The organism is Caulobacter sp. FW305-C-30-S16 (genome assembly GCF_058783025.1).
On record NZ_JBYSYH010000003.1, the window covers coordinates 273688 to 497871 of the forward strand.

Annotated in this window: 211 protein-coding genes and 3 tRNA genes (1 of these 214 only partly in view); 75 read left to right on the forward strand and 139 right to left on the reverse strand. The window is 68.2% G+C overall.

Annotated features, from left to right (window positions below; all coding sequences use genetic code 11):
• Together AC3WJT_RS13395 and AC3WJT_RS13400 are read right to left on the reverse strand one after the other, a co-directional pair.
• Nucleotides 1-375, reverse strand: partial view of an SRPBCC family protein gene (locus tag AC3WJT_RS13395; protein ID WP_492343623.1) — the 5' portion only. The gene continues 117 nt to the left of window position 1, outside the view; only the first 375 of its 492 coding nucleotides appear in the window; its start codon is at nt 373-375; its stop codon lies beyond the left edge, outside the window.
• A gap of 34 nt (nt 376-409) precedes the next feature.
• Nucleotides 410-1201, reverse strand: a complete 792-nt coding sequence (locus AC3WJT_RS13400) for an SDR family NAD(P)-dependent oxidoreductase (RefSeq protein ID WP_492343624.1) — start codon at nt 1199-1201, stop codon at nt 410-412.
• Between the two features lie 165 nt (nt 1202-1366).
• Between AC3WJT_RS13400 and acuI the strand changes: the two genes are divergently transcribed.
• Complete coding sequence (acuI, locus tag AC3WJT_RS13405; RefSeq protein ID WP_492343625.1) at nt 1367-2353, forward strand: acrylyl-CoA reductase (NADPH); 987 nt, start codon at nt 1367-1369, stop codon at nt 2351-2353.
• A gap of 126 nt (nt 2354-2479) precedes the next feature.
• Here the strand turns inward: acuI and AC3WJT_RS13410 are convergent, their stop codons facing one another.
• On the reverse strand, nt 2480-3253 hold the full coding sequence (locus AC3WJT_RS13410; protein WP_492343626.1) for an SDR family NAD(P)-dependent oxidoreductase: 774 nt from the start codon (nt 3251-3253) through the stop codon (nt 2480-2482).
• A gap of 23 nt (nt 3254-3276) precedes the next feature.
• The gene (locus tag AC3WJT_RS13415) at nt 3277-4332 is read right to left on the reverse strand and encodes a phosphotransferase (protein ID WP_492343627.1); all 1056 of its coding nucleotides are present in this window, start codon (nt 4330-4332) and stop codon (nt 3277-3279) included.
• A 115-nt stretch (nt 4333-4447) separates the two neighbouring features.
• Here AC3WJT_RS13415 and AC3WJT_RS13420 point away from each other — a divergent pair, with 115 nt between their 5' ends.
• Entirely contained in the window at nt 4448-4978 is a 531-nt protein-coding gene (locus AC3WJT_RS13420) for a VOC family protein (protein WP_492343628.1), read from the forward strand.
• Between the two features lie 76 nt (nt 4979-5054).
• Nucleotides 5055-5579: an ion channel gene (locus tag AC3WJT_RS13425; RefSeq protein ID WP_492343629.1), complete on the forward strand. Its 525-nt coding sequence runs from the start codon at nt 5055-5057 to the stop codon at nt 5577-5579.
• A 55-nt stretch (nt 5580-5634) separates the two neighbouring features.
• Here AC3WJT_RS13425 and AC3WJT_RS13430 read toward each other — a convergent pair whose 3' ends face one another.
• Nucleotides 5635-6468 carry an SDR family NAD(P)-dependent oxidoreductase gene (locus tag AC3WJT_RS13430; RefSeq protein WP_492343630.1) on the reverse strand — a complete coding sequence of 278 codons (834 nt, stop codon included), beginning with the start codon at nt 6466-6468 and terminating at the stop codon, nt 5635-5637.
• A gap of 19 nt (nt 6469-6487) precedes the next feature.
• Complete coding sequence (locus tag AC3WJT_RS13435) at nt 6488-7723, reverse strand: pyridoxal phosphate-dependent decarboxylase family protein (protein WP_492343631.1); 1236 nt, start codon at nt 7721-7723, stop codon at nt 6488-6490.
• A gap of 146 nt (nt 7724-7869) precedes the next feature.
• Between AC3WJT_RS13435 and AC3WJT_RS13440 the strand changes: the two genes are divergently transcribed.
• The 5 genes from AC3WJT_RS13440 (at nt 7870) to AC3WJT_RS13460 (ending at nt 11663) form a co-directional block, all read left to right on the forward strand.
• Nucleotides 7870-8391 carry a septal ring lytic transglycosylase RlpA family protein gene (locus tag AC3WJT_RS13440; protein WP_492343632.1) on the forward strand — a complete coding sequence of 174 codons (522 nt, stop codon included), beginning with the start codon at nt 7870-7872 and terminating at the stop codon, nt 8389-8391.
• Between the two features lie 61 nt (nt 8392-8452).
• Nucleotides 8453-9082 carry a dTMP kinase gene (gene tmk, locus AC3WJT_RS13445; RefSeq protein WP_492343633.1) on the forward strand — a complete coding sequence of 210 codons (630 nt, stop codon included), beginning with the start codon at nt 8453-8455 and terminating at the stop codon, nt 9080-9082.
• Entirely contained in the window at nt 9082-10083 is a 1002-nt protein-coding gene (locus tag AC3WJT_RS13450; protein ID WP_492343634.1) for a DNA polymerase III subunit delta', read from the forward strand. Before tmk ends, AC3WJT_RS13450 begins: the two co-directional genes overlap by 1 nt.
• Nucleotides 10084-10863, forward strand: a complete 780-nt coding sequence (locus AC3WJT_RS13455; RefSeq protein WP_492343635.1) for a TatD family hydrolase — start codon at nt 10084-10086, stop codon at nt 10861-10863.
• Nucleotides 10860-11663, forward strand: a complete 804-nt coding sequence (locus AC3WJT_RS13460) for an MBL fold metallo-hydrolase (protein ID WP_492343636.1) — start codon at nt 10860-10862, stop codon at nt 11661-11663. The genes AC3WJT_RS13455 and AC3WJT_RS13460 overlap by 4 nt, the downstream gene beginning before the upstream one ends.
• Before the next feature lie 39 nt (nt 11664-11702).
• Here the strand turns inward: AC3WJT_RS13460 and AC3WJT_RS13465 are convergent, their stop codons facing one another.
• Nucleotides 11703-13067 (reverse strand): APC family permease, encoded by a 1365-nt coding sequence (locus AC3WJT_RS13465; RefSeq protein ID WP_492343637.1) that lies wholly within the window; start codon nt 13065-13067, stop codon nt 11703-11705.
• 246 nt (nt 13068-13313) lie between these two features.
• Nucleotides 13314-13688 carry a YciI family protein gene (locus tag AC3WJT_RS13470; RefSeq protein ID WP_492343638.1) on the reverse strand — a complete coding sequence of 125 codons (375 nt, stop codon included), beginning with the start codon at nt 13686-13688 and terminating at the stop codon, nt 13314-13316.
• 189 nt (nt 13689-13877) lie between these two features.
• On the opposite strand from AC3WJT_RS13470, the gene AC3WJT_RS13475 reads away from it, so the two are divergent.
• The 3 genes from AC3WJT_RS13475 to mazG all read left to right on the forward strand — a co-directional run bounded on the left by AC3WJT_RS13475 (nt 13878) and on the right by mazG (nt 16703).
• On the forward strand, nt 13878-14387 hold the full coding sequence (locus AC3WJT_RS13475) for a hypothetical protein (RefSeq protein WP_492343639.1): 510 nt from the start codon (nt 13878-13880) through the stop codon (nt 14385-14387).
• A 95-nt stretch (nt 14388-14482) separates the two neighbouring features.
• Nucleotides 14483-15916, forward strand: a complete 1434-nt coding sequence (locus AC3WJT_RS13480; RefSeq protein WP_492343640.1) for an MFS transporter — start codon at nt 14483-14485, stop codon at nt 15914-15916.
• Nucleotides 15891-16703, forward strand: a complete 813-nt coding sequence (gene mazG, locus AC3WJT_RS13485) for a nucleoside triphosphate pyrophosphohydrolase (protein WP_492343641.1) — start codon at nt 15891-15893, stop codon at nt 16701-16703. The genes AC3WJT_RS13480 and mazG overlap by 26 nt, the downstream gene beginning before the upstream one ends.
• Nucleotides 16704-16826: 123 nt before the next feature.
• On the opposite strand, the gene AC3WJT_RS13490 is transcribed toward mazG, so the two are convergent.
• The 9 genes from AC3WJT_RS13490 to dusB all read right to left on the reverse strand — a co-directional run bounded on the left by AC3WJT_RS13490 (nt 16827) and on the right by dusB (nt 27451).
• Complete coding sequence (locus tag AC3WJT_RS13490; RefSeq protein ID WP_492343642.1) at nt 16827-17726, reverse strand: alpha/beta hydrolase family protein; 900 nt, start codon at nt 17724-17726, stop codon at nt 16827-16829.
• Complete coding sequence (gene hflX / locus AC3WJT_RS13495) at nt 17723-19027, reverse strand: GTPase HflX (protein WP_492343848.1); 1305 nt, start codon at nt 19025-19027, stop codon at nt 17723-17725. Before hflX ends, AC3WJT_RS13490 begins: the two co-directional genes overlap by 4 nt.
• Nucleotides 19028-19035: 8 nt before the next feature.
• On the reverse strand, nt 19036-19278 hold the full coding sequence (hfq, locus tag AC3WJT_RS13500) for an RNA chaperone Hfq (RefSeq protein WP_492343643.1): 243 nt from the start codon (nt 19276-19278) through the stop codon (nt 19036-19038).
• Between the two features lie 105 nt (nt 19279-19383).
• Nucleotides 19384-20247: a D-amino-acid transaminase gene (locus tag AC3WJT_RS13505; RefSeq protein WP_492343644.1), complete on the reverse strand. Its 864-nt coding sequence runs from the start codon at nt 20245-20247 to the stop codon at nt 19384-19386.
• Nucleotides 20247-21638: a nitrogen assimilation response regulator NtrX gene (gene ntrX / locus AC3WJT_RS13510; RefSeq protein WP_492343645.1), complete on the reverse strand. Its 1392-nt coding sequence runs from the start codon at nt 21636-21638 to the stop codon at nt 20247-20249. The genes AC3WJT_RS13505 and ntrX overlap by 1 nt, the downstream gene beginning before the upstream one ends.
• Entirely contained in the window at nt 21628-23850 is a 2223-nt protein-coding gene (locus AC3WJT_RS13515) for a sensor histidine kinase (RefSeq protein ID WP_492343646.1), read from the reverse strand. The genes ntrX and AC3WJT_RS13515 overlap by 11 nt, the downstream gene beginning before the upstream one ends.
• Before the next feature lie 72 nt (nt 23851-23922).
• Nucleotides 23923-25341 carry a sigma 54-interacting transcriptional regulator gene (locus AC3WJT_RS13520; RefSeq protein WP_492343647.1) on the reverse strand — a complete coding sequence of 473 codons (1419 nt, stop codon included), beginning with the start codon at nt 25339-25341 and terminating at the stop codon, nt 23923-23925.
• Nucleotides 25338-26447: a two-component system sensor histidine kinase NtrB gene (locus tag AC3WJT_RS13525; protein WP_492343648.1), complete on the reverse strand. Its 1110-nt coding sequence runs from the start codon at nt 26445-26447 to the stop codon at nt 25338-25340. Before AC3WJT_RS13525 ends, AC3WJT_RS13520 begins: the two co-directional genes overlap by 4 nt.
• Nucleotides 26444-27451: a tRNA dihydrouridine synthase DusB gene (gene dusB, locus AC3WJT_RS13530; protein WP_492343649.1), complete on the reverse strand. Its 1008-nt coding sequence runs from the start codon at nt 27449-27451 to the stop codon at nt 26444-26446. The genes AC3WJT_RS13525 and dusB overlap by 4 nt, the downstream gene beginning before the upstream one ends.
• A gap of 90 nt (nt 27452-27541) precedes the next feature.
• Here dusB and AC3WJT_RS13535 point away from each other — a divergent pair, with 90 nt between their 5' ends.
• Entirely contained in the window at nt 27542-28678 is a 1137-nt protein-coding gene (locus AC3WJT_RS13535) for a bifunctional 2-C-methyl-D-erythritol 4-phosphate cytidylyltransferase/2-C-methyl-D-erythritol 2,4-cyclodiphosphate synthase (protein ID WP_492343650.1), read from the forward strand.
• A gap of 93 nt (nt 28679-28771) precedes the next feature.
• Here the strand turns inward: AC3WJT_RS13535 and AC3WJT_RS13540 are convergent, their stop codons facing one another.
• Nucleotides 28772-31015 (reverse strand): spermidine synthase, encoded by a 2244-nt coding sequence (locus AC3WJT_RS13540; RefSeq protein WP_492343651.1) that lies wholly within the window; start codon nt 31013-31015, stop codon nt 28772-28774.
• A gap of 83 nt (nt 31016-31098) precedes the next feature.
• On the opposite strand from AC3WJT_RS13540, the gene AC3WJT_RS13545 reads away from it, so the two are divergent.
• A complete protein-coding gene (locus tag AC3WJT_RS13545; protein WP_492343652.1) occupies nt 31099-31587 on the forward strand; it encodes a CinA family protein in 489 nt (162 codons plus the stop codon).
• Nucleotides 31588-31713: 126 nt separating this feature from the next.
• On the opposite strand, the gene AC3WJT_RS13550 is transcribed toward AC3WJT_RS13545, so the two are convergent.
• Both AC3WJT_RS13550 and lipA read right to left on the reverse strand, forming a co-directional pair.
• Nucleotides 31714-32163: a type II toxin-antitoxin system RatA family toxin gene (locus AC3WJT_RS13550; protein WP_492343653.1), complete on the reverse strand. Its 450-nt coding sequence runs from the start codon at nt 32161-32163 to the stop codon at nt 31714-31716.
• Between the two features lie 16 nt (nt 32164-32179).
• Complete coding sequence (gene lipA, locus AC3WJT_RS13555; RefSeq protein WP_492343654.1) at nt 32180-33133, reverse strand: lipoyl synthase; 954 nt, start codon at nt 33131-33133, stop codon at nt 32180-32182.
• Between the two features lie 229 nt (nt 33134-33362).
• On the opposite strand from lipA, the gene AC3WJT_RS13560 reads away from it, so the two are divergent.
• From AC3WJT_RS13560 to AC3WJT_RS13570, 3 genes are all read left to right on the forward strand, one after another.
• Nucleotides 33363-34412 (forward strand): alpha/beta fold hydrolase, encoded by a 1050-nt coding sequence (locus AC3WJT_RS13560; RefSeq protein WP_492343655.1) that lies wholly within the window; start codon nt 33363-33365, stop codon nt 34410-34412.
• An 80-nt stretch (nt 34413-34492) separates the two neighbouring features.
• Nucleotides 34493-36052 carry an AMP-binding protein gene (locus AC3WJT_RS13565; RefSeq protein WP_492343656.1) on the forward strand — a complete coding sequence of 520 codons (1560 nt, stop codon included), beginning with the start codon at nt 34493-34495 and terminating at the stop codon, nt 36050-36052.
• Nucleotides 36053-36080: 28 nt separating this feature from the next.
• Nucleotides 36081-36464, forward strand: a complete 384-nt coding sequence (locus AC3WJT_RS13570; RefSeq protein ID WP_492343657.1) for a DoxX family protein — start codon at nt 36081-36083, stop codon at nt 36462-36464.
• A 93-nt stretch (nt 36465-36557) separates the two neighbouring features.
• Here the strand turns inward: AC3WJT_RS13570 and lpdA are convergent, their stop codons facing one another.
• The 7 genes from lpdA to eno form a co-directional block, all read right to left on the reverse strand.
• Nucleotides 36558-37964, reverse strand: a complete 1407-nt coding sequence (gene lpdA, locus AC3WJT_RS13575; RefSeq protein ID WP_492343658.1) for a dihydrolipoyl dehydrogenase — start codon at nt 37962-37964, stop codon at nt 36558-36560.
• A gap of 4 nt (nt 37965-37968) precedes the next feature.
• Entirely contained in the window at nt 37969-39324 is a 1356-nt protein-coding gene (locus AC3WJT_RS13580) for a pyruvate dehydrogenase complex dihydrolipoamide acetyltransferase (protein ID WP_492343659.1), read from the reverse strand.
• Nucleotides 39325-39726 (reverse strand): GFA family protein, encoded by a 402-nt coding sequence (locus tag AC3WJT_RS13585; protein WP_492343660.1) that lies wholly within the window; start codon nt 39724-39726, stop codon nt 39325-39327.
• Between the two features lie 151 nt (nt 39727-39877).
• Nucleotides 39878-41254 (reverse strand): pyruvate dehydrogenase complex E1 component subunit beta, encoded by a 1377-nt coding sequence (locus tag AC3WJT_RS13590; RefSeq protein WP_492343849.1) that lies wholly within the window; start codon nt 41252-41254, stop codon nt 39878-39880.
• 14 nt (nt 41255-41268) lie between these two features.
• Nucleotides 41269-42309: a pyruvate dehydrogenase (acetyl-transferring) E1 component subunit alpha gene (pdhA, locus tag AC3WJT_RS13595; protein WP_492343661.1), complete on the reverse strand. Its 1041-nt coding sequence runs from the start codon at nt 42307-42309 to the stop codon at nt 41269-41271.
• Between the two features lie 76 nt (nt 42310-42385).
• Nucleotides 42386-42682, reverse strand: a complete 297-nt coding sequence (locus AC3WJT_RS13600; RefSeq protein WP_492343662.1) for an FtsB family cell division protein — start codon at nt 42680-42682, stop codon at nt 42386-42388.
• A gap of 221 nt (nt 42683-42903) precedes the next feature.
• On the reverse strand, nt 42904-44184 hold the full coding sequence (gene eno / locus AC3WJT_RS13605; RefSeq protein WP_492343663.1) for a phosphopyruvate hydratase: 1281 nt from the start codon (nt 44182-44184) through the stop codon (nt 42904-42906).
• Between the two features lie 266 nt (nt 44185-44450).
• Here eno and AC3WJT_RS13610 point away from each other — a divergent pair, with 266 nt between their 5' ends.
• On the forward strand, nt 44451-45227 hold the full coding sequence (locus AC3WJT_RS13610) for an enoyl-CoA hydratase (protein WP_492343664.1): 777 nt from the start codon (nt 44451-44453) through the stop codon (nt 45225-45227).
• Between the two features lie 123 nt (nt 45228-45350).
• Here the strand turns inward: AC3WJT_RS13610 and AC3WJT_RS13615 are convergent, their stop codons facing one another.
• The 4 genes from AC3WJT_RS13615 to secG all read right to left on the reverse strand — a co-directional run bounded on the left by AC3WJT_RS13615 (nt 45351) and on the right by secG (nt 48909).
• Nucleotides 45351-46295 (reverse strand): retroviral-like aspartic protease family protein, encoded by a 945-nt coding sequence (locus tag AC3WJT_RS13615; RefSeq protein ID WP_492343665.1) that lies wholly within the window; start codon nt 46293-46295, stop codon nt 45351-45353.
• Between the two features lie 183 nt (nt 46296-46478).
• Nucleotides 46479-46661: a 50S ribosomal protein L32 gene (gene rpmF, locus AC3WJT_RS13620; protein ID WP_492343666.1), complete on the reverse strand. Its 183-nt coding sequence runs from the start codon at nt 46659-46661 to the stop codon at nt 46479-46481.
• A 103-nt stretch (nt 46662-46764) separates the two neighbouring features.
• A complete protein-coding gene (gene pyrG, locus AC3WJT_RS13625; protein ID WP_492343667.1) occupies nt 46765-48414 on the reverse strand; it encodes a CTP synthase in 1650 nt (549 codons plus the stop codon).
• A 60-nt stretch (nt 48415-48474) separates the two neighbouring features.
• Nucleotides 48475-48909 carry a preprotein translocase subunit SecG gene (secG, locus tag AC3WJT_RS13630; protein WP_492343668.1) on the reverse strand — a complete coding sequence of 145 codons (435 nt, stop codon included), beginning with the start codon at nt 48907-48909 and terminating at the stop codon, nt 48475-48477.
• Nucleotides 48910-49022: 113 nt separating this feature from the next.
• Here secG and AC3WJT_RS13635 point away from each other — a divergent pair, with 113 nt between their 5' ends.
• Nucleotides 49023-49538 carry a GNAT family N-acetyltransferase gene (locus AC3WJT_RS13635; protein WP_492343669.1) on the forward strand — a complete coding sequence of 172 codons (516 nt, stop codon included), beginning with the start codon at nt 49023-49025 and terminating at the stop codon, nt 49536-49538.
• A 34-nt stretch (nt 49539-49572) separates the two neighbouring features.
• Here AC3WJT_RS13635 and tpiA read toward each other — a convergent pair whose 3' ends face one another.
• Entirely contained in the window at nt 49573-50322 is a 750-nt protein-coding gene (gene tpiA, locus AC3WJT_RS13640) for a triose-phosphate isomerase (RefSeq protein WP_492343670.1), read from the reverse strand.
• 95 nt (nt 50323-50417) lie between these two features.
• Between tpiA and AC3WJT_RS13645 the strand changes: the two genes are divergently transcribed.
• The 3 genes from AC3WJT_RS13645 (at nt 50418) to AC3WJT_RS13655 (ending at nt 54414) form a co-directional block, all read left to right on the forward strand.
• On the forward strand, nt 50418-52415 hold the full coding sequence (locus AC3WJT_RS13645; protein ID WP_492343671.1) for a peptidylprolyl isomerase: 1998 nt from the start codon (nt 50418-50420) through the stop codon (nt 52413-52415).
• Nucleotides 52412-53947: an anthranilate synthase component I gene (trpE, locus tag AC3WJT_RS13650; protein WP_492343672.1), complete on the forward strand. Its 1536-nt coding sequence runs from the start codon at nt 52412-52414 to the stop codon at nt 53945-53947. The genes AC3WJT_RS13645 and trpE overlap by 4 nt, the downstream gene beginning before the upstream one ends.
• 62 nt (nt 53948-54009) lie before the next feature.
• The gene (locus AC3WJT_RS13655) at nt 54010-54414 is read left to right on the forward strand and encodes a TonB family protein (RefSeq protein ID WP_492343673.1); all 405 of its coding nucleotides are present in this window, start codon (nt 54010-54012) and stop codon (nt 54412-54414) included.
• On the opposite strand, the gene AC3WJT_RS13660 is transcribed toward AC3WJT_RS13655, so the two are convergent.
• Nucleotides 54411-54650, reverse strand: a complete 240-nt coding sequence (locus AC3WJT_RS13660; protein ID WP_492343674.1) for a hypothetical protein — start codon at nt 54648-54650, stop codon at nt 54411-54413. The genes AC3WJT_RS13655 and AC3WJT_RS13660 overlap by 4 nt on opposite strands.
• A gap of 65 nt (nt 54651-54715) precedes the next feature.
• On the opposite strand from AC3WJT_RS13660, the gene AC3WJT_RS13665 reads away from it, so the two are divergent.
• Genes AC3WJT_RS13665 through trpC form a run of 3 tightly spaced genes read left to right on the forward strand, consistent with a single transcriptional unit; the run spans nt 54716 to nt 57108 of the window.
• A complete protein-coding gene (locus AC3WJT_RS13665; RefSeq protein WP_492343675.1) occupies nt 54716-55306 on the forward strand; it encodes an anthranilate synthase component II in 591 nt (196 codons plus the stop codon).
• Between the two features lie 3 nt (nt 55307-55309).
• On the forward strand, nt 55310-56320 hold the full coding sequence (gene trpD / locus AC3WJT_RS13670) for an anthranilate phosphoribosyltransferase (RefSeq protein ID WP_492343676.1): 1011 nt from the start codon (nt 55310-55312) through the stop codon (nt 56318-56320).
• Nucleotides 56317-57108 carry an indole-3-glycerol phosphate synthase TrpC gene (gene trpC, locus AC3WJT_RS13675; RefSeq protein ID WP_492343677.1) on the forward strand — a complete coding sequence of 264 codons (792 nt, stop codon included), beginning with the start codon at nt 56317-56319 and terminating at the stop codon, nt 57106-57108. The genes trpD and trpC overlap by 4 nt, the downstream gene beginning before the upstream one ends.
• On the opposite strand, the gene AC3WJT_RS13680 is transcribed toward trpC, so the two are convergent.
• Nucleotides 57105-57353, reverse strand: a complete 249-nt coding sequence (locus AC3WJT_RS13680) for a hypothetical protein (RefSeq protein ID WP_492343678.1) — start codon at nt 57351-57353, stop codon at nt 57105-57107. The genes trpC and AC3WJT_RS13680 overlap by 4 nt on opposite strands.
• 181 nt (nt 57354-57534) lie before the next feature.
• Between AC3WJT_RS13680 and lexA the strand changes: the two genes are divergently transcribed.
• A complete protein-coding gene (gene lexA, locus AC3WJT_RS13685) occupies nt 57535-58236 on the forward strand; it encodes a transcriptional repressor LexA (RefSeq protein WP_492343679.1) in 702 nt (233 codons plus the stop codon).
• A 193-nt stretch (nt 58237-58429) separates the two neighbouring features.
• On the opposite strand, the gene AC3WJT_RS13690 is transcribed toward lexA, so the two are convergent.
• The gene (locus AC3WJT_RS13690) at nt 58430-60529 is read right to left on the reverse strand and encodes a ComEC/Rec2 family competence protein (RefSeq protein ID WP_492343680.1); all 2100 of its coding nucleotides are present in this window, start codon (nt 60527-60529) and stop codon (nt 58430-58432) included.
• A 37-nt stretch (nt 60530-60566) separates the two neighbouring features.
• Here AC3WJT_RS13690 and gltX point away from each other — a divergent pair, with 37 nt between their 5' ends.
• Together gltX and gltA are read left to right on the forward strand one after the other, a co-directional pair.
• The gene (gene gltX / locus AC3WJT_RS13695) at nt 60567-61979 is read left to right on the forward strand and encodes a glutamate--tRNA ligase (protein WP_492343681.1); all 1413 of its coding nucleotides are present in this window, start codon (nt 60567-60569) and stop codon (nt 61977-61979) included.
• Nucleotides 61980-62040: 61 nt separating this feature from the next.
• Nucleotides 62041-63321 (forward strand): citrate synthase, encoded by a 1281-nt coding sequence (gene gltA, locus AC3WJT_RS13700; RefSeq protein WP_492343682.1) that lies wholly within the window; start codon nt 62041-62043, stop codon nt 63319-63321.
• 93 nt (nt 63322-63414) lie between these two features.
• On the opposite strand, the gene AC3WJT_RS13705 is transcribed toward gltA, so the two are convergent.
• Nucleotides 63415-64368 (reverse strand): TraB/GumN family protein, encoded by a 954-nt coding sequence (locus AC3WJT_RS13705; protein ID WP_492343683.1) that lies wholly within the window; start codon nt 64366-64368, stop codon nt 63415-63417.
• 102 nt (nt 64369-64470) lie between these two features.
• Between AC3WJT_RS13705 and AC3WJT_RS13710 the strand changes: the two genes are divergently transcribed.
• On the forward strand, nt 64471-64776 hold the full coding sequence (locus tag AC3WJT_RS13710; protein ID WP_492343684.1) for a polyhydroxyalkanoic acid system family protein: 306 nt from the start codon (nt 64471-64473) through the stop codon (nt 64774-64776).
• A 96-nt stretch (nt 64777-64872) separates the two neighbouring features.
• Here the strand turns inward: AC3WJT_RS13710 and AC3WJT_RS13715 are convergent, their stop codons facing one another.
• From AC3WJT_RS13715 to sidA, 19 genes are all read right to left on the reverse strand, one after another.
• Nucleotides 64873-66054 carry a BaiN/RdsA family NAD(P)/FAD-dependent oxidoreductase gene (locus AC3WJT_RS13715; protein ID WP_492343685.1) on the reverse strand — a complete coding sequence of 394 codons (1182 nt, stop codon included), beginning with the start codon at nt 66052-66054 and terminating at the stop codon, nt 64873-64875.
• Nucleotides 66055-66056: 2 nt separating this feature from the next.
• Nucleotides 66057-66416, reverse strand: a complete 360-nt coding sequence (locus AC3WJT_RS13720) for a hypothetical protein (RefSeq protein WP_492343686.1) — start codon at nt 66414-66416, stop codon at nt 66057-66059.
• 9 nt (nt 66417-66425) lie between these two features.
• Nucleotides 66426-67601, reverse strand: coding sequence for a lipid-A-disaccharide synthase (gene lpxB / locus AC3WJT_RS13725; protein ID WP_492343687.1), 1176 nt, complete (start codon nt 67599-67601; stop codon nt 66426-66428).
• Nucleotides 67598-68437 carry a UDP-2,3-diacylglucosamine diphosphatase gene (gene lpxI / locus AC3WJT_RS13730; RefSeq protein ID WP_492343688.1) on the reverse strand — a complete coding sequence of 280 codons (840 nt, stop codon included), beginning with the start codon at nt 68435-68437 and terminating at the stop codon, nt 67598-67600. Before lpxI ends, lpxB begins: the two co-directional genes overlap by 4 nt.
• 2 nt (nt 68438-68439) lie before the next feature.
• On the reverse strand, nt 68440-69234 hold the full coding sequence (gene lpxA, locus AC3WJT_RS13735; protein WP_492343689.1) for an acyl-ACP--UDP-N-acetylglucosamine O-acyltransferase: 795 nt from the start codon (nt 69232-69234) through the stop codon (nt 68440-68442).
• The gene (gene fabZ / locus AC3WJT_RS13740) at nt 69231-69698 is read right to left on the reverse strand and encodes a 3-hydroxyacyl-ACP dehydratase FabZ (protein WP_492343690.1); all 468 of its coding nucleotides are present in this window, start codon (nt 69696-69698) and stop codon (nt 69231-69233) included. The genes lpxA and fabZ overlap by 4 nt, the downstream gene beginning before the upstream one ends.
• Entirely contained in the window at nt 69691-70716 is a 1026-nt protein-coding gene (gene lpxD, locus AC3WJT_RS13745) for a UDP-3-O-(3-hydroxymyristoyl)glucosamine N-acyltransferase (protein WP_492343691.1), read from the reverse strand. The genes fabZ and lpxD overlap by 8 nt, the downstream gene beginning before the upstream one ends.
• Before the next feature lie 36 nt (nt 70717-70752).
• Nucleotides 70753-71421: an OmpH/Skp family outer membrane protein gene (locus AC3WJT_RS13750; protein WP_492343692.1), complete on the reverse strand. Its 669-nt coding sequence runs from the start codon at nt 71419-71421 to the stop codon at nt 70753-70755.
• A gap of 5 nt (nt 71422-71426) precedes the next feature.
• Nucleotides 71427-73814 carry an outer membrane protein assembly factor BamA gene (gene bamA, locus AC3WJT_RS13755; RefSeq protein WP_492343693.1) on the reverse strand — a complete coding sequence of 796 codons (2388 nt, stop codon included), beginning with the start codon at nt 73812-73814 and terminating at the stop codon, nt 71427-71429.
• A 29-nt stretch (nt 73815-73843) separates the two neighbouring features.
• Nucleotides 73844-75049 (reverse strand): M50 family metallopeptidase, encoded by a 1206-nt coding sequence (locus tag AC3WJT_RS13760; protein ID WP_492343694.1) that lies wholly within the window; start codon nt 75047-75049, stop codon nt 73844-73846.
• A gap of 19 nt (nt 75050-75068) precedes the next feature.
• Nucleotides 75069-76271, reverse strand: coding sequence for a 1-deoxy-D-xylulose-5-phosphate reductoisomerase (locus AC3WJT_RS13765; RefSeq protein ID WP_492343695.1), 1203 nt, complete (start codon nt 76269-76271; stop codon nt 75069-75071).
• Nucleotides 76259-77113, reverse strand: coding sequence for a phosphatidate cytidylyltransferase (locus AC3WJT_RS13770; protein ID WP_492343696.1), 855 nt, complete (start codon nt 77111-77113; stop codon nt 76259-76261). The genes AC3WJT_RS13765 and AC3WJT_RS13770 overlap by 13 nt, the downstream gene beginning before the upstream one ends.
• Nucleotides 77091-77855, reverse strand: a complete 765-nt coding sequence (uppS, locus tag AC3WJT_RS13775; protein WP_492343697.1) for a polyprenyl diphosphate synthase — start codon at nt 77853-77855, stop codon at nt 77091-77093. The genes AC3WJT_RS13770 and uppS overlap by 23 nt, the downstream gene beginning before the upstream one ends.
• A gap of 19 nt (nt 77856-77874) precedes the next feature.
• Complete coding sequence (gene frr / locus AC3WJT_RS13780; RefSeq protein ID WP_492343698.1) at nt 77875-78441, reverse strand: ribosome recycling factor; 567 nt, start codon at nt 78439-78441, stop codon at nt 77875-77877.
• Nucleotides 78442-78461: 20 nt separating this feature from the next.
• Complete coding sequence (pyrH, locus tag AC3WJT_RS13785) at nt 78462-79184, reverse strand: UMP kinase (RefSeq protein ID WP_492343699.1); 723 nt, start codon at nt 79182-79184, stop codon at nt 78462-78464.
• Between the two features lie 100 nt (nt 79185-79284).
• The gene (gene tsf, locus AC3WJT_RS13790; RefSeq protein WP_492343700.1) at nt 79285-80220 is read right to left on the reverse strand and encodes a translation elongation factor Ts; all 936 of its coding nucleotides are present in this window, start codon (nt 80218-80220) and stop codon (nt 79285-79287) included.
• 99 nt (nt 80221-80319) lie between these two features.
• Complete coding sequence (rpsB, locus tag AC3WJT_RS13795) at nt 80320-81216, reverse strand: 30S ribosomal protein S2 (protein ID WP_492343701.1); 897 nt, start codon at nt 81214-81216, stop codon at nt 80320-80322.
• Nucleotides 81217-81888: 672 nt separating this feature from the next.
• Nucleotides 81889-85338 (reverse strand): DNA polymerase III subunit alpha, encoded by a 3450-nt coding sequence (gene dnaE / locus AC3WJT_RS13800; protein ID WP_492343702.1) that lies wholly within the window; start codon nt 85336-85338, stop codon nt 81889-81891.
• A gap of 103 nt (nt 85339-85441) precedes the next feature.
• Nucleotides 85442-85531: a cell division inhibitor SidA gene (gene sidA / locus AC3WJT_RS13805; RefSeq protein WP_492343703.1), complete on the reverse strand. Its 90-nt coding sequence runs from the start codon at nt 85529-85531 to the stop codon at nt 85442-85444.
• Nucleotides 85532-85612: 81 nt separating this feature from the next.
• On the opposite strand from sidA, the gene AC3WJT_RS13810 reads away from it, so the two are divergent.
• A complete protein-coding gene (locus tag AC3WJT_RS13810; protein WP_492343704.1) occupies nt 85613-85903 on the forward strand; it encodes a VOC family protein in 291 nt (96 codons plus the stop codon).
• Here the strand turns inward: AC3WJT_RS13810 and AC3WJT_RS13815 are convergent.
• From AC3WJT_RS13815 to AC3WJT_RS13950, 28 genes are all read right to left on the reverse strand, one after another.
• The gene (locus AC3WJT_RS13815) at nt 85860-86216 is read right to left on the reverse strand and encodes a hypothetical protein (protein WP_492343705.1); all 357 of its coding nucleotides are present in this window, start codon (nt 86214-86216) and stop codon (nt 85860-85862) included. The genes AC3WJT_RS13810 and AC3WJT_RS13815 overlap by 44 nt on opposite strands.
• A 92-nt stretch (nt 86217-86308) precedes the next feature.
• Nucleotides 86309-87001 (reverse strand): ABC transporter ATP-binding protein, encoded by a 693-nt coding sequence (locus AC3WJT_RS13820; protein ID WP_492343706.1) that lies wholly within the window; start codon nt 86999-87001, stop codon nt 86309-86311.
• Nucleotides 86994-88280 carry a lipoprotein-releasing ABC transporter permease subunit gene (locus AC3WJT_RS13825; RefSeq protein WP_492343707.1) on the reverse strand — a complete coding sequence of 429 codons (1287 nt, stop codon included), beginning with the start codon at nt 88278-88280 and terminating at the stop codon, nt 86994-86996. The genes AC3WJT_RS13820 and AC3WJT_RS13825 overlap by 8 nt, the downstream gene beginning before the upstream one ends.
• Nucleotides 88277-89605 carry a proline--tRNA ligase gene (gene proS, locus AC3WJT_RS13830; protein WP_492343708.1) on the reverse strand — a complete coding sequence of 443 codons (1329 nt, stop codon included), beginning with the start codon at nt 89603-89605 and terminating at the stop codon, nt 88277-88279. The genes AC3WJT_RS13825 and proS overlap by 4 nt, the downstream gene beginning before the upstream one ends.
• A gap of 298 nt (nt 89606-89903) precedes the next feature.
• Nucleotides 89904-90161, reverse strand: coding sequence for a DUF1467 family protein (locus AC3WJT_RS13835; protein ID WP_492343709.1), 258 nt, complete (start codon nt 90159-90161; stop codon nt 89904-89906).
• Nucleotides 90161-90580, reverse strand: coding sequence for a methylmalonyl-CoA epimerase (mce, locus tag AC3WJT_RS13840; protein ID WP_492343710.1), 420 nt, complete (start codon nt 90578-90580; stop codon nt 90161-90163). Before mce ends, AC3WJT_RS13835 begins: the two co-directional genes overlap by 1 nt.
• Before the next feature lie 10 nt (nt 90581-90590).
• Entirely contained in the window at nt 90591-92270 is a 1680-nt protein-coding gene (locus tag AC3WJT_RS13845; protein WP_492343711.1) for a ribonuclease J, read from the reverse strand.
• Nucleotides 92267-93052 carry a type III pantothenate kinase gene (locus AC3WJT_RS13850; protein ID WP_492343712.1) on the reverse strand — a complete coding sequence of 262 codons (786 nt, stop codon included), beginning with the start codon at nt 93050-93052 and terminating at the stop codon, nt 92267-92269. Before AC3WJT_RS13850 ends, AC3WJT_RS13845 begins: the two co-directional genes overlap by 4 nt.
• Before the next feature lie 81 nt (nt 93053-93133).
• Nucleotides 93134-93868: a biotin--[acetyl-CoA-carboxylase] ligase gene (locus AC3WJT_RS13855; protein WP_492343850.1), complete on the reverse strand. Its 735-nt coding sequence runs from the start codon at nt 93866-93868 to the stop codon at nt 93134-93136.
• 1 nt (nt 93869) lies between these two features.
• A complete protein-coding gene (gene nuoN / locus AC3WJT_RS13860; protein WP_492343713.1) occupies nt 93870-95294 on the reverse strand; it encodes an NADH-quinone oxidoreductase subunit NuoN in 1425 nt (474 codons plus the stop codon).
• A gap of 7 nt (nt 95295-95301) precedes the next feature.
• On the reverse strand, nt 95302-96786 hold the full coding sequence (locus tag AC3WJT_RS13865; protein WP_492343714.1) for an NADH-quinone oxidoreductase subunit M: 1485 nt from the start codon (nt 96784-96786) through the stop codon (nt 95302-95304).
• 3 nt (nt 96787-96789) lie between these two features.
• Entirely contained in the window at nt 96790-98844 is a 2055-nt protein-coding gene (gene nuoL / locus AC3WJT_RS13870; RefSeq protein ID WP_492343715.1) for an NADH-quinone oxidoreductase subunit L, read from the reverse strand.
• A gap of 3 nt (nt 98845-98847) precedes the next feature.
• Entirely contained in the window at nt 98848-99153 is a 306-nt protein-coding gene (gene nuoK / locus AC3WJT_RS13875; RefSeq protein ID WP_492343716.1) for an NADH-quinone oxidoreductase subunit NuoK, read from the reverse strand.
• The gene (locus AC3WJT_RS13880; protein ID WP_492343851.1) at nt 99150-99770 is read right to left on the reverse strand and encodes an NADH-quinone oxidoreductase subunit J; all 621 of its coding nucleotides are present in this window, start codon (nt 99768-99770) and stop codon (nt 99150-99152) included. Before AC3WJT_RS13880 ends, nuoK begins: the two co-directional genes overlap by 4 nt.
• Nucleotides 99770-100261 carry an NADH-quinone oxidoreductase subunit NuoI gene (gene nuoI, locus AC3WJT_RS13885; RefSeq protein ID WP_492343717.1) on the reverse strand — a complete coding sequence of 164 codons (492 nt, stop codon included), beginning with the start codon at nt 100259-100261 and terminating at the stop codon, nt 99770-99772. The genes AC3WJT_RS13880 and nuoI overlap by 1 nt, the downstream gene beginning before the upstream one ends.
• Nucleotides 100258-100500 (reverse strand): hypothetical protein, encoded by a 243-nt coding sequence (locus tag AC3WJT_RS13890; RefSeq protein ID WP_492343718.1) that lies wholly within the window; start codon nt 100498-100500, stop codon nt 100258-100260. The genes nuoI and AC3WJT_RS13890 overlap by 4 nt, the downstream gene beginning before the upstream one ends.
• Nucleotides 100497-101564: an NADH-quinone oxidoreductase subunit NuoH gene (nuoH, locus tag AC3WJT_RS13895; protein ID WP_492343719.1), complete on the reverse strand. Its 1068-nt coding sequence runs from the start codon at nt 101562-101564 to the stop codon at nt 100497-100499. The genes AC3WJT_RS13890 and nuoH overlap by 4 nt, the downstream gene beginning before the upstream one ends.
• 4 nt (nt 101565-101568) lie before the next feature.
• A complete protein-coding gene (gene nuoG / locus AC3WJT_RS13900) occupies nt 101569-103629 on the reverse strand; it encodes an NADH-quinone oxidoreductase subunit NuoG (protein WP_492343720.1) in 2061 nt (686 codons plus the stop codon).
• Nucleotides 103630-103719: 90 nt separating this feature from the next.
• Nucleotides 103720-104481 carry an N-acyl homoserine lactonase family protein gene (locus AC3WJT_RS13905; protein ID WP_492343721.1) on the reverse strand — a complete coding sequence of 254 codons (762 nt, stop codon included), beginning with the start codon at nt 104479-104481 and terminating at the stop codon, nt 103720-103722.
• A gap of 26 nt (nt 104482-104507) precedes the next feature.
• Entirely contained in the window at nt 104508-105044 is a 537-nt protein-coding gene (locus tag AC3WJT_RS13910; RefSeq protein ID WP_492343722.1) for a thioredoxin family protein, read from the reverse strand.
• A 4-nt stretch (nt 105045-105048) separates the two neighbouring features.
• Nucleotides 105049-106368, reverse strand: a complete 1320-nt coding sequence (gene nuoF, locus AC3WJT_RS13915; protein WP_492343723.1) for an NADH-quinone oxidoreductase subunit NuoF — start codon at nt 106366-106368, stop codon at nt 105049-105051.
• Between the two features lie 6 nt (nt 106369-106374).
• On the reverse strand, nt 106375-106647 hold the full coding sequence (locus AC3WJT_RS13920) for a hypothetical protein (RefSeq protein WP_492343724.1): 273 nt from the start codon (nt 106645-106647) through the stop codon (nt 106375-106377).
• A gap of 126 nt (nt 106648-106773) precedes the next feature.
• A complete protein-coding gene (gene nuoE, locus AC3WJT_RS13925) occupies nt 106774-107460 on the reverse strand; it encodes an NADH-quinone oxidoreductase subunit NuoE (protein ID WP_492343725.1) in 687 nt (228 codons plus the stop codon).
• A gap of 3 nt (nt 107461-107463) precedes the next feature.
• Nucleotides 107464-107799 carry a nuclear transport factor 2 family protein gene (locus AC3WJT_RS13930; RefSeq protein ID WP_492343726.1) on the reverse strand — a complete coding sequence of 112 codons (336 nt, stop codon included), beginning with the start codon at nt 107797-107799 and terminating at the stop codon, nt 107464-107466.
• Nucleotides 107796-109010 carry an NADH-quinone oxidoreductase subunit D gene (locus AC3WJT_RS13935; protein ID WP_492343727.1) on the reverse strand — a complete coding sequence of 405 codons (1215 nt, stop codon included), beginning with the start codon at nt 109008-109010 and terminating at the stop codon, nt 107796-107798. The genes AC3WJT_RS13930 and AC3WJT_RS13935 overlap by 4 nt, the downstream gene beginning before the upstream one ends.
• A gap of 2 nt (nt 109011-109012) precedes the next feature.
• A complete protein-coding gene (locus AC3WJT_RS13940; protein WP_492343728.1) occupies nt 109013-109612 on the reverse strand; it encodes an NADH-quinone oxidoreductase subunit C in 600 nt (199 codons plus the stop codon).
• Nucleotides 109609-110202, reverse strand: coding sequence for a NuoB/complex I 20 kDa subunit family protein (locus tag AC3WJT_RS13945; protein WP_492343729.1), 594 nt, complete (start codon nt 110200-110202; stop codon nt 109609-109611). The genes AC3WJT_RS13940 and AC3WJT_RS13945 overlap by 4 nt, the downstream gene beginning before the upstream one ends.
• Nucleotides 110172-110549 carry an NADH-quinone oxidoreductase subunit A gene (locus AC3WJT_RS13950; RefSeq protein ID WP_492343730.1) on the reverse strand — a complete coding sequence of 126 codons (378 nt, stop codon included), beginning with the start codon at nt 110547-110549 and terminating at the stop codon, nt 110172-110174. Before AC3WJT_RS13950 ends, AC3WJT_RS13945 begins: the two co-directional genes overlap by 31 nt.
• Nucleotides 110550-110771: 222 nt before the next feature.
• Here AC3WJT_RS13950 and AC3WJT_RS13955 point away from each other — a divergent pair, with 222 nt between their 5' ends.
• The 3 genes from AC3WJT_RS13955 to AC3WJT_RS13965 all read left to right on the forward strand — a co-directional run bounded on the left by AC3WJT_RS13955 (nt 110772) and on the right by AC3WJT_RS13965 (nt 113080).
• Nucleotides 110772-112322 carry an AbgT family transporter gene (locus tag AC3WJT_RS13955; RefSeq protein WP_492343731.1) on the forward strand — a complete coding sequence of 517 codons (1551 nt, stop codon included), beginning with the start codon at nt 110772-110774 and terminating at the stop codon, nt 112320-112322.
• A gap of 62 nt (nt 112323-112384) precedes the next feature.
• Nucleotides 112385-112461 (forward strand) — tRNA-Asp (locus AC3WJT_RS13960).
• A gap of 115 nt (nt 112462-112576) precedes the next feature.
• Entirely contained in the window at nt 112577-113080 is a 504-nt protein-coding gene (locus AC3WJT_RS13965; RefSeq protein WP_492343732.1) for an NUDIX hydrolase, read from the forward strand.
• On the opposite strand, the gene AC3WJT_RS13970 is transcribed toward AC3WJT_RS13965, so the two are convergent.
• Together AC3WJT_RS13970 and AC3WJT_RS13975 are read right to left on the reverse strand one after the other, a co-directional pair.
• Nucleotides 113077-113253 (reverse strand): type II toxin-antitoxin system antitoxin, encoded by a 177-nt coding sequence (locus AC3WJT_RS13970; RefSeq protein ID WP_492343733.1) that lies wholly within the window; start codon nt 113251-113253, stop codon nt 113077-113079. The genes AC3WJT_RS13965 and AC3WJT_RS13970 overlap by 4 nt on opposite strands.
• 3 nt (nt 113254-113256) lie before the next feature.
• Nucleotides 113257-114150 (reverse strand): SPFH domain-containing protein, encoded by an 894-nt coding sequence (locus tag AC3WJT_RS13975; RefSeq protein ID WP_492343734.1) that lies wholly within the window; start codon nt 114148-114150, stop codon nt 113257-113259.
• Nucleotides 114151-114255: 105 nt separating this feature from the next.
• Between AC3WJT_RS13975 and AC3WJT_RS13980 the strand changes: the two genes are divergently transcribed.
• A complete protein-coding gene (locus AC3WJT_RS13980; RefSeq protein ID WP_492343735.1) occupies nt 114256-115515 on the forward strand; it encodes a glycosyltransferase in 1260 nt (419 codons plus the stop codon).
• Here the strand turns inward: AC3WJT_RS13980 and AC3WJT_RS13985 are convergent.
• From AC3WJT_RS13985 to AC3WJT_RS14015, 7 genes are all read right to left on the reverse strand, one after another.
• Nucleotides 115512-116534 carry an SAM-dependent methyltransferase gene (locus AC3WJT_RS13985; RefSeq protein ID WP_492343736.1) on the reverse strand — a complete coding sequence of 341 codons (1023 nt, stop codon included), beginning with the start codon at nt 116532-116534 and terminating at the stop codon, nt 115512-115514. The two genes, AC3WJT_RS13980 and AC3WJT_RS13985, sit on opposite strands and share 4 nt — an antisense overlap.
• On the reverse strand, nt 116531-117328 hold the full coding sequence (locus AC3WJT_RS13990) for a DUF1295 domain-containing protein (protein ID WP_492343737.1): 798 nt from the start codon (nt 117326-117328) through the stop codon (nt 116531-116533). Before AC3WJT_RS13990 ends, AC3WJT_RS13985 begins: the two co-directional genes overlap by 4 nt.
• A 91-nt stretch (nt 117329-117419) precedes the next feature.
• Nucleotides 117420-117496 (reverse strand) — tRNA-Val (locus tag AC3WJT_RS13995).
• Nucleotides 117497-117570: 74 nt separating this feature from the next.
• Entirely contained in the window at nt 117571-119280 is a 1710-nt protein-coding gene (locus tag AC3WJT_RS14000) for a tetratricopeptide repeat protein (RefSeq protein ID WP_492343738.1), read from the reverse strand.
• Entirely contained in the window at nt 119277-120626 is a 1350-nt protein-coding gene (locus AC3WJT_RS14005) for a tetratricopeptide repeat protein (RefSeq protein ID WP_492343739.1), read from the reverse strand. Before AC3WJT_RS14005 ends, AC3WJT_RS14000 begins: the two co-directional genes overlap by 4 nt.
• Nucleotides 120623-122359: a tetratricopeptide repeat protein gene (locus AC3WJT_RS14010; protein ID WP_492343740.1), complete on the reverse strand. Its 1737-nt coding sequence runs from the start codon at nt 122357-122359 to the stop codon at nt 120623-120625. Before AC3WJT_RS14010 ends, AC3WJT_RS14005 begins: the two co-directional genes overlap by 4 nt.
• 44 nt (nt 122360-122403) lie before the next feature.
• On the reverse strand, nt 122404-123849 hold the full coding sequence (locus AC3WJT_RS14015) for a trypsin-like peptidase domain-containing protein (RefSeq protein WP_492343741.1): 1446 nt from the start codon (nt 123847-123849) through the stop codon (nt 122404-122406).
• A 177-nt stretch (nt 123850-124026) separates the two neighbouring features.
• On the opposite strand from AC3WJT_RS14015, the gene AC3WJT_RS14020 reads away from it, so the two are divergent.
• The 6 genes from AC3WJT_RS14020 (at nt 124027) to AC3WJT_RS14045 (ending at nt 132794) form a co-directional block, all read left to right on the forward strand.
• On the forward strand, nt 124027-125397 hold the full coding sequence (locus AC3WJT_RS14020) for a trypsin-like peptidase domain-containing protein (RefSeq protein WP_492343742.1): 1371 nt from the start codon (nt 124027-124029) through the stop codon (nt 125395-125397).
• A 20-nt stretch (nt 125398-125417) separates the two neighbouring features.
• Nucleotides 125418-126284, forward strand: a complete 867-nt coding sequence (locus AC3WJT_RS14025) for a response regulator transcription factor (RefSeq protein WP_492343743.1) — start codon at nt 125418-125420, stop codon at nt 126282-126284.
• The gene (locus tag AC3WJT_RS14030; protein ID WP_492343744.1) at nt 126284-127681 is read left to right on the forward strand and encodes a sensor histidine kinase; all 1398 of its coding nucleotides are present in this window, start codon (nt 126284-126286) and stop codon (nt 127679-127681) included. Before AC3WJT_RS14025 ends, AC3WJT_RS14030 begins: the two co-directional genes overlap by 1 nt.
• A 14-nt stretch (nt 127682-127695) precedes the next feature.
• Nucleotides 127696-130059: a caspase family protein gene (locus AC3WJT_RS14035; RefSeq protein ID WP_492343745.1), complete on the forward strand. Its 2364-nt coding sequence runs from the start codon at nt 127696-127698 to the stop codon at nt 130057-130059.
• A gap of 138 nt (nt 130060-130197) precedes the next feature.
• Nucleotides 130198-130908, forward strand: coding sequence for a hypothetical protein (locus tag AC3WJT_RS14040; protein ID WP_492343746.1), 711 nt, complete (start codon nt 130198-130200; stop codon nt 130906-130908).
• A gap of 122 nt (nt 130909-131030) precedes the next feature.
• Entirely contained in the window at nt 131031-132794 is a 1764-nt protein-coding gene (locus AC3WJT_RS14045) for a CHAT domain-containing protein (RefSeq protein ID WP_492343747.1), read from the forward strand.
• A gap of 21 nt (nt 132795-132815) precedes the next feature.
• Here AC3WJT_RS14045 and AC3WJT_RS14050 read toward each other — a convergent pair whose 3' ends face one another.
• The 6 genes from AC3WJT_RS14050 to AC3WJT_RS14075 all read right to left on the reverse strand — a co-directional run bounded on the left by AC3WJT_RS14050 (nt 132816) and on the right by AC3WJT_RS14075 (nt 141808).
• Nucleotides 132816-134561, reverse strand: coding sequence for an alpha/beta hydrolase (locus AC3WJT_RS14050; protein ID WP_492343748.1), 1746 nt, complete (start codon nt 134559-134561; stop codon nt 132816-132818).
• 68 nt (nt 134562-134629) lie between these two features.
• Nucleotides 134630-136537, reverse strand: coding sequence for a tetratricopeptide repeat protein (locus AC3WJT_RS14055; protein ID WP_492343749.1), 1908 nt, complete (start codon nt 136535-136537; stop codon nt 134630-134632).
• A gap of 93 nt (nt 136538-136630) precedes the next feature.
• Complete coding sequence (locus AC3WJT_RS14060) at nt 136631-138382, reverse strand: tetratricopeptide repeat protein (protein WP_492343750.1); 1752 nt, start codon at nt 138380-138382, stop codon at nt 136631-136633.
• Nucleotides 138383-138615: 233 nt separating this feature from the next.
• Nucleotides 138616-138891, reverse strand: coding sequence for an HU family DNA-binding protein (locus AC3WJT_RS14065; protein WP_492343751.1), 276 nt, complete (start codon nt 138889-138891; stop codon nt 138616-138618).
• A 154-nt stretch (nt 138892-139045) separates the two neighbouring features.
• The gene (lon, locus tag AC3WJT_RS14070; RefSeq protein WP_492343752.1) at nt 139046-141445 is read right to left on the reverse strand and encodes an endopeptidase La; all 2400 of its coding nucleotides are present in this window, start codon (nt 141443-141445) and stop codon (nt 139046-139048) included.
• A gap of 180 nt (nt 141446-141625) precedes the next feature.
• Nucleotides 141626-141808, reverse strand: a complete 183-nt coding sequence (locus AC3WJT_RS14075) for a DUF3606 domain-containing protein (protein WP_492343753.1) — start codon at nt 141806-141808, stop codon at nt 141626-141628.
• Nucleotides 141809-142022: 214 nt separating this feature from the next.
• Between AC3WJT_RS14075 and AC3WJT_RS14080 the strand changes: the two genes are divergently transcribed.
• The 8 genes from AC3WJT_RS14080 (at nt 142023) to AC3WJT_RS14115 (ending at nt 147715) form a co-directional block, all read left to right on the forward strand.
• A complete protein-coding gene (locus AC3WJT_RS14080; protein WP_492343754.1) occupies nt 142023-142445 on the forward strand; it encodes a hypothetical protein in 423 nt (140 codons plus the stop codon).
• A gap of 213 nt (nt 142446-142658) precedes the next feature.
• Nucleotides 142659-143690: a fatty acid desaturase gene (locus tag AC3WJT_RS14085; RefSeq protein WP_492343755.1), complete on the forward strand. Its 1032-nt coding sequence runs from the start codon at nt 142659-142661 to the stop codon at nt 143688-143690.
• Nucleotides 143691-143764: 74 nt separating this feature from the next.
• Nucleotides 143765-144130: a YciI family protein gene (locus AC3WJT_RS14090; RefSeq protein ID WP_492343756.1), complete on the forward strand. Its 366-nt coding sequence runs from the start codon at nt 143765-143767 to the stop codon at nt 144128-144130.
• Nucleotides 144127-145377, forward strand: a complete 1251-nt coding sequence (locus AC3WJT_RS14095; RefSeq protein WP_492343757.1) for an RNA polymerase sigma factor — start codon at nt 144127-144129, stop codon at nt 145375-145377. Before AC3WJT_RS14090 ends, AC3WJT_RS14095 begins: the two co-directional genes overlap by 4 nt.
• Nucleotides 145378-145458: 81 nt before the next feature.
• A complete protein-coding gene (locus AC3WJT_RS14100; RefSeq protein WP_492343758.1) occupies nt 145459-145917 on the forward strand; it encodes an SRPBCC family protein in 459 nt (152 codons plus the stop codon).
• 13 nt (nt 145918-145930) lie between these two features.
• Nucleotides 145931-146338: a VOC family protein gene (locus tag AC3WJT_RS14105; protein ID WP_492343759.1), complete on the forward strand. Its 408-nt coding sequence runs from the start codon at nt 145931-145933 to the stop codon at nt 146336-146338.
• A 12-nt stretch (nt 146339-146350) separates the two neighbouring features.
• Nucleotides 146351-146887, forward strand: coding sequence for an SRPBCC family protein (locus tag AC3WJT_RS14110; RefSeq protein ID WP_492343760.1), 537 nt, complete (start codon nt 146351-146353; stop codon nt 146885-146887).
• A gap of 66 nt (nt 146888-146953) precedes the next feature.
• Nucleotides 146954-147715 carry a pseudouridine synthase gene (locus AC3WJT_RS14115; protein WP_492343761.1) on the forward strand — a complete coding sequence of 254 codons (762 nt, stop codon included), beginning with the start codon at nt 146954-146956 and terminating at the stop codon, nt 147713-147715.
• Between the two features lie 74 nt (nt 147716-147789).
• Here AC3WJT_RS14115 and AC3WJT_RS14120 read toward each other — a convergent pair whose 3' ends face one another.
• The 3 genes from AC3WJT_RS14120 to AC3WJT_RS14130 all read right to left on the reverse strand — a co-directional run bounded on the left by AC3WJT_RS14120 (nt 147790) and on the right by AC3WJT_RS14130 (nt 151664).
• A complete protein-coding gene (locus AC3WJT_RS14120; RefSeq protein ID WP_492343762.1) occupies nt 147790-149178 on the reverse strand; it encodes an amidase family protein in 1389 nt (462 codons plus the stop codon).
• Between the two features lie 197 nt (nt 149179-149375).
• The gene (locus AC3WJT_RS14125; RefSeq protein ID WP_492343763.1) at nt 149376-150881 is read right to left on the reverse strand and encodes a malonate--CoA ligase; all 1506 of its coding nucleotides are present in this window, start codon (nt 150879-150881) and stop codon (nt 149376-149378) included.
• 114 nt (nt 150882-150995) lie between these two features.
• On the reverse strand, nt 150996-151664 hold the full coding sequence (locus AC3WJT_RS14130; protein ID WP_492343764.1) for a Crp/Fnr family transcriptional regulator: 669 nt from the start codon (nt 151662-151664) through the stop codon (nt 150996-150998).
• Nucleotides 151665-151745: 81 nt separating this feature from the next.
• Between AC3WJT_RS14130 and AC3WJT_RS14135 the strand changes: the two genes are divergently transcribed.
• Nucleotides 151746-152588, forward strand: a complete 843-nt coding sequence (locus tag AC3WJT_RS14135; RefSeq protein ID WP_492343765.1) for a TauD/TfdA dioxygenase family protein — start codon at nt 151746-151748, stop codon at nt 152586-152588.
• Between the two features lie 82 nt (nt 152589-152670).
• Here the strand turns inward: AC3WJT_RS14135 and AC3WJT_RS14140 are convergent, their stop codons facing one another.
• From AC3WJT_RS14140 to clpX, 5 genes are all read right to left on the reverse strand, one after another.
• On the reverse strand, nt 152671-153219 hold the full coding sequence (locus AC3WJT_RS14140) for a 3-keto-disaccharide hydrolase (protein WP_492343766.1): 549 nt from the start codon (nt 153217-153219) through the stop codon (nt 152671-152673).
• 79 nt (nt 153220-153298) lie between these two features.
• Nucleotides 153299-153847 (reverse strand): hypothetical protein, encoded by a 549-nt coding sequence (locus AC3WJT_RS14145; RefSeq protein WP_492343767.1) that lies wholly within the window; start codon nt 153845-153847, stop codon nt 153299-153301.
• 110 nt (nt 153848-153957) lie between these two features.
• Entirely contained in the window at nt 153958-154596 is a 639-nt protein-coding gene (locus tag AC3WJT_RS14150) for a hypothetical protein (protein WP_492343768.1), read from the reverse strand.
• Nucleotides 154597-154661: 65 nt separating this feature from the next.
• Nucleotides 154662-155351 carry a DUF4336 domain-containing protein gene (locus AC3WJT_RS14155; RefSeq protein WP_492343769.1) on the reverse strand — a complete coding sequence of 230 codons (690 nt, stop codon included), beginning with the start codon at nt 155349-155351 and terminating at the stop codon, nt 154662-154664.
• A gap of 129 nt (nt 155352-155480) precedes the next feature.
• Nucleotides 155481-156743, reverse strand: a complete 1263-nt coding sequence (clpX, locus tag AC3WJT_RS14160; RefSeq protein ID WP_488902329.1) for an ATP-dependent Clp protease ATP-binding subunit ClpX — start codon at nt 156741-156743, stop codon at nt 155481-155483.
• A gap of 353 nt (nt 156744-157096) precedes the next feature.
• On the opposite strand from clpX, the gene AC3WJT_RS14165 reads away from it, so the two are divergent.
• Together AC3WJT_RS14165 and AC3WJT_RS14170 are read left to right on the forward strand one after the other, a co-directional pair.
• On the forward strand, nt 157097-157765 hold the full coding sequence (locus tag AC3WJT_RS14165) for an HAD-IB family hydrolase (RefSeq protein ID WP_492343770.1): 669 nt from the start codon (nt 157097-157099) through the stop codon (nt 157763-157765).
• A gap of 86 nt (nt 157766-157851) precedes the next feature.
• Nucleotides 157852-158109, forward strand: a complete 258-nt coding sequence (locus tag AC3WJT_RS14170) for a hypothetical protein (RefSeq protein ID WP_492343771.1) — start codon at nt 157852-157854, stop codon at nt 158107-158109.
• 62 nt (nt 158110-158171) lie between these two features.
• Here the strand turns inward: AC3WJT_RS14170 and AC3WJT_RS14175 are convergent, their stop codons facing one another.
• The 6 genes from AC3WJT_RS14175 to AC3WJT_RS14200 all read right to left on the reverse strand — a co-directional run bounded on the left by AC3WJT_RS14175 (nt 158172) and on the right by AC3WJT_RS14200 (nt 166948).
• Complete coding sequence (locus tag AC3WJT_RS14175) at nt 158172-158804, reverse strand: ATP-dependent Clp protease proteolytic subunit (protein WP_492343852.1); 633 nt, start codon at nt 158802-158804, stop codon at nt 158172-158174.
• A 194-nt stretch (nt 158805-158998) separates the two neighbouring features.
• Nucleotides 158999-163318, reverse strand: coding sequence for a beta strand repeat-containing protein (locus tag AC3WJT_RS14180; RefSeq protein ID WP_492343772.1), 4320 nt, complete (start codon nt 163316-163318; stop codon nt 158999-159001).
• A gap of 266 nt (nt 163319-163584) precedes the next feature.
• On the reverse strand, nt 163585-164595 hold the full coding sequence (locus AC3WJT_RS14185; RefSeq protein WP_492343773.1) for a hypothetical protein: 1011 nt from the start codon (nt 164593-164595) through the stop codon (nt 163585-163587).
• 65 nt (nt 164596-164660) lie between these two features.
• On the reverse strand, nt 164661-166013 hold the full coding sequence (tig, locus tag AC3WJT_RS14190; protein ID WP_492343774.1) for a trigger factor: 1353 nt from the start codon (nt 166011-166013) through the stop codon (nt 164661-164663).
• Nucleotides 166014-166192: 179 nt separating this feature from the next.
• A tRNA-Leu gene (locus AC3WJT_RS14195) sits at nt 166193-166277 on the reverse strand.
• Nucleotides 166278-166336: 59 nt separating this feature from the next.
• The gene (locus AC3WJT_RS14200) at nt 166337-166948 is read right to left on the reverse strand and encodes a hypothetical protein (protein WP_492343775.1); all 612 of its coding nucleotides are present in this window, start codon (nt 166946-166948) and stop codon (nt 166337-166339) included.
• A 168-nt stretch (nt 166949-167116) separates the two neighbouring features.
• Here AC3WJT_RS14200 and AC3WJT_RS14205 point away from each other — a divergent pair, with 168 nt between their 5' ends.
• Together AC3WJT_RS14205 and AC3WJT_RS14210 are read left to right on the forward strand one after the other, a co-directional pair.
• A complete protein-coding gene (locus tag AC3WJT_RS14205) occupies nt 167117-168949 on the forward strand; it encodes a DUF885 domain-containing protein (RefSeq protein ID WP_492343776.1) in 1833 nt (610 codons plus the stop codon).
• A 28-nt stretch (nt 168950-168977) separates the two neighbouring features.
• Complete coding sequence (locus AC3WJT_RS14210; protein WP_492343777.1) at nt 168978-170024, forward strand: amidohydrolase family protein; 1047 nt, start codon at nt 168978-168980, stop codon at nt 170022-170024.
• Here the strand turns inward: AC3WJT_RS14210 and AC3WJT_RS14215 are convergent.
• From AC3WJT_RS14215 to AC3WJT_RS14225, 3 genes are all read right to left on the reverse strand, one after another.
• Nucleotides 170009-171427, reverse strand: a complete 1419-nt coding sequence (locus AC3WJT_RS14215; RefSeq protein ID WP_492343853.1) for an NAD(P)H-hydrate dehydratase — start codon at nt 171425-171427, stop codon at nt 170009-170011. The genes AC3WJT_RS14210 and AC3WJT_RS14215 overlap by 16 nt on opposite strands.
• A gap of 47 nt (nt 171428-171474) precedes the next feature.
• A complete protein-coding gene (locus AC3WJT_RS14220; protein ID WP_492343778.1) occupies nt 171475-172041 on the reverse strand; it encodes a histidine phosphatase family protein in 567 nt (188 codons plus the stop codon).
• Between the two features lie 103 nt (nt 172042-172144).
• Nucleotides 172145-173689 (reverse strand): acetyl-CoA acetyltransferase, encoded by a 1545-nt coding sequence (locus AC3WJT_RS14225; RefSeq protein ID WP_492343779.1) that lies wholly within the window; start codon nt 173687-173689, stop codon nt 172145-172147.
• Between the two features lie 217 nt (nt 173690-173906).
• Between AC3WJT_RS14225 and AC3WJT_RS14230 the strand changes: the two genes are divergently transcribed.
• The 3 genes from AC3WJT_RS14230 (at nt 173907) to AC3WJT_RS14240 (ending at nt 178228) form a co-directional block, all read left to right on the forward strand.
• On the forward strand, nt 173907-174245 hold the full coding sequence (locus AC3WJT_RS14230) for a P-II family nitrogen regulator (protein ID WP_492343780.1): 339 nt from the start codon (nt 173907-173909) through the stop codon (nt 174243-174245).
• Nucleotides 174246-174301: 56 nt separating this feature from the next.
• The gene (gene glnA / locus AC3WJT_RS14235) at nt 174302-175711 is read left to right on the forward strand and encodes a type I glutamate--ammonia ligase (protein ID WP_492343781.1); all 1410 of its coding nucleotides are present in this window, start codon (nt 174302-174304) and stop codon (nt 175709-175711) included.
• 327 nt (nt 175712-176038) lie between these two features.
• Nucleotides 176039-178228, forward strand: coding sequence for a TonB-dependent receptor (locus AC3WJT_RS14240; protein WP_492343782.1), 2190 nt, complete (start codon nt 176039-176041; stop codon nt 178226-178228).
• 44 nt (nt 178229-178272) lie between these two features.
• On the opposite strand, the gene AC3WJT_RS14245 is transcribed toward AC3WJT_RS14240, so the two are convergent.
• Together AC3WJT_RS14245 and AC3WJT_RS14250 are read right to left on the reverse strand one after the other, a co-directional pair.
• On the reverse strand, nt 178273-179376 hold the full coding sequence (locus AC3WJT_RS14245; protein ID WP_492343783.1) for a tetratricopeptide repeat protein: 1104 nt from the start codon (nt 179374-179376) through the stop codon (nt 178273-178275).
• 52 nt (nt 179377-179428) lie between these two features.
• Entirely contained in the window at nt 179429-179788 is a 360-nt protein-coding gene (locus tag AC3WJT_RS14250; RefSeq protein WP_492343784.1) for a Kazal-type serine protease inhibitor family protein, read from the reverse strand.
• Nucleotides 179789-179919: 131 nt separating this feature from the next.
• Here AC3WJT_RS14250 and AC3WJT_RS14255 point away from each other — a divergent pair, with 131 nt between their 5' ends.
• From AC3WJT_RS14255 to parE, 3 genes are all read left to right on the forward strand, one after another.
• Complete coding sequence (locus AC3WJT_RS14255; protein ID WP_492343785.1) at nt 179920-181383, forward strand: amidohydrolase; 1464 nt, start codon at nt 179920-179922, stop codon at nt 181381-181383.
• Nucleotides 181380-182726 (forward strand): amidohydrolase family protein, encoded by a 1347-nt coding sequence (locus AC3WJT_RS14260; protein WP_492343786.1) that lies wholly within the window; start codon nt 181380-181382, stop codon nt 182724-182726. Before AC3WJT_RS14255 ends, AC3WJT_RS14260 begins: the two co-directional genes overlap by 4 nt.
• 226 nt (nt 182727-182952) lie before the next feature.
• Complete coding sequence (gene parE / locus AC3WJT_RS14265) at nt 182953-185013, forward strand: DNA topoisomerase IV subunit B (protein WP_492343787.1); 2061 nt, start codon at nt 182953-182955, stop codon at nt 185011-185013.
• 171 nt (nt 185014-185184) lie between these two features.
• On the opposite strand, the gene AC3WJT_RS14270 is transcribed toward parE, so the two are convergent.
• On the reverse strand, nt 185185-185541 hold the full coding sequence (locus tag AC3WJT_RS14270) for a hypothetical protein (RefSeq protein WP_492343788.1): 357 nt from the start codon (nt 185539-185541) through the stop codon (nt 185185-185187).
• 83 nt (nt 185542-185624) lie between these two features.
• On the reverse strand, nt 185625-185996 hold the full coding sequence (locus AC3WJT_RS14275) for a hypothetical protein (protein WP_492343789.1): 372 nt from the start codon (nt 185994-185996) through the stop codon (nt 185625-185627).
• A 223-nt stretch (nt 185997-186219) separates the two neighbouring features.
• Between AC3WJT_RS14275 and AC3WJT_RS14280 the strand changes: the two genes are divergently transcribed.
• The gene (locus AC3WJT_RS14280) at nt 186220-188031 is read left to right on the forward strand and encodes a DEAD/DEAH box helicase (RefSeq protein WP_492343790.1); all 1812 of its coding nucleotides are present in this window, start codon (nt 186220-186222) and stop codon (nt 188029-188031) included.
• 66 nt (nt 188032-188097) lie between these two features.
• Here the strand turns inward: AC3WJT_RS14280 and AC3WJT_RS14285 are convergent, their stop codons facing one another.
• Nucleotides 188098-188463: a hypothetical protein gene (locus tag AC3WJT_RS14285; protein ID WP_492343791.1), complete on the reverse strand. Its 366-nt coding sequence runs from the start codon at nt 188461-188463 to the stop codon at nt 188098-188100.
• A gap of 101 nt (nt 188464-188564) precedes the next feature.
• Nucleotides 188565-190022: a coniferyl aldehyde dehydrogenase gene (locus tag AC3WJT_RS14290; protein WP_492343792.1), complete on the reverse strand. Its 1458-nt coding sequence runs from the start codon at nt 190020-190022 to the stop codon at nt 188565-188567.
• Nucleotides 190023-190211: 189 nt separating this feature from the next.
• Between AC3WJT_RS14290 and AC3WJT_RS14295 the strand changes: the two genes are divergently transcribed.
• From AC3WJT_RS14295 to AC3WJT_RS14305, 3 genes are all read left to right on the forward strand, one after another.
• A complete protein-coding gene (locus AC3WJT_RS14295) occupies nt 190212-191267 on the forward strand; it encodes a GGDEF domain-containing protein (RefSeq protein WP_492343793.1) in 1056 nt (351 codons plus the stop codon).
• Nucleotides 191268-191434: 167 nt separating this feature from the next.
• Nucleotides 191435-192577 (forward strand): MFS transporter, encoded by a 1143-nt coding sequence (locus AC3WJT_RS14300; protein WP_492343794.1) that lies wholly within the window; start codon nt 191435-191437, stop codon nt 192575-192577.
• Nucleotides 192578-192648: 71 nt separating this feature from the next.
• Entirely contained in the window at nt 192649-193452 is an 804-nt protein-coding gene (locus tag AC3WJT_RS14305; protein WP_492343795.1) for an enoyl-CoA hydratase/isomerase, read from the forward strand.
• A 113-nt stretch (nt 193453-193565) separates the two neighbouring features.
• On the opposite strand, the gene AC3WJT_RS14310 is transcribed toward AC3WJT_RS14305, so the two are convergent.
• Nucleotides 193566-193961: a TfoX/Sxy family protein gene (locus tag AC3WJT_RS14310; protein ID WP_492343796.1), complete on the reverse strand. Its 396-nt coding sequence runs from the start codon at nt 193959-193961 to the stop codon at nt 193566-193568.
• A 77-nt stretch (nt 193962-194038) separates the two neighbouring features.
• On the opposite strand from AC3WJT_RS14310, the gene AC3WJT_RS14315 reads away from it, so the two are divergent.
• From AC3WJT_RS14315 to AC3WJT_RS14325, 3 genes are read left to right on the forward strand one after another with little or no spacing between them, the layout of a single operon-like run.
• Nucleotides 194039-194599 (forward strand): TetR/AcrR family transcriptional regulator, encoded by a 561-nt coding sequence (locus tag AC3WJT_RS14315; protein ID WP_492343797.1) that lies wholly within the window; start codon nt 194039-194041, stop codon nt 194597-194599.
• 12 nt (nt 194600-194611) lie between these two features.
• Complete coding sequence (locus AC3WJT_RS14320; RefSeq protein ID WP_492343798.1) at nt 194612-195406, forward strand: lysophospholipid acyltransferase family protein; 795 nt, start codon at nt 194612-194614, stop codon at nt 195404-195406.
• Nucleotides 195407-195463: 57 nt separating this feature from the next.
• Nucleotides 195464-195946, forward strand: a complete 483-nt coding sequence (locus AC3WJT_RS14325) for a hypothetical protein (protein ID WP_492343799.1) — start codon at nt 195464-195466, stop codon at nt 195944-195946.
• Here the strand turns inward: AC3WJT_RS14325 and AC3WJT_RS14330 are convergent.
• The 9 genes from AC3WJT_RS14330 to AC3WJT_RS14370 all read right to left on the reverse strand — a co-directional run bounded on the left by AC3WJT_RS14330 (nt 195943) and on the right by AC3WJT_RS14370 (nt 203290).
• Nucleotides 195943-196335, reverse strand: coding sequence for a HesB/IscA family protein (locus tag AC3WJT_RS14330; RefSeq protein WP_492343800.1), 393 nt, complete (start codon nt 196333-196335; stop codon nt 195943-195945). The two genes, AC3WJT_RS14325 and AC3WJT_RS14330, sit on opposite strands and share 4 nt — an antisense overlap.
• Before the next feature lie 2 nt (nt 196336-196337).
• Nucleotides 196338-196700 (reverse strand): SUF system Fe-S cluster assembly protein, encoded by a 363-nt coding sequence (locus tag AC3WJT_RS14335; RefSeq protein ID WP_492343801.1) that lies wholly within the window; start codon nt 196698-196700, stop codon nt 196338-196340.
• Nucleotides 196701-196704: 4 nt separating this feature from the next.
• The gene (locus AC3WJT_RS14340) at nt 196705-197922 is read right to left on the reverse strand and encodes a cysteine desulfurase (protein ID WP_492343802.1); all 1218 of its coding nucleotides are present in this window, start codon (nt 197920-197922) and stop codon (nt 196705-196707) included.
• A gap of 34 nt (nt 197923-197956) precedes the next feature.
• Nucleotides 197957-198994: a Fe-S cluster assembly protein SufD gene (gene sufD, locus AC3WJT_RS14345; protein WP_492343803.1), complete on the reverse strand. Its 1038-nt coding sequence runs from the start codon at nt 198992-198994 to the stop codon at nt 197957-197959.
• A gap of 136 nt (nt 198995-199130) precedes the next feature.
• Nucleotides 199131-199880, reverse strand: coding sequence for a Fe-S cluster assembly ATPase SufC (gene sufC, locus AC3WJT_RS14350; protein ID WP_492343804.1), 750 nt, complete (start codon nt 199878-199880; stop codon nt 199131-199133).
• Nucleotides 199880-200251 (reverse strand): VOC family protein, encoded by a 372-nt coding sequence (locus AC3WJT_RS14355; RefSeq protein ID WP_492343805.1) that lies wholly within the window; start codon nt 200249-200251, stop codon nt 199880-199882. The genes sufC and AC3WJT_RS14355 overlap by 1 nt, the downstream gene beginning before the upstream one ends.
• Nucleotides 200251-201720, reverse strand: coding sequence for a Fe-S cluster assembly protein SufB (gene sufB / locus AC3WJT_RS14360; protein WP_492343806.1), 1470 nt, complete (start codon nt 201718-201720; stop codon nt 200251-200253). Before sufB ends, AC3WJT_RS14355 begins: the two co-directional genes overlap by 1 nt.
• Nucleotides 201720-202844, reverse strand: a complete 1125-nt coding sequence (locus AC3WJT_RS14365) for a cysteine desulfurase family protein (RefSeq protein ID WP_492343807.1) — start codon at nt 202842-202844, stop codon at nt 201720-201722. The genes sufB and AC3WJT_RS14365 overlap by 1 nt, the downstream gene beginning before the upstream one ends.
• Complete coding sequence (locus AC3WJT_RS14370; RefSeq protein ID WP_492343808.1) at nt 202841-203290, reverse strand: Rrf2 family transcriptional regulator; 450 nt, start codon at nt 203288-203290, stop codon at nt 202841-202843. Before AC3WJT_RS14370 ends, AC3WJT_RS14365 begins: the two co-directional genes overlap by 4 nt.
• 152 nt (nt 203291-203442) lie before the next feature.
• Here AC3WJT_RS14370 and AC3WJT_RS14375 point away from each other — a divergent pair, with 152 nt between their 5' ends.
• The 3 genes from AC3WJT_RS14375 to AC3WJT_RS14385 are packed head-to-tail and all read left to right on the forward strand — an operon-like array spanning nt 203443 to nt 204840.
• Nucleotides 203443-204093 carry an alpha/beta hydrolase gene (locus AC3WJT_RS14375; protein WP_492343809.1) on the forward strand — a complete coding sequence of 217 codons (651 nt, stop codon included), beginning with the start codon at nt 203443-203445 and terminating at the stop codon, nt 204091-204093.
• A gap of 5 nt (nt 204094-204098) precedes the next feature.
• Complete coding sequence (gene ppa, locus AC3WJT_RS14380; RefSeq protein WP_492343810.1) at nt 204099-204635, forward strand: inorganic diphosphatase; 537 nt, start codon at nt 204099-204101, stop codon at nt 204633-204635.
• A 4-nt stretch (nt 204636-204639) separates the two neighbouring features.
• A complete protein-coding gene (locus tag AC3WJT_RS14385; protein ID WP_492343811.1) occupies nt 204640-204840 on the forward strand; it encodes a hypothetical protein in 201 nt (66 codons plus the stop codon).
• Nucleotides 204841-204856: 16 nt separating this feature from the next.
• Here the strand turns inward: AC3WJT_RS14385 and AC3WJT_RS14390 are convergent, their stop codons facing one another.
• Genes AC3WJT_RS14390 through AC3WJT_RS14400 form a run of 3 tightly spaced genes read right to left on the reverse strand, consistent with a single transcriptional unit; the run spans nt 204857 to nt 207142 of the window.
• Nucleotides 204857-205399 carry a DUF1697 domain-containing protein gene (locus AC3WJT_RS14390; RefSeq protein WP_492343812.1) on the reverse strand — a complete coding sequence of 181 codons (543 nt, stop codon included), beginning with the start codon at nt 205397-205399 and terminating at the stop codon, nt 204857-204859.
• Between the two features lies 1 nt (nt 205400).
• Complete coding sequence (locus tag AC3WJT_RS14395; protein ID WP_492343813.1) at nt 205401-206603, reverse strand: exo-beta-N-acetylmuramidase NamZ family protein; 1203 nt, start codon at nt 206601-206603, stop codon at nt 205401-205403.
• Complete coding sequence (locus AC3WJT_RS14400) at nt 206600-207142, reverse strand: DOMON-like domain-containing protein (protein WP_492343814.1); 543 nt, start codon at nt 207140-207142, stop codon at nt 206600-206602. The genes AC3WJT_RS14395 and AC3WJT_RS14400 overlap by 4 nt, the downstream gene beginning before the upstream one ends.
• A gap of 387 nt (nt 207143-207529) precedes the next feature.
• On the opposite strand from AC3WJT_RS14400, the gene tyrS reads away from it, so the two are divergent.
• The 4 genes from tyrS to AC3WJT_RS14420 all read left to right on the forward strand — a co-directional run bounded on the left by tyrS (nt 207530) and on the right by AC3WJT_RS14420 (nt 211226).
• Nucleotides 207530-208786 carry a tyrosine--tRNA ligase gene (tyrS, locus tag AC3WJT_RS14405; protein ID WP_492343815.1) on the forward strand — a complete coding sequence of 419 codons (1257 nt, stop codon included), beginning with the start codon at nt 207530-207532 and terminating at the stop codon, nt 208784-208786.
• Nucleotides 208787-208844: 58 nt separating this feature from the next.
• A complete protein-coding gene (locus AC3WJT_RS14410) occupies nt 208845-209309 on the forward strand; it encodes a peroxiredoxin (RefSeq protein WP_492343816.1) in 465 nt (154 codons plus the stop codon).
• 278 nt (nt 209310-209587) lie between these two features.
• Nucleotides 209588-210745, forward strand: coding sequence for a M23 family metallopeptidase (locus AC3WJT_RS14415; RefSeq protein ID WP_492343817.1), 1158 nt, complete (start codon nt 209588-209590; stop codon nt 210743-210745).
• Complete coding sequence (locus tag AC3WJT_RS14420; RefSeq protein ID WP_492343818.1) at nt 210726-211226, forward strand: bactofilin family protein; 501 nt, start codon at nt 210726-210728, stop codon at nt 211224-211226. Before AC3WJT_RS14415 ends, AC3WJT_RS14420 begins: the two co-directional genes overlap by 20 nt.
• Before the next feature lie 39 nt (nt 211227-211265).
• Here the strand turns inward: AC3WJT_RS14420 and prfB are convergent.
• The 3 genes from prfB to AC3WJT_RS14435 all read right to left on the reverse strand — a co-directional run bounded on the left by prfB (nt 211266) and on the right by AC3WJT_RS14435 (nt 216134).
• Nucleotides 211266-212388, reverse strand: a protein-coding gene (prfB, locus tag AC3WJT_RS14425; RefSeq protein WP_492343819.1) for a peptide chain release factor 2 whose coding sequence is annotated in 2 segments (ribosomal slippage) — nt 211266-212318 and nt 212320-212388 — 1122 coding nt in all. Because the reading frame shifts where the segments join, the coding sequence is not laid out codon by codon here.
• Nucleotides 212389-212434: 46 nt separating this feature from the next.
• On the reverse strand, nt 212435-214867 hold the full coding sequence (locus AC3WJT_RS14430; protein ID WP_492343820.1) for a penicillin-binding protein 1A: 2433 nt from the start codon (nt 214865-214867) through the stop codon (nt 212435-212437).
• Between the two features lie 58 nt (nt 214868-214925).
• Nucleotides 214926-216134 carry an N-acetylmuramoyl-L-alanine amidase family protein gene (locus AC3WJT_RS14435; protein WP_492343821.1) on the reverse strand — a complete coding sequence of 403 codons (1209 nt, stop codon included), beginning with the start codon at nt 216132-216134 and terminating at the stop codon, nt 214926-214928.
• Nucleotides 216135-216556: 422 nt separating this feature from the next.
• Here AC3WJT_RS14435 and AC3WJT_RS14440 point away from each other — a divergent pair, with 422 nt between their 5' ends.
• The 3 genes from AC3WJT_RS14440 to AC3WJT_RS14450 are packed head-to-tail and all read left to right on the forward strand — an operon-like array spanning nt 216557 to nt 221509.
• Complete coding sequence (locus tag AC3WJT_RS14440; RefSeq protein ID WP_492343822.1) at nt 216557-219292, forward strand: Rne/Rng family ribonuclease; 2736 nt, start codon at nt 216557-216559, stop codon at nt 219290-219292.
• A gap of 50 nt (nt 219293-219342) precedes the next feature.
• A complete protein-coding gene (locus AC3WJT_RS14445; RefSeq protein WP_492343823.1) occupies nt 219343-220755 on the forward strand; it encodes a M48 family metalloprotease in 1413 nt (470 codons plus the stop codon).
• 49 nt (nt 220756-220804) lie between these two features.
• A complete protein-coding gene (locus AC3WJT_RS14450) occupies nt 220805-221509 on the forward strand; it encodes a DsbA family protein (RefSeq protein ID WP_492343824.1) in 705 nt (234 codons plus the stop codon).
• Here AC3WJT_RS14450 and AC3WJT_RS14455 read toward each other — a convergent pair.
• Both AC3WJT_RS14455 and AC3WJT_RS14460 read right to left on the reverse strand, forming a co-directional pair.
• Nucleotides 221506-223176, reverse strand: a complete 1671-nt coding sequence (locus tag AC3WJT_RS14455) for a tetratricopeptide repeat protein (protein ID WP_492343825.1) — start codon at nt 223174-223176, stop codon at nt 221506-221508. The genes AC3WJT_RS14450 and AC3WJT_RS14455 overlap by 4 nt on opposite strands.
• A gap of 92 nt (nt 223177-223268) precedes the next feature.
• Nucleotides 223269-224063, reverse strand: a complete 795-nt coding sequence (locus AC3WJT_RS14460; RefSeq protein WP_492343826.1) for a thiazole synthase — start codon at nt 224061-224063, stop codon at nt 223269-223271.
• Nucleotides 224064-224184: the final 121 nt, after the last annotated feature.

Genomic DNA, 224184 nt, shown 5'->3' on the forward strand with positions numbered 1-224184 from the left:
GCCGGCCTTGCCGGCCCAGCGCAGTTCGCAGCCGCCGGGCGTGGGCACGACGCGGTAGTCCTCGACGGCGGCCGAGAGCGGCAACGACGAGCGCTCGAAACGGAAGGCCATCCGGCTGCCTTCGTCCCAGGCGAAGAACGTCTCTTCGATCACTTGCGGGCCGACCTCGACGGTGCGGGTCGTCCCGACAGCGCCCGGCAAAGGACTGGTCCAGGTGACCTTCGTGATCGGCAGCCAGTGGGTCCAGGCGTCCGCATCCAGCAGCGCCGCCCAGACGGCCGAGGGCGGGAAGGGGAAGGCATGGGTCACCGGCGTGGCCCCGGCGGCGAGGAAATCCTCGCCCACCGGCTTGTGCGCGCGAAGGGGCTTCGACATTGGCAGGTCCTTTGTGATTGCGGAGAACGCGCGGCTAGCGCGGCGGCATCCGGATGGCGCCGTCGAGCCGGACGGTCTCGCCGTTGAAGTAGCCGTTGCGCAGCATCGTCACGGCCAGATCGGCATACTCGTGCGGATGGCCCAGACGGCGCGGGAAGGGCACCGACGCCGACAGGCTGTCGAAGATCGCCGGCGCGCGGGTCTTGACCCCCAGCATCGGCGGGGTGGCCATGATGCCCGGCAGGATGGTGTTGATGCGGATGCCCTCGTTGGCCAGGTCGCGGGCGATGACCAGGGTCATCCCCTTGATCGCCGCCTTGGAGGCCGCGTAGGCCACCTGGCCCACCTGACCGTCCTCGGCCGCCACCGAGCCGGTGTTGACGATGGCGCCGCGGCCGCCGTCCTCGTCCGGCTCGAGGGTCGCCATGCCCGCCGCGCTTTTGACGATGCAGCGGAAGGTGCCGACCGTGTTCAGACCCAGCACCCATTCGAAGTCCGCGGCGTTGAACTGCTTGATCTCGCCGGTCTGTTTGTCCCGGGCGATGGTCTTGCCGCCACGGCCGCCGCCCGCGCAGTTGACCAGCACCCGCTCCTGGCCGTGCGCGGCGCGGGCCTTGGCGAAGCCGGCGTCGACCGACTCCTCGCTCATGACATTGACCTCGCAGAACAGCGCGCCCAGCTCCTCGGCCTTCTTCGCGCCGGTCTCGGGATTCTGGTCGAAGATGGCCACCTTGACGCCAAGGTCGCGCAGCGCCTTGACCGTGGCGGCGCCCAGGCCGGATGCGCCACCGGTGACGATGGCCGAGACGGAACTGTCGAGCTTCATGGCGTTTCTCCCTGTTGTCCGCGGATCAGATCGCCGCGTCGCGGACGGTCTGCAGGACTTGCGGGGAGTTGAGCGCCGGCGCCCTTGGGTCACGCAAGCGGATGGTGGCGCGGACGGGAAATCTGTCTCATACCGACGGCGCCCACCTGCAGATCGGACCTGTTCATGACCTTCAAGGCTCTCCTCGCGACGCGGATCGAGCGCGCCGTCACCGTCGACCTGATCGACATGACCGACGAGCAGTTGATGGACGGGGACGTCAGCATCGACGTCGACTACTCGACGGTGAACTACAAGGACGGCCTGGCGCTGGCCGGACGCCCGGGTGTGATCCAGACCTATCCGCTCGTGCCGGGCATCGACCTGGCCGGCACGGTGACGCAATCGTCCCATGCGGGCTACATCGCGGGTGACAAGGTCGTGCTGAACGGCTGGGGCCTGAGCCAGACCCACCACGGCGGCTATTCCCAGAAGGCAAGGGTCAACGGCGACTGGCTGGTCAAGCTGCCGGGCAGCATCAGCACCCGCGACGCCATGGCCATCGGCACCGCCGGCTATACGGCGATGCTCAGCATCCTGGCGCTCGAGCACAACGGCATCACGCCGGACCGTGGTCCGGTGCTCGTCACCGGCGCCAACGGCGGGGTAGGGTCGGTGGCGATCCTGGTGTTGTCGCGTCTTGGCTATCGCGTGATCGCCTCGACCGGCCGGCCGGAGGAGAGCGACTATCTCACTGCCCTCGGCGCCGCGGAGATCATCGACCGCAAGACGCTGTCTGAGGCCGGCCCGCCGATCGCCGCGCCGAAGTGGGCCGGCGCGGTCGACTCGGTCGGCAGCACGACCCTGGCCAACGTGCTGGCCCAGACCGACTATCGCGGCGCAGTGGCCGCCTGCGGCTTGGCCCAGGGCGTCGATCTGCCGGGCTCGGTGTTCCCGTTCATTCTGCGCAACGTGACCCTCGCGGGCATCGACTCGGTCAATGCACCGTTTGAGGCCCGGGCGCGCGCCTGGGACCGGCTGGCGAAGGACCTCGACCTGTCGAAGCTGGCGACGACGGTGACCGAAGTCGGCCTGGCCGATGTTCCGGCCGTCGGCCGCGCGATCCTCGAAGGCAAGGTGCGCGGCCGGACGGTGGTCGACGTCAACCGCTGACGAGTCCTGATCCGTCTCCCCGGCGCAGGCCGGGGCCCAGATCTTAGGGCGCAAAAAATGGCGGGCCCACCAGAGACGCCGTAGCTGAATCTGGATCCCGGCCTTCGCCGGGAAAACGGAATATCGCTACCGCCCGCTCTGGCCGTCGTCGACGCGGATGCAGGAGCCGGTGACGAAGTCCGAGGCCGGCGAGACGAGGAACAGCAGGGTGCTGTCCAGCTGCGCCGGGTCGCCCAGCCGCTTGCGCGGGAAGTGCTGGCTGATGTCGCCGACCCGCGAGAGCATGCCGTCCATCATCTCCGAGGCGAAAGCGCCCGGCGCGATGGCGTTGACGTTGATGTTGGCGCTGGCCCATTCGACCGAAAGAGCCTGGGTCATCCGCACCACCGCAGACTTGGTGATCGAATAGAGCGCCGCACCGTTGCCGCTGTATTCGAAGGCCGCCACCGAGGCGATGTTGACGATGCGTCCCGGCGTGTTCGCCGCGATCAGGCGACGGGCGACCTCGCAGGACAGGATGTAGGGCGCGCGCAGGTTCACCCCGATGACCCGGTCGATCAGGTCGACGGACATCTTCACCGCCCGCTGGGCGTCGGGAATGCCGGCGTTGTTGACCAGGATCGTCACCGTCCCGAAGGCCTCCTCGGCCTTGCCGACGACGGCCAGCAGCTGGTCGGCGTCAGTGACGTCGAGTTCCAGCGCGATGGCCTCGCCGCCCTCGGCGCGGATCTCCGCGGCCAGGGCTTCAAGCCGGTCAAGTCTGCGCGCGGTCAGGGCGACCTTCGCGCCGCAGCGGGCGAGGGTCTTTGCGAAGCGGACGCCCAGGCCGGAGGAGGCGCCGGTGACCAGGGCCACCTGGCCGGTCAGGTCGGTGGAGACGTTGGGGATCGGATAGGTCATGAGCGGTCTTTCAACGGAGGGGATCAGTCGCGGCCTTCAAGAATATCGAGGGCCTGTCTGGCGAGATGGGGGGTGCCGTTTTCCGCCGGCCGGTCGCTCGCGGCGTTGCCGGCCAGCACGCGGCGGTAGACGCCCTGCGAGATCGAGGCGAGGCGGAAGATCGAGAAGGCCATGTAGAACGGCCAGTCCTCGATCGGACCCCGACCGACGCGCTTGCAGTAGGCTTCGACGTAGGCGGCCTCGGTCGGAATGCCGCTGGTTTCGAAGTCCACCCCCTGCAGCGTGCCCCAGGATGCGCCGTGCGAGCGCCACAGGAAGGCGTTGTAGGCGATGTCGGCCAGCGGATTGCCGATCGTCGACAGTTCCCAGTCGAGCACCGCGATCAGCCGCGGCTCGGTCGGGTGGAACATGACGTTCTCGAGCCGGTAGTCGCCGTGCGCGATGGAGATCGGGTCCTCGGCCGGAATCCGTCCCGGAAGCCTCTCGATCAGCGCCTCCATTTCCGGGATCAGCTCACTCTCCGCGCCCCGGTACTGTTTGGTCCAGCGATTGACCTGGCGTTCGAAATAGCCGCCCGCCTTGCCGAAGTCGCCGAGGCCCGCCGCGACGAAATCCACCTTGTGCAGCTTGGCCAGGGTGGCGTTGAGGTCGTCGTAGATCGCCGCGCGTTCGGCCGGCTCCATCCCCGGCAGCATGGCGTCCCGGAAAATGCGGCCCTCCAGATAGTCCATGACGTAGAAGGACGTGCCGATGACGGCGTCGTCAGTGCAGAGGGCGCGCATCTTCGGCACGGGGACGTGCCCGTCGAGCGCCTTCATCACCTTGAACTCGCGGTCGACCTGGTGGGCGCTGGCCAGCAGCACGCCCGGCGGCTTCTTGCGCAGGACGTAGCGACGCGGACCGTCCGCCGTCTGCGTCGTCAGGAGGAAGGTCGGGTTCGACGCCCCGCCCTGGAACTGCTGGACGACCATCGCGTCGCCGAAGCCGTCCACTTCCCGGCGAAGCCAGGCTTCGAGCGGGGCAGGGTCGAACCGGTGCGCGGGCGAGACGTCGCGAACGGGCGGGGCGGACGCAGTCATGGCGGTTTCCTCTTCTTGGGAGGAGCATGCCTGCTTTCCCTTCGGGCGCCACAAGGGCTCGATTGCATCGGCCGATTGGCTGCGTGAGAGTTCAGTTCCTTGAGGGAGACTCGCCATGAGCCGCTTCACCGGTCCGGTCCGCCAGAACGGCTATGTCGTGCGCGACGTCGAGGCGGCGATGCAGCACTGGATCGAGGTCCTCGGCGTGGGGCCCTGGTTCTACATCGAGAGGGTCCCCGTCGACTGGTTTCGCCACCGTGGCGTGGCCTACGACATCGACCTGTCCATCGCCCTGGCCAACAGCGGCGAGCTGCAGATTGAGCTGATCCAGCAGCGCAACGATGTCCCCTCGATGTACCGCGAGTTCCTTGCCGCGCACGGCGAGGGGCTGCAGCACATGTCGTGGTGGTCGATGAACTACCAGGCGGACTACGACGCCGCGCTGGCGCGGGGCCTGACGGTCGGCCACGAGGGCCAGATCAACGGGCCGAACGGGCGGTTCGCCTATTTCGACACCGATCTGACCCACGCCGGCACGGTGGTTGAACTGTCGGATGTCAGCGGGACGAAAATGCGGTTCTTCGATCACATTCGCCGGGCCGCCGACGGCTGGGACGGCGCAGACCCGATCCGGCCGGTCAAATAGGGCGACCTGGGCCGATGCCACGACATCCCGACAAAGCGGCTCTTCGACCCAGGTTGTGGTGTAGGGTGCGGCTATCATGAACCCCGTCCACGTCGGCCTCCTGCAGAACCTCCTCCTGGCCACCGCGATGGTCGGGGTGACGGTCCTGATCCACTTCTGGGGCCTGATCCTGTTGTTGCGGATCATGGGGCATACCGGACCCCGGCTCCGGGCCGACCGTAGCCATGCCGGCCAGGCGATGCTGGTGCTCGTGGTGGTGTTCGGCATCTTCGCCCTGCACACGCTGGAAATCTGGCTCTACGCCATGCTCTACTTGGCGCTGGGCGCGCTGCCGACGCTCGAGCCGGCGCTCTATTTTTCGACGGTGACCTTCGTCGCCCTCGGCTACGGGGATGTCGTCCTGCCGGTCACCTGGCGCATGCTCAGCGCGATCGAGGCGGCCAACGGCGTGATCCTGATCGCCTGGTCCACGGCCTTCCTGTTCTCGGTCACAGGACGGTTGCGCCTGCTCGAGCACAACTGGCTGGAACCCCGGAAGGCCCGGACCGCGCCCCCCGCCGAGGACGCGACCGCCGGCGGCCCGGGGGATGTTGAAACCTAGCTGCCGACAGCCCGAAGCCGGCCGGCGGCCGCGATCGGAACCATCTCCGCTGTGGTCAGACGCCGGGGTGGGCCTTTCGGGCGGCCGCGACCTGGTCAACGACCGCCTTCCAGCGCTCGCCCATGGCCACGACGATCTGCTTGCGCGACATGAGCCGCGGCAACCAGAGCAGGCGCTGGTTGCCCTTGCCGGTGATGACCACCGTCTTGCGGCGCAGGAAGGCCTTGAGACCCTCGGAAGCCACGAATTCAGCCGTGTCGAGGCCCGGGCGGCCCGTCCCGGCGCCTGGAAGATCGCTGGCGACGGCGGCGAAGTTCGAGGCCGTCCCGCCCGGACAAAGGGCCAGGACATGCACGCCGCTGTCGCGGGTTTCACCCCACAGGGCTTCGCTGAAATAGAGAACGAAGGTCTTGGCCGCGGAATAGACCGCCGCATAGGGCAGGGGCACGAAGGCGGCCGTCGAGGCGACGTTGATAACCCCGCCCTTGCGCCGCGCGATCATGCCCGGCAGGCAAATGCGGGTCAGTTCGACCAGCGCGGTGACGTTCAACTGGATCATCTCGGCGTTGGACGGCGGCTCGATGTCGAGGAAGGCGCCCCACTTGCCAAAGCCCGCGTTGTTGACCAGCAGGTCGACCGCCAGACCCTGGCTATGGACGGCCTCCATCAGACGGGCGGAGGCGCCGGGCTGGCCAAGGTCGAGCGGAATGACCACGACCTCCGACCTGAACCGCGCGCGCAAATCTGACGCTACGGCCTGAAGACCGCTCTCCGACCGCGCCGTGATGATCAGCTTCGCGCCACGCTCGGCCAGATCCTCGGCGAACGCCTTGCCGATGCCCGACGAGGCGCCCGTAACCAGCGCCGTGACGCCCTTGTAGTTCTTCATCGTGCCCCCCCCTGCGCGGTTAGCGCGCGTAGCCGACGTTGGCCGCCGCGCCGGTCTGGCCGCGCGCGGCCTGCGTCGCCCAGTCCAGATCATCGAGATACTGCTGCGCCACCGACAGGTGAACCGGCGACAGCATCAGGTGCAGTCCGCGCGGTTGGCTGGTGGCGCTGGTCACCCAGCCCCGCTCGTACAGCTTGCCCAGAATGGCCATGCAGTCGACGTCGTCGCGGGTGAAGGCGACGATTCCCAGCTGCGGCGAGCCGATGACGGTGAAGCCCCGCGCCTTCACGCCCGCTTCGATGATCTCGCGGGCCGCCGTGACCTGTCCGTGCTTGGCGCGGTAGCCGTCGACGCCCAGTGTGTTCATGATCGCCCAGGCCGCCGCGATGGCGCCGCCGGGCCGCGTGCCGGCCAGGGTCGGCGTGACCATCTTGCCCGCCGGCCAGTCGCCGACCTCGAAGATCATGTGCTTCTTCAGGTCCTCGGACCGGAAGAACACCGTCGAGGCGCCCTTGGCGCAGTAGCCGTACTTGTGCAGGTCCGCCGACATCGACCGCACGCCGGGCACCGCCAAGTCGAACGGCGGGATATCGCCGCCGTTCATCCGCACGAACGGGGCGATGTAGCCGCCGACGCAGGCGTCGACGTGCAGCCAGAGGTCCCGCCGCTCGGCCAGGTCGCCGAGCGCCGCGATGGGATCGATCAGTCCGAACGGGAAACAGGGAGCCGAGCCGACGATCATGATGGTGGCGTCGTCCACCGCCGCTTCCATGGCCACTGGATCAGCGAGAAAGTCCTTCAGCGGCGTGCGCCGCACCTCGATCTCCATCACCAGGCAGGCCTTGTCGAACGCCGGATGCGCCGACCTGGGCAGGACGAGATTCAGCGGTCCCTGAACGCCGCGCACCTTGCGGGCGTAGTCGCGGGCGGCCTTCACGGCCATCAGGATCGAGTCGGTGCCGCCGCTGGTCATGGCGCCCGCCGCGCCCTCCGGACCGTGCAGCAGTCCAAGACCGTTGGCCACGACCTCGCGCTCCATCCGGGCCAGGCTGGGAAAGGCGGCCGGGCCCAGCCCGTTCTCGGAGGCAAACATGGCGTAGGCCTCCTTCTGGACCTGCTCCACGTCCTCGCCGGCGTTGAACACATAGACGGCCGCCTTGCCGTCGCGCCATTTCACGTCGCCGGCGGCCATGGCGAGCATCTTTGCCCGGGTATCGGCCCAGGGCGCGCCCTGGTCGGGAAGTGTCTCGCTCATCGCCGTCTCCGCCCTGTTTTGCCGAGCAGCCTATCGCTCAACGCCGCTGCGTCGAGCGGTTCCCGCGTCAGATCAGGGTGTTTGTCGCCTTAACCACGCTGAAAACCCTTCGGAGGCATGCTGGAGCGTCTCGAAGGGGAGGGGCCATGTCCGGCTCGCGCCAATTGCCGTCATTCCGCGCCGCCACGGTGCTGCTGGCCTGCCTGGTTCTGGCGGCCTGCGCCACGCCGCGCTACGCCGTGAAGGGCCCGCAGCCGTCCGGTCCGCCGCAGACCTCGGCGCCGCCCGGCCGCGTCCCCGGGACCATGAAGCCCTACCAGGTGAAGGGGAAGTGGTACACGCCGCGCTACGACCCGGACTATGACGAAAAGGGCGTCGCCAGCTGGTACGGCGAGCAGTTTCACAACCGAAACACCGCCAACGGCGAGGTGTTCGACATGCATCTGCCGTCGGCGGCCCACAAGACCCTGCCCCTGCCATCCATCGTGGAAGTCACCGATCTGGACACGGGTCGAAAGATCCGCGTGCGGGTCAACGACCGCGGACCGTTCGTCGACGGTCGGATCATCGACCTGTCCAAGGCCGCCGCCGATCAGCTCGGTATCCGGGGCCGGGGCGTCGCCCGCGTTCGGGTCCGCTACCTGGGTCCGGCGCCCTCGGCGAGATAGTCCACAGCTCCGCGCGTCGCCATTCTGGACATCGGCCCCGTTCCGTCCGATTGAGGGCGTCGTGGCGCGCGGAAAATTCATCACCTTTGAGGGCGGCGAGGGGACCGGGAAATCGACCCAGTCGGTGACCCTGACCGAGCGCCTGGCGGCGTCTGGCCGCCCGGCGCTGCGCACCCGCGAACCCGGCGGCTCGGTCGGCGCGGACGAACTGCGCAAGCTGCTGCTGGACGGCGGGGTCGACCGGTGGTCGCCGCTCAGCGAGACCCTGATGATGAACGCCGCGCGACGGGACCATCTGGAGCGGACCATTGTCCCCGGTCTCGAGGCCGGTACCTGGGTCGTCTGCGACCGGTTCGCCGACTCGACCCGCGCCTATCAGGGCGCCGGCGGCGGCGTTTCGCCAGAATTCATCGCGGCGGTCGAGCGTGAGGTGGTCGGCGACAACCGGCCGGACCTGACGCTGGTGTTCGACCTGCCGCCGGAAACAGGCCTGGAACGCGCCTTCGGCCGCGACATGTTCTCGGAGGTCCGGTTCGAGTCCAAGGGCCTCGACTTCCACAACCGTCTGCGCGCCGCCTACCTGGCCATCGCCCGCGCCGAACCGGACCGGTGCGTGCTGATTGACGCGTCGGGCGACCGGGAGACCGTCGCCGCCCTTGTCTGGGCCGCGGTGATGGATCGGCTGGGCTGATGAGCGAGGAGCCCGTCCATCCACGCGACGCCTTCGCCCTCGAAGGGGCCGAGGTCCAGGAACAGGCGTTTCTCGACGCCCTCGGGCGCGGCAGGCTGCATCATGCCTGGCTGCTGACCGGACCGGAGGGCGTGGGCAAGGCGACGTTCGCGTTCCGCGCCGCGCGGCGGCTGCTGGGCGCCGCGCCCGATCCGGCCAATGGCCTGCTGGGGTCGCTGGGCTCGGACCCGGTCGTAAGACAGGTCTCGGCGCGCTCGCATCCTGACCTGATGGTCCTGGAACGGGTCGGCGAGGACGGCAAGCTGCGCAAGGTCATCCCGGTCGACGAGGCCCGTCGCCTGCCGGAGTTCTTCTCCCAGACCCCGGCCATCTCGCCCTATCGCGTGGCCATCATCGACGCCGCCGACGACCTGAACGTCAATTCGGCCAACGCCATTCTCAAGACGCTGGAGGAGCCGCCGCCGCGCGGGGTGATCTTCCTGGTCAGCCATGCCCCCGGACGCCTGCTTCCGACGATCCGGTCGCGGTGCCGTCGGCTGGCGTTTACCGCGCCCGGTGAAGCGCTGGCGGCCGACTTCCTGACCGGCCGCACCGATCTCACCCATGACCAGGCCGCTCGCCTGGCGAAGATGGCCGGCGGCGCGCCGGGCCTGGCCCTGCGGCTGGCGGCGGCTGACGCCCTGGGCGCGGACGACGCGGCCCACGAGATCCTGCGCAATCTTCCGCGTCTCGACGAAGGCGCGCTGATGATCCTCGCCGACAGCTTCCGCGGTCCCGAAGGGCAGGGGCGCTTCGACCTGCTGTTTGATCGCCTCGGCGCCCAGATCCGCACGATGGCCGTCGGCCAGGCGATGGCCGGCGTGGGGGAGGGGCTCGATCGCTGGGTCCAGGCCTGGGACCGTCTGCGCGTCCTTCCCGACCAGACCGAGGGTCTGAACCTCGACCGCGCAGACGCCTTCTGGACGGCGATGCGCGAGTTGCGCACGGCCGCGGCGGCCTGAATGCTGATCGACAGCCACGTCAACCTGCACGCCCCGCAGTTCGCCGACGACCGGCAGGCGGTGATCGACCGGGCCCGCGAGGCCGGCATCGGGCTGATGGTCAACATCAGCGACAAGGTCTCCACATTCGATGTGACCTACGCTGTCGCCGAGACCAACGCCGACATCTGGGCGACCGTTGGCACCCATCCCCACGAAGCGAAGGAAAATCCGCACCTTAAGGCCGCTGACCTCATGCGCCTGGCGGACCGTCCGCGCGTGGTCGGGATCGGCGAATGCGGCCTCGACTTCCACTACGACCTGAGCCCGCGCGACGTGCAGGCCGATGTGTTCCGCCAGCACGTCATCGCCGCGCGCGAAACGGGCCTGCCGCTGGTGGTGCACACCCGCGAGGCCGACGACGTCATGGCGACGATCCTCGAAGAGGAATACGCCGTCGGGCCGTTCCGCCTGCTGATGCACTGCTACACAAGCGGCCCGGAACTGGCGCGGCGGGCGGCGGCGCTCGGCGCCTGGTTCTCGGTCAGCGGCATCGCGACCTTCAAGGCCGCGCAGGATGTGCGGGACATCATCGCCGACATGCCGGCCGACCGGATCATCGTCGAGACCGACTGCCCCTACCTCGCGCCCGTGCCCATGCGGGGGCGTCGAAACGAGCCCGCCTTTCTGCCGCATGTGCTTGCAAAGCTTGCGGAAATCCGGGGCTGGACGCCGGCCGAGGCCGAGCAGCGGACGGAGGACGCCTTCTTCGCCCTGTTCGACCGGATTCCGCGCCCGTGAGCGGGGTCCTGGAGGTCACGATCCTCGGCAGCGGCTCGTCCGGCGGCGTTCCGCGCGCCGACGGCGACTGGGGCGTCTGTGATCCGGCCGAGCCAAAGAACCGTCGGCGGCGGTGTTCCCTGCTCGTCCGCCACAAAGGGGAGGGGTCGCAGACCACGGTGCTGGTCGACACCTCGCCCGACCTGCGAGAACAGGCGATCGCCGCCGAGATCCGCCGCATCGACGCGGTGCTGTTCACCCATGACCATGCGGACCAGGTGCACGGCATCGACGACCTGCGGGCCTTCTTCCTGCGCCAGCGGTCGCGAATTCCCGCCTGGATGGACGAAACCACGCGTGCGGTTCTGGAACAACGATTCCACTATATCTTTAAAAATACCGGTGGTTACCCCGCAATCCTGAGACCCGAGACCTTGCCGGGATACGGTCAGGCGTTCGCCATCGACGGTCCCTCAGGGGCGATTCCGGTGAACACCTTCGACCAGGAACATGGGCACATTCGCTGTGTCGGCTACCGGTTCGGGCCGGTGGCCTATTCGCCGGACGTCAACGGACTGCCGGACGAGGCCTTCGACGCACTGGCCGGCGTCGACACCTGGATCGTCGACGCGCTGCGCTACACGCCGCATCCGAGCCATGCGCACCTGGAACGCACGCTGGACTGGATCGCCCGCGTGAAACCGCGCCGCGCGATCCTGACCAACCTGCATATCGATATGGATTACAGGGTGTTGGCGGAGACACTTCCCGAAGGCGTGGAGCCCGCGTTTGACGGGATGACCCTGGACGTCGACCTGTAGCGCGCGGATCCGGACGGGGGAGGGGCCGGCCGGTCGCGCCTAGGCCTCGATATCCGGCTCGGGGCGGCGCCAATGCCGCGTCAGCCCGTAGAGCGCGAGGATCGCAACGATCATCCCGCCGGCGATGACCGGACTGCGCGCACCGCCTTCGATGAGCCGCCCGCCGATCATCAGCAGGCAGATCGCCGCGCCGAGCACCGGGATCACCACCGGGCAGTTGAACGCCCCCTCGATCCTTCCTTCGCGGCGCAGCAGCACGATCAGGGCGCCGTTCACCACCGCGAACACGATCAGCAGCAGCAGCACCGTCGCCCCGGCCAGTTCAGAGATGTCGCCGGCGAACTGGAGACCGATCACCGCGACGAGCAGGAGTCCGATGGCCACATAAGGCGTCTGGCGCTTGCGGTGGACCCTTCCCAGACTCGCGGGCAGCAGTCCTTGCCGCGACATGCCGTAGAGCAGGCGGGAGGCCATGACGAAGTTCACCAGCGCCGTATTGGCGACCGCGGCGATCGTGATCACCGTGAACCCGATCGCCGGAAACCAGGGCGCGGCCCGCTCGATGACCAGCTTCAGCGGACCGGGGGCGGCGGCGAGCTCCGGCCACGGCACGACGGACACGGCGGTCACCGACACCGCAATGTAGATCAGCGACGCCACGATCATCGCCGTGATCAGGGCCAGGGGGATGGTTCGATGCGGCCGCTCGACCTCTTCGGCCACATTGATCATGTCCTCGAAGCCGAGGAACGAGAAGAAAGTCAGGATCGAGCCCTGAAGGATGAGCCCCGCGGTGATGGCGCCGTAAGGATTGCCGGGACTTGCGGGGGCTTCGAAGAGGTCGGCCTGGCCCCAGAAGCGCATGCCGACCGCGATGATCAGGACCAGCCCGAGCGTCTCGACCACCGTGCAGACCGCGTTGGCCCACATCGACTCGGCGATCCCGCGATAGACGAGCGCGCTGACGAGAAGCAGAAAGCCCACTGAAATCAAAAGGATCCCGGCAGGTGCTCCCGCCATCGCGAATCCCAGGTCCAACCCGATGAGCGTGTTGAGGTTTTCGGCCACCACCTTGGCCTGGGTGGCGATCGAACCCAGGCCCGAACAGGCGATCGCCAGTCCGACCACGTAGCTCAGCCAAGGCAGCCGGTAGGCCCGCTGCGTAGCGTAGGCCGCGCCGCCGGCGCGCGGATACCGGGACGCAATCGAGGCGTAGCTGATCCCGGTCAGCAGGGCTGCGACCATCGCGACCAGAAACGCCATCCAGACAGCGCCGCCCATCACGCCTGCGGCCTTGCCGACAAGGCCGTAGATGCCGGCGCCCAGCATCGACCCGACGCCCATCAGCGTCAGGTTCAGCGGTCCGATGGCGCGCTTGAGCGGCGTCGCGGGGTCAGGACTCATGGGCAGCAACGATCAAGGCGGCGGTCTTCCACGGCGATGGTGCATCTGTCGTTCAACGGGGCTTCCTGGCTGCCGGCGCCGGACGTGGCGCTGCGGGCCGTTATCGTTATAGCGTTGGGCCCGTCCTCGGTAAGCCGTCGCAGCCGTCGCGGTTCCGCCTAGGATATTATTGCTGATAATATTCCTTAGGCGCATTACGCACGCCAGTCCGGCTGGCGACCCTGGGCAGCGCCTCAGCCCCCTCGGTCAGTGAAACGGCCGAATCTCAACCGGCGCCCGGCAGGCAACGACCGCCTTGCGTCCCCAGGCGACGGCCTCGTCCAGACTTCCGAGTTCCAGCACCCAGAAGCCGCCGATGTGCTCCCGGGTCTCCAGGTACGGTCCGTCGGTGACAGACACCTCGCCGTCTGGCTGCATCCGCAGCGCTCTGGCGTCGCCGACGGGCTTCAGGCCGCCCACGAACACCCGGACGCCGGCGGCGACCATCTCTTCGTTGAGCGCGTCTATGTCGCGGCGCATGGCGTCATCCTCGACGACGGCCGGCGCGTAGTCGTCGGGGTGATGAATGGCGACCAGATATCGTGTCATCCGCGGTCCCTCGATGGTCTCCGGGTCGGCCACGCGCCGCGCCCTCTCCTCTATGACGCATGACAACCATGACATCCGACAGCCCGCGGCAATCTTTCGAAGCGTCGCTTTCCGGGCGGACGCCGCGGACAACCCCGCGAAAGTGATCGGCGGGCAACTTCCCAGACGGGCCCGGCGGACCTATCTTCAATCACGAGGGGCAATCGAGTGCGGAGACTATCCATGCGACTGGCAACCTTTCTGACCACCACCCTTGCGGCGTCAGCGGCCGCGTTCGCGGTGAAGGCTGCGCCGCTGGGTCCCGTGGCCGACATCAACATCACGATCGGTCCCAAACTCCAGGAACAGGCCGACGAGTACGGTCAGCGCGACCTGGACTATCTCGTCGCGGACCTGCGGGACTCCGTCGAGACCGCCCTCGCCCGGACCGGCAGCCTGTCGCCCGCCGGCGGTACGCTGGACCTGGTGATCGAGGACGCGGTGCCCAACCGCCCGACGATGCGTCAGATGAGCATCAAACCGAGCCTGTCCTACGAGAGCTTCGGCATCGGCGGCGCCCGAATCGGCGGCGTGCTGACCACGGCGGACGGCCAGAAGATCCCGGTCGGCTATCGCTGGTACGAGACCGACATCCGCTGGTCCACGGCCGCCGGAACCTGGATGGACGCCCAAAACACCTTCGACCGGTTCGCGCGCCGGCTGGCCAACGGCGAGGCCGTCGCCGAACGCTAGAACTTACCCAGCTTTCACTTGCGTCGTCGCCGTTCGCGGGCTCTAGATCGTGCGAACGGCGACACCATAACGCCGACCCCGACTAGTGAGGCGACATGGCCGGCGGCCGACGATCCACCCTGACGCTCGCGGCGTTCGCCGCCCCCTGCCTGCCTCTGGCGGCGTTCGGTCTGCCGCTGACGATCAGCCTGCCGCACTACTATTCCGAGACGCTGGGGCTGCAGGTTTCGGCCGTTGGCCTGGCCTTCCTGCTCGTACGACTGGTCGATATCGGCTTCGATCCTATCTTCGGCACGATCCTCGATCGCACCCGCTGGTCGTTCGGCCGGTTCAAGGGCTGGATGGCGGTCAGCACGCCGATCCTGATGCTGGCCATCTACATGCTGTTCATGGCCAAGCCGGGGGTCACCACCGGCTACCTGTGGTTCTGGCTGATCGTGGTCTATTTCGGTTATTCGATCGCAGTGCTGTCCCACACTTCCTGGGCGGCGAAGCTGACCACGGACTACCACGAGCGGTCGCGCATCTACGCCTTCTGGCAGACCGGAAACGTGATCGGGATGATCATGATCCTGGCCATGCCGCTGATCCTGAGCCTCGTCACCAAAGGCATCGGACAACAGGGCATCCTGCACGGCCAGGGCTGGTTCATCGTCGTGCTGCTTCCGGCGATGGTCGCGGTGAACCTGATCCGGGTGCCGGAGCCGAAACCGATTGAGAGCGTGGCGCGGGACGAGGCCGGCGCGCTAGTTTCGAGCAACGCCACTCTCGCCGACTACTTCCGGCTGCTGAAGCGCCCGACCGTGGTGCGCATTCTGGCGGCGGACCTGCTGACGGGCCTGGCCCCCGGCGTGGCCGGCACGCTGTTCTTCTTCTACTTCATGCGCGTGAAGCAGTTCAGCTTCCTGGAGTCGTCGGCCCTGCTGCTGATCTACTTCGTCGCCGCCATCTTCGGCGCGATGATCTGGACCCGGCTGGCCAAGCGCCTGGGCAAGTCCAGGGCGCTGATCGTCGCCTGCGTCACCTACGCCGTGGTCCAGTTCGCGGTGGTCACACTGCCCGCGGGCAACTTCTGGCTGGCCGCGCCCTTCCTGATCGCGGCCGGTATCCCCTACTCCGCCGGCGCCCTGCTGCTGCGGTCGATGATGGCCGACTACGGCGACGAGGAGCGGCTGAACTCCGGCGTCGATCGCACCGGGCTGCTGTTCGCCATCCTGACGGGCACGGTGAAGATCGGCTCCGCGCTGGCCGTCACCAGCCTGATCCTGCTCGGAGCCTTGGGCTTCGACGCGGCGCACGCGGCCAACAGCACACCACTGTCGATGACCGGCCTGCAGGCGCTCTACGCCTTTGCGCCCGGCATCGTCGGCCTGCTCGCCGCGGCGGTGATGATCGGCTATCCCCTGACCGAAGAGAAGCACGCCGAGATTCTCCGCCAGCTCGGCGACCGGGACGGCGTGCTTCCGCCGGTTGTTCCGGAAGATGTCGCGGGGACTGATCCGAATGTCGCAAACCCCGCCGTCACCTGACGCAGACCACCCGATCTTCCGCCTTGTGGAGATCATGGACCGCCTGCGGGACCCCGCGGGCGGTTGCGCCTGGGATCTGGAACAGTCGTTCGCGACCATCGCCCCCTATACGGTCGAGGAAGCCTATGAGGTCGCCGACGCCATCGAGCGGAACGACCTGAAGGACCTGAAGGAGGAGCTGGGCGACCTGCTGTTCCAGGTCGTGTTCCACGCCCGCATGGCCAGCGAGCAGAAGGCGTTCGACTTCGCCGACGTCGCCGCAGCCATCTCCGACAAGATGATCCGCCGCCACCCGCACGTGTTCGGCGATGAGGCCTACCGGTCCTCTGGCGAGCAGACACTCGCCTGGGAGGTCATCAAGCAGCAGGAACGCAACGCCAAGGCCAAGGGTGGGGTGCTGGACGACGTGCCCGTCGGCCTGCCCGCCCTCACACGCGCGGTGAAGCTGTCGAAGCGCGCGGCGCGGGTCGGCTTCGTCTGGCCCTCGATCAACGAAGTGCTCGACAAGCTCGACGAGGAGGTCGCCGAGCTGAAGGCCGAGGTCGCCGGCGGCGACAAGGACCGGCTGCGGGCAGAACTGGGCGATGTGCTGTTCGTGCTCGCCAACATCGCCCGCACCCTGGACATCGAGCCCGAGGACGCCCTGCGCGCGACCAACGCCAAGTTCGTCCGCCGGTTCGGCTATGTCGAAGCGGTGCTGGCGGAACGCGGCAAGACGCCGGAGATGTCCGACCTGGCCGAGATGGACGCGCTCTGGGACGAGGCCAAGGCGGCGGAGAAGCGTTGACCCTCCCCTGTCATCCCGGACGTCCCGAAGGGGCGATCCGGGACCCAGATCAAATCGCCTCGAGTCTGGCTGAACCCGAATCCGGGTCCCGGCTCTGCGCTACGCTCCGGCCGGGATAACAAATCAGGGTTTGGTCTCGAGCAGCGTCTCGATTTCCGGCGCGATCACGCCCGTCCAGGCCGCGCTTGTCGGATCGATCAGTTCGAAATGGCCGGCCTCGGGGATCGTGATCTCCGTAGCGGCCCAGCCCTTCGCGAACGTCGGGCCGAACGACGGCGGGACGATGGGGTCCAGCGCACCCGAGATCACCACCACGGGCGCGGCCGGTTCGGGCAGACGGGCCGGCGAGGTGTCGGCATAGACGTCCTGCCCTGCCCGCGATGCCGCCGAGACCAGGTCATCAATGGTCTGAGGACCGCCGCACCGGTCCGGCCCGGTCGCGCGGAAGGCCTCGAGGTCGTTGATGCCGGCCAGACTGACGACGCCCTTCACCGGCAGCGGGTCCGCCGTCCAGAGGGGACTGGAGCGCGGCAGGTCGCTGCGCGCCGCGGCCCAGCTGACCAGATGGCCGCCCGCCGAATGGCCGACCAGCACCACGCGCGACAGATCCAGGCCGCGAGCACCGGCAAGCGTCCGCAGATGATCGAGGCCGGCCGCGACGTCGCTGAAGGTCCCCGGATACGCCCCGCCCGGATGGCCGATGCGCCGGTACTCGATGTTCCAGACCGCGTAGCCGCGCGCCTTCAGATCGGCGGCCAGATAGTCCATCAGCTCCGTGCCCGGCAGGTCCGCCTGCCAGCACCCGCCGTGGATCAGCACCGCGACCGGGAAGGGTCCCTGCCCCGCCGGCAGCCAGAGCTCGCCGAATTGCAGCGGATCGGCGCCATACGAGATGCGAGCGTCCGCCGGGGCGCACGGTCGCGCCAGCAGATCGCTGAAGCTGATCGGGTCAGCGGCCAGGGCGGAGGATGCTGTCGGCGCGGTCATCAACAGCAGGATAGCCGCCAGCGCCGCGCGTTTCACCCCACCGCCTCCGAGACCGTCGCGTCGGGGAACATCCGCTCAAAACGGCCGAGCGCCTGGCCGTCCAGCCGGACGCGAAGGTGCAGGTCGCCCTCCCCACCCTCGTGGCGGCCGACAACGCGGCCGTGCCGGTAGAGCCAGGCGAGCGCCTCGCCGGCGTTGACGCTGAGCTGGACGTCGATTTCTGGCGTCTCGTCCACCAGGCTGGCCAGGCGATTGAGCAGAGCCTCGCAGCCCTCGCCGGTGATCGAGGAGACCAGCATGCCGCCTGTTCGCCGGGCGGCGCCCTCGGCCTCGTCGCGCTCGTCGGGGGTGAGCAGGTCAGCCTTGTTCCAGATCTCGATGATCTTGCGATCGGAGTCCTTGGTCACGCCCAGCTCGGTCAGAACCGTCTCGACATCGCGCTTCTGAGCCTGGGTGTCAGGATTGGCGATATCACGAACATGCAGGATCACATCGGCCTCCTGCACCTCCTCGAGGGTGGCGCGGAACGACTCGATCAGTTCATGCGGCAGGTCGGAGATGAAGCCCACGGTGTCGGAGAGGATCGCCGGACGGCCACCGGGCAGCTTCACGTTGCGCAGGGTCGGGTCGAGCGTGGCGAACAGCATGTCCTTGGCCAGCACGCCGCCGGCGGTGATCTTGTTGAACAGCGTCGACTTGCCGGCGTTGGTGTAGCCGACCAGGGCGATGGTCGGGTACGGCACCTTCTTGCGCTGGGACCGGTGCAGAGCGCGCGTGCGGCGCACCTCGACCAGATCCTTCTTCATCTTGATGATGCGGTCGGCGATCTGGCGCCGGTCGAGTTCGATCTGGGTTTCGCCCGGGCCGCCGGTGTTGCCGGTGCCGCCGCGCTGCCGCTCCAGGTGGGTCCAGGTGCGGACGAGGCGGGATTTCTCGTACTCAAGCCGTGCCAACTCGACCTGCAGCACGCCTTCCTTGGTGCGCGCGCGCCGGCCGAAGATCTCCAGGATCACGCCGCTGCGGTCGACGACCTTGACGTTCCAGGCCTTCTCCAGATTCCGCTGCTGGACGGGCGACAGGGAGTCGTCGACCACCGCGACATCGATCTCCTCGACCTCGCAGAGCAGGCGCAGTTCCTCGACCTTGCCCTTGCCGAACAGGGTTGCAGGGGTGCGTTCGCGCAGCGGCACGATCCGCGACTCGACCACGTCGAGGTCCAGAGCCAGGGCAAGCCCGGTCGCCTCCTCAAGCCTGGCCTGGGGGTCGCGTGCGTTGGCCAACTGGGACCGGACGGGGTGAAGAACAAGCGCCCGGAGGACGGGGTCTTCGTGATCTATGTGCTGGGTCAATCGTCTTGGTCGGAGGGCTCGTACAGCTGGACCGGCTGCGCGGGCATGATCGTTGAGATGGCGTGCTTGTACACCAGTTGCGACTGGCCGTCGCGGCGGAGCAGCACGCAGAAATTATCGAACCAGCTGACCACGCCCTGCAGCTTCACGCCGTTCACGAGGAAGATGGTCAGCGGCGTCTTCGATTTGCGAACGCTGTTGAGGAAGGTGTCCTGCAGGTTCTGCTTTTTGTCGGTCACGGGGATTCCCCTCTTGTTGGCCGGAAGGCAGAAGGCCCTCCACACACATGAGTCGATCTAGGCGTAGCCCGGTTCCGACCGCAACCTCTCGCGGTAGCGCGGAGGTCAACTGGTCGAAGCTTGGGCGTTCTCGATATAGAGCGCCCGCAACCGTTGCGCTACCGGCCCCGGCTTGCCCGTTCCGATCTGCGCGCCGTCGATGGCCACCACCGGCAGGATCAGGGCCCCTGCCCCGGTGATGAAGGCCTCCCGCGCATTGCGGGCCTCCTCGGGCGTGAAGGCGCGCTCGTCGAGCCGGATATTCACCTCGCCCAGCAGGCCCATGACGCTCTTGCGGGTCACGCCGCGGAGGATGTTGGCGGTCGTGTCACGGGTGCGCAGAACGCCCTCGGCGTCGACGATCCAGGCGTTGCTGGACGCCCCCTCGGTCACCAGGCCGTCCGCATCGACGAACCAGGCCTCGGCCGCGCCCTGATCGCGGGCAGCCGTCTTGGCCATGGCGTTGGGCAGCAGGCCGATGGTCTTGATGTCGCAGCGACCCCAGCGGTTCTCCGGCGTGGTGATGACCGAGACACCCTTGGCGGCGCGCGCCTCGGCGGCCGCGGCGTCGGTGGACTTGGCGGTGATCACCACGGCCGGCGTCGGCGCGGGGATCGGGAAGGCGTGATCCCGCCGCGCCACGCCCCGCGTGACCTGCAGATAGAGCAGCCCGTGCTTGACCCGGTTGCGGCGCACCGCCTCGCGCAGCACCAGTTCCAGCGCCTTGCGGCTCATCGGGGCGGCGATGCCCATCTCGCCGAGGCTGCGTTCCAGACGCTCGAAATGCCCTTCGGAGTCGGCCAGCCGTCCGTTGAAGATCGCCCAGACCTCGTAGATGCCGTCAGCGAGCTGATAGCCGCGATCCTCGATATGGACCGCCGCCTCGCCGTGGCGAACAAACCGACCGTTCACATAAGCCCAGCGCGACATCAGTCCTCGACCTCTTCAACACCGCGGGCGCCGGCCAGGCCCAGGGACTTGAGCTTGCGGTGCAGGGCCGACCGCTCCATCCCGATGAAGGCGGCTGTCCGCGAGATATTGCCGCCGAACCGCAGAATCTGGGCGTTCAGATACTCGCGCTCGAACAGCTCCCGCGCCTCGCGCAGCGGCAGCGCGATGATCTTCTCGGTGCCGATCGCCCCGCTCTGCGAGGCGCTGGGCGTCTCGGCGGGCAGCATGGCCGCGGTGATCGGCTCGTTGGGATCGCCCGACGCCAGGATCATCATCCGCTCGACGTTGTTGCGCAGCTGGCGCACGTTGCCCGGCCAGTCATGCACCTGCAGCGTCGCGATCGCGTCCTCGCCGAGCGTGCGGCGTGGCAGGCCGGTGGCCTCTGCGATCCGCTCGATGAAGTAGTTGACCATCTCCGGCACGTCGTCCCGGCGTTCGGCCAGGCCGGGCACGCGAATAGGCACGACGTTCAGGCGGTGGAACAGATCCTCACGGAACCGGCCGGCGGAAATCTCCTCGCGCAGGTCGCGGGAACTCGAGGAGATGACCCGCACATCGACCTGCACATCGGCGTCGCCGCCGACCCGCCGGAAGCGCTGCTCAACCAGGACCCGCAGGATGCGGCTCTGGGTCTCGCGCGGCATGTCGGCCACTTCATCGAGATAGAGGGTGCCGCTGTGGGCCCGCTCGAACACGCCGATCTTGCCGGGCTTGCTGCCCTCGCCTTCAAGGCCGAACAGTTCCAGGTCCATCCGCTCGGGCGCCATGCCCGCCGCGCTGATGGCGACGAACTCGCCCTTGGACCGCGGACTGGCCGCATGGATCATCCGGGCGACCAGCTCCTTGCCGGACCCGGCGGGCCCGGCGATGAGCACGCGGCTGTTGGCCGGCGCGACCTTGGCGATCAACTGGCGCAGCTGCTGGGCGGCCAGCGAGCGGCCGATCAGCCCGTCCGGCGCCAGAGACTGGGTTCGCAGGCGGCGGTTCTCGCGGCGCAGGCTGGCGGACTCGATCGCCCGCTCGACCATCAGCAGCAGCCGGTCGGACTTGAACGGCTTTTCGAGGAATTCGTAGGCCCCGCGCTTGATCGCGCTGACCGCCGTTTCGATGTTGCCGTGCCCGCTGATCATGATGACCGGCAGGTCGGCGTCGAGGGCCTTGACCAGGTCGAGCAGTTCCAGCCCGTCCATTCCCCCGCCCTGCATCCAGATGTCGAGGACGACCAGGGTCGGCTTGCGGGCGCGGATCGCCAGCAAGGCCTGTTCCGAGTCGGCGGCCGTTCGCACGGCATAGCCTTCATCGGTGAGAATGCCGGACACGAGTTCGCGGATATCCGCCTCGTCGTCGACGACCAGAACATCAGCCGCCATGGGCCGCCTCCTTCTTTGCAGGCGCGGCCGTCAATCGCGCGTTCGGGAAATTCAGGGTCACAAGGGCTCCGGGCAGGGTGCTGGCGTCCCCCAGGGCCAGCTCCCCGCCATGATCCTCGAGAATGCGTTTGACGATGGCGAGGCCCAGGCCGGTGCCCTTCTCGCGCGTCGTCACATAAGGTTCGGTGAGGCGGTCGCGATCACGCGTCGGCAGGCCCACCCCGTTGTCCTCGATCCTGAAGCACAAGGCGCCGCTGTCCTCGACGAGCGCGGCGGTAATGCGGCCTTCCATCGGCGCGAGGCCGCGAGCAGACACGGCCTCGGCCGCGTTCTTGAGAATATTGGCCAGCGCCTGGCCGACCATCCGCTCATCGCAGAGCAGGCTCACGCCCTCCGGCGGGTCGGCCATATCAACGGTCAGCTCCGGGCTGGCGACGCGCTGGGCAAAGACCGCCTGACGCAGCAGCTCCGCAGGATCATGGCGGGCGAACCTGGGCGTCGGCATCCGGGCGAAGGCGGAGAACTCGTCGACCATCCGGCCAATGTCGCCGACCTGGCGGATGATCGTCTCGGTGCAGCGGTCAAAAGTCTCGACGTCGGACTTTATCTCCGCGCGGTACTTGCGCTTGATCCGTTCGGCCGAGAGCTGGATCGGGGTCAGGGGGTTCTTGATCTCATGGGCGATGCGCCGGGCGACATCCTTCCAGGCGGCGTTGCGCTGGGCGGTGATCAGGCGGGTGATGTCATCGAACGTCAGAACCACCCCGTCGGTTGCCCCGCTGGCCCGGACCCGGAGCCTGCGGGTGTCTCCCGACCGGACGATGTCGACCTCTTCCTCGGCCTCTCCGCCGATCTCGACCGCGCGCTGCGCCACGGGCGCCAGTTCCGGCGCGATGTCGGCGAGCGCCTGGCCGTTCATGCTGTCCGGATCGACCCCCAGCAGCTGCGCGGCCTGCCGGTTGGAGGCCGACAGCCTGCCCTCCGCGTCCAGCCCGATGACGCCGGCGCTCACGCCGAGCAGCACGGTCTCGATGAACTGGCGTCGCGACTCGGCATCGAGATTGGCCGCCCTGAGCGCTACTTGCTGGACCTGAAGATCATGCGTCATGCTGTTGAAGGCACGAGATAATACGGCCATCTCTTCAGGTTGGTCAGTGGTGTCCACCCGGGCATTGAGGTCGCCGGTGGCGACACGACCCGCAGCCTGCACCAGACGCGCGACCGGCGCGGCGATCGAGTTGGCGGCGGCAATGGCGAGCCAGGCCGCGCCGACCAGCACCAGCAGCGCCGTTTCAATGTAGGTCAGCAGGAAGGCGCCCTTGATCCGCTCGCGATTGTTGGCGGCTTCACGCAGCGCGACCAGGGCGCCTTCGGCGTCCCGAAGCTGGCTGATGATCCCCGCGCCGACCGGCCTCACAACGTAGAGGTAGGCGTCGGAATACGACGCCAGGCGCGACAGGCCCCTGATCACGTCTTCGGACTCGAAGTTCTCGGCCGAGATCAGCCCCTCGTCTGCAACCCGGAAGCTGGCGGCCGGCGGCGCGACGAACGCGGGCGCATTGGGCTTTTCGACCCGCGCCAGGATCCGTCCGTCGTGATCCAGCACATAGGCGGCGACGAAGGTGCTCGAGGATATCTGCGCCAGATAGTGGCTGTAGGCGACCGGCGCACTGCCCAGCGCCCGCGCGGCGTCGTTCAGGTCGACGGCGACCAGATTGACGTTCTCCTCGAGGATCCGGTTCTGCTCCTTGACCACCGAGCGCGCCGTCTCGGCGGAGTTCTCGACCAGGGTGCTGATCTTGTCGCCGAACCAGGTCTCGACCCCGGTCAGCACGAAGCCGCCGAAGAAGATGGCCACGATGATCGCCGGCGCCACGGCGGCGAGCCCGAACAGGCCCATGAACCGCAGATGCAGCCGCGCCCCGGCGTCGACATTGCGGTTCCGCAGCAGGCTGTAGACCCGCAGCCCCACAAGGAAAGCCAGTCCGAGGATCAGGATGAGGTTGAGGCCGAGGACGACCAGCATCACCTGGACCGCCGGCCCGATCGGTCCAACGGCAGGCGGGCTGGAGACGAGCAACGCCCCGGTGATGGTCAGAAGCGCGGCGACCGCGTAGCCGCCGCCGACAACGTAGCGGGACTCAATAGCCCGCCGCCAGGTCGGGAGCGGCGAGTCGCCGCTCACGGCAACGTCTGACGCGGACAAACTCATCCGCACAACCTAGGGCCAACTGCGCCTAAACTGCAACAGTCTTGTTGCCAGCGCGAGACAGACTGCCGAGGGTCACCGCTTGCCGCGGGCCATCTCGACACCGAGGTCCTGGATCTTCTTGCGCAGGGTGTTGCGGTTCAGGCCGAGGATCTCCGCCGCCCGCACCTGGTTGCCGCGCGTGGCCGCCAGGGTCAGCTGGATCAGCGGCCGCTCGACCTCTTCCAGCACACGGTCATAGAGACCGGCCGCAGGCACGCCGTCAGGCTGGTCGGCAAAGTGGCTGGCCAGGTGCCGCTCGACGAGTTGCGACAACGTCAGCGGGCCGCCCTCCCCGACCACCGGCGCCGGGTCCTGCAGCTCGCGCTCGATGATCCGGGCGGTGATCTGGTCCTCGCCGTAAAGCGCGCAGACGCGGCGCACGAGGTTTTCCAGCTCGCGGACGTTGCCCGGCCAGTCGTGGGTCTTCATCCGCTCGAGGGCGGTCTGGTCGATGGTCTTGGACGGCAGCCCCTCGCGGGCGGCGCGCAGCAGGAAGGAACGGGCCAGATCGGGGATGTCCTCGACCCGGTCCCGCAACGGCGGCAGACGGACCGGCGCCTCGTTGAGGCGGAAGAACAGGTCCTCGCGGAACAGGCCTTGCTGGATCAGGCCGCGCAGGTCGCGGTTGGTCGCCGCGATGATCCGCACGTTCGGCGCCCGCCCCGTGCGCGGATTGATCGCCGGCTCGGCGCCGTCGATCACGCGCAGCAACCGGCTCTGGGCGTCGAGCGGCATGTCGCCGATCTCGTCAAGGAACAGGGTGCCGCCGTCGGCCTCGACCAGCTTGCCCAGATCGCCCTCGCCGCGCCCGAACAGCTCGGTCTCGACGCGCTCACGCGGGACGGCGGCGAGGTTGATGACCACAAACTTGCCGTCGCGCCGGCGTCCCAGATCGTGCAGCGCCCGGGCGACAAGCTCCTTGCCGGTCCCGGACTCGCCGAGGATCAGAACCTTCAGGTCGGCGCCGACCAGACGGGCGACCGTGCGATAGACCTCCTGCATCGGGGCGGAGCGGCCGATCAGCGGCAACCGCTCGTCCTTCATCGCCCGGGCCTGGGCCTTGGCCGCCTCGCTGTCGCTGGGCCGCGACAGGGCGCGCCGGGCCGCAGCGGTGACGTCGTCGAGATCGAACGGCTTGGAGAGGTATTCGAACGCCCCGGCGTCGGCCGCGTTGACCGCCGTTAGCAGCGTGTTCTGCGCGCTCATCACGATGATCGGCAGCTTGGGCCGTTCCTTGCGGATCTTCGGCAGGACATTGAACACGTTCTCGTCGGGCATCATCACGTCGGTAAGGATCAGGTCGCCCTCGCCTTCCTGCACCCACTTCAGCAGCGTCGCCGCATTGCCTGTGGCCCGCACCTGGTAGCCGAGGCGGGTGAACGCCTGGCTCAGGACGAGGCGCACCGAGCTGTCGTCGTCGGCGATGAGGATCTTCTTGGTGGCGGGGTTCATTCTGGGGTCCCGGAGGGAGCCACGGGCAGCAGGACACGGAAGACCGTCCTGCCGGGCTCGGACTCGAAATCGATGAGGCCGCCGTGACCGGCGACCAGCTTGGCGACCAGCGCCAGGCCGAGGCCCGCGCCGAAACTCTTGGAGGTCACGAACGGCTGGAACAGGTGCTCGCGCATATGCGGCGGGACACCCGGACCATTGTCCTGGATCTTCACCTCCAGCGGCGCGCCCTGCTGCAGCTGACCGTCGGCGCCGCGGATGCGCACGCCCGGCCGCCAGGCGGTGGAAATGGTGATCTCGCCGCCGCCGTCGCTGCGCATGTTGGCCGCCTCGGCGGCGTTCTTGACGAGGTTGAGGAAGATCTGGATCAGTAGGTCCTCGTCGCCCCAGGTCGGCGGCAGGGACGGGTCGTAACGTTCCTTGAGCGCGAGGTTTTCGGCCACGCCGTTGGCCACCAGGGCGCGGACGCGGTCGAGCACGCTGTGGATGTTGATCGCCTCACGCTCCGGCGGCGCGTCGTCGGAGAAGGCCTCCATCCGGTCGACCAGCCGGCGGATCCGCTCGGTCTCGTCGACAATCAGCTGCGCCAGCGGCTGGTCTTCCGCCGCGGCGCCGGTCTTGAGCAGCTGCGCCGCGCCGCGGATGCCGGCGAGCGGGTTCTTGATCTCGTGCGCCAGCATGCGGCCGAGGCCCACGACCGAACGCAGTCCGGCCGGATCCGCCGACCGTTCCGCACCCAGGGCGCCACGCACATGCAGGGTCAGCAGCACCGCCCCGTCCGCCAGGGGCGAGGCCGCCACATCGGCTTCGAAGCCCGGATGGCCGAACAGGGCGATCTCCACGCCGTGCTCGCGCACCCGCACGCCCTCTTCGACGGCCCGGGTCAGCAGCGCCATCAGCGGCGAGGTGGCCGGCAACACGCCGCTGATCCGCCCGCGCGACAGCAGGCCGAGGCCCTGGCCGAACAGCGCCTCGGCGGCCTCGTTGGCCGCGGCCAGGGCGCCGTCGGCGCCGATCAGCAGGGCCGGCTCGGGGCTCAGGTCGAAGGCGGCGGCCTTCAGGGCGTCTCCGGACGCGCCGCTCCGGTGCGACAGACGGCTGTTCATGCCGCCATCCTCTCGGGCTCGCCGGACCACAGCGCGATCAACGCCGCCTCCACGGCGGCGGGGTCATCGAGGCGGCAAAGGCGGGCGCGCGCCTCGCGTCGGGCCTCCGCCGCGGCCGGCGCCGGCGCGTTCTCGACGTAGGCGGCCAGATGCTTGCGGAACATCCGCAGGCCCAGGCGCTCGCCGTAGAAGGCCAGGCTGTCGCGGAAGTGGTCGAGCACGATCTCCAGCCGTTCGGCCAGCGGCGGCTCGGCGTCGATCGCGCCCTGCAGCTGCGCCTCGATGGACCGGGCGATCCAGGGCCGGCCCAGCACGCCTCGACCGACCATCACGCCATCGGCGCCGGACTGCTCCAGCGCGCTGGCGGCGCTGACGCCGTCTGTGATGTCGCCGTTGACGATAACGGGCACGGAAACCGCCTCCTTGACCGCGCGGACGGCGGTCCAGTCGGCGGCGCCCTTGTAGAACTGGCAACGGGTGCGGCCGTGCACGGTCAGCGCCTTCGCCCCGACCGCCTCGGCGCGACGGGCGAACTCCGGTGCGTTGCGCGTGGCGTCGTCCCAGCCGAGACGCATCTTGACCGTAACCGGCACATCCACAGCCTGGACCGCCGCGGCGACGAGCGACTCGGCCAGGTCCAGATCCCGCATCAGGGCGGAACCGGACTGGATGCCGGTCACCTCGCGGGCCGGGCAGCCGAAGTTCAGATCGATGACGTGTGCGCCGGCGGCCTGCGCCAGCCGCGCGCCTTCGGCGATCCAGCGCGCTTCGCGGCCGACCAGCTGGACGACCATCAGCGGATGCCCGTCCCCGATCGCCGCACGACGCACGACGTCAGGCCGGGCGCGCGCGAATTCGGCGCAGGCGACCATCTCCGTCGCCGCATAGGCCGCACCCAGCCGCCCTGCGGCCTTGCGGAAGGGAAGGTCGGAAATCCCCGTCATCGGCGCGATCCACACGCGCCCAGGCACTTCCACGTCTCCGATTGTGAGCGTTTTGCTCATTCTGTAATCACCCCGAACGCTGCCTTTTTAGGCATATTGTGCGGTGCAGTAAAGGTTGGAACTGCAACGACCCGGCCCTAGACAGGGAGCATGAGCTTCTCAGTCGTCATCGTCGCCGCGGGCGGCGGAACCCGGGCCGGACCCGGCCTCGCCAAACAGTGGCGCGTCGTGGCCGGCAAGCCGGTGCTGCGCTGGTCCGTCGAGGCCCTGCTGGCGGCCGGCGCGCGCGAGATGGTGATCGTGGTCAGCGACGACGGCGAGCCGCTGGCGGCCGAGGCCCTGTCCGGGCTGACCGGCTGGCGGACCGTGCGCGGCGGCGCGACACGGGCCCTGTCGGTCCAGGCCGGTCTCGGAACGATCGATGGCCCGTCGGACGAGCCGGTGCTGGTGCACGACGCCGCCCGCCCCTTCGTCACGGCGGCGCACGTCGAGGCGCTGCTGACGGCCCTCGCCGACGCCGACGGCGCGATCCCGGCCCTGCCGGTCGCCGACACCCTCAAGCGTGAGGGGCCGAACGGGCTGACCACCACGCCCCGGGAGGGCCTCTGGCGCGCTCAGACGCCCCAGGCGTTCCGCCGCGACCGGCTGCTGGCCGCCTATACCGCCTGGTCCGGCGGCGAGCCCACGGACGACGCCCAGGTGGTCGAGGCGCACGGCGGCCGCGTGGCGCTGGCGCCCGGCGATCCCCGCCTGCTGAAACTGACCTTCCCCGAGGACTTCGAGATGGCCGAATTGCTGGCGGGCGGAACCCGCATGACCCGCATGGGCCAGGGCTTCGACGCCCACCGCTGGGGCGCCGGCGAGGCCGTCTGGCTCTGCGGCGTGCGCATTGACCATGATCAGACGCTGGTCGGCCACTCCGACGCCGACGCCGGCCTGCACGCCCTGACGGACGCCCTCCTCGGCGCCATCGGCGAAGGCGACATCGGCGACCACTTCCCGCCGACCGACCCGAAATGGAAGGGCGCCTCGTCGGACCTGTTCCTGCAGCACGCCGCCGCGCTGGTGACGGCGAAGGGCGGACGGATCATCAACATCGACGTGACGCTGATCTGTGAGCGGCCGAAGATCAAACCGCACCGTCAGGCCATGCGCGAGCGGCTCGCCGCGATCCTTGGCCTCTCGCTGGACCGGGTCAGCGTCAAGGCGACCACGACCGAAGGCATGGGCTTCACCGGTCGCGGCGAAGGGCTCGCGGCCCAGGCGGTGGCTGTGGTGGAAGTCTGACGGGGACATGTACCGCAGGTACGTGTCCCCTAATCCAGATTCAGCGATCGCTCGATTGGGGGACACGTACCTTCGGTACATGTCCCCTCCGCCCTATTCCGCCAGCCGTTCCTTCACCCGCCCGATCAGCGCGCCGACGAGGTTGGTGTAGTCGTCGGTCCAGGGCCGCGTGAGGGTCGGATCGGACTTTTGCCAGCGCTCATCCGCTTCCCAGGGCGCCAGCGCCGCGGCCGACCTGCCGATGATCAGGGCGTCTTCCGACGACTCCCACATGTTCGGCGTGTCCCAGTCCTTGTTGTGGCGTTGCAGCAGGGCGTACCCGCCGGCGGCCTGCGCCACCGCCATCGCCGGCGCGCGCAGCTCCAGGTTCCGGTTCGACAGGTGCAGGATCAGCACGCCGTTGGGCTTGAGCCGGGTCAGGTAGCCCTTCACCGCCTCGACGGTCAGCAGGTGCGCCGGCACCGAGTCCGACGAGAAGGCGTCGATCAGCAGGATGTCGAAAGCCTCCGCCGGCTGCTTCTCCAGCGTCAGCCGGGCGTCGCCGAGGACAAAGTCGACCGGGCCCTTGGCGCACTTCGTTGTGTAGTCAAAGTCGCCGGACGTATGGGCGATGCGCACGACGAGCGGATCGATCTCGAAGAAGGTCAGGTGGTCCCGGGGCCGCACATAGGCGGCCACAGAGCCGGTCCCAAGGCCCACGGCGCCGATCCGCAGGGCCGGCGACATGGCCTGCCAGGAGGTGAAGACCTGCCCGATCGGCGTCTCCGGCGCATAGTAGACCAGCGGTCGGCAGCGATAGCGCGGGTCCCTGGCCTGGGCGCCGTGCAGGGTCGTCCCGTGGGCCAGCATCCGCACCTCGCCGCCGAGGCCGGAAATCTCCGTGCGGGTCTGCCGCAGGACGCCGAAGAAGCTGCGATCGGTCTGGATCACGTCCGCGCGGTCGCCGACAGCGTTGGCGGTGAACAGCAGGGTGACCATCAGCGCCAGCATGAACAGCGCCCGGTCCCGCACGAGGAATACCGCCACCGTGGTCGTGGCCAGCGCCAGCTTGACCGAGAGGGTCGGCCCCAGCTGCTTGACCGCGATGGCGGCGGCGAGCGCGGCCAGCACGCCGACGGCGATAACGCTCATCTGCCAGTAGGTCAGCTTGCCCTTGCCCCAGGGCCGGGCGAGGCAGGACAGCGCCAGGATCAGGGGGTACTCGATCACCGTCCGGAAGATCACCGGCGCAAGGAAGGCGTTGAACGAGCCGCCGACCACGCCGCCCAGCGACATGCAGAGGTAGAACTCTGTCAGATGTTCCGGATCAGGCCGGCGCGCCACGAGCGCCGTGTGACAGACCAGCGCGGTCAGGAAGAAGCAGGCCAGGTGGACGAAAATCTGTAGCTCGATGGCGTTGGCCCCGAACTGCAGGGTCGCGGCGCAGGCGGCGACGGCCGCGGCCTGGAAGGTCAGGGCGCCCGCGGTCGGGATCAGCGGCTTGACCTGGAAGGCGATGATGAAGGTGATCAGGTAGAGCGCCAGCGGGGCGACCCACAGGAAGGGCGCTGACGCGACATCGGTGGCCAGGTGGGCGGTGACCCCCAGCATCAGGCTGGACGGGATCGCCGCCAGCGCCACCCAGATCGCCCGCTCGCGCCAGGTCGGCGTGGGCGTGGTCTTGGCGGGCGCGGCGGTCGACTCGCCCGCCGGAATTTCGGACCGCTTCCAGACCATGATGGCCAGCGAGGCGAGGATCAGCACGAACACCCAGTAGCCGCTGCTCCAGGTCCAGCGCTGGGTATGCAGCGTCAGCAGCGGCTCCATGACGATCGGATAGGCCAGCAGCGCCAGCAGGCTGCCGAGGTTGCTGGCGGCATACAGGCTGTAGGGCTCGCTCGCCCCCTGCCCCCGGAACACCCGCGCATGCCAGGCCTGAACCAGCGGCGCCGTGGCCGACAGGATCGCGAACGGCAGGCCGATGGACAGTGCCAGCACCGCCAGCAGCCAGAGGGCCGGATGGTCTGACGACGGCTCGCCCGCCAGGCGCGAGATGCTCAGCGGAAACAGCGTCAGGCCGGCGATGGCCAGGGCGGTGATGTGAACGGTGATCTGCCGCCGGACCTGCGGGATCTTCTGCAGGAAGTGCGCGTAGCCGTAGCCGGCCAGCAGGGCGATCTGGAAGAAGGCCATGCTGGTGTTCCACACCGCCGGCGAGCCGCCGAGCAGGGGCAGCACCAGTTTGGCCACCATCGGCTGGACCATGAACACCAGCGCCGCGCTGGTGAAGACACTCACCACAAAGATGGGCGGCGTGCGGACCGCGGGTGTCGCGGGGGCCTCGATCGTGTCTGTCATGGCTCGAATCGGCTTGTCAGTCGGAGGTGCAGGATGTTGGGCTGTATCGTTACGATTTGACCAGCCCTTCGGAGACCGCCGGTATGTTCCCCCTCGAAGTCGAGACCCTCGCCCGGCTGCTGATCGACGAGGTGCGGGAACGGCATCTGCGGGTGACGACGGCGGAAAGCTGCACGGGCGGGCTGGTCGCCGCCGCGATCTGCTCGATCCCCGGGGCGTCGGACATCTTCGACCGCGGCTTCGTCACCTACACCAACCGCGCCAAGGAAGAGATGCTGGGGGTCCAGGGCGACATGCTGGCCGACTTCGGCGCGGTGTCCGAGCCAGTGGCCCGGATGATGGCCGAGGGCGCCCTGGCCAACTCCCGCGCCCACATCGCCGTGGCGATCACCGGCGTGGCCGGCCCGGGCGGCGGGTCACCGATGAAGCCGGTCGGCACGGTGCATATCGCCACGGCGAGGAGCACGGGCGGCATTCGGCATCGTCACGAGGTGTTCGACGGCGAGACCCGGCTGGACGTGCAGATGGCGGCGGTCGCGGTGGCGCTGCAGATGATGCGGGACGCGATCTGAGTGCGTCCTTCGAGACGCGGACCTGAGGGTCCGCTCCTCAGGATGACGGGCGGGGTTTGATTGCACCCATCCTCGTCATGGTGAGGAGCGAGGCATCAGCCGTGCGTCTCGAACCACGCACCCTGCCTACGCCGCCCCGTAAAGCACCCTCGCCCGGTCATCGAAGCACTGGATCAACCGCTGCACCGCGTGGTCGAAGTTGGCGTTGAGCAGGCGGTCGAGGAAGGCCAGCTTGAACTCGAAGTCGATCTCGAATTCAACGCAGACGCCCTCGGGGTGATCGACGAACCGCCAGCGGTTCTGCAGTCGCCGGAAAGGCCCGCTGAGCAGGTTGACGTCGATGGTTCGCGCCGTCGCGTCGCGGCGCACGCGGGTCGAGAACCGTTCCTTCAGGAACGAGAACCCCACGGCCGCCTCGGCGTCGAGCATCGTCACGCCCTCGCCAGGATCCTGACGGTTCCAGACCCGCAGGGCCGTGATCCAGGGCACGAACTCCGGATACCGCTCCACGTCGCCGACGAGCTGGAACAGCTGGTCCGGCGTGTAGGGCAGGATGCGGGTCAGTCTGTGCTTCAAACCGCCCGGCCCTGTCCTAGCGGGCCTCGAGCGCTTCGCGCGCGGCCTTCAGCTGCGCGAAGTCCTCGCCGGCGTGGTGCGAGGAGCGGGTCAGGGGGCTGGCCGAGACCATCAGGAAGCCCTTGGCCCGGGCGATCGCCTCATAGGCGGCGAACTCGTCGGGATGAACGAACCGGTCGACGGCCGCGTGCCGGCGGGTCGGCTGCAGATACTGGCCGATGGTCAGGAAATCGACGCCGGCCGAACGCATGTCGTCCATCACCTGCATGACCTCCTCCTTGCTTTCGCCGAGGCCGACCATCAGGCCGGACTTGGTGAAGCGGCGGGGATCGCGATCCTTGACCCGCTCGAGCAGGCGGAGGGAGTTGTAGTAGCGGGCGCCGGGCCGGATGGTCAGATAGAGCCGCGGCACGGTTTCGAGGTTGTGGTTGAACACGTCCGGCGCCGAGTCGATGACGATCTCGGCCGCGCCATCCTTGCGCAGGAAGTCGGGCGTCAGGATCTCGATGGTCGTGTCCGGCGCCGCGGCGCGGATGGCGTAGACCACGGCCGCAAAGTGCGCCGCGCCGCCGTCTTCCAGGTCGTCGCGGTCGACCGAGGTGATGACCACGTGCTTGAGACCCATCTTCGCCACCGCCTCGGCCACGCGGGCGGGCTCGGTGGGGTCCAGGGCGTTCGGCTTGCCGGTGATGACATTGCAGAAAGAGCAGGCGCGCGTGCAGATCTCGCCCATGATCATCATGGTCGCGTGCTTCTGGGTCCAGCACTCGCCGATGTTCGGACAGGCCGCTTCCTCGCAGACCGTGGTCAGGCCGTGCGAACGGACGATGTCGCGGGTCTCGTTATAGCCGGCCGAGCCCGGCGCCCTCACCCGCAGCCAGTCGGGCTTGCGCAGCAGCGGCGTTTCGGGCCGGTTCGCCTTCTCGGGATGGCGCGGACGCGCCTTCAGGGTGTCGATCACCGTGGCCATGGGGCCTAGATCGTCCTTCCGGGGCGCGGGATCAAGCGTAGAGGGGCGGAAAGATGGTGCGTCCCTCGAGACGCCCCTTCGGGGCTCCTCAGGATAACGAAAAGGGGTTCGGTCGCCCAAGATTTCGTCATGGTGAGGCGCGAGCCTCAAGCGAGCGTCTTTAACCCCGCAACCTCCCGCCGCGTGCACGCTCTTGCGAGCGCCTTCCAAGGCCACGACACTCGCCGCAATGCGCGCCCGCCTTCTCCTAGCCGGCTTCCTGTTGCTCCTCACCGCCTGTGGCGGCGGGGATGGCGGCGGTGCATTCGTCGAGAGCCGCATTCCGCCCGCGCTCTCACCGCGCTTCTGGGCGCCGGAAGGCTGGGCCTGGGGGCTGCTGAAGATCGGCGACGCGCCCGCCCAGCGTTACGGCGTCTCCTCGACCCCGATCACGCCCCAGGCCCAGGTCCTGATTCTCACCGGCTATGGCGAATCCGCCGAGGTCTGGTTCGAGACCGCGCGCGACCTGAACGCCCGTGGCTACAGTGTCTGGGTGCTGGAGCGCGCGGGCCAGGGCGGGTCGGAGCGCTACGTCCTGCCCCGCGATCTCGGTCATGTTCCGGACTTCAAGGCCGATATCCGCGCGGTGAAGACCCTGTCACGGATGATGATCGCCAGCACGCCCGGCGCGCCGATCGTCTTCCTGGGTCATTCCGACGGCGGCCTGGTCGCGATCGCCGCGATCGAGCAGGGCGCGCCGGCCGAGGGGCTGATCCTGTCGGCGCCCGCCTTCGCCGGGCCAGACCCCGTCGACACCGGCAAGGCGGCGCTGGTGCGCGCGGGCCTTGGCCGCCTGCCCGCCGCCATGAACACCGGCTGGACCCGCGAAGCGCCGGACGCCCGGGCGCAGGGCCTGACCGGCGACATCTGGCGCGGCGCGGTCGGCAAGGCCTGGCAGACGGCCAACCCCGACCTGCGCATGGGCGGCCCGAGCCTGGGCTGGCTGGCCGGCTTCCGCGCGACGTCAAAGACCATCGAGCCCGGCCTCGCGACGCTCGAAACCCCGACCCTGATGCTCACCGGCGGCGCGGACCGTCAGGCTGACGCTGCCGCACAGACGCGAATCTGCAAGTCCATGACCAAATGCCGGGCCTACGGTCTGGCGTCCGGCCGACACGCCCTGCACCTCGAACGGGACGCCGTGCGCATCCCCTGGCTGGCCGCCGTCGACAGCTTCGTGCGCACCCGCGCCGGCTCCCGGCCGATCCTCATCCAGAGCCCGCCTGCTCACGGACTGTAACGGACCTTTTCAAGCGGGAACCCGGACGATAGGGTTCCGCCAACAATACTGGTGGGAAACATCCGGGGAGTTTCACCCATATGCCGCGTGCTTACGACGCGCGGGCCGGGGAGCGGTCTGTCTTTGACGCCCTTCTCGAAGCCCGCGACCGATACGGGGCCAAGAAGCCGATCCTTGAGGATCAGAACCGTACGCCGCTGACCTATACCGACCTGATCCGGGGCAGCTTCGCCCTGGGCCGGAAAATCGCGGGGATCACCGAAAAGGGCGAGAACGTCGGCGTGTTGCTGCCGTCCAGCGCCGGCGCGGTGGTCACCTTCTTCGGCCTGCACGCCTTCGCGCGCATCCCGACGATGCTGAACTTCACTGCCGGCCTGCGGAACCTGCGCGGCGCCTGCAAGCTGGCCGGGGTGAAGACGGTCCTTACCGCTCACGCCTTCATCGAACAGGGCAAGCTGCACGATCTGATCGACTCGCTGGAGAACGGCGGCTGCAAGATCGTCTACCTCGAAGACCTGCGCGAGCAGATCGGCCTGGCCGACAAGCTGTACGCCGCCGCGGCCGGGGCCTTCCCGCAGCGGTTCCGGGCGAAGCTCCGCCCTGACGAACCGGGCGTGATTCTGTTCACCTCGGGCAGCTTCGGCGCGCCGCGCGGCGTGGTGCTGAGCCACAAGAACCTGGTCAGCAACGTTCACCAGATCGAGGCGCATATCGACCTCGACCCCGACTGGGTGATGTTCAACCCGCTGCCGACCTTCCACTGCTTCGGCCTGACCGGCGGCGTGCTGCTGCCGATCCTGACCGGCATGAAGGCGTTCCAGTATCCCTCGCCGCTGCACATCAAGCAGATCCCGGCCCTGATCCGGGACGCCAAGGCCTCGATCCTGCTGGCCACCGACACGTTCGTGAACCAGTACGCGCGCTCGGCTGATCCCGGCGACCTGTCGGGCCTGAAGTTCATCGTCTGCGGCGCCGAGAAGGTCCGCGAGGAAACGCACAACCTGATCGCCGAGCGGTTCGGCAACGTGCCGGTGCTGGAAGGCTACGGCGCGACCGAAGCCTCGCCCGTGGTGGCGGTCAACAAGCCGACCGACAACCGTCGGGGCACCGTCGGCGGCATGCTGCCCGGCATGGAGACGCGGATCGAGACCGTCGAGGGCATCCCCGGCGGCGGTCGCCTGTTCCTGCGCGGCCCTAACGTCATGGCCGGCTATCTCAACGACAAGGGCGGGGTCGATCCCCTGCCCGACGGCTGGCACGACACCGGCGACGTGGTCTCGATCGAGGGCGACGATCGCTGGGTCACCATCAAGGGCCGGGTCAAGCGCTTCGCCAAGATCGGCGGCGAGATGGTCTCCCTGACGGCCGCCGAGGATCTGGCCGTCGCGGTCTGGCCGGACGGCCGTCATGCGGTGATCTCGATGCCCGACGCCAAGAAGGGCGAGCGGCTGATCCTGTTCACCGATCGCTCTGACGCCACCGTGGCGCCGCTGCTGGCGCACGCCCAGTCGCTGGGCGCGCCGGAGCTGTCGGTGCCGCGCAAGATCGTCAAGATTCCGGAGGTCCCTGTCCTGGGCACCGGCAAGACCGACTACGTCGCCATCCAGCGTATGGCCGAAACGGAAGCGCGGGCGGCGTAGCGAAATCCTTCTGGGGGAGGAAGACGCTATGGAACGACTGTTTGGTTACGCGCCGCAGGCGCAGGCCTTGTTGCGCATCGTCGCGGGGCTCGCCTTCCTGCAACACGGCCTGATGAAGATCTTTCAGTTCCCGGCCGCGGCCATGGACGGCCCGCTACCGCCGATCATGCTGGCCGCCGGCTGGCTGGAGATCGTCGGCGCGGCGCTGCTGATCCTGGGCCTGTTCACCCGCCCAACCGCCTTCGTCCTCTCGGGGATGATGGCCGTCGCCTACTGGATGGTCCACGGCTCCAAGGGCCTCTACCCGGCCCTCAACGGCGGCGAGCCGGCCCTGCTGTTCTGCTTCATCTTCCTGTTCCTCGCCTGCGCGGGACCGGGCGCGTGGAGCGTCGACGGCGCGCGGAAGAAGTAGCGCCGCCGGGGACATGTACCGCAGGTACGTGTCCCCTAAACCCCGTCGCCGCTCGATTGGGGGACACGTACCTGCGGTACATGTCCCCTTCGGTCAGATGTGCAGCGCTCTCCCATAAGCGTCCAGCACGCTCTCGTGCATGGCCTCGCTCATGGTCGGGTGGGCGAACACCGTGGCCATCAGGTCTTCCTCGGTGGCCTCCAGCGTCATGGCCACGGCGAAGCCCTGGATCATCTCGGTGACCTCGTGGCCGATCATGTGGGCGCCGAGCAGGGCGCCGGTCTTGCCGTCGAACACCGTCTTGACGAAGCCCTCGATCTCGCCGGCGGCGACCGCCTTGCCGTTCACCCGGAACGGAAAGCGGCCGACCTTCGGCTCATGACCGGCCGCCTTGGCGGCGGCTTCGGTCAGGCCGACGGAGGCGATCTGCGGATTGGAATAGGTGCAGCCGGGAATCGGCGCCGTCAGGTTGGCCGGCTTCAGCCCGGCGATATGCTCGATGCAGTGGACGCCCTCGTGGCTGGCCTTGTGCGCCAGCCATGGTGGGCCGGCGATGTCGCCGATGGCGTAGAGACCGGCGACATTGGTCTTGCCGTGGCTGTCGGTGACGATGTGGCCCCGGTCGACCGTGACGCCCAGCGCCTCGAGCCCCAGGTTCTCGACGTTGCCGGTGATGCCGACCGCGACGATGGCCACGTCCGCCTCCAGCGTCTCGGCCTTGCCGCCGGCCTCGAGCGCCACGGCGACGCCGGTCTTGCTCTTGCTCAGCTTCGTGACCTTGGCCGCCACGCGGAACTTCAGCCCGCGCTTCTCGAACGCCTTGTGGGCGGTCTTGGAGACCTCTTCGTCCTCGACGGGCAGGATGCGATCGAGCGCCTCGATCACGGTAACGTCTGCACCCAACGCCCTGTAGAAGCTGGCGAATTCGATGCCGATGGCGCCCGAGCCGATGACGATGAGGCTCTTTGGGCAGGCTTTCGGCACGAGCGCGTCCCGATAGGTCCAGACCCGGTCGCCGTCGCTCTCCAGACCGATGGCCGGGATGGTCCGCGCCCGGGCGCCGGTGGCCAGGATCACGTGCTTCGCTGTGATCGTCCGCTTGCCGCCGGCGTTGAGCGCAACGGTGACTTTGGGCGCGGGCGCGCCCTTTTCCAGGCTCGCGGCGCCGAACAGCACCTCGATCTTGTGCTTCTTCATCAGGAAGGCGACGCCGCCCTCCATCTTCTTCGCCACGCCGCGCGACCGCTCGATGATCTTGCCGAAGTCGAAACTCGCGCCGCTGGCCGACAGGCCGTAGTCACCCAGGTGCGACAGCTGCTCATAGACCTCGCCGCTCTTGAGCAGCGCCTTGGTCGGGATGCAGCCCCAGTTGAGGCAGATGCCGCCGAGCTCGGCCCGCTCGACGATGGCGGTCTTCAGTCCCAGCTGGCTGGCGCGGATGGCGGTCACATAGCCGCCTGGGCCGGAGCCGATGACGATGACGTCGAAATCCATGGTCACGGCCTCAAACGATCATCGTCAGGGGATCTTCGATCAGCGCCTTGAACACGCTGAGGAAACGGCCGCCGATAGCGCCGTCGACCGCGCGGTGGTCGCAGGTCAGGGTCACGGTCATCACCGTGGCGATGACCAGGGCTCCGTTCTTCACCACCGGCCGCTGTTCGCCCGCTCCGACGCTGAGGATACAGGCCTGCGGCTCGTTGATGATCGAGGCGAAGCTCTTGATGCCCATCATGCCCATGTTGGAGATCGAGAAGGTGCCGCCCTGGAACTCCTCGGGCTTGAGCTTCTTGTCGCGGGCCCGGGCGGCCAGATCCTTGGCCTCGACGGCGATCTGCGCCAGGCCCTTGGTCTCGGCGGCGCGGATGATCGGGGTGATCAGGCCGCCGTCGATGGCCACGGCCATGGCGATGTCGGCGTGGTGGTGCAGGGCGATGCCCTCGGGCGTGTAGCTGGAATTGGCTTCCGGCACGCGCTTGAGCGCGACGGCCGCGGCCTTGATCACCAGGTCGTTGACCGAGACCTTCACGCCGTCCTTCTCGAGCATGGCGTTGATCTTCGCCCGCGCCGCCAGCAGGCCGTCGATCTCCAGATCGATGGTCAGCGGGAAGTGCGGCACGTCGCGGAAGCTGTCGGTCATCCGCCGGGCGATGGTCTTGCGCATGCCGTCGAGCGGGACGAGGTCGTAGCTGCCGGCGGGGATGCCCTGCTGTTCCAACGACTGGACCTGACGGGTGGGCGCGGTGACGGGCGCGGCTCCGGTCGAGGCCGGAGCGCTGGTGGGGGATTTGCCGCGGGCGGCGTCGACGTCGGCCTTGATCACCCGCCCATGCGGGCCCGACCCCGCGATGGACTTCAGATCAATGCCGGCGGCCTGGGCCAGGCGGCGCGCCAGCGGCGAGGCGAACACGCGCTCGCCCGACGCGCCGTTGAGCTTGGGCTCGGGCGCCTTGGTCGTTGCGCCGGTCTCACCGGCGTCCTGCACGGGTGGCGCGGGCGGTGCGGCCTTCGAGACGGCCGCTGGCGCGGCCTCCTCAGGCTGACGAGAAGTCTTGGGCCCACCCTTTGCGTCATCCTGAGGAGCCGGCGCAGCCGGCGTCTCGAAGGACGCAACCTCCCCCTCCCCGGCCAACCGCGCGATCACGGCATTGACCTTGACGTTCTCGGTCCCGGCGACAACCAGCAGGGCCTCGACGACGCCCTCGTCGACGGCCTCGACCTCCATGGTCGCCTTGTCGGTCTCGATCTCGGCGATGACGTCGCCCGCCTTCACCGTGTCGCCGGCCTTCACGTGCCATTTCGCCAGCGTCCCCTCCTCCATGGTCGGGGACAGGGCGGGCATGAGGATCTCGATGGACATTCAGTCTTCCTTACTGAGATGCGCCAGGGCGGCCGCGTGGGCCTCCCAGTTCTGGCCGTCGAAGGCTTCGATGCGCAGATCGAGGCCCTCGGTGGTGTCGAGGCAGCGGGCGTTCACCGACCAGCCGTCCGGGTTGGACCTGGGCCGGTAGAAGCTCTTCACGCCGCAGACCTTGCAGAAGGTGTGTTTCGCGACGCCGGTGTTGAAGGTGTAGGTGGTGATCTGGTCGGCACCGGAGGTCAGGCGGAAGCGGCTTTCCGGCACGATGATGTGGATGAAGCCGACCTTCTCGCACATGGAGCAGTTGCAGGTCTGGGCCTCGACCACGGCCGGCAGGTCCGCCTCGAAGCGGACGGCGCCGCAGTGGCAGCCGCCGGTGTGGACGTGGGTTTCAGTAGTCATAACTGACATCCCGTGCGTGGTTCGAGACGCTCGGCTGGGGCCTCGCTCCTCACCATTACGAACTGGGGTGCCATCAAACCTTGCCCGTCATCCTGAGGAGCGGCGAAGCCGCGTCTCGAAGGACGCAGGGCCGGATGTGCCAGCGAAAGCATCACCGGTAGCAAACCGCCTTCACCGCCCGGACGATCTTGTCCGGACCGGGCAGCGACAGGGCTTCCAGGTTGGCGGCGTAGGGAAGCGGGACGTCTTCCTGGTGGACGCGCAACGGCGGGGCATCGAGGTAGTCGAAGGCGTGCTCGACCACCCGGGCGACGATCTCGGCGCCGACGCCCATGGGGCCCCAGCCTTCCTCGGCGCTGACCAGGCGGTTGGTCTTGCGCACGCTCTCCAGGATGGTCTCGTGGTCCAGCGGGCGCAGGGTGCGCAGGTCGATGACCTCGGCCTCGATGCCTTCCGCGGCCAGTTCCTCGGCGGCTTTCAGCGCCAGGCCGACCATGCGGCTGTGGGCGGTGATGGTCACGTCCTTGCCCTCGCGGCGGACCTTGGCCTTGCCGATCGGCACGACCCAGTCCTCGACATCGGGGATGTCGAACTCGATGCCGTACATCATCTCGTGTTCGAGGAAGACGATCGGGTTGGGGTCGCGGATGGCCGCCTTGAGCAGGCCCTTGGCGTCGGCCGCGTCGTAGGGCGCGATGACCTTAAGGCCCGGGATCTGGGCGTACCAGGCGCTGTAGTCCTGGCTGTGCTGGGCGCCGACGCGGCTTGCCGCGCCGTTGGGGCCGCGGAAGACAATCGAGGATTTGATCTGGCCGCCAGACATGTAGAGCGTCTTGGCGGCGGAGTTGATGATCTGGTCGATGGCCTGCATGCCGAAGTTCCAGGTCATGAACTCGACGATGGGCTTGAGGCCCGCCATCGCGGCGCCGACGCCCAGACCGGCGAAGCCGTGCTCGGTGATCGGCGTGTCGATCACCCGCTGGTCGCCGAACTCCTGCAGCAGCTCGCGGGAGACCTTGTAGGCGCCCTGGTACTGCGCGACCTCCTCGCCCATCAGGAAGACGTCGCCGTCGCGGCGCATCTCCTCGGCCATGGCGTCGCGCAGGGCGTCGCGGACGGTGATGCGGATCATCTTCGTGCCGGCGGGGATCTCGGGGTCGTTCAGGGGCTTGGGTGCGGCCTTCGAGACGGCCGCTGGCGCGGCCTCCTCAGGCTGACGAACAGTTTTGGCTTCAGGGACGAGGCTACCCGGTGCGTCATCCTGAGGAGCCGGCGCTGCCGGCGTCTCGAAGGACGCACTGGCCTCCCCTTCACCCAGCAGCGCGATCGGCGTGTTGACCTTCACGTTCTCGGTCCCGGCAGGCACGAGGATCGCGCCGACGACGCCCTCGTCGACCGCCTCGACCTCCATGGTCGCCTTGTCGGTCTCGATCTCGGCGATAACGTCGCCGGCCTTGACCGTATCGCCCTCTTTCACGTGCCACTTGGCGAGGGTGCCCTCCTCCATCGTCGGGGAGAGGGCCGGCATGAGGATCTCGACGCTCACTGCGCGGCCTCCAGATAGACGTCGGTGTACAGCTCGGACGGGTCCGGCTCGGGACTGGTGCGGGCGAACTCGGCGGAGGCGGCGACGATGGCCTTCACCTCGGCGTCGATGACCTTCAGCTCGTCCTCGGTCACCTTCACCGACGCCAGACGTTCGCGAAGGTGTTCAATGGGATCGCGGGTTTTCTTGACCTCGTCGACCTCTTCCTTGGTGCGGTATTTGGCCGGGTCGCTCATCGAGTGGCCGCGGTAGCGATAGGTCTTCATCTCGAGGATGTAGGGCCCCTTGCCGCTGCGGGCGTGCTCGGCGGCGCGGGCGCCGGCCTCGGCCACCGCCTCGACGTCCATGCCGTCCACTTCCTCGCCTGGAATGTTGAACGAAATCCCGCGCTTGTGCAGGCGGGTTTCAGAGCTCGAGCGCTCGATCGAGGTGCCCATGGCGTACTGGTTGTTCTCGACGACATAGACGACCGGCAGGCTCCACAGCTCGGCCATGTTGAAGCTCTCGTAGACCTGGCCCTGGTTGGCCGCGCCGTCCCCGAAGTAGGTGAAGCTGACGTTGCCGTTCTTCTTGTACTTGTCGGCCAGCGCCAGGCCGGTCCCGAGGCTCACCTGCGCCCCGACGATACCGTGGCCGCCGTAGAAGCCGGCCTGCGTCGAAAACATGTGCATCGACCCGCCCTTGCCCTTCGACGAGCCGCCCGCGCGGCCCGTGAGCTCGGCCATCACCTCGTTGGGATCCATGCCGGCGGCCAGCATGTGGCCGTGGTCGCGGTAGCCGGTGATGATCTGGTCGCCGGGCTTGCGGATGGCGTCCATCCCCACGGCGATGGCTTCCTGACCGATGTAGAGGTGGCAGAAGCCGCCGATCAGACCCATGCCGTACAGCTGGCCGGCCCGTTCCTCGAACCGGCGGATCAGCAGCATGTCGCGGTAGTATTTCAGCAGCAGCGCCTTGGAAGCGCCCTTCGCACCGGCCTTGACACCGGTGTCATCACCCTTGCCCGATGATGTTTCCGCTTTACGCGCCCGCGCCATTGAATGCTCCCCTGGATCGTCTCATTGCGGCCGGTTCGTCCCTCGCTGAGCGCCGGGACGGAAAATTCCACCCCGGTCAGGGCTTGGTGCGGATCACATAATCTTTCGGGTCCGCGAATCCCAGAAGAGAACGCGCACGTTCCTCAAGAAGGTCCGCCGACAGGCTGCCGTCACGTAATAGCCGGGCGCGGGCCTCCAGGTCCAGCCTGCGACTGTGCAGAACCTGCAGTTCGCTGGTTCGTTCCGCGAGCAGCGCCCGGCGCTGTGATCCGAGCAGCAGACCGCGCTCCCCGGTCAGGCCGTGGAACACGAAATAGACGATCAGCCCGAAGAGGGCGAAGGTCGGAAGAAGAGGCTGCAGGCGTTGGAACACGCTGGCGAATCCGGGCGGCGGTACCGGAGCACATTGCCGAGAGCGTGGTTAAGCCCACCCTAATGCTCCCCACCTGTAGGGAGCTGTCAGGCGGAGCCTGACTGAGGGGCATCGCCATCGTCAGGCAGGCGAGTCAGAACGCGGATATTCACCACGCCCCGCGCTGCCCCTCCACCGCGCTCCGCGCGGTCCCCCTCCCCGCTTCGCGGAGAGGAAGAGCTCTACCCCTGCTTGATCGCCTTGCGGCCGAGGTAGACCGCCTGGTCGTCCAGCTGCTCCTCGATGCGCAGCAGCTGGTTGTACTTGGCCGTACGGTCGGAGCGGGCCAGCGAGCCGGTCTTGATCTGCCCGCAGTTGGTCGCCACGGCGAGGTCGGCGATGGTCGCGTCCTCGGTCTCGCCCGAGCGGTGGCTCATCACGGCGGTGTAGCCGGCGCGGTGGGCCATATCGACGGCGTCGAGCGTCTCGCTGAGCGTGCCGATCTGGTTGACCTTGACCAGGATGGAGTTGGCCAGGCCCTTGTCGATGCCCATCGACAGGCGCTCGGGGTTGGTCACGAACAGATCGTCGCCGACCAGCTGGATCTTCTTGCCCAGGGCTGCCGTCAGCAGGCCCCAGCCCTCGAAGTCGTCTTCGGAGCAACCGTCCTCGATCGTGACGATCGGGAACTTGCTCACCAGCCCTTCGAGATAGGCGACCATGCCCGCCGGATCGACGGTTTTGCCTTCACCCTCAAGCACATACTTGCCGTTCTTGAAGAACTCGGTGGCCGCCACGTCGAGACCCAGGACGAAGTCCTCGCCCGCGCGGAAGCCGGCCGACTCGCCCGCCTTGACGATGAAGGCCAGCGCCTCTTCGGCCGAGCCGATGTTCGGGGCGAAGCCGCCCTCGTCGCCGACGTTTGTGTTGTGGCCGGCGTCCTTGAGCGCCTTCTTCAGGCCGTGGAAGATCTCCGCGCCCATGCGCAGGCCTTCGGAGAAGGTCGCAGCGCCGGTCGGCAGGATCATGAACTCCTGGATGTCGATCGGGTTGTCGGCGTGGGCGCCGCCGTTGATGATGTTCATCATCGGCACCGGCAGCACGCGGGCCGAGACGCCGCCGACGTACTTGTAGAGCGGCAGGTCGGCGCTGACGGCGGCCGCCTTGGCCGTGGCCAGCGAGACGCCGAGGATGGCGTTGGCGCCCAGGCGGGCCTTGTTCTTCGTGCCGTCCAGTTCGATCAGCAGGCTGTCGACCCGGCGCTGATCCTCGGCGTCGACGCCGCTGAGGGCGTCGTAGATCTCGCCGTTGACCGCGGCGACCGCGTCCAGCACGCCCTTGCCGCCGTAGCGGTTCTTGTCCCCGTCGCGCTTCTCGACCGCCTCGTGGGCGCCCGTGGAGGCCCCCGACGGCACCGCCGCGCGGCCGAACGAGCCGTCTTCCAGCACCACATCGACTTCCACCGTCGGATTGCCGCGGCTGTCGAGGATTTCGCGGGCGATGATGTCGACGATCTCGGTCATGGGAGCTCCGGCGGGCAAGGTCTTGAAAAGGCGCGCCCCGATTAGCCTTCCGACCGGGAAATCGCAACCGAGGGCCGCTGCGTCCTTCGAGACGCTCGCTTGAGGCTCGCTCCTCAGGATGACGACCTCAGCGGATCGCACCCCCCTTTCGTCATGGTGAGGAGCCGGCCATCAGGCCGGCGTCTCGAACCACGCACGAACACGCGCGCCGCTTGACTGCCCCTCCGTCGCCCGGCCATCCCTGACCGTAAACAGAGGAACGCCCCATGCTGCTGCTGGTCGAGAAACAGGACGGGATCGCCGTCGTCACCCTGAACCGCCCCGAGGCGATGAACGCGCTGTCCAAGGCGATGCGCAGCGAACTCTACAAGGCCATGACGGCGCTGGATGCCGATCCGGAGGTCAGCGTAGTGATCCTGACCGGCGCGGGCGAGCGGGCCTTCACGGCCGGCCTGGATCTGAAGGAGCTGGGCTCCGATCCCAAGGCGATGAGCGCGGCCAACGCCGACGGCGCCGACGAGAACCCGGTCAAGGCGATCGAGCTGTGCACCAAGCCGGTGATCGGCGCGATCAACGGCGTGGCCATCACCGGCGGCTTCGAGGTGGCCCTGGCCTGCGACGTGCTGATCGCGTCCGAGAACGCCCGCTTCGCCGACACCCACGCCCGCGTCGGGATCATGCCGGGCTGGGGCCTGTCGCAGAAGCTGTCGCGGCTGATCGGCATCTACCGGGCCAAGGAACTGAGCCTGACCGGAAACTTCCTCGATGCGAAAACCGCCTGCGAGTGGGGCCTGGTCAATCGCGTCGTGCCGGCGGCCGACCTGCTGACGGTGGCGAAGAAGCTGGCCGCGGACATGGCGACCATCCCGGTCGAGACGCTGACCACCTACAAGCGGACCATCGACGGCGGCTATGCGCTGTCGTTCGCCGAGGGCATGGCGTTCGAGAACAAGACGTCCACGGCCAACAACCGGCTCGTGACCCCGGAGGCCGTGGAAGCGCGGCGCGCGGGCATCCAGGCGCGGGCGCGCACGCAGGGCTGATTGTCAGATGCTCCCCATCGGGGGAGCTGTCAGGCCGCAGGCCTGACTGAGGGGGTCCGCTCAGATGCGGGGTGACCCCCTCCGGCTCGCCGAAGGCGAGCCACCTCCCCCGATGGGGAGGATTTACGCCAGCCAGATCTGCGGATCGGCGCCGACGCGGAACATCACCCGGCGGCGGCCGTAGTCCATCTCGACCCGCGAGAACAGCCGCAGGACGTTGACGCCCAGGAGGATGGTCGGCCGGTCGGCCATGCCCCATTGGGCGAACAGGTCGAGGTCGGCGATCAGCACGGGAATGTCAGAGAATCGCAGCCCGCCCAGCCGCACCGAGTCGAGCCGTCGGAGCTCGGCCGTCGCCTGGTGGCTGGTCACGCCGTAGAGCGGCACGGTCCGTCCCAGGCCACGCCAGCCGCCGCGATTGCTGATCGATTCGGCCAGGGCTGAGTTGGCGATGCTCATCCCGGCGCCCGAATCGATGAACGCGCTGACCGGCGCGCCGTTGGCGTTGGCGTCGATCACCACGAGGCGGCCGAATCGATCGCGGGCGCTGACGAAGGCGTCGCTCGCCGTCGAGCTGGGCTTCAGGGCCCCCGAGGCGGCCAGGATCTCGAGCTTGCGGGCGCGGAAATCCATCACCAGGCGGCGCTTCTGCAGCGCGTCCACGCCCAGCAGCCCGTCGACTCCCAGCCGCTCCCGCGACAGCACCGGCAGGTCGAGACCCTTGAGGCTGATCTTGCCGATGGTGATTTCGGGGGCCCGGACCGTGCGCGTCAGTTCCGAGCCGGTGATCCCCTGGACCATGACATCGCGGCCTGGCGGCAGGCCGAGCTGCTCGGCCACCTCCTGCGACAGCACGGTCCGGTCAGCGCCGGTGTCGACGACGAACTGGAACGGCCCCTGCCCGCCGATCAGCACCGGAATGGTCAGGCGGTCGAAGCGATCCTCGCCCGCACCGATGATCTCTTCGGCCTCAGGCGGCGTATCCGGGGCGTTTTCATGGGCGAAAGCGATGCCGGGCGCCAGGGCGGCGCCGGACAGGGCGAGAGCGATTTGACGTCGGCTCAGCATGGGGTCCTCCCCCCGGTATTTTCAGGGAGGATAGCACGTCGCCGGACAATGGTCGCTCAAATGCGAACGGCGCCCGGAGAAGCTCCCCGGGCGCCGTCAAATCGCGTCAGTCCAGTCTTTGCCTTGTCGCGCGACGGGCGCCGAAACCGGCGGCCGTTTTCGGCTGTCGCGCTCCTGGAAGGACTAGTCTTCCTTGGGCGTGATGACCTGACGGCCGCCGTACATGCCGGTCTTCAGATCGACATGGTGCGGGCGGCGCAGCTCGCCGGTGTCCTTGTCCTCGACATAGGAGTTCGCGCCGAGGGCGTGGTGCGAGCGACGCATGTTGCGACGCGAGGGCGAGACTTTGCGTTTGGGAACGGCCATCGGATAACTCTGCTCGCTGAGCATGAAAAACAGTGACGGCGGCCGTCGGGCCGCCGCGTGAGGGCGGGTGTATGCCGGAAACCGCCCGGGGATTCAAGAGGAACTAGACCAGCCGGCTCTGTTCCTTGGCCGCCGCGATGAAGCTGGCGAACAGGGGGTGCGGGGCGAAGGGCCGGCTCTTGAGTTCCGGGTGGAACTGGACGCCGACGAACCATGGATGATCGGTCCGCTCGACGATCTCGGGCAGCACCCCGTCAGGAGAACAGCCGGTCAGCTTCAGGCCCGCCGCCTCCATCTGGTCGCGGTAGCCGATGTTGACCTCGTACCGGTGCCGGTGACGCTCAAAGATGTCCGTCGAGCCATAGATCGCCGCGACCCGGGACCCCGGCGTCAGCACCGCTTCGTAGGCGCCCAGACGCATGGTGCCGCCCAGGTCGTCGCCTTCGCGGCGCTCGACCCGCTGGTTGCCCTGCGTCCACTCCGTCATCAGACCGACCACGGGCTCGGCGGACGGGCCGAACTCGGTGGACGACGCCTCCGTCAGCCCGGAGACGTTCCGCAGCGCCTCAATGACGGCCATCTGCATGCCGAAACAGATGCCGAAATAGGGGACGTTTCGCACCCTCGCGAACTCGGCGGCGAGGATCTTGCCCTCGCTGCCCCGCTCGCCGAAGCCGCCGGGCACCAGGATGCCGTGCACGCCCTCCAGCCGGCTGGCCGCAGCGCCGTCCTCGTTTTCGAACGTCTCGCTCTCGACCCAGTCGAGGTTGACCTTCACCCGGTTGGCGACGCCGCCGTGGCTCAGGGCCTCGATCAGGGATTTGTAGGCGTCCTTGAGCACCGTGTATTTGCCGACGACCGCGATGGTCACCTCGCCGTCGGGATTGGCCAGGGTGTCGCCGATGGTCTTCCAGCGCGACAGGTCCGGCTCCGGCGCATCGCCCATGCCGAACACGTCCAGCACTTCGCGGTCCAGGCCCTGCTCGTGATAGTCGAGCGGCACGGTGTAGATCGACGAGGAGTCCATCGCCTGGATCACGGCGCTGGAGCGGACGTTGCAGAACTGGCCGATCTTGCGCTTTTCCTCGGTCGGGATCGGCTGCTCGCAGCGGCACAGCAGGATGTCCGGCTGGATGCCGATGGAGCGCAGCTCCTTCACCGAGTGCTGGGTCGGCTTGGTCTTCATCTCCCCGGCCGTCTTGATGAACGGCAGCAGGGTCAGGTGGACGAAGCAGCTGCCGCCGCGCGGAAGCTCCTGGCCCAGCTGGCGGATGGCTTCGAAGAACGGCAGGCCCTCGATGTCGCCGACGGTGCCGCCGATCTCGACCAGTACGAAATCGGCCTCCGCGCCGTTCTCGTCCAGCGCGGGCGAAAGGACGAATTCCTTGATCTCGTTGGTGACGTGCGGAATCACCTGGACGGTCGCGCCCAGATAGTCGCCGCGCCGCTCCTTCTCGATGATCGTCTTGTAGATCTGGCCGGTGGTGATGTTGTCGGCGCGGGTCGCGCTGACGCCGGTGAACCGCTCGTAGTGACCCAGATCGAGGTCGGTCTCCGCCCCGTCGTCGGTCACGAAGACCTCGCCGTGCTGATAGGGACTCATCGTCCCCGGATCGACGTTCAGATAGGGGTCGAGCTTGCGAAGGCGGACCTTGTAGCCACGCGCCTGGAGGAGCGCGCCGAGAGCGGCGGACGCGAGACCCTTGCCAAGTGAGGAGACCACGCCGCCGGTGATGAAAATGTACCGGGCCATGGGAATCCAGAATAGCGCCGATTCGGCCTCGGCGCCTGCACCATCGACAGACGGCTGAACTTACTTGCTGGGCGGGGTCTCGACCGGGGCCATGCCGCCGAGCGCGCCGTCGACGGCGGAACCCGGAGCCGTCGTGGTCGGCGCGGGCAGGCCGCGCAGCTGCGGCGCGGGCGCCGAGCCCGTCGGCGCGGCCGGCGTGGTGGCCGGCGGCGTCACCGGCGCGCTGCGTTCAATCACGCCGCCACGGTTGGCGACCGACGATCCGGCGCGTTCACGGCCCTGAACGATGGTCAGGGCGACGCACAGCAACAGGAAGATCGAGAACAGGATCCAGGTCGAGCGGGTCAGCAGGTCGCCCTGGCCGCGCGCCGTCATGAAGCCCGACGGACCGCCGCCCATGCCCAGCGCTCCGCCTTCGGAGCGTTGCAGCAGCACCGCCACGCCCAGCAGGACGGCGACGATGATCTGGATCGTGAGCAGGATATTCAGCAGCATGGGAGTTGTACGGGTCCGTTCGGCGCACGCGCCCTGTCGAAACAAGCCGGCCCCTCTAGCACCACGCGGGCGGCCACGCCATAGCTGGGCATTGTTCGCAGCTGTGCAAGTCCATGATTCTGGAAACCGAACGCCTCAAACTGACCCCGGTGACTGAAGCCGACGGGCCGCTGATCCATCCGATCATGGCCGATCCGGAGGTCATGGCGCACATGGACAGCGTCGCCATCGACGATCCGGACGTGGTCGAGGCCTTCATCCACGGCCAGTTGATCGAGATGGCCAACGAGCAGGCCTTTTACTGGTCGGTGCGGCTGAACGACGACCAGCGCTATCTCGGCAGCGTCGACCTGTCCGACATCGACTGGCGACACCATCGCGCCGAGGTCGGCTTCATCCTGGGCAAGGACGCCTGGGGCAAGGGCTTCGGCTACGAGGCGATGCAGGCGGTCATGGGCCACGCCGCGACGCTCGGCTTCAAGCGCCTGTGGGCCCGCACCCATGTCGGCAACCTGGCGTCGGAAGCCCTGCTCCGGAAGCTCGGCTTCGAGGAAGAAGGCTACCTGCGCGGCCACGTGGACCGCGACGGGGAGCGCCGCGACTGCCGGCTCTGGGGGTTGTTGCTGTAGGCAGGGGAGATGTACCGAAGGTACGTGTCCCCGGTCAGGCCGCCTCGATGATTCCCAGGAAATCCGCGGCCTTGAGCGACGCGCCGCCGACCAGCGCCCCGCCGACGTCGCGCAGCTTGAGGATCTCCGCCGCGTTCGAGGGCTTCACCGAGCCGCCGTAGAGGATCGGCACGCTCGCCCCGTGGTTGCCGAACAGCTCCACCAGCACCGCGCGGATCGCAACATGGACTTCCTCGATCTGCTCGAGGGTCGGCGTCAGGCCGGTGCCGATCGCCCAGACAGGTTCATAGGCCACGGCGAACGCCTTGCCGGCGAGCACATCCGGCAGCGAGCCCCTCACCTGCCCGGTGACGACCGAAAGCGTCCGCCCGTCCTCGCGTTCGGCCAGGGTTTCGCCCACGCAGACGATCGGCTCGAGGCTCGCCCGATGCGCCGCGCCGGCCTTGGCCGCCACCAGGGCGTCGGTCTCGCCATAGCCCGAGCGACGTTCGGAGTGTCCGACGATCACCAGGCCGGCGCCGGCGTCCGCCAGCATTTCGGCGGCGACGTCGCCCGTGAACGCCCCGCCGCTCTCGGCGCGGCAGTCCTGTCCGCCGACCTCGACGCCCGTACCGGCCAGCGCGTCCGCCAGGCGATGAATCAGGGTCGCCGGCGGACAGATCGCCACACGGGCAGCCGGCGGGCGGGCTTCGAGCGCCGCCGCCACGGCGCGCGCCTCGGCCAGGCCGGCCTCAAGGCCGTTCATCTTCCAGTTTCCAGCAATCAGCGGCCGCAGAGCGGTCATGGACGGAGCCCTCGTGGTTCAGATTCACCGCCCAGCGCCCTACGCGAAGGCGGCCGGGCTGTCACGCCGCATCCGCGCCACGCTTGCGGGGTTGGATGCGCCTCCACTATACCGCCGGGGCGGCGCAGACGCCCCGCGCTCTGAAGGTTCTTGAATCCATGCTCGCCTTTATGCGGAAGTTCGCCCGGTCGTGGGTCGGGGTCCTGTTGTTCGTGCTCCTGCTGGCGGCGTTCGCCGTGTTCGGGATCAACCAGGACCTGCTGAGCGGCGGCGTCTCCAACTACGTCGTCAAGGCCGGCGGCCGGACGGTCAGCGCCTTCGACTTCAAGCGGGAGTTCGACAGCTACAAGGAGCGGCTCGAAGAACGCTTCCAGCAGCCGATCTCGCCGGAACTGGCCAAGGAACAGGGCGTCGATCGCCGCGTGCTCGAGGAGCTGGCGTTCCGCGAATCCCTCGACGAACTGCTGGCCCGGATGGGTCTGCGCGCCTCTGACAAGATGCTGCGTGATGAGCTGGGCAAGGCCCCGGTGTTCTTCGACTCGGTCACCGGCGCCTTTGACGAACAGAAATACGCTGACGCCCTCCGCGAGAAGGGTCTGACCCCGACGGTGTTCGAGGGCATCCTGACCGACGAGATGCGCCGCAACCAGTTTGTCGCCGCCGCCGTCTCCGGTCTGCGGGCGCCCCGCGCCTATTCCGCGATCGGGGGCCTGTTCGCGCTCGAGCAGCGTGACCTGGCCTACTTCACGGTGACGCCGGCCAGCATCGGTCCCGTGCCCGCGCCGACCGACGCCGACATCAATGCCTTCCTGAAGGAAAACGCCGCGCAGATGACCCTGCCGGAATTCCGCGGCTTCACCGTCGTTCGTTTCACCGCCAAGGACTTTGAGAGCACGGTCACGGTCAGCCAGGCCGAGGTCCAGAAGCAGTTCGACTTCATGAAGGACAGCCTGTCCAAGCCGGAACTGCGCACGGTGGTCCAGATCGCCGCCAACGACGCGGCCCAGGCCGCCGCGATTATCACCCGCCTGCAGAAGGGCGAGGATCCCGCCGCGATCGCCAAGGCCTACGGCAAGTCGGCGACGACGTTCCCCGACAAGCCGCGCTCGTCCTTCTTCGATCCGGCCGTCGCCGCCTCCGCCTTCTCGCTTCCGGAAGGCGGCGTCAGCGGACCGATCAAGGGCCAGTTCGGCCTGGCGGTGGTCAAGGTCCTGAAGGTCACGGCCGGCACGACCGCCACGCTCGAGGAGCACCGCGCGGCCATCGAGGCCAAGGTGCGCGGCGACCTGGCCGGCGCGAAGATCTCCGACATGTCCAAGGTCTACGAGGACGCCCACGAAGCCGGTGCGACCCTGCCCGAAGCCGCCGCCAAGGCCGGCGTGCCGACCACGGTCTACGCCCCGGTGACGGCCGACGGCCGCGGCATGGACGGCAACCCCGTCGCCGGTATCTCGCCGCAGATCCTCAAGGCCGCCTACGACCTGGCCCAGGGTGGCGAGAGCGACATCCAGGAAGCCGGCGAAGGCGAGTACTTCGCCGTCCGCGTCGACCGTATTGTGCCGCCGGCCCTGCCGCCGATGGCCACCATCCGGCCGCAACTGGTCCGGACGATCACTTTGAAGCGCCAGGCCGACCTGATGAAGGCCCGCGCCGAGGCCCTGACCGCCCGCATCCGCAAGGGTGAGTCGATCGAGGCGGTCGCCGCCTCGGCCGGCGCAACGGTCGTCCGCGTCCCGGGCATGAGCCGCGCCACGGTGCAGGCGCACCAGGCGCTCGGCCGCGAACTGGTCGGCGGCGCGCTCGGCTCCAAGAAGGGCGAGCCGTTCACCGCCAGCGCGCCGAACTTCAGCGTCGCCGTCGCGGTCGTCACGGCGATCCGCACGGGCGACCCGGCCCAGGTGGCCCAGGCCACCGAGCAGGGCCGTCAGCAGTTCACCCAGGACATCTTCGGCGACATCGGCGAAGCCGCCCGCGGTTACGCCCGGACGAAGCTGAAGACCCGCACCGACCTGACCCGCGCCCGCATGGCCATCGGCCTTGACCAGACCCAGGCGGCAGAGGGCGAGGACGCGCCCGCGGGCAAGGCGAAGTGACGACCGAGCCGTCCTTCGACAGCTTCCGGGCGGCATGGGAGGCGGGACGGCCCCAGGTCGTCTGGCGCCGGCTGATCGATGATCTGGAGACGCCGGTCTCGGCCTATCTGAAGATCGCCCGTGATCGGCCCTACGCCTTCCTGTTCGAGTCCGTCGAGGGCGGCGCCTGGCGTGGGCGCTACTCCATCGTGGCGATGAAGCCTGACCTGGTCTGGCGCTGTCGCGGCGACGCCGCCGAGGTCGCCGAGCACGAGGCCATCGCCGAGGGCCGGTTCACGCCGCAGTCCGGCGGAGCGCTGGACAGCCTGCGCGACCTGGTCGCCCGCTCGCGGATCGAGCTGCCGGCCGGTCTGCCGCCGCCCGCCGCCGGCATCTATGGCGCGCTGGGCTACGACATGGTCCGGCTGGCCGAGCGGCTGCCGAACATCAATCCCGATCCGCTCGACCTGCCCGACGCGGTGATGATCCGCCCGTCGATCGTGGCGGTGTTCGACGCCATCGCCCAGGAAATCGTGCTGGTGACCCCCGCGCGGCCGGTGAAGGGCGTCAGCGCTGAAGCCGCCCACGCCGAGGCCATTGCCCGGCTCGACGCGGTGATGGCCGACCTTCGCCAACCCCTGCCAGCCCCCGCGCCGGAAGGCGCGCCTGGCCCGGACGTCTTCGAGACGCCGGTCAGCCGCGAGGACTATGCGGTGATCGTCGAGAAGGCCAAGGACTACATCCGCGCCGGCGACATCTTCCAGGTGGTGCCGAGCCACCGCTTCCGCGCGCCGCTCAAGGCCGCGCCGTTCGCCCTCTACCGCTCGCTACGGCGAACCAACCCCTCGCCCTTCCTGTTCTATCTGAACTTCGGACCGTTCCAGCTGGTCGGCTCGAGCCCTGAAATCCTCGTGCGGCTGCGCGACGGCAAGGTGACCATCCGGCCGATCGCCGGCACCCGCCCGCGCGGCGCGACGCCGGAGCAGGACCTGGCGCTGGAGCAGGAGCTGCTCGCCGACCCCAAGGAACGGGCCGAGCACCTGATGCTGCTGGACCTCGGCCGCAACGACGTCGGCCGCGTCGCCCGGCTGCGCGAACCGGGGCGCAACGAACCGGCGAAAGCCCAGCGCGGCCCGGCCGTCCGGGTGACGCAGAGCTTCATCATCGAGCGCTACAGCCACGTGATGCACATCGTCTCGAACGTCGAGGGCGATGCGCCGGATGGCCTGGATCCCGTCGACGTGCTGATGGCCGCCCTGCCGGCCGGCACCCTGTCGGGCGCGCCGAAGGTGCGGGCGATGGAGATCATCGACGAACTGGAGATCGAGAAGCGCGGCCTGGGCTACGCCGGGGCGGTCGGCTACTTCGGCGCCGACGGCTCGGTCGACACCTGCATCGTGCTGCGCACAGCGCTGGTCAAGGACGGGACCATGTACGTCCAGGCCGGCGGCGGCGTCGTCGCCGACAGCGACCCGGACGCCGAGTACGACGAGACCCTGCACAAGTCGAACGCCCTGCGCCGAGCAGCGGCGGAGGCCTGGCGGTTCAGCTAGGCTGCTTGGCGACGCCTGGAGAGCATGCTAGCGCAACCGCTACCTTCGGGAGAGCGACCGCGATGAGCTTTCGTTTGAAGTCCGCGCTGCTAGTCATCGTGTTGACCGGAACCGTCGCGAGCGTCGCTGGCGCGGAGGACTCTGTTACGGCGTCTGCCACGCTCATCGCACACCCGGTCTGGCAGAGGATGCCGACCGGGCGCGACGTGGCCAGTCATTATCCGGAGAAAGCCCTGTCCGCCGGACTGAGCGGCGGGGCGATCGTCGAATGCAAGGTCACGCCGAAGGGCCGGTTGCAGTCGTGCACCCTGATCAGCGAGACGCCGGAAGGATATGATTTCGGCAAGGCTGTGCTGAAGCTCGCCTACTTTTTCAAGATGGCCGAAGTTGATGGAGACGGCGCTCCGACCACCGGGCGACTGGTCAGGCTGCCGCTTGAATTTCATCTGTCCGGCGGAACGCGCTAGTTGTTCTCACTGGCCGAGACGACCTCGGCGCTCGACGCTTCCGGCTCCAGCGCCAGCCGGCTGGTCGTGACCGGCGGGGCCATGACCATCGCCACCGCGAACGCCAGCGCCGACACGGCCGCGAACAGCGCCGCGGCCAGCGCCGCCAGCAGGCTGTCCTTCTCCAGCGGAGCCTTCAGCAGCCCCTTGGCATAGGCCATGGCCTCGTGGTCGAGAACGGAATCAGCGTGCGCCATGGCTGACAGGATGAAGCGCGCCGCCCCTTGGCGCAAACCCCGCCACCGCCTAGAACAGCGGGGCCATGATCCTCGTCATCGATAACTACGACAGCTTTACCTACAACCTCGTTCACTACCTGAACGAACTGGGGGCGGAGACGGCTGTCTGGCGCAACGATGCGCTGACGGTGCAGGAAGCGCTCGGGATGAAGCCCGAGGCCGTGCTGCTGTCGCCCGGACCCTGCGCGCCGGACCAGGCGGGGATCTGCCTGCCGCTGCTGCGCGGCGCGCCGGAAGACCTGCCGATCCTCGGCGTCTGTCTCGGCCACCAGGCCATCGGTCAGGCCTACGGCGGCGAGGTCGTGCGGGCCAAGTCGATCATGCACGGCAAGACGAGCCCGATCCATCACACCGACAAGGGCATGTTCAAGGGCATGCCCAACCCCTTCACGGCGGCCCGCTATCACAGCCTGTCGGTGCCCAAGGAAAGCCTGCCGGACGTTCTGGAGGTCACCGCCTGGACGGACGACGGCGAGATCATGGGCTTCCAGCACAGGACCCGCCCGGTGCACGGCGTGCAGTTCCATCCCGAGTCGATCGCCACTGAGGGCGGCCACATCCTGCTGGCCAATTTCCTCGACCTGGCGGGCGTGAAACGCGCAGAAGCCGTCTAGACCGTGTCCGACGCCTTCAAGCCCCTGCTGAGCCGTCTGGCTGACGGCGCGACGCTGTCGGAAGAGGACGCCGAGGCGTTCTTCGGCGCCTGCCTGCGCGGCGAACCCACCCCCGCCCAGGTGGCGGCGGCGGTCACCGCAATCCGGCTGCGCGGCGAGACCGTCGGCGAAATCGTCGCCTGCGCACGCGCCATGCGCCGCGCCGCGGTGCATCTGGATCTGCCCTACGAAACGGTCGACGTCTGCGGCACCGGCGGCGACGGCCTGCATACGCTGAACATCTCCACGGCCGTCGGGTTCGTGGCGGCGGGCGGCGGACTGAAGGTCGCCAAGCACGGCAATCGGGCGATCACCAGCAAGTCCGGCACCGCCGACGTGCTGGCGGCGCTGGGCGTCAATATCGACCCCGGTCTCGACAAGCAGCGCAAGGCGCTGGACGAGGCCGGCATCTGCTTCCTGTTCGCCCAGGCGCACCACGGGGCGATGAAGCACGTCTCGCCGATCCGGCAGCAGCTTGGTTTCCGTACGATTTTCAATCTGTTGGGCCCATTGACCAATCCAGCCGGCGCCAGGCGCCAGGTGGTCGGCGTCTCGGCGCCGCGCTTCGTTGAGCCGATCGCCCACGCGCTCGGCGCGCTCGGCGCGACCCGCGCCTGGTCAGTGCACGGCCAGGGCATGGACGAGCTGACCATCACCGGCGAGACCGAGGTCGCCGAATGGCGCGACGGCGGCGTCCGCCTGTTTCAGATTACGCCGGAAGCCGTTGGATTGCATCGCGGTTCGCTCGCGGACCTCACCGGCGGAGACCCCGAGTTCAACGCCGCGGCGCTGCGCGACCTGCTGAACGGCCAGACCGGCGCCTATCGCGACATCGTGCTGCTGAATACCGCCGCCGCCTTCCTCGTCGCCGACACGGTCGAAACCCTTCGCGAGGGCGTCGAGTTGGCTCGGAAGGTGATCGACGACGGCCGGGCGCTGAAGGCGCTGGAGACCCTGATCGCGGTGACCGCGTGACCGACATTCTGGCGAGGATCGCCGCCTACAAGCGCGATGAAGTGGCCGAACGGAAGCCCGCGCGGTCGCTCGCCGAGGTCGAGGCGGCTGCACGGGGCGCCGACGCTCCGCGCGGGTTCAAGGCCGCCCTCGAACGTCATCACGCGCCCGGCCGCCTGTCCCTGATCGCAGAGATCAAGAAGGCGAGCCCGTCCAAGGGCCTGATCCGGGCGGACTTCGATCCCCCCGCGCTGGCCCGCGCCTATGAAGCCGGGGGCGCGGCCTGCCTGTCGGTCCTGACCGACGGGCCGAGCTTCCAGGGCGCGGACGGCTATCTGGTCGTGGCCCGCGCCGCCACCGCCCTGCCCTGTATTCGCAAGGACTTCCTCGTCGACCCCTGGCAGGTCGCCGAGTCCCGCGCGCTCGGCGCCGACGCCATCCTCGTCATCCTGGCGATGATCGACGACGCGCTCGCCGCCGACCTGATGGCCGAGGCCGCCCGCTACGGCATGGACGCGCTGGTCGAGGTGCATGACGAGGCCGAGATGGACCGCGCCGGAGCACTCGGCGCGACGCTGGTAGGCGTGAACAACCGCGATCTGAAGACCTTCACGGTCGATCTGGCCATCACCGAACGCCTCGCCGACCGGGCGCCGGCCGGCGCGCTGCTGGTCACTGAAAGCGGCATCTTCACCGCCGCAGACGCCGCGCGACTGGAAGGCTCCGGAGCGAAGGCGATGCTGGTCGGCGAGAGCCTGATGCGCCAGGCGGATGTGGAAGCAGCGACAAGGGCGTTGCTGGGCGCTTAGCCCCTCACCGCCGCGGGCCGTAGCGATTCCACGTCCCCGCCAGGCCGCACCTTCCGGCCCATGGTCCAGTTGGACTGCATCCGCACCTTTGGATTGGGCGTGCTCCAGATCTCGCCGCTGTCGTCGAGGGCGACGACCCAGATCAGGTGATGCTCGGGCCCGTAGTCGATCACGGCGATCGCCTGCCCGGGGCCCTTGCCCTCGACAGTCATCGGAATCGGGGTCTGCAGTTCGGTGAACGACATGGTCTCTCGCGGGCTTGCTACGTCGTCGAAACGACCAGCAAGCGCCCGTGTTCCCTCGCTTTTTCGTGAGCTCCCTGAGCCTCCCAGGGCCGTTAACTTGACAGAAACCAAGAACGCCTAGAGAACATCGACAGTTGTTAGCGGTTTGTTCCGCGACAGATTCGGTGACGAGGCCCGGCAGATGCTCACTCGCAAACAGCACGAACTGCTCATGTTCATTCACGAGCGGATCAAGGAGAGCGGCGTTTCGCCTTCGTTTGACGAGATGAAGGAGGCGCTCGATCTGGCCTCCAAGTCAGGCATCCACCGCCTGATCACGGCGCTGGAGGAACGCGGCTTCCTGCGCCGCCTGCCGCACCGGGCGCGCGCGCTTGAAGTCACCAAGCTGCCGCAGCAGGCGACAACCTCCGCCCCGTCCGGCGGTCGGCAGGCCTTCAAGCCGCAAGTCGTGACCGGCGACAAGCCGAGCGCTTCGTCGGCGCCGATCATCGCCAACGATGTCCGCGAGATTCCCCTGCTCGGCCGCATCGCCGCCGGCTCGCCGATCGAGGCGCTGCAGGTCGAGCGCGAGAAGATGCTGGTCTCCGAGAGCATGCTCGGCGCCGGCGAACACTATGTGCTCGAGGTGCAGGGCGACTCGATGATCGAGGCCGGGATCCTCGACGGCGACTTCGTGCTGATCCGCAAGACCGACACGGCCCACAGCGGCGAGATCGTCGTGGCGCTGGTGATGGGCGAGGAAGCCACGCTCAAGCGCCTGCGCCGCAAGGGCGCCAGCATCGCGCTGGAAGCGGCCAACCCGAAGTACCAGACCCGCGTCTACGGCCCCGACCAGGTCGAGGTCCAGGGCAAGCTCGTCGGGCTGATCCGCAAGTATCACTAGACCCGTAGGCGATGCTCCCCACCCTTGTGGGAAGCTGTCACGCGTAGCGTGACTGAGGGGGAGTCGGTGCACGGAATCCCCTCCACCAGGCTCCGCGTGGTCCCCCTCCCCAGCGAAGCTCGGGAGGATTGTTGTGAAGGCGACCCAGTCACTGCCGCAATGCCGATTTCCGCGTCACGGCTAGTCGTGGGTTCTACCCCGTCCACGGCCGCCTTCCCCTCAAGTCGTTCGCCCACCTGACCCGCCATCCGCCCGGCGTCCGCCACAGCTCCGCCGAGCCGCCCTGGGCGAAGTCGCGCGCGGATAGCAGGAACGCATCCTCACAGCCGCGGCCGTGCGGATCCGAGCGCAGGATCACCAGTCGGCCGGGCGCGCAAAGCTGATCATAAACAGTCCGCCTCGGCGGCCTCTTGCCCGACCAGAAGGCCAGGTCGGCGCCCGTGCCCGGACGACAGGCGAAACGATCGCAGGCGAACAGGCCGTCCCGCGCCCTCTCCGGATCCGCGCTGATCGCAAGGCCACGCCTGCGCGCCCAGAGGTCGGCGGCGAAGCGGCGGGCCTCCGGCCGCAGCAGGATGGCGTCCCGTCCCTGCCGAACCGCCACGGCAGCCCCGTCAGAGGCGATCCAGACGTCCGGCGGCTCGGGCCGGGGCCAGATCAGCACCGCCATCGCCAGCGGCGCGCCGAGCCAGCGCAGACGGCCCTTCCACAGACACAGCAGCATGATGCCAAGGAACGCGGTCGGCAAAGCTGCGCCGGGCGCGCTGGCGATGACCATCTGGGCTCCGGGCTGCACAGCGGTCGCGTGGGCGACGCCGACCATCGCATCGATCCCCTGCCCCGCCACCCACAGGAACGGACCGCCGAGGCCGAGCGACTCCAGCGCGCCGCCGAGCGCGAGGAACGGCATGATGACGAAGCTCGACAGTGGCGAGACCAGCAGATTGGCGAACAGGCCATAGCTGGCCATACGGTTGAAGTGGTGCATCGCGAACGGCCCCGTCGCCAGACCCGCCACGAAGCTGGCCGCCAGCGCCGCAAGCACCCAGACCACGACCGCCTGCGGCCCGCGGATCCACCAGGGCGTCGAGATCTCCCGCACCGGTCTGGGCCAGGCCTCGGCCAGGGCCACCAGCGCCGTGGTCGCGGCGAACGACATCTGGAAGCCGGGCGCGGCGGCAGCTTCGGGCTGCAGCGCCAGGATGATCAACGCGGCCACCGCCAGCGTGCGCAGGCTGATCGCCTGGCGGTCGAACAGGATGGCGGCGAAGGCGACCGAGGCGGTGATCGCCGCGCGCTCGGCCGGCGGCGGAGCGCCCGACACCACCAGATAGGTCGCGACCGCCAGAAGGCCGGCCGAAGCCGCGACCTTCTTGCCCGACACTCTCAACGCCAGCCACGGCCAGAGCGCGACCAGCAACCGCACCGCCGCGAAGACGAAGCCTCCGACGATGGCCATATGCAGGCCCGAGATCGACAGGATATGCGCCAGGCCCGAGGCGCGCATGTCCTCTGTCTGCTGTGGCGTGATCCAGGCCTCGTGTCCGGTGACCATCGCCGCGCCGATGCCGCCGCTGGCCTCGCCCATCCGCGCGACGATCCGCTCCGCCAGCCGCCAGCGCGCCGCGTTGATGGCCATGGTCATCCTCAGACGCCAGGGCGGGCGCGACAGGGCGGCCGCCTCCGGCGCACCGAGCGAGAAGCCGACACCCCCGACGCGGTCGAACCAGGCATCGCGGGCGAAGTCGTAGGCGCCCGGACTGGCCGGGTCGGGCGGCGGCCCGATCATCGCCCGCAGGCGGATCGCCGAGCCCGGCGGCGACGGCGCTATTCCCTCGCGCAACGTGACCCGCACCCGCACCGGCGTCTCTTCCGGCGCGAGGCCCGAGACCCACTCCGGCGCGACCAGCACGCGCATGCCGCCGGCGCCCCGGCTGGGCACATCGACGACCCAGCCCTCAATCCAGCGTGGCGTGTCGGCCGGCGGCGCGATCGGCCCCGCGACCAGGTCCGACCGGAGCTTGGCCCCCAGCAGCCCGGTCGCGGCGAAGGCCGCCAGGACGGCGGCGACCACGATCAGGCCGTCTCCGCGCCAGCGTCGGGCCGCCCAGGCGGCGGCGACCGCCGCGACCGCCAGGAGCATCGCCAGCCACAGGGGCGGCTCGACCCTCAGGGTCATATATCCGGCCCCGCCCAGGCCGAACGCCACCGGCGTCCAGAGCGTCCAGCGGCTCGCCTGTGCGGCGAATTCAGCGTGCAGGCCGGCAAGGCTATGAGCGGCGCGAGCGACCATGCTAAGAGGCGCCCCCGACCTTCCAGACCCTCCCGAGATGTCCGACTCCAGGCCCGTCGTCACCCGAATCGCCCCCTCGCCGACCGGCTCCATGCACATCGGCACGGCGCGCACCGCCCTGTTCAACTACCTATACGCGAAACACACGGGTGGTCGCTTCCTTTTGCGTGTCGAGGACACCGATCGTGAGCGCTCGACCGAGGCGGCCGTGCAGGTGATCTTCGACGGACTTGCCTGGCTGGGCCTGCCGTTCGACGGCGAGCCGGTGTTCCAGGCCGCCCGCGCCGACCGGCACCGCGCCGTGGTCCTGGAGCTGCTCGAGGCCGGCAAGGCCTACCGCTGCTGGCTGTCCGGCGACGAGCTCACCGCCGCCCGCGAGAAGGCCCAGGCCGCCGGCCACGCCCTGCGCTCGCCCTGGCGCGACAAGGACCCCTCGCCTGAGGACCTGGCCCGGCCGCATGCCATCCGTTTCCGCGGCCCGAAGAACGGCGACACCGTGGTCAGCGACCTGGTCCAGGGCGCGGTCACGTTCCGCAACCGGGATCTGGACGATCTGGTCCTGCTGCGCTCGGACGGCGCGCCGACCTACAACCTCGCCGTGGTGGTCGATGACCACGACATGGACGTCACCCACATCATCCGCGGCGACGACCATCTGAACAACGCCGCCCGCCAGTGCCTGATCTACCAGGCGATGGGCTGGGTGGTTCCCGCCTTCGCCCATATCCCGCTGATCCATGGCGAGGACGGCGCCAAGCTGTCCAAGCGCCACGGCGCCACGGCGGTGACCGATTTCGCCAGCCTGGGCTATCTGCCCGAAGCGATGCGCAACTACCTGGCCCGCCTGGGCTGGAGCCACGGCGACGACGAACTGTTCAGCGACGCCGAGGCCATCGCCTGGTTCGACATCGCCGACGCCAACAAGGGCGCGTCGCGGCTCGACTGGGACAAGCTGAACTACGTCAACGCCCACTACATCCGGCTGGCCGATGACGCCCGGCTGGCCGATCTGGTCGCCGATGTCTTCGTCACACGGGGCGATCCGCTCGACGCCGCCCGCAAGGCGCACGCCCTGCGGGCCATCCCGCTGGTCAAGGAGCGGGCCAAGACCATCGTCGAGCTGGCCGATCAGCTGACCTTCCTGTTCCGCGCCCGGCCGATCGTGCTCGACGACAAGGCCCGCGGCCAATTGACCGACGAGACCCGCGCGCGCCTGTCGCGGCTGCGGGTCGTGCTGGCGGCCGCCAACGACTGGAGCGCCGGGGCGCTCGAGGCGCTGTTGAAGGCGTTCGCCGAATCCGAGGCCGTCGGCTTCGGCAAGTTCGGGCCCGCCCTGCGGGCGATCCTGACCGGTGGAGCGGCATCGCCCGACCTCGGCCGCACGCTTTCCGCGCTCGGTCGCGAGGAGAGTCTGGCGCGGCTTGACGATGCGCTTTCGCCTGACGCGTGAACCGTTATAACGACCTCAAACGCCCGTTCGGGCCTATGTGTGTTTTCAAGAGGACTCAGGCATGACCGATAAGGCGATGCTGACGATCGGGACCCAGAGCTTCGAGCTGCCGATCATCCGCGGAACGACGGGCCCCGACGTGGTCGACGTTCGCAAGTGGTACGCGGACTCCGACACCTTCACGTTTGATCCGGGTTTCACCTCGACGGCGTCCTGCGAGAGCAAGATCACCTTCATCGACGGTGACGCCGGTGTCCTGCTGCACCGCGGCTATCCGATCGACCAGCTGGCCGAGAAGTCGAGCTTCCTGGAAGTCAGCTACCTGCTCCTGCACGGCGAGCTCCCGTCGGCTGCCGAGCGTGAGAAGTTCGAGACGACGATCACGCGCCACACGATGCTGCACGCGCAGTTCGACCGCTTCTTCGAAGGCTTCCGTCGCGACGCCCACCCGATGGCGGTGATGACCGGCGCGGTCGGCGCCCTGTCGGCCTTCTATGCCGACAGCATCAACGTCGACGATCCCATCGAGCGCGAGATCTCGGCCCACCGTCTGATCGCCAAGATGCCGACCATCGCGGCGCGCGCGTTCAAATACACGATCGGCCAGCCGTTCATCAGCCCGCGCAACGACCTGACCTACGCGGAGAACTTCCTGCGCATGTGCTTCGCCGTGCCGGCGGAAGACTACAAGCCCAACCCGATCCTGACCCGGGCCATGGACCGGATCTTCATCCTGCATGCGGACCACGAGCAGAACGCTTCGACCTCGACGGTGCGTCTGGCCGGCTCGTCGGGCGCGCACCCGTTCGCCTGCATCGCCGCCGGCATCGCCTGCCTCTGGGGCCCGTCGCACGGCGGGGCCAACCAGGAAGCGCTGGAAATGCTCGAACAGATCGGGACGGTCGACAAGATCCCCGAGTTCATCCAGGGCGTGAAGGACCGCAAGTACAAGCTGATGGGCTTCGGCCACCGCGTGTACAAGAACTTCGATCCCCGGGCGAAGGTCATGCAGAAGACCTGCCACGAGGTGCTCGGCGAGCTGGGCGTCAACGACCCGCTGCTGGAAGTGGCCATGGAGCTGGAGAAGATCGCCCTCAGCGATCCCTACTTCATCGACCGCAAGCTCTACCCGAACATCGATTTCTATTCCGGCATCACCCTGCGGGCGATGGGCTTCCCGACCAACATGTTCACCGTGCTGTTCGCGCTGGCCCGCACCGTCGGCTGGATCAGCCAGTGGAAGGAAATGTTCGAGGATCCCGGCCGCAAGATCGGCCGTCCGCGCCAGCTCTACACCGGCGCGACGTTCCGCGACTACACGCCGATCGACAAGCGCGGCTGAGAACGCGGGGACATGTACCGAAGGTACGTGTCCCCCAATGGAGCCAGCGCTGAATCTTGATTAGGGGACACGTACCTTCGGTACATGTCCCCTCTACGGCAGCGCCTCACCCGGCCCCGCGACATCAAAGCCCTTGTCCCGCAGCTGTTCGAGGACGCCGTCTTCCGCCAGCAGGCGGCGCAGTCCGATGACCGCCACGGCCTTGCCCGGCTTCTTCAGCGCCGTCGCGATGGCGGCCGCGTCGTCGCGGGACTGACGCCGCCACAGCTCCGCGCCGCCCGACAGCAGGAGCAGACAGCCGTCGAAGTTGCGCGGCGCGGTCAGGGCCAGGGCGACATCGCCACGGGCCCATCCGGCAGCTGACGCGCGCACCCGCGCCTCGGACGTTTCGATGTCTTCCAGCGCACTCTCAAGGCATTGCTGATGGATCGCCGGCGTCAGACCGGCGATCGCCGCGCGGGCGAAAGGCACGGCCTTGTACTGCGCCGAATAGGTCACCTTCACCTTCCGCTTCTTCGCCGCCGCGGTCACGGCCGCGCGGGTATAGGTCCAGCCCTTCTTGCGGTCGCGGCTGTCGCCATAGACGAGCGCCCCGGCGACCAGCGGGGTCCAGCCGGCATAGCGGCTGGCCGGCTGGCCGAGACGGGTCCGCGCGGCCACGAACCGCGCGCGCAACGCCGGCGACAGGCCGGGCTCGAGCGGGGTTTTCGACTTCAACTGGGCGCGGATCTTCAGCAGGGCGGGCAGATCGCGCAGGCCCGCCGTCATCGATGTCCCCATCAACAGGCTGTTCGCCCCGGTCAGCCGGCGCTCGACCGTCCGCCTGTCCCAGGTCACGCCCGGCGGCATGGGGCTCTCCGGCGCGCCAAGAATGTAGACGATGGAATCGCCATCGGAGACCCGCCACCAGGCCGGTCCGGGCTCGACGGCCTGGACCACGAAAGCGTCGACAACCGTCCCTTCGGGATCCTCGATCGGCGCGGCGCGGGCCGATCCAATGCACAGGGCGAGGGCCGCGAACAGGCTGACGGTCTTTAACAGGCGCATGGTTGCCTCTATCTCCTGTCCGATCCTGTACCGGACTTTGGGGCCGAACAACGGCCCGCCGGGCGCTCAGGAGCAAATCCCGCTGATCTTCGTTGTAGAGCCATGGCCAAGCCCCTCACCGTCTCCATTCCCCATCAACTCGGCATCGCCGAGGCCCGCCGCCGGCTTGAGGCCGGGTTCGCCGAGATGACGTCAAAGCTGCCCGGCGGCGCGGCGAAGATCGATCAGCGCTGGGAGGGGGACCGGCTGCTCTTCGACGCGCAGATCAGCGGCCAGAGCATCACCGGCTCGCTGGACGTGCTGGCCGACGCTGTCCGGATGGAGGTCGTCCTGCCAGGCATCCTCGGCCTGCTGGCCGGCAAGATCGGCGGCCGCCTGAAGGACGAAGGCCAGAAGCTGCTGAAGTAGGCGAAGGGGACATGTACCGAAGGTACGTGTCCCCCAATCGGGATTCAGGGCCTGTTGGATTGGGGGACACGTACCTTCGGTACATGTCCCCGCTCTCTAAACCACCTGCCCCGCCGCCCAGCCGCTGGACCAGGCCCACTGGAAATTGTAGCCGCCGAGCCAGCCGGTCACGTCGACGCATTCGCCGATGAAAAAGAGTCCCGGCACGGCGTTGGCCGCCATGGTCGTCGAGTTCAGAGCGTGGGTGTCCACGCCGCCGAGCGTCACCTCGGCCGTGCGGTAGCCTTCCGACCCCACCGGCTTGACCCGCCAGCCGTTCACCGCCGTGTCCAGCGCCCGCAGGACGGCGTCCGGGGTGTCGGCGAGGTTGCCCCGCGCGCCGGCCTCCTCGGCCAGCTTCTGGGCCAGCCGGGCGGGCAGCACGGCGCCCAGCGCGGTATGCACGGCCTGGCGCGGATTGGTCTGTTTGGCGGCCTTGAGCGTGGCGAAGACGTCGACGCCCGGCGCCATGGTCACCGCGATCTCCTGGCCCTCCCGCCAGTAGGACGAGATCTGCAGGATCGAAGGCCCGCTGAGCCCCCGATGGGTGAACAGCATGGCCTCGGCGAACTTCGTCTTGCCACAGGCGACGACCGCATCGAGGGCGACGCCCGAGAGCGGCTTCCACTGCTCCAGCAGCCCGATCTCGAATGTCAGGGGCACGAGCGCGGGCCGGGTCTCGATGACGGCCACCCCGAACTGCCGGGCGACATCGTAGGCCCAGCCGGTCGCGCCCATCTTCGGGATCGACTTGCCGCCGGTCGCAACGACCAGCGAGGCGGCGCCGACGCGGCCGCCGTCCGACAGGGTCAGGGCGAAGCCCTCGCCCGCCCGGTCGACACGCTCCACGCCCACGCCGAGCCGCAACTCCACGCCGGCCTGCGCCATCGCGTCAGTGAGCATGGTGATGATCTGGACCGCGGAGCCGTCGCAGAAGAGCTGGCCGAGGGTCTTCTCATGCCAGGCGATGCCGCGCGCATCGACGGCGGCGATGAAGTCCTTCGGCGTATAGCGCCGCAGCGCCGAGAGGCAGAACCGCGGGTTGTTCGACAGGAAGGCCTGCGGCCCGGTGTGGATGTTGGTGAAGTTGCAGCGGCCGCCGCCGGAGATGCGGATCTTCTCCCCCGGCGCCTTGGCATGGTCGAGGATCAGCACCGAGCGTCCGCGACGACCGGCCTCGATCGCACACATCATGCCGGCCGCCCCGGCGCCGACAATAACGACGTCGAAGGTCTGCATGGTCAGTCCACGCAGATCGAGCTGGGAACGCCGCCGATGAGTTCGGTCGTGCAGCCGCAGGGGTCGCTGTCGGCCTCACAAACCCCGCCCTTTGATCCGTCGCCGGTCAGGACGACGCAGCGCCCCTCACACTGATCGCCATCGGTGCAGGCCTTGCCGGCGTCCTCATACGCGATGACACAGGCCGGGCGCTGCATGCGACAGACCGGCCGGACTGTCCCGCCCCGCGCCGCGCAGGCGACGTCATCGGGGCCGGCTGACGGTGGCGGAGGCATCGGCGGCGCGACCGGCGGCGACGAGGGTGCGGCGACCGGCGCGCAGGCGGTGAGCAGAAGGAAGGCAAGGAGCGGAAGAATACGCATGACGCAGTCCTACGCCTTCACGCCACGCTCGGCGAGCAGGGCCAGTAGGGTGTCGGCCGCCTTCTCCGAAGGATCGGGCCCGCCGCGGCCCATCAATTCAAGCGCAGCGTTCTGGGCGGCCGTCTGACGGGCCCGCAGGGCCGGGTCGTCGAGCCGCTCGGCGACGGCGGCGGCCAGCCGGTCGGGCGTGCACTCCGCCTGCAGAAACTCCGGCGCGACGAAGGCCTTCGCCGCGATGTTGAACATCGTCACCCAGGGGGATTTGAAGATCAGCTTGAGGATAGCGTAGCTGGCTGCGCCGATCCTGTAGGCGACCACCATGGGCGCGCCCGCCAGGGCCAGTTCGGTGGTCACCGTGCCGCTGCAGGCCAGGGCGACCGTGCCGGCGACGAAGGCGTCGTCCTTGAGCTGCTCGTCCTCGATTACATGGGCGCGGAACGGCCAGCCCGCGACCCTGGCCCTGACGGACTCCAGCACCGTCCCGGCCGCCGGAACGACGACATGCAGGTCGGGACGCTCGGCCTTGAGGCGTTTCACGGCCTCCTCAAAGACCGGCATCACCAGCTTGATCTCGGCCGGGCGGCTTCCCGGCAGCATGAGCAGAATGTCGTCGTCCGGCGCCGCGCCGATCGCCTTGCGCAGGCGCGCAGGATCGGCCCGCGAGAAATCCTTCGCCAGCGCGGGGTTGCCGACGAAGGTGGTCTTCAGCCCCTCCGCCTCGAACCAGGTGGCGTCGAAACTGTGGATCGACAGCAGATGATCCACCGAAGCGGCGAGCGTCTTCGCCCGGCCCGGCCGCGTCGCCCAGACCTGTGGCCCGACATACTTGATCAGCGGCAGGCCGGGGGACGCCTTGCGCAGCGCGTGGGCGACGCGGAGCGTGAACCCCCAACTGTCGATCAGCACCGCCACGTCCGGCGTCTCACGGGCGGCCAGGGCGGCGGTGTCGGCGACCCGCCGCATGACGGTGCGATAGGCCGCGACGGCCTCGAAGATGCCCAGGATCGACAGGCTGGCGATATCGAACGGGCTGTCGACGCCCTCGGCGGCCATGCGGCTGCCGCCGACGCCGACGAACCTGACCTTGTCGCCCAGCCGGGCTTTCAGCGCGCGGGCCAGACCTGCCCCCAGAGCGTCACCCGAGGCCTCTGCGGCCACCAGCATGACGGTCAGGGGCCGGCTCATTCGTCCTTCGCCTCGACGCCGAGGATGAACAGGCCGAGGTCATCGGCCAGGGCGACAGTGTCCTCGCGGTCGACGATCAGCAGACGCCCGGCTTCGCCGACGATGCCCGCCAGCCCCGCCTGGGCCGCGCCGCGCACGGTGGCGACACCGATAGTCGGCAGGTCGACATCGGTCGACTGGATCGGCTTGGGCGCCTTGGCCAGCACCCCGGCCATGCGGCCAGGGGCGCCTCGGATCGCCTCGGGCAGGCCGCGCACCCGGTGCAGCATGGCGTCGGTGCCCTCCTGGGCCTCCACTGCCAGCACCAGTCCGTGACAGACGACGGCGCCCTGGCCGATGTCCAGGCGTCCGATGGCGCGGGCCGCGACCAGCGCACGCTGGATATCCTCGCCATGGGTTTCGGCCGGGGAGACCTTTCCGAGAATGCCCAACGGCAGGGTCATGGACTCCGCGGCTTCGTGGGCGCCTTCGATGACGAACCCTTCCTTGCGGAACTCGTCGAGCACGGCGCGCAGCAGGCCGTCATCGCCCTTGCGCGCGGCGGCGATGATGGCGGGCAAGGCGGCCATACCGCGGATGTCGGGCTTCAGTTTGCCGAAGTCCGGCCGGGCGACCACGCCGGCGAAGCAGACGGCTTCGCAGTTTTGCGCCCGCAAGGTCTTGAAAACCTTGCCCAGTTCCGCGAGCCCAATGTCGGCTGACGGGTGTCCCTGCGTGGCCTCGTCGGCAAAACCGCGCAGGCGCACGACAAAATAGGGGCGCCCCGTCCGGGCGCAACGCGCCGCGATCTCGGCCGGCAGGCCACCGCCCCCGGCGACGATTCCGAGCTTGCGCACGGTCAGACCTCGCGCTCGGGCAGGCAAAGCGGCCGCGTGGCGTCGTCGCGGATGAAGGCCACGATTTCCATGATCTCGGGAACGTCCGGATAGGTCTCGGTCACGTCCTCGAGCCGCTCCTGGAATGTGCCCTCGTCGGCGAACAGCAGCCGGTAAGCGGCCCGCAGGGTGGCGATCTGCTCGCGGGTGAAGTTGCGCCGCTTCAGGCCGATCAGGTTCAGGCCTTCGAGATGGGCGTGGTTGCCCCACACCGAGCCATAGGGGATCACGTCCTTGGTCACGATCCCGCCGCCGCCGACGAAGGCGTAGCGGCCGATGCGGGTGAACTGGTGGATCGCCGCCAGGCCGCCGAGGAAGACGAAGTCGTTGACCGTCACATGGCCGCCGACCGCGACGCTGGGGGCCATGGTGACCTTGTCGCCGATGACGCAGTCATGGCCGACATGGACGCTGACCATGAACAGGCCGTCCGAGCCGATCGTCGTGACGCCGCGACCGCCCGCCGTGCCGGCGTGCACGGTCGCATGCTCGCGGAATACGTTGCGGGCGCCGACGACGACGCGGGTCGGCTCGCCCTTGTGCGCCGAATGCTGCGGCGGACCACCCAGACAGGCGAACGGGTGCAGGATGCAGTCCTCACCGACCTCGGTGACGCCCTCGACAATTGCATGCGACAGCAGCTTGACGCCCCGCGACAGGGTCGCGCCGGGACCGACCAGGCAATAGGGCCCGATCTCCACGCTGGAATCGATCTGCGCAGCCTTGTCGACGATGGCCGTGGGGTGGATCAGGGTCACGCGGGGTTGTCCGCCTTCATGGCCGAGAACTCGCATTCGGCGGCCAGCTTGCCGTTGACCAGGGCCCGGCCCTTGAACTTGACCACCGGCGCGCGGATTTTCACCACGTCCACATGCAGTTTCAGCACGTCGCCGGGCCGCACCGGCAGGCGGAAGCGCGCGCCGTCGACGGACATGAAAAAGATGGTCGTCTTGCTTATGTCGATGTCCCAGGTCTTGGACATCAGCAGCGCCCCGACCTGCGCCAGGGCCTCGACCACGAGCACGCCGGGCATGACCGGGTTGCCCGGGAAGTGGCCGGGGAAGAAGGGCTCGTTGATCGTCACACACTTGATGCCGACCAGCGACTCGCTGGGCCGGTACTCTTCCGCGCGATCGACCAGCAGGAAGGGATAGCGGTGCGGCAGCCGCGCGAGAATCTCCCCGATCTCGATGGTCGGAAGCGCTGTTTCGCCGTCACTCATGGCCAGTCCTTTTCTTTTCACGGGCCATACGCGCCAAAATGGCAGACTCGCGTAGCCAGTTCCTGATCGGCTGAGCCGGAACCCCGGCCCAGGTCTCGCCGGCCGGAATATCGCGGAACACCCCGGCGCCGGCGGCGATCTGGGCGCCGTCACCGATTGTGACGTGGTCGGCGATCCCGGCCCGTCCGCCGAAGGCGCAGCCATCACCGACGGTTACGCTGCCGGAAAGCCCCGTAAAGCCTGCCAGAACACAGTTGCGTCCAAGCCGCACGTTGTGAGCGATGTGCACCATATTGTCGAGTTTGGTGTTCTCGCCCAGCACCGTGTCTTCCCAGGCGCCCCGGTCGATGCAGCTGTTGGCGCCGACCGTCACCCCGTCCTGCAGGATGACCCGGCCAAGCTGCGGGACATCAACAACGCCGGTCGCGCCGCCGGTGGCCCCGAAGCCGGCCTCTCCGATCCGCGCGCCGGCGTAGATCCGCACCCGATCGCCCAGCAGGGCGAAGGAAACCGACGCGTTCGCGCCGATCTCGCAGTCGCGTCCGATGGCGACGCCCGGGCCGATCACCGCGCCCGGCGCGATACGCGTGCCGCGGCCGATTTTCGCGCCGGCGCCGATGGTGACATTCGGCGCAAGGTGCACGCCGTCCTCAAGCTCGGCATCCGGGTGGACGCTTACGACGCCCGCGCCGTGGAACCGCGCGACATGGAGCGCGTCCGCGGTCAGAACCCAGGCCGCCTGCGGTTTACCGACGACGATCGGGACGCAGCCCGCCGGAACGTCTCCCGCATGGGATTCATGGACGAAGCAGGCGCCGGCCGCCGTCTCCCGCAGGCTCGTCAGGTATTTCTTGTCGCCCAGGAACGCGATGTCGGCGGGGCCCGCCCGGTCCAGGGGAGCTACGCCGACGATGCGCAGGAGGGATTGATCCGCTCCGGCTATCACAGCGCCGGTGAGGCGGGCGATGTCCCCCAGCGACAGGGGGGCTCTGGTCTCGAAAAACCGCGGGTCCGGCATTTTATCCTCGCACAGACCCGCGATAGCGCGAGTCGCCTAGTTCGTGCGCGGGGGAGCCGCGGGGCCAGCCGGCGGCGTATCCATGCGCTCGCGATTGAAGGTGAACGTCTTGATCTTGGCGTTCAGGCCCGTGACGACCTGGGGCGTGATGTCCATCGCCGGATTTCCGAGCAGGACGCCGTCGCCGAGCAGGATCGAGCAGTTACGGGCCTGGTAAACGCCGACCGCGATCGGGTCGAGCTCCTGAAGCACCCGCATAAGCGCCTTGCGCTCGGTCTGCTGGACTTCGGTCTGTCGCAGTTGCTGCTTGCGCTTGAAGGCGTTGAAGCGGACCTGCAGGTTGGCCGCACGGGCTTCCAGAGCGTCGGTCGGGCCGGCCGCGCGCGCGGTGTCGATGGCCTTGGCTTCGTTCTTGATCGCCGTGTCTTCAGCCGTCAGCTCGGCGTTCACCTCGGCGATGATCTGCTTCATGCGCGCGGCGACGTACTTGCCGACCTCCGAGGCCTGCACGGCCTGGTCGCCATTGTAGGTGCAAACCCCTGCGATGGCCGGACCATGCCGGACCTGGGCAGGTGCAGGCGCCGCCACCGCCGCGACGGGCGGACCGGCCGGACGCGGCGGAGGCGTCTGGGCCGCGACGGCCGAGGCGAAGGCGAGAGCAGCAGCCGAACCGGCCGCGACCGCGAGGGTCTTGTTGAAGAACATGGAGTCTAGAACCTTGTGGAGGTGGAAAAACGGAATGTTTCCGTCTTGTCGTAGTCTTCTTTGGCCAGAATTTGGCTGAAGTCGAAACGAATTGGTCCCATCGGCGAGCGCCAGAAGATCGAGAGGCCGGCCGAAGCCCGCAGACCGAGGTCATCCTTGATGCAGGGCGTCACCGTCGTGGTCGAGGTGTCGCAGTCGATGATCTGGCCGAACCGGTCGCGCAGATCGGCATCGTCGAGCAGGCCGACGGTGCCGACATCGGTGAACAGCGACGCCTTGATACCGTACTGCTCGGGCAGGAACGTCGGCACAGACAGTTCGAGCGAACCGATCGCGTAGAGCTTGCCGCCCAGCGCATCCGTCCGGCCGAACGAGGTGTCGCGCGGACCGAGGCCGGCGACTTCGAAGCCGCGGAAGCTGTTGCCGCCCTTGTAGAAGCGGTCGTTGATCCGGACGTTGTCGCCCTGCCAGCCGTCGATGTAACCGAAGTTGCCGGTGGCGCTCAGCACGAAGTCCTTGTTGAAGCCGTAGTACCAGCCGCCGCTGGCCTCGGTCTTCAGGTAGTTCACGTCGCCGCCGACACCGGCCAGATCCTGGTTGAGCTCGACGAAGAAGCCGCGGGTCGGACGCAGGAGATCGTTACGCCGGTCAAGCCGCACGGTGTAGCCGAGCAACGAGGTCACATTGGAACCGCGCTGGGCGCAGAGCGCCGGAGAGACGACTTCCTGGCCGACGATGCAGAAGGAGTCGTCGACCACCACGTCGTCGGTGCGCAGCGTGTAGCGCAGGCCCATCGAGGCGTTGGTGGTCAGCGGGAAGCCGAGTCGGAAGCCCATGCCGGTCGAGGCGGTGTCGAACGCGGTCTGCTGGCTGAAGTCGTACTTGTAGGAATAGATATCGATGCCGGCGCGCAGGTCGCGGCCGAGGAAGCGCGGCTCGGTGAAGGAGAAGTCGATCTGCTGGCGCAGCGAGCCGACGGAAACCCGCGCCCGGACGTTCTGGCCGCGTCCGCGGAAGTTCCTCTCGCTGATGCCCAGATCCAGGATCAGCTGGTCAACCGAGCTGTAGCCGGCGCTGAACGACAGTTCCCCGGTCGGCTGTTCCTCAACCTGAACCCGCAGGGTCGTGCGATCAGGAACGCCGCTGGGGACTTCCTCGATCGTGACTTCCTTGAAGAAGCCCAGGCCGCGGATCTGTTGCCGCGAACGGTCAACCAGCACGCGGTTGTAGGCGTCACCTTCGGTGACGTTCATCTCGCGACGGATGACGGTGTCGAGCGTGCGGCTGTTCCCGACGATGTCGATCCGGTCAATGTAGACGCGCGGGCCTTCCTTGACCGCGAACACCACGTCGACGGTCTGGTTCTCGCGGTTGGGAATGTAGCGCGGCCGGACGTCCACGAAGGCGAAGCCGGCGGCGCCGGCCGCAAAGGTCAGCGAGTCCGTCGCCTGCTCGATCAGCTCGTCCTGATAGATCTGGCCGGTGCGGATCGGCAGCAACTGCTGCAGCACCGTGCCGTCGAGCTTCTTCAGCTCGGTCTCGACCGTCAGCTTGCCGAACTTGTACCGCTGGCCTTCCTCGATCGTGTAGGTGACGACGAAGCCGTTCCGTTCGGGCGAGAGCTCGGCCACCGCCGAGATGACCCGGAAGTCGTAGTAGCCCTTGTTGCGGTAGAACTTCCGCAGCTGTTCCTTGTCGTACTCGATCCTGTCCGGGTCGTAGTTGTCGTTGCTCGACAGGAATTTGTACCAGTGGGACTCCTCGGTGACGATCACGTCGGCCAGATCGCCGTCCGAGAAGGCCACGTTGCCCATGATGTTGATGTCGAGAACGCCGCTCTTGGGGCCCTCGTTGATCTCGAAGATCAGGTCGATGCGCTTCTGCGGCAGCTCGACCACCTTGGGCGTCACGGTCACGCCGATGCGGCCGGACTTGCGGTAGAGCTCGATCAGGCGCTGGACGTCCGACTGGACCTTGGCGCGGGTGAAGATACCGCGCGGCCGGATCGTCACTTCCTCACGAAGCTTGTCTTCCTTGAGGGCCGAGTTTCCCTCGAAGATCACCCGGTTGATGATCGGGTTTTCGACCACGCGAACGACCAGATCGCCGTTCTGCTGCAGGTCGATCTTCACGTCCGCGAACAGGTCGGTGCGGAACAGGGTCTTCAGCGCGACGTCGATGCGCGCTGAGTCTACCTGGTCGCCCGGTTGAATCGGCAGGTACGAGAGAACCGTTCCCGCCTCGATGCGTTCATTGCCCTGCACCAGGATGCGCTGAACCGCCCCCTGTTCGACCTGGGCGAGCGCCGTGGTCGGGAGGGTGAGCGCCGTCGTGCCCATAAGGAGCGCGGCAAGGGTAACGATTGCGGCGCTGTGCGCACGAGCATGCTTCATATGGTCTGCCATCGGCGGTCGGCGGGTGCTCACGAGAACAGACCACCAAGGAAATTGAACACGTTGTAGCGCTGCAGGTCGTTCCAGACCGCGAACAGCATGAATCCCAACAGCAAGGCAAGACCAAGGCGATAGCCTACAGCCTGGACATTTGCCGCCAGTGGCCTGCGGGCAACGGCTTCATACGCGTAAAACACCAGATGTCCGCCATCCAGAACAGGGATCGGCAGCAAATTCAGGAAGCCGACGCTGACGGAGAGAATCGCAGACAGCTGCAAAAGGGCCACGAAGGAGCCGAACACGCCCATCGCCGGGTTCGGCGCGCCCTCGGCGCCGGCCTTGGCCACGGCGTCAGACGCCGCTGCGATGCCGATGAAGCCGCCGAGCTGGTCGGCGGGCACCTGACCGCGCACCAGGCGGCCCAGATAGTAGAAGGTGGTCGACAGGACGTCCCAGGTCTTGCCTGCGCCCTCCCCGATGGCTTCGATCGGCCCGTAGCGCACCCGCTTGGTGTCCTCGGCAGTCGCCTGATGGCTCAGGCCGAGCACGCCGATCTTCTGGCGGGCCCCGGTCGGGTCAACGACCTCCTTGAGCGCCGGCGTTGCGACCAGCTGCAGCTCGCGTCCGCCCCGCTCGACCGTGAAGACGATCGGAACGTTGGCCCGCACGACGGTGTGGCGGACGATGTCCTGGAAGTCGTGGACCACCTGGCCGTCGGCCCGGGTGATGACGTCGCCGGCGACAAATCCGGCCTTCTCGGCCGCGCCGCCCGGCGCGACTTCGGTCACCCGCGGCGTGCTGCGCACCTCGCCGAAGACGCCGAGCAGCAACGCGAACAGGGCGATCGCCAGGATGAAATTGGCCACGGGACCGGCCACGGTGATGATCGCCCGCTGCCAGACCGGCTTGAAATGGAAGAACTTCTGCAGGGCCGCCGGATCATTGTGCTCGAGGATCCTGGCCTTCATTTCCGCCAGGTCGTCCTGGTCGGGCACGCTGGCGGCGTTGTCATCGCCGGCGAAGCGCACATAGCCGCCCAGCGGAATCCAGCCGATGCGCCATTCAACGTCGCGCTTGTCGCGCCATTTGAAGATCGCCCGGCCGAAGCCCACGGAGAAGCTGTCGATCACGGTGCCGAAGGACCGGGCCGCCCAGTAATGTCCCAGCTCGTGAATCGTGACCACGAGGGTCAGCACGAACAGAAACGGCAGGATCCAGGACACAAGGTCAGGCAAGCCGGCTACTCCCTTACAGTCAGTGGAAGACTGGACGCAGCGAAACCGCTTCCGCCGCAACCCGGCGCGCGCTCGCATCGACCATCATTGCGCCCTCGAGAGCGCCATCCCCCACGCCAGCGTCCAGATCCCCCACACCGTTCATGCGGGCGAGGGTATCGGAAACCAGCGGCGCAATATCGAGAAAGCCGATCCTGCGGTCAAGGAAGGCCGCCACCGCGACCTCATTGGCGGCGTTCATCGCGGCCGGCGCGCCGCCGCCGGCGTTGAGCGCGTCGCGCGCAATGCCGATCGCCGGGAACTTGTCCGAGTCGGGTGCCTCGAAGGTCAGCTGACCCATGGCGGCAAGGTCCAGCTTCGGCGCCGGCCATGGCAGCCGGTCGGGCCAGGCGAAGGCGCAGGCGATAGGCGCCCGCATGTCCGGCGGGCCGAGTTGCGCAAGTGTCGACCCGTCCTCGTACTCGACCATGCTGTGAATCACCGACTGGGGATGGATGAGCACGTCGATGCGCTCGGCGGGCGTGGAGAAGAGGTACGAGGCCTCGATCATCTCCAGGCCCTTGTTCATCATCGTCGCGGAATCGATCGAAATCTTGGCGCCCATGCTCCAGTTTGGGTGGGCGACCGCCTGTTCCGGCGTTGCGGTCTTCATCTGCTCGCGGGTCCAGGTGCGGAACGGGCCGCCCGAAGCCGTGAGGATCAGTCGCGCGACCCGCTGGATGCAATCCGGCTGCAGCACCTGGAAAATCGCCGAATGCTCGGAATCCACGGGGATCACCCGTCCGCCGGCCAGGCGAGAGGCTTCCAGCAGGGCCGGGCCGGCGCAGACGAGACTCTCCTTGTTCGCCAGCGCGATCACCGAGCCCTTACGCGCCGCCGCCAGGGTCGGGGCGAGACCCGCCGCGCCGACGATGGCCGACATCACCCAGTCGGCGCCCAGGGCCGCGGCATCCTCGATGGCCTTGGCGCCGCCGGCGGCCTGCAGGCCGCTGCCGCTGAGCCGCTCACGCAGCTCGCCGAGCTTCGACTCGTCCTCGATCACCACCAGCATCGGACGCCAGCGCAGCGCCTGCTGCGCCAGCAACGCGACATTCCGGCCGGCGGTCAGGGCGAGAATCTCGACCGCCGCGCCTGACTTGTCGAACAGATCCAGGGTCGAGACACCGATGGACCCGGTCGACCCCAGGACCACCACGGTGCGCGGGGCGGTCACGTCGCCCATCCCCAGTGAACGATGATGCGCGCGCCCGCGATGGCGATGCTGGCGAACAGCAGCCCGTCCACACGGTCGAGCAGACCGCCATGGCCAGGAATGAGATCGCCTGAGTCCTTCACGCCGAACCGCCGCTTCAACATCGACTCCCACAGATCACCGGCCATGGTCGCGAGCCCGCCGACAAGGCCGAACACGCCGGCGGTGAGCGAGGTCAGCTCCATTCCCGCGAAATAGGAAAAGGCGATCGCCGCGAGAACCGAGCCGGCAAGGCCGCCGATGAAGCCCGACCACGTCTTGTTCGGCGAGAACCGTGGCCAGAGTTTGGGCCCCTTGAGCGCGCTGCCGACCGCGAATGCGCAGATGTCCGCCGCCCAGGTGATGACGAACAGCAGCAGCATCCAGGTCACGCCGGGGGTCAATGACCAGCTGACGCTTTCGCCGGCGGGATTGCGCAGCCAGACCATCGCGATACAGGCCGGCGCGATGTAGATCACGCCATAGGCCGCATCCGCCGCGCGGTCGGCCTTGTGCCGGGTTATGAAGGCCGCGAGCAGCGCGCCGCCGATCATGAGAAGCCAGGCGCTGCGATACCAGCCGACATGGGCCGCGAACACGGCCGCCAAAACGGCCACAGTGATCGTGACGGCGACCTCGGCCGGCGCTTCCGGGGCGCACATCTTGCCCCATTCGACCGCCAGCAGGCCGATGGCGATGGCGATCATCAGCAGGAACGGCCCGCCGCCATACCAGATCGCGCCCAGCACCGTCGGCACCAGGACGGTGGCCGAAGCGATGCGGATCGCCAGGTTCTTCCAGTCGAAGTCTTTACCCGGCGGCGAGGACGTCATCGGACGCGGCTCCGCCATAACGCCGCTCACGGGCCCGGTACTCGGCGATCGCCGCGCTCAGATGGTCAGGCCCGTAGTCGGGCCAGTAGACGTCCTGGAACACCAGCTCGGCGTATGCGCACTCCCACAGCAGGAAGTTGGAAATGCGCTGCTCGCCGCTGGTGCGGACGATCAGGTCAGGCGCAGGCGAGTCGGCGGTCGAGAGCTTCTGTTCGAACAGGGCCTCGTCGAGATCCGCGGCGCGCGCCCTGCCCTGTTCGACGTCCTCGGCGAAACGGCGGGCGGCGTCGGTGATATCCGCCCGGCCGCCGTAGTTGAACGCGACCTGCAGCAGGAACTTGTTGTTTTCAGCGGTGCGCGCTTCGGCGCGGTCGATGATCGCCAGGATGTCGGGCTTCAGTCCCGAGCGACGGCCGATGACGCGAACCCGGACGCCTTCGCGCACCAGCCGCTCCAGATCGCTTTCGACGTAGGCCTTGAGCAGGCTCATCAGTTCGGAGACTTCGGCCATCGGCCGACGCCAGTTCTCGGTCGAAAAGCCGAACACAGTCAGGGTCGTAACGCCCAGGCCGGACGCGGCCTCGACAGTCCGTTTCAGCGCCTTGACGCCCTCCCGGTGACCGAAAGTGCGTGGCAGGCCGCGCTGTTTGGCCCAGCGCCCGTTGCCATCCATGATGATGGCGACATGCAGCGGCCCGTCCGTCGGCGTCATCGCCACTCCTTCCTGTCCGTCACGCGTCATCCCCCGCGAAACGTACAGCTCAAACCTGCATGATCTCTTGTTCTTTTGTTTTCAAGGTCTCGTCGATGCGCTTGACGCACTCGTCGGTCATCTTCTGGACCTCGCCGTCCATGCGGCGAAGCTCGTCCTCGGTGATGACGGAGTCTTTCTCCGCCTTCTTGAGATCGGCCATGGCGTCGCGTCGCACGTTGCGAACGGCGATCTTCTGCTGCTCGGAGTATTTCCCGGCCACCTTGACCAGGTCCTTGCGGCGCTCCTCGGTCAGGGGCGGCACCGGGATGCGCAGGTTCTGTCCCTCGACCACCGGGTTGAAGCCCAGGCCGGAGTTCCGGATGGCCTTTTCCACGGAGACGACCAGGGCGCGATCCCAGACGCTGACGCTGATCGAGCGGGGCTCGGGGACGCTCACCGAGCCCACCTGGTTCAGCGGAACGGTGTTGCCGTAGGCCTCGACCATCACCTGGTCGAGCAGGCCTGACGACGCGCGGCCGGTCCGCAGACTGGCGAACTCGTCTTTCAGGGCGGAAACGGCCTTTTCCATGCGGCTCTTGTAGGTGCTCAGCACGGGTTTTTCGGCGGCGGCCATATGCAGGCTCCCTCTTCTTCCTATGCAGCTTCGGAAATGACGGTGTGGACGCCCTCGGCGCGCAGCACCTTCATCAGATTGCCCCGTTCGCGGATCGAGAAGACCACGATGGGGATGCCGTTCTCGCGCATCAGACTGATCGCCGACGCGTCCATGACCTTGAGGTCACGGGACAGCACGTCGTGATAGGTCAGCCGGTCAAAGCGTTGCGCGGATTTGTCCTTCTTCGGATCGGCGGTGTAGACGCCGTCCACGCTGGTGCCCTTGAACAGGGCGTCGCAGTTCATCTCCGCCGCCCGCAGGGCTGCGCCGCTGTCGGTGGTGAAGAACGGATTGCCGGTGCCGGCGGCGAAGATAACCACCCGGCCCTTTTCCAGATGGCGCTCGGCGCGGCGGCGGATCAGCGGCTCGCAGACGGTCGGCATCGGAATGGCAGACTGCACCCGGGTGGAGACGCCGATGCGCTCAAGCGCGTCCTGCATCGCCAGGGCGTTCATCACGGTCGCCAGCATGCCCATGTAGTCGGCGCTGGCCCGTTCCATGCCCTTGGCCGCGCCGGCCAGGCCGCGGAAGATGTTGCCGCCGCCGATGACCAGGCACAATTCGATGCCGCTGTCGGCCACCTGCTTCAGGTCCTGGGCGACCGCCGCGACGGTCTCCATGTCGATGCCGAAGGCGGAATCGCCCATCAGCACCTCGCCGGACACCTTCACCAGGATTCGCTTGTAGGTCTTTGTCGGCATGGGTTTCCGGCGCTTGAGCGAGTCAGTCGGGCTCAACATAGACCAAGGGCGCCCCCAGCGTCAGCCGGGAGCGCCCCCAATCAGGTATTCGGTACGCGGATCAGGCGCCGCCGGTCATCGACGCCACTTCGGCGGCGAAGTCCGTGACTTCCTTTTCCACGCCTTCGCCGAGGGCCAGGCGGATGAAGCCCTGCACCTTCAGCGACGAACCCAGTTCCTTGCCGGTCGCTTCGACCAGCTGCTCGACGGTCTGGTCCGGGTTCATGACGAAGGCCTGCTTCAGCAGCACGACTTCCTCGTAGAACTTGCGGATCCGGCCCTCGACCATCTTCTCGACGACCGACTCGGGCTTGCCCGAGGCCAGCGCCTGTTCGGTGAAGACGGCGCGTTCGCGTTCGACGTTGGCCTGGTCGAGGTCATCGGTCGACAGCGACAGCGGGTTGGTCGCGGCCACGTGCATGGCGATCTTGCGGCCCAGTTCCATGATGGCCGCCTGGTCGCCGGCGCCCTCGATGGCCACCAGCACGCCGATCTTGCCGAGTTCCGGCGCGACGGCGTTGTGGATATAGGCGCCGATGGCGCCCTCGGCCACGACGAAGCGCTTCGAACGGCGCACCATCATGTTCTCGCCGATCGTGGCGATCAGCTGGGTGACCATCTCGCCGATGACTTCACCGTCAGCCGTCTTGGCCGCGGTGATCGCCTCGACGCCGTCGACGTCCAGACCAGCCTTGGCCGTGGCCCGGGCGGCGTTCTGGAACAGTTCGTTGCGCGCGACGAAGTCCGTCTCGGCGTTCAGCTCGATGACCGAGGCGGTCATGCCCTTGCCGTCGTTGCGCGTGGCGATGGCCACGAGACCTTCGGCGGCGGCGCGGTCAGCCTTCTTGGCGGCCTTGGACAGGCCCTTGGCGCGCAGCCAGTCGATCGACGCTTCCATGTCGCCGTCGTTTTCGACGAGCGCCTTCTTGCAGTCCATCATGCCGACGCCGGTCTTCTCGCGCAGGTCCTTGACCAGCGCAGCGGTGATTTCCGCCATATCGTGTCCTCCTGAGTTGGGACTTATAGGGTCGCGGCCCGGCCTTACGACCGGGCTGCGAAAACGGTGTGACGCCAAGGCTCTCCCGAAGGAGAACGATCAGCTGGCGGCGGGTTCTTCCGGAGCGGCTTCAACGGCCGCTTCGGCCGCCACAGGGGCTTCGGCCGGAGCCTCAACCGGGGCCGCGACGGCCTCCGGTTCAGCGGGGGCTTCAGCAGCAGCGGGAGCGGGCTCCGGCGTAAGCTCTCGGGCGAGCGTCGGCTCGACCGGGGCTTCCGAGGCGCCGATATCGACGCCGCTGGCCACCACGCCGGCGGCCATGCCGTCGAGCACCGAGTCAGCGATCAGATCGCAGTACAGCAGGATGGCGCGCGCGGCGTCATCGTTGCCCGGGATCGGATAGGTGATGCCGTCGGGGTCGCAGTTGGTGTCCAGGATCGCGATGACCGGGATGTTCAGCTTGCGGGCCTCGAGGATGGCGATCGCTTCCTTGTTGGTGTCGATCACGAACATCAGGTCGGGAATGCCGCCCATGTTCTTGATGCCGCCCAGGCTCAGCTCGAGCTTGTCGCGCTCGCGCGTCAGCTGCAGCAGCTCCTTCTTGGTGCGGCCGGCGCCGTCGCCGTCCAGCACGCCTTCCAGCTCGCGCAGACGCGAGATCGAACCGGAGATGGTGCGCCAGTTGGTCAGGGTGCCGCCGAGCCAGCGGTGGTTGACGTAGTACTGGGCGCAGCGCTTGGCGGCCGTGGCCACCGGGTCCGAGGCCTGACGCTTGGTGCCGACGAACAGCACGCGACCGCCGGCGGCCGCGACTTCGCGGACCTTCACGAGGGCCTGGTGCAGCAGCGGGATCGACTGCGACAGATCGATGATGTGGATGTTCGAGCGCGAGCCGAAGATGTAGCGGTCCATCTTCGGGTTCCAGCGGTGCGTCTGGTGGCCGAAGTGGGCGCCGGCTTCAAGCAGCTGGCGCATGGAGAACTCGGGGAGAGCCATGTGGTCTTGTCCTTTTTCCGGTTATCGCCTCCGCAGACAAACCCCTGGATTTCCAGGGACCGGAACGGACTGAGCAGGATTTCTCCCCACCCGGCCCGAACGTCCACGTGCGTGATGAGGCGCGCATGTAGGGGATGGAGGGCGGAAATGCAAGCGGGGGCGCGGCTGCAGCGTCTTTCCTCTCCCGTGAGGGAGAGGGGGACCATGCGGAGCATGGTGGAGAGGACGGAGCCGCTCTGACCAGCGAGTTCTGATTTCCGGGCGTGCCGGATCGCCTCGCGCCGCCCCTCCACCATGCTCCGCATGGTCCCCCTCCCCGCTTCGCGGAGAGGATTGATGCTGATACGCCCTGAAGGCCTTGATGGAATTCGAGCTCCGGGCGACGGCCTTCGTCAAGGACCGCTTCGCGGCCGCGCCGCGGCGGGCTCTTCCTTGACCAAGGTCGTCTCCGGAGCAAGCTGGCCGTCAAGACATCAGGGGGTGGTCTGCCTTTGAGCCCCCCCCAATAGCCGCTCATCCCGGCGAAGGCCGGGACCCAGGTGTTTTTGAAACAGCTGCCCGTCTATCGGGTTGGCCTCGAGCCATCCCTGAACCATGAGCCGAAACTCTGAAACAAGCCTGGGTCCCGGCCTCCGGCCGGATGAGCGGATCTAGAGGAAAGGCTCGGAAGCCCTACACATCCTCCAGGTACGCCACCCCCGGCGCGGTCTTCAGCGCCCCGCGCAATGAAGCGTCCAGCGTGTAGAACCCCGGCAGCTTGACCTCGACCTCGCGGCCCCCGCCGAGGCCAGCAACGAGGACCACCTCCCCGCCCCGCTGGGACGAGGCTACCTGGAGGCGTTTCTTCAGCGCCTCGATCTCCATCGAGTGCGGCGAGACATGCACCCGCAGGCTGGCGGCGACCGACTCGATGGCCTTGTCGATCGGTTCGGCGTCATCGCCGAAGAAGCGCACCTCGCCGTCGCGGGACTTGGCGCGGACCCTGATCGCGACGGCCTTGCCCGGCTCGAGGATGTCGCGGCACTTGCGCAGCGCCTCGGGCGGGAACAGCACCTCGTATTCGCCGGTCGGGTCGGACAGGGAGACGAAGGCGAACCGTTCGCCGCTCTGCTGGGTGCGTTCCTGCCGGCGGCGGACCATGCCGGCCATGCGGAAGGCCTCGGTCCCCGCCTCGGCCTGCACGATCGCGTCGCTGAGCATGGTGGTGCGGCGGCGGCGCAGCACCTCGACCATGTCCTCCAGCGGGTGACCGGTCAGGTAGAAGCCGACGGCCGCCAGTTCCTCGTCGAGCCGGCGGATCTGGTCCCAGGGCTCGGTGCGCGGCAGGCGCGGCCGCGAGGCGTCAGGCTGCTCGCCGCCGAACAGGCTGACCTGGGCCGAGGCGCGATCGGCCGCCAGGCTCTGGCCGTGCGCCACCAGCACATCGGCGGCCTCGACGATCTGGGCCCGGTTGGGGTGGATGCTGTCGAAGGCGCCGGCGCGGGCGAGGCTTTCCAGCGCCCGCTTGTTCACCTGGCGCGGATCGACGCGCTCGACGAAGTCGAACAGGTCGCGGAACGGCCCGCCCTCGGCCCGTACGGCGGCGACATGCTCCATGGCGGCGAAGCCGACATTGCGCACCGCCCCCAGGGCGTAGAGCACTTCGCCGTCCTCGACCTCGAAGTCGGCGCTCGAGCGGTTGATGTCCGGCGCGCGCACCTTGACCTGGAACTTGCGGGCGTCCTGGTAGAACACGGCCAGCTTGTCGGTGTTGCTCAGGTCGAGGCTCATCGAGGCCGCGAGGAACTCGACCGGCGTGTTGGCCTTCAGCCAGGCCGTCTGATAGGCGATCAGCGCGTAGGCGGCGGCGTGCGACTTGTTGAAGCCGTAGCCGGCGAACTTCTCGACGTGCTCGAAGATGGCCCCGGCCTTGTCGCCGTCGACGCCGCGCTCGATGGCGCCGGAGACGAACCGCGCCTTCTGCTGGTCCATCTCCTCCTTCTTCTTCTTGCCCATCGCCCGGCGCAGCATGTCGGCTTCACCGAGGCTGTAGCCGGCCAGAACCTGGGCGATCCGCATCACCTGTTCCTGGTAGACGATGACGCCGTAGGTCTCGCTGAGCACCGCCTCGAGGGACGGGTGCATGACGTCCATCGGCCGGCGGCCGAACTTGGTGTCGATGAACAGGTCGATGTTGTCCATCGGGCCCGGCCGGTAGAGCGAGATCAGCGCGGTGATCTCCTCGATCGTACCCGGCCGCATCTTGCGCAGGGTGTCGCGCATGCCCTGGCTTTCCAGCTGGAACACCCCGACCGTCTGGCCCGACGACATCAGCTCGTAGGAGGCCGTGTCATCCAGCGCCAGTTTGGCCAGATCGATCGCCGCGCCACGCTTGGCCAGGTATTTCACCGCCCGGTCGAGGACCGTCAGGGTCTTGAGGCCGAGGAAGTCGAACTTCACCAGGCCGGCGGACTCCACCCACTTCATGTTGAACTGGGTCGCCGGCAGCTCCGAGCGCGGATCCTTGTAGAGCGGCGTCAGCTCGATCAACGGCCGGTCGCCGATGACCACGCCGGCGGCGTGGGTCGAGGCGTTCCGGTAGAGCCCCTCCAGACGCAGCGCGACCTCGAGACACTGGGCGACCGACGGGTCGTCGTCGCGCGCCTGGCGCAGCCGCGGTTCGAGATTGATCGCCTGGGCCAGGGTCGTGGGATTGGCCGGATTGTTCGGCACCATCTTGCAGAGCCGGTCGACGAGCCCCAGCGGCAGCTGCATCACCCGGCCGACGTCGCGCAGCACGGCGCGCGCCTGCAGGGTGCCGAAGGTGATGATCTGGGCCACCCGGCCAATGCCGTACTTGTCCTGCACGTACTCGATCACCTCCTCCCGCCGCTCCTGGCAGAAGTCGATATCGAAGTCGGGCATCGAGACCCGCTCGGGATTGAGGAACCGCTCGAACAGCAGGCCGAACCGCAGCGGATCCAGACCGGTGATCGTCAGCGCCCAGGCGACCAGCGAACCGGCCCCGGAGCCACGGCCGGGCCCGACCGGAATGCCCTGGGCGTTGGCCCATTTGATGAAGTCCGAAACGATCAGGAAGTAGCCCGAGAAGCCCATCGTCTGGATGACGCCGATCTCGCGCTCCAGCCGCGCCCAGTAGTCCGCCTCCGGGGCGGCCAGTTCCAGACCTTCGAGCCGCATACGCAGCCCCTCGGCGGCCTGCCAGGCCAGTTCGGCGTTCTCGTCGCGCCCGGCGGCGGTCGGGAAGCTCGGCAGGATCGGATCGCGCTTGCTGACCATGAAGGCGCAGCGCCGCGCGATATCGATGCTGTTGTCGCAGGCCTCAGGCAGATCCGAGAACAGCGCGCGCATGTCGGCCGCCGGCTTGAACCAGTGCTCGGCCGTCACCCGGCGCCGTTCGTCCTGACCGATGAAGGCGCCGTCGGAGATGCACAGCAGCGCATCGTGCGCGTCATACATGTCGCGCTTGGCGAAATAGACGTCGTTGGTCGCCACCAGCGGAACATCGTGCTCGTAGGCCCAGTGAACCAGCCCGGCCTCGGCCGCCGCCTGCTCGGGCAGGCCATGCCGTTGGAGCTCAACGTAGAAGCGGTCACCGAACACCCGCGCCATCTCGGCGAGGGCCAGGGCGCCCTCTCCTGTCTTGCCGACCGCGAACAGCGGATCGACCGGGCCGTCGGTCCCGCCGCTGAGCAGGATCAGACCCTCGGCATGCTCAATGACCTTCGACCAGGCCACGCAGGGCTCGGCGACGCCGTCGTTTTCCAGATAGGCGGCCGACGACAGGGCCGAAAGGTTGAGATAGCCCGTCTCGCTCTGGGCGAGCAGCACGACGGTCGGCGTCCGCGCCCAGCGATGCGTCTGCCCCTCGCCGATCCCGGTCACCGGCAAGGCGCAGCCGATCAGCGGCTGGACGCCTGACTCCTTGGCCGTGACGGAGAATTCGAGGGCGCCGAACAGATTGGCCCGGTCGGTGACGGCCACGGCGGGCATGCCGGCGGCTTCCGCCATCTTGCCGACCGCCTCGGCCTTGATCGCCCCTTCGAGCAGGGAATAGGCCGACCGGACCCGCAGATGAACGAACCCGCCGTCGGCGCCGCTCCCTGCCTTGTCCCGCGCCATGGCGCCATCCCTTCAGGTTACCGCGCCGCGCCATTCGGGCCGGGCGTCAAACGAGTCACTTCACGGACAATCGCCCGCGCGGCGCTCGCATTCCAGCGGCAAGTCAGGCCACAACGTAGGCAACTGAACACATCATCCAGACAAAGCCGACGACGGAGGCCAAAGCGAGGGATTCACGAGCGATGCGGGCCATTCGGGCCTCCTCATTTCAAGTTGCCCGTTTGTTCTAATTCCTGTTTTGTTCTCACGTCAAGGCAATTCGGAGAACGCCGTCATGGACCAGCGCCTGAGCCTTATCACCCTTGGAGTCGGCGAGCCTCTCGCTGCGCCGGGCGGCGCCATCACCCTGGCGCTCAACGGGCGGTCCGTCGTCGAGGTTGATCAGGCTTACGCCCGGGCCATCGCCGCCGGCGGCCGAGCGGTAAAGGCGCCCGCGCCGGTCTTCTGGGGCGGCTATTCAGGCTACTTCGCTGATCCGGACGGCCATCTCTGGGAGCTCGCGCACAATCCGTTCTGCGAGATCACACCACGCGGGGAGACGCTTTTCGCCGGCTCGTCGGATTGACGTCGCCGCTGTTCATCGGCGGCTGATGCTGGCCCACGATGTCGGCGTGCTCTTCTCGCCGCACGACGCCGGTGATGTTCAGGCGCGCGAAGATCTCGGTGGCGCCGAAGCCGGACTGGGCTTCGTCCCAGGTCTCGAAAACGCTGCGGTGCAGGCTGTCGGTCTCACCGGCGTAGACGATCACCGGCGCGTCGCCGTTCCAGTGCACATAGATGAAGTTGGCGCCGCCCGGCGGAACCGGTCGCAGGTCTTCGAGCGCCTTGTAGCGGTAGAGGTTTCCGGACTGGCCGGCGATATCGAGGTGGCGGGTCAAGGTACGCTCCCAGCCGATGAAACAGGAACTGTCGTAAGACCCCGCGATCTGGGCGAAAGCGGGGCGCTGACGAAAGCGTGAGGGGTGACGGTCTAGAAGCCCGGCGTGCGCGCTTCGAGGTGCCCGTCCTTCAGGGCGAAGACCCGGTCCATATAACGGGCCAGCTCCATATTGTGCGTAGCGATCAGCGCCGCAACGCCGGTGTCCCGCGCCAGGTCGTACAACGCCTGGAAGACCGAGGCCGCCGTGTCGGGATCGAGGTTGCCGGTCGGCTCGTCGGCCAGCAGCAGGCGCGGCGCGTTGGTCAGGGCGCGGGCGATCGCGACCCGCTGCTGCTCGCCGCCGGACAGCTGGCCCGGCTGGTGATGCAGGCGTTCAGCCAGACCCAGCCGGCTCAGCAGCGCCTCGGCCCGCTCGCCGGCGACAGGGCGTGACTTTCCGGCGATCATCGCCGGCATGGCCACGTTCTCGATGGCCGAGAATTCCGGCAGCAGGTGGTGGAACTGGTAGACGAAGCCGATGGTGCCCAGCCGCATCCGCGTGCGCGGGCGATCGCCCAGCTTCGTGCAGTCCTGGCCGGCGACCGTCACCGTTCCGCCGTCCGGGCGTTCCAGCAGGCCGGCGGCATGCAGCAGTGACGACTTGCCCGAGCCCGACGGACCGATCAGCCCGACGATTTCGCCCGGCATCACGTCCAGATCGACGCCCTTGAGCACCGGCAGCCGGCCGGCGTCGGTGATGTAGGTGCGGGTGACCCCGCGCAGGGAGAGGACCGGTTCACTCATAACGCAGGGCCTCGACCGGATCGATGCGTGAGGCCCGCCAGGCCGGCGGCAGGGTGGCGACAAAGCTCATGAACAGCGACCAGCCGGTGATGATGCCGACCTCGCTCCATTCGATCTTCGCCGGGACGTGAGTCAGGAAATAGATGTCGGCGTTGAACACATTGGCGCCGGTGACCCACTCTACGGCCTTCTGGATCGCCTCGATGTTCATGCAGAAGATCACGCCCAGCAGCAGGCCCGCGACCGTGCCGGCGACGCCGACCGCCGCGCCGGACATGAAGAAGATGCGCATGATCGCGCCCTGCCCCGCGCCCATGGTGCGCAGGATGCCGATGTCGCGGCCCTTGTTCTTCACCAGCATGACCAGGCCCGAGATGATGTTCATGGCCGCGATGGCGACGATGAACATCAGGATCAGCCGCATCGCGGCCCGCTCGACCTGCAGGGCTTCGAAGAAGCTCTGGTTCTTCTGGGTCCAGTCGGTGACTGCCGAGCCGGGACCGGCCGCGCCGCTCAGCAGCGGCTTGATGTCTTCGACCGCATCGGGGTCGTCCAGCATGATCTCGATCGCGTCGACACTCGTGCCACGTCCGAAGAACAGCTGCGCCTGGGCGAGCGGCATGTAGATGAAGGCCTGGTCGTACTCGCTCATCCCGACCGAGAAGATGCCGCCGATCGTGTAGTCCTTCTGCGTCACGCTGGTGCCGAAGGCGGTCGACGACCCCGCGGGCGAGATCAGCGTGACGGAGTCGCCAGGCGCGACTCCGAGGCTGGCCGCCAGCCGGTCGCCCAGCAGGATCAGGTCGCCACCGTAGTCGCCCTGGCCGAAGCCCTCGCGGGAGCCGGCCTTGATGTTGCCCGAGACGATGGTCGTGGCCTTCAGGTCGGCGGGGGTCACGCCGCGCACGATGGCCCCGGCGATCTGGTTGGGGCCCAGCACCATGGCCTGGCCTTCGACGACCGGGATCACCTGCCTGACCCCGGGAACGGCGCGCAGGCGGGTGACGATCGCGCTCCGGTCCGGACTGTTCAGCGGTGCGCCGGTGACATAGGCGTGGCCGTTGAAGCCCAGGATCCGGTCAAGCAACTCGGTGCGGAAGCCGTTCATCACGCTCATCACGACGATGAGCACCATCACGGCCAGCATGATGCCGATGAAGGAGATCAGCGAGATCAGCGCCACGCCGCCGTGCTTGCGCTTGGCGCGCAGGTAACGGGCGGCGACGGCCCGTTCCCACAGGCCGAACGGCGGCGCGACGGAGCCGGCGGGCTGGGTCACGCAGCCGCCTTCGCCGACAGACCGGCGATCACATCGGCCAGCGGCGCCGTGGAGCGTTCGCCGCTCGCACGGTTCTTGATCTCGACATTGCCCTCGGCGAGGCCCTTGGGTCCGATAATCAACTGCCAGGGCAGGCCGATCAGGTCGGCGCGGGCGAACTTTCCGCCCGGCCGCTCGGCTGTGTCGTCGTAGAGAACGGCGCGGCCGGCGGCGGTCAGGGCCGCATAGGCCTGTTCACAGGCCGCGTCACAGGCCTCGTCGCCCGGACGCAGGTTGATCAGGGCCAGATCGAACGGCGCGACGGCCTCGGGCCAGATGATGCCGCCCTCGTCGTGGCTGGCCTCGATGATCGCGCCCAGCAGGCGCGAAACGCCGACGCCATAGCTGCCCATGTGGACATTGACGTCGACGCCGTCGGGACCGGTCACCCGGGCCTTCATCGGGTCGGAGTATTTCTCGCCGAAATAGAAGATGTGGCCGACCTCGATGCCGCGGGCCGACAGCTGCTTGTCGGCGGGCACGGCGGCGAAGGCGTCCGCGTCGTGCATCTCCTCGGTCGCCGCATAGAGCGCCGTGCGCTGGTCGACGAGCGGCTGCAGGTCGCCATACCAGTCGACGTCGGGACCGGGCGCGCCCATCTCGACCAGATCCTTGTGGCAGAACACCTGGCTTTCGCCGGTCTCGGCCAGCACGATGAACTCGTGGCTCAGGTCCCCGCCGATCGGGCCGGTGTCGGCCTTCATCGGCACGGCCTTCAGTCCCATGCGGGCGAAGGTGTTCAGATAGGCGATGAACATCCGGTTGTAGGCGGCTCGCGCGTCGGCCTCATTGAGATCGAAGCTGTAGGCGTCCTTCATCAGGAACTCGCGGCCGCGCATCACGCCGAAGCGCGGGCGGCGCTCGTCGCGGAACTTCCACTGGATGTTGTAGAGATTCAGCGGCAGGTCCTTGTAGCTCTTCACATAGGCCCGGAAGATGTCGGTCACGACCTCCTCGGCGGTGGGCCCGTAGAGCAGGTCGCGCTTGTGGCGGTCGGTGATGCGCAGCATCTCGTCGCCATAGGCCTCGTAGCGGCCGCTCTCGCGCCAAAGGTCGGCCAGCTGGATCGTCGGCATCAAAAGCTCGACGGCGCCGGCGCGGTCCATCTCCTCGCGAACGATCTGCTCGACCTTCTTCAGCACCCGCAGGCCCAGTGGCAGCCAGGCGTAGATTCCGGCCGCTTCCTGACGGATCAGGCCGGCGCGAAGCATCAGCTGGTGCGAAACGATCTGGGCGTCCGAAGGCGCCTCTTTGAGCGTAGGCAGGAAATAGCGCGACAGGCGCATTGGTAACCCCATGAAACGAGCGCCTGACTTACCCTCGCGGCCCCTTGATTGGCAACGCGGGCGGCAAAAAGAAGGCCGCCGGGATCGCCGGCGGCCTTGCAAGTCATCGTCGGGGAAAAACGCCACGGAGCAAGACCGGCGAACCGGCCTTCCATGGCCCGACGCTAGCGCTGACTCGCGTGGCGGGCAGCCGCCTGCAGCGCCCCACGTACGCGGGAGTGACAATCGCTCAAAGTTTGGGCGACGGGAGCGGTCTGTGACAGAGGGCGCCGAAACCCTGGGCGCTTACCGCAGATCGTCAGCTGTTCGGCATCGACGGCAGGCTGATCAGGCCGAAGCGGATGACCAGCCAGATCACGCACCAGATCAGGGCCGAGACCCAGGTCGTGGTGATGAACTTGCGCTTGAGGTTGGGATTGACCGGCGCGCCGGGGTCGCCGCCGTCCTTCACCTCGATGCCTTCCTCGGCATAGGTGCGGTTGCCCAGCGGCAGGACGGCGAACAGGGTGGTCCACCAGAGGGTCAGATAGATGGCGATGCCGGTCCCGATGCCCATCAGTGATGTCCGTCCTTCGGGGTTTCCATCAGCTCGACCAGCATGCCGCCCATATCCTTGGGGTGCACGAAGATGATCAGGGTGCCATGCGCGCCGATGCGCGGCTCGCCCAGCACCGTCGCGCCCTTGGCGACCAGGGCGTCGCGGGCTTCGTAGATGTTCTCCACCTCGAAACAGATGTGGTGCTGCCCGCCCTTGGGGTTCTTGGCCAGGAAGCCGTGGATGGGGCTTTTCTCGCCATAGGGCTCGATCAGCTCGATCTGGCTGTTGGGCAGGTTGACGAAACAGACCCAGACGCCCTGCTCCGGCATCGCCCATTTGTCCGTCCACGAGGTCGCGCCCAGCAGGTCGCGATACATGTTCAGGGCGTCGTCGATCGAGGGCGTGGCGACGCCGACGTGGTTGAGCTTGCCGATCATGGGTGGCCTCCTAGATGCGCAGAACGGTCGTCTCGACCACGGGCTTGCGTTCCCATATCCGGAAGGCGCCCTTTTTGACCACCCGGGACAGGGCGCTCTCGACGATCTCGTCGAAGGCGCGTTCCTCTGCAGGGACCTTCTTCACAGCCTGCTCGGCATCGCGGCACAGATCGTCGAGCGCCTCGTCCAGCGGGAAGTCGGCGTCGCCGGCCAGGCCGATGGCGCGGATCTGCGGACCGGAGACGATCCGTCCCTTCCCGTCGAGCGCGATGGTGACCATCAGCACGCCGTTGAAGGCCGCGTGACGACGCTCCTTGAGGGCGTCGCCGTTCTCGGGGGTGACCATGCCGCCGTCGATGTACAGGCGGCCGGCGGGGACCTCGTCGATGATCTCGGCGCGACCGGGGGCCAGGCGGACCATGTCGCCGTTGCGCGGGCTGACCGTCTGCGGAACCTGCAGATCGCGGGCGAAGGCGGCATGCTCGAGCAGGTGGCGACGCTCGCCATGGGTCGGCACCGCGATCTGCGGCCGGGCCCAGGCGTACATCTGGGCCAGTTCGTCCCGGCAGGGGTGGCCGGACACGTGGATCCCCGGATGGTCGCGCTCGGTGCAGAGGCGGACGCCGCGGTCGGCCAGACTGTTCTGCAGGTTGCGGATCGGCACCTCGTTGCCGGGGATCACCCGCGAGGAGAAGATCGCGTGGTCGCCCTTGCCCAGGTTGACGTGCGGGTGTGTCCCCGACGCGATCCGCGCCAGCGCCGCACGGGCCTCGCCCTGGCTGCCGGTGCAGAGGTAGAGGATCTTGTCCTGCGGGAAGTGCTTGGCTTCCTTCTCGTTGATGAACTCCTTGAGACCGCTCATCAGCCCGACGGACCGGGCCGCGGCGCTCATGCGGTGCATCGACCGGCCGACCAGACAGACACGGCGATCAGCGGCCTCTGCGGCGCGGATCACGCTGTCCATGCGTGCGACGTTCGAGGCGAAACAGGCCACCGCCACCCTGCCCGTCAGCGGCTTGATCAGATCGGCCAGCGCCTTGCGGACATCGGCCTCGGAGCCGGCGTGGCCGTCAACGAACACATTGGTGCTGTCGCAGACCATCGCCAGCACGCCCTCGTCGCCGAGCTTGCGGATCGCCTCGTCGTCGGTGACGCCGCCCAGCAGCGGGTCTGGGTCGATCTTCCAGTCGCCGGTGTGCAGCACCGTGCCCAGCGGGGTGCGGATCGCCAGGCCGTTCGGCTCCGGGATCGAGTGGGTCAGGGTGATCAGCTCGAGCTCGAACGGCCCCAGCGAAATCTTGCCGCTCAGTGGCACCTCGGTGATGTCGACCTCGTCGAGGAGGCCGGCGTCACGCAGCTTCTCCCGCAGCAGGAAGGCGGTGAACGGCGTGGCGTACACCGGCGCCTTCAGGCGCGGCCACAGCCAGGCCACCGCGCCGATGTGATCCTCATGGGCGTGGGTCAGCACGATGCCGAGGATGTCGTCGGCATAGTCCTCGATGTAGGTCGGGTCCGGCAGGATCACCTCGACCCCGGGCGTCGTCTGGTCGCCGAAGGTGATGCCCAGGTCGACGACAATCCACTTGCGATCGTCCTCCGGCCCGTAGCCGTAGAGATTGAAGTTCATGCCGATCTCGTTGGACCCGCCCAGGGGCAGGAAGACCAGCTCGTCGTTCTTGCGCGCTTTCATTGGCTGCGCAGATGGGCGTTGCGGCGATGGATTTCCAGCAGCCCGCGGATCGTCAGATCCGGGTCGTAGTGGTCGATCATGTCGGTAGCGCCTTCAAACAGGGAGACGACGCCTCCGGTCGCGACAACGGTCAGGTGTTCGCCCCGTTCCGCCTTGATGCGGGCGATCAGCCCTTCGATGAGTCCGATATAGCCCCAGAACACGCCCGACTGCATGGCGGTCACGGTGTCGGTGCCCACGACCCGGTTGCGTTCCGGGCGCTGGATAGCGATCCGCGGGAGCTTGGCCGCGGCCTCGTGCAGCGCCTGCATGGAGAGGTTCACGCCGGGCGCGATGATGCCGCCCTCGAACCCGCCGTCGGCCGCGACGATGTCGAACGTGGTGGCCGTGCCGCTGTCGATGACGATCAGGGGCCCCGGGTAGGCGATGTGGGCGCCGACAGCATTGACCAGCCGGTCAGCGCCCGCCTCGGACGGCTTGTCGATCCGCACCGCGACGCCGAGCTCCGCATTCTCGCCAATGATCAGCGGCTCGACGCCGAGATAGCGGCGCGACAGGTTGCGCAGGTTGAAGATCGACTGCGGCACGACGCTGGAGATGATGCAGCCGCTGAGGCTCTTCATCGTCAGGCCGTTCATCTCGAACAGCTGCGACAGCCAGACGGCGTATTCGTCAGCCGTGCGGGTGCTCTCGGTCGCCGAGCGCCATTGGGCGATCCAGGTCTCGCCGTCATGGACGGCGAACAGGGTGTTGGTATTGCCCTGCTCGATAGCCAGCAGCATCTAGGGCTCCCTCGGTTCGATTTCATCGAACCGCGATTCCAAAGTTGGGCGGATCGGACCACGAGCGACTGACATCGCTCGCTACGATCCGCCGAAGAAAACGTCGCCAGCGGTGATGCGCCGCAGCATTCCGTCTGGCAAGCGCAACCGAAGCGCGCCATCCGGATCGAGGCCTTCGGCTACGCCGGAGACCGTTTCATGGCCGAGCCGGGCCGTGCAGGCTTCACCGAGCCCATGCGCCCGACGCGTCCAGGCGTCAGCGATCACGGGGAAGCCGGAGGTCTGCCAGACCTGTCGCCAGCGCTCGAAAGACGCAGCCAGGACCGTGAGGGCTTCCAGAGGCTTTGGCGGCGGCGCCGTCATGTGTTCAGCGAAGGCGGTCGCGGGACGCTCAGGCGCTTCGGGGGGCGTGGAGAGGTTCACGCCGACACCGACCGCGACCCAGAGCCCGCGCGGGTGCTGGCCGGATTCCACGAGAATGCCACTGGTCTTGCGACCGTCGATCATCGGATCGTTGGGCCATTTCAGCGTGACCTGCGAGGCAGGGACGAAGGCGTCGGCCAGATCGGCGACCGCAAGGGCGGCGACAAAGCTGATCTGCGCGGCCTCGGCCGGCGGACGGTCGGTGACAAACAACAGGGTGGCCGCGAGGTTGCCCTGCCCCGTCTCCCAGGTACGGCCGCGACGACCGCGACCGGCGGTCTGGCGAGCGGCCGTGATCCACAGGGGCCCCACCTCTCCCGCTTCGGCGCGGCGACGCGCCTCGGCGTTCGTGGAATCGATCTCTTCGAGCGCCTCGATGCGCGGCGCGGTCACGTCAGCCGAAGGCGGCTGCGGCGGCCAGGGCCATCTGCTCAAGCCAGCCCAGGGCGAACAACGCCACCGGGAAGGAGAACAGCGCCGCGACGATGGCGACGGTCTTGGCCGACACCGGCGGCGTTTCCACCTCGCCCGTCGGCGAGTCGAACCACATGACCTTCAGCAGACGCAGGTAGTAGACCGCCGCCACCACGCTGCCGAGCAGGCCGAGCACGGCCGGCCAGACCAGACCCGCATCCAGCGCCGCCTTGAACACGAAGAACTTGGCGAAGAAGCCGCTGAACGGCGGCAGACCGAGGGCGGAGAGCGCGAAGGCGGTCATGGCCAGGGCGATGCCGGGCTGCGACTTGAACAGGCCTGCCATGTCCTGGATCGTCTCCATCGGCTTGCCGTTGCGCTGCAGCGCGCTGAGGCAGGCGAAGAAGCCGGTCACGTCGACCAGATAGAGCGTCAGGAACAGCAGCATGGCCTGAACGCCCGCTTCGCCCCCTGCGGCCAGGCCCAGCAGGGCGTAGCCGATGTTGGCGATCGAGCTGTAGGCCCACAGGCGCTTGAGATTGCGCTGGGCGAGACCGGCGAAAGCGCCGACGAACACCGACAGCAGCGCGACGATGACGATCACCTGCTGCCATTGTCCGAGCGCGGCGCCGAAACCTTCCGACAGCACACGGGCCAGCAGGACCATCGCCGCGATCTTCGGCGCGCCGGCGAAGAAGCCGACGACAGGCGTCGGAGCGCCTTCATAGACATCCGGCGTCCACATGTGGAACGGCGCAGCGGAGACCTTGAAGGCCAGGCCGCAGATCAGGAACACCAGGCCGAATAGCACGCCGGTGTGCGCCTGGCCGCCCTGGATCGAGGCGGCGATGACGTCGAAATGGGTCGAGCCGGCGAAGCCGTAGATCAGCGAGGCGCCGTACAGCAGCAGGCCGGAGGACAGCGCGCCGAGCACGAAGTACTTCAGACCCGCTTCGGAGGACTTGGCGTCATCGCGGCGGAAGGCGGCCAGCACATAGAGCGCCAGCGAATGCAGCTCGATCCCGACGTAGAGCGAGATCAGGTCGCCGGCCGAGGCCATCATGCCCATGCCGAGCGCGGCCAGCAGGATCAGGACCGGGAATTCGAACTTGTCGTCGCCGCGCTTGCGCAGCCAGACGCCGCCCAGCGGGATCGCGATCGCGCTCGCCGCGTAGATGGCCACCTTGGCGAAGGTCGACAGATTGTCGACCACCACGCCGCCGGCGAAGGCCCGGCCGTGTTCGCCGGTGACGGCCGCCGCGCCCGCGATCAGCAGGACCAGCATGGAAAGGCCGTCGAACACCGGCCCGCCCTTGCCGCGGAAGGCGCCGACGAGAAGCATCAGCAGGGCGCCGATCGCGAGGATCAGCTCCGGCCGGACGAGATTGAGATCGGCGAGGGTCATGAGCGGCTCACCCGGCGATCGCGGCGCGCCAGGCGCCGACCAGGGCGTCGACCGACGCTCCGGTGATGTTGAAGACGATGTCGGGCTGCACGCCGAGGTACAGGGTCGACAGGATCAGCGGCGTGAACACCACCATCTCGCGCCAGTTCAGATCAGTGATCTGGGCCAGCGCCGGATTGGTCATCTCGCCGAAGATCACGCGGCGATAGAGGCTCAGCGCATAGACCGCCGACAGGATCACCCCGGTCGCCGCGAACAGCGCCGTCCAGGTCGAGGCGCCGTAGGCCCCCGCCATGGTCAGGATTTCACCGACGAACCCGCTGGTGCCCGGCAGACCGACGTTGCCCATCGTGAACAGCATGAACACGGCCGCGTAGAATGGCATCCGGTGCACCAGGCCGCCGTAGAAGGCGATCTCGCGGGTGTGCATGCGGTCATAGACCACGCCGACGCAGAGGAAGAGCGCGCCGGAGATCACCCCGTGGCTCAGCATCTGGAAGATCGCGCCCTGTTCGCCCTGCACGTTGCCGCTGAAGATGCCCATGGTCACGAAGCCCATGTGGGCCACCGACGAGTAGGCGATCAGCTTCTTGATGTCGGTCTGACGGAAGGCGACCAGCGAGGTGTAGATGATCGCGATCACGCTCATGCCGAAGATCAGCGGCGTGAACAGCTCGCTGGCGTTGGGGAACATCGGCAGGCTGAAGCGCATGAAGCCGTAGCCGCCCATCTTCAGCAGGATGCCGGCCAGGATGACCGAACCCGCCGTGGGCGCCTCGACGTGGGCGTCAGGCAGCCAGGTGTGGACCGGCCACATCGGCATCTTGACCGCGAAGCTGGCGAAGAAGGCCAGCCACAGCCAGGTCTGCAGCCCCTCGTCGAACTTGTAGGTCATCAGTTCGGGGATCGAGCTGGTGCCCGAGATGCCGATCATGGCGAGGATCGCCGCCAGCATCAGGACGGACCCGAGCAGGGTGTAGAGGAAGAACTTGAAGGCCGCGTAGACCCGGTTCTTGCCGCCCCAGATGCCGATGATCAGGAACATCGGGACCAGGCCGGCCTCGAAGAACAGGTAGAACAGGACCAGGTCGAGCGCGCAGAACACGCCGATAACCAGGGCCTCCAGCACCAGGAAGGCGACCATGTATTCGAGGACGCGCTTCTCGATGGTCTTCCAGCTGGCGACCACGCAGAGCGGCAGCAGGAAGGCCGTCAGCAGGACGAACAGCACCGAGATGCCGTCAACGCCCATGCGATAGTGGAGCCCCGCGAACCACGGAATCTCCTCCAGAAACTGGAAGCCCGCGTTGGCCGGGTCGAAGTCGAGCACCAGCTTCAGCGAGAGGGCGAAGGTGACCAGGGTGGTCACCAGCGCGATCCACTTGGCAGCCGTGTCGCGGGCCTCGCCGGGCTGGCCGACGAACCGCAGCGCCAGGATGGCGGCGACGCCGACCAGCGGCAGGTAGGTGATCAGGGAGAGAATGCCGGGCATCGGTCAGCCTCCCCGCGAGAAGGCATAGAGGGCGAACGAGAGCAGACCGGCGACCCCCAGCAGCATGACAAAGGCGTAGTGGTAGACATAGCCGCTCTGCAGCCGGCCCGTCCGCTTGCCGACGGCCACGGACACCGCCGCGACGCCGTCGGGGCCGAAGCCGTCGATCAGCTTCTGGTCGCCGCCCTTCCAGAACAGGTCGCCCAGGAAGCGGGCGGCGCGCACGAAGGTGGCGTCGTAGAGCTCGTCGAAGAACCACTTGTTATAGAGGAAGGTCCAGGCCGGACCGCGGTTGGCCGCGATGCGGGCGCCCATGCCCTCCTTGGCGATATAGACCCACCAGGCGATGGCGAGGCCGGTCATGGATACGACCAGCGGCGCCCAGATGACCCACGGCGGCGCGTCGTGCATCTCGTGCAGGATGTGGTTGTGCGGACCGTTGACGATCGCGCCCTTCCAGAACTCTTCCTGGTCGTGGCCCACGAAGTACTCGACGAACACATAGCCGGCCGCGAGGGCGCCGACCGCCAGCACCAGCAGCGGAACCAGCATCACCAGCGGGCTTTCGTGCGGCGTATGGGCGTGGCCATGGCCATGCGCGTGGTCGTCATGCCCGTGGTCGTCGTGCGCGGCATGGGCGTCAGCGTGATGATCGTCATGGTGCGCCTCGGCGGCCCACTTCGGCGTGCCGTGGAAGGTCATGAAGGCCAGGCGCCAGCTGTAGAAGGCCGTCAGGCCGGCCGCGAGCAGACTGATCACGAACGCGAAGTAGGCGAAGCCGTTCTCGCGGCCCGCGGCCCAGGCCGCCTCGATGATGGTGTCCTTTGAGTAGAAGCCGGCGAAGCCCAGATCGATGCCCGGAATCCCGAAGCCGGTGATCGCCAGGGTGCCGATGGTCATCACCGCGTAGGTCACCGGCAGATACTTCCACAGCCCGCCCATGCGGCGCATGTCCTGCTCGTGGTGCATGCCGTGGATCACCGAGCCGGCGCCCAGGAACAGCAGGGCCTTGAAGAAGGCGTGGGTGAACAGGTGGAACATCGCCGCCTGATAGGCGCCGACCCCGGCCGCGAAGAACATGTAGCCGAGCTGCGAACAGGTCGAATAGGCGATGACCCGCTTGATGTCGTTCTGCGCCAGGCCGACCGTCGCGGCGAACAGGGCGGTGACCGCCCCAATCAGGGTCACGACGTTACGCGCCACCGGGGCGTATTCGAACATCGGCGACAGCAGGCAGACCATGTAGACGCCGGCGGTGACCATGGTGGCCGCGTGGATCAGCGCCGACACGGGGGTCGGGCCTTCCATCGCGTCCGGCAGCCAGGTGTGCAGGAAGAACTGCGCCGACTTGCCCATCGCGCCGATGAACAGCAGCACGCAGGCCAGATCGATCAGCGGGTAGCTCTGGCCGGCGAACTCCCAGGCCTTGCCGGCGCCGGCGGCGATCAGCGGGAACAGCTCGGCGAACTGGATGGTCCCGAAGGCCCAGAACACCGTCATGATGCCCAGGGCGAAACCGAAGTCGCCGACCCGGTTGACCACGAAGGCCTTGATCGAGGCGGCGTTGGCGGTGGGCTTCTTGAACCAGAAGCCGATCAGCAGATAGGACGCCAGTCCCACCCCTTCCCAGCCGAAGAACAGCTGCATGAAGTCGGCGGCGGTCACCAGCGCCAGCATGGCGAAGGTGAACAGCGACAGATAGGCGAAGAAACGCGGCTTGCTGTCGTCCTCGGCCATGTACCCCCAGCTGTAGAGGTGCACGAGGGCCGAGACGGTGGTCACGACCACCAGCATCACGGCGCTCAGGCCGTCGATGCGGATCGCCCAGCTGGACTGGAAGTCGGCGACGTTGATGAACGGCGCCAGCGCGACGGTGAACGGCTCAAGGCCGCCCCAGGTCCACTGGCTGAAGGTGTACCAGGACAGGCCGCAGGTCAGCAGCAGCAGGCCGGTGGTGACCGCCTGGGAGGCGACATCGCCGATGCGACGGCCGAACAGCCCCGCGATCAGGGCGCCCAGCAGCGGGGCGAAGAGGAGGATGGTGACGAGCTGTTGCAAGGGTCAGCCCTTCATCACAGAGGCGTCGTCCACGGCGATATCGCCGCGGTTACGGAAGAAGGTCACCAGGATCGCCAGGCCGACGGCGGCCTCTGCCGCGGCGACTGTCAGAACGAACATCGCGAAGATTTGCCCGACCACGTCGTGCAGGAAGACGCTGAAGGCGACGAGGTTGATGTTCACCGCCAGCAGGATCAGCTCGATCGACATCAGGATGATGATGACGTTCTTGCGGTTCACGAAGATGCCGAAGACCCCGATCGTGAACAGGATCGCCGCGACGGTCAGGTAGTTGGTCAGACCAATCATTCGGAGATCCCCTCGCCGGGCTTGATGTCGACGATCGTCATGCCGGTCGCCGGCGTGCGGGCGTTCTGGGCGGCGATGTTCTGACGCTTGACGCCCGGCTTGTGGCGCAGCGTCAGGACAATGGCCCCGATCATGGCAACCAGCAGCACCATGCCGGCCGCCTGGAAGAAGTAGACGTAGTCAGTGTAGAGCACCCGGCCGATGGCTTCGGCGTTGGTCACGTCGGTCCCGCCTGAGGCGTTGGGCGCAACGCCCGCCTTGGCCGCCCCCTGGGTGGCGACCGTCGTGGCGACGATGATCATCTCGATGGTCAGCAGACCGGCCACCGCCCCGCCGATCGGCAGGTAGCGCGAGAAGCCTTCCCGCAACTGGGTGAAGTCGACGTCGAGCATCATCACGACGAACAGGAACAGCACCGCCACCGCGCCGACGTAGACCACCACCAGCAGCATCGCCAGGAACTCCGCGCCCATCAGGACGAAGAGGCCCGCCGCGCTGAAGAAGGCGGTGATCAGGAACAGCACCGAGTGCACGGGGTTGCGCGCGAAGACCACGGCCAGAGCGGCCAGGATCGTCGTCGTCGCCATGAGATAGAAGGCTATGGCCTGAAGCGAGATCATCGGAACGCCGCATCCAGTTCGAGGTTCTTGGCGATCTCGCGCTCCCAGCGGTCGCCGTTATCCAGCAGCCGTTCCTTGTCGTAGTAGAGCTCTTCGCGGGTCTCGGTGGCGTATTCGGTGTTCGGCCCCTCGACGATGGCGTCGACCGGGCAGGCCTCCTGGCACAGGCCGCAGTAGATGCATTTCACCATGTCGATGTCGTAGCGGGTCGTGCGGCGGCTGCCGTCGCCACGCGGCTCGGCCTCGATGTAGATCGCCTGCGCCGGGCAGACCGCTTCGCAGAGCTTGCAGGCGATGCAGCGCTCTTCGCCATTGGGATAGCGACGCAGGGCGTGCTCGCCGCGGAAGCGCGGCGACTGCGGGCCGCGCTCGTTGGGATAGATGACCGTCTTCTTCGGCGCGACCATGTACTTCATGGCCAGCCCGAAGGCGCCCACGAAGTCCAGCAGGGCCGCCCCTTTGATGGCCTGTCCGATGCGCTGCATCATGAGTTGCCGGCCTTCCTGGGCTGGATTTCGCAGACGTAGTTGGACATCTGGGCCATGTCGCCGCCGCCGTCCTTGGGGCGCACGACGCCGCCCTCGGAGGCGCACTGTTCCTTGGCGCGGCGCATGTCGTCGTAGGTCACCACGCCGCGACCGAGGCTGTAGCTCTCGATCTTCGCCTGCACGCCAGCGCAGGCGCCGAGCAGGACGAGAAGGGCGACGGGCGCGATGGTCCGGATCATGCCGCGCCTCCGAACACCCGCCAGGCCGCGACGAGCACGACCGCCACGAGCGTGGTGGGCAGGAAGACCTTCCAGCCGAGACGCATCAGCTGGTCATAGCGGTAACGGGGCACGATGGCCTTGGCCATGGCGAACATGAAGAACCAGAAGACGATCTTCGCGAAGAAGATCAGGAACAGGAAGAAGCTCTGCGCGGTGTCCGGCCAGCTCTCGATGAACGGTGTCGGGAAGCCCGGATTCCAGCCGCCGAAGAACAGGATCGAGATCATCGCGCACATCAGGACGATGTTGGCGTACTCGCCGATCATGAACAGCAGGTAGGGCGTGGAGCTGTATTCGACCTGATAGCCGGCCACGAGTTCGGACTCGGCCTCGGGCAGGTCGAACGGCGGGCGGTTCGTCTCGGCCAGGGCCGAGATGTAGAAGATCACCATCATCGGGATCATCACCAGCGCGATCGGCAGATTGGCGAGGCCGCCGCCGAAGACGTTCCAGTTCCAGATCCAGCCCGCCTGCTTCTCCACCAGCTCGGTCAGGTTCATCGTCCCGGCGAGCAGGATCACGGTGATGATCACAAAGCCGATCGAAACCTCGTACGAGACCATCTGGGCCGCAGAGCGCAGGGCGCCGAGGAACGGGTACTTCGAGTTGGACGCCCAGCCGCCCATGATGATGCCGTAGACACCCAGCGAGCTGATCGCCAGCACGTAGAGGATGCCGACGTTGAGGTTGGCGATCACCCAGCCGGGCGCCAGCGGGACAACCGCCCAGGCGAGGAAGGCCAGGGTGAAGCTGAGCAGCGGCGCCAGGAGGAAGACCGTCTTGTCGGCCCCGGCCGGGATCACGACTTCCTTCAGGACGAACTTGAGGAAGTCGGCGAAGGACTGGAACAGGCCGAACGGCCCGACCACGTTGGGACCCTTGCGCATCTGCACGCCGGCCCAGATCTTCCGGTCGCCCCACAGCAGGAACGCCAGGCTGAGCAGAAGCCAGATGAGAACCAGCAGGATCTGACCGACGGCCAGACCGAACCAGAGCCAGGGGGAGACGGCTTGCTCGGGCACTCGCCTACTCCGCTGCCATTTTTGCCGTGCCGGCGGCCAGGGCCGCGCATTCGGCCATGGTCACGCTGGCGCGTGCGATCGGGTTGGTCAGGTGGAAGGCCGTCACCGCGGCCGCGAACGGCTCGTCCGACAGCTTGCCGCCGTCGCCCAGGCCCGACAGATCCGGCGCGGACGGGATCGAGCCCGGTGCGAAGTCGATCTGGCCGAAGGTCGGGTGGTCGGCGAACAGCTTGATGCGCAGTTGGTCGAGGCTGTCGTAGGGCAGCTTCGCGCCGAGGTGCTCGGACAGGGCCCGCAGGATCGACCAGTCTTCCTTGGCCTCCCCCTTCGGGAACACGGCCCGCTCGCCCATCTGAACGCGGCCCTCAGTGTTCACATAGAGGCCGTTCTTTTCGGTGTAGGCGGCGCCCGGCAGGATCACGTCGGCCTTGTGCGCGCCGCGGTCGCCGTGGCTGCCCAGATAGACCGTGAAGGCGCCGGAGGCCGAGGCCTCGATCTCGTCGGCGCCGAGCAGGAACAGCACGTCCAGCGCGCCCGGCTTGACCATCTGGCCCGCCGTCAGGCCGCCCTCGCCCGGCAGGAAGCCGAGGTCCAGGCCGCCGGTGCGAGCGGCGGCGGTATGCAGCACGTTCCAGCCGTTCCAGCCCTCGCGGACGATATTGAAGCTCCTGGCGAGGCTCGCCAGCGCCTTCAGCACCGCGCCGCCGTCAGCGCGGGCGAGCGCGCCCTGGCCGATGATGATAGCCGGGTTCTTCGCGGCCTTCAGCGCCTGCACGAACTCGGACTTGCTCTTCGCCAGGCCGGTGATCGAGGCCGGGCCGGCGCCGAGGTAGTCGTAGTCGAATGTCAGGTCGGCCTGCTGGCCGATCACGCCGAAGCGGGTCCTGCCGCTGAGCCACTGCTTGCGCAGGCGGGCGTTGAACACCGGCGCCTCGTGGCGCGGGTTGGTTCCGACCAGCAGCACCACGTCGGCCTGCTCGATGCCGGCCAGGGTGGTGTTGAACAGCCAGCTTTCACGCGGACCGGCGCCGAGCGCGGTTCCGTCCTGCCGGCAGTCGAGGTTCCTGACGCCAAGGCCGCTGAACAGGTCCAGCGCGGCCTTCATCGACTCGGCGTCCTGCAGGTCGCCGGCGATCACGCCGATCTTCTCAGGGCTGGCGGCCTTCACCTTCGCGGCGACGGCGGCGAACGCTTCGCCCCAGGTCGCGGGGCTGAGTTTGCCGTTCACCCGCACATACGGGCGGTCGAGGCGCTGGCGGCCGAGGCCGTCGACGGCGTAGCGGCTCTTGTCGCTGAGCCACTCCTCGTTGATGTCCTCGTTGATCCGCGGCAGGGCGCGCATCACCTGGGCGCCGCGGCTGTCGATGCGGATCGCGCTGCCGAGCGCATCCATCACGTCGACGCTCTGCGTCTTCTTCAGTTCCCAGGGCCGGTAGTTGAAGGTCCAGGGCTTGTGGGTCAGGGCGCCGACCGGGCACAGGTCGTTCACGTTGCCCGACAGCTCGCTGGTCACAGCCGCACCCAGATAGGTCGTGATTTCAACGTCTTCGCCGCGCGAGATCAGGCCGATCTCCGGGACGCCCGCCACTTCCGTGATGAACCGCACGCAGCGGGTGCACTGGATGCAGCGCGTCATCACGGTCTTGATGAGCGGGCCCATCTCCTTTTCTTCGACGGCGCGCTTGTTCTCGGCGTAGCGGCTGCCGTCGCGGCCATAGCCCATGGCCTGGTCCTGCAGGTCACACTCGCCGCCCTGGTCGCAGATCGGGCAATCCAGCGGGTGGTTGATCAGCAGGAATTCCATCACGCCTTCGCGGGCCTTCTTGACCATCGGCGTGTTGGTGAAGATCTCTTGGTTCTCGGCGGCGGGCAGCGCGCAGGACGCCTGCGGCTTGGGCGGCCCGGGCTTCACCTCGACAAGACACATGCGGCAGTTGCCGGCGATCGACAGGCGCTCGTGGTAGCAGAAACGCGGAATCTCTTCGCCCGCCAGCTCGGCCACCTGCAGGACCGTCATCCCGGGCTCGAACTCGACCTCGACGCCGTTGACCTTGGCTATGGGCATATGGGCTGCACTACCTGAGCATGGGCGCGCCGACCCCCGTTGGAACGGGAGCCGCGTTGGTGCGCTGTCTCTATCGCTTCACGCCCCGCGTCAACCATTCGGGGGCCTCGAAACGGGGGAAAACGTCGGGCTCATGGCGCTCTGCGCCGGGATCGAGGCCATGAACCCCAGATCGTGCCCCGGAACGACGAAATCCCCGCCGCGCGCCATCGCCCGTAATCGCGTCAGGGTGGCGAGATAGACCTCGCGATCCTGTGGATTCGGCTGCACGCCGAGCGGCTCGAGGGTCTCGCAGAAATAACAGGCGTCGCCGGCCAGAACGTCATACCCGCCGGCCCGTTTCACCCGCAGCGACTGGTGGCCGCAGGTGTGGCCCGGCGTATGGAACAGCTCGCAGGAGCCGTCGCCGAACAGGTCGTGGCTGTCGCCGGTCAGCACGCGTCGGTGGCCCATCTCCAGCGCGAGGCGGCCGTGGGCCTTCGGGTGATCGGCCAGCGACCGCTCCAGCTCGGACGTATGGATGTAGAGGTCAGCGTTGGGCAACAGATCGGCGGCGCCGAGATGGTCAAAATGGGCATGTGAGGCGACCAGCCGTTCGACCTTGTCCGGATCGACGTCGATGGCACGCAGGCGCGAGGCCAGGTCATGCCCGACGGGCAGGCTGCAGGCATAGGCGCCGAACAGCAGCTTGCCGTCCATGTCGGGCCGCAGGCCGGTGTCGAACACGGCATGGCCGCGGGTCGGGTGCTCTATCAGGAAGGCCATCACCGGCACGGTCCGCACGCCGGTCAGGTCTTCCTGGAAGACATTGGCCGGCGCGGTGATCGTGCCGCATTCGAGGGGGCGGATCATGAGACCTTCAGCGCGCCCCATCTCCACTAGCGAGCCCACTCGGCCAGCCAGTTCACCATCGCCTGCGGTGTCTGGTGACGATCGTCGGTGATTTCGTACGAACTGTGCAGGACGTCGCCATCGGCGGTCGCCACCACCACCCAGGGATACCCCTCGATGTCGCCGGGCCGGAGACCGAACCGCGCGAGGATCCTGAGATTCCGGTCTGTGCGGGCGCCGCCGGAGCTGGTGTAGACGTGCACCACTTCGTAGTGCTGCTCAACGAACGGCTTCACCTCGGGCAGGTCGATCACGGCTTCGAGGATCCGGCACCATCCGCACCAGTTGCCGCCGAAATCGACCAGGACCCTTGTTCCCCGGGAGCGCGCCCGCGCGAAGGCCGCGTCGACCTCGGCCATCGCGGCGGCCTCGGATTGTCTTTCGTTGAACGGATAGGGCAACGGAGTCGGCAGCCGGTCGAGCCTGCGAACCGACACCCACGGCGCGGCGACGTCGGCAGACGCCGTGGCGGAGGTGGTCACAGCAAGGATCAGCGCGGCGATCAGGACAGGGAGCCTGGTCACCCCCCTACTCCGCCGCGATCAGGCTCGCCCCTTGAACGTGAGGCTTGCCGGCGCGGTAGCTGGTGATGCGGTCCTCGACCTCATGCCGGAAGTGACGGAACAGGCCCTGGATCGGCCAGGCCGCCGCGTCGCCGAGGGCGCAGATCGTGTGGCCTTCGACCTGGGTGGTGACGTCGAGGAGCATGTCGATCTCCTTCATGTCCGCCTCGCCGGTGGCCATGCGCTCCATCACCCGCCACATCCAGCCGGTGCCTTCGCGGCACGGCGTGCACTGGCCGCAGCTCTCGTGCTTGTAGAAGTAGCTCAGGCGGGCGATGGCGCGGATCAGGTCGGTGGACTTGTCCATGACGATGACCGCCGCGGTGCCGAGGCCGGACTTCAGGGCCGAGAGGGAATCGAAGTCCATCAGCACGTCTTCGGCCTCGTGGGCCGGGATCATGCGGACCGACGAGCCGCCGGGGATCACGGCCTTGAGGTTGCCCCAGCCGCCCTTGATGCCGCCGCAGTGGTCCTCGATGAGCTGCTTGAACGGGATGCTCATCGCCTCTTCAACGTTGCAGGGCAGGTTCACGTGCCCGGAAACGCAGAACAGCTTGGTGCCGGTGTTGTTCGGCCGACCGAAGCCCGCGAACCAGCCTGCGCCGCGGCGCAGGATCGTGCCGGCGACGGCGATGCTCTCGACGTTGTTGACGGTGGTCGGGCAGCCGTAGAGGCCGGCCCCGGCCGGGAACGGGGGCTTGAGGCGCGGCTGGCCCTTCTTGCCTTCGAGGCTCTCCAGCAGCGCCGTTTCCTCGCCACAGATGTAGGCGCCGCCGCCGTGGTGGACGTAGAGGTCGAAGTCCCAGCCGTGGACGTTGTTCTTGCCGATCAGCTTCGCCTCATAGGCCTGTTTGATCGCCGCCTCGAGCACCTCGCGCTCACGCACGTATTCGCCGCGGATGTAGATGTAGCAGGCGTGCGCCTGCATCGCGAAGGAGGCGATCAGGCAGCCCTCGATCAGCAGATGCGGATCGTGGCGCATGATCTCCCGGTCCTTGCAGGTCCCGGGCTCGGACTCGTCGGCGTTGACCACCAGGTAGTGCGGACGGCCGTCCTTCACCTCCTTGGGCATGAAGGACCACTTCAGGCCGGTGCCGAAGCCGGCGCCGCCGCGGCCGCGCAGGCCGCTCTGCTTGATGTTGTCGATGATCCACGGACCGCCGGCGTCCAGCATGTCCTTGGTGCCGTTCCAGCAGCCGCGCTTCTTCGCCCCTTCGAGACCCCAGTCCTGGAGCCCGTAAAGGTTGGTGAAGATGCGGTCCTTGTCTTCGAGGATGCCGACCATGGTTCTCTAGGCTTTCGGATCGAAGGGATTGGCGCGGCGCCACGCGGTGCGGCGCCAGATGATGTAGATGTAGGCGACCCAGCCGAGCATGATCAGGCCGTAGCCGATCTGGATCGCCAGGCGGGACCAGTCGGGCGCCCACCAGGACGGGGCCACGAGCCCGAAGCCCGCAAGGATCAGGAAGAAGCCGACCAGCCGCTCGCGACGATAGAGGCCGCGCAGGGTGTCGATATAGGCGGTTTGTTTGGCCAGCAGTTCGGCTTCACCGGTGTCAGTCATTGCAGACACCGCTCATCCCGGCGAAGGCCGGGACCCAGGTTTGTTCGCCCATAGCTCCGCAACCCTGTCCGCTCAGGAAAAAGGCCTGGGTCCCGGCCTTCGCCGGGATGAGCGGACGTCGGGAGATCATGCGGGCGCGTCCGCCTTCCTGGCCTTCTTCGGCTTCTCGGGAAGGTTGGGGATCTTGATCTTCTTCGCCGCCGAGCCGTCGTAGAGCCTGGGATCGAGGAGGGTCTGGATCTTGCCGTGCGGTTCGGAGGCGCCACGGCCGATGCGCGAGCCGGGCTTGGGCTTCTTGCCCGCCGCGAACTCGTCGAGGATCTGGCCCAGGCTCTCCGGCGTCAGGTCCTCGTAGTAGTAGTCGTTGATCGCGGCCATCGGGGCGTTGGAACAGGCGCCCAGACACTCGACCTCTTCCCAGCTGAACTTGCCGTCAGCCGAGACGTGGTTCTTCGGGCCAATCCTGTCGTGCAGGACCTTTTTCAGGTCGTTCGCGCCGCACAGCATGCAGGGCGTCGTGCCGCAAAGCTGGACAAACGCAACCTTACCAACGGGTTCCAGCTGGAACATGGTGTAGAAGGTGGCCACCTCCAGAACGCGCATCACCGGCATGCCCAGCAGCTCGGCGGTCACGCGGATGGCGGGCTCGGAGACCCAGCCTTCCTGCTTCTGGATCAGCCAAAGGATCGGCAGCACCGCCGATTGCTTCCGCTCGGCGGGGTATTTGGCGATCCACCACTGGGCGGTCTTCAGCGTGTCCTTGCTGAAGGCGAAGCTTGCGGGTTGCTCTTTGGCGAGACGACGGACGGACATGCGTCAGGCTTTCACGAAATCGACGCGGGCGATCTTGTCGCCGGCGATGGTGTAGATGGCGGCGACTTCAAACACGGGGCCTTCGGGGCCGCGAGAAACGCGTTCGTGGTCGATGACGGTGTTGCCGATGGCGATCCGCGCGACAAGCTCGGCGCGGTTCTGCGGATATTGCGCAAAGACGCCTTCGTAGCGGGCGCGGTAAGCGTCGATGCCGTGCAGGTTGGGCTCGCCGTTCAGATCGCAGACAACGACGTCATCGGCGAAACAGGCGCAGTGCCCGTCCAGGTCCTGGACGTTGTAGGAGTCGAGCTGCGCCTGGGCGACGGCTTCAGGCGTCACCGGTCGATCTCCCCGAACACGATGTCCAGGCTGCCCAGGATGGCGCTCACGTCGGCCAGCATGTGGCCGCGGTTGAGGAAGTCCATGGCCGCCAGGTGCGGGAAGCCGGGCGCGCGGATCTTGCAGCGGTAGGGCTTGTTGGACCCGTCGCTGACCAGGAACACGCCGAACTCGCCCTTGGGCGCTTCGACGCAGGCATAGACCTCGCCTTCCGGCGTACGGAAGCCCTCGGTGTAGAGCTTGAAGTGATGGATCAGGGCTTCCATCGACGACTTCATCTCGGCGCGGCGCGGCGGAACAACCTTGTTGTCCAGGGTCATCACCGGGCCGGGCGTGCCGCGCAGCATGGCGCAGGCCTGGCGGATGATCTTCGTCGACTCGCGCATCTCCTGCATGCGGCAGAGGTAGCGGTCGTAGCAGTCGCCGTTGACGCCAAGCGGAACGTCAAACTCGAACTCGCTGTAGCCCTCGTACGGCTGGTTTCGGCGCAGGTCCCAGGCGATGCCAGAGCCGCGCACCATCACGCCGGAGAAGCCCCAGTCGATGGCTTCCTGACGGCTGACCACGCCGATGTCGACGTTGCGCTGCTTGAAGATGCGGTTGCCGGTGATCAGCGTCTCGATGTCATCGCAGATCTTCGGGAACGCGATCGCCCAGCGATCGATGTCCTCGATCAGCGCCTCGGGCAGGTCCTGGTGGACCCCGCCGGGGCGGAAGTAGTTGCTGTGCAGACGAGCGCCGCAGGCGCGCTCGTAGAAGATCATCAGCTTCTCGCGCTCCTCGAAGCCCCAGAGCGGCGGCGTCAGGGCGCCGACGTCCATGGCCTGGGTCGTCACGTTGAGCAGATGGTTCAGGATCCGGCCGATCTCGCTGTAGAGCACGCGGATGATCGAGCCGCGTTTCGGCACTTCCACACCCAGCAGCTTCTCGATGGCCAGGCAGAAGGCGTGCTCCTGGTTCATCGGCGCGACGTAGTCGAGGCGGTCGAAGTACGGGATGTTCTGGAGGTAGGTGCGGGCCTCCATCAGCTTTTCGGTGCCGCGATGCAGCAGGCCGATGTGCGGATCGACCCGCTCCACGACTTCGCCGTCCAGCTCCAGCACCAGGCGCAGCACGCCGTGCGCGGCCGGGTGTTGCGGGCCGAAGTTGATGTTGAATTTGCGGACCGGCGTTTCCGGGATGGCCGGAAGGGTCGAGGCGTCGTCGGCCATGATCAGCTCCCGGCCTTGTCGTCGCCCGGAAGGGCGTAGCTGGCGCCTTCCCACGGCGAGAGGAAATCGAACTGGCGGAACTCGGCGATCTTCACCGGCTCGTAGACCACCCGCTTCAGCTCGTCGTCGTAGCGAACCTCGACGTAGCCGGTCATCGGGAAGTCCTTGCGCAGCGGATGGCCGTGGAAGCCGTAGTCGGTCAGCAGCCGGCGCAGGTCCGGGTGGCCGCTGAAGAAGATGCCGTACATGTCGAACGCCTCGCGCTCGAACCAGTTGGCCGCCGGGAACAGGTCCGCGACGCTGGCCACGGCGGTGTCCTCGTCGGTCTGCACCTTGAGGCGGATGCGGTGGTTCTTCACCAGCGACAGCAGGTGGTAGACCACGTCGAACCGCAGCGGACGCTCGGGATAGTCGACGCCGCACAGGTCCACCAGCTGGTGGAACCGGCAATCAGGGTTGTCGCGCAGGAAGGTCAGGGCGTCGACGACCCGGCCGGCCGGGCCGGTCACGGTCAGTTCACCGAAGGCGACGCTGTAGGTGGTGATCGCGCCAGCGGCATTGGCGACGATGGCCTGGCCGAGGGCTTCGAGGTCCGTGCTCATCGCTCGATGGTCCCCGTCCGGCGGATCTTCTTCTGCAGCTGCAGGACACCGTAAACGAGCGCCTCGGCGGTCGGCGGGCAGCCGGGGATGTAGATGTCCACCGGCACCACGCGGTCGCAGCCGCGCACGACGCTGTAGCTGTAATAGTAGTAGCCGCCGCCGTTGGCGCAGCTGCCCATGCTGATGACGTAGCGGGGCTCGGGCATCTGGTCGTAGACCTTGCGCAGCGCCGGAGCCATCTTGTTGGTCAGGGTGCCGGCGACGATCATCACGTCGCTCTGGCGCGGGCTGGCGCGCGGCGCGAAGCCGTAGCGCTCCAGATCGTAGCGCGGCATCGAGGCCTGCATCATCTCGACCGCGCAGCAGGCGAGGCCGAACGTCATCCACATCAGCGAGCCGGTGCGCGCCCAGGTGATGAGGTCGTCGGCGGCGGCAGTGACAAAGCCCTTGTCGGCCAGTTGCTGGCTGACGCCGTCGAAATAGGGGTCATGGAGCCTGGCGTCGTAGCCCTCAACGACCGTGCGGCCGCCGGAGAGCGCCGGAACGCCGGCCGGAACGATCACTCCCATTCCAGGGCTCCCTTTTTCCATTCGTAGATGAAGCCCACCGTCAGCACCCCGAGGAAGCCCATCATCGACCAGAAGGCGAACACCGTCTGGTCGTGGGGAAGCTTCATCAGGCTCACGGCCCAGGGAAACAGGAACGCCACTTCCAGGTCGAAGATGATGAACAGGATCGAGACCAGGTAGAACCGGACGTCGAACTTCATTCGCGCGTCATCGAACGCGTTGAACCCGCACTCGTAGGCCGAGAGCTTTTCAGGGTCCGGCGCGGACGGCGCGGCGACAAGGGCGGCGACGATGAAGATCACGCCGAGGGCGGCCGCGATCCCGAGGAAGATCACGATCGGCAGATACTGGAGGAGAAAGGCGTTCATGGGGGTCCCGCAAAGGAGTCGCGGCCCTTCTAGCCCATGGCCGTGAGGGGTTCAAACGCCGTGTTGCGTGGTTCGGCGCGGACCCTCGGCCCTGCTCACCATGACGCCTGAATACGCGCCTCATCCCGAGCAGGCGCGCAGGGCCGTGCCGACGGACGCGCCAGGAGCCCGACCGCGTAACGCCGGTCTTGCCGACGCCTCCGCCGCGTGCAGACTTCCGCCATGACGGACACCGCCCCGCCGAAGAAATCCCTCGCCCTCAGGATCCTCGACGCCGTCGAGCGCTTCGGCGACCGTTTGCCCGATCCGGTGTTCATCTTCCTCTGGCTGATCGGCGGCGTCGTCCTCGCCAGCGTTATCTGCTCGGCCCTCGGCGTCAGCGCGACCAACCCCGTGACAAAGGAGGTTCTGGTCGCCCAGAGCCTGCTGGCGCCGGGCAACATCCGCACCCTGCTCACGGAGATGGCCAAGACCTTCACCAGCTTCGCGCCGCTGGGTCTGGTGCTGCTGGTCATGCTGGGCGCCGGGGTCGCCGAGCGGGTCGGTTTGCTGTCAGCCGCCATCGCAGGGCTGGTGAAGGCCAGCCCGAGGGCGATCCTGACCCCGATGGTGCTGTTGATCGGCCTGTTGTCGAACCACGCGGCTGATTCGGGCATCGTCGTGCTCCCGCCCCTCGCCGCGGTGGTGTTCGCCGCCGCCGGTCGCCATCCGATCGCCGGCCTGTGCTGCGCCTACGCCGCAACGATCGCCTCTTTCGCAGGCAACCCCCTGCCCGGCCAGTTCGATGCGCTGATTCTCGGCTTCACCGAGCCGGCCGCCCGCCTGCTTGACCCGAGCTGGACCGCCAACCTCGCCGGCAACTGGTACTTCACCGCCTCGGGCGCGGTGGTCTTCACCCTGGTCGGCTGGTGGGTCACTGAAAAGGTGGTCGAGCCCCGTCTCGGCCCGTGGAAGCCTGCCGCCGCGCCGACTCCGGCCAGCGAAGTCGGCCATCCACCCGCCGCGCCGAAAGGCGCGCTCATGCTGGCCGGCCTGGCCGCGCTGGCCGTGGTCGCTCTGTGGGCGGCCCTGGTCCTGGTCCCCGGCGGACCGCTGCGGGACGCCGACGCGACAGGGCCGGCGCAATGGACGCCGTTCTTCCGCTCACTCGTCTCCGGGTTCTTCCTGATCTTCCTGCTCAGCGGCTGCGTCTACGGCCTGCGCACAGGGGCGGTCCGCAAGGACGCCGACGTCGTGCGGCTGATGTCTGAGTCGATCGCGGCCATGGCGCCCTACATCGTGCTGGCCTTCGTAGCCTCGCACTTCATCGCCATGTTCAACTGGTCGAACCTCGGCGCCATCACGGCGATCAACGGCGCGGACGCGCTGCGCCAGTCAGGCCTGCCGCTGGCCTTCATCCTGCTCGGCGTGACCCTGCTCGGCGCCCTGCTCGACATGCTCATCTCGTCGGCCTCGGCCAAGTGGGCGGCGCTGGGTCCGGTGCTGGTGCCGATGCTGATGCTGCTGGGCGTCAGCCCGGAGATGACCACGGCAGCCTACCGGATGGGCGATTCGAGCCTCGTCATCGCCTCGCCCATGACCCCCTATTTCATCCTCGTCCTGGGCTTCGCCAGGCGCTGGGCGCCGACCATGGGGGTCGGCGGCCTGCTCTCGACCCTGCTACCATTTGCGCTCGCCTTTTTCGTTTCGGGCCTGGTGGTGACAGGTCTTTGGGCCGCCTTCGCGCTGGCGACGGGCCCGGCGGCGCCGTTTCACTACCTGATCCCCTCCTGACCGGTTGACAGGCCCAAGGGACACACCTATCAGACGCCCCTCGCCGCGAGGCGGGCGTCTTAGCGGATGTAGCTCAGTTGGTTAGAGCGCCGGCCTGTCACGCCGGAGGTCGCGGGTTCGAGTCCCGTCATTCGCGCCATTTCTCCTGAAAATCGCCAGACCGATCCCGTCGCTTGCGCGTTCCATCGCCTATGGACCCCGCCCAACGGGCCACCCATGCTCGTCGGCCAACATCGCGATTCGAGCCTGAACCCTTGCTCCAGAAGCTCAACATCCGCCTGCGCCGAGGCCGCTCCCTGTTCGGGCGGGTGCGCGAGCGGCTGCGGGGGATCGAGTGGGTCGCCCATCGACAGCAGTACGCCGCCCTGCCCTGGCGAGACACCAAGTCCGGCGTCGAGATCCTGCTGATCACTTCGCGGGAGACCCGGCGCTGGGTGATCCCCAAGGGCTGGCCGATGATCACCCTGGCCGCCCATGACGCCGCCGCTCAGGAAGCATGGGAGGAAGCGGGCGTCCGGGGCGAGATCGCCCCGGCGCCGATCGGCGCCTTCCGCTATCGCAAGCGGATGAAGTCAGGTTCGGCGCAGCGTTGCCGGGTTGATGTCTATCCGCTCGCCGTGGCGACGGAGGCGAAGGACTGGCCCGAACGACGACAGCGCCAGCGCCGCTGGGCGCCGGCGCTGGAAGCCGCCCGGATGGTCGAGGAGCCCGAGCTGCGGGCGATCATCGAGGCTTTCGCCGGCGCCAGGGGTGGCTAACGCTCCTCGCCGTCCTTGGGCTTGACCCCGCCGCGCCGCGACAACGCTTCCCGCAGCAGCACCTCAAGCTGCGCATTGACGCTGCGCAGCTCAGCGGCCGCGAGGCGCTCGACAGCGTCGAGCACCTCGGGCTTCACCCGTAGCAGGAAGGCGCGTTTTCCCGGACTGGCCACGCCTCACCCGTAGAGGGTGCCAGTGTTGAGCACGGGCTGGGCGTCGCGGTCGCCGCAGAGCACCACGAGCAGATTCGAGACCATGGTCGCCTTGCGCTCATCGTCGAGGTGCACCACGCCCCGCTCGCTGAGCTGGTTCAGCGCGCTCTCGACCATGCTGACGGCGCCGATGACGATGGTCCGGCGCGCGGCGAGCACCGCCTCGGCCTGCTGACGCCGCAGCATCGCGCCGGCGATCTCGGGGGCGTAGGCAAGGTGCATCAGGTGCGTCTCGTCGATGGCGATGCCGGCGACGGCGACCCGCGTCTGCAGGTCTTCCTTCAGCTTCTCGCCGACGATCTCGGCGTCCGCACGCAACGTCGGCTCCTCGTCCTCGGCATGGTCATAGGCATAGTGCCGCGCGGTTTCGCGCAGGGCCGTCTCGATCTGGATGTTGATGAAGGCCGCATAGTCGTCGACGTCGAACAGCGCCTGGGCCGAATCCTCGACCCGCCAGACGACGTTGGCGGCGATCTCGATCGGGTTGCCGCGCTTGTCGTTCACCTTGAGCATCTCGCTGGTGACGTTGCGCACCCGCAGGCTGATCTTCTTGCGGCCGTACCAGGGCAGCACCCAGCGCAGGCCGGTCGTGCGGTCGGTGCCCTTGTAGCTGCCGAACAGGGTGATCGCCGCGCCCTCGTTGGGCTGCAGCGAATAGAAGCCGGCAAGGCCGAACGAGGCGAGGACGATCAGGAAGATGCCGAAGATCCCCTGAACCGCGCCGCCGGGGCTTTCGATCTTCGTCACCAGCCAGATTCCGACCCCGAGCAGGGCCAGCATGGCCAGCAGGATCAGCCCGCCATTGCTGCCGCCGCCGGGCCGCTCGGCCGTGCGGTTGATGCTTCCATGTTCGGCCATCGGCCCCTCCGTAAAATGGTATCAAAGTGATATCACTCTTGATCAACCTGTCAACGGCCTTGCGGACACCGCGCCCGCCGGTCTAGGCCAGAGACAGGGGGACCCATGGCGCGATTTCTCTTCACTACCTGGGAAGGCGGCGGGCACGTCCAGCCGATGATGCTCGTCGCGCGCGGCCTGCTCGACCGGGGCCATCAGGTGCTGGTGATCAGCGACGCCTGCAACGGCCCGGAAGCCGGGGCCCTGGGCCTGCCATTCCGCCCCTGGCGGCACGCGCCGTCCCGCCCGGACAAGACCGCGGCCAGCGACATCCTGCGCGACTGGGAGGCCGACAACCCGGCCGAAGGCATCCAGAACCTCTGTGGCCGCCTGATCTCCGGCCCGGCTGCGCTCTATGCGCGCGACGTACTGGAGGCGCTCGACTCGGCGGCGTTCGACGTCGTGGTGAGCCAGGAACTCCTGTTCGGCGCGATGATGGCGGCCGAGGCGGCGAAGGTCCCGCTGGCGTTGTTCTGCGCCAACGTCTGGCCGTTCCCGACCCTGGCCGGAATGCCGCCGTTCGGCGCGGGCATGGCGCCGGCCGCGAGCGATCAGGATGTTATGCTGCATCAGATGGTCGGCGAGACCACGCGGATGCTGTTCCAGGGCGGCCTGCCGGACCTGAACGCCGCGCGCGAGGGCCTCGGCCTGCCGCCGCTGGCGGACTTGTTCGACCAGCTCGCCGTCGCCCGCCGCATTCTGCTGGCCACCAGCCGCAGCTTTGACTTCGCGCCCGAGCCACTGGCCGAGCCGTTCGTCTATGTCGGCCCCTATGTGGGTGACCCGGTCCAGACCGAGGCCTGGGACGCGCCCTGGTCGCCGCACGATGCGCGGCCGCTGGTGGTGGTCACATCATCCGGACTTTACGAAGCGCAGGAGGACCTGCTGCGCCGCTGTATCGAGGCGCTGGGCGACTTGCCCGTCCGCGCGCTCGTCACGCTCGGCCCGGCGCTCGATCCAGAGGCCTTCACGCCCGCGAGCAATGTGAAGGTCGTCGCCAGCGCGCCGCACGGCGCCCTGTTCGGAAGCGCGAGCGTGTTCGTCACCCATGGCGGTCACGGCTCGACGATCCGGCCGCTGATGGCGGGTCTGCCGTTGCTGATCCTGCCGGGCCTGCGTGACCAGCGCGACAACGCCATGCGCGTCACGGCCCGTGGCGCGGGCCTGATGCTGGAGCGGGACGCGACGCCGGCGAAGATCGCCGCTGCCGTGACGCAGTTGCTCGATGATCCCGCCCCCCGCGCAGCGGCGGGCGCCCTCGGCGCGGCCATCGCCACCGACATGGCCGCCCGCGACGCGGAGGATGTGCTCGAAGCGTTGCTCTAGGCCGGCGCCAGCCGATAGTGGCTGACGCCCCACTCCTCGCCGCCGCGATGGCCGAACAGGCCGGCAGTGGCCAGGAAGAACAGCCGCCAGCGGCGACGCCAGAGCTCCGCGTCCTTGCCGTAGACGTCCTGCATGATCCGCCGCACCGCCAGATCGTGCCGGTCCATGTTGGCCAGCCAGTCCAGCGCGGTCTTCTCGTAGTGCTTGCCGTTCCAGCGCCAGTCGGCCTCGACGGTGAACAGGTCGGAAAAGTCGCGGATCAGGTCGTGGCTTGGCATGAAACCGCCGGTGAAGAAGTACTTCCCGATCCAGTCCGCCGGGTCCTCATGCGTGAATCGATAGGGCGCGGTCCGGCTGGAAAAGACGTGCAGGAACAGCCGGCCATCGGGGTTCAGCCACGTGCGGGCGCGGCCGAGCAGTTGATCCCAGTTCGCCATGTGCTCGAACATCTCGACCGAGACGATCCGGTCGAAGCGGCCGGCCGGCTCGAAGAGGTTGGCGTCCTGGGTCACCACCTTGAGGTTGGCCAGACCGCGTTCGCGCGCCTGCGCCTCGATATGACGGCGTTGCCCGTGCGAGTTCGAGACGGCGGTGATCCGGGCGTTCGGATAGGTCTGGGCCATCCACAGACTGAGCGAACCCCAACCACAGCCCAGCTCGAGGATAGTCTGGCCATCAGCCAGCCCGGCATGCTCGCACGTCTGCGCCAGCGCCCGCACCTCGGCCAGACCGATCGTGTCGCCGGGCTCGTACAGGCAGCTCGAGTATTTCAGGCGAGGCCCCAGAACGAGGCGAAAGAACTCGGGCGGCAGTTCGTAGTGCTGGTCGTTGGCGGCGTCGACATGCTCGGCGATCGGCCGCTGGCGCATGTCGCGGGCGAAAGCGGCCGGCGCGTCCTTGGGCAGGGCCAGCAGCTCGCGGCGCTGACCTTCCACGAGCCAGGAAATGGCGGCGCGACGCAGGCTGTCGGGCGCCGGCAGCCCCTCGGCGGCGTGTATGGCGGCGGCGATCAGGCTCATGGACGGACCTTTCGGGGCGGCAAGGGAACGAAGGCGGACACGCGCTTCTGGTAGTCGCGCCAGGCGTCGCCGCGCGAGCGCAGCATGGCGGCCTCCAGCGGCGGCAGTCCCGAGACCTTGACCAGCAACAGCAGGATGAACGCCGGGCCGATCAAGGCGGCAAAGCCCCATGGATGCCCCGGCCCGATCGCGATCAGCGGCCAGGCCAGCCAGACCAGCCACTCGAAGAAATAGTTGGGGTGCCGCGACCAGCCCCACAGGCCATCCTCGCAGATGCCGCCATGGTTCGCCGGGTCACGCTTCCAGCGGGCAAGCTGGGCGTCGGCCAGAGCTTCCCCGAGGATTGCGCCGATCATCAGCGCCGCGCCGGCCAGGTCCTGCCAGCCGAGGCCTGGCGCGGGATTGCGCGCCGCCGCGAGCACCGCCAGCGCCAGCAATGCACCTGCGGCGGCCTGTGTCTGCAGGAAGCCGAACATGCGGCGCTGGAAGTGCGGCGCCCATTGGCGACGGAAGGCGGCGTAGCGGGCGTCCTCGCCCTTCGTCCCGCCCACGCGCCGCGCCAGATGGGTTCCAAGTCGCACCGACCAGAGGGCGATCAGGCCCGCGCAAAGCCACTGCCGCGCCGAGATTCCGTCGGGGCCGGGCCAAAGTGCGTAGGCCACGCCCGCCGCGCCCGTGACGAAGGTCCAGCCGACGTCCGTCCAGCCCCCGTTTGCGACCGCCCGCTGGTAGGCCCAGACAAGCATCATGGCCAGCGAAAGGCCGAGCGAAACGGACAGGATCAATGCGATCATGGAAGCAATACGCGCCGGGCGCCGATTTGGATCGGTCCGCCTTCGCAAAGGCCGACTCGCCACGCTGCGGCGCATCGCAGTGCGCGACGGGTGGTGGGCGGCGAGGGGTTCGAACCCCCGACCCCCTCGGTGTAAACGAGGTGCTCTGACCAGCTGAGCTAGCCGCCCGGTTCTTGCGAACGCCCTGCCCTACAGACGGTTTCGCTGCATGGCAATTGGAACGCCGGGCGGGACGCGCGGCGTCAGGGCTGGTGCGCCCACGACCAGCCCGCCGTGACCACCCCGACAAAGGCGCTGCGATCGCGCAGCTGGCCCGCCCGGGCGGACTGTGACGATCCGCTGGCGCCGCTGTCGGCGTAGCGGGCAAGCGAGGCGATCATGGCGAAACGGTAGGCCTCATAGGCCGCATCCGGTCTGTTCAGCCGCATGCGCACCAGACCGAGGGAGCTGGCATGCAGGATCAAGTTCGACGGCGGCGGTCCAGACCCCGCCAGAGCACGTCCCCTTCGGACAACGTCAGCATAGATGAGCTCGGCCTCGGCATCACGGCCCATGCTCATCAGCATGGACGCGAGATTCGCCGCCGCGTGCAGCGTCCCTGGCGAATCCGCCCCCCCGAGCCGCAGACGGGTCTGCCAGACCCGGCGCGCAAGAGCCTCGGCTTCGGCGGGTTGGCCAATATCGAGCAGCGTCGGCGCGAGGTTGCCGCCGGTCAGCAGAGTCATCGGGTGATCGGCGCCCAGGGTCGCGGCCTGCGCGGCCATCACCTCCCGCAACAGGGTGGCGGCCTCCGCCTTCCGGCCAAGGCCGCTGAGCGCGACGGCGAGGGTGTTCATCGTGCTCAGGGTCGCCGGATGGTCGGGGCCCTGCACTCGGATACGCACGGTCCAGGCGTCGCGCGCCAGCCGTTCGGCTTCGGCGAACTGGTCCAGATCCAGCAGGATTCCGGCGAGATTGGTGATGGCGTTGAGGGTCTGGACGGCTTCGGGCCCCTTCTGCGCCGTCCAGGCGGCGACGACCTGACGCTGCAGCCGTGCTGCTTCGCCACTGCGGCCCAGGTTTCCCAGGATCACCGCAAGATTGGCAGTCGACTGCAAGGTCGCAGGATCCCCGTCGCCGAGCGTCCGACGGAAGCCGTCAAGAACCCGACGCTGCAGGGCCTCGGCGTCCCGCAAGCGGCCGGCTGACCCCAGCGTGGTCGCCAGATTGCCGCCCGCCAGCAGGGTCGACCGGTCATCTGGCCCCTTCACCCGTGCGCGGGTTTCATACACCAGGGTCAGGAGCTCAAGCGCCTCCGTAGAGCGGCCAAGGTCGTCGAGGCTGATCGCCAGCTGGTTGGCGGCGGCGAGGGTTTGGTCATGGGTTTCGCCCAGCAGCGCCCGCCGCCCCGTCCAGGCTTCGCGGTAAAGGACCTCCGCGTCGCGGTGCCGCCCGGCATCGTTCAACGCGCCGGCCAGATTGAATGCGGCGTTGAGCGTCTCCCGATCAGCGTTGCCCAGCACCCGCCGACGAGCGGCCAACACGTCGCGAAACAGTACCTCGGCCTCTGCAACCCTGCCCATGCGTCGCAGCAGAACGCCGGTCCGGCTCGCCAGCGTCAGGGTCCGCAAGTCGTCCGGGCCATACAGAGTCCGGGCGCCATCGAGCAGCTGAATGACGAGCGCGGCGGCTTCCGCGTCCTTCTTTTGGGCGAGCAACGAGATGAAATAGAGGTCGCCGAACTGCAGGGTGACCTCACTGTTCCAGCCCATGGACCGGATCAGCGCCGGCCAGGCGCCGGCGAAGGCGGCCTCAGCCTCGACATATCGCCCGGCGTTGGCGTCGTGGGCAGCCTGTTCGATCTGCGCGGCTGCGGCCTCGCCGGCGGCTGCGCCCTGTGGCGGCGGCCGGGTCTGGGCGCTCGCCTGCGAGGCGGCCAGACTGCAGGCGAGGGCAAGCGCGGCGAGTCTCATGGCTGGTGCGCCCACGACCAGCCCGTGCGGACCTGACCCAGGAAGACGTCGCGCCCCGCGCGAAGGCCTTCTCGGGCTTCCTGTGAGCCGCCGGTCGCGCGGCGGTCGCGGAAGCGGCGCTGCAGGGCGCGCACGCCGGCGCCATAGGCTTCATACGCGCCCTGCGACCGCCCGAGGTCCATCCGCAGCTTGCCGAGATTGCCGTAGCCCGTGATCAGATTGAGAGGCGGCGGCGCGTTCGCGGTCATCCGCGCGGCGAAGCCCGCCGTGGACCGGCTTACCAGCGCTTCCGCCTCCTCGGTCCGGCCGGCAGCCCCCAGAGCCAGGCCGAGATTGTTGATCGACGACAGGGTGCCCGGATGGTCCTCGCCGAGGTCGCGACGGCGCACCTCGAGCACCTCACGCAGGATCTGTTCGCGTTGCGCCGCGTCCTGCACCGGATCGAGCATGCCGGCGTAGTTGTTGGCCGCCGTCAACGTCACCGGATGGGCGTCGCCGAGCACCTTGCGGAGCCGCTCCCAGACGTCGCGCTGGATGACTGCGGCTTCCTTCGAACGGCCCATCTGATCCATCGCGGCGGCCAGATTGATCGCCGCATGCAGGGTCTCTGGATGATCATCGCCGAGCGTCGCCTGGCGGGCCGCCCAGACCCGGCGCAGGATCGGCTCCGCTTCGGCCGGTCGGCCCCCTTCCATCACCGCCGTCCCGACGTTCGAAGCCGCGACCAGGGTCCTTGCGTCATTCTCCCCGCGCAAGCGCCCCAGTCCCGACCAGGCCTGACGGTACAGCCCCTCTGCCTCCGACGTGCGTCCCATGTCCGACAGCACAGCCGCCAGATTGTTGACTTCCTCCAGCGCGCTCTCTTCGCGACCGATCTGGCGGTATTGGACCAGCGTCCGCTCATGCAGGACACGCGCCTCCTCCAGCCGTCCGGCCAACCTGAGATTCTGGGCGTAGGCGCTGGCGGTCTGGAGGGTCGCGGGATCGCTCTCGCCGAGCACCCGGATCTCCGCCTCGAGGACGGACGACAGAACGGCGATAGCTTCGTTGTAGCGACCCTGGCGGCTCAGGATCGCACCGAGATTGATACCGGCGACCTGGGTCAGGGGCTTGTCGGCGCCAAGCGCGGCCAGCGAAGCCTCGTACAGCTTGCGCATCGGGGCCTCGGCCTCGACATAGCGGCCGGCAGCGTACAGCGCACGCCCCCGGTCCAGCAGACCCGACCAGTAAGCCTCCGTGTCCTCGGGGGCCACGGGCGCGGGCGCCGGGGGCTGGGCGCGCGCCATGCCGACCGCCGTCCCAAGGCTCAACAGCAGCGCCATCAACAGGGCGCGCCTGGCGTTCACGGCTGATGCGCCCAGGACCAGCCGACAGCGACCTGGTCGAGAAATATCCCCCTGTCCAGGCGACGTGCGGCCAGCGCCGTCTCTGTCGATCCGCTGGCGCGGCGGTCGCCATAGCGTCTCTGCAGCGCCGATGTCGCAGCCACATAAGGCGCCCAGGCCAGGTCCGGCCGCCCCAGCCGCTTCTGCGCCCAGGCCACGTTCACATACAGGTTCACCACATCGCGGGATGGCAGTTCCCGGGGCCTCAGGTCGCTCTCGGCGACGGCAAGCCCGTCTGCGTAGAGCTTGAGCGCCGCCGCATCGTCACCCGCCACCTGCAGGGCGACGCCGAGGTTGTTCATCACCCGCTGGGTGGCGGGATGGGCGGCGCCCTGCCTTGTCAGACGTATCGTCCAGACCCGCCGAAGGATCGGTACGGCGTCCGCCGCGCGGTTCATCTGCACCAGAAGCATCGCCCCCTTTTCCGCGGCCAGCAGCGTATCGGGATGCTGGTCGCCCAGGGTCGCGCGACGCCGGACAAGCACGTCAGAGACGATCTCCATCGCCTCCTTCGGTCGCCGCAGCTCGGCCAGCGCATCCGCCAGATTGGCCGCCGAGAGCAGGGTGTCCGGATGGGCTTCGCCACGGGTGCGTTTCCGGATCATCCAGACTTCGCGATACAGCGCCTCGGCCTCTTCACGACGGCCCAGTTTCGCAAGGGCGCCCGCAAGGCTGTTCATGGCATTCAGCGTATCGGGGTGCTCGGCGCCGTGGGTCGAGCGGTACCCGGCAAGCGCCTGACGCAGAAGGACCTCGGCCTCCGCCGGCCGGCCCATCTCGATCAGGCTGACGCCCAGACTGTTGGTCATGCCGAGGGTCTGAGGATGAGTCTCGCCACGGTCCCTTCTCAGTTGCGCCAAGGTCTCGCGTTGCAGGGCCTCGGCTTCGCGGCGACGGCCCAGCGCCGAAAGGGCGACCGACAGGCTTCCGGCGGCCTGAAGGGTGGCGACGTTGGTGTCGCCGGCGATCCGTCGCTGGATCTCCCAGTTCCGGCGCAACAGGACCTCGGCTTCCTTCGCCTGGCCACCGGCCAACAGTCGAAGGGCGAAGTTGTTGACCGCCGTCAGCGTGTCGCGGTGCTCGGGCCCCATAATCCGGGTCGTATCATCCATCACCGCCTTCATGAGGGTCAGCGCCTCGGCGGTCCGCCCCAGATCCTCGAGCGCGGACGCCAGATTGCTGCGCGCGACCAGCACGCCCCGTTCGTCCGGCCCTTCCAGCCTCGACCGCACCTCGACTAGGCGCCGCAGAATGGGCTCCGCTTCCGCAGGCCGGCCGAGCTGCAGGAGCATCCCGGCGAGGTTCGACTCGGCGTTCAACGTCTTCGGATCGTCCGGTCCGTTGACCCGAATACGAGCCATCCAGAGCGCCCGCTGCAGGACTTCGGCCTCGGCGGTGCGGCCAAGTTCATCGAGGCTCTTCACCAGGCCCGTCATCGCCGTGAGAGTGTCCGGATGATCGGCGCCCTTGACGTCCCGAAGGATCTCCATCGCCCTCCGGAACCGGGGTTCGGCAGCGGCGAAGCGGCCGGCGCGATGGTCTTCCAGCGCCTCCTTGTAGAGCTTGGTGGCCTCGAGCACGGCGGCTTGCGGAGCCGGCGCGGCGGCCGGCGCGGCCGCCTGCCCCCAGCATGTCACGGGCGCAGTCAGCGCGAGAACGCCGGTCAGGATCGCGATGGAGGTTCCGGTTCGCATCCTTGATTTCCCTTCCGGCGAAGTCGCGGCCCGCCGCGCTGCGATCAGGACCCTATGACGATGGGCACCAGCGAGTTGCCCCGTGCGACCACCAGCCGGAGCGGACCGGTCGTCGCGTCGATGGCCTGGCGCGCGGCAGCGGCGGATGCCACCGGCCGGTCGCCGACCGAGATCAGCAGGTCGCCGCGCTGCAGACCCTTCTGCCCCGCCGGCGAGCCGTCAACCACTTCGGCGATGAATGCGCCCCTGGCCTCTGCAGGGTAAGGATCGGTGGGGCGCAGGTCGCGGAACGTCAGGCCGACATTCACCCGTGGCGGAACGGGACGCGGCTGTACGGGGCGCTCCGGCGGCGGCGCGGGCGCCGGGGCTGGAGCCGGCCTCGGCCGGGTCGGCGACGGCGGACGCGGCGCGTTGCCCCCGTCGATCCTCGGGTTAGCCTTCGGCGCGGCCTCGGCGACGACGATCGCGACCTCGGCCAACGTGACCTCGACCTTGGCGCGGGAGCGGCCGCGCACATAGTCGAGGCGCACCCGGCTGCCGGCTTCGGCGACCCCGATCGCGGCGCGCAGGCTGGCGTCGTTGAGCACCGGGCGACCGTTCGCCGAGACGATGATGTCGCCGGGCCGCAGACCGGCCCGGTCGGCGGCCGAGCCCGCTTCGACGGCGTCGAGCACCGCGCCGCGCGCCTCTGCCAGCCCGGCCAGATCGGCCTGTTCCTGGGTCACGCGCCCGGCCCGGACGCCGAGCGTGCCGCGCTTGACGCGGCCATAGCGTTCGATCTGGCCGGCGACGGCCATGGCGATGCGGGTCGGAACCACGAAGCCGATGCCGACGTTGCCGCCGCCGCCGCGTGACAGGATCGCGGTGTTCACCCCGATCAGCCGTCCCCGGCTGTCGAGCAGCGGTCCGCCGGAGTTGCCGCTGTTGATGGGCGCGTCCGTCTGGATGTAGTCCTGAATGCCTTCACCGCTGGACCGGCCGACAGCCGAGACGATGCCCATGGTCACCGTCTGGTCGAGACCCAGCGGATAGCCGACGGCGAAGCTCAGATCGCCGACGCGGATCTCGTCGGAGTCGGCGACCTCGATGGCGCGCAGGCCTGGCGCCTTGACCCGCAGCACCGCGATGTCGGTTTCGGAGTCCGCGCCGACCAGCGTCGCCTCCGCGGACCGTCCGTTGAGGAATTCGATGCGATAGGCGACGGCGTCCTTGACCACGTGATGGTTGGTGAGGATCAGCCCTTCAGCCGCGTTGTAGATCACGCCCGAGCCGTTGCCCGTCACCTGACGGCGACCGCCCGAACCGTTGGCCAGCGTCACCACACGCACGACCGAGGCGAGTGAGGAACCGATCTGGGGCTGGAAGGTCAGCACGCCGCGTCGGGCGTCGAGAATGGCCCCGACAGAGGTCGGGACGCTCTGCGCCAGCGCGACGTTGGCGACCATGGCCAGGGTAACGCCTGCGATCACAACTGCCCTGATACCCGCCACGTCGCATCCCCTTGTTCGCCAAACACCGTATCGCCGACTAGCAGCCCGGCCAGACTACCGCCAGTCACGCCTTTGGCGACCTTTCGATTCCTTACGCGGCGAAACGTCAGAAATCGTCAGTGGCGAGCTGGCGGTGCGGCGAGCATCACCGGGGCCTGTCCAATCGGGGAAACACCTGTGTCGCTTAGCCTTCGTCTGTCCTTGCTCGCGCTCATCTTCAATCTTTTCGCCGCGCCCGCCATGGCGGGGTCCGCGCCGATGGCCCGACAGTTGGCCGTCACGGTGCAGATCGAGGTCGAGCGCGCGGCGTCCTCTGATGTGTTCTCCGAGGGACCGGCGGACCGCGGCGGCGGCTGGCGGCCGGGCCAGGTGTCCGGTCGCGGCGGCGGCAGCGGCTTTATCTTCGACCCCGCCGGCCTCGTCGCCACCAACGCCCACGTCGTCTCAGGGGCCCTGCGGGTCAGCGTCCGGCTTCGCGACGGCCGCGTGCTGCCGGCGAGGATCATCGGTGTCGATCAGGTCCTGGATCTGGCGGTGCTGAAGATCGACGCCGGCGCGCCCCTGCCCGCCGTCACGTTCGGCGACAGCCGTGAGGCGCGCGAGGGCGATCCGGTCTGGGCCGTCGGCGCGCCGATGGGCTACGGCTTCTCGGTCACCTCCGGGGTATTGTCCGGTCGCGACCGCTTCTATGACGAGACCTTCCCGGTCGCCCTCCTGCAGCACGACGCCGCCCTGAACCCCGGCAATTCGGGAGGCCCGTTGTTCGACCAGCGGGGCCAGGTCATCGGCGTCAACACGGCCACGCCGCCGGAAACCATCTTCGATATCGGCGTGGGCCTCGCCATCCCGGCGGAAGTCGCCGCCCCCGCCTTGCTGCGTCTGGCGCGCGAAGGCCGGCTCCAGCGCGGCCGGCTCGGCATCGCGGTCACGCGCGCCGACGCCGACATCGCCGCGGCGCTCGGTGTGGACCGCCCCGGCCTGATCATCGACAGCCTGGCCGACAGCGGCGCGGCGCGCCGGGCCGGCCTGGCCAGCGGCGACCTGATCGTGGCGGTCAACGGCACGCTGCTGACCAGCCCGCGCGACCTGACCCGCGCCCTGCTCGACAGCCGGCCGGGCGACGCCGTGCCGGTCTCCTACTTCAGGGATGGCCGCGAGGCCTCGGCCAGCGTCCAGCTGGAAGGCGAGAGCCCGGCCGGAGCGGCGCCCGCCGTCACCGCGTCGCAGGACACGCCCCTGGATCCGGCCTTCACTCTGGGACAATCCGACTGGGATGGCGGCGTGGCGATCGGTTCGGTTCGCGCGGACGGCCCGGCGGCGCTCTACGGCCTGCGCGCGGGCGATCGGTTGAAGGCGGTCAACGGTCGCGCGCCAGCCTCGGTCGAGGAAGCGCTCGCCCTTCTGGGTCTAGGCCGGGCGCGGGTCGCGCTGCTGCGGATCGAGCGTCCGGGAGAGCCGCCGCGGCACATCGTTCTGCCCCTCACCCGGGGCGCCGCCGCCGAGCGTCCGGTCGGCGGGGTGGTCGACGCCGTCGTCGGGCCGTTCTAATGGCGAAGCTGATCGATGTTATGCGAGTGCTTATGGACGAGGTCAATCCGGTGACGGAGCAAACGACGGGCGCGGACATTGGCGACGACGTCCTTCGGGCGTTCACCGCCCATTGCGCCGGCCGCGCCGTGCTCCTGCTGGAGGACGAGCCCGCCGTCGGCGAGCGGATCCGCGATGTCCTGACCGGCGCCGGCTGCGGCCGCGTGGTCTGGGTCAAGAACGGCCTGGAAGCGGTCGACGCCGCCGGACAGGGCGGCTTTGACCTGCTGATCCTCGACAGGAACACGCCCGGCATCGACGGTCGCGAGGCGCTGGAGCGCATCCGCGCGGCGGAGATCGCGACGGGCCGGGCGCCGGTGGCGGCGATGTTCCTCACCGCGCTCGGCGCTGACCGCCAGCGGCTGGAGGGTCTGGTCGCCGGCGCCGACGACTATCTGGTCAAGCCCGTGGCCGACCTGGAGCTTCTCGCGCGGTCCGTCGCCCTGCTGCGGCGTTCAGCCTGGGCTCCGGCGGGCGCTCGGGATGACGCGCCCGAGGTTATCACGAACGGCCCGCTGGTTCTGCGGCCGGCGGCCCTTGAGGCTTCGCTCGGCGACCAGGCGATCAAGTTCACCGGGCGCGAGTACGCGATCCTGCTCCTGCTGGCCCGCAATCTCGGGCTGCCCGTCACCCGGTCGATGATCTGGGATCGTTGCTGGCCCGAGTACAACTTCCAGCCAGACGAGTTCGAGAACCGCATCGATGTTCACGCCTCGCGCCTGCGCAAGCGGATGGAGGCCGCCGCCGACGCGGCCGGCGCCGAGATCGTGCCCGACAGCGCCAGACCGCTGGTGATCTCCATCCGCGGCCAGGGTCTGATGCTGCGCAATATGAGACCCGGCGACTGATGCGCGCGCCCGCCTTCATCGCGGTCTGGCTGGTGACCTTTGCGGTCATCGCCTCCGGCGCGGCCCTCGGGGGCGCGCTGCTGCTCGACCGCGACCTGCGGCGGGAGCGGGCGGCCGCGGGCGCCGAAGGCGAGCTGGCGGCCTTTCTCGAGAGCAAGGTGGCGGAACAGGCGCAGGGTTCCGAAGCCCTGACGATCATGAAGGGCTTCACGGGCAAGGCAGGCGACCATCGCGACGGCGCGGACCTCGCCGCGGACGTTGCCCGGTTCCGGTCCGAGGCGGGCGGCGGCGGCGCGACGGGGCGGGTGTTCCTCTACCGGCGCGGCCAGACGGTCAGTGGCGCAGCCGCCTGGCCGGCGGCGACCCAGCCGTTCCGACGCGGTCTCGTTCGCTATCAGGACGGTCCGGACGGCGATGAAATCATCGCCGCCCTGCACCGCTTCCCCAATGGCGACCAGCTGCTCGTGGGACGTCATGTGGAGCCCGTCGACCTGGTTTCGGGGCGCATCCTGCGCGTCAGCGGCCTGACCATACTGGGCCTGGCCCTGGCCGGCGGGGCCGTCGCCTGGCTGTTCGCCGTCGGCTACAACCGGCGCCTGCGCGCCATCACCGATGCCTGCGAGCGGGTCGAGGCGGGCGAAATGGACGCCCGGGCCCCGGCCGCCAATCGCACGGACGAGTTCGGCCTGCTGGCCCGCCGCGTGAACCACATGCTCGACAGGGTCGGGCGCTACGTCGAAGGCATGCGCGACGTCTCCGACGAGATCGCGCACGATCTGCGCACGCCGCTCAACCGCATCCAGGCGCGCCTCGGCTCCCTGAGGAAGGACCTGACGCCGGCCGCGGCGGCTGATCTCGATCTGGCCGCCGAGGATCTGCGCAATCTGTCGCGGACGATCGACGACTTCCTCTGGCTGCGCGAGGTCGAGGCGGGCCACGGCGGCCAGACCGCCTTCTTCGACCTGCGGGCCCTGGCCGACGAGGTGTCCGAGGATCATGCCCTGATCGCCGAGGATGACCGGGGCATCAGCCTGACCGTGCACGGCGATCCGGTCGAGATCATGGGCGTCCGGTCGCTGCTGGTCAGGGCGATCGACAACATCGTCGCCAACGCCGTGAAATTCACCCCGGCCGGCGGCGCGATCCGCGTGAGCACCGGTCGCGAGGCGGGTCATGCCCTTGTCATCGTCGAGGACACCGGCCCTGGCATGCCTGCCGACCTGCTGGGGCGCGCGACCCAGCCCGGCGTGCGCGGCGGCCATGACCAGCCCGGCCACGGCCTCGGCCTCGCCATCGCCGCCAGCGTCGCCCGCCGTCATGGCGGCGAACTGACCCTCGAGAACCTCACGGCCGGCGGATTTCGCGCCAGCCTGCGCCTGCCCCTTCCCCCCGCATGACCCGGAAGACCGCCATGTCCAGATTGCTTGTCGCGCTCGCCGCGCTCGCGGCCTCTGCTCTCGTCGCCGCTCCCGCCGCGGCGTCGGAGGTCTATTCGGTACTGGTCGGCGCCTCCGACTATGGACGCCTCGAGAAGGCGCTGCGCGACGCGGGCGACACCCAGGCTGATCGCGTGAACCTGAAGGGCGCCCGCAACGACGCCCTCCTGATGGCCCAGGCGCTGATCTCGCGCGGCGCCAAGGCCGGCAACATCACCCTGCTGATCGAGAACCCGGAACAGGCGGACTACCCCCTCCCCGCCGGCGTGAAGGTCGCCGGGACCCCGACCCGATCGCAGATCGTGGCGGCCATGGAGCGTCTGGCCGCGCGGGCCTCCACCGGCGACCAGGTGGTGATCCTGCTGTCCGGCCACGGCTCGCAGCAGCCCCAGCAGGGGACGCTCGAAGCCGATGGCCTGGACGAGATCTTCATCCCCGTCGACCACGGCCTCTGGACCGGCGGCAAGGACCGCGTCGAAAACGCCATCGTCGATGACGAGGTGGCAGACTGGATCGAAGCGATCCGCGCAAAGGGCGCCGACGTGATCTTCATCGGCGACTTCTGCCACAGCGGCGACTCGGTGCGCGGCGCGGCCAGCGGGCCGGCCGGCATCGACTTCCGCCGCCTGCTGGGCATCCCCAAGGCCGATGTCGACGCCGCCGCCACAACCGCCATGGAGACCTTCCGGGGCAAGCCCCGCCAGCGCGACAGCCGTGTGGAAGTCGCATCGAACAGCGCAGGCAAGGGCGGCTTCGTCGCCTTCATGGCCGCCGCCGCCGACACCCGCGCCGACCAGGTGCTGGGGCCGGTCTACCTGCCGAGAGCGGAGCGCAAGCCGAACGGCGTCCTGACCATGTACCTCGCCGCCGCGCTGGCCGACCCGTCCGTGCGGACCTATCGCGAGGCCGCCACCCGCGTGCAGGTCGGCTACAGCGCGCAGAACGTACCCTCGACGCCGGAGTTCGAGGGCGATCTTGACACGCCGGTCCTCGGCGACGCCGGAGACGCGGCCTCGACGGCATGGACCGTGTTCAAGCCCCAGGCGACGTCGCTGACCAGCCTGACCCTCAACGCCGGCGCCCTGCAGGGCGTGACGGAAGGCGCCATCGTCGGGCTTTCGGAGATCCAGTTGGCGCAGGCCGGCAAGGAGACGGTGCTCCTCTATGGCCGGGTCGAGAGCGTCAGCGCCGGGACCGCCAGGCTCGTGCCGGTCGCCTACGGCGATGTGCCTGCCGAGCGTTGGGGCGATATTCGCACCGCGAGCGGCGGCAAGTTCGGCTGGTCGGCCTACCTGGTGGCGCGGCTGGTGCAGAACGGGGCCCAGTTCGGCTTCGAGGTGGCCCGCCCCGCCGCGCCGACCGCGCCGACGACGCGGCAACGTGCGGCGACTGCCGCGATCGACGCACTCGGTCTTGAGGCCGCGGGCGCCAAATTGCGTCCCGCCGGCGATGCGGCGGACTTCATTCTGCGGTTCGAAGGCGATGCGCTGGTCATAAGCCAGTCTCCCGCGGCCGGCGTCGCGGGCTCCGAGATCGGCCGCATCGACCTGCGCGATTCCGACTCCGCGCGCGATCCCTCCGGCTTCTTGCGCCAGCGTATCGGCGACGCCCTGTCCCGCACTCTGCGCGCCGCCAAGCTTCGACGGCTGGTCGAGACCATGAACGCCGCGCCCGGTCAGGACGCCGGGACCGATCCCGCGGCCTCACTGACGGTGGAGACGCGGATCTGGTTCGCCCCCGCAGGCTCCGGTCAGGACGGCAAGGCCTGTCCGGCAGCGCCGCTGTTCCTCGCCGACCGCGCCTTTCCCGCCGGCACGTCCAGCCCCGCAGACCTCGGATGGACCAGCGCCGACGCACCAAAGCTCAGCCCCTGCGACACGGTCTATTTCAGGCTGCGCAACGGCGCGGCGGCCGGCGTGGACGTCACCGGCCTGGTGATCCAGCCGACGGCGGCGGTCGGCAGCATGACCGATCCCGTCTATGGCGTGAGGCTCGAGCCCGGCTCGACCGGCGTCTATGCGTGGCAATTCGATCCGATGACCGGCCGGTCGCCGGCCATCTCTGATATCGCCTTCATCGTCGTCCAGTCGGATCCCGCGGTGCGGATCCATGCCGACTACGCCTACCTGGCGCAATGCGCGGCCACCGACTTCAGCTGCGCCACCGGCGGCGGGACAACCCGTGGCGGGGACCAGCCCTTCGCCCAGGGCCGGGCGAGAGGCTTTGCCGACATGCTGGACGGCGTCCTGGAGGGCCGGACCCGTTCCGGCGCAGTGGGCCAGGCGGTGGGGTCGTCGGGCGTCCTGCTCTACAGCTGGGTGCTCGAGCCGCGCCCGTGAACGATGCCCCCAAAAAGGGGGGTGCGAGCATCGTCACCTTTCGTAAGTATCGTCGAACGCCGATACGGCTCAGAACCACGGTGTCAGCACGGCTCGACATGGGCCGGCGAAAAATTCTGCAACGAAAGGCGACCCTTTATGTCCGGCGTTAAAACCACTCTGGCGATCACCGCGTCCATCCTGGCCCTCGCGACCGCGGGCGGCGCGACGGCCCAGGCCTCCGGGCCGGCCGCAACCGCTCCGACGACCAAGGCCGAAGTCTCGGCCGGCGTGACCGGCGCCGCCAAGATCGAAACGGCTTACCGTCTCGCCGCCTACGGCCGTGAGAAGGCCGATCCGCAGGCCCTGATCCTGTCGGCGAAGATGCTCAACGAAGTCGGCGCCCAGGCCGGCGACCTGACCGGCGCGACCACCACGGGCGGCGTGGCGGACTCGGCCGCCAAGAAGGCCAAGCCGGAAATCACGCCGGCCCTGCTGCTCGACGAAGCCGAAGGCCTCGCCCGCGGCAATGAAGCCGTGCTGGCGCAGATCGCCGAAGTCCGCGCCTCGGCCCAGAAGGGCTTCATCGGCGGCGTCCGCCGTTCGGTGATCCGTCTGCAGGCCCGCTCGGTCTGGACCTGGACCGGCACCGCCGTCGCCGGCCAGCCCGCCATCGCCATCGCCCAGGGCGACGGCGACACCGACATCGACATGAAGGTCTATGACGGCAGCGGTAACCTGATCTGCCAGGACACGCTGAACGACTACACCCCGGCCTGCCGCTGGACCCCGGCCTGGACGGGTCGCTTCACGCTGCAGCTGATCAACAACGGCGGCGTCTACAGCGACACGGTCCTGGTGACCAACTAGGCGATGCGGGCGATCGCCCCGTCCCGATGACCTGGCTGCGGCCCGCCACCCGGCGGGTCGCAGCTGTCGTTTTGGCCGCCCGTCCGGATCCCCGGAGCGGCGACCGTATTTTGGGTAAACCGATGAAGCGTTCGACCCCCTTCCTGAAACTGTCGCTGAGCGTCGCGGTCGCCTTGACCCTGACCCTGTCCGCCACAAGTTCTCCCGCGGGGGTGTCGCCCGAACAGTATGCGAAGCTGCGTGAAGAGACCTACGAGGCCGCCCAGGGCGCCGTCGTGTCCGCCGCCGCCGACGCCATGACCAACATCAGCGCCCGGTTCGGCGAAGGCCAGGGCGAGCTCGCCGAACTGGTCCGCCGCCGCGAGGCGCTGCTCAACCAGATCAACGCCCTGCGCAAGCAGATCCAGCGCGCCACCGAAACCACCGGCACGAGCGTCGAGGCGATCGCCCAGCGCGCCCGCGCCCGGGCGCTGCGCGATCAGGAAGCGGCCCTGTCGCTGGAACTCGACACGCTCGAGAAGACCATCGATGAGCGGTTCCCCGCCTATGTCGAACTGACGCGGCCGATGCCGCTCAAGGCCGCCGAGACCCAGGCGCTGCTCGACAAGGACGAAGCGGTGCTGCTGATCGTGCCGGCGCCGGACGGGACCTATCTGTGGGTGGTCACCCGGGACAGCTTCGACTGGGCCCGATCGACCATGAAGGACGACGACATCACCGCCGCCGTTCAGTCGTTGCGCAAGGCGCTGGATCCCTCGACGGGCACGCGCGGCAATGTCGGCATGGCCGGTGCGACGCCCGCGCCTGCCCCGTCCGCGGCCAACGAGGCCCCGGCCTTCGACCGCAAGACCGCCTTCAAGCTCTATTCCGAACTGATCGCGCCGCTGGAGCCGAAGTTCCGCGACAAGAAGGTGGTCTTCATCGCCACCACCGGCGCGCTGCAGTCCCTGCCCTTCTCGGTGCTGGTCACGGCTGAACCCCAGGGCGCGGACACCGACCGGGCCTATGTGCGGGAAACCCAGTGGCTGATCGATCGCTATGCGCTGGTCACCCTGCCGGCGATCTCGTCGCTGCGGACCCTGCGCTGCCTGTCGGCGACCACCCCGCATCCCGGATGCGGCGGCGGCTCGCGTGGCACGGCCAAGGCGGCGGCCAAGCCGACCCTCGCCTATGCCGGTCTCGGCGGTCCCGCGCTCGGCGGCGATGTCGGGGAAAGCCGCGGCGCTGAAGGCTGGGAGCAATATTCCAACGGCGAACTGGCCGACACCGAGAAGCTGCGCGCCCTGTCCCCCCTGCCCGGCGCCGAGTCTGAAATCGGCGCCCTGGCGACGCTGTTCGGCCGTCGCGGCGCCTTTGTCCGCACGCGCGAGCAGTTCACCGAGACTCTGGTGAAGACCAGCCTGGACATCCGCAGGGCCGATGTTCTGCATTTCGCGACCCACGCCCTCATGGGCGGCGAAGGCGGTTCTCGCGGGGAGCCCGGCCTCGTCCTGACGCCGCCGCTGGCCAGCGCGGCCTCCGCCCAGGATGACGGGCTGCTGACGGCCTCCGAGGCCGCCGCCCTCGACATCCAGGCCAGCTTCGTCGTGCTGTCCGCCTGCAACACCGCGCGGGCGGACGGGACCCTGGGCGCGGACGGCCTGTCCGGCCTGGCCCGCAGCTTCTTCTACGCCGGCGCGCGGACGCTCCTGGTCTCCCACTGGCCGGTGGACGACAAGTCGACCAAGGAACTGATGGTCTCGATGTTCGACGGCCTGAACGACGCCAAGGGCAATCGCGCCGTCGCCCTGCAGCAGGCGATCCTCAAGGTGAAGGCCGAAACCGCCTTCGTCGAGCCGCGCTACTGGGCCCCCTTCGTCCTGGTCGGTGAAAGCCGCAGCAAGTAGCGGCCCGGACGACGCGGCTCGTCAGGGACGGTTGGCCGGCGACGTGGCTGCGTCCCGCACGCCGGCCGGGAAGGCCGACAGCAGGCGGTAGACGTTCCGCAACAGCGACAGGTCGAGCGCCGCCTCCGGGTTGTTGGCCAGCTCGGTGATCATGTTCTGGACCTGGGCGGCCGCAGCGCCTGGCGACCCGGCCTTGCGGGCCATGGACACGGCCTCGCGGAACTCGCTCTCGGGACAGGCGCCCGCGCCCGCGAACACCCAGAACGTCTGCCCGCCGACCTGGTCCGTCTGCAGGATGCACCGGCGGTCCGGCGCGAGGCTGTACCAGATCAGGCCGCGGAAATCGTCGAGCGCGGTGCCGGCGAAGTCGTTGTGACCCAGCATCCCGCCGCTGGCCGCGGTGGTCTCGACGGTTTGCAGCCCGTCGGTGATGACGATCCGCCGGGCGTCGCCGATCCGCTGCATGCCGTTGATCTGGCCGCTGATCAGCAGGGCCTTGTCGCGCTTGGACGCATAGAGGGTGAACCGCTCGCCCATCGACCGGATCTGCGGCCAGCGCTGGTTGAAGTCATCTACGCCGACGTCCGGCGCGGCGAGCACGATCTCGGCGAAGCGGGGACGGTCGGCTGCCGGCATCCCGCCCAGCCGGTTCAGCGCCTTGATCAGGAAGCGGTTGCCCATCGAATGGGCGATCAGATGCACCCGGTCAGCGCCGGTCCGTCGCGCCACGTCGTCGAGGAAGGCGGCCAGATCGGCGATCTGGCTGTCGATCTCGGCCTCTTCTTCGTCCTGGCGATAGGCCAGGACGCTGCCGCGCGAGGGCCAGGAATAGAGGATCGGCGCGCCGTCGATCGACAGGTCCGCCGCCAGCTGGGCGGCGCGCTCGGCGCCGGCCTGGAAGTCGGTGTTGAAGCCGTGAATAAAGACGAAGACTTCCTTGCGGCCGGAGGTGGCCACCCGCCCGCGAACTTCGCCGAAGAAGGCGTCGCGCGAGCTCAGCGGCTTGATGTCGGTCAAAATGATGTGGCGGTTGGGATCGGGCCGGAACTCCGCGCGCCAGAAGCTGGGCTTGGGCAGACTGCCGGCCGCCCGGTCGCGAGGCACGCTGATGTAGGCCTTGCCGTAGACCAGCGGACCGCGCTCGCCGCCGTAGAACCTGACCGGCTCAACCGCCCCGGTCGGCTTGCGATGGGTGGCGTAGAACAGCTCGACCACATCGTAGCGGTTCGACTCGCCGCCGCGGGGCTTGTAGGGCTCCGGCAGCGCAACGCCAGGGTTGGCCGAGACGAACGCGTCGCGGATCGCCTGATACTCGGCCCGCACTTCCGGCAAGGAGGGGTGTTTGGCGGCCGTCGCGATGCCAAACGCCCGGTCGATGTCCGTCACGGCGCCGCGCAGATCACCCAGCTGCATCCGAAGCGCCGCGATCCGGCGTAGCGGGTCGACCTGGGTCAGGTCGTCATGACCGTCATGGCTCGCCGCGATCGTCGCCACCGCGGCCTGGTAGGCGGAAATGGCGGCGGCCTTGTCGCCCGCGCCTTCCAGGGTGCTGGCGATGGACAGTTGCAGATCGATCGCCGCGGCCGGATCGATCGCCGCCAGCGACGCCAGCAGCTGTGGGTCGTTCACCGCCCGGCGCAGGGTCGGCAGGTCCTGGCGTGCCGAGGCTTCGGAAACCTGGGCGAGGGTCAGCTCCCGGGCAAGCGCCGGCGACAACGACGCGAAACCCCAGACAACGGCCGCCGCGACCAACGCACGCCAGTTCATCGACATTCCCTCACGCCTGTCATTTCAGGTTCCGACTAGCATAGTTCAAAAACCGACAGTCTTGCGTTTCATGACGAGCCTCGCCGCCTGGCCGCCGTCAGTTCGGCGATCTGGGCGGTTGTCAGGCTGAGTTTGCTCGCCGTGACCAGAAGTCTCTCGGCCTGTTCCTCACGCCCCTGCGCCTTCAGCATCTGGGCCTGACGCAGCAGCGGCAGACCCCAGCGCGGGCTCAGCACGGCGGCGGCGGCGAACCGCTGGGCGGCGGCGTTCCGGTCGCCCTTGCGCGCGAGGGCTTCGCCCCAGATGACCAGCGGGTCGCTCAGGGCCGGCGCCAGGGCTGCGGCCTTGCGGGCCTGGACGATGGCGCCATCGACATCGCCGGCGGCCAGGCGCATCCGGGCCCATTCGAGATATCCGGCCGGCAGGCTCGGCGCGAGCGCCACCGCCCTCCGGAAGGCGACTTCCGCACCGGCGCGGTCACCAGCCATTCCCGCAATCACCGCCCGCACCCGGGCGCAGAGGTAACAGTCGGCCGGCGACGCCGCGATCATCGTACGCGCACCCGCCAGGTCGCCGCGCATGGCCATGACATAGGCGAGGTTGGGCGCGATCTGCGTTCGCCGAACGACCAGCCCCGCGTCCCCGAACATCAGGGCCGTCATCTCGGCCTTGCGCAGCAACCGCTCCGCGGCCACCCAGTTTCCGGCCTGTATCTCGACCAGCCCCGGCGCCATGGCGGCGTCGATGATGGCGTCCTCGGGAAGATTGCCGCGCAGGTCTTCGAGCGCCTGACGCGCGCCGACGATGTCGTGGTCCAGGGCCAGCACCCGCGGCAGAGACGAGGCGGCCTGGGCCGCGCGGGAGAGGCCGCCGATCCGCATGGCGCGGGCGTAGCTTTCAGCCGCGGCCCCGAAGTCGCCGCGGGCTTCCTGGACCCTGCCCTCCGCGGTGGCGAGACGACTGGGGCCGCTGATCTTGTCCATGCTGCGTCGCTCGCGCCGCATGGCGGTCAGGGCGGCCTCGGACGCCGCCAGGGCCTGCTGATCGCGACCAAGCACCCGGTGCGCCGCCGCGAGATTGTCGTGCGTCGCGGCGATGTCGGGATCGAGCTCAAGGCTCCGCCGCGCCTTGGCCGCGGCGCCGGCGAAATCGCCGCGCGACGCCAGCAGGCGGCTCCACATCGCAAAGCCCCAGGCGCGATCGGTCGGCGATCCGTTGAGCGCCAGCCCCTCGGCGACGGTCAGCGCCTCGTCCTGCTTGTTCTGGGCCGAGAGGTAGACGGCGTAGCGATAGGGCTCTGTCTGGGCCAGAATCTGCTCGGCCGCGCGACGGATCAGTTGGTCCAGTTCGCCGGGTGCGCCGTAGAGCGTGGTTCCCGGCCGGTCACCGACGCGGACCGTCAGGCTGATCCGCGCCTCGTCCTGCACCAGCTCGCCCGAGACGATCGTCTCCCTGCCGAGCCAGCCGCGCAGCAACGCGTCGATGTCGCTCAGCGATATGGTCGTCTCAGGAATTTCGACCTTGATCTCCTGGTGCTGCGTCGCGCGGACCGCGCCGCCCGCCCGCACCGAGCTTGTGATCGACTCGATCTCGCCGAGGCTGTCGGAAAGGCGTCCCGCCAGCACCGGCCCCGTCATTCCGCGCGTGGCCATGCCCGGCGGCACGGCGAAGGCCTTGATGACCAGCCCCTCGGCCTGGCTCGCCCGCCAAAGGAATCCGGCGGCGATCACGACGAGCGCCAGAACGCCAAGGGCAATCGCCAGTTCGAAGGCGGCGTGCAGGCGTTCGCGGAGAAACTTGACGCTCTGCTCCCGGGTCTCCCGACGCAGGTGCTTCATCTGCAGGTCCAGCATCCGGACCTGCTTGCGCATCAGGGCCCTGGCGGAGGGATCAACCTCATCGCCATCGGTGTCGAGGGCTTCGTCCAGGGCGATGTCCAGCCCCATGTTGCCTGTGCCGCCCGCGTCCGATTTCATGCCCGTGTTCGCCCCCGCGGTCCGGCCGCCCTCGCGCGGACTTTACCCAAACCCGCCCTCAAGACCAGCATGGTCGCGCCCATCGTCGCGGCCTCATTTCTCGTGGGCGAGCGACCAGCCGGCGCTGACCTGTCCGGTGAAGACGTGGCGATAGCGCACCAGCACCGTCTTGGCCTGGATCGCGCTGCCGCTGGCCTCGCGACTGGCGTAGCGCTGCTGGACCGCCGCCGCGGCGCGGCTGAACGCGCGATAGGATTCATCATGGCTGCCCACGCTCCCCGCCGTGAAGCCGAGGTTGGCGTAGGCGCTGATCGTCGAGGCGGCGGGCGCAAGGGTTCCGCCGGATTGCCGATCCAGCGCGGCCGCCTGCTCCCGGAACAGCGGCAGCGCTTCGGCCAGGCGGTCGGTATTCGCCAGATGCACGGCCAGGGCGTTGATCGACGACAGGGTGTCGGGGTCGGTGTCGCCGAACGCGCGGCGGCGGATATCCAGCACCTGACGGAAGCGCGTCTCCGCCTCCTTGCGCCGGCCGAGGGCGTCGAGGATCGTCGCGTAGCTGGCGGCGGACGACAGCCGGGCCCGGTCCTCGGGCGGTTCGGTTTCCGTCAGACCCGCCAGGGCCTCGGCCTCCAGCTTTTCCGCCTCCTCGTATTTGCCCCGGCCATAGAGGATGGCGGCCATGATCCCGGCGGCGTTGATGACGTCGCCGCGCACGGCGGTCGGTGTGCGCCGCAAGCCCGCCAGCGCATCGCGCGCCAGCGCTTCCGCCTCTTCCAGCCGCCCCGTGACCAGCCAGCTGTTGGCCAGCTCGATGGCGGCGAGATGGACCGCCAGATGGTTCTCGCCCAGCGCCTGCCGTCGGCTCAGCCAGTATTGGCGCCGAATGGCCTCCTCTTCGCTGGTGGCGCCCATTTCGCCGAGCACTTCCGCAATCGAGCGCGCGGTCAGCTGGGTGATGCCGTTTGAAGGTCCCAGGGTCTTCTTCTGCGTCTCCCAGGTCGCGCGCAGGACCTCGGCGGCCTCCGCCGCGCGGCCCAGCTGGCGAAGGGTCGACACCAGCGCATCCGGCGAGATCATCACGTAGATGCCGGAGGGATCGGGCAGCGCCTGCTCGGCCTGCCAGACCTCGCGATAAATCACGACTGCCTCTTCCAGCTTGCCGAGCGACCGCAGGCACTCCGCCAGCCGCTTGCGCGCCCGTTGAAGATCGCGAGGATCGCCGCCGGCCGCCCGCCGGGCCTCGACAATCTGCAGCAGGATGGGCTCAGCCTCGGCGCCGCGCTTGAGCTCGACCAGAAGGTCAGCCTTCGCGGCCAGGGCCTTCAGTGTGTCGCCCGTGTCGCCAAATGCCGCCCGACGGGCCGCGATGACCACATCGTAGTCCGGCAAGCGCTCGGCCCCGCGCCCCAGGGCCGTCTGGGTGGTCGTCAGGTACCCGAGAATCCGGAACGCGGTTCCGTCGCGGGGCGGCTTGGCGACCTTCAGGATCGCCCAGGCTTGCGCCAGCGGCGCCTCGGCCTCGGCGAACCGCTCGTTGTCCATCAGGATCCAGCCGAGGTCCGCGGCGATCGTCCCCGTTTCCTTGCTGGTCGCGCCGGTCAGGCGACGGACACGATCCAGCGTATCGCTCATCAGGGCGATGGCCGGCGCCGCCCTGTCGTTGAACGCCATCTGGAAGGCGTATTCCCGCGCCGCGCTCAGCGTTCGGCCGTCGTCGTCGCCATGAGCGGCGCGCGCATCCAGCCAGGCCTTTCGGGCGGCGATTTCCTCGGGATCGGTGGGCGCGGGCTCGGCCGGCGCGGGCGATGTGGATGGCGCGGTCGCAGCCCTGGCTCCAGCCGCCAAAGCCCATTCCGGCGAAAGCGCCATGAGACCGGCGAGCACAAGCCCCGGCAGGCACCGGTCAACTCGCCTCATTCCGCCGACACACTTGATACGCATGGCCCCTCGACGATCAGCATAGCCGAAGGGGGCCAACCGGCTCCCCCCGGAAGGGGGGACAGCATCGGGCCCAAAGCAAAGAGGCGGCCGCCTTGTCGGCGACCGCCTCTCGCGATCTTCAAGCCTTGAAGCAGCGACTAGCTGTTCAGGGTGCTCTTGAGGCCTTCGCCGACCTGGAAGCGGGCGGTCTTGGAGGCCGGACGCTTCACGGTCTCGCCGGTGCGCGGGTTGCGCGCGGTGCCGGCGGCCCGATTGACGGCCTTGAAGGTGCCAAAGCCCACAAGGCGGACGTCGTTCCCGCTCTTGAGCGACGCGGTCACCGAGTCGACGAACGCTTGCAGCGCTGCAGCAGCCTGCGTTTTATTGAGACCCGCGCCATCGGCGATGGCGGCGACCAGTTCGGCCTTGGTCATTGAATTCTCCCAGCCAAGTGTTGTGCGGCGCGGCGTTCCCCCCAAGGGCGAGCCGTTCGCCTGCAAGGGATTATGGCGGATGGCGCCCCCGCGTCAAACGAAAGGCCGCCCGGGAATCACCCGGGCGGCCCACATTATCGTTGATAACTCAGGTTCAGTGGGTGATCACGGCGTCGTCGGAGGGTTCTTCGACCTTCGCAGTTGCAGCAATCGACTCAACCGGCTCGACCCACTCGATGGGCGTCAGAGGCCCGGTGAGGGCCAGCGCCAGCACCTGATCGATGGTCGAGACCGGGATAATCTCCAGATCACGCTTCACGTTCTCAGGCACGTCGGCCAGGTCCTTCTCGTTCTCCTGCGGGATCAGCACGGTCTTCACGCCGGACCGCAGGGCCGCCAGCAGCTTTTCCTTCAGACCGCCGATGGCCGTGACCCGGCCGCGCAGGGTGATCTCGCCGGTCATGGCGATTTCCTTGCGGATGGGGATGCCGGTCAGCACCGAGACCATGGCCGTGGCCATGGCGGCGCCGGCCGACGGGCCGTCCTTGGGGGTCGCGCCATCGGGCACGTGGACATGGATGTCGGTCTTGTCGAACACCGTCGGCTTGATGCCGAACGCCGGCGCCCGTGAGCGGACGTAGCTGTTCGCCGCCGAGATCGACTCCTTCATCACGTCCTTGAGGTTGCCGGTGATCGACATCCGGCCCTTGCCCGACATCCGGATGGCCTCGATGGTCAGGATGTCGCCGCCGAACTCGGTCCAGGCCAGGCCCGTCACGATGCCGACCTGGTCTTCCTCGTCCGTCTCTCCGTAGCGGTACTTCTTGACCCCGGCGTACTTGGCCAGGCGCTCGTCATCGATGGTGATCGTGGCGAGGCCCTCGCGGCCGAGATCGCGAACGACCTTGCGCGCCAGGTTGCCCAGTTCCCGCTCCAGCGACCGCACGCCGGCTTCCCGGGTGTAGTAGCGGATCAGGCCCCGGATCGCGTCCTCGGGCACCACGAATTCCTCGGGCTTGAGGCCGTGGTCCTTGGTCAGCTTGGGCAGGACGTGCCGGATCGCGATCTGGACCTTTTCATCCTCGGTGTACCCGGGGATGCGGATGATCTCCATCCGGTCCAGCAGCGGCTGGGGCATGTTCAGGCTGTTGGCCGTGGTGACAAACATCGTCTGGCTGAGGTCGTAGTCGACCTCCAGATAGTGGTCGGCGAAGGTCGAGTTCTGCGCCGGATCCAGCACCTCCAGGAGGGCCGAGGACGGATCGCCGCGATAGTCGCTGCCCATCTTGTCGATCTCGTCGAGCAGGAAGAACGGGTCGACGGCCTTGGCCTTCTTCATCGACTGGATGACCTTGCCGGGCATCGAGCCGATGTAGGTGCGGCGATGACCGCGGATTTCAGCCTCGTCACGCACGCCGCCGAGCGACAGACGCACGAATTCGCGGCTGGTCGCCTTGGCGATGGACTTGCCGAGCGAGGTCTTGCCGACGCCCGGAGGGCCGACGAGGCACAGGATCGGGCCCTTCAGCGAGTTGGTCCGCGCCTGAACGGCGAGATACTCGAGGATGCGCTCCTTCACCTTCTCCAGGCCGTAGTGATCCTCCTCGAGGATCGCCTCGGCGCGGGCGAGATCGATCTTCTTCGGCTTGGCCTTGCCCCACGGAATGGACAGCAGCCAGTCGAGGTAGTTGCGCACGACCGTGCTCTCGGCCGACATCGGGCTCATGTTGCGCAGCTTCTTCAGCTCGCCCTCGGCCTTGGTGCGGGCCTCCTTGGACAGGCGGGTCTTCTTGATGCGGCGCTCGAGCTCGATGAGTTCATCGCGGCCGTCGTCCTGGTCGCCCAGCTCGCGCTGGATCGCCTTCATCTGCTCGTTCAGATAGTACTCGCGCTGGGTCTTCTCCATCTGGCGCTTCACGCGCGAGCGGATCTTCTTCTCGACCTGGAGGACGGAAATCTCGCCTTCCATCAGGGCGAAGACCTTCTCCAGCCGCTTCACCACGGTAAAGATTTCCAGCAGCTGCTGCTTGTCGCCGATCTTCACCGACAGGTGGGCGGCGATGCTGTCGGCCAGCTTGCCCGGCTCGACGATCTGCGGGATCGACGCCAGGGCTTCCGGCGGGATCTTCTTGTTGAGCTTGACGTAATTCTCGAACTGCTCGGCCACGGCGCGGGACAGGGCCTCGGCCTCGTGCTCCTCGCCGCCGTCTTCCTCGATCGCGGCCGTCTCGGCCTCGTAGTAGTCCTCGCGGCCGGTGAACTTGATCACGGCGGCGCGGGCCTTGCCCTCGACCAGCACCTTGACCGTGCCGTCGGGCAGCTTGAGCAGCTGCAGCACGGTGGCGACCACGCCGACGTCATAGATGTCGTCGGTGGCGGGATCGTCGTCGGCGGAGTTCTTCTGGGTGGCCAGCAGGATCTGCTTGTCGCCGCGCATCACTTCTTCGAGCGCACGGACCGACTTGTCGCGTCCCACGAACAGGGGAACGACCATATGGGGAAACACCACGATGTCCCGAAGCGGCAACACCGGAAGCGTACGGATGTCGGTCATACCATTCTCCTCAGCGCGGCCCTGCAACGTCGGCGCCGCGCAGGCCGACCTACACTGGGCGACCTTTGTGAATGATATGTGGCCGCTTCGCCGGAGCATTCAAGCGCAGCGGTCGTCGCGCGGCGCAGGGGCGCAGTGGAATAGAGGGGTTTTCCCCAACTATCGGGCGTTGCGCCGGATCTACCGCTTCTTGCCCAGGTGCGCGGCGATGTCCTTGGTCATGCGGCCGGCGGCGCGGTGAGCAGCGGTCAGCTGCTCCTTCGTCACGCCCCAGCGCTTCATCCAGTATTCGACCGCCTGGCGCTCGGAGAGGTCCAGCCGGTCGCGGTCGATGAACCCGCGCTTGTCCTTCAGGCCGGCCATGCAGAGCTCCGCTTCGGTTGCGAGTTCTGAATACTGCCAAATCGCCTTGAGCAACAGGGTTGCGTCCTTCGAGACGCGATCCCGCAGGATCGCTCCTCAGGACGACGAAAAGGACGGGCTTGAAAGCCATACGTCAGGGTGAGGAGCGAGCCCCAAGCGAGCGTCTCGAACCCCGCACGTTGGCGCCACGCCCCCTGCCCGCTACCCTGCCCCGATGACCCAGCCCCTGCGCCGCCTGATCGATCTGCCCGGGATCGCCGACCTTGAAACCCGGGCGCTGATGAAGCCGTCGCTGGCGGAGCCGGACGCGCGGGCGGATGTCCCGGAGATCGATGAGGTCTGCCGCGCCTGTTTCGGCCTGACGCCGGACGAGGCCGAGGCCATCGACCCGCCGGCCGACTGGGACGGCGTCGACCGCAAGGCGCCGGCGCAGCAGGTGTTCGCCTTCGAGGACGCCGGCTGGGATGTCACCGACAAGCGCCGACCCTTGCGGATGCTGGGCCACTACGCCCTGCCGCTTTGGCTCGCCATCCGCGGCGTGGCGGGCGAACTGCCGTTTGAGGCCCCGCCGGCCGAGGAAAAGGACAGCTGGGCCACGAGCCTCGCCGCGGACGCCAAGGCCTACCGGAAGCGATAGCCATCGGGGACACGTTCCTTCGGTACGTGTCCCCTCCCGCCGCCAATAAGCCTCACTCCCGGCGCATATCACCGGCCACACGGTTCAGCTGCAGATACGAAGCGTCTCCACGGCGCCTCGCGCGACTCGTAGCGGGGGCTTAAACATCTCCGTCGCAATGTCGCGCCAGACTGTTCGCACAGGAAACGGTCAGCGCGAGTCGGGAAGAAACCAGTGACCTCAAACGCCTCCGAACCGCGCCGCTGGCGCAAGGTCCTCGCGGCCTACCAGGGCCCGAGCCATGCCCGCTCGATCCTCGAGATCATCCTCAGCGCCGCGCCGCTGGCCGCGATCTGGACGGCCGCCTGGGTGGCCGCGATCTTCGGGCTCTGGTGGCTGGCGCTGCTGCTTTCGATTCCGGCGGCGGCGTTCCTGGTGCGGCTGTTCATGGTGCAGCACGACTGCAGCCACCAGTCGTTCTTCCGCAGCCCGGCCGCCAATGACTGGACGGGCCGGCTGATCGGCGTCCTGACCATGACGCCCTACCACTGCTGGCGCCGGTCGCACGCGATCCACCACGCCACCTCCGGCGACCTCGACCGCCGGGGCCTTGGCGACATCGCCACCCTGACGGTCGCCGAATACCGCGCCTTGCCGCTGATGAAGCGGGTCGGCTACCGTCTCTATCGCAACCCCCTTATCCTGTTCGTCATCGGCCCGGCCTGGGTCTTCGTGCTCGAGCAGCGCCTGCCGATGGGGCTGATGAAGGAAGGCTGGAAGCCCTGGCTCAGCGCCATGGGCACCAACGCGGCCATCGCCGTCATCGTTGGCCTGGCCATCTGGGCCGGCGGCTGGAAGGGCCTGCTGCTGATCCATCTGCCGACCATCCTGATGGCCGCCTCGATCGGCGTCTGGCTGTTCTACGTCCAGCACCAGTTCGAGAACGCCTACTGGGCGCGCAAGGGCGAGTGGGATCACACCGAGGCCGCCCTGCACGGCAGCTCTCACTACGACCTGCCCGCGCCGCTGCGCTGGATGACCGCCAACATCGGCGTGCACCACGTCCATCACGTGAACAGCCGCATTCCCTACTACCGCCTGACCAGGGTGCTGAAGGACCATCCCGAGCTGCGCAACGTCAGCCGCCTGGGCCTGGTCGAGAGCTTCCGGACCGTGTCGCTGGCGCTGTGGGATGAAGGCAGCCGCCGGCTGATCTCCTTCCGCCAGTTGCAGCAGCTGCGCCGCATGGAACGCGCGGCGGCCTGACGGCGGAATTTTCCGCCCGCGCCTGTCGGTGCGCGGCATACTCGTTCGTCCTTTGGGGAAACGAGGCCGCGCCGATGCTCTACGCCATCCTTTGCTACAACGCCGAAGACGTCGTGATGTCCTGGTCACAGGAAGAAGACGACGCGGTCATGGCGCAACTGAACGTCACGCATGAACGGCTGGAGGCCGAGGGCAAGCTGGGCCCGTCCCTGCGGCTGATGCCGACCACGGCGGCGACGACCCTGTTCAAGAGCCAGGACCTGGTCGTCGACGGCCCCTACGCCGAGACCAAGGAACAACTGCTCGGCCTCTACATCCTCGACATTTCCGGGCTGGAGGAAGGGCTGGAAATCGCTCGCGAGCTGGGCAGGGCGAACCCGGGCGGCGCCTATGAGCTCCGGCCGCTGCGGCTGTATCTGCCGGGGGCCGCTGTCGGGTGACCGACCCCGTCTGGATCGACGCAGCCCTCTCAGGCGCCCGCCCCCGGGCCGTCGGCGCGCTGCTGCGATACTTCCGCGACCTCGATACGGCGGAGGAAGCCTTTCAGGACGCCTGCCTCCGCGCGCTCAGGACCTGGCCGGTCAACGGCCCGCCACGCGATCCTGCGGCCTGGCTGATCATGGTCGGCCGCAATGCCGGAATCGACAGCGCGCGGCGCCGGGCCAGGCAGACCGTCCTGCCTGATGAGGCCGAGCTCTCCGACACCGAGGACGCCGAAACGCCGCTGGCCGAGCGGCTCGACGGCGCGGACTACCGTGACGACGTGCTGCGGCTGCTGTTTATCTGCTGCCATCCAGACCTGCCGGCGACGCAGCAGATCGCGCTGGCGCTCAGGATCGTCTCCGGGCTGTCGGTCCGGCAGATCGCCCGCGCCTTCCTGGTCGGCGAAAGCGCCATGGAGCAGCGGATTACGCGCGCCAAGGCCAAGATTGCTGCGAGCGGCGTGCCGTTCGAAACCCCCGGGCCCGTGGAGCGCGCCGAGCGCGTCGCGGCCGTGGCGGCGATGATCTACCTGCTGTTCAACGAGGGCTATTCCGCCGGCGGCCGACAGGAGGACCGCGCGCAACTGGCCGACGAGGCGATCCGCCTGGCCCGCCTGCTGCTGCGACTCTACCAGACCGAGCCGGAGATCATGGGGCTGACCGCCCTGCTCCTGCTGCAGCACGCCCGAGCCGCCGCGCGGTTCGACGCCGCCGGCGAGATCATCCTGATGGACGATCAGGACCGGTCTCTGTGGAACGCGGCCCTGATCGGCGAAGGCCTGGCCCTCGTCGACAAGGCGATGCGGCACCGCCGGCCGGGCCCCTATCAGATCCAGGCCGCCATCGCCGCCCTGCACGGCCGCGCCGCGCGTGCGGAGGACACGGACTGGCGCGGGATCGTCGCTCTCTATGAAGCGCTGGAGCAGCACACCCCTTCCCCGGTGATCACCCTCAACCGGGCTGTCGCGGTCAGCAAGACCGAGGGGCCGCAGGCGGCGCTGGACCTGATCGCCCCGCTCGAAGGGCGGCTGGCCGGCTATTTCCATTTTCACGGCGTGCGCGGCGCGCTGCTGCTGCAACTGGGAATGGAGGCGGACGCCCGCACGGCCTTCAACCAGGCGATCGCCCTGGCCAACACGCCCGCGGAAGCGGCGCATATTCGGGGCCATCTCGACCGGCTGATGCAGGCGGACAGGACAGCCTGACGTTTTCAGGGCTGATTGTCGGAACGCAGCCGGCTCATCCGTCCTTGGGGAAACGCCGTCCAGACGAAGGATCGAACGTCGATGAGCCCCGAACATGAACTCGTCCTTGAACGCATCTTCGACGCCCCGCCAGAGAAGGTCTATCGCTGCTGGACCGACCCCACGTTGATCCCGCGGTGGTTCGTGCCGGCGCCCTGGACCATCGCGAAGGTCGAGCAGGATCTCCGCCCCGGCGGCTCGTCCTCGGTCACCATGATGGACCCGGACGGCAACGAGTTTCCCAACCCGGGCGTCTACCTGGAGGTGGTTCCGAACCGCCGCCTGGTGTTCACCGACGCCTTTGTCGGCGACTGGGTTCCCGCCGGGCCGTTCATGGTCGCCATCGTCGAGTTCCAGCCGCTGGAAGGCGGGCGCACCCGTTACACCGCCCGCGCCCGGCACTGGACGGCCGAGGCCAAGGCCCAGCACGAGCAGATGGGCTTCCTCGAAGGCTGGGGCCAGTGCGCCGATCAACTGGCCGAGCTCCTCAAGACGTTCTGACGAAAGGACCGCCATGACCGATCCGGCCAAACCGCCCCAGAAGGGCGTGATCCCCTACCTGAATGTCGTCGGCGCGGCCGATGCCGTGGACCTCTACCAGAGAGCCTTCGGCGTTGTGGAGGTGCGACGCATGCCGTCCGAAGACGGCGTACGCCTGATTCACAGCCATCTTGTGATCAACGAGGGTTCGCTGATGATCAGCGATTGCTGGCCGGAGTCCGGCTACGCGCACCAGCCTTCGCAAAGCTTCACGATGCAGCTGGTGGTCGACGACATCGACGCCTGGTTCAGACGCGCGGTCGACGCCGGGCTGGAGATCACCAACCCGGTGGCCCTGATGTTCTGGGGCGACCGCTGGGGTTCCCTGAAGGACCGCTTCGGGGTTCACTGGGCGATGAACCAGCCGGCTGAACAGGCCTGATCGGAGAATTCCATGAGTTTGCCCCTTATCATCATCCTGGTCCTCGGCTTCCTCGTCGTCGCTCTCCTCGGGTTCGTGGCGACCCGGCCCGACAGCTTCCGGCTGGAACGCAGCGCCGTCATCAATGCGCCGGCCGCGACCGTCTTCCCGCTGATCGCGGACTTCCACCGCTGGACCGTCTGGTCGCCGTTCGAAAAAATGGAAACCGAAGGCGCGCTCAAGCGCAGCTACGGCGGCGCGGCCAGCGGTCTGGGAGCCACCTACGGCTGGGAAGGCCCGAAGACCGGTGTCGGCGCCATGGAAATCGTCGAGGCTGAAGCCGATCGCCGGTTGCTGATCAAGCTCGACTTCTTCAAGCCGTTCGAGGCGCACAACATGGCCGAGTTCACCCTCGCGCCCGAGGCCGGCGGCACGCGGGTCACCTGGGCGATGTTCGGTCCCCAGCCTTTCGTCGCCAAGCTGATGAGCCTCGTCTTCAACAACGAGAAGATGATGGGCCCGGTGTTCCTGGACGGCCTCGCGGCCATGAAGGCGGCGGCGGAGGGCTGACCTCCCCCGCTTGGGAGTGTTCAGCCGATGCGTGACCTCGCTCGCGTCTGGCTCTAGACACACCCCATGGCCTGGACCCGCACCTACGACGAACCCGAACCCCAGCGCGTCAACCGCTGGCTGGCGCAGAGCGGCGTCTGCTCGCGGCGTGAAGCCGAGGCTCTGATCGGCAAGGGCCTGGTCAGCATCGACGGCGAGGTCGTCGAGGACGCCGGCCGCAAGATCCAGCCCGGCCAGACCCTGACGCTCGCCGACGCGGCCACCGGCGCCCTGTCGGCCAGTCTTACGCTGATGTTCCACAAGCCGGTCGGGATCGTCTCCTCGCAGCCCGAGGGCGAGCAGATCCCGGCCGTCCGGCTGATCAACCGCTCGACTCTCTGGGGGCCTGGCACCGTCATCCCCGGCCGCGACAGCCGGCTGGCGCCGATCGGACGGCTCGACATGGACAGCCGGGGCCTCCTCATCATGTCCGAGGACGGCGTGGTGGCGAAGGCCGTGATCGGCCCCGACTCCGATCTGGAGAAGGAGTACCGCGTCCAGGTCGCCGGTCAGATCACCACCGACAAGATGGAGCTTCTACGCTACGGCCTGATGCTCGACGGGCGGCAGCTGAAGCAGGCCCAGGTCAACCTGTCGGGCAAGCAGACCCTCAGCTTCGTCCTCAAGGAAGGACGCAACCGCCAGATCCGCCGGATGTGCGAACTCGTTGAGCTGGAGGTCGTCGACCTCCTGCGCACCCGCGTCGGCCCGATTACGCTCGGCGCCCTTCCGGAAGGCCGCTGGCGCCCCTTGGCGCCGGAAGAGCGGGCGGCGCTGATCAAGGGATAGGGGATGTGTACCGCAGGTACGTGTCCCCCAAGCGAGCCTCCGAATTAGGGGACACGTACCTGCGGTACGGGTCCCTAAAAGCCCGGCGGTTTCCTGAACCCGCCGAACTCGCGTTCCAGCAGGCCGGCGAAAGCGATCGGGGTGCGATCCTCGAGATACGGACCCATGATCTGGATGCCGATCGGCATCCCTGCCCGGCTGAGGCCGATCGGCGCGGCGGTGGCCGGCAGATGGGCCACGGTGGCCATGCCCGGCCAGGCCAGCTGGTCGAAATAGCGCGAGAGTTCATTGTTGATCAGCAGCTTGCGGGCGCCCATGTCCGGGCTGTCGTCGTGCGGGAAGGCCACCGAGCCGTGGGTCGGCGCCAGCACCACGTCATAGGCGCGGAACACCTGCGCCCACTGACGGCGGATCGCCAGTTGGGCGTCGTGCAAATCCATCCACTCATGCGCCGACGGCGATCGTGCGCCGGGCTGTCCACGGGTCATCGCCGCATTGAGGATCATGCCATAGACGCCGTGCGCCTCCGCCGGGTCCGGCGGCAGGTCGCTGTCGCGGTCCACGGCGACGCCGAGGTCCTCCAGCCGACCGGCCAGCCCGTCGAGCGCCGCGCGGATCTCCTCGTCCAGCGCGGCCATCGGATGACTGTCGATCACCAGAACCCGGAAATCCTCCAGCCTGCGATGCCGCGCCGGCGGGAGGGTCAGGCCATAGCCCGTCATCTCCAGTTCGTCCGGCCCGGCCATGGCGTCAAGCGCCAGCTCCAGGTCGGCCGCGGTGCGCGCCATCGGCCCGACGACCGCAAGCACGACGTTGTAGCCGTCGACCCCCGGCGGCGTATGCCCGCGCAGGGGCACGATGCCGTAGCTCGGCTTGTGACCGTAGACGCCGCAGAAGGCGGCCGGGACCCGGATTGAACCGCCGATGTCCGAGCCGAACTCGAGCGGCACATAGCCGGCCGCCAGGGCCGCGGCGCTGCCGCCCGAGGACCCGCCGGCCGTCCGCGCCAGATTCCACGGATTGTTGGTCCGGCCATAGACCGGGTTGTCGCTCTGCCAGTCGGCCAGCATCGGCGGCACGTTGGTCTTGCCGAGGATCACCGCACCCGCCGCCTTGACCCGCTGGATGCCGACGGCGTCGACCGGCGCCGTCCAGTCCTTCCACATCTCCATGCCCCAGGTGGTCGGCAGGCCGGCGACCCAGTGGGCCTCCTTGACCGTCATCGGGATGCCCAGCAGCGGCCGCCGCTCCCCGCGCGCCAGCGCTGCGTCCGCCGCCTTCGCCGCGTCACGGGCCCTGTCGAAATCACGCACCACGACGGCGTTGATCGCCCCGTCGCGCGCCTCGATGCGGGCGATGGCGGCGTCGGCGAGTTCAAGGGCGCTGACGCGGCGCTGCGCGAGCGCCTCTGTCAACTCGACGGCGAAGGCGTCGGCGAACTCGCGGGTGCTGGCTTCGGTCATGGCGTTCTCCCTGACCTGAGGCTCGCAAAACCGGCCGGGCGCTGTCCAGTGGCGCGTGTCACCATGCTGACAGCAGGCTGGCGGCATCACCGTTCAGGAAAGCCTGATCTCCGGATGTCGCGCCCGAGTAGCGCATCCGAAAACGACTGGGCAGACTGCGCCCAGGACGCCGCCAGCGAAACAGCGCGTGGCAGGCCTCAGGACTTGTAGAGCCCGGCGTGGCGCTCTCGCAGCAGCGCCTTCTGCACCTTGCCCATGGCGTTGCGCGGCAGGTCGTCGACGAACAGCACGCGCTTCGGCTGCTTGAACCGCGCCAGCCTGTCCTTGAGCGCTGCGATCACGGCTTCCTCGCTGAACGCGCCCTTGCCGCCGGTGGCGACCACGGCGGTGACGCCCTCGCCCAGATCCGGATGCGGCAGGCCGATGACCGCGCTTTCGACCACGCCGGGCAGCGCGTCGATCTCCTCCTCGACTTCCTTGGGATAGACGTTGAAGCCGCCGGAGATGATCAGGTCCTTGCCCCGCCCGACGATGTGGACGTAGCCGGCGGCGTCGATCTTCCCCAGGTCGCCGGTGATGAAGAAGCCGTCCGGGCGGAACTCGGCGGCGGTTTTTTCCGGCATGTTCCAGTAGCCGGCGAAGACGTTGGGGCCCTTCACCTCGATCATGCCGATCTCGCCGTCGGGCAGGATCGCGCCGGTTTCCGGATCGGCGATCCGCAGCGCCACGTCCGGCAGCGGCGGGCCGACGGTGCCTGCCACCCGGTCGCCGTCATAGGGGTTGGAGGTGTTCATCCCCGTCTCGGTCATGCCGTAGCGCTCGAGGATCGCCGTGCCGGTGCGCGCTGACCACTCGACATGGGTCTCGGCCAGCAGCGGCGCCGAACCGCTGATGAACAGCCGCATCCCGGCGACCGCCTCGCGGGTCAGGCCGCCCTGGGCCAGCAGGCGGGTATAGAAGGTCGGCACGCCCATCAGCGCGGTCGCGCGCGGGAACAGGGTCAGCGCCTCCGCGGCGTCGAACTTCGGCCGGAAGATCATCGAGGCCCCGGCCATCAGGGTGACGTTGGTCGCCACGAACAGCCCGTGCACATGGTAGATCGGCAGGGCATGGATCAGCACATCGGCGGCGGTGAACCGCCACAGGTCGACCAGCGTCGCGGCGTTGCTGGCCAGATTGCCGTGGGTCAGCATCGCGCCCTTCGACCGGCCGGTCGTCCCCGAGGTGTAGCAGATGGCGGCCAGGTCTGACGCTTCACGGGCCACGGTCGGGAAGGTCGCCGGCCGGGTCGCGGCGATGTCGGCCAGACTCCCCTCCCCGTTGGCGTCGAGGGTCACGACCCGGGCGTCCAGGGCGTCGACGAGGCCGCAGACCTCCTCTTCCACCAGCGGATCGCACACCACGAGCGAGGGGCCCGCGTCGCCGATGAAGTAGTCCAGCTCGCGGATGGTGTAGGCCGTGTTCAGCGGCAGGAACACCGCCCCGGCGCGGATCGTCGCAAGGTAGAGGTAGAGGTTCTCCGGCGATTTCTCGACCTGAACGGCGACCCGGTCGCCGGGCTTCACCCCGAGCGCGCGCAGGGCGTGGGCGTAGCGAGCGGTATGCGCCTGCAGGTCGGCATAGCTGTCGACGGCCCCGGAGGGGCGCTCGAGGAAGGCGGCGTTGGGGACGCCGCTGGCGGTGAGGTGCTCGAAGAGGTTCACGGCTGTCTCTCAAATCCGCTCATCCCGGCGAAGGCCGGGACCCAGATGTTTTAGCGTTCGGCGACGGGATGTCAGGAAAAAAGCCTGGGTCCCGACCTTCGTCGGGATGAGCGGCTATTGCTGTTCGAGCATCCGCTCCAGCCGCCCCGCATCGAGCACCCGGATCACCCCATACCCCCGCGCGACCAACCCGGCCGTCTCCAGCTCGCCCAGCCAGCCGTTCACCGCCTTGCGCGAGACCCCGATCATCTCGGCCAGGTCCGACTGGGACGCCGGGATCGGGCCGCCGGTCGCGGAGGCCAGTTGCACCAGTCGCGATACCAGCCGCTCGCGCGGCTTCAACGCGATCAGCTCGGCCACCGCCTGGGCGTTGGCCCGCAACTGCCCGTAGACCAGTGCGGTCAGCGCCTCCCAAAGACCGGGATGCACCGCCGCCACCCGGCGCAAGGCGCTGTCGGACAGGGTGAAGATCAGCGACGGCGACGCGGTGATCGCCGTGACGATCCGGGGCCCGCCGCCGAAGGCCGCGCTCTGGCCGATGACCGTGCCCGCCGGCAGCAGGCCGATCAGCGCCTCCCGCCCGCCCGGGGCCTGGCCGTAGACCTTCAGCGATCCGTCGACGACCGCCAGGACCCCGGTCTCCTCGTCGCCCTCGCCATGCATCCATTCGCCGGTCTGGCGCCGCGACAGCCGGCCGCCGCGCAGCAGCGCTTCCCGCCGGTCCGGCGGCTGGCGGGCGAACCAGGCGATGGCCGCGACGCGTTCAAGGGAGTCGGCGCTCATCCAACGACTGTAACCTGCGTGACATTCATGCCGCCAGAGTCATGCGCCAATGGCGCAACGAGACACTTCGGGAGCCCCGCCATGATCGACACCCAGCTTCGCATCGACCCCGTCACCGGCTGCGGCGCGACCGTGCGCGATGTTGATCTGGCCCGCCTGACCGACGCCGACGTCAGCCAGTTGCGACAGGCCCTGTTCGACCACGGCGTGCTGTTCTTCCGCAGCCAGTCCCTCACGCCGGAGCAGCACATCGCCCTGGCCGAACGGATCGCGCCGATCGACGTCAACCGCTTCTTCCCGGCCGCACCAGGCTATCCGGTGATCGCCAAGGTCGAGAAGACCGCCGAGCAGACGACCAACATCGGCGGCGGCTGGCACACCGACCACAGCTACGACATCGAACCGGCCATGGGCTCGGTGCTGGTCGCCCGCGACCTGCCGCCCGGCGGCGGCGACACCCTGTTCGCCGACATGTACGCCGCGTACGACACCCTCGACGCCGAGACCAAAGCCGAGATCGCCGGCCTTCGGGCCGTGCATGGGTCCGACCATGTGTTCGGCGAGAAGGGCGTCTACGCCAACACCGACCAGCCGGAACTGGCCAAGGGCGGCGTCGAGACCCCCGAGACCGTCCATCCGGTGGTCATCAAACATCCCGGCAGCGGCAAGCCCGTCCTCTATGTGAACCCCAGCTTCACCCTGCGCTTCGAGGGCCAGACCCGCGAGGAGAGCATGCCCCTGCTGATGAAGCTCTATGCCCACGCGATGAACCCGGCGCACGTCAGCACCCTGGTCTGGGAGCCCGGCACAGTGGCCATCTGGGACAACCGCGCGACCTGGCATTTCGCGAAGAACGACTACCACGGCCACTACCGGCTGATGCACCGCATCACCCTCGCGGGCTGCGCGCTGGAAGCGGCGTAAGCGCGGGGACATGTACCAAGGGTACGTGTCCCCCAATCGAGCGGCAGGTTTAGGGGACACGTACCTGCGGTACATGTCCCCGTCAGGCCGGCCGAACCTCGACCGCCCTGAACTTCACCACACCCGAGCCGTACTGGAGGGCGATCGGCCCTTCGGCATGTGCAGTATTGCGCACGGCATCCACGGTCTTCTGCCCGTTGAACACGACCGAGAGGACGTCGCCCTTCGCACTGACCTCCAGCAGGTTCCACCGACCGCCGGCCTTCGGCATCGGTGAGACAGGCGCGATGTCGACGATGCCCCCGGTGCCGTAGGTCGGGTCCGGACGCCGGTCGAAGACATTGACCTCATAGGCCGTCGCGGGCGTGATCCGCGTGCGGTCGGCGCACCGGATGAAGATGCCCGAGTTCGCGTCGTCGCTGACCCAGAGTTCTGCGCGCAGGTCAAAGTCCCGGAAGCTGTCCCGCGACACCAGGAAGCTCATGCCGCCCTGATCGGCGGCGAGCACGCCGCCCTCGACCGACCAGTTGGCGTCCCCGACGGGCGTCCAGCCGTCGAGATCGCGACCGTTGAACAACGGCCGGAAGGGGCCTTTGGCGTATGCCGGCGCCGCGAGTGACACGAGGGTCATACCCGCGAGGACTGAACGACGATCAATCATGGACACCCCGCTGCCGTGCGACCGCGACAGTTAGGGGCATGGACCGGCTTCACGCAACGGCCGCCGCCTGATCCCGCGCCGCGTCGCGGTACAGCCAGGCCGAGCCCAGCCAGAGCGCGACGAACACCGCCGTCAGCACCCAGGTGAAATGTCCGGCCGCCTGGGCGACGGCCGCGACCAGAACCTGGGCCGCCGCCATCGCGATCATCGCGCGGGCCATGCCGGCCGGGCGGAACCGCGCGATCGCGGCGCCCAGCAGGCCAGTGGCCAGCACGCCGCCGTACATCATGTTGAGGGGATTGTTCTCGTTGCCGATAATGCCCACGGCGAGGTTCATCCAGACCAGCAGGAAGCCGGCGACGAGGGCGACGCCCGAGGCTGCGCGATAGGCGTAGTGGCGCGACAGCCGCACGGCCAGTTCGACCCCGCCGACCACGATGGCCAGCATGATCCCGAAGATCAGGAAGTCGGAGCCGGTCCAGGCCACCTCGGTGGTGAACTGCATGGCGACCAGCGGCGCGAGCAACAGCAGCGCCGCCCCGCCCCACAGCGCGATCCGCCAGTGCGCCACGCGGCGTTCGGCTTTGGTGTTTTGCATGACAGATCGGCTCCCCTCGATCCGGTTGTATCGCGGCCCGCCCATGCAGGGCGATGGGGGCGAGCTGTGTGATTTTGATGCAGGCTGCCGCCCCGACGATCCAGGGCCCGTCAATCGGGTTCGCGGCTCCGCAGCAGGGCGTTGCAGATCGGTTCGACGTCGGTCACCTGGGACAGCACCTCGAAGGCCAGGGGCAGACGGGTCCTGACGATCGGCAGGTCTCTCTCCGAGCGGTCGGCCACCACGAAGAAGCCCACGGCGCCCAGCTGCGGCGCCAGCGAAGTGCCCATCGATGGCGCGCGCATGTAGCTGCCGATATAGGTCGCCTTGCCCGGCTGGATGCTGAACCGGATGGCGAACGGCTTCGCCGCCGACCAGTCGTAGGACGCGCCGAGCGGACTGGAGCCGTAGAAGGCGAAATTCTCGATCAGGTAGTCGCCCGGCGGCAGCCGGCGGACGACGATCTGGCCGGTCTCCCGCCCTGTGAAGTCCGGGTTCTTGATCTTGAGGTAGATCGCCCCGCCGAGCTTTGGCTCGATCGTTCCCGTCCAGTCGTTCACGGGCGCCCCGTCGGGCAGCGCGACGCGCCGATAGGGGAAGTCGAAGTGCATGCCCAGGGTGATCGTTCCGACGGCATAGGCGACATAGCCGCCGTCCGCGCCGGCGTACTCGACGGGCGCCTTGGCGGCCAGCGACGGGGTGGCGAGCGAACCGAGGGCCAGGGCGGCAAGGAGGGCGCGTCTATGCATGGCGCTTTCTAAAGGCAATCCGCCCGCCAAGAGGATACAGGCCTCTCATCCGTCGGCCAACGATGTCAGACGCCCAGCCACCGGAAGGCCCGGCGGATAAAGGCCTGGCCGTCCTGCGTCACCGGAGCCGCATGAGCCATCAGCACGCGCTCGGCCGGCCATTCCAGGATGCGGCGGACAGCGGCCCGGGCGGCGCGGCGATCGACGAAGGTCTTGCGGAATTTGCGGGGGACTTCCGGCTGCGGCGCGGTCATGAGGTCAAGCTTGGCGACTATGGCCCGCCAGCCTGAGAACCAGGTCGGACTGAAGTGCTGGATCAGATCGGTGAAGATCGCCGTCCGGCTCTGGCGGTGGAAGAACACCGCCTCGGTGGTGATCAGGTTGCCGTGGACCAGCACATGGTCGATCTCGCCGGACCAGTCATGGACCGAGCCGTCGGTCAGCTCGTCGTCGAACCGCAGGTCCGGCCGCTTCTTTCGCAGGCCTGGCGGCGCGGTGAAGCGAGCCGGTGCAAAGGCGTCCTGCCAGTCGTCCAGATGCAGGTGGTGCAGGGCGTTGGGCGCAACGACATGGCGCACCGGCCCCAGCGCCCTGACAGCCGCCATGAGCTCGGCGTCAAGCGCGGTCGGCGACCAGATGAACAGGCCGCCATCGGCCAGCCGGACCACGGCCATGCGCGTCGGATAGCGAAACCCGGCGACGTCCGCGATGGCGCCGTCCGCGATCCAGAGCGACTCGCCGAACGGCTGCAGCATGGTCTTCCCCGGGAAGCGTCACGGGCTTCAGAAAACCCTGATCCGCGCCCCTCGCCAAGGCGCGAAGAAGACAACGAAAAAGGGCGCGGCTTTCACCGCGCCCTTTCGCAATTCTGGTTGGCTTACGCGTCAGGCGCTCGCGCCGCCCGCCTTCTTCTCGGCGTAGATGACCAGCGGCTGGGCGCGGCCCTCGACGACCTCGGCGTTGACCACCACTTCCTCGACGCCCTCGTAGCTGGGCAGTTCGAACATGGTCTCCAGCAGGATGCCTTCCATGATCGAGCGCAGGCCCCGCGCGCCGGTGCGGCGCAGGATGGCCTTGCGGGCGACCGCGTTGAGCGCGTCGTCGGTGAACTTCAGGCCGACGTTCTCCATCTCGAACAGACGGGCGTACTGCTTGATCAGGGCGTTCTTCGGCTCGGTCAGGATCTTGACCAGGGCTTCCTCGTCGAGGTCCTCCAGGGTCGCGATCACCGGCAGACGGCCGATGAATTCCGGGATCAGGCCGAAGCGGAGCATGTCCTCAGGCTCGACCTGACGCAGGATCTCGCCCGTGCGGCGCTCATCCGGATCGGCCACCTTGGCGCCGAAGCCGATCGAGGTGCCCTGGCCGCGGCCGGAGATGATCTTCTCCAGCCCGGCGAAGGCGCCGCCGACGATGAACAGGATGTTGGTCGTGTCGACCTGCAGGAACTCCTGCTGGGGATGCTTGCGCCCGCCCTGCGGCGGCACGGAGGCGACGGTGCCTTCCATGATCTTCAGCAGCGCCTGCTGGACGCCCTCGCCCGAAACGTCGCGCGTGATCGAAGGGTTGTCGGACTTGCGGCTGATCTTGTCGATTTCGTCGATGTAGACGATCCCGCGCTGGGCGCGTTCGACGTTGTAGTCCGCCGCCTGGAGCAGTTTCAGGACGATGTTCTCGACGTCTTCACCGACATAACCGGCTTCGGTCAGGGTCGTGGCGTCGGCCATCGTGAACGGCACGTCGATGATTCGGGCCAGGGTCTGGGCCAACAGCGTCTTGCCCGAGCCCGTCGGGCCCACCAGCATGATGTTGGATTTGGACAGTTCGACGTCGTTGTTCTTCTGCGCGTGGTTCAACCGCTTGTAGTGGTTGTGCACCGCGACGGAGAGGACTTTCTTGGCGTGGCTCTGACCGATCACGTAATCGTCGAGCACTTCCCGGATTTCCTTCGGGGTCGGAACGCCGTCCTTGGACTTCACGAAGGCAATCTTGTGCTCTTCGCGAATGATATCCATGCAGAGTTCTACGCATTCATCACAGATGAACACGGTTGGTCCCGCGATGAGCTTGCGCACCTCATGCTGGCTCTTTCCGCAGAAAGAACAGTACAGGGTGCTCTTCGAGTCGCCACTGGCGGCCTTGGTCATTGCTCTTCTCACGCTCTGGCGATGTCGGCCGAGGCCGTTCGTCGCCCACCCCTGTGCGGTTCATCCCGCAATCGAACATGCAGGATACGCGCCGGGGGTTTTCCAATCCTTGACAATCCCCGATCCGGCGTTCCGGGACAAGCACTGTAACGCCACAGCCGCAGTGAAAGCGCCGGTCGCCCGGCACGCCGATTGCGTCGCATCCGGACGAACAGATGGGAATTGACCCGCTGTGGGACAAGCGAGACCGGACTTCACGCCGACGAGATGCCGCCACGGCGGCGTCACTTTGGTGTCATGAGTCCCGGAATCGTGATCGAAACGGCCCTCAAGAAGGCCGGGGCGGGTAGACTATGGGACGCAGATCACTCCTGGCGCAGGGACTTTCGTCCTCGCGACCGGTCATGCCTGATCCGCTCGACGAGCCGGCGCTGGTCGCCTTTGACTTCGACGGCACCCTGACGGTCGAGGACAGCTTCACCGCCTTCCTGAAATGGCGCGCCGGTCCGCTGCGCTGGGCGTTCGGCTGCCTGCGGCTGACGCCGTCGGGGATCGGCTATCTGTTTCACCGCAACCGCGGCCGCATCAAGTCGGCGGCGATCCGGGAATTCCTCAAGGGCGTAAAACGCGAAACACTCGAGGCGGAGGCGCGGACCTTCGCCGAGATCGCCGCGCCGCGCCTGTTCCGTCCGGATGCGATCATGGCCTGGCGGCGCTGGCGGGCGAGCGGCGCCAAGACGATCATCGTCACCGCCTCGCCGGACATGATCGTCGCCCCGTTCGCCCGGGGCCTCGGCTGCGACCGGCTGATCGGCAGCGCCATCGCCTTCGACAAGGATGACCGCGCGCTCGGCCTGCTGGCCGGCCCCAACTGCCGTGGCCCGGAAAAGGTCCGCCGGCTGCGGGAAGTCTACGGCGAGGACGTTCGGCTCACCGCCGCCTATGGCGACACCTCCGGCGACCGCGAAATGCTCCGCATCGCCGACGAAAAAGGCTACCGGGTGTTCAAGGGGCGCCCGTAGGGGACATGTACCGCAGGTACGTGTCCCCCAATTGAGCCACGCCTGAATCTGGATTAGGGGACACGTACCGTTGGTACATGTCCCCAATGAAACACGCCGGAACCGCTGCGCTTGATCAGCTGGAGCCGCTGCTGGCGGTGATCCGCACCCTGCCCGGCCTCAAGGAGAAGGGCCGCGGGGTGTTCTATCGCGGCGGCCGCGCCTTCCTGCATTTCCACGAGGACCCGGCCGGCCTGTTCGCCGATGTGCGGCTGGCCGGGGCGGACTTTGACCGGTTCAGGGTGGAGACGGCGGAGGAGCGGGAAGACTTTCGATCCAGAGTTGCGGATGGAATTACGCGATAGTCTCCCAAATAGAAAAAGGCCCGGCGCTAGCCGGGCCTTTTCCGTTCGGGTCTCTAAGGCCCTCAGGTCGCTGCGTCCGCCTCGGCGCTCTCGCGGGTCTCGTAGACGTGATCGACGATGCCCCAGGCCTTGGCCTCTTCCGAGCTCATGAAGTGGTCGCGGTCGAGGGTCTGTTCGACTTCCTCGTAGGTGCGGCCGGTGTGCTTCACGTAGATCTCGTTGAGGCGCTGCTTGGTTTTGATGATGTCCTCGGCGTGCCGCATGATGTCGGACGCCTGGCCGCGGAAGCCGCCGGAGGGCTGGTGCACCATGATGCGGGCGTTCGGCAGGGCGACCCGCTGGCCGGCGGCGCCGGCGCAGAGCAGCAGGCTGCCCATCGAGGCCGCCATGCCCATACACACCGTCGACACCGGGCTCTTGATGTACTGCATGGTGTCGTAGATCGCGAGACCGCTGGTCACCACGCCGCCGGGCGAGTTGATGTACATGCTGATCTCTTTCTTGGGGTTCTCGGACTCCAGGAAGAGCAGCTGCGAACAGATCAGGGCGCTCATGCCGTCCTCGACCGGACCGGTCAGGAAGATGATCCGCTCCTTCAGCAGGCGCGAGAAAATGTCGAACGCCCGCTCGCCGCGGCTGGTCTGCTCGACCACCATCGGCACGAGATTCATGGCGGTCTGGACCGGGTCAGACATCGACAGGGTACGGTAGTAATCGCTCATGGGCGCCTTTCTCTCTGTACTGGCCCGTCGCGAATCATGCCGCGCCATCGCCTCCCCCCGGATATCGGGCGGAGGTTAAGATGATGCAAGTGAGCCGTAGGGGCCGGGTCGCGGTTTGCGGCCGCGAAGCCACGCCGGGTTCGGGGACGGCCGTTCCGTCCCGCCCCCTACAGCACCCACCCGCCGTTCACGTCGCCGCCGCCGGTGTAGAGGTTCGCCGTGGTGGCGGCGTGGTTGCCGGTGATCTCGATGGCGAGGTCGGCGACGCCATCGCCATCGACGTCCAGCTGCAGCAGGGTCTTGCCGCCATTCGCCTTGATCGTCGCCTGACCGGCCACGCCGGTGAACTTCGCAACGAAGGTGAACGCCTGGTCGTCGGCGAGATTGACGTTCGCGTCGATGGCGCTGAGGTCGATGCGGTCGTTGAACAGGAACGCCAGGTCGGTGATCACGTCCCGGTCAGCGGTCTGGCCGAGGCCTGAGCGGCGGATATCGGCGTCGGTGAAGGCGAACGTGTCGCCGCCCGTGCCGCCGGTCAGCCGGTCGCCGCCCGCGCCGCCGTAGAGGACGTCGCCGTCCTGGCCGCCGTCGAGGCTGTCATTGCCGTTGCCGCCGTAGAGGCTGTCCGCGCCGGCCATGCCGGCGAGCACATCGGCCCCGTCGTTGCCGATGAGGGTGTTGCCGCCGGCGCTGCCCGTGATGGTGTTGGCCAGCGCGTTGCCTTCGCCGGTAACCCCGCCGTTCAGGGTCAGGCTCTCGATGTTGGCCGACAGGGTGTAGCTGACCGACGAGGTGACGCTGTCGGTCCCCTCGCCCACGCCCTCGGTGATCGCGTCGTCGGCGTCGTCGACGACATAGCTGTCGTTGCCCGCGCCGCCGGCCATGATGTCCGCGCCGGTCCCGCCATCCAGCGTGTCGTGCCCCGCCCCGCCGTTGAGCGTGTCGATCCCGGCGCCGCCACTGAGGACGTCATTCTGGGTGTCGCCGTTGAGCGTGTCGTTGTCATCGCCGCCGTTCAGGACATCATCCCCGCCGCCGCCATTGAGCGTGTCATTGCCCGCCAGACCGTTGATCGTGTTGGCGACGCTGTTGCCGGTGATGAGGTTGGCCAGGGCATTGCCGGTCCCGGTCAGGGTCCCGCCGTTGCCCAGCGTCAGGTTCTCCAGCCCCGACCCGAGGGTCCAACTGATCCGGGTGATCACGAGGTCGGTCCCGTCGCCGCCGGTCTCGTCGGTCGTATCGCCCGCGTCGTCAACGACATAGGTGTCGTTGCCCGTCCCGCCGGTCATGGCGTCGGCGCCGAGCCCGCCCTTGATGTAGTCATCGCCGTCGCCCGCATCGATGACGTCATCGCCCTCGCCGCCGTCGATCGTGTCGTTGCCGCCGCCGGCGTTGACCGTATCGGCCCCGTCCTGGGTGCTGATCGAGTCACTGCCGCCGCCGCCGAAAAGCAGATCGTCGCCGGCGGATCCCGTTTCGGACTGGGCGGTCACGGCGACGGTGAGCGAGAGGCCGCCTGCGGGCGTGTTCTCGAAATAGCTCAGCGTGCCGTTCTGCCGCCCGATCACCGCATCCATGACGCCGTTGTTGTCGATGTCGGCGAAGGTGAGGTTGCTGAAGTTGACCACGTCCACGCCGTTGAGCGGGTTGGCTGCGCCGGTGCGCTGGACGAAGACCGGAGCCGCGGCGGTTCCGGTGTTCTCGAAGTATCTCAGCGTGCCGTCATTCTCGCCGACCATGGCGTCGAGGTCGCCGTCGCCGTCCAGGTCGGTCAGGGCGATGGCGCTCTGGAAGCCCACATCGACGCCGTTGAACGGATTGAGCGCCCCGGTGCGCGCGGTGAAGGTCGCATTCCCCGCCGAGCCGGTGTTCTCGAAGTAGAGCAGCGCGCCATTGTCCTCGCCGACCAGCAGGTCCTGGTCGCCATCGTTGTCCAGGTCGGCGAAGGTCGGCGTGCTCATGACGCCAACGTCGATGGCGTTGAACGGATTGGACCCGCCCGTGATTTCGGTGAAGATCGCCCCTCCCGGCGTGCCGATGTTTTCGAAGTAGTTGAGGACGCCGTCCTGCTCGCCGATCACCGCGTCCAGGTCGCCGTCATTGTCGAGGTCGACCAGGGCTGGCGCGCTTCGGTCGGCGACATCGATGCCGTTGAACGGATTGGACGCGCCGGTCTGCTCCGTGAACACCGGGGCCAAGGCCGTGCCGGTGTTTTCGAAATAGAACAGGGCGCCGTTGAGCTCCCCGACCACCGCGTCCAGATCGCCGTCGTTATCGAGGTCGGCGAAGACGGGCGTGCTGACCACACCGACATCGACCCCGTTCAATGGATTGGCCGCGCCGGTGCGCTCGGTGAAGACCGCCGCGCCGGGCAGGTCGTCGCCCGCGGCGTCCGTGACATTGAGCGTCAACGTCCGCGACGCCGTCGGCGTGTCGCTGACGTTGGCGTAGGTCAGGTTCTGGATCAGGGCGTCGATGGCGGTGCCCGTTGCCGCCGCGTTGAACGTGATCGTCAGGGTCGCGCCGACGCCGCCCGCCAGGGTCCCGATGACCACGCCGCCGTAGGTGACGTCGGTTCCCGACAGGCCGATCTCGCCGGCGCCCGTTCCCTGGTTGCGGACCGAAGCGCGGTCTTCCGCCAGCAGGCCTGACAGGACCAGCGCGCCGCCGTCGAAGCTGTCCGGATCGGAGAAGACGACATTGATGTCGAGAAGCTGCGGCGCGTTGTTGACGAGGTTCTCGGCGAAGGTCGCCGAGGCCGCCAGGCCGGTCAGGCTCATCGCGTCGTTGGTTCCGGTGATGTCGACATTGACCGTGCCGAGCGTGACCGCGCCGGAGCCGTCGTTGGCCGTCACGGTGATGGTCGCGGCGTTGTTCCCGCTGGCGTTCGCCGCCCCCGTGTACTGGATCGCCGAGGCGGTGTTGAGGAACGTATCGATCGCCGAGGCCGTGCCGGTCAGGGTGATCGCGCCGGTTCCGGAGTTGCTGACGGTCACGCCGCCGCCGGTCGTCGCGGTCATCGTCCCGGCGGAGGCGGTCAGGACGACAGTCAGGCTGTCGCCGTCAAGGTCAGCCAGGGTTACGGCCGACAGGTTCAGGTCGCCCGCCACGTCCTCGGTCACCGTCACGTCGGTCGGCAGGCCGCTCGCGGACGGCGCGTCGTTCTGGGCCGTTACGTTGACGGTGATGGCGGCGCCATGAACCGTGGTGTTCTGGTAGTAGAGAATTTCACCGTTGCGGTTTCCGGACAGCAGGTCCATGTCGCCATCGCCGTCGATATCTCCGAACGTAGGCGACGCATAACTGCCAACAACAACAAAATCGAGCGGGTTTTCCACGCCGGTGCGGGCAATAAATAAAGGCGCGGACGTCGTTCCGGTGTTTTCGAAATAGACCACGACGCCGGCGCGCGTGCCAATCATCGCATCGAGATCGCCATCGCCATCTATATCGACGAAGGCGGGCGTGCTGTTGAGCCCAACATCAACGCCATCGAAGGGATTTGCGACGCCAGTCAGGGCTGTGAATACAGGCGCGGAGGTTGTGCCAGTATTCTCGTAGTAGTTCAGAAGACCGTCGTTTTCGCCGACCAGGGCGTCCAGATCGCCATCCCCGTCGAGGTCAGCAAAGGTCGGAACGCTCGAAAGGCCGACATCGACGCCATTGAAGGGATTGTCCGTACCGGTGCGGAGGGTGAACAACGGAGCCGCCGCCGAGCCGGTGTTTTCATAGTAGTTCAGAAGACCGTCGTATTCGCCGACCAGGGCGTCCAGATCGCCATCCCCGTCGAGGTCAGCGAAGGTCGGTGCGGCCCGAAACCCGACATTGACACCATCGAAAGGACTGGCCGTGCCAGTACGCTCGGTGAACGCGGGCGAGGCACCCGAACCGGTATTCTCGAAATAAAGAAGTGTGCCGAACAGCTCGCCGACCACAACGTCGAGGTCGCCATCGTCATCAAGGTCAGCGAACGTCGGCATGCTGACAAAGCCGACGTCAACACCAAAGGGGAGGGAATTGAAGACAACGACCTGTTGTTCGAAGCTTGTCGCGCCCCCAAAATCCGCGCCACTCGCGTCGGTGAGGTTGATGGTGAGCGTCCGGCTGGCCGTCGGCGTATCGCTGCTGTTGGCGTAGGAGAGGTTCTGGATCAGGGCGTCGATCGCCGCCGCGGTCGCCGCCGCGTTGAAGGTCACCGTGAAGGTCGCCCCCACGCCACCGGATGCCGTGCCGATCTCAACCGGATCGGCTCCGCCCGCGCCGTCCGCGTCGTAATAAACGACCCCGGCGGCCAGGCTGATAATCGCGCCACTCAGGATCGAGACCGTGTCCCCGGCCAGCAATCCGCTGACCGTCAGCGTCCCGCCATCAAAGTCACCATCGGCGTCCGTGAAGGTGACGTCACTGTCGATGAGTTGAGGCGCCGCATTGACGGTGTTTTCGTTGAACGTCGGGGCGTCAAGACCGGAGAGCGTGGGCGCAGCCATCGAGCACAACTTTCAGCATGCCACCCGGACGCCTTTTCGTCGGGCGGTCGTTAGAACATGTGGGTCTGAATGTGATGCGCCCGCGCCCCCGCGCGGGCGGTCGCCCTGCCCCGCCTGAAAGAAACCTCAGGCCGGTCGCCCTTTTCAAGCGCACACCTCCCCCATTTTGGGCATCTGGGGAGATAAAAGTACCGAGTGGTAACCGCCACAGGAGACGTATGCCTCTTGAGGGGGCGACAGCGACCGGCCGCAGCCGATTCTGCGCCCTACTCCGCCGGTTCGGTGCTGGTGACCGGCGCGCCGAGCTGCTGGAGCATGCGGCGGGCGATGTCGCGTTCCTGACGGCTGCCGCGGACGACGTCGCGGTTGGCGCTGTAGAGGCCCAGCAGGTAGGCCGCGTCCCACTCGGTCAGGCCCCTGGCGGGTTCCGCGCCGCTGTCGCGGTCGGCGAACAGGCCGATGACCGACTTCACGCCGGTCAGGTCCACATCCGGTTCGATCTGAGCCAGGCCGATCATGGTGATGTAGTCGGCGAGGGCCTCGAAACGGATGACGCCCACGCGCTTCACGTCGATCAGGATGATCACGTGATCAAAGTCGTCGCGGGTGGTCGCGCGCAGGCGGCTGGCCGAGCGCACGCGCACGGCGGCGCCCTGGGTGTAGCTCTGGCCGTCGGCGGTCTTGGTGCGGGTGACATGCCACCAGCGCACGGGGGTCGGCGTCTCGACGAACGCGCCCAGCGCCTTGTCGCCGCGGCTCATGCCGCGCTCCCAGCGGGCGAAGGCGGCCGGATTGCGGTCGACGATCGATTTGGCCAGCGTCTGGGAGTCGTCGGTGGCGATGATGACCATGTTGGGCCTGCAGCCCGGCGCGCCGGTCTCGAGGCCGACGGCGGCGGAGACGGCGGCGATCCGGTCGATCAGGGCCTGGCCGTAGGGGGCTTTGAGGCCGACCACGCCCGGGCAGATCTTGCGGTCCCAGCGGGCAAGCCGGCCATTGGCCGTCGGCGCGGAGACCTCGGCCACGAAGGCCGACACGGTGTCGATCGGCGGGGCGGCCGGGCGGGCGGTGATCACCAGGCCCTCGACCGTCGTCGGCTGGGGCGGAGGCGGCGGCGGCGCCGGCCGTGCGGGAGCAGGCGCGGCGGCCGCCGGCGCGGGCGCGCCGGGACCGACCGGATTGCCCTCAGGCGAGGTCGCGGGTCCGCGCGGGGCAGCGCCCGCGGGCTGGGCCATCAGCACCAGCCCTGTCATCGCCGCGGCGATCCATCTGGACATCACGCCCCCTCAATCAAGCCTGTCAGCCGGCGCCCGAACGCCGGCCGGCGTTACTACCGGCGTTACTAGTAGCCTTCCGGCAGATCGTCGTCGGCCTCGATCTCCTTTTTGGAGACCTTCTTGTCCGTCACGGTCGCCTGGCTGAAGATCAGCTCGACCACCTTGTCCTCATAGAGGGGCGCGCGAAGCTGGGCTTGCGCCTGGGGGTTGGTGCGGAAGAACTCGAACACCTGCTGCGCCTGCTGGCCGTACTGCATGGCCTCGCGCTGCATCGCCTGGTTCAGCTCCTGGTCGGTGACCTGGACGTTGTTCTTGCGGCCGATCTCGGCCAGCACCAGACCCAGGCGCACGCGGCGCTCGGCGATCTTGCGGTACTCGACCTTCAGCTCGTCCTCGGACTTGCCGGCGTCTTCCGGCGGCAGGTTGCCGGCGGTCTTGTCGCCTTCGACCTGTTGCCAGATGCCCTCGAACTCGGCGTCGACCATGCGCTGCGGCAGGGCGAAGTCATGGCCCTTGTCCAGCTCGTCGAGCAGGGCGCGCTTCAGCTTGAAGCGCGACTGGTTGTCGTAGCCCTGCTGGAGGTTCTTGGTCAGGGTCTCGCGCAGGGTGGCCAGGTCCGACAGACCGAGGCGCTGGGCCAGGGCGTCATCGGCGGCGCCTTCGACCGGCGCGCGGACCTCATGCACCGTGACGGCGAACTCGGCGTCCTTGCCGGCCAGCTCGGCCGATTGGTACGGCTCGGGGAAGGTCACCTTCACGGTGACGGCGTCGCCCGGCTTGGCGCCGACCAGCTGGGCCTCGAAGCCAGGAATGAACTGGCCCGAACCGAGCGTCAGTTCGAAGCCCTCGCCCTTGCCGCCGTCGAACGGAACGCCGCCGACGCTGCCGAGGAAGTCGATCAGCACCTGGTCGCCGTCCTTGGCCTTGACCGACTTGCCGGTGCGCGGCTCGAACGTGCCGGCCTGCTTGGCCAGATCGGCCAGCGCCTCGTCCACTTCCTTGTCGGTCGGGGCGTAGACCGGGCGCTTCAGCTTCAGCTTGCTGGTGTCGATCGGCTCGAAGTCCGGCATCAGCTCGACGGCCAGTTCGTAGGCCAGGTCGGCGCCGCCGGCGAGCACGGCGTTCATGTCGGATTCGGGCTTCAGATCCGGCTGCGAGGCGGGACGCAGCTTGTTGTCGTCGAGGACCTTCTGGGTCGTCTCGTTGAGCGCTTCCTGCACGACTTCCTGCATCAGGGCCTTGCCGTGCACGCGACGCACGTGGGCCGCGGGCACCTTGCCCTTGCGGAAGCCCTTCAGGTTCATCTGCGGGGCCAGTTCGGCGATCCGGGCTTCAAGGCGCGCGGCGAGCTCGCCCGCCGGAACAGTGACGCCGTAAACGCGGCTGAGGCCTTCACCAGACTTTTCAACGATTTGCATCGACATTCTCAAAGAAGCCGGACGAGCGGCGCGGGGCCGTTGTCATCCGCCGGATGTGGAAATGGATCCGCCGCCCGGATCAGGGCGGCGCAAAGCGGTGGCCCTTATGTCATGCGGGCGTTTGGGGGCCAAGTGCGAGTTTTCGCGGCGGGCCCGGTCGTCCCGGACGCGGACCCGAATGGTGCGGATGAGAGGACTCGAACCTCCACGCCTCGCGGCGCTGGAACCTAAATCCAGTGCGTCTACCAGTTCCGCCACATCCGCAGGTTCGGACGCTTCCCTACGGGATCAGCGGCGGCGGCGCCAGTGGCAGGGGCGCGGGGTCAGGCCTTGTGCTTGGGCGCCGCGTCGGTCTCGGCCCGCAGGCGGGCCCGGGCCTGCCTCAGGTAGTCGAGGTACCCGTCGCCGTCGCCATAGTCGGCGAAGGTCGAGTAGCGCTCGTGCGCCCCGAGCACCCGCCGGGCGTGCTTGATCGGACACCAGTACTGCTCGGTCCGTGCGGCGACTTCCCGGGCGTAGGCGACGACGCCGTTGGCATAGGAGCAGTAGGCGCAGTTGAACCGCTCGATAAGGTTCAGATAGGCCAGCCCTGACCGGTCGAAGACCAGGTAGCGGGACCGCTTGACCCTGGGGATGCCGTAAACCCGGAAGCAGATCGCCTGATAGGCCGAAACCCACAGGTCGAGGATCGCGAACGGCACGATCAGCGAATAGATCACCGGCGCCGTCAGGACCACCAGCGGGTTGGCGCGGCCGAGGTAGCGCGCCAGTCCGGTCTTCAGCTCGCGGTGTCGACGAACGACCTCCGCCTCGAACCGGGCCCTGCCGTGTTCCAGTCCGTACCGCAGGCCGGCGCGGGCCTTGGCGAACTCCTCCTCCAGCTCCTGTTCGAGGTCGCGCATGGTCTCAAGGAGGGTATCGATGCGCTCGGTCATGGCCGCTCCGCCGGTCGGCCGGCCCGGATCGGGCGTCGCCAGACCGACAGTCTGGCCCGGAGCGGGCCGGCCCGCTTTGATCTGTTCGACCTTCCTGCCGGGGCCGCGGCGCTTGAAGTCGCCGACCGGGTCGATAACGTGCCCCCCTTGTTTCCGGAGGACCCGCCCATGCTTCGTCGTCAGTTCCTGCAGGGCGGCGTCGCGCTCGCCGCCGTGCTTGCCGCCTCGGAGGGTCGGGCCCAGCCCGCGCCGGGCTCCGAGGATGCGAAGCTGCGGGCGCTGCTGGACGCCTTCTTCCAGGAAGACCTCGACGGCGCCCCGGAGTTTGCCACGGCCCTGGGTCTCGACGTCGGCGACAAGGCCGGCCTGCGGTCGAAACTGTCGGATATGTCCTCCGCCGGCCGCAAGGACTGGGTCGCGGATCACCGCGCGCGCCTGACGCGGCTGGCCGGCATCAACGCCGCGAAGCTGACTCCCGCCGGCAAGACCGACCGCGACGTGGTCGCCTATGCCTATACCCGGGTCGCCGAGGGCGGTGAGCGGTTCGCCTTCGGCGAAAGCGCGGCGGGCTTCAGCTACGCGCCCTACTCGCCCTATGTCGTCAGCCAGCTCAGCGGCGCCTACCAGAGCGTGCCCGACTTCCTCGACTCGCAGCACCCGGTGAAGACGGCGTCCGACGCCGAGGCCTATCTCGCGCGGCTCGACGCCTTCCCGGCCGCGCTGGACGCCAACACCGCCGGCCTGCAAGCCGACGCCGCACGCGGCGTCCTGGCGCCGGACTTCGCGCTCGACGCCACCCTGGCGCAGCTGACGAAGCTGCGGGCTCCGGCCGGGGCGCAGAGCGGGCTGGCGATGTCGCTCGCCGGCCGCGCCACCGCCGCCGGGATCGCCGGCGACTGGAACGCCCGGGCCGCCGCCATCGTCGACAGCCGCGTCTACCCCGCGCTCGACCGGCAGATCGCGGCGCTCAAGGCCCTGCGGCCGACTGCAACCGGCGACGCCGGCATCTGGAAAATCCCGGACGGCGAGGCCTTCTACGCCGGCGCGCTGGCCTTCCAGACCACCACGCGCAAGTCGCCAGACGAGGTCCACCGATTGGGACTGGAGCAGGTCGCCGATCTGTCCGCCCGCCTCGACGTGCTGCTCAAGGCGCAGGGCCTGACGACCGGTTCGGTGGGTGAGCGGCTCACGACCCTGTCGAAACGGCCTGACCAGCTCTATCCGAACACCGACGCCGGCCGGGCCGACCTGATCGCGGCGCTGAACGCCCAGACCGAGGACATGCGCGCCCGGATGCCGCGCGCCTTCAGGACCCTGCCGAAGTCGCCCGTCGAGATCGTCCGCGTGCCGCCCGACATCCAGGACGGCGCGCCGAACGGCTACGCGACCTCGCCGACGCTCGATGGATCGCGACCGGGCCGCTTCTACATCAACCTGAAGGACACGGCCGAGTGGCCGAAGTTCGCCCTGCCCACCCTCACCTATCACGAGGCCCTGCCCGGCCATCAGTGGGAGGGAGCCATCGCCCTCGAGGCCAAGGACTCCTCGATCCTGCGCCGCGCCGGCCTGGGCTTCGCGGCCTACGGCGAGGGCTGGGCGCTCTATGCCGAGCAACTGGCGCTGGAGCTCGGCGCCTATGAGAACGACCCGCTCGGCGAGATCGGCTTCCTGCAGTCGATGCAGTTCCGCGCGGTGCGGATGGTCGTCGACACCGGCATGCACGCCAAGCGCTGGAGCCGGGCAAAGGCCACCGACTACATGGTCGAGACCACCGGCATGCCCCGGCCGCGCGTGCAGCGGGAGATCGACCGCTACTGCATCTGGCCGGGCCAGGCCTGCAGCTACAAGATCGGTCACACCGAATGGGTGCGTCTGCGCGAGGAGGCGAAGACCAGGGCCGGCGCGCGGTTCGACCTCAAGACCTTCCACGACGTCCTGCGCCAGGGCGGCATGCCGCTGGTGGTGCTGGAGTCGGTGGTCCAGGGGCTGTTCCCGGCCTGACGGCCGGGCCGGATAGGGAGTGAGTCATATGTCGGATCAAATCCCGGGCGCCGAGCCCATCCTCGAGCCCGACCTGCCGATCGTCGATCCGCACCATCACCTCTGGGACCGGCCCGTCATGCCGTCCCGCCGCGAGGGCGCCCATCCGTTCGAGGACGTCATCCAGCTGACGCCCCGCTATCTGCTCGACGAGCTGCGGGCGGACGCGGGCAGCGGCCACAACGTCACCGCCACGGTCTATGTCCAGTGCGGGGCCTTTTACCGGGCGGGGGGCGCGCCGGCGATGGCGCCGGTCGGCGAGGTCGAGTTCGTCAACGGCGTGGCGGCGATGAGCGCCAGCGGGATCTACGGCCCGTTCCGCGCCTGCGACGGGATCGTCGGCCACGCGGACCTGCTGCTGGGGGATGGCGCGGCGGCGGTGCTGGAGGCGGAGGTTCGGGCCGGCGGCGACCGGTTCAAGGGCATCCGGCACGTCAACGCCAGCGACCCTGATCCCGATGTGCTCGGCCCGATGAGTCATACGCCGGGCGGCCTGCTTGGCGAGACCGCCTTCCGCGCCGGCTTCGCCCGGCTGGCGCCGCTGGGCCTGTCGTTCGACGCCTGGATGCTGGAGCCGCAGCTGCCGGAGCTGATCGACCTGGCCCGCGCCTTCCCGGACACCGACATCGTCCTCGACCACGTCGGCACCCCGCTGGGCATCGGCGCCTACGCGGGCAGGCTGGACGAGCGGTTCGACGTCTGGCGGGACCAGATGCGCGAACTGGCGCAATCGCCGAACGTGGCGGTCAAGGTCGGCGGCCTCGCAATGCCCTTCCCCGGCTTCCCGGGCCTGGACGGCAAGGCGCGCCCCTCCTCCCGGGTCCTCGCCGACCTGTGGCGGCCCTATGTGGAGACCACGATCGAGCTCTTCGGCGCCGACCGCTGCATGTTCGAAAGCAACTTCCCGGTCGACCGCTGGGGCTGCGACTACGCCACCCTGTGGAACGCCTTCAAGCGCATCGCGGCGGGCGCGTCCGACGCGGAGAAGGCCGACCTGTTCTCGGTGACTGCGAAGCGCGTCTACCGGCTGGCGTAGAGCTCGCCCAGCACCGCCGGCGCCAGGCCCGGCAGGTCCTCGGCGATCAGGCCGGGGCCGAACCGGCGTGCGCAGGCGGCGTGGATCCAGGCGCCGGCGCAGGCGGCCTCGAAACTGTCCATGCCTTGGGCGACCAGGCCGCCGATGAACCCGGCCAGCACGTCGCCTGACCCGGCCGTCGCCAGCCAGGGCGCGTCCTCGACACAGACCGCCGCCCGTCCGTCCGGCGCGGCGATAACGGTGTCCGCACCCTTCAGCAGCACGACGGCGCCGGCCAGCCGGGCGGCCTCCATCGCGGCCGAGATCCTGTGAGGCGCCGCCTTCAACAGGCCTGGAAACAGGCGCTCAAACTCTCCGACATGCGGCGTCAGGACGTCATCGCGGTCCAGGGCGCTGAAAAGATCGGATGGCTTGTCGCGGAACACGGTCAGCGCGTCGGCGTCGACCACCAGCGCCGCGCCCGTGCGGGCCAGAGCAAACAGGTGCGCGCGCGTGGCGGGCGTGACCCCGGCGGCCGGGCCGATGATCACGGCGTCGGCCTTGTCGGCGGCCTCGGTCAGGGCCTGTTCGGTCTCGAATGCGCGAACCATGATCGCTTCGAGATGCGCGGCGTTCACGGCGGCGGCGGCGGGCGAGGCGAGCACGGTCACCACGCCGGCCCCGATCCTCAGACCTCCCCGCGCCGAAAGACGCGCGGCGCCGGTGTTGAGCGCATCCCCGCTGACCACGGCCAGTCGCCCACGAGCATGCTTGTGCGAGGCCGCGCCGGGCCATGGAAAGTGCTGCTGCCAGACGGCCGGACGGTTCTCGACCAGGGTCGAGGGCGTCGGGCCCAGCCCGATGTCGGCGACGACGATCTCGCCGCAGGCCGAGCGTCCCGGCTCAAGGGCGTGGGCGATCTTGCGGCGATGGAAGGTGACGGTGAGAGCCGCCTTGAACGCCGCCTCGCCCCGGACCTTGCCGCTGTCGCCGTCCAGGCCGCTGGGTACGTCGATGGCCACGACCGGCGTGGACGTGCGGTGCGAGGCCTGGGCCCGGCTGAGCGCCGCGCCTTCGAGCGGGCGGCTCAGGCCCGCCCCGAACAGGGCGTCGACGACCAGGTCGGCTGACCTGACCGCGGCGGACAGCGGAAGCGTCTCGCCTCGCCAGCGCGCAGCGGCCGCCCGGGCGTCCGCCGTCGCGGGCGTGGCCAGGGTCTCGACCCACACAGACCACCCGCGCCGTTTCAGCTGCCGCGCGACGACATAGCCGTCGCCGCCGTTGTTGCCGGGGCCGCACAACACCGCGACGCGGCAGGGCTGGAAGCGCGCACGGATCGCGTCGGCGACAGCCCTGCCCGCCCGGTCCATGAGGAGAGGGCCCGGCGTTCCCGCGGCGATGGCGGCCTGGTCGGCCGCCGTCATCTGCTCGACGGTCAGGATATCCGGCGCGGCGCCCACGGCGTCTCCCTTCAGAGGACCTGGGTCGAAGCTTCGCGCCCCTTTGCGATCAGGATCAAGGCGTCATCGGTAACCTCGAACACCTGCATCGAGCAGTGGTCAGGCCGAAAGCCCATGACCAGGTCGCCGCCGCCCACGAGCGTGACCGCCCCGTTGATGGCGACGAAATGGCTGAAGATCGCCGCCCCGGCATGGTCGGCCACCGCCTGGGCGACGTCGCGCCGCCAGACCTCATAGTCCAGGTCGCCCTTGATATCGCTCCAGCGCCCGCCGAACGCCTCGCGGAGCCAGGCGCCCCGGTCGGCCGCCGACACGCCCTTCGGCGTCGGTATCTCGCCGACGCGCGGATCGATGGTCAGCTCGACGCCGAGGGCGTCTGCGAATGGCTGGGCCGTCTCGCGGCACCGTCGCAGGGGCGAACTGACCACACGCGTCGGCCGCGCCTGCGCCGGCAGCGCGAGCAGGATCTCGGCAACCGCCCGCGCCTGGGCCTGGCCGGTCTCGTCCAGGCCAGGATCGTCGTCGTCATCGCCCCAGGTCGCCGAGGGTTTGCCGTGGCGGATCATGTAGGTGCGCATCTCAGACCAACTCCGTTATGGCCGGGCCCACGGGGACATGTACTTCAGTACGTGTCCCCTACCGCAAGCAAGGGACACGCACTGAAGTGCGTGGCCCTGCGCGTCAATCCGGCGTGAACAGGTTCCGCTTGCCGTCCGGATGCCGGCCCACGGTCCCCGTCCGGCCCACGCCCTCGCGACCCTCGAGATCCCGCAGGGTCGCCTCGTCGTCCGGCGTCACGGCGATGAAACGGCGGTCGTGGCTGTCGCGGCCGAAGACGATGCCCATGTGATAGCCGTCACGGGTGTGAACCACGGTGTAGGCCTCGATGGTCGCGGGCCCCTCGGGATGCTCGACGAGCGCCGGATGCGGCAGGGCGTCGATCTGGCGCTGGATCACCGCCGGGTCTTCACGCTCCCAGGTCCCCTGAAGCGGCGTGGTCGAATAGATGCCGGTGGACTGCTTGGTCAGATACCAGCCGTTGGCCGTGCACAGGCCCCAGCTGCCGGGCCGGTCGCGCAGCTTGCCCATCATCGTGGCGATCGAGTGCATGGCGTAGTTGTTGCCGGGCCCGCCCATGTAGGGCAGCCCGCCGGTGACGGTCAGGCCGCGCGGATCGTCCAGCGACAGGCCCAGCTCCTCCGCCCCGACCTCCACGGCGATCGGGAAGCAGGAATAGAGGTCGATGAAGTCGAGGTCGTCGAGACCGATGCGTGCCATCTCGAAGGCGCGCTTGCCGGTCAGGCGCATGGCCGGGCTGGAATGGAAGTCCTGACGGTCCGACGGGTACCAGAGGTCGCTGGCGTCGGCGCAGCCGTGCAGGAACACCCACTTGTCTTCCGGCACGCCCAGCTCGCGCGCCTTGCGGACGCTGGCGATGATCACTCCGGCGGACTGGTCCACCTCCATGATCGCGTTGAGGTACTTCGGATAGGGGAAGCTGATCATCCGGTTCTGGTCGGTGACCGTGACCAGTTCGGCCTCGCTGCGCTCGGTCGGGAACCAGGCGTGCGGGTTCATCGACGCAACCTTGCTGAACGGCGCGAACAGCTTGCCCAGTCGCTTCTGGTGGTCATCGATCGACCGGCCGTCGCGCGCCCGCAGCGCGTTCTCGAACATCGGATAGACGTTGATCGGCCGGTTCAGGCCGTGGGCGTTTTCCTGCGGCGTGGTGCCCGGACGCGGATCGCCCATCCGCTTGGGCTCATCCTCAATAGCGTAGGGATCTTCCCAGCCGGCGAAGCCCGCCCCGCCCTTCAGCCGCTTCATCAGCGAGCCGAGAAACTCGGCGCCGACGGCGATGGTCAGCTCGTTTTCACCGCGGGCGATCCGCTCGCACAGGGTGTTGATCACCTGCTGCGGGCTATTGCCGCCCATGTGGGTGTAGATTTCGAAGGTCGTGTCGGCCCCGACCGCTTTCGCGAAAGCTGCCGGCGGGTTCTTCAGGCGCGGGAACGGCAACTGCGACAGAGCACCGGGCGCGTCGATGGTGAAGCCGACCACGGCGACCCCGTCGAGACCGGCCAGGGCTTCGCTCCCCAGACCGGCGTCCGTCACGGCGCGTTCCGCCGCGATCTTGAGCAACTCCAGCGGAGACGGCGAGGTGTTCGCCGGACCCCGATACGTGAATTGACCCGCTCCGATGATCACCGGTGTGTCGTCGCGCATCGTTCCACTCCCTTCAGCCTGCATTTCCGTCTCGGTATCGCCCTGCCCCGGCGGCAACCAAGGCCTTTGACGACATGCTCTTGTCTTGGGCGCCGGGCGCCTGTTTGATGGGCGCCCCATCCCTTACGCTGCGCTGCAACGCGCGTCCGGGGCGTCAGGCCTTGAAGCGCTGCGAAGGCCCGTGCTCCGTCCCGCCAATTGCGCCACAGAGGCTCGCATGAAGAAGATTGAAGCGATCATCAAGCCGTTCAAGCTCGATGAAGTGAAGGAAGCGCTGCAGGACCTCGGGGTCCAGGGCATGACCGTGCTCGAGGCGAAGGGCTACGGCCGCCAGAAGGGCCACACCGAGCTCTATCGCGGCGCCGAGTACGTCGTGGACTTCCTGCCCAAGATCAAGGTGGAGGTGGTTGTCGACGACGGCCAGCTGGAGGGCGCCCTGGAGGCGATCCAGACCGCCGCCCGCACAGGCCGCATCGGCGACGGCAAGATCTTCGTCTCCGAAGTCACCGACGTTATCCGCATCCGCACCGGCGAGGCCGGCGCGGCGGCGATCTAGTTCTACAAACGACCAACCATACCGTTTCGCACCATCAAGCTCAGGGGATAGGGCACATGGCCAAGGCAAAAGACATTCTGGCGATGATCAAGGAGAAGGACGTCAAATACGTCGACGTCCGCTTCACCGACATTCGCGGGAAGATGCAGCACGTCACCTTCGACATCGACCTCGTCGACGATGACTTCCTGGAAGACGGCACGATGTTCGACGGCTCGTCGATCGCCGGCTGGAAGGCCATCAACGAGTCGGACATGAAGCTGCGTCCCGACCTGTCGACCGCCTACATCGACCCCTTCTATCAGCAGACCACCCTCTGCCTGTTCTGCGACGTGGTGAACCCGGACACGGGCACCCCCTACAACCGCGACCCGCGCTCCATGGCCAAGACGGCCCTGGCCTATGTGAAGGCCTCGGGCATCGGCGACACGGTCTACTTCGGCCCGGAAGCCGAGTTCTTCATCTTCGACGACGTGAAGTGGTCCACCGACCCGCACAACACCGGCTACAGCTACGACTCCACCGAGCTGCCCGTGAACACCGGCAAGGCCTACCCTGAAGGCAACATGGGCCACCGCCCGGGCCCCAAGGGCGGCTACTTCCCGCTGAACCCGGTCGACAGCGCCCAGGACCTGCGCGGCGAGATGCTGGCCGTCATGGGCGAGCTCGGCATGAAGCCGGAAAAGCACCACCACGAAGTGGCGCCCGCCCAGCACGAACTCGGCCTGAAGTTCGACACCATGGTCGTGATGGCTGACCGCCTGCAGCTCTACAAGTACGTGATCCACAACGTGGCTCACGCCTACGGCAAGACGGCGACCTTCATGGCCAAGCCGATGTTCGCCGACAACGGCTCGGGCATGCACGTGCACCAGTCGATCTGGGGCGACGGCAAGCCGCTGTTCGCCGGCGACCAGTACGCCGGTCTGTCGCAGATGTGCCTGTGGTACATCGGCGGCATTATCAAGCACGCCAAGGCGATCAACGCGTTCTCCAACTCGACGACCAACAGCTACAAGCGCCTGGTCCCGGGCTACGAAGCGCCGGTGAAGCTGGCCTACTCCAGCCGCAACCGCTCCGCCTCGATCCGCATCCCGCACGTCGACAGCCCCAAGGCCAAGCGTCTGGAGTGCCGGTTCCCCGATCCCATGGGCAACCCGTACCTGACCTTCACCGCGCTGCTGATGGCCGGCCTCGACGGCATCGAGAACCGCATCGATCCGGGCGCGCCCGCCGACAAGAACCTCTACGACCTGCCGCCCCGCGAGCAGAAGAAGATCCCGGAAGTCTGCGGCTCGCTGCGTGAAGCCCTCGAGAACCTCGACAAGGACCGCGCCTTCCTCAAGAAGGGCGGCGTCATGGATGACGACTTCATCGACAGCTACATCGAGCTGAAGATGGAAGAGGTCATGCGCCTGCAACTGCACCCGCACCCTGTCGAATTCGACATGTACTACAAGTGCTAGCGGCTTGGGGACATGTACCGAAGGTACGTGTCCCCCAGTTCGGCGACCGGGCTTAGGGGACACGTACCTTCGGTACATGTCCCCGGCTTCCAGAGGGCCGGAGAGCGATCTCCGGCCCTTTTGCTTTCGGCGACTGCCCAGGCGGCGGGCGCCGTGTCGCAACGCAGCAACAGAAACGTCGCAACTGCGACTTATCCACAGATCGAACGCCGTTCGCGATAGATGCCGCCGGCGTGCGCTCCAAATGTGCCCCGGCGCTCTGAAGGGCTGGGGGCGGCATTCAGCCCGCGTGGCCGCTTCTGCGGCGGACAGCATGAGGATGACACCATGAATTCCACCCGCTCGGTCACGCGCCATGCGCTGGCCCTATCCTGCGGCATCGCGGCCCTGACTGCGGCCCTGGCTACCGCCGCGCCCGCGCTGGCGCAGGAAACCACGGTCGGCGAAGTCATCGTCACCGCCCAGAAGCGCAGTGAAAACCTTCAGGATGTGCCGGTCTCGGTCGCGTCCCTCGACGGCGAGCAGCTGGAGACGATCTTCGCCGGCGGCGGCGATATCCTGACCCTCGCCGCCCGGGTGCCGGCGCTCTACGCCGAATCCTCGAACGGCCGGATCGCGCCGCGCTTCTACATTCGCGGCCTCGGCAACACGGACTTCGACATCGCCGCCTCACAGCCGGTCTCTGTGATCCAGGACGAGGTGGTGCTCGAGAACGTCGTCCTGAAGAGCACGCCGCTGTTCGATCTCGACCGCGTCGAAATCCTGCGCGGCCCACAGGGCACCCTCTTCGGCCGCAACACCACCGCCGGCATCATCAAGTTCGACAGCATCAGGCCCAGCGACAGCTTCAGCGCGCGCGCGACCGGCTCGCTGTCGACCTACAACACCCTGACCTTTGACGGCGGCATCGGCGGTCCGATCGTTCCGGGCAAGCTGTCGGCCCGCGCCTCGGTGCTGTGGCAACACCGCGAGGACTGGATCAACAACGCCTTCACCGGCGAAGACGACGCCCTCGGCGGCTTCGATGAATCCGCCGCCAGGCTCCAGCTGCTGTTCACCCCGACCGACCAGCTCTCGGCGCTGTTCAACATCCACACCCGCTCGCTCGACGGCACCTCGGCGGTCTTCCGCGCCAACATTCTGACGCCCGGCAGCAACCAGCTGAACGCCAACTACCGGGCGGATACGGTGTACTTCGACGGCGGCGGCGACAACCCGCAGACCTATGACGGCTGGGGAACCTCGTTGAAGGTCGACTACGACTTCGGCGGCGCCACCCTGACCTCGATCACGGCCTGGGAAACCACCAACGGCCAGAGCCGTGGCGACATCGACGGCGGCAACATGGTCACCGGCCCGGGCTTCATTCCCTTCCCCTCGGACACCACCGACGGCGTGCGCGACCTCGACCAGTTCAGCCAGGAAGTCCGCATCGCCAGCGCTGCCGGCTCCCCGCTGACCTGGCAGGTCGGCGCCTACTACTTCCACTCCGAACTGGAAGTGTTCACCGATCCGGGCTTCGTCGCCCAGACGACTCTGCTGCATGAGAACACCTCCTGGGCGGTGTTCGGACAGGCGACCTATGACCTGTCGGATACATTGCGTGTGACCGGCGGCCTGCGCTGGACCAGCGACGAGAAGGATCTGACGGACGTCTCGGCGCCCGTTCCGTTCGCTCCGGTGAGCGCCTCGGACGAGCAGATCAGCTGGGACGTCAGCCTGTTCTACGATGTCTCCGACGACGTCAGCGTCTATGGCAAGGTCGCCCGGGGCTTCCGCGGCCCGTCGATTCAAGGCCGCGACGTGGCCTTTTTCGGCGCCCCGTCGGTGGCCGACTCCGAGACCATCCTGTCGTGGGAAGCCGGCCTCAAGAGTGAGCTGTTCAACCGCAGCGTCCGCCTGAACGCGGCGGTGTTCACCTACACGGTGGATGACATCCAGCTCAGCGCCATCGGCGGCGCCCTGAACGGTACGCTGCTGCTCAACGCCAACCAGGGCAAGGCCTGGGGCTTCGAGATCGACGGCGAGTGGGTGGTCACCCCGAACCTCGTGCTGACGGCCGGCTACAGCTACAACAACACCGAGATCGATGACGCCAACCTGACCGTCGCGGTCTGCGCCCAGTGCACCGTGACTGACCCGGTCAACGGCCTCGGCCGCGCCTTCGTCAACGGCAACCCGTTCCCGAACGCGCCGGAGTCGATCTTCGACTTCACGGCCCGCTACAGCCACCCGTTCGGCGACGGCGGCGAGCTGTTCGCCTTCACCGACTGGAACGTTCAGGGCGAGACCAACCTGTTCCTCTACGAGTCGGAGGAGTTCAACAGCGACGGCAACTTCGAGGGCGGCCTGAAGCTGGGTTATGCCCGCGAGGACGGATCCTGGGAGCTGGCGGTGTTCGCGCGCAACCTCACTAACGAGGCCAACCTCAAGGGCGGCATCGACTTCAACAACAACACCGGCTTTGTGAACGAGCCGCGCGTGGTCGGCGTGACGCTCAGCGCGCGCCTGCCCTGACGGATCAGCGAGGGTCAGGGCGCGCCCTGGCCCTCGCGATCAATCTACAGCGCCTCTCCCGGCGTCACGACGCCGATGCCGCTCTGGCGCAGAACGCGCGCGGCTTCCAGATTGCCGGCCTGGGCCGCCTGCCGCAGCCAGCGGATCGCGGCCGCCTCGTCCTGCTCCACGCCCTGGTCGCCTTCGGAAAGCAGCATGCCCAGGTAGTACATCGCGTCGCCGTGCCCCTTCCGCGCCGCGGCTTCCCACCAGCGCCGGGCCTGACGCGGGTCGCGGGCGACGCCTTTGCCGGCGACGCTGCGGATGCCCATGTTGACCATGGCGTTGGCGTCTTCCTTGTCGGCCGCCTTGCGGATCCAGGTCAGCGCCTGGACGTCGTCGACCGGCACGCCCTCGCCCGTTTCGTACATCAGGCCGATGAAGAACATCGAACCGGCGTCGCCCTTGTCGGCCGCCGCGCGCCACCAGCGCATGGCGGCGGCGAGGTCCTTGTCCATGCCCTTGCCCCAGTAGGCCATGGCGCCCATCTGGGCCATTCCTTCGGCGTCGCCGAGGTCGGCGGCCTGTTTCCACAGGCCGGCCGCAGCCTTCTCGTCCTTCTCCCCGCCTTCGCCCTTCAGCAGCATGATCGCCATGTTGTGCATGGCGTCGGTGTCGCCCTGGGCGATCGCGGCCTTGTACCAGCGCGCGGCCTCGACCTTGTCGACCGCTACGCCCAGTCCCAGATCGTAGGTCACGCCGAGGTTGAACAGCCCGCGAACATTGCCGCGCTCGGCGGCGGCGCGGGTCCAGCGCAAGGCCTGCGCAGCATCCTGTTCGACGCCGATCCCTTCGCCATAGACGTAGCCGAGCGAGGCCATGGCGTCAGCTTGCCCCTGCGCGGCCGCAGCCAGCCACAGGCGCGCGGCTTCCTCGGCGTCGAACGGGACGCCGCAGGCCTCGGAATGGAGATAGCCGAGCGCGGCCATCGCCTCGACGTCCTTTGCGGCGGCCTTCTTCTGCGTCTCGGCGACAAACGCGTCGGACTTGCAGGACTCCAGCAGACCCAGTTGCCACGGCGATTTGACACCGCCCGCGACAGCCAGGCTCGGCAGGGCGCTGACGGCCAGACCAGCGGCCAGGGCGACAGAATACAGAACGCGCTTCATGCGCGAAGACTGCCCTGCCGTCCGCCCGCCTTCAATCGCTTTGGCGTCACAGTCAGCGGGGATCGCACTCGCCCGGCGCGGCGACACTGACGCCGGCGGCGGCGGCCGTGCAGGCGTTGCCGTAGGTCTTGCCGTCGACGCCGCAGACCGGCCGGTATTCCCGCGTGCAGATCTGCGGCCGCTTGCGGCAGGTCCCCGAACCGTCGGCGACGTTCTGCATTTCGGGCGTCATGCTGCAGTAGAGCCCGGCGGCGCAATGAAAGCCGGCGATGCCGCCACACATGCCGCCCTCGGCGACGGGCGTGCGGCCCGGCGGCGGGGCCGGCGCGGGGACACCGCCCGCCGACCCGCAGGCCGCGCCCATAACCAGCATCAGGCCTGCCGCCAGACCAACCTTGAAGAAGCGTCTCATCCGTCGTCTCCGTCCAGGTCCCTCGCCCGGATGCTGGGCTTTCAACGCCGCACTGTCGAGAAGGCTTCAACCGCCCTTGATCAACGGCTTCATTTGGTCTGATCTGCCCCCTTCGAGTCCGGGGTGAGGCGATGACATCAAGACTACGCGCGGCGTTGGCCGCAGCGGCGACAGCAGCTTTGCTGGTCGGCTGCGCCACAACCGGATCGACCGCCTCCACTCCGGAGAAGCCCGCCGCTTCGTCGCCGGCCAAACCGGTTCCGACCGGGCTGGACCCTGCCACGCGGCCCGACCCCTTCCCCTCGACCTACGCCCCCCTGCCCTCGCGGCCGACGGCGATCCGCGGCGCCTCGATCCTGACGGCCACAGGCCAGGTGATCGACCGCGGCGTGATCGTCTTCGCTGAAGGCAGGATCGTCGCCGTCGGCGGCGGCGACACGGTCATCCCGGACGGCGCGACCGTTATCGACGGGACCGGCAAGTGGGTCACGCCGGGCATCATCGACTCGCACAGCCACCTGGGCGTCTATCCCTCGCCGGGCGTGGCCTCGCGGTCGGACGGCAACGAGGGCATCGATCCGGTGACCGCCAACGTCTGGGCGGAGCACTCGATCTGGCCGCAGGACCCCGGCTTCAACCGGGCCCGCGCCGGCGGCGTGACCACGCTGCAGATCCTCCCCGGCTCGGCCAACCTGTTCGGCGGCCGGTCCGTCACGGTGCGCAACGTGCCGTCGGTCACCATGCAGGGAATGAAGTTCCCCGGCGCGCCCTACGGCCTGAAGATGGCCTGCGGCGAGAACCCCAAGCGGGTCTATGGCAATCGCGGCCGCGCCCCCGCCACGGCGATGGGCAACGTCGCCGGCTATCGCCGCGCCTGGATCGACGCCGCCGACTATGGCCGTCGCTGGGACGATTACCGCGCCAAGATCGCCAAGGGCGAACGCGCCGATCCGCCGAAACGCGACCTCGGCCTGGACACGCTGGTCGGCGTCCTGCGCGGCGAGATCCTGATCCAGAACCACTGCTACCGCGCCGACGAAATGGCGGTGATGATCGATGTGGCCAAGGAGTTCGGCTACAAGATCACGATGTTCCACCACGCGTCGGAGGCCTACAAGATCGGCGCCTTGCTGGCCAGGGAAGGCATCTGTTTCGCCACCTGGGCCGACTGGCAGGGCTTCAAGATGGAGGCCTATGACGGCATCGAGGCCAACGCGGCGATCGCCTTCCGGGCCGGGGCCTGCACGGTTATCCACTCGGACGACGCCACCATCACCCAGCGCCTGAACCAGGAAGCGGCCATCGCCATGGCCGCCGGCAACCGCATCGGCCTCAAGATCACCGAGGCCGAGGCCATCGCCTGGATCACGATCAATCCGGCCAAGGCCCTCGGCATCGACGGCCAGACCGGCTCGCTCGTCGCCGGCAAGCGGGCCGACGTGGTGCTCTGGAGCGCCAATCCGTTCAGCGTCTACGCCCAGGCCGACAAGGTCTTCATCGACGGCGCGCTGGTCTATGACCGCCGCGACCCGCGTTACCAGCCCAAGTCCGACTTCGAACTCGGCCAGCCCGGCGAAGGGGCCTTCCACCCATGAAACGCGCCCTCCTCGCCCTCGCCGCGCTCGCGCTGGCGACACCGGCCGCCGCCGAGACCGTGGCGATCATCAACGCCCGCCTTGAGACGGCATCGACGGCCGGGACCATTCCCAGCGGCGCGATCGTGCTCAAGGACGGCAAGATCGTCGCCGTCGGCGCGGGGGTTACGGCTCCGGCCGGCGCCCGCGTGATCGACGCCGCCGGCGGCACGGTGTCTCCGGGCCTGATCGCCCCCTCGACCAGCCTGACCGTCTCCGAAGTCGAGCAGGTGACCTCCACCCGCGATGACCGCTCGGGCAAGCTCTCCGCCGGGTTCGACATCAGCTACGGCGTCAATCCCAACAGCACGATGATCCCGTTGGCCCGCCAGACTGGCCTGACCCGCGTGGTCGCCACGCCGGTGCTCTCGCGCGGCGGCGGCGACGGTCACAAGCACGATGACAGCGGCGCCCAGGACTTCGCGGGCGGCGGCGGCGGCGATGACGCCGAACCGATGATGTTCGCGGGCCAGGCGGCGATCGTCGGTCTGGCGGCCGGCGACCAGGACCCGGTCGTCCGCGCCCGCGTCGCCGTCACGCTCGATCTCGGCGAGGCCGGCGCCCGCAACGCCGGCGGCTCGCGCGGCGCGGCGCTGGTGCTGGTCAGGGCCGCCTTCGAGGACGCCCGGGCCTTCGCCCGCAACCGCGGGGCCTATGACCGCGGCGAGACCCGTGAGTTCGGCCTGTCCCGCGTCGATCTGGAGGCTCTGATCCCGGTGGTCGAGGGGCGCACGCCCCTGCTCGTCCGGGTCAACCGCGCCAGCGACATCCTGCAGGTCCTGCGGATGGCCCGTGAGGAGAAGATCAAGATCATCCTCGAAGGCGTTGCCGAAGGCTGGCTGGTCGCGCCGCAGATCGCGGCGGCCGGCGTCGGGGTGATCCTCGACAGCCAGACGGACCTGCCCGACAGCTTCGAGACCCTCGCCGCCCGCCTCGACAACGCCGCCCGCCTGCAGGCCGCCGGCGTCACCGTGGCGATCATGGGCAGCCGGGACCTGAACAACCTGCGGCAGCAACGCTTCAACGCCGGTCTCGCCGTCGCCAACGGCCTGCCGCGCGACGCCGCCATGGCCACGGTCACGTCCAATGTCGCGAAGATCTGGGGCATGACTGGCGTCGGGTCGCTGGTCGTCGGCCAGGAAGCCGATGTCGTCCTGTGGACCGGCGATCCGCTGGAAACGTCGTCCTGGCCGAAGGCGGTGTTCATCGGCGGCGTCGAGCAACCCCAAAGCACCCGCGCCTTCGAACTGCGCGACCGGTACGCGACCCCGGGCGCGATGGGCTATCCGCCGGCGTATCAGTAGAAGCCAGATGCTCCCCGTCGGGGGAGCTGTCGGCGAAGCCGACTGAGGGGGTCCGCTCAAGTCTCGGGTGACCCCCTCCGTCTCGCCGAAGTTTATCCTCGGGCGCGCGCTTCGCGCGACCCGGGGGGCGAACCACCTCCCCCGATGGGGAGGATCAAGCGCTTGCTCCCCCCGCCTCATTCGCCGCATACCCCGTCGTTCCCGAATCGTTCGAAACTGACGCGTCATGTCCGCTTCCCCTGTCCAAAGCTCCCTGTTCGATGACGCCCTGAACCCGCCGGCGGCCCCGCCGCTGGCGCAGACGAGCGAGCCCGTTGCGACGCCCGCCGCCGCCAAGGTCCCGGCGCCGACGCCCGGCGGTTACACAGCCAGCGACATCGAGGTGCTCGAGGGCCTGGAGCCGGTACGCAAGCGGCCGGGCATGTACATCGGCGGCACCGACGAGCGGGCGCTGCACCACCTGTTCGCCGAAGTGCTCGACAACAGCATGGACGAGGCCGTCGCCGGCCACGCAAAGCTGATCGAGGTGATCTTCGACGCCGACGGCGCCCTGACAGTCAAGGACGACGGTCGCGGCATCCCGGTCGACGCCCACCCCAAGCATCCCGGCATGTCGGCGCTCGAGGTCATCATGACCGTGCTGCACTCGGGCGGGAAATTCTCGGGCAAGGCCTATGAGACCTCCGGCGGCCTGCACGGGGTCGGGGTTTCAGTGGTCAACGCGCTCTCCGAGCGGGTCGAGGTCACGGTCTGGCGCGACGGCTTCGAGCACCGCCAGGTGTTCTCGCGCGGCAAGCCCCTGGGCAAGCTGGAGAAAATCGCCCCGTCGAAGAAGCGCGGCACGGCGATCAAATTCCTGCCCGACCCGATCATCTTCGGCGAAGGCGCGGTGTTCAAGCCGGCGCGGCTGTACCGGATGGCCCGGTCGAAGGCCTATCTGTTCCGCGGCGTGCAGATCAAATGGACCTGCGATCCCTCGCGGATCCAGGACCAGACGCCCGCAGACGCGGTGTTCCACTTCCCCAACGGCCTGGCCGACTTCCTCGCCGAGCGGATCAAGACCGTCGCGACGGTCACCGAAACCGCCTTCAGCGGCCGGATCGAACGCACCGGCGAGGCCGGCGCCGTCGAGTGGGCCGTCACCTGGACGCCGCAGGGCTTCGGCGAGGCCGACGGCTTCATGCAGTCCTACTGCAACACCGTGCCCACGCCCGAAGGCGGCACACACGAGGCCGGCTTCCGTGCGGCCCTGACCCGCGGCCTCAAGGCCCACGCCGAGATGATCAACGAAAAGCGCGCGGGGATCATCACCGCCGACGACGTGATCGCCAACGCCGGCGCGCTGATCAGCGTGTTCATCCGCAACCCGGAATTCCAGGGCCAGACCAAGGAGCGGCTGAGCTCGTCGGACGCCCAGAAGCTGGTTGAGGCCGCCCTGCGCGACCCGTTCGACCACTGGCTGACCGCCTCGCCCAAGGCCGCCCGCGCCCTGCTCGACTTCGTCATCGAACGCGCCGAGGATCGCCTCAAGCGCCGCAAGGACCGCGAGGTCGCCAGAGCGTCCGCGACCCGCAAGCTGCGCTTGCCCGGCAAGCTGGCCGACTGCTCCGCCAACGCCATCGACGGCGCCGAGCTGTTCATCGTCGAAGGCGACAGCGCCGGCGGCTCGGCCAAGCAGGCGCGCGACCGCAAGACCCAGGCGATCCTGCCCCTGCGCGGCAAAATCCTCAACGTCGCCAGCGCCACAGGCGACAAGCTGATGGGCAACAAGGAGCTGGCCGACCTGATGCTGGCCCTCGGCGTCCAGGGCGGCAGCAAGTATCGCGACGAGGACCTGCGCTACGACCGGATCGTCATCATGACGGACGCCGACGTCGACGGCGCGCACATCGCCAGCCTGCTGATCACCTTCTTCTACCGCCAGATGCCGGAGATGATCCGGAACGGGCGGCTCTATCTCGCCCTGCCGCCGCTCTATCGCATCAGCCATGGCGGCAAGGCCGTCTACGCTCGTGACGACGCGCACAAGGACGAGCTGCTGGAGACGATGTTCAAGGGCAAGAAGCCCGAGATCGGCCGCTTCAAGGGCCTGGGCGAAATGATGCCGGCCCAGCTCAAGGAAACCACCATGGACCCGTCCAAGCGGACCCTGGCCCGGGTGACCCTGCCGCGCGACGAGACGCAGGTGGAGGAGTTGGTTGAGAACCTGATGGGCCGCAAGCCGGAGCAGCGCTTCCGCTTCATCCAGGAAAACGCCGAGTTCGCGGCTGCGGACGTGGATATCTGAATCCAGCCGATGCTCCCCACGCGGGGGGAGCGGTCATGCGGAGCGTGACTGAGGGGCAGAACCGACTTCAGCGATCGGCGTCAAAACGCAGCTGATCACCACCAGCGGCGCCGCCCCTCCACCATGCTCCGCATGGTCTCCCTCCCCGCTACGCGGAGAGGATATGGAAGATCAGCGACCCGCCTGGATCGTGACGGTCACGGGCGCGCCGCCCTGACCGGTGCCCTGCCAGGTGTCGCCGACGTTCTTGTTGACGGTCGGGCTGCAGGACGGCGGCGTGGCTTCCGGCGACTGCTGGGTGAAGCAGGTCTGGCTTCCCGAGATCGCCCAGGTGCCCGAGCTGGCGCCCATCGGGCTTTCGCCGGTGTAGGAGCCCCCTTCATCGATGAACAGCTTCACGGTCGTGCCGTCGCCGTAGGTGATGACCACGGTATTGCCGTAGGCGGTCGCCATCGGATCAGCCGCCAGCGCGGGACCGGCCGCCATGAACATCGCAGCGGCGATCGCCGCCTTCGCAAGAAATTTCATCTTCTGTTTCCGCCCGTTTTCTTCGTTTTCGAGGGCTCGCCTCGCGGGCGAGCACGGCACCCTAACCAAGAAAATGCGACAGGTTAACCCTGTCGGCCGGCCGCCAGAACGTTTCTGACCGGTTCGCCCAGCAGGCCCTTCGCCGACCAGCTCGCGCCCACGCCGCCGGGCACGATCGGCGTGCAGAACGTCAGCGGCACGAAGACAGGGCGCTTCTGGGTAATGCAGAGTTCGCCGCCCTTGACCTTCCAGACCCCGCCGGTCCGCTCGCCGTTCGCACGCTGCGCTTCATAGGTGCCGTCGCGATGCAGCCAGGTGCGCGTCGACTTGCCGTTCGGATAGGTGGTGATGATCGTGTTGCCGAACGCCGGCTCCAGGCCAGCCGGCGGCACGGGCGCCGAAGCGGCGATCACAGTGGCGGCCAGAAGGCCAAGGCCTAATCCGCTGGCGGACATTTTGACGTCTCTCGTTGGCTGGGCGCATTCAACAACAGCACAGGACCTCTTGCCAAGTCATGACCCCCGGGGCGGGACCCGCCGCGACAGCTTCAACCCCAAGCAATCGTTGACTTTACAGGGGTTGCGGCTATGTATCCGCGCGAGTTCGGAGCAGGTCTGGCGAATCCGCGCCGCCCGTTCGCCCAAACACGGGCGGCTCTGAATCTTCCTTTCGTGAGACATGACCGAATTTTCCCAACTGGGGCTGAGCGCCTCTACCCTGCAAGCCGTTGCTGACACCGGCTACACCACCGCCACCCCGATCCAGGCCCAGGCCATCCCGGTGGCCCTTGCCGGACAGGATGTTCTGGGCATCGCCCAGACCGGAACCGGCAAGACCGCCGCCTTCACCCTGCCGATGATCGACCGGCTCGCGGCCGGCCGCGCCCGGGCCCGCATGCCGCGCGCCCTCGTGCTGGCGCCGACCCGCGAACTGGCCGACCAGGTCGCCTCCAGCTTCGAGAAATACGCCAAGGGCACGCGCCTCTCCTGGGCCCTGCTGATCGGCGGCGTCTCGATGGGCGACCAGGTCGCGGCGCTCGACAAGGGCGTGGACGTGCTGATCGCCACCCCCGGCCGGCTGCTCGACCTGTTCGAGCGCGGCAAGATCATGCTCACCGGCGTGCAGCTGATGGTCGTCGACGAAGCTGACCGCATGCTCGACATGGGCTTCATCCCGGACATCGAGCGCATCTTCAAGCTGACGCCGCCCAAGCGTCAGACCCTGTTCTTCAGCGCGACCATGCCGCCGGAAATCACCCGGCTGACCCAGCAGTTCCTCAAGAACCCGGTCCGCATCGAGGTCAGCCGCGCGGCGACCACCGGCGAGAACATCGCCCAGTTCGTCGCCCGCATTCCGAGCAACGACCCGAAGGCCAAGCGCGTCGCCCTGCGCAGCCTGATCGACCGCAGCGAAATCAAGAACGGCATCGTCTTCTGCAACCGCAAGAGCGAGGTCGACATCGTCGCCAAGTCGCTGCGCACGCACGGCCATGACGCCGCCGCCATCCACGGCGACCTGGACCAGGCGACGCGCATGCGCACCCTGGAAGGCTTCCGCAAAGGTGAGCTGAAACTGCTGGTCGCCTCTGACGTCGCCGCACGCGGCCTCGACATCCCCGACGTCAGCCACGTGTTCAACTATGACGTCCCGCACCACGCCGACGACTATGTCCACCGCATCGGCCGGACCGGCCGCGCCGGACGCTCGGGCGAGACCTTCATGATCGTCACGCCCGCCGACGACCGGAACTATGACAAGGTCATCAAGCTGACGGGCAAGGTCCCGGCCGAGGCCACGTTCGAGGCCATCGACTGGGCCAGCCTGAAGAGTGAGCCGCGCAGCAAGCGTGACGGCGACAAGCGCGGCGGCGCCCGCTCCGGCGGACGGGACCGTGATCGCGACCGGAGCCGCGGCCGTCCGGCCTCGGAAACCTCGACCGTCTCGATGGAAGCCATTTCTCCAGGTGCGCCCGTCGACGAAACCGCCGAGAAGCCCGCCCGTCGCCCGCGCGGCCGCAAGGCCGAGGCCGACACGGCGCCGATCGCGCAGCCGGACGTGGTTGTGGCCGAAGCGCCGGTCGCCGCGGCGCAATCCGAGGACATCGCCGTCGAGCGCACCGAGCGTGAACCGCGCCGTCCCCGCAATCGCGGTCGTGGCCGTGATCGCGTCGCCGCCCCGCGCGTCGAAACCGTGGACGCCGAGGCGCCCGTCGTCGCCGCTCCGGTCCGCGAAGAGCGTGTGCGTGAAGAGCGCGCGCCGCGTCAGGAAGAGCCCCGTCGCGACCGTGAGCCCCGCCGCGCCGAACCGCGCACCGAAGCTCGCCCGGAAAGCCGCGAACGTGACCGCGGTCCGCGCCGCGACGACCAGCGCCGCGACCAGCACCGCGGCCGGGATCATGATGATGGTCCGCGCGTCGTCGGCTTCGGATCGGACCTGCCGGCCTTCATGACCCGCGCCGCGCCGATCAGCCCGAAGACGGCGGAAGACTAACCTCCCAGTCCCGCTCACCCCGGCGAATGCCGGCGCCCGGATCAAAGGGCGGAGCGGTAGGGGTCTTTACCCCGCCGCGAGTACGGAATCACACGCATCCGCCGCAAGCTGCACCGCCGCCGGTGCGAGCTTGTCCAGGCGCGCTTCCTCCGCCTTGCGCTCGGCCTGGCCGGCCTTGCTGTCGGCGGGGGTCAGGTCCGTGCGGGTGGCGAGCGCCAGCGAGACCTTCTCGCGGCTGACGTCGAGCTTGGCGATGCGCTTGCGGATCGCGGCCTTCTCCGCGCCGCTGGCGGCGTCGGCGTCGGCTTCAAGCAGGCCGGCCGCGACCTCATAGGCCGCGATACAGCGCGCCTGGGCGCGGAAATCAGGCTTCGCCTGGACAGCGGAAACCGCCATCAACGAAGCGAGCAGGCCGGTAACGGCCATACGCATGGTCTTCTCCAATGGGTCAAATGACCCCTGACGGGATATCGTACGCCGCCATCGAAGCTGCAATACGACATCCCGCCTGACGGCCAGATGAACGGCCTCGCCTATCGCTTGAGCGATGCGCCGAGGAACTTGCGGATGGCCGGTCCGTAGGGCGGGCGCATCTGCAGCAGCGGGCCAATGTCCTTCTTCAGCTGCGTATAGATCGCCTTCTTGTGGCTGAACTCCAGAAAGCCGTCGTGGCCGTGGTAGCTGCCCATGCCGGAGGGCCCGACGCCGCCGAACGGCAGCTCTTCCTGGGCCACGTGCATGATCACGTCGTTGATCGTAACGCCGCCGCTGGTGGTGTGGTTGAGGACGCGGGTTTTCTCCGCCTCGTCCGTCCCGAACCAGTAGAGGCCCAGCGGCCGGTCATGGGCGTTGACGTAGTCCACGGCCTCGCTCGCGGTCTTGTAGGTCTTCACCGCCAGCACCGGGCCGAAGATCTCGTCCTGCATCACGGTCATGTCGTCGGTGGCGTTCAGGATCAGCGTCGGCGGGATCTTGCGATGCTCCTGCTGGCTGAAGTCCTCGTTGGCCGGGTTGATCTCCCGGATGTCCGCGCCCTTGGCGCGGGCGTCGTCGATGTAGCCCCTGATCCGGTCATAGTGCCGTTGGGCGACCACGGCGGTGTAGTCGGGGTTGTCCTTCAGCGTCGGGAACATCCGGGTGACCGCGCCCGTCGCCTCGGTGACGAACTCCTCCAGACGGTTCTCCGGAGCCATCACATAGTCCGGCGCCAGGCAGATCTGGCCGGCGTTCAGCGTCTTGCCGTTCATGATCCGCGCGGCGGCGGTGGCCATGTCCGCGCTCTGGGAGATGATCACCGGGCTCTTGCCGCCCAGTTCCAGCGTCAGCGGCACCAGATTCTCGGCCGCGGCGCGCATCACATGCCGGGCGATCGAGGTCGCGCCGGTGAAGATCATGTGGTCGAACGGCAGCCCGGCGAACGCCTGACCGACCTCGGGTCCGCCGGTGATCACCGCGATCTCGTCCTCGGCGAAAACCTTGGCGAACATGGTCTTCATCAGTTCGGACGTCACCGGCGTGAACTCGGACGGCTTGATCATCGCCCGGTTGCCCGCGGCGAGAATCCCGGCCAGCGGCGCGAACGTCAGGTTCACCGGGAAGTTCCATGGGCTGATCACCCCGACCGTGCCCTTGGGCTGGTACTGGATCTCCGCCTTGGCGCCGAGCAGGCCCAGGATCGCCGGCGTGGTCTTGCGCTTCTGCGCCTTCATCCACTTGCGGACGTTCTCCTTGGCGAACTTCAGCGGGCCGATCGAGCCGGAGACGTCGGTCAGCAGGCTGGCCTCGCGCGAACGATTGCCGAAGTCGGTGTTCAGCGCGTCCTGAATCTCCACCGCGTGATCGACCAGCAGACCGATGCAGCGATCGAGCCACTCAATGCGCTTCTCGGCCGACGGCGCGCCGTCGCGGATATGGGCCGCCTTCTGGCGGTCCAGAATGGCGAGCATGGCGGCCGTATGGCCTTCGGCGCCGAGGTTGACGGGTGCGTTCATGGGGGTCCCTCCGGACGGCCGGGCGGGCCCCGGCTCAAGTGATCGGCGATCAGAATGGACGCCGCGAGGCTCCGCCGCAAGCGACCCGCGTTATCTCTTTAACCGGTCGTTCGGACCTTTCGACATAGGCTCCTCCATCTACAGCTTTGGCTCGTCAGAAGGCGGTCCTTGCCAAGGGGGAATGCGAGAATGTCCGGCGACGTCGAAACCATGCTGCGGGGCCCCGAGGCCTACAAGGTCGCCCGGCAGGCCATGGACCTGATGGAACAGCATCACGTCTGGCCGACACCGCTGAACTTCGAGCTGTGGGCTCATTTCGTGGCTGATCCGTCCGGCGACCTCGCCGTCGAACTCGGCCGACTGATCTCGCTCGGCGAGCCGCTGACCGAAAGCATCAGCGAAGACCTCGCCGCGGCCTATCTCGCCAAGGCCCGCCTGAACGAACAGATCCGCGACGCCGGGGATCAGCTGTCCAGGGAACTGGACTCGGTCTCCAAGGCCATCCAGTCGGCCCAGAAATCCAACGAGGCCTATGGCCAGACGCTGGCCGGCGCCAGCAAGGGCCTGGTCGAGGCCGACGGCGTGGACCAGGTCCGCGCCATGGTCGATACCCTCTCGACGGCCACACGCCGGGTGCAGAAGGAAAACAAGTCGCTCGAAAAGCGGCTCGCCGAATCCACCAGCGAGGTCCAGCGCCTGCGCGAGCACCTGGAACAGGTCCGCCGCGACGCCACCACTGACGGCCTGACCAACCTGGCGAACCGCCGCGCCTTCGACGAAGAACTGACCCGCGCCTGCGCCGAGGCCGACGAGACCGGCGCGACGCTGACGCTGGCCGTGCTCGATATCGACCACTTCAAGAGCTTCAACGACACGTGGGGCCACCAGACCGGCGACCAGGTGATCCGCTACGTCGCCAGCGTCATCGGCCGCCTGGGCGCCACGCCCCGCTTCTCCGCCCGCTACGGCGGCGAGGAGTTCGCGATGATCTTCCCGGGCGAGGACGCGACGCTGGTCGAGGCCTGCCTGCAGGAGATCCGCGAGGAAGTGGCTTCCCGCATGCTGAAGCGCCGCTCGACCAACGAGGATCTGGGCACCGTGACCATCTCCGCGGGCCTCGCCTCGCGCCGTGAGGGCGAGACCGGCTCCTGCGTCATGGAACGGGCCGACGAGGCGCTCTACGCCTCCAAGCGCACCGGCCGCAACCGCGTCACCAACGGCGAGAAGCTCCCCGCCGCGGCCTGAGCCGGCCCTTGCCGACCTGAAACGCCCGTGCGAGACCTTCGGTATCGAAGGAACCGCCACCGATGTGTGAACGCATCCGCTAACCGCTAGCCGAGGCTGGCCCGATCCGCACCGCCCGGCGCACCGCGCCGGGCGACGCCGCGTTCTCACATCTCCTTCAGGTCTCCATGTCCTTTCTCAAGAACGACGCGATCAATCGCGTGAACGTCCATTATGCCCTCCAGGCGTTCGCCCAGGGCGCCGGCGGCATCTTCTTTCTCGTCTTCCTCCTCAAGGCGGGGGTGTCGGTCCCTGGAGCTCTGCTGTTCCAGGCGGGCGTGGTGGCGGGCCGCTTCCTGCTCAGGCCGGCGATCCTGCCGTTCGCCAAACGCTGGGGCATCAAGCCGGTACTGATCGCCGGAACCCTGCTGGCGGCGACCGACTATCCCCTGCTGGCGCTGGTCAAGGGACCGGGGCCGTACCTGTTCGTCCTCTGCGCCCTCTCCTCGGTGGGCTACCTCCTCTACTGGCTGTCGTTTCACGCCTATTTCGCCGCCCTCGGCGAGGCGGAAGACCGGGGCGGCCAGATCGGGTTTCGCGAGGCGATCGTCGCCCTCGTCGGCATCGTCGCGCCGCTGGCCGGCGCCTGGGGCCTGACCACCGTGGGTGCGACGTCGACCTTCTGGGCTGTCGGACTGGTCCAGGCGCTCGCGGTCCTGCCGCTGATCGGCGCGCCCAATGTGCCGGTCGCGCAGTCGGTCGAAGCCGACTGGCGGCCGTCCCGGCTAGGGCTTGGCCTGATGGTCGGCGACGGGCTGTTCGCCTCGACCTACCACTTCGTCTGGCTGATCGCTTTGTTCGTGGCGCTGGGCGAGAGTTTCACGGCGTTCGGCGGCGCGGCGGCGATTGCCGCGCTCGTCGGTGCGGCCAGCGGCCTTGTGCTGGGCCGCCACGTCGATCTGGGGCACGGACGCCGGTCGACCTTAATCGCCTATGCGGCGGCCGCGCTCGTCGTGATACTCCGCGCCGGCAGCCTCGACACGCCGTGGCTGGCTGTGGTGGCGAACGCGGCCGGCTCGTTGCTTGTCGCGCTGGTGACGCCGGTGCTGATGACGCCGGTCTACAACATGGCCAAGGCCTCGCCCTGCACCTTCCGCTTCCACATGGCGACCGAAGGCGCCTGGGATGTCGGCTGCTTCATCGGCTGCACGCTCGCGGCGGGCCTGGTGTTCGCGGGCCTGCCGCTGTCGGCGCCGATCCTGGTGGCGCTGCTCGCGGCTGTCCTGCTGGTGGTCCTGCTGACGCGCTACTACGGTCGCCGCCCGGCCTGAAAATTTCTATTGGCGTTCCCCGGCGTTACTGGGGCTAGCCATGGCCCCAAGAAACACGGGAGGACGCTGCGGTGGACTATACGAAAATCAAGGTTGAGCTGATCGACGGCGTTGCCGTGGTGACCATGGCCGATCCGTCGACCATGAACGCGGCGGGCCTGGACCTGGCCGGCGAGCTGAGCCACGCCCTGTCGAGCATCGCCGCCGGCAAGGTCGCCGCGCGCGCCGTGGTGCTGACCGGTGAAGGCCGCGGCTTCTGTTCGGGCGCCAACCTCGGCGGCGGCGGCGCGGCCGGCCGTGAGCTGGACGTCGACGGCAAGCCGGACGCGGGCCGCGCGCTGGAAACCGTCTACAATCCGCTGGTCTGCCAGATGCGCGACCTGCCCGTGCCGCTCGTGACGGCGGTGAACGGCGCGGCGGCCGGCGTCGGCTGCTCGTTCGCCCTGCTCGGCGACCTGATCGTCGCCGCCGAGAGCGCCTACTTCCTGCAGGCTTTCCGCCGCATCGGCCTGGTGCCGGACGGCGGCTCGACCTACCTGCTGCCGCGCGCCGTCGGCCGCGCCCGGGCCATGGAAATGGCCCTCCTCGGCGAGAAGATCGGCGCGGCCAAGGCTCTGGAATGGGGCATGGTCAACCGCGTCGTCCCTGACGCCGACCTGCTCGCCACGGCCATCGGTCTGGCCAAGGAACTGGCCAATGGACCGGCGTCGCTGGGCGCCATCCGCCGCCTGATCTGGGACAGCCTCGACGGAGACTGGAACGGTCAGCTGACCGCCGAACGCAAGGCCCAGAAGATCGCCGGCAAGACCGAGGACTTCATCGAGGGCGTCAGCGCCTTCCTGCAAAAGCGCGTCGCGGCGTTCAAGGGAAGATAAGATGCTCCCCTTCGGGGGAGCTGTCGGCGAAGCCGACTGAGGGGGTCCGCTCAGATCTGGGGTGACCCCCTCCGTCTCGCCTTCGGCGAGCCACCTCCCCCGATGGGGAGGATTTACCCGTCCCAGGGGCCGGGGCCGATGTCTTCGCGCATCGCCCGGCCCTTCTTCGTTTTCGGCCTCCGCGCGCGCCAGGCCGCCTGCAGGCCCAGGCGCGCCCAGCGGACCGCCTCGTCGGGATCATCCAGCCCGCTCTCCGGCAAACTCCAGTAGCCCAGCACGCCCGTCCGGCCGTCCTTCATCTCGTAGACGAACGGCCCTGCCCCGGCGGCCTCGAACGCCGCGCGGTTCTCGTCGTCGACCTTCAGATACAGCGTCTCGCCAAAGACCAGGGCGAAGGGCGCGCCATCGAGCTGCAGGCTCGCCCCGCCGAACATCTTCTTCACCGTGAGCGGGCCAAGATCGGCCAGCAGTTCCTGCAGATGCTCGAGAAAGTCAGCGCTGACGGCCATATCGCCCCTGTGAGCATTTGTTCACTTGCGGGCCGCATCGGAATGTGAGCAAATGCTCACACAAGGAGTCGCCCATCATGTCCGCCAAGCCTCGCATCGAGCGCGCCGCTCTGGAAGTCTTCGTTCGCGACGGCGTCGACGCGGCCACTACCCGCGCCATCGCCACCGCCGCCGGAGTGTCGGAAGGCGCCCTCTATCGCCACTACAAGGGCAAGGACGAGCTGGCGATCAGCCTGTTCATGACCACCCACCGCCGCCTCTCCTCGCTGATCGAGGAGAGTTCTGCGCGCGCGGTCGGGATCAAGGCCAAGGCCGCCGCCATCGTCGCCGCCTACTGCGAGGTGGCCGACGAGGACTGGCTCACCTTCAGCTTCCACCTGACCCAGATCCACCGGTTTGTCCCCTACTACCAGGAGGACGGCCGCGACCCGGTGACGGTGACCGAGAACGTCATCAAACAGGCGATGATCGCCGCCGAGATCCCGCCGGCCGATCCACGCGTGCTGGCCGCCATGGCCATCGGCGTGATCACCCAGACCGCACAGAACCGCGTCTACGGCCGCCTCGGCGCCGACCCGCTCTCCGCCCATGCCGACCTGATGACCGCAGGCGTGCAGGCCCTTCTCTTCGCCCGCTAGGACAAGGCGCTCATGACCTTCCGCAACCGGCTGTTCAACGGCTACTACTGGCTGCTGTCGATCGTCTACGGCCTCAGCGCCGCGATCCTGGCGCTTGCGCCCGGCCGCGCGCCGATGACCGGCGCGATCCGGCTCTACACCCGCCGCATGCTCTGGGCGATGGACAGCCTCGCGGGCATCAAGATCGAGCTGAAGGGACAGGAAAAACTGCCCCAGGGCGCCTTCATCATCGCCGCCAAACACCACAGCTGGGGCGACGGCTTCGTCATGTTCGCCAACGTCGACAACCTGTCGTTCGTCACCGGCGACCACATGGAGCGGTTCCCGCTGGTCGGGGCGATCCTGCGCAAGTTCGGCGCGATCATCGTCGACAACTGCGGCGGCCCCGAAGCCCGCAAGGCCCTGTCGGAAAGCGCCGCCAGGGTCGCCGCCGAGGGCCGCCGCATCCTGATCTATCCGGAGGGCAACCTCGCCAAGCCCGGCGAGCGGTTCCGCTATCGCACCGGCGTCTACTACATGAGCCGCGACTTCAACCTGCCGGTCGTGCCGGTGGCGACGAACCTCGGCCTGTTCTGGGAGCAGACCTCGAAGATCAAGCGTCCAGGGACCGCGACCATCGAGTTCCTCGACCCGATCGAGACCGGCCTCGACCGCACGCCGTTCCTGACCCGCCTCGAGACCGCCATCGAGACCCGTAGCCAGGAACTGATCGCCATGGCGACCGGCGAGCCGGTGCGACCCTCGGTGCTCGTTCCGACGCCGGATGAGCTGCGGAAGGGCGCAGCGGCGGTAGAAGCGGCGGCCTGAGACTGCCCCCACTTTTTGCGGGTGACGCGCGATCGGATCACGGCGAAGTTCCCGCCCATGCGCCACGCCGCCCCCCTCGTCGCCGCCCTGTGCCTGATCGCCGCGACCGGCGTCTGGGCCCAGACCACGCCCGCTCCGGCGGATACGGGTCCCTACCTGGTCCTCGAGACCAGTCCGGACGCCCTCTCGATCCTGGCGACCGGCAGCCGGACGCGGACCGGCGACGCGGCGACCCTGACCTGGATCCTGCTCAAGAACCCGCCCGCCGCCAGCGGCGCGGCCCGGACGGACATCGGCGTGCTGGTCGACTGCGGGCGCAAGGCCATGCAGCAGCAGGTCTTCGCGGTGCGCGCGATGGATGGAAAGCTGATGACGACGGGCGTGAACCCGAAGCCGGACTGGATGCCGCTGAGCAGCGGGCGCGGCGACCAGATCATCCTCGCGCTGGCCTGCGAAGGAACCGTCTCCGGGCAGACCGACCTCGATCTTGCCAAGGTCGGCGCAGACTGGCGCGCGGCCAACGCCGCCGGGCGGCCCTAGGCCTCTTCCGCCGCCGGCTGGATCGTCACGCTCTCGCCGCAGCCGCAGGCGTCGGTCTCGTTCGGATTGCGGAAGACGAACTTCGACGACAACCGGCTGACCTCGTAGTCGATCTCGGCGCCGACCAGGAACAGCACGGCCTTCGGTTCGATCAGGATCGTCACGCCGTGATCCTCGACCACCTCGTCCAGCGGACCCGCCGTCTCGGCGTATTCGATGATGTATTCGGAGCCGGCGCAGCCGCCGTTCTTCACCCCTACGCGCAGACCGGCATAGGGCTTCTCGGCCCGGGCCATGATCTCCTTCACGCGCGCCGCCGCGGCGTCCGTCAGGGTGACGACCTTGGGGCGCGGGCGACGCGGACGGGGGGTGATTTGAACGGTTTCCATGATCAGAACATGTTCAGTTGCAGCTTGGCCTCGTCGCTCATGCGCGAGGGGTCCCAGGGCGGGTCGAAGACGAGGTCCACGGCGCAGGACTTGAGACCGGGGATTTCCATCACCGCGTCCTCGACCCAGCCCGGCATCTCGCCGGCGACGGGGCAGCCCGGCGCGGTCAGGGTCATGTCGATCTTGACCTCGTAGTCGTCGGAAACGTCGACCTTGTAGATCAGGCCCAGTTCGTAAATGTCGACCGGGATCTCCGGATCGAACACGCTCTTGAGCTTCTCGACGAGCTTGTCGGTAAGGGCGTCCAGTTCCGCCTGCGGAATGGCGGAAGACGTCTCGGGAGCGATGGGCGCGGTGTCTGTCATGATCTCAGGCAAAGAAGCTGCGGGCCTTGACCAGTGCGTCGACGAACGCATCAGCCTCTGCCTCGGTGTTATATAGGGCGAAAGAGGCCCGGGCGCTCGACGTCACGCCGAAACGGGCCATCAGCGGCTCGGCGCAGTGGGTTCCGGCGCGAACCGCCACCCCCTGCTGGTCGAGAATCTGGGCGATGTCATGGGCGTGGGCGCCCTCGACGGTAAAGCTGAGGATCGCGCCCTTGTGCGGCGTGGTCCCGAGAATGCGCAGCCAGTTGGCCCCGTCGAGGCGCTCCACCGCGCGGTCGTAGAGCCGCCGCTCGTGGATCGCGACGGCCTCGCGGTCGAACTGGCCCAGCCACTCCAGCGCGGCGCCCAGGGCAATCGCCTCCAGGATCGGCGGCGTGCCGGCCTCGAAGCGCATCGGCGGTTCGGCGTAGGTGATGCGGTCCTCGGCCACCGTGCCGATCATCTCGCCGCCGCCCTGGTAGGGGGGCATCGCGGCCAGCCGTTCGGCCTTGCCATAGAGCACGCCGATGCCGGTCGGCCCGTAGAGCTTGTGGCCCGTGCAGACGTAGAAATCGGCGTCCAGCGCCTTCACATCGATGGCCATGTGCACCGCGCCCTGGCAGCCGTCGACCAGCACTGAGGCGCCGGCGGCGTGAGCGATATCGGCGATGGCCCGGACCGGATTGATCGCGCCCGTCACGTTGGACATCTGCGTCACGGCGACCAGCTTCGTGCGGTCGGTGATCAGCGCCTTCAGGCCGTCCAGATCGAGCGATCCGTCGTCCAGCACTGGCGCGAACCGCAGCACCACGCCCTTCCGCTCGCGCAGCAGATGCCAGGGCACGATGTTGGAATGGTGCTCCATCTGGGTGAGCACGATCTCGTCGCCGGCTTTCAGTGAGAGGCCGAACGAGGCGGCCACCAGGTTGAACGCCTCGGTCCCGCCCTTGGTGAAGACGACTTCCGTGGTCTCGCAGTTCAGGAACCGCGCCACCGTTTCGCGCGCCTTTTCATAAGCTTGCGTCGTTTCATTCGCCAATGTGTGCAGGCCGCGGTGGACGTTGGCGTAGCTGTGCGACATCGCGTGCACCAGCGCATCGATCACCGCCCGCGGCTTCTGCGCCGATGCGGCGTTGTCGAGATAGACCAGCGGTCTGCCGTTGATCTGGCGGGACAGGATGGGGAACTGGTCGCGGATGGTTTCGGGATCAAAGGGGGTCATACAGCCACCCCGAAAGTCCGGAGAATGGGGATGCTCATTCGCTGGTTCCCAGCTGCGCGCTGACCCACGCCCGCGCCACGTCCCGCGCGCCCTCATGCTCGATCCGGTCCACCACCTCGCCGACGAACGCCTCGGTCAGCATGGCCCGCGCCACAGCCTCCGGCATGCCGCGCTGGCGGGCGTAGAAGATCGCCGCCTCGTCGAGCGCGCCGATGGTGTTGCCATGCGCGCACTGGACGTCGTCGGCGAAGATCAGCAGCTCGGGCTTGGCATCCACCTCGGCCTTGTCCGACAGGATCAGGGCGTGGTGACCCATGCGCGCCTCGGTGCCGTCGGCGCCCTTTTCGACCACGATGCGCCCCTGGAACACGCCCCGCGCCTGGTCGCGCACGACGCCTTTGGTCAGCTGCGAGGTCGTCCCGTCGCGCCCGGCGTGGGTGACGACGCTAGTCAGGTCGGCGTGGCGCTGGTCGCGCAGGAGGTAGGTGCCGTCTAGGCGCACGGACGCGCCCTCACCCGGATGCGCCACCTGCGTTTCGATCCGCTGGCGGCGGGCGCCGGAGGTCAGGATGGTCTGGTTGAAGGTCGCGCCCGGCGCGAGGTGAACGGTGGCGGTCGAAACCGTCACGCTCTCGGGGCCGTCCGCCGCCAGAACGATGCGCTCCAGACGTCCGCCCTCGGCCACTTGAATGTCGAGCTCGATATTGGACACCGCGCCGTCTGCAAGCGCCTCGTAGCTTTCCAGCAGGGTCAGGGTCGCGCCGGCGCGGATGGCGACCAGCACCCTGGTGGCGATCGACGCCGCTTCGGCCGCGGCGAAGCGCAATTCGGCGACCCTGGTCTCCCCCGCCGGGCCTTCGATGTGGGTGAAGCCTTCGACGAAGCCGTTGGGCACGAGGAACCGCTCGCCGCCGAGCGCCGCGAAGGGCCCGTCGGTGCTCACGCTCGCGGGACCCGGCTGCGGCGGCAGGCTGCGCAGCAGTCCGCGCAGGTCCGTCCAGCGCCAGTCTTCGTCGCGGCGCGACGGGAGCTGGGTCAGGTCGCCTGTGGCGATGGCGGTTGCCAAACTCACGCTGCTACTCCGTGCGTGGTTCGAGACGCTCGGCTGATGCCTCGCTCCTCACCATGACGGGCAAAGGTGTTCGTCATCCTGAGGAGCGGACCCTCAGGTCCGCGTCTCGAAGGACGCACCCCATCAAAGCGCAACCTCACGCCGCCACCTGCACGTACTTGTCGTAGCCTTCGGCTTCCAACTGCAGCGCCAGCTCCGGGCCGCCGGAGGCGACGATCCTGCCGGCGCTCAGCACATGCACCCGGTCGGGTTTGATGTAGTCGAGCAGCCGCTGGTAGTGGGTGATCACCAGCATGCCCCGCTCGGGGCTGCGCAGGGCGTTGACCCCCTCCGAAACGATTTTCAGAGCGTCGATGTCCAGGCCGCTGTCGGTCTCGTCGAGGATCAGGAAGCGGGGCTCCAGCATGGCCATCTGGAAGATTTCCATCCGCTTCTTCTCGCCGCCGGAGAAGCCGACGTTGAGCGCCCGCTTGAGCATCTCGAAGTCGATCTTCAGCGCCGCCGCCGTCTCGCGGGCCTTTTTGAGGAAGGCGGGCGCCGCGATCTCGGCCTCGCCGCGCGCCTTGCGCTGGGCGTTGAGCGCGGTGCGGATGAAGGTCAGGGCCGGAACCCCCGGAATTTCCAGCGGATACTGGAACGACAGGAACACGCCCTTGGCCGCCCGCTCATTGGCTTCGAGCGCCAGGAGATCCTCGCCGTTCAGCGTCGCCGCGCCCTCGGTGACCGTGTAGCCGGGCCGCCCGGTGAGCACATAGCTCAGCGTCGACTTCCCCGCCCCGTTCGGCCCCATGATGGCGTGCACCTCCCCGGCGGGAACCGCGAGGGTCAGCCCGTTGAGGATCTGCTTGTCGCCGACGGTGGCGTGGAGGTTGGTGATGGAGAGCATCAGGCGTTTTCCGGAAGGGGCTTCAGGAACTCGAGCCTGTTGCCGAAGGGGTCGTAGAGGTAGACGCGCTCGAAGCCGTCGAGGTCGTCATCGAATTGCGTTCTGAAGCCCGCGGCCGACGCCCGCGCGGCGAGCCCGGCGACGTCATCGACCTCGAACGCCACATGCGCCTTCACATTGGCGCGGAAGTCCTGCTCGACGCCGAGGTGGACCTTCACCGCGCCCTGTTCGAACCAGGCGCCGCCGCGTTTGGCCAGCTCGGCCGGCTTGGGCACCTCGGTCAGGCCCAGCAGCTCGCCGTAGAACGGGCGCGCCTGCGCCTCTCCGCCGACGGGGATGGCGATCTGGACGTGGTCGATGGCGCGGAGCATCAGCCGACCGAGCCTTCAAGGCTGATCGCCACCAGCTTCTGCGCCTCGACCGCGAACTCCATCGGCAGGGTCTGCAGCACATCGCGGACGAAGCCGTTGACCAGCAGGGCGACGGCAGACTCGGTGTCGAGCCCGCGCTGCTGGCAGTAGAACAGCTGGTCGTCGGAGAGCCGCGTGGTCGTCGCCTCGTGCTCGAACACGCTCTGGCCGTTGCGGGCCTCGATGTAGGGCACGGTGTGGGCGGCGCAGTCCTTGCCGATCAGCAGGGAGTCGCACTGGGTGAAGTTGCGCGATCCGACGGCCTTCGGGTGCGCCGACACCAACCCGCGATAGGTGTTCGACGACTTGCCCGCGCTGATGCCCTTGGAGATGATCCGCGACTTCGTGTTGGCGCCCAGATGGATCATCTTGGTGCCGGTGTCGGCCTGCTGATGGCCGTTGGTCACGGCGATCGAATAGAACTCGCCCGAGCTCCCCTCCCCGCGCAGAACGCAGGAGGGGTATTTCCAGGTGATCGCCGAGCCGGTCTCGACCTGTGTCCAGCTGACCTTGGCGCGGTCCTCGCGGCAGTCGGCCCGCTTGGTGACGAAGTTGTAGATGCCGCCCTTCCCCGTGACGGGATCGCCCGGGTACCAGTTCTGCACCGTCGAGTATTTGATCTCGGCGTCTTCGAGGATGACCAGCTCGACCACGGCGGCATGCAACTGGTTCTCGTCGCGCATCGGCGCGGTGCAGCCCTCGAGGTAGGAGCAGTAGCTGCCCTTGTCCGCGATGATCAAAGTCCGCTCGAACTGCCCGGAATCCTTGGCGTTGATGCGGAAATAGGTGCTGAGCTCCATCGGACAGCGCACGCCCGGCGGGATGTAGACAAAGCTGCCGTCGCTGAAGACAGCGCTGTTGAGGCAGGCGAAATAGTTGTCGCTGACCGGCACGACCGAGCCGAGGTACTTCTTCACCAGCTCGGGGTGTTCGCGGATCGCCTCGCTGATCGGGCAGAAGATCACCCCAACCGCCGCCAGCTCCTTCTTGAAGGTGGTCACGACCGAAACGCTGTCGAACACCGCGTCCACGGCATAGCGCGGCGCGCCCTGCACGCCGGCCAGCACTTCCTGCTCGCGCAGCGGGATACCGAGCTTCTTGTAGGTCTCCAGGATGTCCGGATCGACCTCGTCGAGGCTCATCGGCCCGGCCTTCTGCGTCGGCGCGGCGTAGTAGTACGAGTCCTGGTAGTCGATCTTCGGATAGTTGACCTTGGCCCAGTCGGGCTCTTCCAGCGCCAGCCAGCGCTCGAAGGCCTCCAGGCGCCAGGCCAGCATCCACTCCGGCTCGTCCTTCTTGGCCGAGATGAACCGCACGATGTCGGCGTTCAGCCCCTTGGGCGCGAAGTCCTGTTCGATGTCGGTGACGAAGCCGTGCTGGTACTTTTCCAGTTCGGCGACCGCGTCGACGGTTTCCTTTACGGCGGCCATCAGGCGACTTCCTTCCGGCGCGCCGAATGACGCGCATACGCTTCCAGCCAGGCGTCACCGGCCCGGGTCCAGTCGGCCTGCGTGCTTGCCCAGCCGCCACTGATACGGATGGCGAAGGGCGCCAGATCAGCCTGTCCCATGGCGGCGACAACGTCGCTGGGCTTCATCTTGCCGGACGAACAGGCCGGTCCGGCGCTGATCATCACCCCGGCGAGATCCAGCCCCATTACCTGCATCTGGGCGTCGAAGCCCGCGGCGGCGAAGCCCAGGGTCTGCGGCAGGCGCGGCGCACCCTTGCCGAGGATAGTCGCGCCGACGGCTTCCACGCGGGCCTGCAGGGCGTCGCGCCAGCCGGCCTGCGCGGCGATGGCGTCCAGATCGCGGACTGCGGCCTCGGCAGCCGCGCCGAACCCGGCGATGCCTGAAAGGTTCTCGGCGCCGGCGCGGCGACCGCGCTCCTGCCCGCCGCCGTGCAGCCGGCGCACCAGCGTCGCGCGCGGCCCGGCGGCCAGCGCCCCGGCGCCGAACGGCCCGCCGATCTTGTGCGCCGCCAGCGCCAGCGTATCCGCGCCCAGGGCGTTGAAATCGATGACGATCTTGCCCGCGGCTTGAACGGCGTCGACATGCAGCCACCCGCCTGCCTCGCGCACCAGCACCGCAGCCTCGGCGACCGGCTGGATCACGCCGGTCTCGTTGTTGGCCAGCATCAGGCAGACCAGCGGCTTGCCGCCCCTGCCCAGCGCCTGCGCCAGCCAGGCCAGGTCGGCGACGCCGTCGGCGTCCACCGGCCAGACTTCGACCGGAACCCCGGCGGCGCGCACATTCTCCGACACCGCGCCATGCTCGGTCGCGCCCAGCAGGATGCGGTCGAAACCGGCCGCCACGGCGCTCTCGATCGCCAGGGCGTTGGACTCGGTCCCGCCGCTGGTGAAGGTGATCGAGCCGGGCTTCACGGCGATCAGGTCGGCGACCTGCGCCCGCGCCGCCTCGATCAGCGACCGCGCGGCCCGACCGGCGGCATGCACCGACGAAGGATTGCCGCCGATCTCCAGCGCGCGCACGACCGCGGCCTTCGCCTCGGGGCGGACCGGCGCGGTGGCGTTGTAGTCGAGGTAGACGGTCACGCGGCCTCCGGGGCGGCCAGACGCAGCTTGCCGCTCAGAACGTCGGCCAGCGACACGGACGCCAGATAGCCCTGCAGCTGGCGGCCCATTTCCTCCCAAAGGTCGTGGGTCAGGCAGCGCTCGCCGCCCGCCATGCAGCCCTTGGCGCCCGAGGCGCCGCAACGGGTCGCGCGCAGGGGCTCGTCGACCGCCAGCACGATGTCGGCGATGTTGGTCTCGCTGGCCGCGGCCGCCAGCCTATAGCCGCCGCCCGGCCCGCGTACGCTGCGCACCAGGCCCTTGCGGCGCAGGCGCGCGAACAGCTGCTCAAGATAGGACAGGGAGATCTGCTGCCGCGCGGCGATGTCGGCCAGCGACACGGCGCGCACGGAATCGTCCGCCCCTTGCCGACCGGCTAGGTCGGTCATGGCCATCACGGCGTAGCGTCCCTTGGTGGACAGGCGCATGGCGAGATTCCCTGGCATCCGGCGCGCGGCCTGTGCTAAGGCCGCGCCTCGCCCGCAAGGCCTGTTGATCAGGTCAGCGCGGACGACGCTCATCTAGGAAAACCAAGCGCGGTGGTCAAGTATTCCACGGCTCGGCAAGACGGGAAAAGCCTATGCCTGAAGTGGTTCTCACCGGCGCCGCTGGCCGCATCGAAGGCCGGTATTCGCCCGGCAAGCGCGAGAACGCGCCGATCGCGCTGATCCTGCATCCCCATCCGCGCGCCGGCGGCCACATGAATCACCCGGTCTCGGTGCAGCTCTATCACCTGTTCATGAAGCGCGGCTTCTCGGTCCTGCGCTTCAACTTCCGCGGCGTCGGCCGCAGCCAGGGCGAGTTCGACGCCGGCATCGGCGAGCTGGCCGACGCGGCCACCGCGCTCGACTGGCTGCAGGCGACCAACCCCCAGGCCAGCCAGTTCTGGGTCGCCGGCTACAGCTTCGGCGCCTACATCGGCATGCAGCTGCTGATGCGCCGGCCGGAGACCGACGGCTTCATCAGCGTCTCGCCGCCGACCAACATGTATGACTTCAGCTTCCTGGCCCCCTGCCCGGCCTCCGGCCTGATCCTGCACGGCCAGACCGACACGGTCGTGCCGCCGGTCGAGGTCGAGCGCGTGGTCTCCAAGCTGCGCACCCAGAAGGGCATCGTCATCGACTACGAACTGGTCGACAACGCGACCCACTTCTGGGCCGAGCACCTGCCCGAAGTCGAAAAGCGCGTCGGGGCCTACCTCGACAAGCGCCTGGAAGCCGAACCGGCCTGATCGCCATGAACCTTGATGCCATCGCCATCGGCGTGAATCCGCCGGAAGACGTCAACGTCATCGTCGAGGTGCCGATCGGCGGCGAGCCGATCAAGTACGAGCTCGACAAGGACGCCGGGGTGCTGGTCGTCGACCGGTTCCTCTACACGGCCATGCGTTACCCCGGGAACTACGGCTTCATCCCGCACACCCTGTCGGGCGACGGCGATCCGGTCGACGTGATCGTGGTCAACACCCGCGCCATCGCGCCCGGCGCGGTGATGAGCAGCCGCATCGTCGGCGTCCTGCTGATGGAAGACCAGGCCGGCATCGACGAGAAGCTGATCGCCGTGCCGTCGTCGCACCTTACCGCCCGCTACGACAACGTCCGCAATTACACCGACCTGCCGCAGATCACGCTGGACCAGATCGAGCACTTCTTCACCCACTACAAGGACCTCGAGCCCGGCAAGTGGACCAAGGTCAAGGGCTGGGGCGACGCCGCCCAGGCGCGGACCATGGTGCTTGAGGGGATTGAACGGGCGAAGGCGGCCAAGGGCTGAGCCCATGCCAGTATCGGTCACCCTCGGCATCCTCTGCGCGGTGGCGGCCCTGCTGGTGGCAAAGGGCGGCGCCTGGGGCCTGTTCCAGCGCAAGGTCATGAATCAGCCGGATGGACTGCTCGCGCGCCGGGCTGAGATCGCGCTGCTGGCGGCAGGCATGCTGGCCGGGGTCGCCGCCTGGATGCTGATCGCCCGACCGTTCTGACTTCGGTCTCACGCACCTAAGCCTGGATGAGCTCGGCGATCTTTCGCACCGTGTTCCAGTTGCGCCCTGTCGCCGTCAGGCCAAGCGACGGCTTGCCGAACACCAGAGCCGCCTTGGAGTCCGCGATGCCGTCGCCGAAGAAGACGTAGACGCAGCGGTCGATGGCCTCGACCTTTTCACCCGGCGTGGCCAGGGCGCGGATTGCGGCCAGCTGGCCGGCGGCGACCGTCTCGCGAGAGACATTGACGATGAACCGCGACGGCTCCCGCTCGGCCTCGTCCGGCATCGGATTGGCGTCCATCATCGCCCGCCAGGCGTTGGGGCCGCGCACGATGAACCGCGTGACCAACCCGAGGCGCCCTTCGGCCTCCGCCTCCAGCAGCGCCTCCAGTTCACTGTCGTCCCGGTCGCCGGCCTCGAACACCACGTTGCCGCTGGCCAGCAGCGTCTTTACGTCCGTGAACCCGAGCCCCTCGACCATCGCCTTGAGGTCGGCCATGGCGACCTTGCGGTTCCCGCCGACGTTCACGCCGCGCAGCAGGGCGATGCGCAGGGTCATTTCAGTAGAGCAGGAACGGTCGGCGTTCCTCGATCCACGCCTGCTCATCCGGCACGGTCAGTGCGTCGAGATCGCCTGCCGTCGAGGCGCTGTCGTCGACCCATTCCCGCAGGCCCGGGCCGCCGTTGATCACATCGATGGCCAGCTTGTCGAAGACGTACTCGTACGGGAAATCCCGCCACAGGTCGTAGTCCGGATACAGCCGGCGGATCGCCTTGAACCCCAGAGCCTGCACCCGCCAGGGCCTGAACGCCTCATGGTCATAGGCCGGGTCGTCGACGTGGATCTGTACGCCATTGCATAGCTGGCCGACGTGCTTGTGGAAGGTCGGCTGGAACCAGATGTCGCGCAGGCGGCAGCCGTTCAGCCAATGCGGCGCGAACGCCTGCATCTCCGCGATCACCTTGCGGGCGTCGATGTCCGGCGCGCCGAACAGCTCGAGCGGCCGGGTCGTACCGCGACCTTCGGACAGGGTCGCCCCCTCGATCATCACCGTGCCCGCGTAGGCGCGGGCCATGGAGAGGTTCGGTGCGTTGGGGCTGGGATTGATCCAGCTCCGCTCACCCAGCGGCCAGCCGAAGCCGGGCCCGGCGGCGGGGTCATACCCTTCCATCTCGATCACGCGGTAGTCGACCTTCAGCCCCTTGCTCGCGATGAACCAGTGGCCGAGTTCGCCGAGCGTCATCCCGTGGCGCATGGGCATGGGGCCGGCGCCGACGAAGCTCTCCCAGCCCGGCAGCAGGGTCAGTCCCTCGACGGGCCGCCCGGCGGGATTGGGCCGGTCGAGCACCCAGACCGCCTTGCCGTGCTCGGCGGCGGCTTCCAGCACGTACAGCAGCGTGGTGATGAAGGTGTAGATGCGGCAGCCGAGGTCCTGCATGTCGACCAGGATCACGTCGAAGGTGCCCATCGCCTGGCCGGTCGGCCGGCGCGTCTCGCCGTACAGGCTGAACACCGGGAAGCCGTAGACCGGGTCGGTGAAGTCCGGCGACTCCATCATGTTGTCCTGCAGGTCGCCGCGCATGCCGTGCTGCGGGCCGAACGCCGCGGTGATCTGGATGTCCGGACAGGCTGACAGAGCGTCGATCGAGTGGGTCAGGTCCGCCGTGACCGAGGCCGGATGCGCCAGCAGCGCCACGCGCTTGCCTTTCAGCGGCGCGCGCAGGGCAGGATCGGCGAGCAGGCGGTCGATGCCGAAGTTCATGCGGGCTCCAGGTCGAAGGCGAAGGCGTCGGGGTGGTGGAAGTCCGGCTTACCCGGCGCATGGGCCAGCGCCCAGTAGGACATGCGGCCGCTGGCTTCCTCAATGACCGTCGACAACCCCAGCCGCCAGACCGCGTCGGCGCCCAGACCCAGCCGGTCGAGGTCGAGTGTCGCGGCAAGCTCGACCCGGTCATCGCCGACATGCTTGTGCTGATCACGAAGCTCGACGCCGGCGTGGTCCATCATTCCCTGGCGATAATCATCGAAACTGTAGGCCCTCCACCGGCCGGACGGCGACAGGTTGAACTCGTAGTAGCCCTTCCCCTCTCCGCTCCGGACAAAGGCTTCAAAACAGGTCGTCCGCCACAGCTCATCGGCGCGTGACGGCTTGACCCAGGCCGGCACGACAAGCCGGGGGATATCCCCCTCAAGCCGATAGTGGAGCCTCAGACCGGTCGACCGTGGACGGGTCACCTCGACGGTGAGCGCGGAAACCGCGTCGCACGGCGTCTGCGGGTGGGGTGTCAACGTCAGCAACATCCCCCTTCGATAGCCCCTGCTTGACGCCGGTCAATGGGGGAGGCATTTGAGCGACCCATGATCGCCCGCCGCGCCCTTTGCAGCCTCTATTACGCCCGCTCGTCCTGACGAGCGGCTGTGCGATCGCATGCCGCCCATAGCCGGCGGCATGCTCTGAACAGTCCAGCAGACAGTCTCCGGCCTCACCCCTGAGGAGACCTTTCCATGCCTGCGACCTTGAACCCCTCCCCGCCCGGCGTGCTAGAGCCGTCCGCGCCCGAGCCTGTCCTGACCGGGCCTTTTCGGCCCGGACAGGATAAACAGGCTCGTTCTTTTAGTGTTGAGCGCGATTCCACCGCCGAACCGGTATCCACTTCGGCGGATCGCGCTCAAGGAGACTCCATCCCGATGACCGCCGACGCCGCTTTCAAGTCCGACTTCCTGCGCACGCTGCGGGACCGCGGCTACATCCACCAGATCACCCATCCGGATGAACTGGACGCAGCGGCGAGCACGGGGGTAGTCACCGCCTACATCGGCTTCGACGCGACGGCGGCGAGCCTGCATGTCGGCAGCCTGATCCAGATCATGATGCTGCGCCGCCTGCAGCAGGCCGGGCACAAGCCTGTGGTCCTGATGGGCGGCGGTACGACCAAGGTCGGCGATCCCACCGGCAAGGACGAGTCGCGCAAACTGCTCAGCGACGCCGACATCGCCGCCAACATCGCCAGCATCAAGACGGTGTTCGCCAGGTTCCTGACCTTCGGCGACGGCCCCACCGACGCGGTGATGGTCGACAACGACGAGTGGCTGTCGAAGTTCGGCTACGTCCAGTTCCTGCGCGACTACGGCGTGCACTTCACGGTCAACCGCATGCTGGCCTTCGACTCGGTCAAGCAGCGGCTCGAGCGCGAGCAGCCGATGACCTTCCTCGAGTTCAACTACATGCTGATGCAGTCGGTGGACTTCCTGGAGCTGTCGCGGTCGCGGAACTGCCTGCTGCAGATGGGCGGCTCCGACCAGTGGGGCAACATCCTCAACGGGGTGGAGCTGATCCGCCGCGTCGACCAGAAGCCCGCCTTCGGCCTGACCACCCCGCTGCTGTCGACGGCGTCGGGCGCCAAGATGGGCAAGACGGCCCAGGGCGCGGTCTGGCTCAACGCCGACATGCGCAGCCCGTACGACTACTGGCAGTTCTGGCGCAACGCCGAGGACGCCGACGTCGGCCGGTTCCTCCGCCTGTTCACCGACCTGCCGCTGGACGAGATCGCGCGGCTGGAAGCCATGCAGGGCGCGGCGATCAACGACGCCAAGAAGGTGCTGGCCGATCTCGCCACCACCATGCTCCACGGCGCTGACGCGGCGAAGGCCGCGCGTGATGCCGCGGAGAAGGCCTTCGAGCAGGGCGCCCTGTCCGATGATCTGCCGACGGTGGAGATCGACGCCCGGGCAGTCTACGGCGCGACCCTGGCGGCGGTGGCGGTCGAGGCGGGTCTGACGGCCTCACGCGGCGAAGCCCGTCGCCTGGCCCAGGGCGGCGGCCTGCGGCTCAACGATGTGCAGGAGACCAACGGGGATCGCGTGATCACGGCGGACGACCTGGTCGGCGGCGTGATCAAGCTGAGCCAGGGCAAGAAAAAGATCCTTCTCGTGAAGCCGGTCTGAACCATCTTTACCGCTCATCCCGGCGAGAGCCGGGAGGAGCGGATTTCGGGAGCCTTCGATGACTGAGCTGAATGTGGGCGACCGCGCCCCCGACTTCGACCTGCCCACCGACACCGGTCGCGTCTCGCTGTCGGCGCTCAAGGGCAAGACGGTGGTGCTGTTCTTCTATCCCAAGGACGACACCCCCGGCTGCACCACCGAGAACATCGAGTTCTCCGCCGCGAAGTCCGACTTCGACGCCGCCGGCGCGGTGCTGGTCGGGGTCTCGAAGGACACGGCGAAGAAGCACGGCAAGTTCCGCGAGAAGCACGGCCTGACCGTGGAACTGGGCTCGGACGCCGACAGCGACGTCATCGAGCGCTACGGCGCCTGGGTCCAGAAGAGCCTCTACGGCCGCGAGTACATGGGCATCGACCGCTCGACCTGGCTCATCGACGGCGAGGGCGTGATCCGCGCCATCTGGCGCAAGGTGAAGGTCAAGGGCCATGCCGCGCAGGTTCTGGCCGCCGCACAGGCGCTCTGACGCCATCCTGAGCGTCGTTTCGCCGCAGCCCGGCTCGCGTCCGGCCGTTACCCCAGAGTAACGGGCAGTGTTGCGAAAACGCCGCGGCAGGCCCCAAATATTCGCGTCCGGCGGGCAAAGTGGCGATCAGGAACTGGCGCAACTGAACTGACGTGGTTAACCCTGACTTTGACAGGTCAGAATCGACGCTTCGCGCACGCCTCACGCGCGAAGGGACTTGCGCGTTCCCCTTACATGATCACATATCGCCGAACACCGAGAAACTCGGGTCGGGGGCTATGGCGACAACACGCTTGCGCAGAATTCGGCGAGCCTTGGAGGAGCTGTTTCCGGAACGGCATCTCTACATCCGCTCCGGCGGCGAGATGCGCGGTTTCGTACTCTCCACAAGCAAACAGATCATGGGCGCCGGTATCATCGGCGCGGCGGCGCTCTGGATGGGCGTCTGCACGGCCGCGATGCTGGTCAGCGCGCTGTCGGTCAGCGCCACGGACCAGGAACTGGCCCGCCGCAACGCCTATTGGGAACGGGTCACCGCCGATCGCCAGGCGCGCCTCAACAGCGCCATGCAGCAGCTGTCGCAGGCCGACGGCTCGCTGGGCGAACTGGCCAACTCCGTTGAAAAGCGTCACGCCGCGCTCGCGCTGCTGCTGACGGACGGCGGCTTCCGCGGCGCGCCCGGCGCGGCCGCGGCCCTCGCCCCCGCAAAGCCCCGGCTCAACGTCGGTTCGCCGATCCAGCGCGTCCAGTACACGCTGATGGACCAGGAGCGGATGATCACCGCGGCGGAGAGCTATGCCCTCAGCCGCGCCGAACGCCTGCGCCTCGCCTTCCGCCTCGCGGGACTGAACCCGGACAGCTACGCCGGTCGCGGCGGCGCCCTGGGCGGCCCGCTGATCGAGGCGCGCGACCCGCGCGCCCTGGCGGCCGTCCTCGATGTGGATGAGAGCTTCGCCCAGCGCATTCAGCGCGCCTCGTCCAACATGTCCGACATGAGGGCGCTGGCGACGGCGGCGCGCGGCCTCCCGTTCTTCCGGCCGACCAGCGCGGCGGCCCAGACCAGCAGCTACGGCGTACGGCTCGATCCGTTCACGCGCCGGCCCGCGTTCCATTCGGGCCTGGACTTCGCGGGCGCGACCTTCACGCCGATCTATTCCACCGCGCCGGGCGTGGTGTCCTTCACCGGCGTGCGGTCCGGTTACGGCAATACGGTCGAGATCGACCACGGCAACGGGTTCAAGACGCGGTACGCCCACCTTGCCGCGTTTACCGTGCGCGTCGGGCAACGAGTCACAGTTGGCCAGCGTATTGCATCGATGGGGTCGACAGGCCGGTCGACTGGCCCACATTTGCACTACGAGGTGTGGGTCAATGGGCGGGCGCAGAACCCTAACCGATACATGAAGGCCGGCGAATATGTTCAGCAAGCAGAATAAGACCCCGCCCAAACCCACGGCCGTTTCGGCTCCGGCGCCCGCGCCGGCTCCCAGTGCGCCCGAGCAACCCAAGGCGCGCCCGAAAGTGGCTTCCCTTATCAGTGACGGCATCACGATCGAGGGCGGCGTCGTCGGCGACGGCGAACTGCAGATCGACGGCGTCGTCCGCGGCGACGTGCGCGTGGCCCGCCTGACGGTCGGCGACACAGGCCACATCGAGGGCTCGGTCTATGCCGAAGCCACCGAGATCCGCGGCCGCGTCATCGGCTCGGTGACGGCCAAGCAGGTGCGTCTTTATGGGACAGCCTACGTGGATGGCGACATCACCCACGAACAGCTGGCCATGGAAACGGGCGCCTTCTTCCAGGGCCGCAGCCTGAAGTTTCAGCGTCCCGCCGCCCCGGCCCAGCAAAGCCAGGCGCCGCATGCCCCGCAGGCCCCGATGCAGGGCCAGGGCCTGGGCATCCCCCCGAAGGTCTGATCCAGGCGCCCTCCCCTTCATGGGGAGGGAAACTGCGCCCTACCCCTCCACAGCGTCCCGCGTGGCGCCGACCCGCTGCGCCAGCGCGGCGCCCATGAACTGGTCGAGATCGCCGTCCAGCACGCCGGCGGTGTCGGAGGTCTCGACGTTCGTGCGCAGGTCCTTGACCATCTGGTAGGGCTGCAGGACATAGCTGCGGATCTGGTGGCCCCAGCCGATGTCGGTCTTCTGGTCTTCCAGCGCCTGGGCCGCGGCTTCGCGCTTCTGCAGCTCCATCTCGTAGAGCCGCGCGCGCAGCATCTTCCACGCCTCTTCGCGGTTCTGGTGCTGGCTGCGGCCGGCCTGGCAGGCCACGGCGATGCCGGTCGGGATGTGCGTCAGGCGCACCGCCGAGTCGGTCTTGTTGATGTGCTGGCCGCCGGCGCCGCTGGCCCGGTAGGTGTCGGTGCGCACGTCGGCCGGGTTGATCTCGATCTCGATGGTGTCGTCGATCACCGGATAGACCCAGGCCGAGGCGAAGCTGGTGTGGCGCTTGGCGGCGGCATCATAGGGACTGATCCGCACCAGCCGGTGAACCCCGGCTTCCGTCTTCAGCCAGCCGTAGGCGTTCGGCCCCTTGATCTGCAGCGTCGCCGACTTGATGCCGACCTGTTCGCCGCTGGTCTCCTCGACCAGTTCGACGCTGTAGCCGTGCGCGTTGGCCCAGCGGCTGTACATCCGCAGCAGCATGTTGGCCCAGTCGCAGGACTCGGTGCCGCCGGCGCCGGAGTTGATTTCGACATAGGCGTCGTTGCCGTCGGCCTCGCCGGACAACAGGGCTTCCAGCTCGGCCTTGGCGGCGCGGGCCTTGAGGGTTTTCAGCTGCGCGCGCGCGTCCTCTAGGGAGGCCTCGTCACTCTCGGCGTCGGCCATCTCGGCGTACTCGAGCGCGTCGCTAAGGTCACGCTCAAGACTGCGGACAGCCTCGACGCGGCCGGCCAGCTGCTGCCGCTCGCGCATCAGGGCCTGGGCCTCGGCGGGCCTGTCCCACAGCGTGGGGTCTTCGGAACGAGCGTCCAGCTCGTGCAGGCGTCTTAGGGCTGCATCCCAGTCAAAGACGCCTCCTGAGCAGTCCTGCGGACTGCTCGATGTCGGCCTTTGCGGCCTCGACATCCGGTCTCATGAAAATCTCCGATCAAGCGGACGCGGGAGGTAGCCCGGCAGCCGCCTCAATACAATCCCGTCAGGTCGTCGGGGATCTTGGGTTTCGGCGCCGGCTTGGGCGCCGCGGGCTGCTCGCTGCTGATCTGACCGCCGGGCCAGGCGTCCTGGTAGGTCACCGGCCCGCTCGCGTTGACGGGCGCCACGGGTCCGACCGGACCGCGCGGCTCGGTGCCCGGTCGGAAGGCCTCGCGCTGGCCGCCGACGACCGCGAACTTGGCGGTCTTGGGCGGCTTGAACGCCTCGACCGGCACGCCCTTGATGGCCTCGGTCATGAAATTGATGAACACCGGCAGAGCCGAGACGCCGCCCGCTTCGCCTTCGCCGAGCGAACGGTTGTCGTCGAAGCCGATGAACACGCCGACGACGATCTGCGGGGTGAAGCCGACAAACCAGGCGCTGCGATATTCGTTGGTCGTGCCGGTCTTGCCGGCAACGGGGCGGCCGAGCACGCGCGCCTGGGTGGCGGTGCCGCGCTGGACGACGCCCTCGAGCATCGAGGAGATCTGATAGGCCGTGGTCGGATCGATGATCTGCTCGCCGGCCGCCGCGACGCGGGGGCTTTCCTCGCCGCCGAAGCCGGCTGTGCAGCGCGGGCAGTCGCGCTTGTCGGCGCGATAGATCACCTGGCCTTCGCGGTCCTGAACCAGCTCGATCAGGTGCGGCTCGACGCGCCGCCCCCCGTTGACGAAGGCGGTGTAGGCGGCGGTCAGCTTGAAGGGCGTGGTCTCCCCCGCCCCCAGCGCCATGGCCAGAACCGGCTCCATGGCCCGGACGATGCCGAACTTCACGCACAGGTCGGCGATCTTCTTCATCCCGACGCCCTGGGCCAGACGCACGGTCATGGCGTTGCGCGACAGCTCCAGCCCGCGCCGCAGCGGCATCGAGCCGTAGTATTTCTTGTTGTAGTTCTCAGGCGTCCAGTCCTCGCCGTTGACCCCGCCCTTGAACACGATCTGGGCGTCGGTGACGAAGCTGGCCGGAGTGTAGCCGCCATCGGGCTCCAGCGCGGCGGCATAGACGAACGGCTTGATGGCCGAGCCCGGCTGACGCATCGCCTGGGTCGCGCGGTTGAAGCTGGACAGCGAGAAGGAATAGCCGCCGACCATCGCCAGAACGCGACCCGAATGCGGCTCGAGCGCCACCAGCGCGCCGTTGACGTTCGGCACCTGGCGCAGTCGGTAGCCGCCGGCCTTGGCCGGTTCGACGAACACAAGGTCGCCGACGTTGAGCCCCTTGCCCGCCTTGGCCCAGGCCACGTCCTCGCCGACGATGGTCCCGGGCGCATAGTCCTTGGCCGGGGTGACGCGCACGCCGCCGGTGATGCTGGTCACGACCGCTGTCCGCCAGTCACGACGCTCGGCCGGCGCGGTCTTTTTCGCGGCGGCCTTCTCCCACCCCACGGCCATGTCGGTCGTGCCCCAGGCCCCGCGCCAGCCGTGGCGGCGGTCATAGTTCTCCAGTCCGTCCATCAGCGCCACGCGCGCGGCGGTCTGCAGGCGGGGATCGAGGGTCGTACGCATGTAGTAGCCGCCCTCGCTGAGGCGCGGCCCCAGCGTGGCGAGACCCCGACGGCGGACCTCCTCGACGAAATAGTCGGCGTCCTTGTACTTGGCGCGGGACGGCGCGGCCTGGACCTTGAGGTCCTGCTTCATCGCCGCCTCGGCGTCAGCCCGGCTGACCCAGCCCAGCTCGGCCATCTGGCCCAGCACCCAGTCGCGGCGACCTATCGCGTTCGCCTTGCGGCGGATCGGATGGTAGTTGTCCGGCCCCTTGGGCAGGGCCGCCAGATAGGCGCATTCGGCCAGCGTCAGCTCCGAAACCGGCTTGCCGAAGTAGTTGTAGGCGGCGGCGCCGACGCCGTAGGACCGGTAGCCCAGCCAGATCTCGTTCAGATACAGCTCGAGGATCCGGTCCTTGGTCAGGGTCTGTTCGAGTCGCCGGGCGAGAATCGCTTCCTTGAGCTTGCGGCCCACGGTCGCGTCGCTGGTCAGCAGGACGTTCTTGGCCACCTGCTGGGTGATCGTCGACCCGCCTTCGAGGCGTCGGCCCTGCACCGCGTTGAGCACATTCTTGATCATGGCCCGCGACAGGCCCTGCACATCCACGCCGCTGTGCTGGAAGAAATTGCGGTCCTCGGCGGCGAGGAACGCCTGCACCAGACGAGGCGGAAGCTGGTCGTAAGGGATGAAAATCCGCCGTTCGCGCGAAAATTCGCCGATCAGCGTGCCGTCCCAGGCATAGACCCGCGTCGCGGTCGGCGGCCGGTAGTCGGTCAGATCGCCGGCGTCCGGCATGTCGTGAAACAGCCAGGCGGCATAGATCGCAAGCGTGAACCCGGCCACGGCGATGAGGCTGAGCACGGACACGCCGACGACGGCCACCCAGCGCTCAGGGGGCTCCTCGAACGGCCAAAGACGCAGAAGGGCCCTCTCAAGCATGGGTCTGCTGTAGCCTGACTAGCGCCGGGCGCCAACGGCCCGCGCGTCAGAGTTCGAACTAGCGGCTTGTGGTCTTCGCCTGACGCGCGAACCAGGCGTCCACGGCGTCGCCGACAGCGTTCATAAGCCTTTTGCGGCGGCCGGAATCGGTCAGCTGCTGCTCATCATCGGGATTGTTGATGAAGCCCATTTCCAGCAGCACGGCGGGCACGTCGGGCGCCAGCAGCACCATCAGATTCGCGTCACGGTGGCTCCGGCGCAACAGGGTGGTCTCGTCGGCGATCTTCTCCAGCAGCACCTGGGCGAATTCGGCCGAGCGGTTGCGGGTCGAGCGCTGGGTCAGGTCGAGGATGATCTCGCCCACCGTCCGGTCCGCACCCGGGAAACTGGCCGGCATCAGCCAGTCGTCCTTGCGCAGCACCTTGGTCACGCGGCTCTCTCCGCGTTCGGACAGCGTATAGACGCTGGCGCCGCGCATTGTCGTCGTCGGACCGGAATCGGCGTGCAACGAGATGAACAGGTCGGCGTCGGCGCTGCGGGCGATCTGCACGCGGCTTTCCAGTCCGACATAGGCGTCGGTCGAGCGGGTCAGGACGACGCGATAGCGTCCGGTGCGCTCCAGCCTGGCCTTCAGCGCCAGCGCCGCGGCCAGGGTGATGTCCTTTTCATGGGCGGAACGCCCCTGTGCGCCCGGGTCGCGACCGCCGTGACCGGCGTCGATCACCACTACGCGCGGGCCCCGACGCTCCGGCGCCCTTGCAGAGACAATCGGCGCGGGCGCTGCGCGCGGACGCAGCGGCGCTGAGATGGCGGGGGCGTTGGTCGTCCCGCCGAGCGCCTGCAGGTCGATGACATAGCGATAGGTCTGGACCCCGTCGCCGGGCGGCAACAGGAACCGCCGCTTGACCTCGGCGCCGCGCGCCAGATCGATGTTCAGCTTCAGGGCGCCTGGCCCACGCTCGAGGTTCCAGCGCCGGACGAGGCCCTGCCCTCCGCCGCTGAGATCCCCTGCGGTGTCGATGCGCGGCAGAGCCACGACGACCTTGCCGTCGGAACCGTCGGCCATCAGCTTGCCGGTCACGGAACGGTCGAGGTCGAGGACAATGCGGGTTTCGGTCTGATCGCCGCCGAGGCGGACCTTGAGCAGGCCGGAACTGGACGAGCCGCGCGCCGCGCCGCCGACGCCCAGAACGGTCAGACTCAGGCAGGCAAGAGCGGCAACGCCTCTCCATCCCGCCAGAAATCCACCGGTCGCCAACGCCCGCATTCTACGCCCCACTCATCGCTTCGCGATTGATCGACCCTTATCGCGCGGCGCAGGTGTCGAATTGGTTAAGGCTTTGCCTACGAGGCGCGATGCACGCGGCGCGCTTTCCTTTTGCCGGCGGATGAGGCTAAGGTTGTGACGCGCGCCGGTCCCCGCGACTGACGGGGATTCTCCGCGCACGAGACACTACCAAGAAGCCGCGCGTCCGGCCCGTCGCCCTCCGGCGACAGACGCAACCATCTGATCCCGCGCCGATCCTGGCGCGACAGGGAATTTTCTCATGGGCTGCGCACACGCCCTGGCCTGGCTTTCGCCCCTTCGCATCGCTGCTTGCGGCGCGTCGGCCGGCCATACGGAGCGCGCCTTCACATCATGCCGGCGACCGGGCCTCGAGCCCGCTGCGCGCCGGGGAGACGCTTTCTATGACCAAGAAAATGCTTATCGACGCGGCCCACCCGGAAGAAACCCGGGTCGTCGTCGTGGACGGAAACCGGGTTGAAGAGTTCGATTTCGAGAGCCAGAACAAGAAACAGCTTCGCGGGAACATCTATCTCGCCAAGGTGACCCGGGTCGAACCCAGCCTGCAGGCGGCGTTCATCGAATACGGCGGCAATCGTCATGGCTTCCTGGCCTTCGACGAGATCCACCCCGACTACTACCAGATTCCGCTCGCCGACCGCGAAGCCCTGATGCGCGCCCAGGCCGAGGACGACGACGAGCCCGCGCGCGGGTCGTCGCGCAGCCGCCCCGCCGCCCCCGCCGCCTCTTCTGACGGCGACGACGAGGACGGCGCCGAGGCGTCCGAGGACGAAGACGACGTCATGGACGAGGAGGTGGCGCGCCGCCGCCGCCGCCTGATGCGCAACTACAAGATCCAGGAAGTGATCCGCCGCCGGCAGATCATGCTGGTCCAGGTCGTCAAGGAAGAGCGCGGCAACAAGGGCGCCGCCCTGACCACCTACCTGTCGCTGGCCGGTCGCTACGGCGTGCTTATGCCCAACACCGCCCGTGGCGGCGGCATCAGCCGCAAGATCACCACGATCACCGACCGCAAGAAGCTCAAGACCATCGTCCAGAGCCTCGACGTGCCCAAGGGCATGGGCCTGATCGTCCGCACGGCGGGCGCCAAGCGCACCAAGACCGAGATCAAGCGCGACTACGACTATCTGCTGCGCGCCTGGGAAAACATCCGCGAGACGACGCTGCACTCGATCGCCCCGGCGCTGATCTACGAGGAGGAAGACCTCGTCAAACGCGCCATCCGCGACCTGTTCGACAAGGACATCGACGGAGTCTGGGTCGAGGGCGAGCGCGGCTTCAAGGATGCGCGCGACTTCATGCGCATGCTGATGCCGTCGCAGGCCAAGAAGGTTCAGCTCTATCGCGAACCGACCCCGCTGTTCGTGGCGCACAAGGTCGAGGGCCACCTCTCGCAGATCTACACGCCGGTCGTGCCGCTGAAGTCCGGCGGCTATCTGGTGATCAACCAGACCGAGGCGCTGGTCGCTATCGACGTCAACTCCGGCAAGTCGACCCGCGAGCGCAACGTCGAGGCCACGGCCCTCAAGACCAACATGGAAGCGGCCGAGGAAGCCGCGCGCCAGCTGCGCCTGCGGGATCTCGCCGGCCTGGTCGTCATCGACTTCATCGATATGGATGAGTCGAAGAACAACCGCGCCGTCGAAAAGAAGCTCAAGGACGCGCTGAAGGACGACCGCGCCCGCATCCAGATGGGCAAGATCAGCTCGTTCGGCCTGATGGAGATCAGCCGTCAGCGCCGCCGCAGCGGCGTACTCGAGGGCACGACCCACGTCTGTGAACACTGCGCCGGCACCGGCCGCGTCCGCTCCCCCGAATCCAGCGCCCTCTCGGCCCTGCGCGCGGTGGAGATGGAGGCGCTGCACGGCGGCGGCGAAGTGACGCTGAAGGTGTCTCCCGCCGTCGGCCTCTACATCCTCAACGAAAAGCGGGCCTACCTGACCCGCGTCCACCAGACCCACCACCTGTTCGTCACGGTCCAGATCGACGCGGCCATCGGCCAGGCCGATCACGAGATCGAGCGCACCGCCAGCGGCGAGTATTCGCTGCACGCCCTCGAGCCGATGCTGCCTCTGGGCCGCGTCGCCTTTGATCCGGAGGATGACCTCGTCGACGACGATGCGGCCTTCGAGGATGAGGACGAGGAAGACGAGGACGAAGAAGAGGCCGAGGAGAACGAGGGCGGCCTCGCTGCGGACGACGACGAGGACGGCGACGAAGACGCCCGCCCGGCGCGCGAAGCCCGTGCGCCGCGTGAAGAGAGCGACGCCGGGGATGCCGGCGAGGACGGCGGCCGACGTGGCCGTGGCCGTCGCCGTCGCCGTCGCGGTGGTCGCCGCGAGGATGGTGATGTCGCCGAGGGCGGCGCTGCGCCCGCCGCGGCGCCCGCGACCGATCGCGACGACGATGACGCCCTGCCGGGCGAAAGCGAAGGCGACGCCCAGCGCCGCCGTCGCCGGGGTCGCCGCGGCGGTCGCCGCATGCGCGATGACGCCCGTCCCCAGGACGGCTTCTCCTGGACCCGCCCGCGCGTCCCGTTCGGCGACGACGCCTTCGTCTGGCACGATCCGGCGACGCTGACCGAAGGGGCCTCGGCCCCGTCCGGCGACGCCCGCCCGCCGCGCCGCGAACCGGCGCCGCGCCCCGAGCCGATGATGGAAGAGACCACGCAAACCGCGGCCCCGGCCGCGCTGTCGACCGACGAGATCTGGGTCGAGCTGTCGTCTGAACCGGAACCCGCAGCCGGCAAGCGCCGCGCCCGCAAGCCGCGTGGCGGCAAGGCGGCGTCCGCGCCGGTCGAGGAGGCGGTGGAAGCCGTAGCCGAGGCCGTCGTCGAACCGGTCGTCCAAACGCCGGTCGAGGTCGCGCCTGAGCCCGAAGCGCCCGCACCGGCCAAGCCGAAGGCGCGCTCGCGCGCCAAGGCCAAGGTCGCGCCCGAGCCCGAGGTCGCCGCTGTCGCCGAGCCGGAACCGGCCCCGGCGCCCGAACCCGTGGCTGTCGCGCCCGAGCCTGAACCGGCCCCCGAACCGGCTCCCGCCCCTGTGGCGGCCCGGCCTGATCCGGCCGAAATCTCCGCGCCGCCAGAAAAGCCCAAGCGGGGCTGGTGGCGTCGCGGCTGACGAGTCACTACTGTAATGGGGCGCGGGGGCGCGACGGAGCGTATCGAGGCATGACCTCCCCTATCCGGAAGCCGTTCCAGACAGTCGGCATCATCGCCGCGCTTACCGCGGCGATGATGGCGCCGGCGTCATCCGTGCTGGCCCAGTCCGGCCAGCGCGGCCCCACGCTGTTGCGCGACACGGAGATCGAGGAAATCCTCCACCAGGAGGCTGACCCGATCTTCGCGGTCGCGGGCCTGAACCCCAAGGACGTGCGGATCCTGCTCGTCGGCGACCCGACGCTGAACGCCTTCGCGACCCAGGGTCAGCAGATGGGTCTGCACACCGGCCTGATCCTCGAGGCGGCCAATCCCAACGAGCTCAAGGGCGTCATCGCGCACGAGACCGGCCACATCGCCGGCGGGCATCCGATCCGCTCTGGCGAACTGATGCGCGCGGGCATGCGGCCGATGCTGCTGACCATGGGCCTGGGCGTGCTGGCGATGTTCGCCGGATCACCCGAAGCCGGCGCCCTGCTGCTGGCCAATTCGCAGTATTTCGGCGCCCTCGGCGCCCTCGGCTACAGCCGTGAGCAGGAAGGCCGCGCCGATCAGGCCGCCGTCGGCTTCCTGGAGAAGACCGGTCAGTCCGGCCGCGGGCTCGTCGAGTTCTTCGATCGCTTCCGCTACCAGGAAGTCTTCTCCGAAGATCGCCGCTTCCCCTATTTCCGCAGCCACCCGCTCTCGTCCCAGCGGATCGAGATGCTGCGCACCCGCGTCGAGGCCCAGCCCAGCTATCTGGCGAAGGATTCCGCCGCCGAGACCCTCGACTTCGAGGTCATGCGGGCCAAGATCGACGGCTTCGTCAATCCGCAGGCGTCGCTGGTGAAGTACAAGGAGACCGACACCTCCTATCCGGCGCGCTACGCCCGGGCGATCGCCTACTATCAGACCAAGGAACCTGACCGGGCGATCAGGCTCATCGACGGCATGCTCGTCGACCAGCCCCTCAACCCCTACCTGTGGGAGTTGAAGGGCCAGATCCTGTTCGAGTTTGGCCGGGTGGCCGAGGCCGAGGCGCCGCAGCGCCGATCAGTCGAGCTGAAGCCTGACGCGCCGTTGCTGCGCATCAATCTGGGCCAGACCCTGATCAATCTCGGCGACACCAAGAAGCGTGACGAGGGCATCGCCGAGCTGAAGCGGGTCACCCTGCTGGAGGACGACAATCCCGAAGCCTGGCGGCTGCTCGCCCTGGCCTATGAGGCCCGCGGCGACGACGGACTGGCCCGGCTGGCGACGGCCGAGCAGTATTTCGCGGTCGGCGCCCTCGGCGAGTCGCGCAACTTCGCCATCCGCGCCCGCGAACTGTTCGACCGCCGAAGCGTGGAGTGGCTGAGGGCCACCGACATCGTCATGGCCTCTAACCCGACCGACCAGGACCTGCGGGCCCTGTCCAGCGAAGGCTCGGCAGCACCACGTCGTTGACGCCGCCGCCCTCCGCTCCGCCAAAGACCGCCCGCCTCCGGAGTCCTCCATGCGTCCGTTGATCATCGCCGCCGCCGTCGCGACCCTGCTGTCAGCCTGTGGCCAGCCACAGGCCGCGACGACCAAGGTCGATCCGGCCTTCGGGGCCAAGGTGCGGGCCTATCTGCTGGCCAACCCGGAGGTGCTGGTCGAGGTCAGCAACGCCCTGAAGGTCAAACAGTCCCGCGAAGCCATCGGCGCCTACCGCCAGCAGCTCGAGCGCGACCCGCGCGACCACGTGCTGAACCCGTCCGGCAAGGTCACCGTCGTCGTGCTGTTCGACTACAACTGCGGCTACTGCAAGGTGATCGCGCCGGAAGTCCTCGAGCTCGCGCGCACCCATCCCCAGGTGCGGTTCGTCTTCAAGGACATGGTGATATTCGGCGAGACCAGCGCCTTCGCGGCCGCTGCCACGGCGCTGGCGAAGTCGCCTGCGCAGTACGTCGCCCTGCACCGGGCGTTCATGGCGGCCAAGCCGCTGAACACCCAGGTCGCCGAGCGGATCATGATCGCGCAGGGAATAGATCCGGCCGCCGCGCGCGCCGAGCAGGCCTCGGCGGAGCGCAAGCGCTACTTCCAGGACGTTCACGTCATCGCCGGCGGCCTGGGTATCGAAGGCACGCCGGCCTTCATCATCGGCGACACCCTGATCCCCGGCGCCGATCCCGAGGCGCTGAAGGCGGCGATCGCCGCCGAGCTGCGCAAGAAGGGCTAGATCACGCCCAGGCTGACGCCGTCGAGCGCCTCGCCGCTCCAGCCGGCGCGCGCTGACGCCAGCGCCGCCGCAGCCTCGGCCGGCTTGCCCAGCGCCGTCTGGGCGCGCGCGACGATCAGCAGGCTCATCGGGTCCTTCGGCCACTTGGCCAGAACGGCATTGGCCTCGACCAGCGCCTGGCCGGCCTCTCCCTTGGCCAGCAGGGCCGCCGCCACGCTGCGTCGGGCCGGATACCACCAGGTCGGCGGGTCGCCGCCGTCGCCGAACACCTTTGACTGGGTCTGCGCCGCCTTGCGATAGGCCGTGGCCGCGTCGCCGTAGCGGCCCTCCAGCATGGCTGCGCGCCCCAGCAGCGTCTGGCGCGCCACCGTCAGCATCGCCTTCACATAGGGCGAGGAGCGCTTGTAGGCCGCCATCTCCTTGCCGGTGATCGTCATCGCCGCCGCCTCTGCGAGCACGCCCTTCGCGTCGCCCTTGCGCGCCAGCGCCTCGCCGCGGCCATAGCGCCACATCGCCCGCACCAGCGGCGTCTCGTCGCCAGGTCCGGCCATCGCCAGCACCTTGTCCGGATCGCTGTACCGTCCCTCGGCGAACCACCGGGACGCGGCGCTGGCCTGCATCCAGGCCGATGACTTGAGATCGTCGGTCTTGAGGGTCGCGTACATGCCGGCGATGGTCAGCGCCGCCTCGCTGTCGCCGGCCATCATCGCGCCGCCGAGCGCGAACCGGACGTTGTGGCCGAAGTACGGGACCTCCCAGTCGTCCTCGACGCCGCCGACGGTCTTCATCCAGGCCTTGTCGACGGCGATCGCCGCCACATTCACGCGCCCGGCCTCGCGATAGCGTCCGACCCGATAAAAGGTGTGGGACGGCATGTGAATCAGGTGACTGGCGCCGGGCGCCAGCCCACCCAGGACGTCGGCGTAGCGCTCGGCCTTGCCCGCCTCGCCGATCCATTCGCTGGCGTGGATGTAGAAGTGGATCGCGCCGGTCTGGGTCGGGTTACGCCCCAGCACGGTTTCCAGCAGCCCGGCGGCCACCTTCACCCTCCCGGTCTTGCCGGTGTCCATCAGCGCTTCGGCGGTCAGCACCTGGATCGCGTCGTCATCGGGATAGGCTGTCGACAGGATCATCATCGCGTCGGCATAGGCGCCGTCGCCACCGCTCTTCAGATAGCGCCGCACCATGGCCGCGATCAGCCGCTGCTCGCGCCCGGTGACATTGGTCGCCAGCTGCTGCGCCTTGACCGCCAGGATGCCCGCGGCCGCCCGCTCTTCGGCCGAAATGCCGTAGTTGATCGTCGGCCCGGCCGCCATCGCCTGACCCCAGACGCACATGGCGCAGGTCGGATCCAGCCGCGCGGCCTCGGCGAAGGCCGCCTTGGCCGGTTCATGCGCGAAGGCCTGCGCCAGCTGGATGCCGTAGCTGAACCACTTCTGCGCCTCGGGACTGGCCGTGGTGATGGTGAAGCCGCCGTTGCCGAAGCCGGGCAGGAACTTCGGCGTCACCGGCGCGGCGGCGGTTGCGCCGCTCACACCGCCCGTCTCGCTGCACAGGGTGGATACCGCCGTAGCGTCGAGCATCGCCTCGTCCGCCGTCCAGGACGGCTGGGCCAGACTGACGACAAACCCGGCGACCGCTACGCCCGCGAACAGACCAATACGCATCAACGCCCCCTGTGCTGCCCGGGAGGCTATCGGCGCGGCGGGACGAGGGCAATCGGATCAAGGTCCGTTCCCGCGTCGCTGTCGCTAGGACTTCAGATCAGACCGGCCAGCGGCGAGCTGGGGTCAGCGTACATCCGGCGGCCCATACGGCCGGCCAGATAGGCCTCGCGCCCGGCGATGACGGCATGCTTCATCGCCCGCGCCATGCGGATTGGGTCCTTCGCCTCGGCGATGGCGGTGTTCATCAGGATCCCGTCGCAGCCCAGCTCCATGCCGATGGCCGCGTCCGAGGCTGTGCCGACTCCGGCGTCGACCAGCACCGGCACCTTCGACTGCTCGACGATCAGCCGGATGTTGACCCGGTTCTGGATGCCAAGCCCCGAGCCGATCGGCGCCCCCAGCGGCATGATAGCGGCCGCCCCGGCCTCCTCCAGCTTGCGGGCGTAGACGATGTCGTCGGTGCAGTAGACCATCACGTCAAAGCCCTCTTTGACGAGCAGTTTCAACGCCTTCAGCGTCTCTTCCATGTCTGGATAGAGGGTCTTGGGATCGCTCAGCACCTCCAGCTTGACCAGCGACCAGTCGCCCGCCTCCCGCGCCAGCCGCAGGGTCCGCACGGCCTCCTCGCCGGTGAAACAGCCCGCTGTGTTGGGCAGGTAAGTGAACCGGTCGGGCTTCACGAAGTCCATCAGCAGCGGCTGGCTGGGGTCGGAGATGTTCACCCGCCGCACGGCCACGGTGACGATCTCGGCCCCGGCGGCTTCGGCGGCTGCGGCGTTGGTGGCGTAGTCCTTGTACTTCCCCGTCCCGACGATCAGGCGCGAGGTGAAGGTGCGGCCGGCGACGGTCCAGGTATCGGCGGCAGGCGTGGCGAGCGTATCGGTCATGAGAGCGGTTTACGCCGTGCCGGGGCCGCCGAAAAGGACAGGCGAGCCCTCTGCACCGAATCTGCATGACAGCCGTTCGCCGCCTGCACCCCTTCCCCCGTTGACCCCGCGCACAGCGGGC

Bases quoted from the DNA above. Each gene is read 5' to 3' on its own strand.
- AC3WJT_RS14390 (WP_492343812.1), bottom strand. From the start codon at position 205,399: ATGACCCTGCGCATCGCCCTGCTGCGCGGCGTGAACGTCGGCGGGAAC.
- AC3WJT_RS14320 (WP_492343798.1), top strand. From the start codon at position 194,612: ATGACCTTCCGCAACCGGCTGTTCAACGGCTACTACTGGCTGCTGTCG.
- AC3WJT_RS14240 (WP_492343782.1), top strand. From the start codon at position 176,039: ATGAATTCCACCCGCTCGGTCACGCGCCATGCGCTGGCCCTATCCTGC.
- tig (WP_492343774.1), bottom strand. From the start codon at position 166,013: ATGCAAATCGTTGAAAAGTCTGGTGAAGGCCTCAGCCGCGTTTACGGC.
- AC3WJT_RS14455 (WP_492343825.1), bottom strand. From the start codon at position 223,176: ATGCGTATTGGTCTGTTCGCGGGCGTAGCGGTCGCCGGGTTTGTCGTC.
- eno (WP_492343663.1), bottom strand. From the start codon at position 44,184: ATGACCGAGATCGTCGACATCATCGCCCGCGAAATCCTCGACAGCCGC.
- AC3WJT_RS13845 (WP_492343711.1), bottom strand. From the start codon at position 92,270: ATGAAAGCGCGCAAGAACGACGAGCTGGTCTTCCTGCCCCTGGGCGGG.
- AC3WJT_RS14215 (WP_492343853.1), bottom strand. From the start codon at position 171,427: ATGACGGCGGCCGACCAGGCCGCCATCGCCGCGGGAACGCCGGGCCCT.
- AC3WJT_RS14440 (WP_492343822.1), top strand. From the start codon at position 216,557: ATGACCAAGAAAATGCTTATCGACGCGGCCCACCCGGAAGAAACCCGG.
- AC3WJT_RS13420 (WP_492343628.1), top strand. From the start codon at position 4,448: ATGAGCCGCTTCACCGGTCCGGTCCGCCAGAACGGCTATGTCGTGCGC.
- AC3WJT_RS13680 (WP_492343678.1), bottom strand. From the start codon at position 57,353: ATGTCGTTCACCGAACTGCAGACCCCGATTCCGATGACTGTCGAGGGC.
- lon (WP_492343752.1), bottom strand. From the start codon at position 141,445: ATGACCGACATCCGTACGCTTCCGGTGTTGCCGCTTCGGGACATCGTG.
- AC3WJT_RS14135 (WP_492343765.1), top strand. From the start codon at position 151,746: ATGATCGACACCCAGCTTCGCATCGACCCCGTCACCGGCTGCGGCGCG.
- AC3WJT_RS13560 (WP_492343655.1), top strand. From the start codon at position 33,363: ATGCGCGCCCGCCTTCTCCTAGCCGGCTTCCTGTTGCTCCTCACCGCC.
- uppS (WP_492343697.1), bottom strand. From the start codon at position 77,855: ATGACGCGTGACGGACAGGAAGGAGTGGCGATGACGCCGACGGACGGG.
- gltX (WP_492343681.1), top strand. From the start codon at position 60,567: ATGTCCGACTCCAGGCCCGTCGTCACCCGAATCGCCCCCTCGCCGACC.
- AC3WJT_RS14430 (WP_492343820.1), bottom strand. From the start codon at position 214,867: ATGCTTGAGAGGGCCCTTCTGCGTCTTTGGCCGTTCGAGGAGCCCCCT.
- gltA (WP_492343682.1), top strand. From the start codon at position 62,041: ATGACCGATAAGGCGATGCTGACGATCGGGACCCAGAGCTTCGAGCTG.
- AC3WJT_RS14415 (WP_492343817.1), top strand. From the start codon at position 209,588: ATGGCGACAACACGCTTGCGCAGAATTCGGCGAGCCTTGGAGGAGCTG.
- AC3WJT_RS14025 (WP_492343743.1), top strand. From the start codon at position 125,418: ATGCGAGTGCTTATGGACGAGGTCAATCCGGTGACGGAGCAAACGACG.
- AC3WJT_RS14175 (WP_492343852.1), bottom strand. From the start codon at position 158,804: ATGTCTGACCCGGTCCAGACCGCCATGAATCTCGTGCCGATGGTGGTC.
- AC3WJT_RS13835 (WP_492343709.1), bottom strand. From the start codon at position 90,161: ATGGGCATCGGGACCGGCATCGCCATCTATCTGACCCTCTGGTGGACC.
- AC3WJT_RS14435 (WP_492343821.1), bottom strand. From the start codon at position 216,134: ATGCGGGCGTTGGCGACCGGTGGATTTCTGGCGGGATGGAGAGGCGTT.
- AC3WJT_RS14285 (WP_492343791.1), bottom strand. From the start codon at position 188,463: ATGCGTATGGCCGTTACCGGCCTGCTCGCTTCGTTGATGGCGGTTTCC.
- sidA (WP_492343703.1), bottom strand. From the start codon at position 85,531: ATGGCCCGCATCGCTCGTGAATCCCTCGCTTTGGCCTCCGTCGTCGGC.
- AC3WJT_RS14340 (WP_492343802.1), bottom strand. From the start codon at position 197,922: ATGACCCCCTTTGATCCCGAAACCATCCGCGACCAGTTCCCCATCCTG.
- acuI (WP_492343625.1), top strand. From the start codon at position 1,367: ATGACCTTCAAGGCTCTCCTCGCGACGCGGATCGAGCGCGCCGTCACC.
- AC3WJT_RS13585 (WP_492343660.1), bottom strand. From the start codon at position 39,726: ATGACTACTGAAACCCACGTCCACACCGGCGGCTGCCACTGCGGCGCC.
- AC3WJT_RS13950 (WP_492343730.1), bottom strand. From the start codon at position 110,549: ATGAACGCCTTTCTCCTCCAGTATCTGCCGATCGTGATCTTCCTCGGG.
- AC3WJT_RS14115 (WP_492343761.1), top strand. From the start codon at position 146,954: ATGGCCTGGACCCGCACCTACGACGAACCCGAACCCCAGCGCGTCAAC.
- secG (WP_492343668.1), bottom strand. From the start codon at position 48,909: ATGCTGCTGAATATCCTGCTCACGATCCAGATCATCGTCGCCGTCCTG.
- AC3WJT_RS14450 (WP_492343824.1), top strand. From the start codon at position 220,805: ATGCGTCCGTTGATCATCGCCGCCGCCGTCGCGACCCTGCTGTCAGCC.
- AC3WJT_RS13985 (WP_492343736.1), bottom strand. From the start codon at position 116,534: ATGAGCCTGATCGCCGCCGCCATACACGCCGCCGAGGGGCTGCCGGCG.
- AC3WJT_RS13645 (WP_492343671.1), top strand. From the start codon at position 50,418: ATGCGCCTCCACTATACCGCCGGGGCGGCGCAGACGCCCCGCGCTCTG.
- AC3WJT_RS14080 (WP_492343754.1), top strand. From the start codon at position 142,023: ATGACCCAGCCCCTGCGCCGCCTGATCGATCTGCCCGGGATCGCCGAC.
- AC3WJT_RS14335 (WP_492343801.1), bottom strand. From the start codon at position 196,700: ATGACAGACACCGCGCCCATCGCTCCCGAGACGTCTTCCGCCATTCCG.
- dusB (WP_492343649.1), bottom strand. From the start codon at position 27,451: ATGAGCAAAACGCTCACAATCGGAGACGTGGAAGTGCCTGGGCGCGTG.
- AC3WJT_RS14200 (WP_492343775.1), bottom strand. From the start codon at position 166,948: ATGACCGAGCGCATCGATACCCTCCTTGAGACCATGCGCGACCTCGAA.
- AC3WJT_RS14300 (WP_492343794.1), top strand. From the start codon at position 191,435: ATGTCCTTTCTCAAGAACGACGCGATCAATCGCGTGAACGTCCATTAT.
- frr (WP_492343698.1), bottom strand. From the start codon at position 78,441: ATGGCCGCCGCCGAAAAACCCGTGCTGAGCACCTACAAGAGCCGCATG.
- AC3WJT_RS14170 (WP_492343771.1), top strand. From the start codon at position 157,852: ATGAAACACGCCGGAACCGCTGCGCTTGATCAGCTGGAGCCGCTGCTG.
- AC3WJT_RS13545 (WP_492343652.1), top strand. From the start codon at position 31,099: ATGTTCCCCCTCGAAGTCGAGACCCTCGCCCGGCTGCTGATCGACGAG.
- AC3WJT_RS13615 (WP_492343665.1), bottom strand. From the start codon at position 46,295: ATGCTGAGCCGACGTCAAATCGCTCTCGCCCTGTCCGGCGCCGCCCTG.
- AC3WJT_RS13590 (WP_492343849.1), bottom strand. From the start codon at position 41,254: ATGCCGGCCCTCTCCCCGACGATGGAGGAGGGCACCCTCGCCAAGTGG.
- AC3WJT_RS14065 (WP_492343751.1), bottom strand. From the start codon at position 138,891: ATGACCAAGGCCGAACTGGTCGCCGCCATCGCCGATGGCGCGGGTCTC.
- AC3WJT_RS13905 (WP_492343721.1), bottom strand. From the start codon at position 104,481: ATGATCCGCCCCCTCGAATGCGGCACGATCACCGCGCCGGCCAATGTC.
- tsf (WP_492343700.1), bottom strand. From the start codon at position 80,220: ATGGCGGAAATCACCGCTGCGCTGGTCAAGGACCTGCGCGAGAAGACC.
- AC3WJT_RS14330 (WP_492343800.1), bottom strand. From the start codon at position 196,335: ATGGAAACCGTTCAAATCACCCCCCGTCCGCGTCGCCCGCGCCCCAAG.
- AC3WJT_RS13430 (WP_492343630.1), bottom strand. From the start codon at position 6,468: ATGAAGAACTACAAGGGCGTCACGGCGCTGGTTACGGGCGCCTCGTCG.
- lpxB (WP_492343687.1), bottom strand. From the start codon at position 67,601: ATGAGCCGGCCCCTGACCGTCATGCTGGTGGCCGCAGAGGCCTCGGGT.
- AC3WJT_RS13935 (WP_492343727.1), bottom strand. From the start codon at position 109,010: ATGGCCGACGACGCCTCGACCCTTCCGGCCATCCCGGAAACGCCGGTC.
- AC3WJT_RS13425 (WP_492343629.1), top strand. From the start codon at position 5,055: ATGAACCCCGTCCACGTCGGCCTCCTGCAGAACCTCCTCCTGGCCACC.
- AC3WJT_RS13655 (WP_492343673.1), top strand. From the start codon at position 54,010: ATGAGCTTTCGTTTGAAGTCCGCGCTGCTAGTCATCGTGTTGACCGGA.
- AC3WJT_RS13990 (WP_492343737.1), bottom strand. From the start codon at position 117,328: ATGATCGCATTGATCCTGTCCGTTTCGCTCGGCCTTTCGCTGGCCATG.
- mazG (WP_492343641.1), top strand. From the start codon at position 15,891: ATGTCGCAAACCCCGCCGTCACCTGACGCAGACCACCCGATCTTCCGC.
- AC3WJT_RS14400 (WP_492343814.1), bottom strand. From the start codon at position 207,142: ATGTTGCTGACGTTGACACCCCACCCGCAGACGCCGTGCGACGCGGTT.
- AC3WJT_RS13690 (WP_492343680.1), bottom strand. From the start codon at position 60,529: ATGGTCGCTCGCGCCGCTCATAGCCTTGCCGGCCTGCACGCTGAATTC.
- AC3WJT_RS13720 (WP_492343686.1), bottom strand. From the start codon at position 66,416: ATGCGTATTCTTCCGCTCCTTGCCTTCCTTCTGCTCACCGCCTGCGCG.
- AC3WJT_RS13765 (WP_492343695.1), bottom strand. From the start codon at position 76,271: ATGGGCGACGTGACCGCCCCGCGCACCGTGGTGGTCCTGGGGTCGACC.
- AC3WJT_RS13975 (WP_492343734.1), bottom strand. From the start codon at position 114,150: ATGGCCGAACATGGAAGCATCAACCGCACGGCCGAGCGGCCCGGCGGC.
- AC3WJT_RS14050 (WP_492343748.1), bottom strand. From the start codon at position 134,561: ATGAACTGGCGTGCGTTGGTCGCGGCGGCCGTTGTCTGGGGTTTCGCG.
- AC3WJT_RS14140 (WP_492343766.1), bottom strand. From the start codon at position 153,219: ATGACCCTCGTGTCACTCGCGGCGCCGGCATACGCCAAAGGCCCCTTC.
- AC3WJT_RS13610 (WP_492343664.1), top strand. From the start codon at position 44,451: ATGCTGCTGCTGGTCGAGAAACAGGACGGGATCGCCGTCGTCACCCTG.
- AC3WJT_RS13450 (WP_492343634.1), top strand. From the start codon at position 9,082: ATGAGCGAGGAGCCCGTCCATCCACGCGACGCCTTCGCCCTCGAAGGG.
- AC3WJT_RS14315 (WP_492343797.1), top strand. From the start codon at position 194,039: ATGTCCGCCAAGCCTCGCATCGAGCGCGCCGCTCTGGAAGTCTTCGTT.
- AC3WJT_RS14075 (WP_492343753.1), bottom strand. From the start codon at position 141,808: ATGGCCGGCCTGAAGGACAAGCGCGGGTTCATCGACCGCGACCGGCTG.
- pdhA (WP_492343661.1), bottom strand. From the start codon at position 42,309: ATGGCGCGGGCGCGTAAAGCGGAAACATCATCGGGCAAGGGTGATGAC.
- AC3WJT_RS13580 (WP_492343659.1), bottom strand. From the start codon at position 39,324: ATGTCCATCGAGATCCTCATGCCCGCCCTGTCCCCGACCATGGAGGAG.
- fabZ (WP_492343690.1), bottom strand. From the start codon at position 69,698: ATGAGTGACGGCGAAACAGCGCTTCCGACCATCGAGATCGGGGAGATT.
- AC3WJT_RS14250 (WP_492343784.1), bottom strand. From the start codon at position 179,788: ATGAGACGCTTCTTCAAGGTTGGTCTGGCGGCAGGCCTGATGCTGGTT.
- AC3WJT_RS14230 (WP_492343780.1), top strand. From the start codon at position 173,907: ATGAAGAAGATTGAAGCGATCATCAAGCCGTTCAAGCTCGATGAAGTG.
- AC3WJT_RS14245 (WP_492343783.1), bottom strand. From the start codon at position 179,376: ATGAAGCGCGTTCTGTATTCTGTCGCCCTGGCCGCTGGTCTGGCCGTC.
- AC3WJT_RS14130 (WP_492343764.1), bottom strand. From the start codon at position 151,664: ATGAGCGCCGACTCCCTTGAACGCGTCGCGGCCATCGCCTGGTTCGCC.
- AC3WJT_RS14105 (WP_492343759.1), top strand. From the start codon at position 145,931: ATGACCGATCCGGCCAAACCGCCCCAGAAGGGCGTGATCCCCTACCTG.
- AC3WJT_RS13435 (WP_492343631.1), bottom strand. From the start codon at position 7,723: ATGAGCGAGACACTTCCCGACCAGGGCGCGCCCTGGGCCGATACCCGG.
- AC3WJT_RS14310 (WP_492343796.1), bottom strand. From the start codon at position 193,961: ATGGCCGTCAGCGCTGACTTTCTCGAGCATCTGCAGGAACTGCTGGCC.
- AC3WJT_RS14210 (WP_492343777.1), top strand. From the start codon at position 168,978: ATGTCGGATCAAATCCCGGGCGCCGAGCCCATCCTCGAGCCCGACCTG.
- bamA (WP_492343693.1), bottom strand. From the start codon at position 73,814: ATGAAGCATGCTCGTGCGCACAGCGCCGCAATCGTTACCCTTGCCGCG.
- clpX (WP_488902329.1), bottom strand. From the start codon at position 156,743: ATGACCAAGGCCGCCAGTGGCGACTCGAAGAGCACCCTGTACTGTTCT.
- AC3WJT_RS13540 (WP_492343651.1), bottom strand. From the start codon at position 31,015: ATGACAGACACGATCGAGGCCCCCGCGACACCCGCGGTCCGCACGCCG.
- nuoE (WP_492343725.1), bottom strand. From the start codon at position 107,460: ATGTCCGTCCGTCGTCTCGCCAAAGAGCAACCCGCAAGCTTCGCCTTC.
- nuoG (WP_492343720.1), bottom strand. From the start codon at position 103,629: ATGCCCATAGCCAAGGTCAACGGCGTCGAGGTCGAGTTCGAGCCCGGG.
- AC3WJT_RS14220 (WP_492343778.1), bottom strand. From the start codon at position 172,041: ATGCGCACCTACATGATCCGCCACGGCAAACCCTCGGCGACCTGGGGC.
- proS (WP_492343708.1), bottom strand. From the start codon at position 89,605: ATGCGCCTGTCGCGCTATTTCCTGCCTACGCTCAAAGAGGCGCCTTCG.
- AC3WJT_RS13665 (WP_492343675.1), top strand. From the start codon at position 54,716: ATGATCCTCGTCATCGATAACTACGACAGCTTTACCTACAACCTCGTT.
- AC3WJT_RS13770 (WP_492343696.1), bottom strand. From the start codon at position 77,113: ATGACGTCCTCGCCGCCGGGTAAAGACTTCGACTGGAAGAACCTGGCG.
- AC3WJT_RS13410 (WP_492343626.1), bottom strand. From the start codon at position 3,253: ATGACCTATCCGATCCCCAACGTCTCCACCGACCTGACCGGCCAGGTG.
- nuoK (WP_492343716.1), bottom strand. From the start codon at position 99,153: ATGATTGGTCTGACCAACTACCTGACCGTCGCGGCGATCCTGTTCACG.
- AC3WJT_RS13750 (WP_492343692.1), bottom strand. From the start codon at position 71,421: ATGTTCTTCAACAAGACCCTCGCGGTCGCGGCCGGTTCGGCTGCTGCT.
- AC3WJT_RS13440 (WP_492343632.1), top strand. From the start codon at position 7,870: ATGTCCGGCTCGCGCCAATTGCCGTCATTCCGCGCCGCCACGGTGCTG.
- AC3WJT_RS13850 (WP_492343712.1), bottom strand. From the start codon at position 93,052: ATGCTGCTGGCTATCGAGCAGGGCAATACCAACACCCTGTTCGCCGTC.
- AC3WJT_RS14460 (WP_492343826.1), bottom strand. From the start codon at position 224,063: ATGACCGATACGCTCGCCACGCCTGCCGCCGATACCTGGACCGTCGCC.
- AC3WJT_RS14295 (WP_492343793.1), top strand. From the start codon at position 190,212: ATGTCCGGCGACGTCGAAACCATGCTGCGGGGCCCCGAGGCCTACAAG.
- AC3WJT_RS14205 (WP_492343776.1), top strand. From the start codon at position 167,117: ATGCTTCGTCGTCAGTTCCTGCAGGGCGGCGTCGCGCTCGCCGCCGTG.
- AC3WJT_RS14395 (WP_492343813.1), bottom strand. From the start codon at position 206,603: ATGAACTTCGGCATCGACCGCCTGCTCGCCGATCCTGCCCTGCGCGCG.
- AC3WJT_RS14010 (WP_492343740.1), bottom strand. From the start codon at position 122,359: ATGCGAACCGGAACCTCCATCGCGATCCTGACCGGCGTTCTCGCGCTG.
- AC3WJT_RS14155 (WP_492343769.1), bottom strand. From the start codon at position 155,351: ATGCTGCAGCCGTTCGGCGAGTCGCTCTGGATCGCGGACGGCGCCATC.
- AC3WJT_RS14040 (WP_492343746.1), top strand. From the start codon at position 130,198: ATGTCCGGCGTTAAAACCACTCTGGCGATCACCGCGTCCATCCTGGCC.
- parE (WP_492343787.1), top strand. From the start codon at position 182,953: ATGTCCGCTTCCCCTGTCCAAAGCTCCCTGTTCGATGACGCCCTGAAC.
- AC3WJT_RS13945 (WP_492343729.1), bottom strand. From the start codon at position 110,202: ATGGAAAAAGGGAGCCCTGGAATGGGAGTGATCGTTCCGGCCGGCGTT.
- AC3WJT_RS14325 (WP_492343799.1), top strand. From the start codon at position 195,464: ATGCGCCACGCCGCCCCCCTCGTCGCCGCCCTGTGCCTGATCGCCGCG.
- AC3WJT_RS14030 (WP_492343744.1), top strand. From the start codon at position 126,284: ATGCGCGCGCCCGCCTTCATCGCGGTCTGGCTGGTGACCTTTGCGGTC.
- AC3WJT_RS14180 (WP_492343772.1), bottom strand. From the start codon at position 163,318: ATGGCTGCGCCCACGCTCTCCGGTCTTGACGCCCCGACGTTCAACGAA.
- AC3WJT_RS13525 (WP_492343648.1), bottom strand. From the start codon at position 26,447: ATGAACAGCCGTCTGTCGCACCGGAGCGGCGCGTCCGGAGACGCCCTG.
- AC3WJT_RS14260 (WP_492343786.1), top strand. From the start codon at position 181,380: ATGAAACGCGCCCTCCTCGCCCTCGCCGCGCTCGCGCTGGCGACACCG.
- AC3WJT_RS13570 (WP_492343657.1), top strand. From the start codon at position 36,081: ATGGAACGACTGTTTGGTTACGCGCCGCAGGCGCAGGCCTTGTTGCGC.
- sufC (WP_492343804.1), bottom strand. From the start codon at position 199,880: ATGCTCTCCATCACCAACCTCCACGCCACCGTCGGCGACAAGCAGATC.
- AC3WJT_RS14270 (WP_492343788.1), bottom strand. From the start codon at position 185,541: ATGAAATTTCTTGCGAAGGCGGCGATCGCCGCTGCGATGTTCATGGCG.
- AC3WJT_RS14385 (WP_492343811.1), top strand. From the start codon at position 204,640: ATGCCAGTATCGGTCACCCTCGGCATCCTCTGCGCGGTGGCGGCCCTG.
- pyrH (WP_492343699.1), bottom strand. From the start codon at position 79,184: ATGCCGACAAAGACCTACAAGCGAATCCTGGTGAAGGTGTCCGGCGAG.
- AC3WJT_RS13980 (WP_492343735.1), top strand. From the start codon at position 114,256: ATGGCGCGATTTCTCTTCACTACCTGGGAAGGCGGCGGGCACGTCCAG.
- AC3WJT_RS14120 (WP_492343762.1), bottom strand. From the start codon at position 149,178: ATGACCGAAGCCAGCACCCGCGAGTTCGCCGACGCCTTCGCCGTCGAG.
- AC3WJT_RS14225 (WP_492343779.1), bottom strand. From the start codon at position 173,689: ATGCGCGACGACACACCGGTGATCATCGGAGCGGGTCAATTCACGTAT.
- rpmF (WP_492343666.1), bottom strand. From the start codon at position 46,661: ATGGCCGTTCCCAAACGCAAAGTCTCGCCCTCGCGTCGCAACATGCGT.
- AC3WJT_RS14255 (WP_492343785.1), top strand. From the start codon at position 179,920: ATGACATCAAGACTACGCGCGGCGTTGGCCGCAGCGGCGACAGCAGCT.
- AC3WJT_RS13635 (WP_492343669.1), top strand. From the start codon at position 49,023: ATGATTCTGGAAACCGAACGCCTCAAACTGACCCCGGTGACTGAAGCC.
- sufB (WP_492343806.1), bottom strand. From the start codon at position 201,720: ATGGCCGCCGTAAAGGAAACCGTCGACGCGGTCGCCGAACTGGAAAAG.
- AC3WJT_RS13520 (WP_492343647.1), bottom strand. From the start codon at position 25,341: ATGAACCCCGCCACCAAGAAGATCCTCATCGCCGACGACGACAGCTCG.
- AC3WJT_RS13890 (WP_492343718.1), bottom strand. From the start codon at position 100,500: ATGATCCGGACCATCGCGCCCGTCGCCCTTCTCGTCCTGCTCGGCGCC.
- AC3WJT_RS13940 (WP_492343728.1), bottom strand. From the start codon at position 109,612: ATGAGCACGGACCTCGAAGCCCTCGGCCAGGCCATCGTCGCCAATGCC.
- AC3WJT_RS14145 (WP_492343767.1), bottom strand. From the start codon at position 153,847: ATGCAAAACACCAAAGCCGAACGCCGCGTGGCGCACTGGCGGATCGCG.
- nuoF (WP_492343723.1), bottom strand. From the start codon at position 106,368: ATGGTCGGCATCCTCGAAGACAAGGACCGCATCTTCACCAACCTTTAC.
- AC3WJT_RS13415 (WP_492343627.1), bottom strand. From the start codon at position 4,332: ATGACTGCGTCCGCCCCGCCCGTTCGCGACGTCTCGCCCGCGCACCGG.
- AC3WJT_RS14100 (WP_492343758.1), top strand. From the start codon at position 145,459: ATGAGCCCCGAACATGAACTCGTCCTTGAACGCATCTTCGACGCCCCG.
- AC3WJT_RS14355 (WP_492343805.1), bottom strand. From the start codon at position 200,251: ATGCTCCGCGCCATCGACCACGTCCAGATCGCCATCCCCGTCGGCGGA.
- AC3WJT_RS13955 (WP_492343731.1), top strand. From the start codon at position 110,772: ATGACGGACACCGCCCCGCCGAAGAAATCCCTCGCCCTCAGGATCCTC.
- AC3WJT_RS14045 (WP_492343747.1), top strand. From the start codon at position 131,031: ATGAAGCGTTCGACCCCCTTCCTGAAACTGTCGCTGAGCGTCGCGGTC.
- AC3WJT_RS13465 (WP_492343637.1), bottom strand. From the start codon at position 13,067: ATGAGTCCTGACCCCGCGACGCCGCTCAAGCGCGCCATCGGACCGCTG.
- AC3WJT_RS14375 (WP_492343809.1), top strand. From the start codon at position 203,443: ATGCCTGAAGTGGTTCTCACCGGCGCCGCTGGCCGCATCGAAGGCCGG.
- nuoI (WP_492343717.1), bottom strand. From the start codon at position 100,261: ATGATGCAGCGCATCGGACAGGCCATCAAAGGGGCGGCCCTGCTGGAC.
- AC3WJT_RS14280 (WP_492343790.1), top strand. From the start codon at position 186,220: ATGACCGAATTTTCCCAACTGGGGCTGAGCGCCTCTACCCTGCAAGCC.
- pyrG (WP_492343667.1), bottom strand. From the start codon at position 48,414: ATGGCCCGGTACATTTTCATCACCGGCGGCGTGGTCTCCTCACTTGGC.
- AC3WJT_RS14290 (WP_492343792.1), bottom strand. From the start codon at position 190,022: ATGAACGCACCCGTCAACCTCGGCGCCGAAGGCCATACGGCCGCCATG.
- AC3WJT_RS14035 (WP_492343745.1), top strand. From the start codon at position 127,696: ATGTCCAGATTGCTTGTCGCGCTCGCCGCGCTCGCGGCCTCTGCTCTC.
- AC3WJT_RS13810 (WP_492343704.1), top strand. From the start codon at position 85,613: ATGGACCAGCGCCTGAGCCTTATCACCCTTGGAGTCGGCGAGCCTCTC.
- AC3WJT_RS13535 (WP_492343650.1), top strand. From the start codon at position 27,542: ATGAGCTTCTCAGTCGTCATCGTCGCCGCGGGCGGCGGAACCCGGGCC.
- dnaE (WP_492343702.1), bottom strand. From the start codon at position 85,338: ATGGCGCGGGACAAGGCAGGGAGCGGCGCCGACGGCGGGTTCGTTCAT.
- AC3WJT_RS14370 (WP_492343808.1), bottom strand. From the start codon at position 203,290: ATGCGCCTGTCCACCAAGGGACGCTACGCCGTGATGGCCATGACCGAC.
- AC3WJT_RS13820 (WP_492343706.1), bottom strand. From the start codon at position 87,001: ATGAGTGAACCGGTCCTCTCCCTGCGCGGGGTCACCCGCACCTACATC.
- nuoN (WP_492343713.1), bottom strand. From the start codon at position 95,294: ATGACCCTCGCCGATCTCAATCTCGTCCGGCCGGAGCTGATCCTCGCG.
- AC3WJT_RS13565 (WP_492343656.1), top strand. From the start codon at position 34,493: ATGCCGCGTGCTTACGACGCGCGGGCCGGGGAGCGGTCTGTCTTTGAC.
- AC3WJT_RS14275 (WP_492343789.1), bottom strand. From the start codon at position 185,996: ATGTCCGCCAGCGGATTAGGCCTTGGCCTTCTGGCCGCCACTGTGATC.
- lexA (WP_492343679.1), top strand. From the start codon at position 57,535: ATGCTCACTCGCAAACAGCACGAACTGCTCATGTTCATTCACGAGCGG.
- rpsB (WP_492343701.1), bottom strand. From the start codon at position 81,216: ATGGCTCTCCCCGAGTTCTCCATGCGCCAGCTGCTTGAAGCCGGCGCC.
- lipA (WP_492343654.1), bottom strand. From the start codon at position 33,133: ATGGCCACGGTGATCGACACCCTGAAGGCGCGTCCGCGCCATCCCGAG.
- tpiA (WP_492343670.1), bottom strand. From the start codon at position 50,322: ATGACCGCTCTGCGGCCGCTGATTGCTGGAAACTGGAAGATGAACGGC.
- AC3WJT_RS13400 (WP_492343624.1), bottom strand. From the start codon at position 1,201: ATGAAGCTCGACAGTTCCGTCTCGGCCATCGTCACCGGTGGCGCATCC.
- AC3WJT_RS13475 (WP_492343639.1), top strand. From the start codon at position 13,878: ATGCGACTGGCAACCTTTCTGACCACCACCCTTGCGGCGTCAGCGGCC.
- AC3WJT_RS13920 (WP_492343724.1), bottom strand. From the start codon at position 106,647: ATGACTGACACCGGTGAAGCCGAACTGCTGGCCAAACAAACCGCCTAT.
- tyrS (WP_492343815.1), top strand. From the start codon at position 207,530: ATGACCGCCGACGCCGCTTTCAAGTCCGACTTCCTGCGCACGCTGCGG.
- AC3WJT_RS14110 (WP_492343760.1), top strand. From the start codon at position 146,351: ATGAGTTTGCCCCTTATCATCATCCTGGTCCTCGGCTTCCTCGTCGTC.
- AC3WJT_RS13455 (WP_492343635.1), top strand. From the start codon at position 10,084: ATGCTGATCGACAGCCACGTCAACCTGCACGCCCCGCAGTTCGCCGAC.
- AC3WJT_RS14445 (WP_492343823.1), top strand. From the start codon at position 219,343: ATGACCTCCCCTATCCGGAAGCCGTTCCAGACAGTCGGCATCATCGCC.
- ntrX (WP_492343645.1), bottom strand. From the start codon at position 21,638: ATGGCGGCTGATGTTCTGGTCGTCGACGACGAGGCGGATATCCGCGAA.
- AC3WJT_RS14165 (WP_492343770.1), top strand. From the start codon at position 157,097: ATGGGACGCAGATCACTCCTGGCGCAGGGACTTTCGTCCTCGCGACCG.
- AC3WJT_RS14410 (WP_492343816.1), top strand. From the start codon at position 208,845: ATGACTGAGCTGAATGTGGGCGACCGCGCCCCCGACTTCGACCTGCCC.
- AC3WJT_RS14150 (WP_492343768.1), bottom strand. From the start codon at position 154,596: ATGCATAGACGCGCCCTCCTTGCCGCCCTGGCCCTCGGTTCGCTCGCC.
- AC3WJT_RS14185 (WP_492343773.1), bottom strand. From the start codon at position 164,595: ATGTCCAGATGGATCGCCGCGGCGATGACAGGGCTGGTGCTGATGGCC.
- mce (WP_492343710.1), bottom strand. From the start codon at position 90,580: ATGATCGGCAAGCTCAACCACGTCGGCGTCGCCACGCCCTCGATCGAC.
- AC3WJT_RS14420 (WP_492343818.1), top strand. From the start codon at position 210,726: ATGTTCAGCAAGCAGAATAAGACCCCGCCCAAACCCACGGCCGTTTCG.
- AC3WJT_RS14090 (WP_492343756.1), top strand. From the start codon at position 143,765: ATGCTCTACGCCATCCTTTGCTACAACGCCGAAGACGTCGTGATGTCC.
- AC3WJT_RS13705 (WP_492343683.1), bottom strand. From the start codon at position 64,368: ATGCGCCTGTTAAAGACCGTCAGCCTGTTCGCGGCCCTCGCCCTGTGC.
- AC3WJT_RS13715 (WP_492343685.1), bottom strand. From the start codon at position 66,054: ATGCAGACCTTCGACGTCGTTATTGTCGGCGCCGGGGCGGCCGGCATG.
- AC3WJT_RS14055 (WP_492343749.1), bottom strand. From the start codon at position 136,537: ATGAAATCGGACGCGGGCGGCACAGGCAACATGGGGCTGGACATCGCC.
- ppa (WP_492343810.1), top strand. From the start codon at position 204,099: ATGAACCTTGATGCCATCGCCATCGGCGTGAATCCGCCGGAAGACGTC.
- glnA (WP_492343781.1), top strand. From the start codon at position 174,302: ATGGCCAAGGCAAAAGACATTCTGGCGATGATCAAGGAGAAGGACGTC.
- AC3WJT_RS14000 (WP_492343738.1), bottom strand. From the start codon at position 119,280: ATGAGACTCGCCGCGCTTGCCCTCGCCTGCAGTCTGGCCGCCTCGCAG.
- AC3WJT_RS13710 (WP_492343684.1), top strand. From the start codon at position 64,471: ATGGCCAAGCCCCTCACCGTCTCCATTCCCCATCAACTCGGCATCGCC.
- AC3WJT_RS13515 (WP_492343646.1), bottom strand. From the start codon at position 23,850: ATGAGTTTGTCCGCGTCAGACGTTGCCGTGAGCGGCGACTCGCCGCTC.
- AC3WJT_RS13660 (WP_492343674.1), bottom strand. From the start codon at position 54,650: ATGGCGCACGCTGATTCCGTTCTCGACCACGAGGCCATGGCCTATGCC.
- AC3WJT_RS13480 (WP_492343640.1), top strand. From the start codon at position 14,483: ATGGCCGGCGGCCGACGATCCACCCTGACGCTCGCGGCGTTCGCCGCC.
- AC3WJT_RS13505 (WP_492343644.1), bottom strand. From the start codon at position 20,247: ATGTCGCGCTGGGCTTATGTGAACGGTCGGTTTGTTCGCCACGGCGAG.
- lpxD (WP_492343691.1), bottom strand. From the start codon at position 70,716: ATGCCGGACCCGCGGTTTTTCGAGACCAGAGCCCCCCTGTCGCTGGGG.
- AC3WJT_RS13865 (WP_492343714.1), bottom strand. From the start codon at position 96,786: ATGCCCGGCATTCTCTCCCTGATCACCTACCTGCCGCTGGTCGGCGTC.